This is a genomic window from Orlajensenia leifsoniae (assembly GCF_004570845.1).
Classification (GTDB): Bacteria; Actinomycetota; Actinomycetes; order Actinomycetales; family Microbacteriaceae; genus Orlajensenia; species Orlajensenia leifsoniae.
On the sequence record NZ_SPQZ01000004.1, the window covers coordinates 55,474 to 285,653 of the forward strand.

Consider the following 230,180-nt stretch of genomic DNA (forward strand, 5'->3'; position numbering starts at 1 on the left):
GGCGAGATCACGCGCACGGTGAACCAGCTGCGCTTCTTCGCCGGCGTCGCGATCGAGGGCAGCTATGTCGAGGCGACGATCGACTCGGCCGATGCCACGCTGCTGCCCCCACGTCCGTCGCTGCGGCGGATGCTCCGCCCCCTCGGCGTCGTCGCCGTCTTCGCGGCATCGAACTTCCCGTTCGCCTTCTCGGTGCTCGGAAACGACACGGCCTCGGCGTTCGCCGCGGGCTGCCCCGTGGTGGTCAAGGCTCATCCCGGGCATCCTGAGTTGTCGCGTCGGGTCGCCGCCCTGGCCGAGCGCGTCCTCGCCGACTCCGGTGCGCCGGCCGGATGCTTCGGGCTGGTCGAGGGCATCGATGCCGGCGTGGCTCTGGTGCAGCATCCGCTGGTCTCGGCCGTCGGCTTCACGGGATCGACGCGCGTCGGACGGGCGCTGTTCGACCTGGCGTGTGCCCGGCCCGCCCCGATCCCGTTCTACGGCGAGCTGGGCTCGATCAATCCCGTGGTCGTCACGCCGACGGCCGCGTCGACCCCCGACGGTGTCGCCGCCGTGGCGTCGGGCCTCGCGGCCTCGTTCACGCGCGACGGCGGGCAGTACTGCACCAAGCCCGGGCTGGTGTTCGTGCCCGTCGAGACCGGTTTCGAGTCCGTGCTGGCGGCAGCGCTCTCGGGTGTGCCCGGTCACCGCCTGCTGACGGACGGCATGGAGACGGCGTTCGCGCGCGGCTCGGAGGTGCTGCTCGAGCGCGACGACGTCGAGGTGGTCTTCGACGGTGGTTCGAGCGCGGATGCCGCCTCCCCGCTCGTCGTCGCCGTGAGCCTCGACGCCTTCGTGGCCGAGCCGGAGGCCTTCCTCGAGGAGCACTTCGGCCCGCTGACGGTGCTGGTGCGGTATCCGGATGCGGACCCCGCGGCGCTCGGGGCTGCGCTGCGCGTGCTCGACGGTTCGCTCACGGCCAGCATCCACCACGCTCCCGATGAAGACGTGCCGACTCTCGCCGCTGCGCTCTCGCGGATCGCCGGACGCGTGATCTTCAACGGCTGGCCGACCGGCGTCGCCATCGCGTGGGGGCAGCAGCACGGCGGTCCGTGGCCGGCGACGACGGCCTCGCTGCACTCATCCGTGGGAGCGTCGGCCATCCGGCGGTTCCTGCAGCCGATCGCCTACCAGGATGCTCCGGCATCCGTGCTTCCGGCGGAACTCGCCGACGGCAATCCGCTGGGCATCCCGCGCCGCGAGGACGGCGTGCTTGTCGTGCCTGCAGCAACCGCAGATCGCTGAGGCCCGGACGAAGTCCGCGGTCGAAGCGCACTGAGCGACGCTTCGGGCGGTCGCTGCGCTCGGCCCTCAGCGAGCGTAGGAACCGGGCTAGTTGACGCCCGGGATGACCAGCCAGTTCTGAACCAGCACGATCCAGACGACCAGCAGGATGATGGCGGCGACCGTGAGGCCGATTCCTGCGCGCTTGCGTCCACCGCGCAGCACGAGCTGCACGGTGAGCACGATGAGCGTCACGACGGCGAGCACGAGCGAACCGAACGGGATGCCCGGAAGGAACAGCGAGAGCAGGAACAGCGCTGCCACGACGATCTCGATGATCGCGAGGACGGCGGTGCCGCGTCCCCGAGCGCGCTGCACGCCGTCGATCAAGGCGATGACACCGCCGAGGAGGCCGATGAGCAGCAGGATGGAGAAGGTGACCATGGGTGGGGTGTCCTTGTCGTCAGAAAGCTCGACCCCCGGGTCGGGGGTCGAGCGTCCGTCAGCCTAGCGGTCGCTTCGCGCGGCCGACCTCCCGGGCGGAGACCCCTTGCGCGGCGGGTGAGGATCAGGCTACGTAGCGGTCAGCCACCTCGAGCGCCTCGTCGATGATCGCGAGGCCGCGCACCAGCTCCTCCTCCGTGATGACGAGTGGGGGAGCGACGTGCACGCGGTTGAAGTGCGTGAACGGCCAGAGGCCGGCGGCCTTGCACGCAGCGGCGAGCTCCGCCATCGGAGCGGCATCCGGGCCCGAGGCGTTGAAGGGAACCAGGGGTTCCCGCGTGGACGCATCACGAACGAGCTCGATCGCCCAGAACAGGCCGACCCCGCGTACCTCTCCGACCGACGGATGCCGCTCGGCCATCGCCCGCAGGGCCGGCTCGACGATGCGCGAGCCGAGGTCGCGCACGCGCTCCAGGATGGCGTCGCGCTCGAACACCTCGAAGGTGGCGACTCCGGCGGCGCACGCCAGGGGGTGGCCGGAGTAGGTGAGACCGCCGGCGAAGGCGACGTCGTCGAAGTGCGCGGCGATGCGGTCGGAGATGACGACTCCGCCGAGCGGCACGTAGCCCGAGTTCACGCCCTTGGCGAAGGTGATGAGGTCGGGGGTGACGCCGAAGTGGTTGACGGCGAACCACTCGCCGATGCGGCCGAAGCCCACCATGACCTCGTCGGCGATGTAGACGATGCCGTACTTGTCGCACAGGGCGCGCACGCCGGGCAGGTAGCCGGCGGGCGGCACAAGCACGCCGTTGGTGCCCACGATGGTCTCGATGATGACGGCGGCGACGGTGGCGGCTCCCTCCAGCACGATGAGATTCTCGAGGTGCTCCAGCGCGCGCTGCGCCTCCTCGGCCTCGGTCGTCGCGTGGAAGGGCGAGCGGTAGGCGTACGGGCCGAAGAAGTGCGCGACGGACCCGTCGCTCGGGTCGTTGGCCCAACGGCGCGGATCCCCGGTGAGTGAGATGGCCGCGGCCGTTCCCCCGTGGTAGCTGCGGTACATCGAGAGCACCTTGCGGCGGCCGGTGACGGCGCGCGCCATGCGCACGGCGTACTCGTTGGCGTCGGCACCGCCGTTCGTGAAGAACACCTTGTCGAGGTCGCCGGGAGCGACCTCGGCGATGCGGCGGGCGAGCTCGCCGCGCACATCGTTCGCCATGATCGGCTGGATGGTGGCGAGCCGGCCGGCCTGCTGCTGGATGGCGGCGACGAGGTCGGGGTGCTGGTGTCCGAGGTTCAGGTTCACCAGCTGCGAGGAGAAGTCGAGGTAGGCGTTGCCCTGGTAGTCCCAGAACGTGGAGCCCTCGCCCGCGGCGACGGGCATCGGGTCGATCTTCGCCTGCGCGCTCCAGGAGTGGAACACGTGGCCGCGGTCGTCGGCGCGCACCTGGGCGTCGGCTGCGGCATCCGGGAGCTGGTGGGTGGTGCCGCTGCGGTCGACGTAGGCGGCGGTGGCGCTGGGGGAGAGGGTGTCGGTCATGGCTGGCTCTCTTCTTCGGTCTGCGGTCTCGCGAGTTGCCCACTTCCGCCAGTGCTGGCGCTCGCCCACTAGCGGAAGTGGGCAACTCGGGGAGCGGGTGGGTCAGTGGTTGCTCGGGAAGCCGAGGTCGACCTGCGACTCCGACGGGTCGGGCCAGCGCGTGGTCACGACCTTGGTGCGCGTGTAGAAGTGCACGGACTCGGGGCCGTAGATGTGCGAGTCGCCGAACAGAGAGTCCTTCCAGCCGCCGAACGAATACGCGCCGACGGGCACCGGGATCGGCACGTTGACGCCGACCATGCCGACCTCGACCTCGAACTCGAACTGGCGGGCCGTGCCGCCGTCGCGGGTGAAGATCGCGACGCCGTTGCCGAAGCGGTTGGCGTTGATGAGGGCGACAGCGGCCTCGTAGGAGTCGACGCGCACGACCGAGAGCACCGGGCCGAAGATCTCGTCCTGGTAGGCCTTCATCTCGGTGGTGACGTGGTCGAGCAGGCTCACGCCCACGAAGAAGCCGTCGTTGTCGAATTGCTTCTCGGTGCCGTCGACGATGACGGATGCGCCCTCGGCGGCGGCGCCCGTGACGTAGGAGGCGACCTTGTCGCGGTGCTCACGGGTGATGAGCGGACCCATCTCGCTGGCGCTGTCGGTTCCGTCGCCGATGACGAGCGTTCCCATGCGCGAGCGCACGGCCTCGACGAGGTCGTCAGCGACGTCGCCCACGGCGACCAGCACCGAGACGGCCATGCAGCGCTCGCCTGCCGAACCGTAGGCGGCGGAGACGGCGGCATCGGCCGCGGCGTCGATGTCGGCATCCGGCATCACGACCATGTGGTTCTTGGCGCCGCCGAGGGCCTGCACGCGCTTGCCGTTGTCGCTGGCGCGACGGTAGATCGACTGGGCGATGGGGGTGGACCCGACGAAGGAGACGGCGGCGACGTCGGGGCTGTCGAGGATGGTGTCGACGGCGAGCTTGTCGCCGTTGACGACGTTGAGCACGCCGTCGGGAAGGCCGGCCTCCTGGAACAGCTTCGCCAGGAAGAGCGACGCCGACGGGTCCTTCTCGCTGGGCTTCAGCACGACGGTGTTGCCGCAGGCGATGGCGCTGGCGACCATCCAGAGCGGCACCATGACGGGGAAGTTGAAGGGCGTGATGGCGCCGACGACTCCGACGGGCTGCTTCACGGAGTGCACGTCGACGCCCCGGGAGACCTGTTCGCTGCGCTCGCCCTTCAGCAGGTGCACGAGACCGGAGGCGAACTCCACGTTCTCGAGGCCGCGCGAGATCTCGCCGGCGGCGTCGGAGAGGACCTTGCCGTGCTCGCTTGTGACGATGGCGGCGAGCTCGGGGGTGCGCTCGCGCAGCAGGTGGCGCAGCCGGAAGAACACGTCGGCGCGCTTGATCAGGCTGGTGGCCCGCCAGGCCGGCAGCGCTGCCTTGGCTGCGGCGATGGCCTGCTCGACGTCGGCGACGGATGCGTAGACCACGTCATGCTGTCTCGTGCCCGTGGCCGGGTTGAACACCGGACCCGTGCGCTCGGGCTCGCCGGTCTCGACGCCGTTGATGAAGTGCTGGACGAGTGCCATGGCGGACTCGCTTTCTGGATCCGTCGAACGGTCTGCCCGACACCGGCTTATGCTGGATTTCCCCATGATCACAGAGCACCGAGGATGATATCCATGCCAGAACGTCGCAGTTCGCCGACGGATGCTACAGATCGTCCGGGCGGCTTCGGGGCCTCGCTTCCCACCGTGCTCGACATCGTGCGGCTGCCCGTTCTGCAGGCTGGTGATCCCGAGATCGTCGCGGGAACGGGGGCCCTCGACCGCGCCGTGCGGTGGGTGCACGTGAGCGACAACCTCGACGCGGCCGACCTGCTCGACGGCGGGGAGCTGCTGCTCTCGACGGGGGCGGGCTGGTCCGACGACGCAGCCGAGCTGACCGCCTTCGTCGAGCGGCTCGGACGGGTCGGGGTCGCCGGCCTCGTGCTCGAGCTCGGCGGTCGCCTCGACGCCGTGCCGACGGCTCTCGTCGAGGCCTGCGACGAGGCCGGGCTGCCGCTCATCGTGCTGCGGCGCATCGTGAAGTTCGTCGCGGTGACCGAGGCCGTGCACAGTCGCATCATCCTGGAGCAGGCCGATGCGCTGCGTGAGCGCGACCGTCTGCACGAGCTGTTCATCGGGTTGAGCCTGCGCGGCAGCACGGCCGAGTACATCGTCGAGCAGCTCGCGAGGGTGCTGCGCGCCCCCGTCGTGCTCGAGGACCTCAACCACAGGGTCGTCGCGGCCGAGATGCTCGACGCCGGAGACGAGGCCCTCGCCGACTGGGAGTCGACGTCGCGCACGCTGCACCGCGACGGGAGCAGGCAGCCTGGGGCGACGAATGCCGCCGGCTGGGACACCGTCGCCGTCGAGGCCCGCGGCATCCGATGGGGCTCCCTCATCGCACTGCCGGGCGAGCCGCACACGGCCGGTCGGTCGCAGGTGATGGAGCAGGCAGCCGTCGCCCTGGCCATCGGCCGGCTCGCCGAGGGCGACGCCGACGAGTGGACGAGGCTCGGCAACGAGCAGCTTCTGGCCGACCTGCTGGGCGCGCGCTACAGCTCGGATGCCGGGATCGCGGCTCGCTTCGAGGCCGCAGGGCTGCCCGTGCGGGGCCGTGCCCTGGTCGGAATCGCCGTGCACCCCGGCGAGGGGAACGGCGGCACCCACGGCCCGGTCGACGTGCTCGCCGCCGCCGGTCTGCTCGGCGGACCCGTCATCGCCGCTCCCCGCGCCGAGGGGGGCGGCCAGGTGCTGGCGCTGTCGGTTCCACCCGAGGCCCGACTGACGGATGCCGTCTTCGACGAGTTCGCGCGACGCCTGGCGCGCGGCGGTTCCGGCCTCGTCATCGCGGTCGGTGCCGTGGCGCGGGACCTCAGCGGGCTCATCGCCTCCATCGAGGAGGCCCAGGAGTTGCTGCGCTCGCCCCGGGAGGAGCGAGCACGCGGGGTGACCGTGCTGCGGGCCGAGAACCGTCCGCTGCTGCGGCTGGTCGCGGCCTTCGCCGGCGACCCGCGGTTGCAGGCGCACAGCGAGCAGATGCTGCGGCCGCTCATCGAGTACGACCTCGAGGTGGACGGCGACCTGCTCGCGGTGCTGCTGGCCTACGTGTCGCATCCGGGCAACCGCACGAAGGCCGCTGCCGCCAGCCACCTGTCGCGCTCGGTCTTCTACCAGCGCATCGCCCTCATCGAGGACCTGCTCGACGTCGACCTCGACGACGGCGAGACCGTGAGCGCGTTGCACGCTGCGCTGCTGGCGCGGCGGTGATGGGACTCCGCTGATCGAGTAGTGCCCGACGAAGTCGGACACGTATCGAGATCGCACTTCGGCGCGCAATTCGCAGCACCCGCGGACGAGTGATCTCGATACGGCTGCTCGCTGCGCTCGCGGCCTACTCGATCGACGGTGGGGTGACGTACACCTTCCGGATGCGATCGGCCACACGCCAGATCGTGCGCTGGCCGGCCCGCAGCCGCCCGATGTCGCCGACGGCGTAGACCACCCGGTCGCCCGACTCGAGGAACTCCACCTCGGCCGACCCGGCGATGACCACGAACACCTCGTCGGCCTCGGTGTCGCTCATCGCGCCGGCGGTCATCTCCCACACGCCGATGTCGGCACCGTCACCGTCACCGACCGGCTCCAGCTCGATGTAACCGGTCTGCGGGGTTCCGTCCACGACCTGCTCGGCAGCCACGGGCTCCAGCGGCAGCGAGAGTGCGAGCGCCGCGGTCTTCAGGGTCGAGTCGATCATGGTCTATCCCGCCGCCAACGTCTTCGCGATGTCTTCGGCGCTCTGGTCGCCTCGTCGCAGCACGTAGGCGACGACGCCGAGAGCCAGCAGGGTGAGCAGGAACATCACCGTCGACACCGCCGCGATCTCGGGCCGCAGGCCCACCCGCAGCGACGCGAAGATGTACACCGGCCACGGCGTCGATCCCGGCACCTGCACGAAGCTCGACACGATGGTGTTGTCGAGGCTCAGGGTGAACGACATCAGCGCGCCGGCCCAGATCGCGGGGCTCGCGACGGGCAGCGTGATCTGGGTGAAGCGGCGCCACGGTGTCGCGTAGAGATCGGCCGCCGCCTCCTCGAGGGAGGCGTCGAGTCCGGCCATCCGTGCCCTGATGATGAAGGTCACGACGGCGACGGACAGCACGGCATGGGCGATCACGAGCCGCACGAGGCCGTTGTTGAACAGGCCGATGCCGGCGTCGGTTCCGAGGCTCACGAACCAGGGCAGCATCGAGACGGCGTCGACGATCTCGGGGGTGAACAGCGTGACGCCGAGGATCACCGTGGCCACCAGGACGGAGAGCGAGCTCGCGCGCGACCGGGCCAGCGCGATGCCGCCCAGGGTCCCGAGCAGAGTGGACAGGAGCGCGGCGCCGGCGGCGGCGGAGATCGACGTGATCACCGAGCCGACGATCACGGGGTTCGCCAATGCCGACGTGTAGGCGGTGAAGCCGAAGCCCTGCCACGACGCCAGCAGGCGGCCGGTGTTGAACGAGTAGGCGAACATCACGATGATCGGCAGGAACAGGAACGCGAACACCACGACGCCCCAGATCGCGAGCCCCACGCGCACGGGGTCGACACGACGGCGCCGTCGGGGAACGGATGTGGCACTGCGCACCCGCGCCGGATCCACCGCGGCCACTGCCGCTGTCGCCGTGTTCGCACTCATGAGGCACCTCCCGGAAGTTCGACGTCGAGATCGACGCGACGCGCTCGGCGCACGAACGCTCGCACGATGAGGGCGATTCCGCCGAAGATCGCGACCGCGCCGGCGATGAAGAGCATGAGCAGCACGGCCATGGCCGACCCGAGCGCCCAGTTCTGCGCGGTGTTGAACTGGCTGGCCACGAGCTGGCCGATCATGTTGCCCTGCGCTCCGCCCAGCACCGACGCCGTGATGTAGTCGCCCATCAGAGGGATGAAGACGAGCAGGCATCCGGATGCGATCCCGGGGGCCGCGAGTGGAAGGGTCACGTTCCAGAGCGTCCGCCAGCGGTTCGCCCCGAGGTCGGCGCTGGCCTCGCGGAGCGCGGGGCCGGCGCGGTCGATGGCGACGTAGAGCGGCAGGATCATGAGCGGCAGGTAGTTGTAGACCACGCCGAGCTGCACGGCTCCGGCCGTGTAGAGCACATCGAGCCTGCCGTCGATGATGCCGAGGTTCTGCAGGGCGTCGGAGACGAATCCGCGCGGCGAGAGGATGATCTGCCAGCCGAGGGTGCGCACCAGGAAGTTCGTCCAGAACGGCACCAGCACCAGTGCGAGGGCGAGGGGGCGCCACTTCGGGTTGAGCTTCACGGCCAGCCAGTAGGCGAACGGGACCGAGATGGCGAGGCAGATCAGGGTGCCGACGACCCCGATGCGCAGGGTGTTCCAGAACGTGCCGATGAAGGTGGCGTCGAGGGCCTCGACGTAGCGGTCGAGGCTCAGCACGTCGTTCGCGTGGGCGTTGAACAGGTCGGGCTTGTAGCCGAAGGAGTACCAGAGCACGAGGCCGAGCGGCACCACGAAGAAGAACACCACGTAGGCCCAGGTGGGGAAGCCGAGCGCCTCGTAGCCGGTGATGCCGCGGCGACGCCGGGCGCGGGGCGTGCTGCGGGGGGCTGTCGTGGGAGGAGCGGCATCCGTCGTCATCACGAACCTGCCTTCGCCATCATGCGGTTGAGGGTCTTCACGAGCTGACCGGCAGCGTCGTTGAGTTCGGCCGGGGTGAGTCGTTCGATCACGTCGGCCGCGGGGAAGACCAGCTCGGGGAAGTCGAACTCGTTCTCCTTCGCCAGTTCGTCGATGCCCTTCACTCCCGTGCTGTAGCCGATGTAGTCCACCTCGCGGTAGGAGACCTCGGGCTCGAGCATGTAGTCGATGAACGCGTAGGCGGCGTCCATGTTCTGCGCGCCCTTGGCGATGGCCCAGGTGTCCATCCACAGGTTGGCCGTCGGCGTCGGGTAGACGAATCGCCAGCTGTCGGGATCGTCGCTGGCGAGCAGCCCCTGCCTCGCGTCGCCGTTGAACGCCTGCATGAGGGTGAAGGTCTCCTCGGGGATGCCGCTCGTGACGGCCGTGGAGTTGAAGGCCTTCACGTGCGGGGCGAGGGTGTTCACGAGGTACTCGTCTGCGGCGGCCAGGTCGGCCTTATTCGTGGTGTTCGGGTCGATGCCGTTGGCCGCGAAGTAGATGCTGGCGACCTCCCACGGGTCTTCGAGCAGCGAGACGTCTCCGCTGGCCGTGCCGGTGGCTGCCTCGAGGAAGTCGGCCCACGAGGTGAGCTCACCGGGGATGGCGCGGGTGTCGTAGGCGAAGCCCGTCGTTCCCCAGTCCTTGCAGACGGAGTAGGTGTTCCCCGGGTCCCAGCTCTGGTCGAGGTAGAGCGGATCGACGTTGCCGAGGTTCTTCAACCTGCTGTGGTCGAGCTTCTCGATCAGGCCGTTCTCGGACATGATCGGGATGTAGCTGCCCGTCGGGACGATCACGTCGTAGCCGCTGGTGCCGCGGGTCGCTCCGAGCTTGGCGATGAGCTCCTCGTTCGAGCCGAAGCTGTCGAACTGCACGCTCGTCCCGGTCTTCTGGAAGGCGGCGATGTTCGCCGGGTCGTCGTAGTCGCCCCAGCTGTAGACGTTGAGGTGGTTCTCCATCACGCCGTCCGGCAGCTTCGACGGGGCGAAGCCCGTGCTCTTCGAGCAGGCGGCGAGCACGCTGGTCGCCCCCACCACGATGAAGCCCGAGAGCAGTGCCCTGCGGCTGATCTGGGCGGATGCCGCACGCGGAACGAGCGCGCGGATGTCGGGGCGATCCGCCATCTCAGGCCGCCTCGAACACGCGCAGCTCGCTGGCGTCCCACGAGCACCAGACCGTGTCTCCGGTGCCGAGCGGCTCGGCCCGGTCCGGAGTCGCGCGGGCGATCAGCTCGAGTCCGGAGCTCGTCACGACGACGTACTGGATGGCATCGCCGAGGAAGGAGATACCGGCCAGGGTGCCCTCGAGGCCGCCACCGGCCGGACGCTGCGCCGACACGTGCACGGCCTCGGCGCGGATCGCCGCCCGCACCTCACTGCCCTCGCGGGCGCCGCTCGGAAGGCTCGAGACCGCGAAGGTGCCGTCTGCCGCGACCAGCGCATCCGTTCCCGACACCGACGCGTCGATGAAGTTCTGCTTGCCGATGAAGCCCGCGACGAACTCGTTGGCCGGCTTCAGGTAGACGTCCTCCGTGCTGCCGATCTGCTGCACACTTCCGCTCTGCATGACCACGACGCGGTCGCTCATCGAGAGCGCCTCCTGCTGGTCGTGGGTGACGAAGATGAAGGTGATGCCGAGCTCCTTCTGCAGCAGCTTCAGCTCGATCTGCATCTCCTCGCGGAGCTTGCGGTCGAGGGCGCTCATCGGCTCGTCGAGCAGCAGCACCTTGGGGCGGTTGACGAGGGCGCGGGCGAGGGCGACGCGCTGCTGCTGACCGCCGGAGAGAGTCGAGGGCTTGCGGTCGGCGAAGCTCACCATCTGGGCGAGCCCCAGCGAGTCGTGCACGCGCTGCGCGATCTCGGACTTAGGCACGCGCTTCTGGCGCAGTCCGTAGGCCACGTTCTCGGCCACGGTCATGTGGGGGAACAGGGCGTACGACTGGAACACCGTGTTCACCGGGCGCTTGTGCGGGGGCAGGTCGACGACGGACTGACCGCCCACGACGATGTCTCCGGCATCCGGATGCTCGAAGCCCGCGATCATGCGGAGCAGCGTCGTCTTGCCGCACCCCGACGGGCCGAGGAGCGAGATGAACTCGCCGGATCGCACCTCGAGGTCGATGGAGTCGACGGCCGTGGCCGAGCCGAAGATCTTGGTGATTCCGCGGAGGCTCACCGAACCCGTGGCGTCGGCGGCGTCGGCGATGACGGCGGTGGCAGGGGATGGAGAGCTCACGGCTGGTCCTCTCGTCGGGGTGGGGCTGGGGTGGGGCTGAGGCTGGGCTGCGACGTCAGGAGTCGAACCCGAGGCCGACGGCGTCGAGGGTCTTGAGGATGAGGTTGCGCTCGCCGCGGTTGTGGTCGGCGCGGTCGAGCGACCAGCGGGTGGCCTGGATGCCGATGGAGGCCAGGGGCTCGGGCGGGAACGGCAGCGGACGCGACTTCACCATCTCGAGCTCGGTGATCTCGGTCTTGCGCCCGGCGAGCAGGTCGAGCATGACCTTCGCGCCGAAGTGGGTGGCGGCGACGCCGAGCCCGGTGTAGCCGATGGCGTAGGCGATGCGGCCGCCGCGGGCAGCGCCGAAGAAGGCGCAGAACCGGCTGCAGGTGTCGATGGCGCCGGCCCACTGGTGGCTGAACCTCAACCCCTCGAGCTGCGGGAAGGTGGTGAAGAAGTGCTCACCGAGGGTGCGGAAGGTCTCGGGTCGGTTCTCGTATTCCGCACGGATGCGGCCGCCGTAGTGGTAGACCGCGTCGTAGCCGCCGAACAGGATGCGGTTGTCGCGGCTGAGCCTGTAGTAGTGGAACTGGTTCGACGAGTCGCCGAGGCCCTGCCGGTTCGCCCAGCCGATGGCGTCGAGCTGGTCGCTGCTGAGCGGCTCGGTCATGAGCGCGTAGTCGTAGACGGGAACCGTCTGCAGGGCGTTGCGCTTGAGCAGGCTCGGGAAGACGTTGGTCGCGAGGGCCGTGCGCACAGCGCGCACAGTGCCGGTCGCCGTGCGCACGTCTGTTCCCTGGGCCACGCTGAGGCCGGCGGTGTCGAGGCCGAGCACTCGAGAGTTCTCGAAGATCTCGACTCCGGCGGCTGCGGCGGCCTGGGCCAGGCCGAAGGCGAGCTTCGCCGGGTGCACCAGAGCCGAGGTGCGGGTGTGCCAGACGCCGGCGAGATAGGTGGGGGAGTTGACCTGAGCCCGAACAGCGGTCTCGTCGAGGAACAGGGCGTGCTCGCCAGCGCTCTCGCGCATCCACTCGACCTGGTGCGGCTCCACCGCGAGGTCGATGGCGCCGTTCCGCTCGAACTCGGCGTCGACACCGAGCTCGGCCAGCGTGGCCTCGATCTCGTCGAGGTTCGCCAGTCCGAGTTCCTGCAGCCTGTCGAACTCCTGGGGGAAGCGGCTGAGGCCGTTCTCGTCCCCATGGGTGAGGCTGGCCTCGCAGAAGCCGCCGTTGCGCCCGGACGCCGCCCAGCCGATGGTCTTCGCCTCGAGCAGCACGACACGGGCCTGCGGCTGCTCGCGCTTGGCGAGCAGTGCGGTCCAGAGCCCCGTGTAGCCGCCGCCCACGACCACCAGGTCGGCGCCGAGGTCGCCCGTCAGCCGGGGGTAGGTGGGCGTCGCCTCGGCCAGGTCGTCGAGCCAGAACGACGCCTGCCTGGTTCCGCTCAGGGCATGGCTGACGACGGATGCCGCTGGCCGGGCTCGTTCGAAGACTGTGGTGTGCACTATCGATCACGCTCTCTGCAGGAAGGGGCCGGACGGGACCTGCTGGTCTCCGTCGACCGTTCCTGACATTCTGCCAACCCGAGTCGGGCCGACCCTCTCGAAAACGTTCGGGATCGTGGCGGTTCCGGTCAGATCGTCCGGGGAGCGTGTCGCTCCAGGAACTCGTAGACCTCGGTCTGGTCGACGCCCGGGAAGGTGCCTGTCGGCAGTGCGGCGAGCAGGCTCGTCGGGGTGCGCGCGGCCGGCCACGACTGGTCGGCCCAACGGTCGGCGAGGCCCGTGGGAGCTCGACGACAACACGATTCGTCCGGGCAGTGGCTCACGGCGCGATGGGGAGTCTCGCGGCCGCGGAACCACTTCACGTGGTCGAAGGGCACGCCGACGCTCACCGAGTACTCGCCCTCCTTGGCCTTCTCGATGCGCGAGGTGCACCAGAACGTTCCGGTGCTGGTGTCGGTGTACTGGTACCAGGGGCTGAACCGGTCCTCGACGTCGAACACCGTGCGCGCCGTCCAGTTGCGGCAGACCGTCGTGCCCTCCACGGCACCGAGAGCGTCGCTCGGGAAGCGCACCGAGTCGTTCTCGTAGGCCTTGATGATGGTGCCCGACTCGTGCACCTTCATGAAGTGCACGGGGATGCCGAGTCGCGCCGTCGCGAGATTGGTGAAGCGGTGGGCCGCCGTCTCGTAGGACACCGCGAAGGCGTCGCGCAGGTCCTCCATCGAGATGCGGCGCAGGTTCTTGGCCTCGGTGAGCACTTTCACGGCGTCGCGCTCCGGCAGCAGGATCGCGGCCGTCAGGTAGTTCGTCTCCACGCGCTGCCGCAGAAAATCGGCGTAGTTTCGCGGTTCGTCGTGACCGCACAGGTGGGTGGCGAAGGCCTGCAGGATGGGGGAGCGCGAGTCGCGCGATGCCGACTGCTCGGTGGGGAGGTAGATGCGGCCGTTGCGCTTGTCCGTCACCGAGCGGGTGGAGTGCGGCAGGTCGCCGACGTAGTGCAGCGAGTAGCCCAGGTGACTGGCCATGTCGGCGACGACCTGCTGCGACACGGGTCCGCCGTTGTGCCCGACGGCCGTCAGCAGCTCAGTCGCCAGGGTCTCCAGTTCGGAGAAGTAGTTGTCGCGGGCGCGCATGGTGGCGCGCAGCTCGACGTTGGCGCGGCGGGCCTCCTCGGGCGTGGCGGCGCGCTCCCGGTGGAGGCGCGAGATCTCGTTGTGCAGGGAGAGGATCGCCTGCAGGGTCTCGTCGCTCTGGCCCTTGCTGACGCGGATGCGCGGGATTCCGAGCGCCTCGAACACGGGGCCGCGCTGGGCGCGTTCGACCGCGATCTCGAGGGCGTCGCGCGGGTCTGGGGCGGCATCCGTGCGCAGCAGATCATCGACGGTCGTGCCGAGGGCCAGCGCGATGGAGCGCAGCATCGAGAGGCGGGGCTCGCGCTTGCCGTTCTCGATCATCGACACCTGCGACGGCGCCCTGTCGACGGCCGCGGCCAGTTGCTCCAGCGTCAGCTCGCGAGCCACGCGGCGGGCCCGGATGCGGCGTCCGAGGGTGAGCGCGTCGACGCCCACCTCGTCGTCGAGGGTCTCGGAAGCGAGCTCATCCGCGCTGATCATGGACTGATGGTGTCACGGGCCTGCGGATGCGGCAACCAGAAGAATCGCGCTTCTTCTGTCGATCTCGCCGAAGCCCGGACGACGTCCGCGACTGACGCACGTCCCTCGCGTTCGCGAGAACAGGCCGGATCGCAGCATCCGCCCGAGAGCAGGCCCGTCTGGCCTGCTTAAGACGATCGGGCCTGTTGCGGCGCAGAGCGAAGCGAGCCGGCAGCGGTCAGCGCGCCAGCAGCTCCTCCACCGTCGCCACCGTCGCGTAGCTGCCCGAGAGCGCCGCCATGAACGCGCCGTGCACCTGCGCCGCCGGCACGACGGCGCCGTCGAACTCGAGGTCGGGCGCAGCGCACGCGTCGTGGGCGACGGTCACGGTGAAGTCCAGGTCGCTGGCGGCGCGCACCGTCGCGTCGACGCACATGCTGCTCATCATCCCGACCACGACCAGGTCATCCGGATCGACGGCGCACAGCCGCTCCAGCAGGTCGGTGTCGAGGAACGAGTTCGGCGACGCCTTCTGCACCACGGGCTCGTCGCCGACGGGCGCGACCAGCTGGTGGATCTCGACCCCAGCGGTGCCGGGGCGCATGAAGGTGGCATCCAGTGCATCCCAGACGTGCTGCACGTGGATGACGGGGTCGCCGGCCTCGCGGAACGCCGCCAGCAGCTCGGCCGCACGCGTGGCTGCGGCCTCCGGCTCGACCAGGGGGAACGCCCCTCCCGGGAAGTAGTCGTTCTGGATGTCGATGATGAGCAGCAGACGAGACACGGTGAGCCCTTTCGAAACGGATGCGGCCCCCATCCTGACACTCTGACCGACGGCGGGCCGACAACCCGTCGGTATGCGCTGGCCGCCGACGCCTCGACCTGCCTACGCTCGCTGGGAGCGCCCCGCACCGGGGCCGCACTCGAGGAGGCCCCATGCCGATCGCCGACGTCGTCTTCACGGGCGGGACCGTGTTCAGCGCGGGCGCTGCCGCATCCGTCGCCGCCGATGTCGCCGTGCTCGACGGACGCATCGTCGCCGTCGGCCCCACGGACGACCTGCGCGCCTGGGTCGGGGACGCCACCACCGTCGTCGACACCTCGGGCCGGCTCGTCGTCGCCGGGTTCCAGGACGCCCACGTGCACCCGATCGGGGCCGGGGTCGAGATGCTGCAGTGCGACCTCACGGGGGCGACGGATGCCGCCGACTGCCTGCGGATCATCGCGGAGTACGCGCAGGCGAACCCCGACGAGCCGTGGATCCGCGGGGCCGGCTGGTCGATGGAGTTCTTCCCGGGCGGCACCCCGATGGCGGCCGACCTCGACGCCGTCGTGGCCGACCGCCCCGTGCTGCTCAGCAACCGCGATCACCACGGAGCGTGGGCGAATTCGCTGGCCCTGGCGCTCGCCGGGGTCACGGCCGAGACACCAGACCCTTCCGACGGTCGCATCGAGCGGGATGCCGGTGGAGCGCCCAGCGGAACCCTGCACGAGGGCGCCGTCGCCCTGGTCGAGACCCACGCCCCCGACATCGACCCCGAGCTGGCGTACCGCGGCCTGCTGCGAGCCCAGGAGGAGCTGCTCGCTCAGGGCGTCACCGGCTGGCAGGACGCCATGGTCGGCGAGGTGCTGGGCCTGCCCGACACCCTCGAGGTCTACCTGCGGGCCGTCGCCGACGGCACCCTGACGGCCCGCGTCGTCGCCGCACTCTGGTGGGAACGCGACCGCGACACGTCGCAGCTCGACGAGATGGTCCGCCGCCGCGACGAGGTCGCGGCGCTCGGCGTTCCCGAGCGGTTGCGCGCCGACAGCATCAAGATCATGGTCGACGGGGTGGCCGAGAACTTCACGGCGGCGATGAACACGCCCTACCGTGACGCCCACGGACACCCGACCTCCAACTCCGGGCACACGTTCCTCACCCCGCAGGCCCTCGACGCCGCCGTGGTGGGGGCGGATGCCGCAGGCTTCCAGGTGCACTTCCACGCCCTCGGCAACAGGGCCGTGCGCGAGGCGCTCGACGCGCTGGAGGCGCTGCCCGCCCGCGCGGCCGACGCCCCGCAGCGCCGTCACCACCTCGCCCACCTGCAGATCGTCGACGAGGTGGACGTGGCGCGCTTCGCCGAGCTCGGTGCCGCGGCCAACCTGCAGGCGCTCTGGGCGTGCCACGAGCCGCAGCTCGACGAGTTGGCGCTGCCGTTCCTGGACGCCGAGCTCGAGGCACGGCACTACCCGTTCGGCGAGCTCGATCGCGCCGGGGTGCTGCTGGGTGCAGGCAGCGACTGGCCGGTGTCGACGGCTGATCCGCTCGCCGCCATCCACGTCGCCGTCAACCGCGTCGGTCCGGGGTCGGATGCCGCACCGCTGGGGGCCGCCGGGCAGCGCCTCGATCTCGCGACCGCGCTGACGGCCTACACGGCCGGGAGTGCCTGGCTCAACGGCCGCGACGGCTCCACCGGCCGCATCGAGCCCGGCTGTCTCGCCGACCTCGTGGTGCTCGACCGGGATCCGTTCACCGGACCCGTGACGGCGATCGCCGACACCCGCGTGCTCAGTACCTGGGTGGACGGAGCGCTGGTGTATTCGGCGGAGTAGCCGATCGCTGAGGGCCGAGCGCAGCGACCGCCCGAAGCGCACCGAGTCTGCGCCGAGAGGGCGCTTCGGCCGCGAACGCGCTTCGAACGCGAACTTCGTTCGGTTCTCAGGGACCGGAGTGGTCAGCGACCGTAGGTCAGAGCCGGTGCGCCGACTCCAGCACGAGGTCCTCGAAGCGCTCGAGGCTGCGGTCGAGTGCTCGCCGCAGCGAGGAGCCGATGAGCGGACCGAGCATCCGTTCGATGCGGCTGCCCGGTCGAGATGTCGTCGTCAGGACCACGCGCACGCCGCCCTCCACCGGCTCGATCCGGCGTTCACCGTCGGCGTCGGTGCCCGACGTCGATGCCCAGGAGAAGGCGACTCCGGGCTCGACCCTGCTGATGATCGCCGTGTTCGTCGTGCGCTGGCCGAGCGAGCGGAACTGCTCCACCGTGCGGGTTCCGTTTCGCACGGTTCCCGTGGTGTCCTGGCTCATCTCCTCGACTCCCTCCCGCCAGATGGCGTCGAAGCGGTGGTCGGCGAGCATCGACCACACCGTCGAGGGATCCAGTGCGATGCGGCGTTCTGAGCGCACTGTGATGAGGTGGGGATCTCGGGTCGGCATGGTCTCCTCAGGGTAGGCCGCACGACGAGCGGGGCCCATCGGGGGCAACCCCCTTTCGGGGGTCAGGGCGGTTTCTCCGGGTATCCGTCGCCCGGCACTGGCAGCCGGCTGTCCCCTGACATAAGGTCGGCAGTACAGCAGAACGAAGTTGATCAGGGGGATTCGTGGGCTATCGCAGTGTCATCGCCGTCGTCGTCGTGTCGGGGGCGCTTCTGCTCACCGGATGCTCCGGACCCGCGGGACCATCGTCATCGCCGACCTCGACTCGATCGGCGACGCCGACCCCGTCGGGCACCCCCGGCTCGACCGCGAGCGCCACTCCCGGTGCCACCGACGGGGCGAGCACGCCACCGGCGCCGTCAGCGAGTGCCCCGGCCGCAGCTGCGCAGACGGTCGAGGAGGCCTGCGTCATCATGAACGACGCCATCACCGCCCTCTCCGGCCTCGACACCGACGAGAACATGGACATGCTCGGAACCGATCCGGCAGCAGCCCAGGCCGCCATCGACGCTGCCAGCGCCGACCTGACGGCCGCGGCCGCCCAGGTCACCAACGCCGACGTCAAGCCTGCAGCCGACGCCGTCGTCGCCTCGAGCCAGTCGTACTTCGACTACCTCATCGCCTTCTCGACCGATCCGGAGTCGATCGACGTCGATGCCTTCGGCGACCAGCTCACGGCCTTCTCCGACAGCATCGTGGGCGTGCAGGAGCTCTGCGGCGTCACCGAGTGACGCTCGCTCGAGCGGCCCCGCAGCCGCTCTGACACCCCGTTCTTCTCCCCGGCAGAAGACCGGGTCTATTTCTGCACTCGCTTTCGGATCGACGGATGCCGCGCGGCAGCAGTGTTGGTGCAACACACCAGCGCCGCAGCCTCCAAGCGGCGTCCGATCCGAAAGGCACACCCCATGAGCACCCCGCCCCGCCCCACGCAGAGCCGCCCGGGCGACCAGACGCAGAGCGCCGCCGAACTCGAACTCGAATGGCAGGCCGATTCCCGCTGGGACGGCATCCGTCGCGATTACAGCGCAGCCGACGTCGTCGAGCTCCGCGGTCCGGTGCGGGAGGAGCGCACTCTCGCGCGTCGCGGCTCGGAGAAGCTCTGGGAGCTCATCCAGCGCACCGACGGCACGGCTTTCGCCCCCGAGGAGGACCCCACCTGGGTCGCAGCCCTCGGCGCCCTCACCGGCAACCAGGCCGTGCAGCAGGTGCGCGCGGGCCTCGAGGCCATCTACCTCTCGGGCTGGCAGGTCGCGGCCGACGCCAACCTGGCCGGCCAGACCTACCCCGACCAGTCGCTGTACCCGGCGAACTCGGTGCCCGCCGTCGTGCGTCGCATCAACAACGCCCTGCTGCGCGCCGGCCAGATCGAGCCCGGCCGCGACTGGATGGCCCCGATCGTCGCGGATGCCGAGGCCGGCTTCGGCGGACCGCTCAACGCCTACGAGCTCATGCAGGGCATGATCGAGGCCGGAGCGGCGGGCGTGCACTGGGAAGACCAGCTCGCCAGCGAGAAGAAGTGCGGTCACATGGGCGGCAAGGTGCTGATCCCGACGGGCCAGCACATCCGCACCCTCAATGCCGCTCGACTCGCGGCCGACGTCTCCGACGTGCCGACGATCATCATCGCCCGCACCGACTCCCTCGCCGCCACGCTGCTCACCAGCGACCACGACGAGCGCGACCGTCCGTTCCTCACCGGGGAGCGCACGGCCGAGGGCTTCTACGAGGTGCAGAACGGCATCGAGCCGGTCATCGCCCGCGGGCTCGCCTACGCCGAGTACGCCGACCTGCTCTGGGTCGAGTCGGCCGAGCCCGACCTCGACCTCGCCCGCCGCTTCGCCGAGGCCATCCACGAGAAGTTCCCCGGCAAGCGCCTCAGCTACAACTGCTCGCCGTCGTTCAACTGGAAGCGTCACCTCGACGACAGCCAGATCGCGACCTTCCAGCGCGAGCTGGCCTCGATGGGCTACGCCTTCCAGTTCATCACCCTCGCGGGCTTCCACGCCCTCAACCACTCGATGTTCGAACTCGCCCGCGGCTACAACGAGCGCCACATGAGTGCGTACGTCGAGCTCCAGGAGGCGGAGTTCGCCTCCGAGAAGAACGGCTACACCGCCACCCGCCATCAGCAGGAGGTCGGCACAGGCTACTTCGACCGCATCAGCACGGCGCTCAACCCCTCGAGCGCCACTCTCGCCCTCGTCGGATCGACCGAGGAACACCAGTTCTAGAACCCCGATCGCTGTGATCTCGAGACGCGTCCGACTCCGTCGGGCGCTCCTCGATCAGCGGTATTCGACAGGAGACACGACCATGAACACCACACCCACCAGCACCCTGGAACGCGAGACGACCCGGGCATCCGAGACGACGACGCGCGAGCCGGCCACCACGACCGGCAGCTTCGCGACGTCGCAGCCGTGGATCGAGGTGACGGCGCCGCTCGGCGATCGCTACTCCGAGATCCTCACGCCCGAGGCGCTCGCGTTCCTCGCTGAACTGCACGACAGGTTCGCCGGCATCCGTCATGACCTGCTCGCAGCACGACTGCAGACCCGCGTCGCCTCGGCGAACGGACGCGACCCGCGCTTCCTGCCCGAGACGGCATCGGTGCGAGCGGATGCGTCGTGGCGAGTCGCCGGGGCGGGCCCCGGTCTCGAGGATCGTCGCGTCGAGATCACGGGTCCGACCGACCGCAAGATGGCGATCAATGCGCTGAACTCCGGCGCGAAGGTCTGGCTCGCCGATCAGGAGGACGCGACGAGCCCCACCTGGACGAACGTGATCGAGGGGCAGATCTCGCTCTTCGACGCGTTGCGGGGCCAGCTCTCCTTCACGTCGCCGGAGGGCAGGGAGTACACGGTCGCCGGCCGTGTCGGCCTGACCCACGGTGGTGAGGCCGAGACGCCCACCATCGTGATGCGGCCGCGGGGCTGGCACCTGGTCGAGAAGCACCTGCGCTTCCACGACCGCTCAGGGCGGGCGATGAGCGCCTCAGGGAGCCTGGTCGACTTCGGGCTCTACTTCTTCCATAACGCCCGTCGTCTGATCGAGCTGGGGCTGGGCCCGTACTTCTACCTGCCGAAGCTCGAGAGCCACCGCGAGGCCAGGCTCTGGAACGACGTCTTCTCGTTCTCGCAGGACCACCTCGGCATCCCGCAGGGGACCGTGCGCGCCACGGTCCTCATCGAGACCATCCAGGCGGCGTTCGAGATGGAGGAGATCCTCTACGAGCTGCGCGATCACTGCGCCGGGCTCAACGCCGGGCGCTGGGACTACATCTTCTCGATCATCAAGACGTTCCGGTCGCGGGGGCGCCGATGGGTCTTCCCCGACCGCTCCGAGATCACGATGACCGTGCCGTTCATGAGGGCGTACACCGAGCTGCTCGTGTCGACGTGCCACAGGCGCGGGGCATATGCCATCGGAGGCATGAGCGCGTTCATCCCGAACCGCCGTGACCCGGAGGTCACCGGACGAGCCCTGGAAAAGGTCGCAACGGACAAGCGCCGCGAGGCCGGAGATGGCTTCGACGGAACCTGGGTCGCGCACCCGGATCTCATCCCCACGGCGCGAGCGGAATTCGACGCCGTGTTCGAGGACCGCAGCGACCAGTTGCACCGCCTGCGCGACGACGTTCACGTCACGGCGGCGCAGCTGCTCGACATCCCGTCGATCGGAGGCTCGGTGAGCGAGGAGGGCGTCCGTGACAACGTGCGCATCGCCGTGCGGTACATCGAGTCGTGGTTGCGGGGAATCGGGGCTGCGGCCATCGACAACCTGATGGAGGACGCCGCGACGGCGGAGATCTCGCGGTCGCAGGTCTGGCAGTGGGTGAACGACAACACGATCACCCGCGAGGGTCGGCGCATCGACGCCGCGTGGCTCGAGACCGTCGTGACCGGCGTCTCGGACGAGCTGGAGCGCTTCGACGGCGACCGCTTCGACGACGCCTTCGCGGTGTTCCGGCAGGTCGCGTTGGAGCCGGAGTTCCCGACGTTCCTGACGATCCCGGCGTACACGCGGTTCCTGTAGCAGCACCCGCTGGTCGAGTAGCGAGCGAGCGCAGCGAGCACGCGTATCGAGACCGCTCAGGTGATCTCGATACGCGTCCGACTCCGTCGGGCGCTACTCGATCAGCGGTGTGTGCGCTTCGGCCGCGCGGTGCGCACGGACCTCGGCGATCGGAGCGCAGGAGCACCTCTAGGGTCGGATGGTGACCATCCGCATCCGCACCGCGACCGCAGCCGACGCAGGGAGCCTCGCCGAGCTGGCCGCAGCCACCTTCCCGCTCGCCTGCCCGCCGCACACGACGGCCGAGGCCATCGCCGACTTCATCGCCACCCACCTCTCGCGCGGCACCTTCGACGCCTACCTCGCCGACCGCGCCCGCGTGCTGCTCATCGCGGAGCAGCAGCAGGAGCAGGATCGGGAGCAGCCGGCGACGGATGCGGCATCCGGCTCGCTCGCCGTCGGCTACACGATGCTGGTCTTCGGAGAGCCGACGGATGCCGACGTCGCCGCCGCGATCGGCATCCGTCCGACGGTGGAGCTCAGCAAGTTCTACACCCTCGCCTCGATCCACGGCACCGGGGTCTCCGGACCGCTCATGGCCGCGACTCTCGCCGCCGCAGGGGAGCGCGGTGCCGCAGGGGCCTGGCTCGGCGTGAACGAGGAGAACGCCCGGGCCATCCGCTTCTATGAGAAGAACGGATTCGCCCAGGTCGGGACGAAGCACTTCCTCGTGGGCGATCGCTACGAGGACGACCTCGTTCTGGAGCGCCGGCTGCCGTAGGTCCGCTCAGACGCCGACGGTGTCGGCATGCAGCGTGCCTGCATGCAGCGTTCCCGAGTGGAGAGCGCCCGAGTGCCGCGTTCCGGATCGACCCATGCCTGCGCGCTGCGTCGTCGGATGCGATGACGTCCACCGCGGCAGTGCCGCATGGAGGTCCGGGGGTCGTTGCGTCGGACCGGCGAACGGGGTCGTGACGACATCGCGCCGGTGCGCGCCGCCGTCGCGTCGACCCGACTGAAGCTCGACGCAGGAGCTCGTGCCGGTCCAGAGCTCGGAGTGCACAGCCGCTCGCGGAGCTGCGGCCGCCGTGACCCATCGTCGATCGCCGCGGGTGGACGTGCCGAGTGCGACGGGAAGCGGGGCGTACGACACCGTGGACGTCCAGCGCCACTCGGTGGACAGGGCCGCGAGCTGCGACTGGAGCACGGCGCTCGCGGCCGGAGTGAGGAGCGCGACAGCAGGGCGCCGCGCACCGTGAGCGCTCCCGGGTTCGGCTCGAGGCACGCCGAACACGATGCCGGAGGCGGGGGGACCGGCATCCGGGACCAGGGCGAACAGGTCGTGGGCGCCGATGCGGGTGAGGGCCAGCGATCCGGTGGTCAGCACCAGGATCATCAGGCAGACGATGGTGATGTACAGCCCCATCTCGACCGGCGACTTGGTGCGTGTCGGGTCGATGAAGAAGTACGGGAACCAGCCGACGATGCTGCCGCGCACCATGGTGAACACGAGCCAGATGCCGGGGTAGGGCAGTGCCCAGCCCATGGTGAGCCAGGGCAGCGTGTTGGTGCGCACTGCCAGACGCCTTTCGGCGATGAAGTCGATGGTGAGCAGGACGGGCATGATGAAGTGCAGCACGACATCCGACGGGGTGACCAAGATCGGCTTGACCTCGCCCGCCGAACCGACGGCGAGGATGCCGTAGACGATTCCGGCGAGGATGACGTAGCCCAGGACGATCGATCGGGCCGCGTGGATGCGGCTCGATTCCGGCCTGCCGGTGATGGCGAGCACCCCGCTCGTCACGAGCAGACCGACGGCACCGACCGCCGACTGCACAGTGAAGAAGCAGAAGTAATTGCCCGCGTCGAAGGCCGTGACCCCGATCGCCTGGAAGTTCGCCACGATCGAGACCGTCTCGACCGCGGCCAACACCAGCCGGGCCAAGCCGATCGCCTGATGGATGTTCCCCCGTGAGATGTGAGGGCCTGATGAACGCTCTCGCATACTGAACGGTATCTGGCAGAAGGCCGTGGATGCTGGGCATACGCCCCCAGATTAGTTATCCTCACGTCTTTCCGAGCCGTTCAGTCGGGTGCAGTAGGTTGAAATCGCGTTCGTGTGCTCGGGAGGAGGGCGGCCGGGGTTCCAGCGCAAGCCCGCGACATCCATGAGACGCAGAACCTTCCTCATCGCAGCCGTCGGCGCACTCGGCACATCGGTGCTCGCCGCCTGCACTCCGCAGCCTCGACCGACCCGGTCGCCGTCGCCGACCCCGTCGCCGACCGCGACGACCCAGCCTCCGGCATCCGCCGTTCCGCAGCCGGCGTCGATGCTGCGATCGCGGTGGAGCGTCGATCCGTTCGCCCTCGGTGCTGCGAGCTTCGCCGCCGTCGGAGCCACGAGCGCGAGCCGCGACGACCTCGCCGCAGCCGTGGACGATCGCGTCTTCTTCGCCGGCGAGGCGACGTCGCGCGACGCCCCGGGGACTGTGAGCGGTGCCATCGACTCGGGCTCGCGTGCCGCCGACGAGGTGATCTCGGCCTCCGACGGTTCCGAGCGCATCGGGGTGATCGGTGCCGGAGTCGCCGGCCTCACCGCAGCCAGGGCCCTGCTCGATGCCGGCTACGACGTCGTCGTGGTCGAGGCCCGCGACCGGGTGGGCGGACGCATCGACGCGCGCACCGGCGGCTCCTGGCCTCTCACCGTCGACCTCGGGCCGACGATGATCGCCGACGGCGACGAGGCACTGCACTCCGCCGTCGTGGCCGCGGGCGGAGACGTCGTCTCCTTCGGTCGAGCCGACGAGGTGCGCACGGCGGCCGGAACGGCTGTCGCCGTGTCAGGTGTCGGGGCTGCGGCCGTGGCCGACGCCGTGGAGTGGTCGTCGCAGCAGCCGCACGACGTTCCGCTGTCGTTCGCCATCGGGCAGTCGGAAGCCGGCGCATTGTCGACCACCCCCGATGAGGCCGGGGTGTCGGATGCCGACTGGTTGAGCCACCAGCTGGACTCGGTCGTGCAGCCGAGGACCAGCGCCACGGATGAGCGGCTCTCGGCCTGGAACGGCGGGGCCACCACTCCCGGGGACGGCGTGGGCGGCGCCATTCCGCTGGCCGGGTTCGGCACCCTCGCCGACGAGCTCGCCGACGGCGTCGACGTGCTGCTGCGCAGCGTCGTGACGCGGGTCGTCACCCGCAACGACAAGGTCAGCCTGCGCCTGCGCACGGGCGAGTCGCTCACGGTCGACCGCGTGATCGTGACCCTGCCACTGGGAGTGCTCAAGTCGGGATCCGTCGTGTTCGAGCCGGAACTGCCGCTGCCCAAGGCGCGAGCCGTGTCGATCCTCGGCATGGGCGACTCCGACCGCGTGTGGCTGCGCTTCGACGAGCCGTTCTGGAGCACCGACGCCACGGTCTGGTCGACCATCGCCGCCGGGTCTCCTGTGGGGCTGTGGGTGAATCTTCTGCCGGACACGGGGTACCCGGTGCTCGTCGGCACCGTCGCCGCGGCTGAGGCCGCCCGCCTCGCCGCCATCGACGACGACGCGACGGTGCTCGCCGAGCTGCTGGCGAGCCTCGAGCCGTTCCTCGACGAGGCGAAGCGCGCTGACGCTGAGGGCACCGGCACCGCGACGCCCACCCCCACGCCGAGCGACGCCCAGTCCGGCTGACGACCGCCGTCCCTAACCCGTCTCGACGCGCTCGCTTCGCTCCTGTGCCATCGACGAGCGGGGAGCGCTGAGGACGGTGGAGCTGGGGCCGGACGCGTGCGCGTCGGGCGAATGCAGCATCCGTGCCCGACTCAAGCCGACGAAGGTGGCCACGAACCCCAGGATGACGGCGAGGATGCCGGCGCAGTAGGCGACGATGACCGCCGGCCCGCTCACCTGCGACGGGTCGAGGAAGAAGTACGGGTACCAGCCGACAGCATCGCCGCGGAACAGGGTGAAGATGAGCCAGATCACCGGGAACGGCACGGCCCAGGCGAGGGCGATCCACGGGACGGCCGGCGCGCGCGGGCCGAGGAAGCGGCCGACCAGCCAGTCGACGAGCAGTACCGCCGGAAGGATGAAGTGCAGCAGCTGATCCGACCACGGGATGACGATCTGGTAGGTGCGTGTCGAGGAGAAGGCGGCGAGCAGGCCGAAGACGATGCCGGACAGCACGACGTAGACGAGCACGATCGTGCGCGTCGTGAGCAGCGCGACGGACTCGCTGCGTCCGCTCAGCAGCACGAGGCCGCCGGCGAGGGTGACGACCACGGCGATCATGGCCGACTGGATGGTGAAGTATCCGAAGAAGTTGGCGACACCGAAGGAGCTGAAGCCGAGCACGTAGCGGAAGTTTCCGATGAGGGCGATGATCTCGGCCGCCACCACGGCGATGCGCACCCAGCCCAGCACGACGGCGACTCGAGCCTCGCGGAGCCCCGGCCGCTGGGCCGGGTCATCACGCACGCGCATAGGAGAACGCTACGCCAGGGTGTCTGGGCGAGGGGCGAGCGCGACTCCGGCCGGAGCCCCCGGATCAGACGGCGGCGGCCCGTGATCGCGCTGCCCGGCGGGCGATCGCGTCGGTGCCGAAGGCGGCGAGCAGGAACATGACCGCGAGTCCGGCCCAGCCGGCGAAGCCGTGCGCGAGCGCCGCCGTGACCACGAGAGGCGCCAGCATCGATCCGACCGAGAACGCCATCGAGAACACTCCCTGGTAGGCGCCCGGAACGGCAGGATCGGCCAGTTCGAAGCTCAGCCCCCATCCGCCGGCCTGCGAGAGCACCTCGGCGAAGGCGTGCGCGAGAGCCGCGACGAGCAGCAGCAGGACCGCCGCGATGACGCCCGTTCCGGATGCCGCGAAGTAGAGCAGGCACGCCGCGGCCATGATGACGCCGGCCCACGCCGTGACGACCCCGGCGCGCCGGATGTCGTGGGTGCCTCGCGACAACGGCACCTGGAAGATGATGACGACGATCGTGTTGAGGATGAGCACCGCCGCGACCAGGGCCGTCGGAGCATTCGTGTCGTGGGCGATCCAGAGCGGGACCCCCACCTCGGCGAGACCGAACTGGATGCCGAAGACCGCGCTGAGGGCCGAGAGCGCGAGGTAGCGGGGGTTCCGCCACGGGGAGCGCTTGCGCCGGTCGGCCGTGATCGCGGCCCGAGCACTGGTGTCGACGCCGATCTCGCGCGGCGGGGCGTCGACGCTCGCCGGCAGACGCAGCAGCAGGGAGCAGCCGAGCAGGTAGACCACGCCGGCCCCGACGAGGATTCCGCGGAAGGCATCGGCCGTGCCCACGAGCAGCGCGAGTCCGCCGAGGGCGGAGCCGACCGCGATGGCGATGTTCGTGACCGTGCGCAGCACTGCGCGGGCGTTGACCCGGGCGGCGCCGGTGAAGGCCCGCGCGATGATCGCCATGCGGGTCGCGTTGGCCGCGGAGTCGGCGGCTCCCACGACGCAGGCGATGAGCAGCGCCGAGGCGAATGACGTGGCGTACACGTACCCGATGAGGCCGAGACCGCTGAGTGCCGAGAAGCCGAGCAGCAGCCGCCTCGCGCTGAACCTGTCGGCGAGCTGGCCGCCGAGGAGGGACGCCCCGACGCCGACGGCACTCGAGGCGGCCAGCACCAGCGCGACCTCGGTCGCGGAGAGACCCACGACGAGCGTGAAGTAGAGCACCGTCACGGTCAGGAAGATGCCGCGACCGACCCGGCCGATGAGGGTCGACAGCACGAGCACGCGCAGAACGGGGTCGGAGATCGAGGCGGCGATGCGCTGCGCCGGGCTGGGGCGCGTGGGGGAGGGGGCTGCATCCGTTTCGATCACGAGATCGATCATGGCTGGCGAAAGGGATGCCCCACAGTGATGTAGCGTTCTGCTACATGTTGCGCTACAGGCTGACCGACTCGGACTTCGGTGGCGTGCACTTCGGGTTGTCCCCGCTCTGCGAGCTCGGCCTGTCTCTGCGGGCGATTAAGGACCCCTCGTTGTTCCCGTTGCAGTTGCCGTGGCTGCGCCGCACCGAGGAGGCCCGCAGCCGGGTGGATCTCGAGACCCTGTTCGCGCTCATCGACGACAGGCTCTGGACGCCCGACTTCCTGAACCCTCGACCCGCCTCGCCCCTCACGCGCATCGACGACGAGTTCCAGACGTTGGCGCGTATCCGCACCTCGACCTTCCATCGCGATCTCGAGGCCGTGCACGGGCGCATCCCGGATGCTCTCTCCGGCCCGCCCCGCGAAGCCGTCGCACGGATGATGCGGGCACTCCAGCAGCTCTGGGACGAGTGCTTCGCCCCGTACTGGCCACGGATGCGTGCTGTGCTCGAGGCCGACGTCACCTATCGCGGTCGGCTGATCGCACAGTCGGGGCTGGCGGCGATGCTCAACGGGGTGTCGTCGACGGTGTCGTACGAGAAGGATGTCGTGTCGGTGCAGCTGCGCGATCCGGTCGATCGGGAGGTGGCGACCGGCGGTCTCGGGCTCACGCTGGTTCCGACCATGTTCACGAGGCGGGCATCGGCTCCGGTGGGCAGCGGGCCGCCCATGGTGATGTACCCGGCGCGCGGTCAGGGCGCCCTGTGGGAGACCGAGCGGGTGCCCAACCCGGCAGCGGTCGCCGCGATCGTGGGGCAGGCGCGCGCGAGCCTGCTCACGGCGCTCGCCGAGCCCGCGTCATCGACGGAGCTCGGGGTGCGGTTCGACGTGACGACCTCGGCGGTCAATCAGCATCTCCGGGCGCTGAGGGATGCCGGGCTGGTGACCTCGACGCGCTACGGCCACAGCATGCTGTACTTCCGCAGCGAGCTGGGGACGGCGTTGCTCGCGGCGTCGACCGATGTGTCGTTGGTCAGCGGGGCTGGTTCTTGACCACGTCGTACGCGGCGAGGGCAGCCCGGCGGGTCTCGCCGAGATCGACGATCGGCTCGGGGTAGGCGTCGGTTCCGACCTCGGGAACCCAGTGCTTCACGTACTGGCCGTGACCGTCGAACTTCTTGGCCTGCAGTTCGGGATTGAAGACGCGGAAGTAGGGAGCGGCATCCGCCCCCGATCCGGCGACCCACTGCCAGTTGAACGGGTTGCTCGCCTCGTCGGCGTCGACGAGGGTGTCCCAGAACCACTGCTCGCCGAGCCGCCAGTCGATGAGCAGGTTCTTGGTGAGGAACGAGGCGACGACCATGCGGATGCGGTTGTGCATGGTGCCCGTAGTCCAGAGCTCGCGCATGCCGGCGTCGACGATGGGCAGCCCGGTGCGACCCTTCTGCCAGGCGACCAGAGCGCTCTCGTCGAGCGGCGGCCACGGGAAGGCGTCGAACTCGCGACGCCAGTTGACCGTGGCGAGCTCGGGAGCGTGGAACAGCACGTGGTGGGTGAACTCGCGCCAGCCCAGCTCGGTCAGGAAGCGGGTCGTGCCCTCGGCTCCGGCACCGCCGAGCCCGGCCCGTGCCCGGGTCGCCCGCTCCCACACCGTGTACGGGCTGATCTCGCCGAAGCGCAGGTGCGGCGAGAGCCGCGACGTCGCTTCCTCGGCGGGGAAGTCGCGCTCGCCGGCGTAGGCGGCCAGCTTCGTGGCGAGGAAGTCGTCGAGGGCGGCGCTCGCCGCAGCCTCGCCGGGAGTCCAGGCCTCCCGCAGTCCGCCGGCCCAGTCGGGGTGCGTCGGTTCGAGGGTCCAGTCGTCGACGGCGTCGGATGCCGCAGCCCCGGCATAGCCCTCGATCGCCGTCGGTGCAGGCAGCGGGCCGCGTGGCGGCGGGGCGTCGCGGCAGGCCTTCCAGAACGGCGTGAACACGGAGTACGGATTCCCGGCTCCCGTGGTGATGGTCCACGGCTCGAACAGGAGCGACGCCGCGAAGCTCGCCACGTCGAGCCCGTCGGCTCGCAGCGTCGTCTTGAGCTCGGTGTCGATGGCGCGCGCGGCCCCGCCGTAGCGCCGGTTCCAGAACACGGCACCCGCCCCGGTCTCGGCCACGACGGCCGGTACCACCTCCGCGGCTGCTCCTCGGCGGAGCACGAGCGGCACGCCCAGCTCGGCGAGCGAGGTGCCGAGGGACTCGAGGCTCTGATGCAGCCACCACCGACTGGCCCCACCGAGCCCACGGATGCCGTCGGACACCTCGTCGAGGACGAAGAGCACGAGCACGGCGCCTCCGCGCTCGACGGCGGCGTTCAGCGCCGGGTTGTCCGCGATGCGCAGGTCGTCGCGCAGCCAGACGATGGCCGGAGCCTCGGGGGGATGCTGCACGGGTGACGTCCTCTCCTCGGGTCGACAGCGCCACATTCGCGACTCTCCCATTCTGCGCGTTCGATAGGGTCGAATCGTGTTCGAGTACTCCTCAGTTGGCGGCGACGGCGGATCCGGTCTCGGCATCGTGACCGACCGGTTCATCTGCCTGCTCGGGCCCGAGGCGGATTCCGAACTGGGTGCCGGCGTCTACGCGCTGCTCGACGACGACGAGACCCATCTCGCCGATGCGCTCGACGTGCTGATCGGCGAGCACCCCGATCTCTCCTTCGCGATCGTCGAGGTCATCGATCCGGCCGAGCGCACCTTCCACGTCGCCGTGAGCGGTGACGTGGACGTGACCATGACGGGCACCTCGTCGACGCGGTTCAGCGGCCCTCCGGGTGCGGCGTGGATCATCGGCGAGGCCATCGGCGTCGACAGGCTCCGCCTCGCCCTCGACGCCCGCGACGGCGTCGATTGCCTGCCCGTGCGCGACGGCGTCGTGCGCACCTCGATGATCGGCGTCGCCGAGCGGCCGGTGGCGCTCGCCCGCGCGTCGGCCGCGCACCTGCACACGCGGCCCATCCGTCTGCCGGCGGCTCCCACCCGCATCGACCTGGAGCGTGCGGCGAAGACGGATGCCGCGAAGACGGATGCCGCCAAGACGGATGCCGCCAAGACGGATGCCGCGAGGTCGGCCCCGGAACCGGCCGCGGCGCCAACCCGGGAACCCGAGCCGGCCCCGCCGCTCGAGCCCGGGGCATCCGTCACCCCGGAGCCTCCCGTCGCGTCGGTTCCCGGCCCGGGCTGGACCCTGGTGCTCCCCGACGGGACCCCCGTCGCGCCGCCGGTGATCTTCGGCCGTCGTCCATGGAAGGACGGCCCGTCCGGCGCCATGCACATCGTCGTTCCGTCGCCCGGTCGCGAGATCTCGGGGGTGCACATAGAGGTCGATCTCGATGGGGCAGTGCTCACCGCCCACGACCTCGATTCGACCAATGGAACCGTCGTCTACGCGCGCTCCCGACCGCCCCGTCTGCTCCACGATGGGGGGAGGATGGCGCTGTCCCCCGGAGATATACTCGATTTGGGGGATTCCTACCGTGTTGCCGTCCAGGGGCGTTCGACGTAGAGTCCGCCTCGAGCACGTCGGGACTGTCAGCAGCCCGAGCTGACAGAAAGGCGATCCACACGTGGCCAGACGGGTGTCATCACCGCCGGTCATCGGGGGCTACAGCTATGTGCGCCCGCTCGGATCCGGTGGCTTCGCCGACGTCTTCCTCTACGAGCAGGACATGCCCCGCCGTGTGTCCGCCGTCAAGGTGCTGTTCGCCGACGCCCTGAATCCCGAGGTGCGCCGCGCCTTCAACGTCGAGGCCGACATCATGGCCAAGCTGTCGGCGCATCCGGCCATCGTCACCATCTACCAGGCCTCCATCTCGGCCGACGGGCGCCCCTACTTCGCCATGGAGTACTGCCCCGACACCATGAGCGCCCGCTACAAGAAGGAGCCGCTCGACATCGTCGAGGTGCTCGACACGGGCGTGCGCATCGCCGGGGCCTTGGAGACGGCGCACCGGGCCGGCCTGCTGCACCGCGACATCAAGCCGTCGAACGTGCTCATCAACGCCCTCGGCTCCCCGGTGCTCGCCGACTTCGGCATCGCGGCAGCGGTGTCGGCCGACGACGGGGTTCCCGAGATCTTCGCCATGTCGATCCCGTGGAGCGCACCCGAGGTGCTGCAGGAGCGTGTGTCGGGCTCGGTGCCCAGCGAGATCTGGAGCCTCGGCGCCACCCTCTACACCCTGCTCGCCGGCCGCAGCCCGTTCGAGGCGTCGACACGGGAGAAGAACACGCGAGAGCAGCTGGTGCGACGCATCACGGCGGCGCGGTACACGGCACTGCCGGTCGACGGCCTCCCGCCGCGCATCGACGAGATCCTGTCCAAGGCCATGCACCGCGACCCGGCCAAGCGCTTCGCCACGATGGCCGAGTTCGCCGAACAGCTGCGCTGGGCGCAGTACGAGCTCGGCATCCCGTCGACGTCGTTCGACGTCGCCAGCCCCGAGTGGGCGGCCGCGTCGCCCATCCGCTTCAAGGACACCCGCCAGCGCGGCCCCGTCGTCACCACGGTCGAGAAGTACTCGCGCCGCGCAGCTCGCGCGATGCGCCAGGGCGATGGCGGCGGCGCCGTCGATCGCGATGGCATCCCCGTGGCCGCCACCCAGCCCTCCGCTCTGCGCGCAGGCTTGGTCGGCGCCGGCATCGGTGCCGGCCTCCTCGCCGTCGCCGGCGTGGCAGCCCTCTTTCTCACCGGGGCGCTGTGATGAGTACCCCACGCACGACCCGGCGTCCGGCGCGCTCCGCGATCATCGCGGCGGTGTCGGCGATCGCCGTTCTCGGCGTGGTCGTGACCCTGGCCGTGACGGCGGAGGGCTACGAGGCCACCGAGGTTCCCCGCGTCGAGTCGTCGGTGTGGGTCACCAAGGACTCCGGGCAGTACGCCCGAGTGAACACCGATCTCGCCGAGATCGACACCGTGCGCGCCGTGGACGACCCGAACGACGTCGTGCAGGCCGGCGCCGCGAGCTCGGTCTACAGCCAGGGCCTCCGCCAGCGCTGGCCGATCGATGCCGCGAGCCCGATCGACCTCGTGCAGGCGGACGAGGCTGACGCCGCTGCGGGCACGGATGCCCCGGCCAGCGCGGCCGAGAGCACCCCTGCCGGCACCCGAGAGGTCGTCTCGGCCGGAACCCACGTGCTCTATCGAACCGACACCGGCCAGGTGTACCTCGGCGGGGTCGGCACGGACTCGAGCGTGACGCCCATCGATCCGCTCGCCGAGGAGGCCGCATCCGCCGCCCCCACAGCGCCTGCAGACGGCGGCGACGGTGCAGACGGCGACGACGCCGAGGCCGCGGCCTACGTCGCGGCCGCGGTCTCGGTGTCCCCGGCCGGCCTGGTGGCGTTGTACTCCGCCGACGAGCAGGCCGTGCGCACCTACGACGCGACCACGGGCAGCTTCCTCGGATCGGCTCAGGAGCTGGCCTCGCCACCCGATGCCGACGCCGCCGTGGCGCTCAGCGTGGTCGGGGACGGCTGGGTGCTGCTCTCCGACGGCCGGGCCTGGATCTCCGATCGCGACGAGCCCGTCGACGTCGATGTCGATGACGCCGCCGTGCTGCAGGCGGGCAGCGACGACGGTGGCTCGGCGTTGATCGCCGACGGCGACGGCCTCGTCGAACTCGACCTGCAGCGTGCGACCTCGACGCGCATCGCCCAGGCGACCGGCACCCCGGCTCAGCCGGTCGTCGTCGGCGACGACGCCCACGCTGCCTGGATCGGCAGCTCGTCCGGGGCGATCTGGTCGCGCTCGACCGGGGAGACCGCACTTCTCACGATTCCCGACGGCGAACTCGACAACGCGCAGGCGGTGACCCCGGTCATCCGTTCGAACGGTGATCGCGCCGTGCTCAACGAGACGACCTCCGGCCTGCTCTGGACCCTGCCCGACGGCGCCGCCATCCCGCTCGAGGAGTGGTCTGTCGATGAGGACGACGACGAGCAGGAGGGTGCGATCATCGTCGACGACGTGGCCGAGCCCGAGCCGCCTGTGGCCGTCGACGACGCGTTCGGCGTGCGCAGCGGCCAGCTCGTCCTGCTGCCGGTACTGCTGAACGACCACGACCCGAACAAGAAGGACGTGCTCACGATCGACCCGGCCTCGGTGACCGGGTTGAGCGACCAGGGCTTCGGTGCCGTCTCCGTCGTGGGCTCGGGCCAGTCGATGGCCGTGCGTGTGAAGGCCGGCGAGGGCGAGGCGTCGTTCCAGTACTCCGTGACCGACGGCACCGCGACGTCGAAGCCGGCCACCGTCACGCTGAGCGTCCGGGCGCCGGAGGAGCAGACGGCCCCGGTGTGGTGCGGCGTCGAGGCCTGCCAGCAGGACTGGCCGACCCCGCAGGTGCTGCCGGGCGGAACCGTCATCGTGCCCGTGCTGAACGCCTGGGTCGACCCCGAGGGCGATCCCGTCATCCTGTCGGACGCCCGCACGGTCGACGGCGACGCCCCGGTGACGGTCGTGCCCATGGCCGACGGCCGGGTGGCGGTGCGCCACTCCGACCCGAACGGCGCTGACGGCGTCGTCGACGTGCTGGTGACGGTGACCGACGCAGGCGGAGCCAGCACCGAGAAGACCCTGTCCGTCGTCGTCACCGGCTCTCCGACCCTCGAGGCGGCACCCGTCGCCGTCACGGCCGGGGTCGACGAGACCGTCTCCGTGGCGGTGGCCGACCACGTGACCGGCGGATCGGGATCGTTCCGCCTCGTCGACGCCGTCGCATCCTCGACCTCCGAGCAGGGCCTCGTCGTCTCACCGAACGCCGCCGCCGGCGAGATCGAACTGAGTGCGTCGGCGCCGGGCCAGTACGTCGTCACCTACTCCGTCGTCGACACGCTCTCGCAGTCCGAGCAGTCGGCCATCGTGCGCCTGACCGTGGTCGGCGAAGGCGTCCCCCTGTCGATGGCGCCTCTCACGGCGTTCGTGCGAGCCGGCGAGGACACCTCGGTCGACGTCTTCGGTGCCGTGTCGAACACCACCGGTCGCGTGCTCGTGCTGTCGTCGGCGGAGAGCACGGATGCCGCTCTCAACGTCGGCGTCGTCGACTCGGCCGAACTACGGGTCAGCGGCTCGACCGCCGACGGCCTGCCCGGTCTCATCGGGCGGGCGAACGTGACCGTCGCCGACGGAGCCGGAGCAGCGGTGACGGGCACCGTCGCCGTCTTCCTCGCTCCGAGCGTGTCCACCGTCTCGCCCATCGCACTTCCCGACGCCGTCACGGTCCGTGCCGGCGCGCTCGTGCGCATCCCGGTGACAGCCAACGACGTGAGTCCGCGCGGTGCCAGGCTCGTCGTCAGCCCCGCGGTCGCCGGCTCCGGCACCAGCGGTGAGCTCGCCTTCGCCGCCGGTGACAGCGTGCGCTATCTCGCGCCGTCGGCGGCCGGCACCTACACGATCGGCTACTCCGTCGCGCTCGAGTCCGATCCGTCGCGCACCGACAACACGACCATCACGGTGACGGTGCTGCCGCCGGGAGCCAACCGCGCTCCCAAGCCGCAGGCGCTCAGCGCCCGCGTGCTCACCGGGCAGAGCGTCTCCATCAGGGTTCCGTCCTACGGCGTCGACCCCGACGGCGACGCCGTGATCCTGGTCGGAACCGAGCAGCCCCCGGTGAACTCCGGCACGGCCTCGGTCTCCGCCGAGGGCAACGCCATCGTCTACACCGCTCCGGGCTCGGCCGTCCCGGGCGGGCAGCTGAGCTTCGGCTACACCGTGCGCGACTCCAACGGTGCCGAGGCATCCGGCGTCGTTCGGGTGGGCGTGCTCGACTCCGAGCTGGCCGACACGGCTCCCGTCACGTTCAGCGACTTCGCCCGCGTGCAGAGCGGCGCCGCCACTCCCGTGCGCATCCAGCCCCTCGACAACGACCGCGACCCGGCCCAGGGCGAACTCGAGCTGATCGCACTCGAGCCGAACGCCCCAGCCGGAACAAGCGAGTACGAACGACTCGAGCGACTGATCGACTCGAAGACCTCGATCGCCGACGGGCGCGTGATCCTGAACGCCGGTGACGTGACCGGCACCAACTCCTACGTCTACACGGTGCGCTCCGATGCCTCGTCGAGCACGGCCCAGGGCCTCATCGTGGTCGCGGTGAGCGACGAGGTCGGCGCCGACAATCCGATCGTCAGCGACACCGTGCTGACGGCGCGCACCCGCGGCGACCTGTCGACGTCGGGCGTCGACGTGCTCTCGGGCAAGGTGGCCTGGTCGTCCGGCGATGTCGCCGGGCTCAAGCTGCGACTCTGGGGCGACCGGGCGCAGTCGCGCTACGACGTCGACGGATGGCGCATCACGGGCTCGCTGCCGGCGAAGGGCGATCTCGTTCCGTTCCAGGTGTCGGCGACGGATGCCGCAGGCGAGGACGTCGTGTCCTATGGGTTCCTGCGCATCCCCGCCTTCGACAACATGCGCGTTCAGCTGAAGGCCGCCATCGACCCCGTTCAGGTCGATGAGGAGAAGTCGGCCACGATCGACGTGCGCGACCTCGTCGACCTTCCGGCATCCGATGACGTGCAGTTGCGCGACGGGAAGTTCACCACGCAGCGGGCGGCCGCCACCTGCACGGCGAGCGGCAAGGACGACGCCGTCTACTCCGCCGGACGCGAGGCACCCTGGATCGACTCCTGCCTCGTGCCCCTCCGCATCGACGGCCAGTCGACCTGGTCGTATGTCGTCGTGCCGGTCGCCATCAGGCCGAAGAACCCGCAGGCCATCCTCTCGGCGCTCTCGCGCACGATCGCACCGGCGGCCTCCGAGACCGTCGCGCTCTACGACTCCATGACGACCTGGGAGGGCGACCGCGAGGGCGACAGGTCGAAGCTCGACTACAGCGTCGCCTACGACGGTGCCTCCTTCGTGATGACCCAGAACGGTGCCGAGGTCGCCTTCGAGGCCCGGGCGGACGCGCGTCCCGGAACCCGCGAGACGGCGACGGTGTCGGTGTCGGCCTTCGGTGGCCTGAGCGCGGCCATCACTCTCGTCGTCGGCGTCGCGCCGGCCGACGCCCCGCGCGGTGCGACCTTCACCGAGAAGTGCACCGTCAGCGCCGGCACCTGCTCCATCCCCGTCGTCGGGGTCTCGGGGGAATACGACCCGTTCGCCGGCAAGACCGGCGCCGGACTCAAGCTCGTGAGCATCGGCTCGGGCGGGGGCGTCGCCTGCGATGTCGCCACAGTCGCGGCATCCGGTGACACGGCAGTCAACGCCGTCTTCCCCTCGGGACAGGATGCCTTCGGCGGCGAGTGCATCGTGCCGTTCACCGTCACCGACGCGCAGGGCCGCACCGGAACCGGACGCCTGACGATCGACGTGCAGGGCTATCCCCAGCGGCCGTCGTCGATCTCGACTCGCTCCTACACGGGCTCGAGCGTGACGCTCGACGTCGCCCTCGGCGAGGCCGCCAGGGCGCATCCGGAGCTCACGGGCGTCGCCATCTACAGCGGCGGCCGCCAGCAGTCGGCCGACTGCTCGCCCTCCGTCGCCGGCGTCTACTCCTGCACCGTCTCCGGCCTGGTCAACGGCGAGAAGCACGAGTACACGGCTCGTGCCGTCAACGCTGTCGGCGAATCGGGCGACACCTCGTCCGTCACGACGTGGGCCTATGAGGCCCCGCGCATCGGCGAGGCGTCGGCGGTTCCCGTCTACGTCGACGGTCGCACGGCTCCGAACAACGCCGTCATCGAACTCTCGGTGGCCTCCTCGGACGACACCCAGGCGTTCCGCATCGTCGAGCGCGACCAGACCATCACCCGTTCCGGCAAGACCACGACCGAGCGCCTCGACGTGACGCCCGGCCCCCAGGTGCTGACCATCGTGCCGATCAGCCGGTTCCAGCCGCCGATCTCGGGCTCGACCGACGGGGCCTCCGTCGTCGTCACGGTCGAGGGTGCAGGCAGCCCGGTCATCACGAACGGGGTCACGGCATCCGCCGCCACGAACTCCTCGATCACCGTCGGGGGAGCGGATGCCAACGCCAACGGCAGCGCGAAGCCGGTCGAGCGCCTCTACGTCGCCTGGCGGAACGGCGGCGAGCCCGAGTGCCGCGTGAACGCCAAGGGAGGATCGCTCTCGATCTCGGGCGGCGAGGCGCAGGGTGCCGGGCCGACGCTGTCCGGCCTCGCCGAGTTCGAGGTGTACCAGGTCAAGGCCTGCGTGAGCAACGGCTTCGGTGTCGCATCGTCGAACTCGGTTCAGGTGCTCACCTTCGTGGCCGTCGACGCGCCGTCGGGGGACAACACCTACGCCGTCGCCACCGTGCCGAGCGGCGGCGGGTTGAGCTTCAGCTACGGTCTCGAGCGAGGCCCGTCGATCCAGGCGCGCCGTGGCTTCGAGATGCAGTACTACCTGTACGGCCAGTGGCGCGAGGAGTTCTCCCTCTCCGACGACGGCGCCCCGGGCAATGTGAAGGCGCGCGAGTGCCGCAAGAACTTCGGGTTGTACTGCTCCGGCGAGACCGGCATCACCGGCAACGTGCCGACGACGGTCTCGGTGGAGTTCAACGATCCGGACCGACAGGACGACGGCTGCTGGGTCGACACCACGAACCCGGGCGATCTCGTGTCGGTGTCGGACGCTGCGAGCGGTTCGTACGCGGTGTCGGGATTCACCTTCGCGGCCGACAGGCTCTCGGCCGATTTCACCGTCACCTTCACCGGCTCGTTCGCGCCGCTGCAGGGGATCACCCACACCGTTCCGATCTGCGCTCCGCCGCCACCGCCGGATCCCCCGGAGCCGACGCCGACCGAGACGCCCCCGGCCGAGCCCGTCGCACCGTGACCGTCGCCGCATCCGTTCTTCCCCAGCATCCTTCGAGAGGACCCCACAGCATGACGATCGCCCCCGAGCAGGCCGCCTGGTTCACCGACACGTTCTCGCTGCTCGCCGACAACGTGGAGCAGGCCATCCTCGGCAAGCGCCACGTTGTCGAACTGGTGCTGGCGACGGCCATCAGCGAGGGCCACGTGCTGCTCGAGGACTTCCCGGGCACGGGCAAGACCGCACTGGCCCGGGCCATCGGGCAGACCATCACGGGAACCAACTCGCGCATCCAGTTCACCCCCGACCTGCTGCCCGGCGACATCACGGGCATCACGGTCTACGACCAGAAGAAGGGCGAGTTCGAGTTCCACGCCGGCCCCATCTTCGCCAACATCGTCTTGGCCGACGAGATCAACCGCGCCAGCCCGAAGACGCAGTCGGCCCTGCTCGAGGTCATGGAGGAGGGCAACGTCACCATCGACGGCGTCACCCGGGCCGTCGGCGACCCGTTCCTCGTGCTCGCCACGCAGAACCCGATCGAGCAGGGCGGCACCTACCGCCTGCCCGAGGCGCAGCTCGACCGCTTCATGATCAAGACCAGCATCGGGTACCCGGACGAGGCGGCGACCCTGCGCATCCTGCAGGGCGTCTCGCAGCCGAAGGGCGAGCTCACGGGCATCGTCTCGCCCGACACTCTCGTGACGATGACGGACATGTCGCGCAGCGTCTACGTGAACCCGCTCATCTCCGACTACATCATGCGCATCGTCGACGCCACGCGTCGGGCCACAGAGGTGCGCCTCGGTGTCAGCGTGCGCGGCGCCATCTCGCTGTCGAAGCTCGTGATGACCTGGGCGGCAGCCCACGGACGCACCTTCGTCACCCCCGACGACGTGCGCGACCTGGCCATCCCGGCGTTCAGCCACCGCCTCGTGCTCGAGCCCGAGGCCGAGTTCGACGGCGTCACGGCCGCGGCCGTCATCGGCCAGATCCTGCTCGACGTCACCCCGCCCCGCGAGAACGGGGCTGCGTGAGCTCTCCGACCGAATCCCGTCTCAGCCGCACCTCGGCTGCGACGGGAACCCGCACGCGTGCAGCGACAGTCACGCGCTACGCCGAGACCCGGCGTGGCGCCGTGGCCGGCGCTGTGTTCGGCGTGCGCCGGGCGACGCGGGTCGGAGCGAACGCCCTGCGGCGTGCCGTGGAGTGGACGCGCGACACAGTGTCGCCCGCAGGACTGGTGCTGGCCATCGCCGTGATCGGCGGCGTCATCGCCGGAGTCGGCTTCGGCTGGGTCGAGGCCTGGGTGGTGGCGGCGATCGCGGCACTGCTGCTGCTGGCCTGCATCCCGTTCCTGCTCGGTGCCCATGACTACAGGCTCGAACTCGTGCTCGATCGCGACAGGGTCGTCGCCGGCAGCACCGTCGGAGGCCATCTCGACCTGGTGAACCGCGGCGAACGTGCGTCGCTGCCCGGCGTCGTCGACATCCCCGTCGGCCGGGGCCTCGTCGAGGTGCACGTTCCCCTGCTGCGCGCCGGCGCCCAGCACCGCGAGAACCTCACGATCGGCGCCGAGCGGCGCGGCGTCATCGACGTGGGCCCGATGACGATCTCCCGCGGTGACCCGCTCGGCATCCTGCACCGGGACATGAGCTGGCCCGACGTGCAGCGCGTCTACGTGCACCCCGTCACCGTGGCCATCCCGAGCACCAGCGCCGGCCTCATCCGCGACCTCGAGGGAACCCCGACGAGCGACCTGACCGACTCCGACCTCTCCTTCCACGCCGTGCGCGACTACGTCGCCGGCGACTCGCAGCGCCACGTGCACTGGAAGGCGACGGCCCGCACCGGCAAGCTGATGGTGCGCCAGTTCGAGGAGTCGCGGCACGCCCGCATCGCCATCCTGCTCGACCTCGACATCGCGGAGTTCGAGTCCGACGACGAGTTCGAGATGGCCGTCAGCGCGGCATCATCGCTCGGCCTCAACGGCGTGCGCGAGGGTCGCGACGTGCTCGTCGCCGTGAGCGCCCCCATCCCCGAGTTCTCCCGCGATGCCGTCATGAGCATCAACACCGTTCCGACCCAGACTCCGAAGGCCATGCTCGACGGCATGGCCGCCATCGAGTCCCGCGCGAACGTCATGCGGCTCGAGGCCGTCACTGCCCTCACCGCCCAGAGCTTCCCCGACCTGTCGATCGCCTTCCTCGTCACGGGATCACGGATGCCGCTCACGCGCATGCGCCAGGCCGCCATCACCCTGCCCGCCCGCATCCGGACCGTCGCGGTGCGCTGCGAGCCCGGGGCCGAGCCCAGCATCCGCACGGCCCGCGAGATCACCGTGATCACGATCGGCGCCCTCGACGACCTGACCAAACTCCTCGCCCGAGGAGCCCTCCGATGAGCCGCCGTCTGGCGGCCCGGGAGCGCCGCACCGATCGCGCCATCGAGCTCTGGGGGCTCGGCTACCTGGTGCTCGGAGTGGTGCTCGCCACCGTCGCCGCCTGGCCGGTGTACCAGTCCTGGCGCGTCGTGCTCGTGGCCGTCGTCGGAGCCGTCATCGGCGGCGGGATCGCCCTCCTGGTGCGTCGTCTCGGCTGGCGCGGCATCACCGGCGCCCTGCTGACCGTGCTCGTGGCTGTCGCCGCCTACGCCCTCGTCGTGGTCCCGGTGGCCATACCCTCGGCCGTCACGGGAATCCCGGGCATCGCCCGCGGCATCCGCGACGGCATCGTCGGCGTGGTCGTGGGGTGGAAGCAGCTGCTCACGCTCGACCTTCCGGTCGGGGAGTATCAGGCGGTGCTCGTTCCGTTCCTGGTCGTGACCCTCGTCGGCACCCTCCTCGGCACGACCCTCGTTCTGCGCGACGACCGGTGGACTCCGCTGGCCGCGCTGCCCGTCGTGGCGATGGTGCTGTTCGGGGTGGCCTTCGGCTCCAGCGAGACCAGCGCGGCCGCCGACGTGTTCGGCGTCGAGCTGCCGGCGCCGCGCGAGCTGCTCCTCGCCGTGCTCACGCTGCTCGTCACCGTGGGCTGGCTGCTCGGCCGGTCCAGGCTGGTGCGGGCCCGGGCGCTCGCCCGCGCCCGCGGCGGGACCGTCAGCGGTGGCGGCGGCTCCGTCTGGATCGCCGTGCGCCGCAACGCCCTCGCGGTGGGCCTCATCGTCATCGCGCTGGTCGGCGGACTCGCCGTCGCCCCGGCGGCCGCGCAGCTGGCCGACCGGGAGGCACTGCGCGACGGCATCGATCCGAGCATCGTCGTGCAGAAGCAGCCGAGCCCGCTGAGCGACTACCGCGGCTGGTTCGGCGTCGACTCCTTCGACTCCGAGCTGTTCCGGGTCTCGGGTGACGTCGAGCGCGTCGGCCGCCTTCCGCTGGCCGTGCTCGACGACTACGACGGCGAGACCGTGCACGTCGCAGCCGACACGCGTTTCTCCCGTCTGCCGCGATCGGCCGGAGCCGGCGACGACCGCATCGACCTCGGGGTGAGGATCGGAGAGGGCTACAGCGGAGTCTGGGTGCTCTCACCGTCGGCTCTCGCCGCAGCTCCCGATTTCGCCGGTCCGCGCGCCGAGGCCCTCGACGACGGCTTCGCCATCGCCGCGGACAGCGGGGGCGCCGTCGACGTCGCGCCGGCCGACGACGATTTCGGGCTCATCCCCGGAGACTCGTACACCCTGACGGCGGACGAGCAGAAGGTGCCGGCCGACTTCGGCTCGGCTCAGGGCGCCGCCACGGGGCTCGACCCCGATGAGTACCCGGCCCTGCTGGAGTGGGCATCGCTGCAGGAACTGCCGCGCACCGGAGCCGGCCTGACCGAGCTCATCGATCGGCTGCGCGCACGCGGCTACCTGAGCCACGGGCTGCTCAACGACCCCGACGCCACCAGCTGGGTTCAGGCGCTGAAGGCCGATGGCCGGTACACCTTCATCTCGAGCTACGCCGGGCATTCGCGGGCCCGCATCGAGACCCTGTTCACCTCGCTCGTCGACCAGCAGCGCCGGGCAGGAGCGAAGGCGACGGATGCGACCCTGGTCGCCGCCGTCGGTGACGACGAACAGTTCTCCGTCGCCGCGTCGCTGCTGGCGCGGGAGTGGGGCTTCGAGTCGCGCGTCGTGGTCGGCATCCGCCTGCCCGCAGCCGACGAGGTCCCCGGCATCCCGGCGTGCACCGAGGTGTGCACCGGCTCGCAGATGAGTGCCTGGGTGGAGGTGCGCGACCCGCGCGGGGGCTGGGTGCCGTTCGACGTCACGCCGCAGTTCGCCAAGGCCCCGACAGCCATCACCGAGGGCGAGCAGTTGCCGGAGAACCCGACGGTTCCCGACGACGCGCAGAGCGAGGCCGTCGACCCGCCCCAGGCCCAGAGCGACGCCTCCGACGTCGACGTCGTTCCGACGGGGGAGGACGCCGTCGCCGGGTCGGGCTTCTGGCCCATCGTCCGCGGAGTCGCGATCGGTGCCCTGGCACTGGTGCTCCTGCTGCTGCCCATCGCCGCCATCGTGCTGGCGAAGGTGCTGCGCCGTCGCTTCCGGCGCGGGGCGGCCGACCCCGAGGTGCGCATCGTGGGTGCCTGGGAGGAACTCGTCGACGGCTACGCCGATGCCGACGTGCCGTTCGACAGGCTGCCGAGCCGACTGCTCCTCGCCAGGTCGGCCGGTCGCGCTGCGGCCGAGCAGCTGGCCCGCGAGGTCGACCGCGCCGTCTTCTCGGAGCATCCGCCGACCGCTGCCGACGCCGACTCGGCCTGGAGCATCGTCGACGACGAGCGCCAGACGCTGCGGGCCGGCTCCACGTTCTGGAAGCGCCTCGGAACAGTCCTCACCCTGCGGTCGTTCCTCGCCCGCATCCGCAGCACGAATCGTCCCGTCACCGTGCCCCTCAGCATGCGCAAGGAGATCGCCCCATGAGTACAGCCTCGTCGGATCCCTCGGCCGTCATCGGCGCGCTCGTCGCCATGATCGTGGTCTTCTCCCTCGTCGGCATCGCCGTCTACGTGTGGGACGCCCTCGCGCTGTCGCGGTTGTTCCACCGTCTGGGCGGCGAGTCGTGGAAGGGCTGGGTGCCCGTCCTCAACACCGCCGAGGTCTACGCGCGGGGCGGGGTGCCTGCCTGGTCGGTGGTGTTCCTGTTCATCCCGATCGTGAACCTGTACGGCCTCTACCTGTTCGTCATCGCCACGTACCGCATCAACCTGCTGTTCGGCCGGGGTGCAGGCAGCACCGTGCTCGCCGTGCTGCTGCGGCCGCTCTGGGCGACTCTGCTGGCATGGGGGAGCGCGTCGCCCGACCCCGAGCGCGGGCGGATGCAGTCGGTGCCGACGCTCAGCGAGCGCGTGGGACCCCTCCTGGAGCCCGCTGCTGCTCCGCGCGACGCGTCGGGCTACGCCATTCCGCCGCGGGATCCGGCCCCGGATGCCGCTGCCGCCTCGTCGGCCGCCGTTGCAGCCGCATCCGTGATCCCCGTCGCCGCTCCGGCTCCTGAACAGGCTCCAGACCTGCCACCGGTCGCGCATGTGTCGATCGCCGAGACCATGGGACAGCCCGCCGCTCGAATCGGTGCGACGACTGCGGTGACGGATGCCGCCGCGGATGCCGCCGCCGAGCCCGATGCGACGAATCCGTGGGCGCCGCGCGAGCAGGTCGCCTCGGCGTCGGCTGGTGCGTCGCGCGCCACCCCGCCCGCCGTCCCGCCGGCCGTTGCTCCGGTCGCCCCGGTCGCCCCTCCGGTCGTGCCGCACGCCGAGGTGCCGCCTGCACCGGCGCCGCCGGCGATCGCCTCGCCGCCGGTGTTCTTCGAGCCCGTTCCGGCTTCGGTGACGCCGGCCGTGGTTCCTCCGATCAGCCCGCCGCCGGTCGTCGCGCCCGCCGCCGGGCCGACCGCCTCGGCTGAACCCGTAGCCCCGGCCACCCCGGCCACCCCGCCTCCGCCCGTCGAGGCTCCGTTGTTCACGCCGCCGGCCCCTGAGGACGACGGCTCAGACGAGGATGACGACTTCGGCCACTACGACACCGTCATCACGGCCGGTCGGCCGACGCCGGCCGCCCCGGTCGAGGAGGATGCCGACGACCTCGAGGCGACCGTCGTGGTGGATCGCCGGCCGCGCGTGCGCTGGCGGCTCGCCCTCGATGATGGAACCCAGCTCGACCTGACGGCTCCGCGGGTGGTGCTCGGGCGCAACCCCGTGGCCGCCGACCCCGGGGAACAGGCCCTCGCGGTGCCCGACCAGACGCGTACGCTGTCGAAGACGCATGCTCGGCTCATCCTGGACGACGGCGAGTGGACCGTGACGGACCTCGGATCCACCAATGGAGTGCTCCTCTACGACGAGCACGGCGGCGAGATCCTCGTCGACCCGGGCGTGGCGGTCTCCGTCGCCGACGGGTTCGTGCTCGGCAAGGTGGCGATGCGTGTGACCTTCGTGGAGGAGAACCGGTGACGGCATCCGTTCAGCGTGTGGTGGTGAACGTCGCGGCGGTCACCGACCGCGGCCAGAAGCGCCAGGCGAACGAGGACTCGGTGCTCGCCGAGCAGCCGATCTTCCTCGTGGCCGACGGCATGGGCGGTTATGACGCCGGCGACCTGGCGAGCCAGGCCGTCGTCGCGGCGTTCCGCGAGTTCGTCACCGGCGGTGAGCTGACGACCCTCGACGAGGTGCGCGACGCCCTCGGCGCCGCCGATGACGCGGTCGACACGGTCTCGGCCGGCACGAAGCGCGGCGCCGGCAGCACTGTGGCGGGAATCGCCATCGTCGAGCACGACGGCAGGCCGCACTGGCTGGTGTTCAACGTCGGCGACTCCAGGGTCTACCGTCACGTCGGCAGCGAGCTGGAGCAGATCACCGTCGACCACTCGCTGGGTCAGGAACTGGTCGACCAGGGACGGATGCGCCAGGACGAGCTCGCGACCTTCGAGAAACGCAACGTCATCACCCGTGCCATCGGGGCTCCCGACAGCACGGCCGACAGCTGGCTGATGCCGGTGACCAACGGCGAGCGGCTGCTCGTCTGCTCCGACGGACTCACCTCCGAGGTGAACGACGAGGCGATCCGGGCGACCCTCACCATGAGCGGCGGACCGGATTCCGCCGCCGAGGCCCTCGTGCAGCGTGCCAACCGCGCGGGCGGACGGGACAACATCACCGTCATCGTCCTCGACGTCGTCTCCGGGGGCGCGACGGGTGAGCCCACCGACACGACGGGGGCCCGCCTCACGGGCAGCGGCCTGACCGACTCCATGATCGACGACACGACCATCCCCGTGCGATCGGGCGTGTGATCGTGCCCGAGAGCAACCCGCAGGACGTGCCGAGCCTCCCTGACGAGGATGAGCGCACGGTCATCGTGGATCGCGGCGACGACGAGGACGAGCGCACCGTCATCGTGGACCGCGGCGACGATGACGACGAGCGCACCGTCATGGTGGACCGCGGCGACGATGAGGATGAGCGCACGGTCATGGTGGACCGCGGCGATGAGGACGAGCGCACGGTCATCGTGGATCGCGCCGACGCCGAAGCCGACGCCGACGCCGACGAGGCCGATGACGGCACCGCAGTGGTCGACCGGCAGCACACCTCGGTCGATGACGGCACCTTCGTCGTCGACCGCGCCGCCCACGACCTCGAACAGCCGTTGTTCCGCCCGCCGGCTCCGCCGCGGGACAAGGCGCCGCTCGTGCGCCGCGGTCGCCGCGCGCTGAGGCCGGCTCCGCTGGACCCGTCCCTCGTGCGCACGGCCCTGGACGCGCCGGGCCCCGGCGCCGTCGCTCCATACGGCCCGCGGTCCCTTCCGGAGCCGTCGGCCCCGCCGGCTCAGCTCGCGCCCACGGCATCGGCCACCCGCGTGGTCGACGGCAGCCTGCCGTCGGTCGAGGGCGAGGCCCGCCGCCTGAGCCTCATCTCCGTCGGCGCCGTCGTTGCGGCATCCGTCATCTCGGTGGTCGGACTGGTGCTCCTGGCGGTCCTGCTCTTCGGCTGACCGCGGTTCGCGGCGACGGTCGTCGCCGCGGCCTCAGAACTCCTCGTCGGCCGGCCGGTCGAGGAAGCCGAGTCGTGGAGGGCCGTCGGATGCCACAGCATCGGTCTCGGCATCGGCCCGATGGCGCCGGCGCAGCACGACGGCAGTCGCGATGATGCCCAGCAGCGTCGCTCCGACGATCGTGATGAAGGCCGTGGCGGCGCTCGTGGCTGCGAAGGCGGACGAGCCGTCACTCGGGGTGACGCTGATCGATGGAGGCCTCACGGCGCTGCCCGCGGTGTCGACGAAGGGGCTCGCCGGTCCGCGAGTGGTCGCAGACGGCAGCAGCGTGATCGCGTCAGCCGGCCGGATGAGCCCCCAGCCCGAGACGTCGTCGCGTTGGTCGGGGTCCGTGCGCGCAGCGGTGGCCATCAGGCGGTAGGCCCAGCCGTCGGGTCCATCGGCCGGGTGCGCCGCCGCGACGAGGGCGGCCGCGCCGCTCACGTAGCCCGTGGCGAAGCTCGATGACGGCGCCTCAGTGGCGTACACGCAGTCGCCGGCGCCCGTGGCGGAGGTCGTGACCGACTGCGCCGGGGCCGACACGTCGACCTGCGGCCCGTGGATCGAGTCGTCCGTCACGGTTCCGGATGCATCCGACGCCGTTACCCCGAGGGCACCGGGGTAGGCGGCCGGATACCTGGCGCCGTCACGCGCGTCCTCCGCCGTGGCCCTGTTGCCGCCGCTGGCGACCACGAGGCTCCCGGCATCGTGAGCGGCCGCGACGGCCGCCTCGAGCTCGGCTGAGCCGTCGACCTCGCTGAGGGACACGTTGATGACGTCTGCGTCATTCTCGGCGGCCCACCGGATGCCGGCGGCGAGCCGAGCCGTCGTCGGACCGAAGCCGTCGCGCTTGGACTCGTCATCCGTTCCCCGGAAGACCCGGACCGACAGCAGCTTGGAGTCGGGTGCCAGACCGACGACTCCCGACTTCGGGATCTTGCGGGCCGCGATCTGGCCGGCGATGGCGGTGCCGTGCCCCTGCGGATCGCTCAGACCGTCGGCACGCTCGCCGTCGCCGACCAAGTCGATCCCGCCGACCACGGCGTCCTCGAGGTGCGGGTTGCCGACGTCGATGCCGGAGTCGACGACGGCCACGATCACGCCTTCTCCGGTGCTCCGCTGCCAGGCGGCTTCGGTCTGCAGCAGTGAGAACGCGGCCGGCCTCTCGGAGGAGAACACGACGTTGCCCGGCTTGCACACCTCGTCTGCGGCGACGGCCGGCGCGACATCGACGGCCGTCGACACCAGGATGCCGCCGGCGAGGAGACCCCCGAGCACGACGGCGACGCCGATACGTCGGCGCGTCACTTCGAGCTCGCGGCCTCGACGGCGGGGCTCGCGCCGGCGGCCTCGGGGGAGAGCTCCGGCCCCGTCGGCAGGAAGTCGAGCCATGCGGGCACGATGGCCGCGACGTCCCTGCCCGAGTACCCCAGGCGTTCGAGGGAGTCGGCCGTCGTGACGGCGTAGGCGGTGCCGGATCCGTCGACGAGGAAGGCCGGAGCGCCGGATCCCGCTCGCACGAGCGACCCCGCTCCCACGTCGACGCCGACGGAGCCTGCACCGGTCGCGTCGGACGACGGCGCCGTGGCGAGGGTCGTCGTCGCGGTGGCGTCCGTCACGTCGGACAGGGCGCACGGCACTCTGTCGACGTCGACCGGGGTGAGGATGTCGCTCGGCCAATCGGCTCCGCCGGCCGGGTCCGTCGCCGTGGGCAGGTCGCCGATCTCGGCCGGGCTCACATCGACGACCTCGCCGTCGCTGTTGCCGAGGAGCTGCAACTGGTAGGCGACCGGGGTGAGCCTGGCGAGCTCGCCGGTGGCCAATGCGATGTACCGCTCGTCGTCGGCGCTGCCGTCGGGGTGCACGACGGCACCGACGCGCAACTCGGTGCCGTCGATGGGGTCACCGGCACCCTCGACGGTCAGCGGCGTGAGGTCGGCGCCGGGCGTGAACAGGTTGAGCCACCGGCCGTCGACCTCGATCGGGGCGGAGGTGCCGAGTCCCACGGCCCGGAGCACGGCGTTGGCGTCGTCGCTGTCGACGGCGTAGCGGTACTCGCCGGCGACGACGAAGAGCTCGTCGTCGACGGTGACGACGGTGCCGGTGTCGGGAGCGTTCGTCGCGATCGGGTCGTCGCTGATGCGGACGGCCGTCTGCCCGCGGCCCGTGACGCAGGCGGTCCAGCCGTCGGAGATGAGGGCATCCGGAGCAGGAAGATCGTCTGGGGCGCCGACGATTCCCACGGTGCCGCCGACCGTGATGTCGGCCACGGTGTCCTGATCGGTGCTGATGACGGAGAAGTCGCCGGCCGGAACGAGCAGGCGCGCGCTGGCCGTGTTGATGACCGGGTGCAGCTCGCCGCCGACGGTCAGGTAGCGTGCCCCGGTGTCGGAGACGAGCACGAGCTTGTTGTCCTCCCAGCCCTGCGGGAGCCCGGGGCGCACCAACCCGTAGAACACGCCGCCCAGGATGACCATGGCCGTCAGCGCTACACCGGCGACCACGGCACGCAGCGGCTTGGCCGGGTCGAGCTCTTTGCCGCCGGGGGCGCCGCCGGTGAACGCCGAGAGCAGGCGCCGACGACTGAATCCCTGCGCCTCGATGAGGTCCTTCTTGGTCGCCATCGGGTTACGCGAGCCCGGCCGTGACGACGCCGAGGGGAAGCAGCAGCGCCAGGGCGAGCACCTCGACGGTGTCGGCGAGGCGTCCGAGACGCAGGCGCGCGCGGGGGCTCAACAGGGTGAGGGCGACGAGGAGCGCGGTTCCGACCAGCAGTACGACGAGCATGCCGATGCGCAGGTCGGGCTGGGTGATGATGACGGTGAGCCCCGTGGCGGCGAGGCCGAGAGCGCCGAGGGCCATGAGGGTCAGGACGCCGGCGCGGGCGTAGGTCTGGCGCGACTGGAACATCATCCCGAGGAATGCGAGGGCGCACAGCAGGGCTCCGGTGAGCCCGTTCGCGGCGACCAGCGGGGTGGCGGCGAGGGCCGAGAGGCCGAGGGCCAGGCGCAGCGACACCAGAACCCGGGCGCCCGCTGCAGCGCGACGCTTGACGTCATCGGCGTCGATGGGATCGGGGGCCGTGAAGATGTCGGCGTCGCTCTGGGGGGAGATGACCTGGATGCGGGTGGAGCTGAGCGCGAGCCACGGCAGGCCGTTCGCCAGCATCGCCGTGACGGCGAGCATGATCGAGTACGGCCCGACGGGGTCGAGCGAGAACAGCGCGGTCACGACCGCGGCCAGTCCGATGCTCGCGCCGAAGGCGAGCGGGACGAGGTGGATCTCGGGCTTCTTGGGGGTGAAGGCCAGTTCCACGCCGCCGACGATGAGCAGGCCGAGAGCGCCGGCCGCGACGGGCCAGCCCCACACCGGGTCGCCGGGCACGGCGAGGAAGCCGGCGATGCCCCCGTACCCTGCAGCAGCCAGGCCCAGCGCAGCGCCGGCCTCGGTCTGGCCGAGGCGGGAGAGCACCACGGATGCCGCGATGAGCACGAGCGCCCCGGCGCCGGCGAGCACCACGGCCAACGGGAAGTCGCGTCCGGTGCCGACCAGCAGGAGAGCGCAGAGCGCGAGGAAGGTGACGCTCACGGCGAGTGCGGTGCGTGAACTGTCGCGGGGGGTCCACGAGCCGTGCTGCTCGCTCGTCGCGTCGATGACGGCCTCGACCACGTCGTCGTAGACACGGGCCTCGGCCAGCAGGCCGCCGCGCACCAGGGTGAGCAGCTCGCCGTCGTGCACGCCCTGGCTGCCGATGCCGCGCGAGGGATCGAGGGTGGACCCGTCCGCGCGGTTCAGCACGTAGCCACCGTGCGCCAGGGACGGGTCGAGCATGCCGAGGCGTCTGGCGAAGCCGGGCAGCAGCTCGATCAACGGAATCTGCGCGGGCACGCCGACGTCGAGACGTCGGTCCTCGCTGACGATCGACAACCGCAGCACCGCGCCCGCAGCGATCGCGGTCTGGCTCATGTCTTCCCCATTCGTCTCGTCCGCTCGACCAGCGGATGACACGCGTTTCACTCTAGATGATCGACGCTCAGCTCGCCGCGCGACCCCGTGCGGGGTACGTCCCGCATTAGGGGGGAATTGCTCACTGAGCGGATCTCGCTTAGGTTGGGTCGCGGTGACGCATTTGGGGGACGAAGACGCTGCCGAGTTTTGGCCGCCCCCTCCAGTGATCGTCTACATCGGACGAATGAGAGGAATGGGTGATGGCTGACCAGATTTCAGCAGAAGAGGGTGCCCTCCGCAAGGGTGCCCAGGCAGTGCGCGAGACGAAGACCGGAGTCGACCAGCAGGTCAAGAAGGTCCGCGGCGAGATCGACCAGCTGCGTGGATTCTGGACCGGCGCCGCCGCCGGTTCGTTCACCACGCTGATGACGCGCTGGGACGAGCAGACCCGCAAGCTCAACGAGGTCCTCGTCACTCTCGAGGCCGCACTCGCCGGCACCGAGAAGGACCAGGCAGCCACCGAAGACTCGCACCAGCAGACCATCTCGGGCCTCGGCTCGATGATGGGCGCCTAGGCACCCGGAACACGGATCAAGGAGTAGATGAACATGCAGTCGATGTCAGTCCGTCCCGAGCAGGTCACGGCGCTCGCAGGTCAGATCCGCGGAGGTGCCCAGGGCATCCGCGCCGAGCTCGACCGCCTCGAGGCCGAGGTGGGCAAGTTGCGTTCAGCGTGGGGTGGTGACGCTCAGCAGTCCTACGACCAGGCCCAGGCCAAGTGGAACGCTTCGCTCGGCGAGCTCCAGCAGCTGCTTCAGCAGATCTCCGGCAAGACCGAGGAGATCGCCGCGCAGTACCTGCAGAGCGACAAGTCGTCGGCCGGGCGCTTCTCGCTCTAGGCCGCTGCCGGTGGGCCGGGAGTTCATCCCGGCCCGCCGAACACATCTCACAATCGCTGAAAGGAGCCCCATCATGGTGAGCATCATCCAGGTCATCCCCGACCTCGTGACGAGCGGTCTCAAAGACCTCCTGGAGGGGCTCTCCGCTCTGCCGGAGCCCAGCGAGCTGCAGTCCGAGGGCGTCAGCGTCGGCGTGGCCTCCCCGTTCCGGACCGAGCTGGCGGAGACCGCCGTGGTTCTGAAGGCGGCGACCCGCTCGATCATCGAGGAGCTCCAGGCTGCGGAGGGCGCCATCCGGAAGACCGTCGCCCAGCTCGTGCAGAACGACGAGAGCATCGCCGACGATGCCAAGGCGTTCCTGAACTTCCTCGATGCCGCGGTCGCCACCGAGCTTCCGCCGGTGACTCCCGTCGCGCCCGCTGGCGGCGGAACGCGCAACAAGATCCAATGAGGCGCGGCTCCGTCAGCCTCATCGCCGCGCTGACGGCGACGGCGGCACTCGTCGTCGCTCCGGCCCTTCCGGCGACGGCTGCTGTCGACGGGCCCGGCCTCTGGTACGTGGACGCGTTCCACCTTCCCGACGCCTGGGCTGCGGGCTACACGGGTGAGGGAGTGACCGTTGCCATCATCGACTCCCAGTTCCACCCCGACATCCCGACGCTCGCCCACGCGGATGTCACCGTGCGCGAGCCCTCCTTCTGCGCCGACGATGACGGAGCCGCCTACCCGGCGACGACCGACTCGCTGACCGCCAAGCACGGTACGAACACCGCGTCCCTCATCGTCGGCGACGGCAGCGGCAGTGATGGTGCAGCCGGTGTCTACGGTGCGGCACCGGGAGCGAAGCTGCTCTACTACACCGGGGTGATCACCCCGCCGACGGTCTCAGGACTGCAATTCGACGGCCAGTGCAGACCGGTGGACGATCCGACGAGCATCACGACGATCGAGGCCGTCAACGCCGCCATCGACGATGGTGCCGACATCATCTCCATCTCCCTGGCGCTCGAGGCAGACCAGGACTGGATCCCGACCATCCTGCGCGCTGCCCGGGAGGGTGTCGTGATCGTCGCCGGCCTCCCCGACAAGCCGGGCAGCCAGTCCGATGGGTTCGCGCGGTACAACAGTGTGGTCGCTGTGCAGGCGATCGGAGCCGACGGCGCCGCGCTCGCCACCGATGGTGTGCCGAACTCCTTCGAGAAGGTCACTGTCGCGAATGCCGGACTCGGGATCCTCACCCAGGGATCGGGCTCGGACACTCCCGCCGCCGAGAGGAACTGGACCGATCAGGCGCTGGGAGATGGCACGTCCTACGCCACTCCGCTCACGGCCGGCTTCCTCGCCGTGGTCAAGCAGAAGTATCCGAAGGCAACGGGCAACCAGCTCATCCAGACGCTGATCCACAACACCGGCGCGGGCAATCCCGACCTCATCCATGACAACACCTACGGCTACGGCACAGCGTCGCTGACGACCATGCTCACCGTGGATCCGACGACCTATCCCGACGTGAACCCCTTGATCCTCGACGATCCCGACGCCGTGCCGGCTGCAGCGGAGTTCGCGCAGGCGTCGGCAGCGCCGTCGGCCTCCGAGTCGCCATCGACGGCGCCGGTGGCCTCCGACGACGACACCACGGGGCTGGCCGTGCCGGTCATCATCGGGATCGTCGTCGTCGGTGCGCTCGTCCTCGCCGGACTCGTCGTCCTGATCGTGTTGCTCGTGCGACGTCGCCCGAGCACATCCCCGCCGGCAAACAGCCAGACCCAGACAGGAGCATGACCATGGGCAAGTACGAAGACCAGCTCGCGTCCCTCGGTGCCGGAACCGACTGGAACATCGAGAAGATCCAGACCCTGTCACTCGCACTCTCGACGCTGCAGCGCACCATGTCGAATCTCGCCGCGTCGCCTGGATGGGAGGGGACCTCCGCCGATGACGCCTCCGAGGTCTTCCTTCAGATGAAGAAGAAGTTCACCGTCGTGCAGGATGCCGTCACTCAGATCGAGACGACGGTCTCGCGGGCGAACTCGGCCCGATCGGAGGCGGCATCGTCGTCGTCCGATCTCCCCTCGGCGCGCGTCGACCCGTTCTGGCGCACTGCGGTGACTGCCGGATCCACCGTCGTGCACCCCGTCCTCGGTCCGCTCGCCTCGGATACCGCCCTCGACGTCATCGAGGGATTCCTCGGCAACCAGCGCGAGGATGCGGCCAAGAAGAAGGTGGAGAGCCTCGGAAACACCCTCGAAGAGCATCGCGCCGATCTTCAGAAGAGCCAGGAGACGCTGCGGGATGCGCCCGTGATCGGTCTCCCCGACGTCACCATTCCGAAGGACGACGGACCCACGGGCCCGACCATGCCCGGAGGCGGCTACCCGGGCGGTGGGTACCCCGGTGGCGGCGGCTACCCCGGCGGCGGCTCGACTCCGGGATCGAACCCCGGCGGCCACGTGGGCTCCGTGTTCCACACGCCCGACTTCTCCGGACCCGATTCGACGGGAACGGACCCGAACGGGACCGATCCGATCGGCCCGATCACGGAGGGTCCCGACTGGTCAGACCCGACGCCGGAGGGCCCCGTGTACGAGACGCCGGACTACGGAATCGACCCGTCCACACCCTCGGTCGATGACGGCGGCCCCGGCTACATTCCTGGTGGCGGCAGCGGTGGACCCGGCGTCGGAACCCCCGGTGGTCTGGGCGGATCGGCCGGCAACGGCTCCGGCGGCCCGTCGCCCCTCGGTTCCGCCGCGATCGGCGGTGGCGCCGGTGCGGCGCTGCTGGCGGGTTCGAAGCTCGCGGGTGGCGGTACGGCCGGACTCGGCGGGCTGGGCGGCTTCGGCGGTGCCGGCGGCGTCGGCGGAGCGGGTGTCATGGGCGGCCCCGGCGGTGCCGGCGGTGCCGGTTCGGCCGCGGGTGCCCGATCCAGCGGCGGCCTCCTCGGTCAGGCCGGCGGAGCCGGCGGCGGCGCCAACGGCGCCAACGGTTCCGCTGCAGCGCGCGCCGGTGGAGCATCCGGCGCAGCGGGCGGTCGTCCCGGAATGATGGCGGGCGGCCAGCAGGGCGGCGCCTCCGAGGAGAAGGCCAAGGGCCAGGGCCTCGGCGGCTACATCGCCCCCACCCTCGACGACGACGACGAGAGCGGCCCTCGGTCGAAGGGCGCCGGCGCCGGCGGACGCGGCTGACGCGAGGCGGGTCGTGCGCTCGACGATGCGCACGACCGGCCCGGCGTGCACGTCACCACTCGCGCGCAGGTGGCAGGATCTAGCGTGGGAGCCTCGCCGGGCTCCCATGTGCTGAACGGCGAAGGACCAGGGGGAGACGCATGAGCACTCCCGCCGTCGAACGCCGTCGGCTCGCCCTGCTCAGCGACAGCGGGCGCTTCGACATCGCCATCCCGGTGGATGACAGGCTCGGCGACGCCCTGCGTGCCGGGGGTCTGCCCGTCGGCGACGGCCGTCACATCGTGCTCGACCGCGACGGGACCGAGATCGCCCCCGAGACCCCGGCCATCGATCTCGTCGATGGCGGGCTCTACAGCGTCGTCGATCTGCGGGCGGATGCCGCCGTGTCGGCACGCGCAGCCCGCGAGTCGGGCACGCGGCGGGTCGACCACGGCGCACCGTGGTGGATGCTCGCCGTCGTCGCACCGCTCGCCCTCGCGGCCGTCGTCGCGGTCGCGGTCGACCCCGGCATGCGCCTGCTCACGAGCATCGTGCTGGGACTGGCCGCCGTCACCACGGCCGTGGTGTGGGCAGCGCGTGCCCGTGCCGGCATGGCCGGAGCCGTCGCGCTGCTCGCACCCCTCGCCCTCGCCTTCACCGCCGGCGCCCTCGCGCCGCCCCCGGGGCTCGAGGACGGCGCCCGCCTGGCCGTCGCCGCCGGCTTCGTCGCCGCCGCCGTCCTGAGTGCCGTGCTCACTGCGACGGCCGCATCCGCGGAGCTGCGCGCAGCAGCCGGCACCGTCGCGATCATGCTCGCCGTCCTGGCCGCGGTGTGGGGCCTCGCGCTGCTGCTGCACTGGGAGGAGCCCGCCGCTGCAGCGATCTCGCTCGGCGCCGTGCCGCTCGCGCTGCGTGCCCTGCCCAGCACCCTCGTGAACCTCCCCGAGGGCTACTTCATCGACTACAAGCACTTCATCGGCAACCGCTGGACCGTGCGCGGCGCCATCCCCGAGTCGCCCGGGGCCGTCACAGTGGAGACCGTGCGAGCCGTCGTCGACGGCTCGTCGGCCCGTCTCGTCGCCGGAGCCGCCCTGCTCAGCATCATCGCGGCGGTCTTCGCCCCGATCGCGCTGCTGCGGCCGTGGGGGAGCGACCCCTTCGTCGTGACCGGCGGCATCGTGCTCATCGTGTGCGTCGAGATCTCGCTGCTGCTCACTCCGAGGCACACCACCGGACTGCTGTTGCGCTGGATGCCGCGAGCCGCTGCGGCCGTCGTTCTCGTCGTCGCCGCCCAGTTGGCGCTCACCACCCTCGAGCCGCTCGCGCTCAGCCTCATCGCGGCAGGGCTCTTCCTCGCGGCCGTGATCGCCGCCGCCATCGTCGTGCCCGCGTCGCGCGGTGCCTCATCGCTGGCGTGGTCGCGCACGGGCGACGTGATCGAGTGGATCGCCGTGGCCTTCGCCCTGCCCGCCGCACTGCTCTACGCGGATGTGCTGAGCCTGCTCCGTGGGATGATGGCAGGATGAGCGACCGCGGAGGATTCCCCGGGCGCGCGGGGGTTCCGGCATTGCCTCCCTCCGGCGTGCCCGCACTGCCCCCTGGCCTGCTCGCGCCCCAGCCCGGGCTCGAGGGTTCGTCGCCGGATGCCGCTCCGCAGCCGACTGCAGGCGCCCCGGCCGACGCGCGAACCGACGCCGTCGTTCCGGCATCCGCGGCTCTCGCAGGCACTCCCGCCGTCGCGGCTCCGGCGGTGCCGACAGCGGCCGGTCCGCGCCGCATCGGCGGATCCCTCGGCACGGCCTTCGTCGGGCGCCCGGCGACGGTCGGCCGGCGCATCGCCGCCTTCAGTATCGACGTCGCCATCGTCGCCGGAATCGCGGCCGTGGTCTGGCTGCTCACGGGCACTCTGGTGCTCGGCGCCGTCGTCGCCATCGAGCTCGCCGTCGGCCTGTGGATCGTCGAGTCGCGCACGGGCATCACCCCGGGCAACGCGGCCATGCGGCTGCGCACAGCGCGAGAGGACGGCCCGTTCTCGCCCGGTGTCGGTCGCGGGTTCGTCCGCTGGTTCATCACCGGTGCCGGCTTCCTCGCCGCGGGTGTGGGTGCCTGGGTCGTCGTCGCGTCGAGTGCGTGGGACGCCTCCGGACGAGGCCGGTCCTGGGCCGATCGTGCCGCCCGCACTCTCGTCGTCGCCGTTCCCGTGCGCAACCGTGCCGCGGAGCCGGCCGGCTCGCGCGGCATCGTGCTCGCGGCGCCCCTGCTCGTGACCTCGTCCCGGCGCGCTCCGGCCACGCTGGTGTCGGACGATGAGAACTCGGCCAGCGCGTCCTTCACGGGTGCGTCCTCCTCGGTTCCCATCGCCGTCGAGTCCGCCTCGGTGCGCGGCGCATCCACGGGCGGTGGAACCGCAGACGAGCGGATGCCGCAGCTCGACGCACCGGCACCCGCTGCGGAGCCCCGGAGTGCAGACGGGCGAGCGGCCGCCGCCGTCGGGTCTCCCGCATCCGTCGACCCGGCCGCGGCATCCGTCGCGGAATCCGCATCGGTCGCCCCGCCGACGGGACGACGCGCAGCCGCCGTGCCCGTCGATCAGGCTCCGGGTGCCGACGCCTCGGCAGCGGAGACCGGAGCCCTGCTCCTCATCTTCGACACCGGCCAGCGCGAGCAGCTGCCCATCCCCGTGGCGGTTAACCTCGGACGCAACCCGTCGGCCACGGACCAGGGCGACAGGCTCATCTCGGTGCGCGACCCCGAGTCGACGGTCTCGAAGACGCACCTGCGGCTCGAGCACTCGCGCGGGCGCACCTGGGTCACAGACAACAACTCCACGAACGGAACCGAGATCAGAAGCGACGACGCCGCCTCAGCGCCCCTCCTCCCCGGCAACCGGGTGCTTCTCGACGAGGGGGACCGCGTGCGCATCGGCAACCGCACCTTCACCGTGAGCATCCTCATGGCGCACGAGAGTGCGGACAAGGCCTGATGAGCGGTCCACGTCTGGCACCACCCCGCGTCCCGTCCGGCACCATCACGGTTCAGCCCCCGCCCGAGATCGCCCCGAGCGACGGGGGCGGCGGGCTGCTCAGCTCGATGCTGCCGATGCTCGGCTCGATCGGCGCCATCGTCATGGTGAGCGTCTCCAACACCGGACCGACGGGTTTCATCACCGGCGGCATGTTCCTGCTCTCGTCCCTCGGCTTCGTGGCCGTGAACGGATGGCGACAGCGGTCGCAGCGAACCTCGGCGACGCTGGCGGCCCGCCGCGAGTACCTGGCCTACCTCACCGAGCTGCGACGCACGGTGCGCGTGGCGTCGAAGCAGCAGCGCCGGGCCGGCAACTGGCAGCATCCGGCACCGTCGACCCTGCCGTTCATCGCCGAGGAGCGCACCCGCGTCTGGGAGCGCTCGCCCGGCGACGCCGACTTCCTCGCCGTGCGCGTCGGAACCAGCGACCAGCCGCTGTGCATCACGCTCGAGGCGCCTGAGCTTCCCCCTCTCGCGCAGCTCGACCCCGTGGCCGCATCCGCAGCCCATCGCTTCATGCTCACCCACGAGGTGCAGAAGGACCTGCCGCTCGGCGTGACCTTGCGCGACTTCGCCCGCATCGAGATCACAGGGGATGAGAACGAGTCGCGCGGGCTCGCCCGCGCCATGCTGCTGCACGCCGCGACCATGCACGATCCAGACAACCTGCAGATCGTCATCGCCGCCGAGGATGCAGCTCTCGGCCAGTGGGAGTGGGCCAAGTGGCTGCCGCACACCCACTCGCGTCAGTCGACCGACTCCCTCGGCGCCGCGCGCATGATCGGCTCGAACGTCGCCGACCTCGCGGCCCTGATGCCCGCCGACGTGCGTGAGCGCCCGCGCTTCGCCCGCGACGGCTCGACACCCCTCACTCCGCACGTCGTCATCGTCACCGACGGCGCGCGCATCCCGCTGAGCGACGTGCTGCTCGCGGGCGACGGCACCTCGGGCGTCACCGTCATCGACCTGCCGGCACGCTGGGGCGACCTCGAGAACCAGAACGCCCTGCGCATAGCCTTCGATGCGGAGCGACCTGGTCGGGCCGAGCTGCTCACCCTGCAGATCCCGGCGCGCTCGTTCCATCCCGACACCATCAGCATCGTGGAGGCCGAGGCCACGGCCCGTCGCCTGCTGCCGATGTTCTCCATGACGAGCACGGCCGTCGCCACGCGCTCCACCGCCAAGCAGGCCGATCTCGTCGACCTGCTCGGGTTGCCCGACGTGCGCGACATCGACTTCGACGTCTCGTGGCGACCCCGCCTCGAGCGCGACCGCCTGCGGGTGCCCATCGGCCAGGACACCAACGGTGCCCCGATCGTCCTCGACATCAAGGAATCGGCCCAGCAGGGCATGGGCCCGCACGGTGTGATGATCGGTGCGACGGGATCCGGAAAGTCCGAGGTGCTCCGCACCCTCGTGCTGGCTCTCGCACTCACGCACTCGCCCGAGCAGCTCAACTTCGTGCTCGTCGACTTCAAGGGTGGAGCCACCTTCGCCGGCATGGCGGGCATGCCGCATGTCTCCGCCATCATCACGAACCTCGGTGACGAGATCTCGCTGGTCGACCGCTTCCAGGACGCCCTGCAGGGCGAGATCGTGCGCCGCCAGGAGCTGCTGCGCTCCTCGGGCAACTTCGCCAACGTCTCCGACTACGAGAAGGCCCGTCGGGGCGGACGCAGCGAGCTTCCCCCGCTGCCGTCGCTGCTCATCGTCGCCGACGAGTTCTCCGAGCTGCTGGCCGCCAAGCCCGAGTTCGTCGAGAGCTTCGTCAACATCGGCCGCGTCGGCCGCTCGCTCCAGGTGCACCTGCTGCTCGCCTCGCAGCGCCTCGAGGAGGGCAAGCTCCGCGGCCTCGATACCTACCTCTCGTACCGCATCGGTCTGCGCACCTTCTCGGCGGCCGAGTCGCGCACGATCCTCGGGGTACCCGACGCCTATACCCTGCCCCAGCAGCCCGGCGTCGGCTTCCTCAAGAGCGACACCGAGACGATGACGCAGTTCCGTGCTGCCTACGTGTCTGCGCCGCCGCCCCGTCGTCGTCGTTCGGTCGACACCGGCCGCTCGGACTCCGGGGCGGCATCCGTCGAACTGTTCACGGCGGCGGCCGTGCACACGGAAGCTCCCGTCGAACCCGAACTCGACGCCCCCGTCGCGATCGAACCCGAGGAGTCGCGCAGCACCTTCGAGATCGCCGTGGCACGGATGTCGGGACGCGGCCCCGTCGCCCACCGCGTGTGGCTGCCGCCGCTCGAGGTTCCGGCGACGCTCGACCAGCTCTTCGGCGACCTCGCCGTCGACCCGACGCTCGGCCTCGTGTCGGCCCGCTGGCGCGGGGCCGGATCGCTCACCGTGCCGCTCGGCATCGTCGACGTGCCGCTCGAGCAGCGCCGCGAGAACCTCGTGGTGTCCCTCGGCGGTGCCGCCGGTCACATGGTCGTCGTCGGTGCGCCGCTGAGCGGCAAGAGCACGCTCGCGCGCACCACGATGATCGCGCTCGCCCTCACCAACACCCCGCTCGAGGTGCAGTTCTTCGTGCTCGACTTCGGCGGTGGCGCCTTCTCCGGACTGCAGGGATTCCCGCACCTGAGCGGGCTCGCCACCAGGTCGGAACCCGACGTCGTGCGCCGCACCGTGGCCGAGGTCACCGGCATCCTCAACGCCCGTGAGGTGTTCTTCCGGCAGAACGGCATCGACTCCATCGACACCTACCGGCAGCGTCGTGCCGCCGGTCAGGTCGACGACGGCTACGGCGACGTGTTCCTGGTCATCGACGGCTGGGGGACCCTCCGCTCCGAGTTCGAGTCCCTCGAGGCGAGCATCCAGACCATCGCCGCCCGCGGCCTCACCTACGGCGTGCACATCGTGATCACGGCGGCCCGCTGGCTGGAGCTGCGGGCCAACATCAAGGACCTCATCGGTACCCGCATCGAGCTGCGCCTCGGAGACCCGAGCGACTCCGAGACCGACCGCAAGGCAGCGGCCAACGTCACGGCCATCCCGGGCCGCGGCCTGAGCCCCGCCGCCCTGCAGATGCTCACGGCCCTGCCGCGCATCGACGGGGTCGCGGCATCCGCGAGCCTGGCCGACGGCATCGACCACCTCACCGAGCACGTGCGCGCGGCCTGGACCGGGCCCGCCGGACCGAAGCTGCGCCTGCTGCCCGACAGCATCACGCTCGACGAGCTGCGCACGCTCGTGCCTGCCGCATCGACTGCATCACGCGAGATCGCGCTCGGAATCGACGAGGCCGACCTCGCGCCGTTCCTGATCGATCCCGCGGAGGAGCCGCACCTGTTCCTCTACGGCGATGCAGGCTCGGGCAAGTCGTCGATGCTGCGCAGCTACGCCAACGAGATCATGCGGCACTACGGCCCGAGCGAGGCCAAGATCTTCGTCGTCGACTACCGGCGCGCTCTCCTGGGCGACATCCCCGAGGAGTACCTCGGCGCCTATCTGAGCTCGCACGAGATGGCGTCGGGCGGCCTCGGCGAGCTGGCCGCGTTCTTCCAGAGCCGCATCCCGGGCCCCGACGTCTCACCGGAACAGCTGCGCGCCCGGTCGTGGTGGACCGGCGCCGAGGGCTTCATCCTCGTCGACGACTACGACCTCGTCGCCACCTCGCAGGGCAACCCGCTGGCCGCGCTCGCTCCGCTGCTCGCGCAGGCGGGCGATCTCGGCCTGCACGTGATCCTCACGCGTCGGGCCGGTGGCGCCAGCCGAGCGGCGTACGACCCGATCATCCAGCGTCTCACCGACCTCGGCACCACCGGCATCCTGCTGAGTGGTAATCCCGAGGAGGGTCAGCTCATCGGCAAGGTCAAGGCCGTGCCCGCTGTTCCGGGTCGTGCGCAGATCGTCAGCCGCAGCCGCGGCGTGGTGGCGGCGCAGCTCGCCTGGGTGCCCCCGCGCTACAGCTGAGGCCTCGCGGGTGCCGCAGGCGGCATCCGCGGGTCTCGCGTCAGAACGACCAGACGCGCGCGTGCGCCTCGTCCATGGCGCGGAAGCGCTTCGTGCCGGAGGAGGCGACGGCCGACACGTCGCGGGCGGCCTTCTCCATGATGCGGATCGACCGATCCCAGTCGCGGTGAGCCCGGTCGTAGGCGTCGGAAGCCTCACCCGACCACTCGGTGCGGAGTACGGCCGCCCGGCGCTCGAGGTCGTCGAGCAGGCGCTGCATCTCGTCGATGGCCGCCTCGATGCGGGCGACGGATGCCTCGATGACGGTGTCTTCCACTCGGATCTCGCGGCTCATGATCGTTCCTTCGGTGTCGGTTGCGGGGTCGCGCTGCGTGCTGCGCGCGAACTCTTCGCGCTACTTCTTCTCGGTGCAGTCGAGGTCGCCCGTGAGGGTCGCCGCGCCGTCCAGGGCGACGGTGGGGAGCCCCGAGTCGTCCAGCGGGCCGACGCCTCCCACGACGCCGTCGAAGGAGACCCCGTCCTCGGTGGCGGTGAACGGCTTGCCCGAGGTGAACCAGAGGTCGTCGGTCACCTGCAGCGTCACGATCACGCTCTCGTACGAGCCGCCGTCGGCGTTGGCGACGAAGGGGAGCGGGTCGTCGCCGTTCCGCGCGGCCGTCGTCGAGTAGAAGACGCGCTCACCCAGGGTCTGGCAGGCGAGCCCGGGAATCGCGACGTCGGCGCTCTTCGCGTCGCCGTCGATCGTGTAGTCGACCGTCACCGACTGGGGCTGCGACGCCGCGCCCGAGCATCCGGTGAGTCCGAGGAGGAGGACGCCCGCGGCTCCGGCGGCGAGGATCCGATCAGCGCGCACCGGCCGAGCCTCCCGTCGATCCGTCGGGGCGACCAGTGCCCGGCGGGCGTCCGGCGCGGATGTCGACGCGGAACGCCTCGCGCTCGGCGGGGTCCATCGCGGCGAGGTACTCCTGCAGCGACTGGCCGGCCTTCTCCAGCAGGGGCTGGAACTGCGGCAGGTCCATCATGTCGCGGGCGCTGCGGCGGCCGTCGAGCACGTCCTGGGCGAACCGCTGGATCGCCGGGTCGACGGGTGCGAAGCGCAGGCGCTCCATCGAGTCGCGCAGCATCCGTCCGGTCGGGCTTCCCGGATCGATCGTGGGGAGCATCCGTGGCCCGTCGGAGGGGTCCGAGCCGTTGGGCGCCGTCGTGGGGTCGAGAGGAGGTTCGTTCATCACACCGTGGGGTTGTCGTAGGGAAGGGGCTTGGGGAGCTCGACGCCACCGGCGAGGAACTGGGCGAAGACGGCCACGCCCGCGCCGAGGGCGTCGAAGAACAGCAGGGCGCTCTGCACGACGTCGTAGGCCTCGTGGGCGAGCCACGCCATGTAGGCGAGGGTGCCGGTGCCCGCGAGGTAGCCGATGACGGTGCCGACGACGGTCTCGACCAGCACGGTGCCCGCGATGTAGAAGAAGGCGGCGGCGATGGCGGCGTCGAGGATCTGGGCGAACAGGTCTGCCACGAGGGCCGCGGTGTCGTGCATGCCGCGGGCGACGACCTCGAACTCGGGGGCCAGCGTGCCGATCTCGTCACCGGCCTCGCGCACCAGGCGGGCCATCTCGGTGAAGAAGGCGTTCGCCGCGTCTGCGCCCTGGCCGGTCCACGTGTTCGCTCCCACCGACATGGCGTAGCCGATGTTCTCGGATTGGGAGACGTGGTAGCCCTTCAGGCTCTCCAGGGCGTGGGTGACGCGGAACAGCGAGTTCCAGTCGCCGGAGAACTTCTTCGAGATCTCGTCGAGGTAGTTCCAGTCGAAGATCCAGTCCAGAATCTGCGCGACCACGGTCGACGGACTCAGCCAGTCCGTCGTCAGGATGACGCTCACCAGGTCCGAGGGCGGCTCGCCTGCGGGCGTCACGAGCGCGTCGCCGGGCGGAGACGGCTTCACGTAGACCGCCCTGCTCGTCGGAACCGACATCGGCGTGCCTCGTTCGACGGGCTCGGGGTAGGCGGCGTCGAGGTCGCGTTCGATGGCATCGTCGAGCTCGATCGACCGGGTCGCCGTCGCGTCGAGCTCGTCGGCCGAGAGGTCGAGCGAGTTCGCGAGGTCGGTGAGGTAGGGCCGGATGGCGTCCTTGGTCTGGTTCGCCGCATCGAGGGCCTTCGCGAACAGGAAGGCCGTGTCGACGATCGTGAGGCTGAGGTTCGTCGCGACGTAGCTCGTCGCGGGCGGAACGGCATCGGACAGGGTGCGCAGGGTCTTCGCGTGGGTGTTCAGCGCAGACGGGTCGATCGCGAAGGCCACAGACGTCCTCTCGGTTCCGGTCGGAGGACGCGCGAATGATCGCTTCCCCCGAGAATCAACCTACCTGTCCGATTCGCGTTCCGCGTCGTCCGCCGCCCGCCAGCCCACGATTGCGATGAACACCCCGGTCACCCCGGCGAGCAGGGCGAGCACGGCCGTGAGGCCGATCGCGAACCAGGCCGGTGCGGCCCCACCGGTGCGGTTCGCCCCACCGCTGCCGACGACGGTCGAGAGGTCGCCGCCGGCGCGCGCGGCGATCACGACCGCGGCCACGGCGCACAGCACTCCCACGATCACGAACACGCCGCCGACCACGATCGAGCGCACCTTCGACGGCGCCCTCCGCTCGCCCGTCACAGCGTGGGTTCCTCGGCCACGCGGATGACGACCTTGCCTCGCACATGCCCGCCCTCGACTGCGCGCTGGGCGTCGGCGCCGTCCTCGAGGTCGAACTCGCTGTCGACGTGCACCGTCACGGCGCCCGATTCCAGGAGCGCTGCGATCTCGGCGAGCACGCGCCCGTCAGCTGGCACGTTGTAGCCGGTGGCACGGATGCCGCGAGCTGCGGCATCCGCCTGCATCGTCGGCCAGCTCCCCGTCGGTGCGTTCACCAGCCGCCCGCCTTCGCGCAGGACCTCGAGCGAGCGCGTGCCGGTGTGGTCGTGCACGTTGCCGATGAGGTCGATGACGACGTCGATGTCGCTCACGACATCCTCGAAGCGCTGACTGGCGTAGTCGATGGTCTCCTGGGCGCCGAGCTCTCGCAGGAAGCCCGCGTTGGCGGCTGACGCCGTGGCGACGACGTGGGCTCCAGCGATGGCCGCGAACTGCACGGCGAAGTGGCCGACCCCCCCGGCACCGGCATGCACCAGCACCCTGTCGCCGGCGCCGATCCCGGCCAGCTGCACCATGCCCCACGCGGTCTGCGCGGCGACGGGAACCGCGGCGGCCTCGACGTGGCTGAGGGTCGCGGGCTTGACGGCGAGGGCGGTCGAGGCGACGGTCACGAACTCGGCGAAGCTGCCGCCGACGCGCGGTACGCGTCCCATGCCGAAGACGGGAGTGCCGACCGGGAACGGATGCTGCGCATAGGGCACCGCGGCGACGACGCCCGAGAAGTCCGAGCCGCCGATGAACGGGAACGAGCTGATCGCTGCGGATGAGCCGCGCCCCGAGCGGGTCTTCACGTCGATCGGGTTCACGCTCGCCGCGACGACGCGCACGAGCACTTCGTCGGCGATGCGCAACGGCACGGCGACGTCGGCGAGGCGCAGTTCATCGACGGCGCCGAGGCGGTCGACGACGAGGGCGCGCATGGTCTCGGGAATGGATTCCGGCATGGAATTCATTCTGCCCCCTTCGCCCGCTGAGGCCCCTCCGCCTGCCCCGCTGGCAGAGGCACGGGAGCGAAGCGAGCGCGCCGAAGCCACCACCAGCAGGCGCTGCCGCGAGCACCGCCTACGCCGCCAGCCACGTCCCGAAGGCGGCCCGCAGAGCCGTGAGCTGTGCCGCTTGGCCGTCATCGCGCGCCGGCAGTCGTGTGAGGGGCGAGCCGAGGGCACCGGCCCACTGCTCGGCGACGGGGAACGGATGCACGGGGTCGCGGGGCGCTCCGATGACGGCCGTCGGCATCCGTGCCCCCAGCGATGCCAGCTCCGCCTCGGACTCGAAGGCGCGATTGCGCGGCACCTCGACGAGCCGCACGGCCCGGTCGACGGCCAGGGGATAGCGGAACTGGGCGAGCAGGCCGGCGCCGCCGAGCGGCGACGCGTCGACGGCACTGCGATAGGCCGGCGTCTCGCGGAACAGGACCTGCCCCTCGACCGGTCCCACATCGTGCAGCAGTTGACCGATCACGGGGAAGGCGCGCAGGTTCTCGGGCATCGACCTGTGGGTGAACGACGGACGCACGAACAGCGCCCGGTCGATGCGGATGCGGCCCGCCAGCGCCATCCGCAGCGCGAGAGCGGCCCCCATCGACACCCCGACGACGGTCAGGGGGTCATCGTGGGCGGTGCCGAGTGACGCCTCGAGCTCCCGGGCCATCCCGTCGAGGGTGAAGTCCGACGGGGCGCCGACGAGGGGCGAGGCGCCGTGGGCGCGCGCATCGGGCGCGATCACCCGCTCACCCGGGGCGAGCTTCGCCAGCACAGGCCCGAAGACGTCGAGCATGTACTGCCGGTCGGAGCCCAGCCCGTGCAGGAGCAGGACCGTCATCGCGTGCGTCGGTGCAGCTCGTCGATCAGGGCGTTGGCGAGGTTCACGAGGATGGCGATCTGGTCCTCGTCGCGCTCCACCCAGCGGCAGAGCGGCTCGTTCGAGACGGGGACGAAGTCCTCGTGCTGCTCCCAGACGACGAGGGTGCGGTCGGCGCCGAGCACGTACTGCTGCCACCAGACCTGACGCAGGTACGAACGCGGGATGTTGCGCCACGGCTTCGACGTCGTCTTGATCTCGCAGAGTTCGAGGCTGCCGGATGAGCGCACGACGTAGCCGTCGGGGGTGGCGAGGTGGCGGGACTCGTGCTCGGCGTGGAAGAGCGCACTGCTCGAGAGGATTCCGTGCTGGCCCAGCACCCACTCGGCGATGACGGGCTCGCGCGCTCGGCCGTGATCGGTGAACGGGTTGCCGCCGAAGGTCGTGCCGTGCAGCTTCTCGTCGGCTGCGGCCTGGATGGAGCGCGGCGTGGCGAGCCTGGCCACATCCGTCGCCGTGATTCCGCGGGAACGCGCCCGCAGCCATGCGACGCGGTCGCTCGAATCGGCCACGATGCGACGCATCGCCGGGTGAACGGATGCCGGCGCCGGAGCCGCCGCGACCGTGGGCTGTGCCTCGGCGAAGAGGTCGAGCAGCGTATCGGTCACGGCTCCATTGTCCCTCGCGCCTCGGACGCCGCGCGACACGACGCTCCGCTGGGGCCGTCGTCGGGCCTGGACGGAGTCCGCGGTCGACGTGCCGCAACCCCCGCTGGCAGAGGCACGGGAGCGAAGCGAGCGCGCCGAAGCCGAGGACCGGCACCGTCCCCTCCGCTTCGCCGCAGCCGCTGCGCGTCTGTGGCTCAGCGAGCGGGAGTCGCCAGCGCGTCGATGCCCTCGGGCGAGAGCGCGTGGTGGATGGCCAGCATGCTGGCGCCGAGCACGGCCGCGTTCTCGGCCGCCGACGACTGCACGATCGCGAGGTGCTCGGTGGCCAGGGGCATCGAGCGCGTGTAGACGATCTCGCGCACCCCCGCGATGAGGTGCTCCCCAGCGCGTGCCATCGATCCGCCGATGGCGATGACCGAGGGGTTGATGAGGCTCACGGCGGTGGTCAGCACCTCGCCGATGTCGCGTCCGGCCTGACGCACGGCCTGGATGGCCTCGATGTTGCCGCGCTTGACGAGATCGACCACGTCGCTGCCCGTCGCCACGTCGATGCCGGCCTTGCGCAGGTCACGCGCGATGGCCGGTCCCGAGGCGAGTGCCTCGAGGCAGCCGCGGTTCCCGCAGTGGCAGGGGATGCCCACGCCGCGTGCGACCTGCACGTGGCCGATGTCGCCGGCGATGCCCTGCGCTCCGCGCTGCAGGCGCCCGCTCGAGATGACGCCGGAGCCGATGCCGGTCGCGATCTTCACGAACATGAGGTGCTCGGCGTTGGGCCAGGCGAAGGCGCGCTCGCCGAGGGCCATGATGTTCACGTCGTTGTCGACCAGCACGGGCACCTGCAGGTGCTGCTGCACCCAGCCGGGAACATCGAAGCGGTCCCAGCCGGGCATGATCGGCGGGTTCACGGGGCGTCCGGTGGAGTGCTCGACGGGCCCGGGCACGCCGATGCCGATGGCCACGAGCTCGTCGTGATCGCGGTCGATGCGGGCGAGCAGGGTGGTGGCCGCCTCGACCATCCAGCTCAGCACGGCCTCGGGTCCGCTGGCGATGTCGATGGCCTCGCGCAGCTCGCCGAGCACGGTTCCCGAGAGGTCTGTCACGGCGAGCGTGGCGTGCGAGGCGCCGAGGTCGGCGGCGAGCACGACGCGGGCCGAGGGGTTGAGGGCGAACCGCGACGGCGGGCGTCCGCCCGTCGAGAGGGCGTCACCGACGGGGGAGACGAGGCCGAGCGCCATGAGCGAGTCGACACGGGTGGCGATGGTCGATCTGGCGAGTCCGGTGACGGTCGCGAGCTCGGCTCGAGTGCGGGGCCGGCCGTCGCGCAGCAGCTGGAACAGCTCGCTGGCACCCGATGTTCCGAGCGCCGATCCCCGGCTGATGTCGACCATTCGCATAGTAAAGCACAGGGTCTTCGTCGATTCGTATTGCAACGACTTGATCTCGAACGTGCAACTTCTGTCGATTGACTAGCAAAAGTCGATCGATGTGTGCCACACTCGCCCCATGACAACGGACGTCATCGCACCCGCCACCGCGATCCGCGTCGGCTTCGTCGGTTCCGGGTTCATGGCCTCGGTCCACAGCCGCGCAGCTCGCGCCGCTCGTGCTGAGCTCGGGGGTGCCGCATCCTCGAGTGAGGCATCCGCCGCCGACGCCGCCCTGCGACTCGGACTCGACCGCTCCTACATCTCCGTCGACGAGCTCCTCGCCGACGACGGCATCGACATCGTGCACATCTGCACCCCCAACACGACGCACGCCGCCCTCGCCCTCGCGGCGCTCGACGCGGGCAAGCACGTCATCTGCGAGAAGCCCCTGGCGACCACGGTGACGGATGCCGTCACCCTCACCGAGCGCGCCGCTGAAAGCGGGCTCACGGCGACGGTCCCCTTCGTCTACCGCTACCACCCGATGGTGCGCGAGGCCCGCGCCCGCGTCGCCGCCGGCGAGGTCGGCCGCCTGCTCACCATCCAGGGCGGCTACCTGCAGGACTGGCTCCTCGAGCCGCAGTCCGACGACTGGCGGGTCGGCGTCGGCCTCGGTGGTCCGTCGCGCGCCTTCGCCGACATCGGAAGCCACCTCGTCGACCTGCTCGAGTTCGTGACGGGCGATCGCATCGCCAGGCTCTCGGCCACGACGCGCACCGTGCACGCCCACCGCGGAGCCCACTCCGACGTCGCCACGGAGGACCTCGTGGCGCTGGTCGTCGAACTCCGCGGAGGAGCCGTCGGCACCCTGCTCATCTCCCAGGTCGCCCCAGGACGGAAGAACAGCCTCGTGCTCGAGATCGCTGGAACCACCGAGAGCATCCGCTTCGACCAGGAGCGGCCCGAGGAGCTCTGGCTCGGTCGCCGCACGGGTTCGCAGCGCATCCTGCGCGACACCGACGTGCTCGCCCCATCCGCAGCGCGGCTCTCGCTCGTGCCGGCCGGGCACCCGATGGGCTACCAGGACGCCTTCAACGCCTTCGTCGCCGACAGTTACGCGGCCATCGACGGGGCCGAGCCCGACGGACTGCCCCGGTTCGCCGACGGCCTGCGGGCGGTGCGGGTGACGGATGCCGTTCTCGCGTCGGCGGCATCCGGTCACTGGGTGGAGGTGGCCGAATGAACGCGCAGGAACCGGTTCTGGTCGCAGCCGGCCTCGAGAAGAGCTTCTTCGGGGTCACCGTGCTGCGCGGCGTCGGACTCACTCTCTATCCGGGCCAGGTGCATGGACTCGTCGGCGAGAACGGCGCCGGCAAGTCCACCTTCATGAAGATCCTCGCCGGCGTGTACCAGCGCGACGCGGGCACGGTCACCTTCGGTGGCGAGGCCGTGGAGTTCGGGCATCCCGTGCAGGCCATGAAGGCCGGCCTCGCCACGGTGTTCCAGGAGTTCAACCTGCTGCCTGACCGCAGCGTGGCGCAGAACGTGTTCCTCGGCCGCGAGCCGCGCCGGGCCGGCTTCGTCGACCAGCGCGGCATGGTGGCCGCGACCAGGTCGCTGCTCTCCGAGCTCGGCATCGACTTCATCGACCCGACCTCGCGGGTCGGCACTCTCACCGTGGCCGAGCAGCAGATCGTCGAGATCGCCAAGGCTCTCTCCTACGACGCCCGCGTCATCTCGATGGACGAGCCCACCGCCGCCCTCTCCGACAACGAGGTGGCGCTGCTCTACGCGATCATCCGTCGGCTGCAGGCACGCGGCGTGGCCATCCTCTACGTCTCGCACCGGCTCAAGGAGATCTTCGACCTCTGCGACACCATCACGGTGCTGAAGGACGGCGCCCTCGTCAGCAGCGGGCCGACATCCGAGCTCGACACCAACGAACTGGTGCGGCGCATGGTCGGCCGCTCCATCGAGACCTTCTTCCCTGCTGCGCTCGACGACACCACGGTCGGCGACGTGCGTCTGGCGGTGACGGATGCCGGCAACGGCTTCGTCGACGGCATCGACCTCGAGCTGCGGGCCGGCGAGATCGTGGGGGTCTCCGGTCTGCAGGGGAGCGGGCGCACCGAGCTCGTCGAGGGCATCTTCGGGGTGACGCCGTTCACCCGGGGATCGATGGCCCTCGACGGCGAGACCGTGCGCATCACCCGCGCCCGCACGGCCGTGCGCCGGGGCATCGCGCTGATCACGGAGGACCGCAAGGCGCAGGGTCTGGCCGTGAACCAGTCAGTGCTCGACAACGCCCTGCTCGTCATCCGTGGGGTGTTCGCACGGCGCACCGCCGAGGTGCGGCGGTCGATACCCGGGGTGATGACCTCGCTCGAGGTGAGCTCGCACGGCCTCGACCAGGAGGTGCAGTTCCTGTCGGGAGGCAACCAGCAGAAGGTCGTTCTGGCCAAGTGGCTCGCCACGAAGCCCCGCGTCGTGCTGCTCGACGAGCCCACCCGCGGCATCGACGTCGGCGCCAAGATCGCCGTCTACGCGCTCATGCGCACTCTCGCCCAGGAGGGGGTCGCCATCCTCATGATCTCGTCCGAACTGCCGGAGGTCATCGGCATGTCCGACCGCATCCTCGTCATGCACGACGGCCGCATCGCCGCGGAGCTGCCTTCGGGCTCGACCGAGGAGGCCGTGCTCTCGGCAGCGACGGGCCACGCGCCGACCACCGCCGGCACCGACCTGGGAGGTGTCGCATGAGTGAGGCATCCGTTCGCCCGCTCCGTCGGCGTCGTCGCATCGACTCCACGGCACTCGTCTACCTGGCCCTGCTGGGCGTGATCATCGTGAGCGCCATCCTCGTCGCCACGGTCGGACGCAGCTTCTTCAGTGCGGGCAACATCCGCGACATCCTCACGGGCATGAGCGTGCTCGGCTTCGTGGCCATCGGGCAGACCCTCGTGATCCTCTGCGGATCGCTCGACCTCTCCGTTCCCTACGTCGTCAGCCTGTCGAGCCTCATCGCCGCCGACACGATGAAGGGCAGCGCGGCGAACATCGCCCCGGCCGTTCTGGCGGCGCTCGCCGTGGCGGCCGTGATCGGACTCGTGAACGGCCTGATCGTCACGAAGCTGCACGTGAACGGCTTCATCGCCACCCTCGGTATGGGCCTCATCATCAAGGGCTACCTCGACACGAACTACAAGGGCACCAGCGGCGACGTGCCGTGGGAGTTCCAGCTCATCGGGGCGACAGGCGTCGGGCCCATCCCGGTGTCGACGATCCTCATGATCGTCGTCGCCCTGCTCGCGGCGCTGTTCCTCAGCCGCACCCGCACGGGAAACCACATGTTCGCCGTCGGCGGCAATGAACAGGTGGCCAGGCTCTCCGGCATCCGCACGGCCCAGCCGATCATCGTCGCGCACGTCCTCTGCTCGGTCACGGCGGCCTTCGCCGGTCTCCTGCTCGCCAGCCGACTCGGCGTCGGCAGCCCGACCGTGGGCATCCAGGGCGGCTACGACCTGCTCTCGATCGCGGCGGTCGTGCTCGGCGGCACCATCCTCGCAGGTGGTCGGGGTTCGGTGTGGGGCACCATCGGCGGCGTCGCCATCTTCGCCGTGCTCGACAACGTGATGAGCGTGCTGCAGGTCAACCCGTTCATGAAGGATGTCGTGCGCGGCGTGGTCATCGTGGCCGCCGTCGCCGTCTACACGGCACGTCAGGTTGAGCGTCGTCGGGCCAGGTTCGGAGCGGACGGCGGTGCGGACACCGATCCGGATGTCGATCCGTCGCCGTCCGACAGAGTCTCGGAGTCTGTGAAGGGAGGGTCGGTATGAAGATCGTCAGCGCACTCGTGAGCCCGCGCGGAGCGGTGTTCCTGCTCCTCGCCGTGCTGCTCATCGCCATCACGGTGCTCAACCCGAGCTTCGCCGAGCCCGGCCAGCTGATGCGCTTCATCCAGCGCGTCGCTCCCGTGGCCATCGTGGCGATCGGGCAGTACTTCGTGATCGTCGGCGGGGAGTTCGACCTGTCGATGGGCTCCGTCGTGACAGCGCAGGTGGTCATCGCCGGCAACCTGGTCGGGCAGGACGAGAGCCGCACCATTCCGGTGCTGTTCCTGATGCTGGCCTTCGGCGTGCTGGTGGGACTCGTCAACGGCCTCATCGTGTCGTTCCTGCGCGTGCCGTCGTTCATCGCGACCCTCGGCATGATGCTGGCCCTGCTCGGCGGCGTGCTGTACTGGACCGGCGGAGCTGCCACGGGCAATCCCGACGACAGCTTCCGGCAGATCGGTCGGGGCGGCATCCAGGACGTGCCCGTGCTCGACCTCATCCCGTGGTCGGTCCTCATCCTCATCGTGGTGCTGGCCGCGGCCATCTGGTTCAGCAAGCGTCCGTTCGGCCGCACCATCATCGCCCTCGGTGACAACCCGACCGCCGCAGGCTTCGCCGGTGTGCGCACCTGGTGGGTGAAGACCAGCACGTTCATCCTGTCGTCGCTGTCGGCGACCCTCGCCGGCATCCTGCTGGTCGGGTACGCCGGCGTGCACCCCTCCGTCGGCCGGGGCTACGAGTTCACGGCCATCACGGCCGTGGTCCTCGGAGGCGTCGTCCTCGGCGGTGGTCGCGGCTGGGTCGTCGCTGCAGCGGCCGGGGCATTCGCCCTCGAGGCGCTGTTCACTCTGCTCAACTTCGCCGGGGTGCCGTCGACTCTGCGCGACGCCATCCAGGGCGTCATCATCATCGCCGCCGTGGCCTACTCCGCCGTCTCGTTCCGCGCTCGCCGTCGCGGACGAACCGATGTCGCCGGTCCGCCGGTCGACGCCGATGACGGACCGGTCGACGGCGCCCCTGAGACTTCACCCGCACGGGAGAAGGAGTCGCCCCCACAGTCGGGCGCGACTCGACCTGCAATCCACTCCCTCGAGGCAGAGGGCTGATCCAACACAACCAAGGAGGTTTGTGATGCGACGAATGCATGTGGCATCCGCCATGGTCGGAGCGCTTGCGCTGCTGACACTGGCCGGCTGCACGACCGATCCCAGCGTGACCGCTCCGTCGGACGACGCCGCGGCCACGGAGGAGGCCGAGGTCGAGTGGTTCGACCAGGCGCTGTTCGACAAGCAGGACGAGGAACGGGGGGTCGTTCCCGAGGGGCCGGACGGACAGCCCTACCTGCAGTACATCAACGCCGAGATGGTCGACACCTCGGAGTTCGCGAGCGAGGGGGCGAAGAAGGGGTGCTTCGCGAACGCCTCGATCTCGAACCCGTGGCGCCAGACCGGCTGGATCACCATGAACGAGCAGCTCAAGGTGCTGCAGGAGTCGGGTGCGATCAGCGAGCTGGAGACGCGTGACGCGCAGGACAGCGACGACACGCAGATCGCCGACATCGACTACTTCATCAACGAGGGCAACTGCGACTTCTTCGTCATCTCGCCGAACAGCACGGCGGCCATGACTCCGGCGGTCGAGCGAGCCTGCGACACCGGGAAGCCCGTCATCGTGTTCGACCGCGGTGTTCAGACGGACTGCCCCGTCACGTTCATCCACCCGATCGGCGGCTTCGCCTGGGGCATCGACTCGGCGAACTTCCTGATCGACAACCTCGAAGAGGGTGACAAGGTCGTCGCGCTTCGCATCCTCCCGGGTGTCGACGTGCTCGAGCAGCGCTGGGCCGCGGCCGAGAAGCTGTTCGGCGAGGCCAACATCGACGCCGTCGACTACTTCACCGGAGCCGACCCCGTCGAGATCAAGAAGATCATCTCGGACGAGCTCGCCAAGGGTGACGTCAAGGGCATCTGGATGGACGCCGGTGACGGCGCCGTCGCAGCGATCGAGGCGTTCGAGGACGCCGGAGTCGACTACCCGGTCATGACCGGAGAGGACGAGCTGAGCTTCCTGCGCAAGTGGAAGGACACCGGCCTCACCGGACTCGGGACCGTGTACTCGAACTTCCAGTGGCGCACGCCGCTGCTCGCCGCGCAGAAGATCTTCGCCGGCGAGGAGGTTCCGAAGGAGTGGGTGCTCCCGCAGAGCCCCGTGACGAGTGACGACCTCGACCAGTACCTCGCTGCGAACGAGGGCATGCCCGACGGCCACTACGCCAAGTTCGGCGGAGAGGACCTGCCCGGCTACCCGACGGTCTGGCAGGAGCGCCAGATCCCGTAACCGGTACGCTGCCGACTGGCGGGGCTCACTCGAGCCTCGCCAGTCGCCATGCAGGGCCGCAGTGTGCGAGAGGAGACACGGATGCGCCGCACCATCGGCGTCAACACCTGGGTGTGGACCAGCCCGCTCGACGACGCCTCGCTCGCGACGCTCGCCGCCAAGGCGGCGAGCCTGGGGTTCGGCGCCATCGAGCTCCCGGTCGAGTCCGTGGGGGACTGGTCGCCCGAGCTCGCCGGCGAGGTCCTGGCCGAACATCGGCTACTGCCGATCGTGGTGGGCGCCATGGGTCCGGGTCGCAATCTCGTCGCCGCTCCGGCCTCCGAGGTCGTGGCCACCCAGAACTACCTCGTGCACTGCATCGGGGTCGCCGAGGCGGTCGGCGCCCGCGTCGTCGCCGGACCCTTCTACGCCGCCACCGGACGCACCTGGCGCATGACGGACGCCGACAGGGCCGAGCACTACCGCGAACTGCAGGCCGCGCTCGCGCCGGTCGTGCACCGCGCGGAGCGGGGCGGCATCCGTCTCGCCATCGAACCCCTCAATCGCTACGAGACCAGCCTCGTCAACACCGTCGACCAGGCACTGGAGGCCCTCGGCCCGCTGCTCGGTCGCGGGCTCGGCCTCGCGCTCGACAGCTACCACCTCAACATCGAGGAGAAGCGGATCGGCGACGCCATCCGCACCGCCGGCGCGCACATCGCGCACGTGCAGGTCTGCGGCAACGATCGCGGCGCCGTCGGCGACGACCACATCGACTGGTCGGCCTTCCTCGATGCTCTCGACGATGCCGGATACACCGGGCCGCTCGGGCTCGAGAGCTTCACGGGCGAGAACGCCACCATCGCCGTAGCAGCCTCGGTCTGGCGACCGCTCGCGATCACCCAGGACGCCCTGGCGGCGGATTCGCTGGACTACCTCACGGCACTGCAGGACGACAGGGAGAGATCATGACGGACCCAGCACAGGCTGCGACACCGGCGGCCCATCCGGTGACGTTGTTCACGGGTCAGTGGGCCGACCTGCCGTTCGAGGAGGTGGCGCGGCTGGCGAGCGGATGGGGGTACGACGGTCTCGAGATCGCCTGCTCCGGTGATCACCTCGATCTGAAGCGTGCCGAGGAGGAGCCCGGCTATCTCGATGAGCGCAGAGCGATCCTGGACCGCTACGGCCTGCAGGTGTTCGCCATCTCGAACCACCTCACGGGGCAGGCTGTGTGCGATGCCCCGATCGATTTCCGGCACGAGGCCATCGTGCGCGACTACACCTGGGGCGACGGCGACGCCGAGGGGGTGCGGCAGCGCGCGGCCGACGACATGAAGCGCTCGGCCCGAGTCGCCCGCAAGCTCGGGGTGGACACCGTCGTCGGGTTCACGGGGTCGAGCATCTGGCCGTACGTGGCGATGTTCCCGCCGGTGCCGGCTTCGGTCATCGACGCCGGCTTCGAGGACTTCGCGAACCGGTGGAACCCGATCCTCGACGTGTTCGACGCCGAGGGCGTTCGGTTCGCGCACGAGGTGCACCCGAGCGAGATCGCCTACGACTACTGGAGCTCGGTGCGCACCCTCGAGGCGATCGATCACAGGGCGGCGTTCGGGTTCAACTGGGACCCGTCGCACATGATGTGGCAGAACATCGACCCGGTCGGGTTCATCTGGGACTTCCAGGACCGCATCTACCACGTCGACTGCAAGGACACGCGGATGCGGCCGCACAACGGACGCGCCGGCGTGCTGGGCTCGCACCTGCCGTGGGGCGACCCGCGGCGCGGGTGGGACTTCGTGTCGACGGGGCACGGCGACGTGCCGTGGGAGGACTCGTTCCGGGCCCTGGACGCGATCGGCTACACCGGCCCCATCTCGATCGAGTGGGAGGACGCGGGCATGGACCGCCTCCACGGGGCACCGGAAGCGCTCGCCCATATCCGTTCGCTGCTGTGGAACCGCCCGTCGGCCTCGTTCGACGCCGCCTTCTCGAACCAGTAGGGCCGCACCCGGCGCCCGCACCCCTGCTCGCAGAGGCAGCGACGCAGTCGCCGCCGAAGGGGAGGGGAGACGCAGGGCCCGGTGCGCTTCGGCGCTCCCGTGCCTCTGCGGGCGGAGGCGGCGCGCTCGCTTCGCTCCCGTGCCTCTGCGGGCGGAGAGCGACCGGCGTGGAAGAGTTGTTCCCACCATGGCACCGACCCCTCGCACCCTCGCTCCCCGCATCGACCGCATCCGTCTCCCCCAACTGCTCGACGGCGATGCCGACGCCCTCGAGCCGCACGACAGCCACGATGCCGAGCGCTTCGCCGGCATCGATCTCTCCGGGCGCGACCTGCAGGGTGCGACGTTCAGCGAGTGCGGCTTCCTCGACGTCTCGGCGCACGAGGCCGACCTGCGCACGGCGAGCTTCCTCGACACCACGATCGAGCGCCTCAACGCCCCCATCCTGAGCGCCGCCCGCTCCCGGTTCCGTGACGTGAGCCTCGACTCCTCGCGCATCGGATCGGCCGAGTTCTACGACGCATCGTGGCAGTCCGTGCACATCTCGAACTGCAAGCTCGGCTTCGTGAACCTGCGTGGTGCGCACCTGCAGGACGTGCAGTTCACCGACTGCACGATCGACGAGCTCGACCTCGGGGGAGTGAAGGCCAACAGGGTCTCCTTCGCAGGCACGCGCGTGGGAACGATCGACCTCACCCGTGCCGAGCTGCGCAACGTCGACCTGCGCACAGTCGACCTCCGCCGCATCGTGGGCCTGCCGGGGCTCAAGGGTGCCACGCTCACGCCCGACCAGGTGGCCGAGCTGGCGTCGCTCTTCGCCGACCAGCTCGGCATAACTGTCGAGGACTGACCTACCCGCTCCAACGCCACCGTCGAAGTGACGCGAATCGACCTTCCCGCGGCAGGCAAGGTCTATCTGCGTCACTTCGACGCCTGGGGGCGCGGGAGTCGGCGGGGAGTCAGACCTCGCGCACCGTCCCCTGCTTGATGTGCAGCCGGCGCTCGGCCCTGCGCGCCACGGCCGAGTCGTGAGTCACCACGATGAGCGTGAGCCCACGATCGCGCCACAGACCCTCGAGCAGGTCCATGATCTCGTCGCGGGTCTCCTCGTCGAGGTTGCCCGTCGGTTCATCGGCGAGGAGCACCTCCGGCTCCTTCACGAGCGCCCGCGCGATGGCCACGCGCTGTTGTTGGCCGCCGGACAGTTCATTCGGCAGGTGGGTGCCCCGGTCGGCGAGCCCGACGGACGCGAGAGCCTCCGTCGCGCGCCGAGATCGCTCGGCTCCTGAGACGCCGAGGGGCTCGAGCGCGGTCTCGACGTTCTGCTGCGCCGTGAGCGTCGGGATCAGGTTGAAGCCCTGGAAGACGAACCCGATCTCCTTCGCCCGCACGTCCGCGAGCCTCCCGTCCGACATCGTCGAGATGTCGTGGTCGCTCAGGGTGATGGTGCCGCCGGACGGTCGGTCGAGGCCGCCGAGCATCTGCAGCAGCGTCGACTTGCCGCCGCCCGTCGGTCCCTGGATGGCCACCATCTGGCCGGAGCCGATGCTGAGGTCCACGCCCTTCAGGGCGTGCACGGTGCGCTTGCCCTGCGTGTAGGTCTTGCTGACATTTGTGAGGGTGTACATGGTTCCCTGTCTTTGCTGGTCGAGTCGGTGCGAGACGGATGCGGATCAGCCGACGCTGCGCAGCGCCTCGGCCGGGCGCAGGCGGGCCGCGCGCCAGCCGCCGAACGCTCCGGCGAGGAGGCCGCCGAGCACGGCGAGCCCCACGGCGATGGCGATCACCGAGAGGGTGAGCGGAGCATTGAGCGCGACGTCCGTGGTCGCCTGGGCCGCGGTGGCCATCGGGCCCCCGAAGCCGCGCCCGCCGCCAGTGGCGCCGGCGCCGCCAGCCCCGCCCGGCCCACCGGCGCCGCCGCCGGCCGCCGCGTCGAGGCCACCCGTCGAGGCGCTGCCCGAGAGCGTCGGGGCGATGATGTTGATCACCGTCACGCCGATCACGCCGATCACGACGCCGAGGGCGCCCCCGATGAGGCCCTGCACGAGTGACTCGCCGGTGACCTGGCCGACGATGCGTCGGTTCGACCAGCCGATGGCCTTGAGCGTTCCGAACTCTCGCGTGCGACGCGTCACCCCCGAGATGGTGAACAGGATCGCGATCAGGAACGCCGCGATCAGCACGGCGATCGAGAGCCAGAGGCCGAGGTTGGCCACAAGGTCGGATGCCGTGCCCAGCGAGCCCGAGACGCTCGACGCGAGGTCCTCCTGGGTCGAGACCGTCGCATCCGGAAGCGCGGTCTCGATGTCGGCCTGCACCTGCGCGATGTCGGTCGACGACGCGGCCTGCACGTAGATGGTCGAGATGTTGCCGTCCTCGCCCGACAGGGTCTGGGCGACGTCGAGCGGGATGTAGACGTTCGAGGCGCTGGCGGCATCGGCCGAGTTGGAGGTCACTGTTCCGACGATCTCGAAGTCGGTGCCGCCGATGTCGATCGTGTCGCCGACGGCGAGTTCGGCACTGGTGGCGTAGTCGGCGTCGAGCACCGCCACGTCTGCGCCCGTGTCGTCGGTGTCGAGGGTGCGGCCGTCGGCGAGAGTGACGGCCGAGAGCGGACCGATCGCGTCAGCGGACGGGTCGAGGCCGAGCACGGTGAAGCTGTCGACGTCGAAGGCGCTGCCGCCGGCGCCGTCGGCTCCACCCTGCGGGGGAGCGGCTGCACCCTGATCGGCGGGGGCGCCATCCGTCGTTCCACCGTCTCGGGTGAACTGCGGCATCTCGCCGGTGAAGGTCGTGTTGGTGAGCGAGAGGGTTCCGGATGCCGCCGACACGTTGTCGATGCCGGTCACGGTGTCGAGGGCGCTCGCCGCGAACGTGCTCGAGCCGAACCCGGCGGACAGCCGCGACTGGCTCACGGCCGTGGTGCCGTCGTCGCTGGTCGTGCCGTCGTCCGCCCCGAACTGGAATCGGCCACGATCGCCCTCCTCGCCCTCCTCGGGTGGGGTGGGGGTCTGGCTCACGGTGATGTCGGTTCCGACGCCGTAGACGGACTCGAGCACCGAGGCCTGGGCCGTCTTCACGCCCGCCGCGACGGAGTTGACGATGATGACGAGTGCGATCGCGAGGGCCATGCCGATGGCGATGATGGCCGTCTGGCGGCGCCGCCCGGCGAGCTCACGCCGGAGGTAGGTGAAAAACATGCTGCTCCTTCATGTGGATGACCCGACGGTAGGAGCCGCCGCTTTCGCCGTTCTATGGCGGAACTGTGGAGACGCTATGGACGTTCCGCCCGCAGAGGCCCGGACGGAGTCCGCGGCCGAAGCGCCGTCGGAGGACGTTTTTCGGTTGCGGGCCGTGCCCGGCCTCCGACGACCGGCAGACTCACAGCCGCGACACCGACACCTCATAGACGACTCATAGACTGACCCGGATACTGGGAAGAACCATGACGACTGAATCGACCGACCAGGCCCCCGTCCGCCAGCTCGCCGGCGGCATCCGCCGCGCCGACGGCACCCCCGTGCGCGTGCTCGTCGTCGATGACGAGTCCACCCTCACCGACCTGCTCCAGATGGCCCTGCGCTACGAGGGCTGGGACGTGCGGACCGCCGCCGACGGCCGCAGCGCCGTCGCAGCCGCCCGCGAGTTCCGCCCCGACGCCATCGTGCTCGACATCATGCTCCCCGACATCGACGGCCTGCAGGTGCTCGCCCGCATCCGCGAGGACCGCCCCGAGGCCCCGGTACTGTTCCTCACGGCGAAGGACTCCCTCGACGACCGCCTCAAGGGCCTCACCGCCGGCGGCGACGACTACGTCACCAAGCCGTTCAGCCTCGAGGAGGTCGTGGCGAGGCTGCGCGGGTTGGTGCGCCGCTCGACGCTCACGTCGGCGTCGGCATCCGACCCCGTCATCGAGATCGGCGACCTCATGCTCAACGAGGACAGCCACGAGGTCACCCGCGCCGGCGAGCCCATCGAGCTCACGGCGACGGAGTTCGAACTGCTGCGCTTCCTGATGCGCAACCCGCGTCGCGTGCTCAGCAAGTCGCAGATCCTCGATCGCGTCTGGAGCTACGACTTCGGCGGCCGCTCCAGCGTCGTCGAGATCTACATCTCCTACCTGCGCAAGAAGATCGACGCCGGCCGCGAGCCCATGATCCACACCGTGCGCGGCGCGGGCTATCTCATCAAGCAAGCCGTATGAGCGAGCAGAGGGTCGCCGGCGTCACGGCTTTCACCAAGGACCAGACGTCGACGGATGCCGCTGCAGAGGTGAAGCGCCCGCGTGCGCCGATGACCCTCGTGCGCCGGCTGCTCATCACCGTCGTCGCCGTGCTCGCCGTCGTCAGCACCGTCATCGGCCTCGTGAGCGTGCTCGTGCTGCAGGCCTCCCTCATGAGCCGCGTCGACACCCAACTGGCGAACACCACGAAGCGCGGCTACGTCGCAGCCGACATCCCGCAGGGGCAGAACGGCAACGGCCTGCCCGACTTCATCAGGCTTCCGGATGCCGGCACGATCCTCAGTGCGCCCAGCCAGGCCGAGGGCACCGTCGCCGTCGTCTCCCAGGACGGTGCGGTGCAGACCGCCGGTCTCCTGGACACCGACGGAGACATCACGCGGATCACGGTCGAGCAGGGCACGGCGCTCGCCGCGGTTCCCGCCGACGGGGAGCCGCACACGGTCAGCCTGACCGAGCCGCTCAACGAGTACCGGGCCATCGCCGTGGCCGACCAGGACGGCCGCAAGGTCGTCATCGGCCTGCCGCTGGCGAGCGTGACCGCGACGATCACCCAGCTCTCCATCACCATCGCGATCGTCGCCCTCCTCGGCATCCTCATCGTGGCTCTCCTCGGCGCCCGGATCGTGCGCATCGCCCTGCGTCCGCTCACCCGCGTGACGCAGACCGCCCAGCGGGTCGCCCAGCTGCCGCTCGATCGCGGCGAGGTCGCCCTGGCCGAGCGTGTTCCGGATGCCGATGCCGACGAACGCACCGAGGTCGGGCAGGTGGGGGCAGCGCTCAACACCATGCTCGATCACGTCGGCTCCGCCCTCGAGGCCCGCCAGGAGTCCGAGCAGAAGGTGCGTCGATTCGTCGCGGATGCGAGCCACGAGCTGCGCACGCCGCTCGCCTCCATCCGTGGCTACTCGGAGCTCACCCGCCGTTCCGGTCAGGAGGTGCCGCCGGACACCGCGCACGCGCTCTCCCGCATCGAGAGCGAGTCTGTGCGGATGACCGGTCTGGTCGAGGACCTCCTGCTGCTCGCCAGGCTCGACGAGGGCCGGGAGCTCGCGCACGATCCGGTCGATCTCACCAGCATCATGATCGACGCCATCGGCGATGCGCACGTCTCGGGTCCCGACCACGACTGGGAGGTCGATATCCCCGACGAGCCCGTCGTGGTCGACGGCGATGCTCCCCGCCTGCAGCAGGTCGTGGTGAACCTGCTGGCGAACGCGAGGGTGCACACGCCCGCGGGCACTGCGGTGATCGCGAGGCTGACGACCGACGGCGACTCGGTGTCGATCACCGTGCACGATGACGGTCCGGGCATCGATCCCGCTATCAGCGGAACGCTGTTCGAGCGCTTCGCCCGCGGGGACGTCTCGCGCACCCGGGCGACCGGGAGCACAGGCCTCGGCCTCGCCATCGTGCAGGCCGTCGTGGCGGCCCACGGCGGAACAGTGTCGGTGGCCAGCGAACCCGGCGACACGACCTTCACCGTGACCCTCCCGCGCACGGCCCCCGCACAACTCCGCTGATCGCAGGAGGCGCCCTCCCCGCTGATCGAGTAGCCCGCGAGCGCAGCGAGCAAGCGTATCGAGATCACCGTCCCGCGCGCCGCACCCTCCCCGAACGGACCGCGCTGTGAAAGGATGACGGAGGCTGAGGGGGCGTCAGCTTCGCACGTGAACGCTCCCGCCGGCCGTCCGTAGCCGCTCGACGAGGAGATCATGACCGACGCCGACCACATCCTCGACTTCCGCGATGAGCTCGACCGAGAGGCTCGGGCGTACTCTGCGGCTCCGACCGTGTCCGAGGCATCCGATGCCTCCGGAACCGTGAGCGTCGCGTTCGACTCAGACACCCGCGTGCTCTCGGTGGTGGTCGCTGATCGCTGGAAGGCCGCCCACCGTCCGGGCGAACTCGGCGCTGTCGTCGTCGAGCTCGTCGCGCAGCTCGCGGCCGAACGTGCACGTCAGTGGGGCGAGTCCGTCGCCGAGGAGGACGCCGATCAGGCGACCACTCCGCTGCCCTCCCGGGGCGAGACGCCGGCCGAGCACGTGCAGGCCGCCCTCGCCGACGCCGGCGACTCCCTCGACGCGACCGCCGTGCTCGCCCAGATGATGACGATGCTCGAGGAGGTGAACGCCGGCATGGACGCCGCGATGCAGATCATCTCGGCACGCCTGAGCGCCACCCACTCCGCAGCCAGTGCCCAAGGCCGTGTGCGCGCGACGGTGGACGGATCGGGTGCCGTCACGGCCCTCGTTCTCGACGAGGAATGGCTCGGCACCGAAGCGGCGGCCGACATCACCCGCGCGATCAACCAGGCCATCGCCGCCGCCGCAGCATCCGCGACGGCACCGGTTGATCCGCTGGCCGGAACACCGCTCGAACGGTACACGGGAGTGATCGACGACCCGTCGGCACTCGCCAGGATCCTCATGGGAAAGGACTGACATCGTGGCAGACCACATCACCGTCGCCTACGACGCCCTCACGAGTGACGCGGCGAGGTGGGACGACATCGCCGCCGGCCTCGACGAGGCGAAGGCCAGTGCGGAGGGGCTCGACCTGGGGCGGGGCGAGTTCTCCTTCGCGGCGACGGATGTCGCAGACGAGTACGCGCGCATCCGCACCCTCGTGATCCAGCTTCTCGACACCGGGGCGACCCAGACTCGCGGAGCGGCGACGGCATTGCGCGACATCCGCGAGGACTTCGAGAGTACCGAGGCGGCCATCCAGGCCTCGCTCGCCGAGATGTGGGAGGTCAACTGATGGATCCGGCCCAGGAAGTGCGCGAGATGATCGGCAAGCTTCAGGACAAGGTCGAGGAGCTCACCCGCATCGTGAACTCCACGCTCTCCAAGGTCCCCGGCTTCCTCGACTGGATCGTCGACAAGCTGATCGACGGGTGGAACGCCCTGATGGAGAAGCTCGGCGAGTTCTGGGACTGGTTCACCGACAAGCTGAGCTACGTCGGCAACCCGTTCGGCCTGCACGCTGCATCCGTCTCGTGGACCGAGGACATCGGCGGCAAGGTCGCCAACCTCGTGCGCGACATCGACGACAGCGACCTGCTCGTGGACGACAAGTGGAAGGGCGACGGCGCCGACCAGTACCGGCAGTCCCTCGATCCGCAGCGGGAGGCGCTCAGCTCGATCAACAGCGACTTCGCGAGCAACATCTCCTCGGCGCTCTCGACGCTCATGCTCGCCATCGTGGCGTTCTGGGCATCGGTCGTCGCCGCGATCATCTCCGTGATCGTCGGGTTCGCCACGGCGACCGGAGCCGCGGTGACGGTGTTCGGCCTGCCGCTCGCGCCGCCGGCGGCCCTGGGCGGCCTCGCAATCGGCGTCGGCGCGCTCGCGGCCGGCACGGCGACGTTGTACGCCTCTGCAGCATCCGCCCGCGGCACGATGTCGTCAACGGCGGCCGGCGTGCAGACCTGGCCGCAGTTCGTCACCGGATGAGTGCGCGCGACTGGAGTGGCGATCCGGCGACCCTCGCCAGACGCCGGGGTGTTCTCGGGATGATCGTCGGTGCCGTGCTGCTGCTCGCCTCGCTGGTTCCGCTCGGCGGCGGGCTGTCGCCGACCATCACCGCCTACGCGATCGCCGTGCTGGTGCTCGCGGTCCTCGTCTTCGTCGTGAGCGGGATCGCGCTCAGCATCGGGCGTCGCTACCCGGCCGTGAGGCACCTCGGCGGACCGAACGACCTCGCCACGGTCCTCGCGATCGTCGTCGGAGTTCTCGCCGGCGTGCTCGTGATGGTGTTCTCCCTCGGCCAGGCCGGCACAGCGCTCCTGGGCGCGGCGATGCTCGTGGTGGTCCTGGCCATCATGACGGGAGCCGTGCTCGTGTTGAGCTCGGCGAATCGCACGGCCATCCGCAGTGAGGCGGCGACGGGACCGCGCGCGTAGTCAGATGCTCAGTCGCCCCAGCAGCTCCGCGAACTTGCGGATGTCGTCCTCCGGCCAGGTGCGCAGCAGCTCGTAGAACTTGGCCTGGTTCGTTCGGCGGATCGCCGTGACCTTCTCGACGGCGAGGGGAGTGGCCACCAGCACCCGAGCGCGCCCGTCGCTCGCGTCGGCCGTGCTCTCGACGAGGCCCAACTGCTCCATGAGGCGCACCTGGCGGCTGATCACGCTCTTGTCGGTGTGCAGCTGCTCTGCGAGCACCCCGGCGTGCGCCGGCCCCTGCCGCACGAGGTGCCCGAGGATCTTGTAGCCGGCGGGCTGCAGCTCCGGATGCACGCTCGCGGCGTAGTCGCGCCAGTTCGAGCGCACCCTGTTGAAGAGGGCGCTGAGCTGTCCCTCGACGTCGGCGATGGCCTCATCGGCCGCGGTGTCCGCGGCGGTAGCGGCATCGGGGTCGTCGGTCGGCGGCTCGTGGTCGTCGCTCATGGGCGCAATCCTATTCAGATCGGCATCATCGCCGGTCATGGTGGGGGTGGGGGAGTCGATGATCCCGAGGCCGGTCACGCTCCGAGCCGGCCGATCATCTCGGCGAAGCGGCGGAGATCCTCGCGCGGCCACCGTCGCAGCTGCTCGCGGAACACCTCGGTGTTGCTCGATCGGGCCTGCTCGACGCGGATGCGGGCATCCGTCGTCGCAGCCAGGATCCGCACCCGCCCGTCATCGGGGTCCGCGTGCGACTCGACCAGTCCGTTGTCCTGCAGCCACCGCACCTGCCGGCTCATCACGCTCTTGTCGGTGAAGAGCAGCTCGGCGAGTGCGCCACTGGTGGTCGGCCCGTGGTGCACCAGGGCCGACAGGATCTTGTAGCCGGCCGGCTGCAGTTCGGGGTGCACGCAGGCGGCGAAATCACGCCAGGTCGCACCGGCACGCGTGAACAGCACGGCCATCGCATCCTCGACGTCCACGATGGCGGAGTCGATGGGGGCGATGGCCGTGCTGGTCATGATGCGTGCGTCAGTGCCTTCGTGCGCTGCCGGCTACGGGCGGGTGTCGACGGATGCCGTCGATCCCGTGCGCGTTCCGACGGGGTGGGCCTCCCCGACGGCGGGCAGGCCGGCGGTCGCGGCGGCAGCCTCGATGAGCGAGTCCTCGGCGTTCTCGATCTCGCGCTCGCGCTCGGTCTCGGCGTCGACGGCGGAGCCGCCCTTCTTCGCGAGGTCGATCGCGTTCATGGTGCCGAGCTTGTTGTTCGGCAGGAACGCGACGGCGATCAGGGTGATGATCGCGAGCGGCACAGCGAGAAGGAAGATCGATCCGACGGCGGAACCGTACGACGACTCGACCAGCACGCGGATGGCGTCGGGCAGCTCGTCGACGTGGGGGATGACACCGCTGCCGAGGGTCTTCGCGGCCTCCAGCTGGTTCTCGGGGGAGAGATCCGTGATGCCGTCCTTGATGCTGTCGGCGACCAGGGTGCCCATGATCGACCCGAGGATCGAGACGCCCATGGTGCCGCCGAGGCTGCGGAAGAAGGTCACGGCGCTGGTGGCCACTCCGAGGTTCTTGACCTCGGTGGTGTTCTGCACGACGAGCGTGAGGTTCTGCATGACCATGCCGACGCCCGAGCCCAGGATGAACATCGAGACGCCCACGAACCAGAAGTTCGTGTCGTAGTGGATCGTGCTGAGAAGCGCGAGGCCGACGACGGCGAGGGACGAGCCCGTCACCATGATGGCCTTCCACTTGCCGGTGCGGCTGACGACGTTTCCGAAGAACGCCGAGGCCAGCAGGAGGCCGCCCATCATGGGGATGGTGAGCAGGCCCGACTGGGTCGGGGTCGCGCCGCGAGCCAGCTGCATGTACTGGCTGAGGAACACCGAGGTGCCGAACATGGCCACACCGATCGAGATGCTCGCGATGACGGAGAGCGTGAAGGTGCGGTTCTTGAACAGCTGGAGCGGGATGATCGGCTCCTTCACCTTGAACTCGGTGATGACGGCTGCGATCAGGAGCGCAGCTGCGCCGGCCACCATGGCGAAGGATGTCGCGGATGCCCACTCGAACTGCGAGCCGGCCAGGCTGACCCAGATGAGGAGGAGCGAGACGCCACCGGCGATGAAGATGGCACCGAGGTAGTCGATCCTGACGGCACGCTTGACGATCTTGGGCAGGTGCAGGGTCATCTGCAGCAGGATGATCGCGACGATGGCGATGGGCAGCGCGAGGAAGAAGTTCCAGCGCCATCCGAATGCGTCCGTCACGACACCGCCGAGCAGCGGGCCACCGACCATGCCGACGGCCATGACGCCGCCGAAGAGACCGGCGTACTTGCCGCGCTCACGCGGGCTGATGATGTCGGCCATGATGATCTGGCTGAGCGCTCCGAGGCCACCGGCGCCGAGGCCCTGCATGACACGGAAGACGATGAGCGTCGAGGTGTCCTGCGAGAAGCCGGCGAAGGCCGAGCCGAGCACGAAGATGATCAGAGCGATCTGGATGAGCAGCTTGCGACTGAACAGGTCGGCCAGCTTGCCCCAGATGGGCGTCGAGACCGTGGTCGCGAGCAGGGTGGCGGTGACGACCCAGGTGAACGACGACTGGTCGCCCTTGAGGTCGGAGATGATGAGCGGCAGCGACGAGCTGACGACGGTCGACGCGAGGATCGACACGAACATGCCGAGGATGAGGCCGGAGAGGGCCTCGAGCACCTGGCGGTGCGACATGCCGTTCTCGGCGGTGGGGGACTGCGCGGATGATGCCGGTTCGACGGCGGATTCCGCTGCGCGGGTGCGCGATGAGCGTGACACGAGGACTCCTGAATTTGATTGACTGCGGTCAACTATAACCATCTAGATGACTTTGGTCAACTATTGCTCTCGGTCAACTATTCCCCGCCCGCTCGCTGAGGCCCGGACGAAGTCCGCGGCCGAAGCGCCGCTCGGTGCGCTTCAGGCGGTCGCTTCGCTCGGCCTTCAGCGAGCGGGCGGACCTCGATTTCACTTTGCCCACGGCATCAGTTACTGTGTACGAAGCCAAAGACCGCCGGTTATCGGTGTGCGTAGAGATACGGATGCTGATCGAAGGCTTGCGAAAGCAAGAGCCTGCGCAGGTGTATCGAACTTTTTCGGGTTTCCCGTTCTCAAAGCTCCGTGCGCCAAGCGCCGGAGCTTTTCTTATTTCTAGCCAGGTGGCAGGTCGAGGCGCACACCGCTCCCGTGGTGTGCGACGAAAGACATCAGAGGAGTACGCCATGGCGAACAAGGAAGCCACGGTCGCCGAGCTCACGGAAGCATTCCAGAGCTCGACCGCCGTTCTGCTGACCGAGTACCGCGGCCTCACTGTTGCGAAGCTCAAGGAGCTGCGCACCAACATCCGTGAGGACGCCACGTACGCCGTGGTGAAGAACACGCTCACCAAGATCGCGGCGAACAACGCCGGCATCACGTCGTTCGACGACGAGCTCGCCGGTCCGTCCGCTATCGCATTCGTGCACGGCGACCCCGTCGCTGTCGCGAAGGCGCTGCGTGCCTTCACCAAGGCAAACCCTCTCCTCGTGGTCAAGGGCGGCTATTTCGATGGCAAGCCGCTGACCGCTGAAGAGGTGGGCAAGCTCGCCGACCTCGAGTCCCGTGAGGTGCTGCTTGCGAAGCTCGCAGGCGCCTTCAAGGCCTCGCTGTTCGGTGCCGCATATCTGTTCAACGCCCCGCTGTCGAAGGCCGTTCGCACGGTCGACGCGCTGCGTGAGAAGCAGGAGTCCGCTGCGTAGGTCTTCCTACGACGCGGTGAGTTACTAAGAAACCAAGGAGAAATATCATGGCAAAGCTGTCAACTGAAGAGCTGCTCGAGCAGTTCAAGGGCCTCACCCTCATCGAGCTCTCCGAGTTCGTCAAGGCATTCGAGGAGACCTTCGAGGTCACCGCCGCTGCTCCGGTCGCTGCCGCTGCCGCTGCCGGCCCCGCCGCCGCTGCTGAAGAGGTCGAGGAGAAGGACTCCTTCGACGTCGTCCTCGAGGCTGCTGGTGAGAAGAAGATCCAGGTCATCAAGGTCGTCCGCGAGCTCACCTCGCTCGGCCTCGGCGAGGCCAAGGCTGTCGTCGATGGCGCCCCCAAGGCTGTCATCGAGGGCGCGAACAAGGAGACCGCCGAGAAGGCCAAGGCTGCTCTCGAAGAGGCCGGCGCCACCGTCACCCTCAAGTAATCCGGGCCCCTCGGGGCTTCGCATTGCTGTGACTTCGGTCGTTCGTCCCTGACGGACTCGAATCACCGGATGCCCCTTCACCACCTCTCCGGAGGCGGTGGAGGGGCATTCGTCGTTAACGGATCCGCTCGGACGATCGCAAAAGATAGCCCGGCTATGAATATGCATAGCTGTGCTATATAATTGACTCCATGCCAGAAACCGTCGTTCTCGACGCCACGCGCGCCACCACCATCAGCCAGATCCTCGTCGAGGTCGTCAGCGCCTCGAACCGCCTCACCCGCGTCGCCGCCCGCCGAACGGGCAACACCGAGTCACCCGCCCTGCTCCGCACCCTCAGCACCCTCATCGCATCGGGTCCGATGCGCATCGGCGAGCTCGCCGTCGAGAGCCGGGTCGCCCAGCCCACCATGACCAAGCTCGTGCGCACCCTCGGTGAGCGCGAGTGGGTGCGCCGCATCGCCGACACCGCCGACGCCCGCGCCTGGCAGATCGCGGTCACGAAGAAGGGCGAACGCGCCCTCGAGGAGTGGCGCGAGAGCATGGGGGCGGCACTGCTCCCCGTCTTCGCCGACCTGAGCGACGAGGAGGCCGACGTGCTCGCCCGCGCCGCCGCCATCCTGCACGCCCGCATCGCCGGCGAGATCGGCTCTGCGGCATCCGTCACCGGCCCGGCGTCCAGCGTCGTCGAGGAGGGCGCCGCACGATGAGCCACGGAAGCACGAGCGGCAGTTCCATCCTCAAGCAGCCGAAGGCCGTGTGGGCCGTCGCCTTCGCCTGCGTCGTCGCCTTCATGGGCATCGGCCTGGTCGACCCCATCCTGCCGGCCATCGCGGCCGACCTGCAGGCCACCCCCACCGAGACCGAGTTCCTGTTCACCAGCTACCTGGTGATCACCGGAATCGCGATGTTCTTCACCAGCTGGGTCTCGAGCCGCATCGGCGCCAAGAAGACCCTGCTCATCGGCCTCGCCGTGATCGTGGTCTTCGCCGCCGCCGCCGGCCTCTCGGGCGACGTCGAGTCGATCATCGGCTTCCGCGCCGGCTGGGGACTCGGCAACGCACTGTTCATCTCCACCGCCCTCGCGACCATCGTCGGAGCGGCATCCGGTGGCACGTCGTCGGCCATCATCCTGTACGAGGCAGCCCTCGGACTCGGCCTGGCCATCGGACCCCTCGTCGGTGGAGTCCTCGGCAGCTGGAGTTGGCGCGGCCCGTTCTTCGGCACCGCCGTGCTCATGGCCGTCGGGTTCATCGCCATCTCGACTCTGCTGCGCTCGTCTGCGGGCGACGAGAAGCCCGTGCCCACGGCGTTGTCCGCGCCGTTCCGCGCCCTCGGCAGGCCGGCGCTCGCGATCCTCGCCGCCACGGCCGTGTTCTACAACTTCGGCTTCTTCGTGCTGCTGGCCTACACCCCGTTCGCCCTCGTGCCGCTCGGCGTCTCGAGCGCCATCTCGCTCGGCTTCGTGTTCTTCGGCTGGGGAGTGGCGGTGGCCGTGTCCTCGGTCTGGCTCGCTCCGATGCTGACGGCACGGATGCGGCGCACCCGCGTGATCTGGACGATCCTGCCCCTGCTCGCTCTCGACCTGGTCGCGATCGCCCTGCTCATCCACTCCGTCGTCGGCATCGTCGTGTTCGTCGTCGTCGGCGGCCTGCTGCTCGGCATCATGAACACGGTGCTCACCGAGAGCGTGATGGAGGCCACCGACCTGCCCCGCTCGGTGGCATCGAGCGCCTACTCGGGCGTGCGCTTCCTCGGCGGTGCCGTCGCACCTCCCGTCGCTTCGCTGCTGGCCGCGAACATCTCCGAGCCGGCTCCCTTCATCGCCGGTGCCATCGCCTTCGTCGTGGCGACGCTCATCGTGATCGCCGGACGCAAGGCCCTCGCGACCTCGGACGGCATGGCCGAGCTCGACGAGGCCGAGCAGGCCGAGGCCGTGCTCGTGGGCGACGCGGCGTAGACGCGCGCTCTCAGCGGCCCCCGACGGGCACGGGCACGGGCACGGGCGCCGCGGCCGTCGTCGAGGAGCGCACGACGAGCCGTGACGGCAGGATGGTCTCGCCGCCGCCCTGCTCCGCGGCATCCGTCTCGAGCAGTCTGAGAACGGATGCCACGGCCAGGCGTCCCTGTTCCCGCGGGGCCTGCACCACGGTGGTCAGGCCGAACATCGCGGCGTACTCGTGGTCGTCGATGCCCGTGATCGAGAGGTCGCGCGGCACCTCGACCCCGAGGCGCTGCGCGGCCAGGATTGTACCGAACGCCACCTCGTCGCAGGCGGCGAAGATGGCCGTCGGGCGGTGGCGGGGATCTCCCAGCACCTGCAGCGCCACGGCGTAGCCGCCGGGCATGCTGAGCTCGGTCGGCCAGAACGAGTCCGTGGTCGGCAGCCCGGCCGCCTCCATGGCGAGCTCGAAGCCGCGCAGCCGCTTGCCGTGCACCGAGAAGTCCATCTGCTGGGCCTGGTTTCCACCGATGTGCGCGATGCGGGTGTGCCCGAGGCTGAGCAGGTGCTCGGTCGCCAGCCTCGACGCCGCCACGTCGTCGATGGCGATGGTGTTGGCGTGGGGGATCGGCCCGCCGATGCCGACCACCGGCTTGCCCGTGCGCTGCAGACGCTCGACCTCGTCGACCGACAGCTCGACGCCGACGGCGATGACGGCGTCGACCCGCTTCCTGGCGAGGAAGAACTCGAAGATCTGGCTGCGTTGGGCGACCTCGCTGGTCACGTTGTAGAGCGTGAGGTCGTACCCGGCGGCGAGCAGCTCGCGCTCGATGCCCTCCAGCACCTCGCCGAAGAACCAGCGGTTGACGAAGGGGATGATCACGCCGATGTTCTTCGTGCGCCCCGTCACGAGGCTCGCGGCGTTGGGGGAGGCGATGTAGCCGAGCTCGGATGCAGCCCCCTGCACGCGCAGGCGGGTGTCGTCGGCGACGTACCCCCGGCCGCTGAGGGCGCGCGACGCCGTGGCCTTCGAGACCCCGGCCAGGCGTGCCACATCGGCGATGGCGCTCATATGCCTCACTTCCTCGGTCGGCATGACTGGAGCCGATCATAGCGCCGAGGGCTCTTTTGTGGAACCGATCTCACGTGCTTTTCCCGCGCAGTTCGATGCAAAGGAACAGCGCGTGCAAACGCTCTCTCGCCCATTTCGCGCGCATCGGGCGAAGGTGACCGATTCGTGATGCCACCACCTTGTGTCCCGGGCGGGCGAGGCACTACCGTGGCGTCTGGAACCGGTTCCCCAGTTCTCCCTGCACACATACTCAATGAGGAGATGAGAAATGAGACTCACGCGGCAACGCCGTCTGTTGATTCCCATGGCCGCAGCAGCCGTCGTCGGACTGGCTCTCACCGGATGTACCGGTGACGAAGCCGCCGGCAACAAGGCCGACACCGATTGCGCCCCCTACGAGAGCTACGGAAGTTTCGATTCCGGCACCGAGGTCAGCGTCTACGGCACGATCAGCGACACCGAAGCAGATCTGTTGAACGAGTCGTGGAAGGACTTCGAGACCTGCACCGGCATCGATGTGAAGTACGAGCCGAGCAAGGAATTCGAGACGCAGATCAACGTTCGCGCCCAGGGTGGAAACCCGCCCGACATCGCGATCTTCCCCCAGCCCGGCCTGTTCGCGGCCCAGGTCGATGGCGGGTACATCAAGAAGCCCTCTCAGGCCGTCGTGGACAACGCGACGAAGTTCTGGTCCGAGGACTGGCAGAAGTACGGCACCGTCAACGACGAGATCTGGGGTGCTCCGCTCATGGCGAGCGTCAAGGGCTACGTCTGGTACTCGCCGGCGACCTTCGAGGAGAACGGCTGGGAGGTGCCGACCACGCTCGACGAGCTGGCGACGCTGACCGCCGACATCCAGAAGTCGGGCGCCGTCGACAAGCCCTGGTGCGTCGGCTTCGCATCGGGCGACGCGACCGGATGGCCGGGCACCGACTGGGTGGAGGACTTCGTGCTCCGCGAGCAGGGTCCCGACGTCTACGACCAGTGGGTCACGAACGAAGTGAAGTTCACCGACCCGAAGATCCAGGGCGCATTCGACTCCGTGGGTGACTACATCCGCAACCCCGACTACGTGAACGGCGGTCTCGGTGGAGTCGACTCCATCGCGACGACGGAGTTCGGCGACGCGGGCCTCCCCATCCTCGACGGCACCTGCGCGCTGCACCACCAGGCGACGTTCTACGAGGGCTTCTGGCCCGAGGGCACGACTGTCGCTGAAGACGGCGACGTCTGGGCCTTCCTGCTCCCGGGCACCGAGGCCGGCGCCAGCGCCGTCACCGGTGGTGGCGAGATCGTGGGCAAGTACCGCGACGCCGACGAGGTCGACGCTCTGCAGACGTACCTCTCGACCGACACGTGGGCCAACAACCGCGTGAAGCTCGGCGGCGTCATCAGCGCCAACAACGGCCTCGACCCCGAGAACGCCTCGAGTGAACTGCTCAAGACGGCCGTCGCCACGCTGCAGGACCCGAACACCACGTTCCGCTTCGACGCATCCGACCTCATGCCGGGTGCCGTGGGAGCCGGGTCGTTCTGGAAGGGCATGGTCGACTGGATCGGTGGCAAGTCCACCGCTGACACGACCACGTTCATCCAGGACAGCTGGCCGCAGTAGTCCTCCGGACTCCTGCTGCAATAACATCTGATCCAGTGGGGCCGCGCGGGCAGCCGCGCGGCCCCACTGCAACCTCAACGTGGAGGAGACCCGAATGACGACTGCCGATCTCATCGGAAAGATACTTCAGCTGGTCGGTGGCGTTGCGATCTTCGCGGCCGTCGTCGGGCTGATCCTGTTCTTCATCGACAAAGCACCCAAGCGCGGTCGCGACGTGCTGCAACTCATCGCCTTCCTGGCGCCGGCCGTGATCCTTCTGGGCATCGGCCTCGTCTACCCGGCCATCCGCACGGGCATCGCCGCCTTCGCGAACAAGTCGGGCGAGTTCATCGGGCTCGACAATTTCGTCTGGATGTTCACCCAGCCTGAAGCGCTCATCACTCTGCGCAACACCATCATCTGGGTGATCCTCGTGCCGACGATCTCGACGGTGATCGGTCTGGCCTACGCCAACTTCATCGACCGTTCCCGCGGCGAGAAGATCTACAAGTCACTGATCTTCATGCCGTTCGCCATCTCCTTCGTCGGCGCCGGCATCATCTGGAAGTTCGTCTACGAGTACCGTCCGGAGGGACGGGACCAGATCGGACTCCTCAACCAGATCATGGTCTGGCTCGGTCAGGAGCCGGTGCTCTGGCTGCAGACGGCTCCGATGAACACGATCCTGCTGATCATCGTGATGATCTGGGTGCAGACCGGATTCGCTGTCGTGGTGCTCTCGGCATCCATCAAGGGCATCCCGGCCGAACAGCTCGAAGCGGCTGAACTCGACGGTACGAACGGGTGGCAACGGTTCACGAATGTCGTGCTCCCCGGTATCCGTGGTGCCCTCGTGGTCGTCGTGACCACGATCTCCATCGCCACCCTCAAGGTGTTCGACATCGTGCGCACCATGACCGGCGGAAACTTCGAGACCAGCGTCGTCGCCAACGAGATGTACACGCAGGCGTTCCGCGCCCTCGAACCCGGTCGTGGCTCGGCACTCGCCCTCATCCTGTTCGTGCTCGTGCTGCCCATCGTGGTCTACAACGTTCGCGTCCTCCGCAAGCAGAAGGAGATCCGATGACCTACACACCGGTCGAGATTCCCCTCGACGACGAGACCAAGAAGGAATTCCAGCGCGGCTTCAATGCCGACGGCACCAAGGCGGCGCGCGTCAAGAAGCGGCTCACGTCGCGGACGGCGACGATCGTCTCGCTCATCATCGCCGTCATCTGGATCATCCCCACCTTCGGCCTGTTCATCTCCTCCTTCCGTCCAGAGGAGTTGATCAAGACCACCGGCTGGTGGACGATCTTCCAGAACCCGGGCTTCACGCTCGACAACTACAAGGAGGTGCTGTTCTCCTCGTCGTCCTCGTCGCCTCAGCTCGGCGCCTACTTCGTGAACTCGCTCGCGATCACGATCCCCGTCGTGGTGTTCGCGACGGTGCTGGCGGCCATGGCCGCCTACGCGCTGGCCTGGATCCCGTTCAAGGGCGCCGGCTGGATCTTCATCGTGATCTTCGCGCTGCAGATCGTGCCGCTGCAGATGGCACTCATCCCGTTGCTGCAGATGTTCACGACGTGGATCCTCCCGATCCAGCGCTTCGTGCACGACATCATCCCCATCATCCCCGAGCAGTCGTACGTGCAGGTCTGGATCGCGCACACGATCTTCGGCCTGCCGCTGGCGATCTTCCTGCTGCACAACTTCATCTCGGAGATCCCCGGGGAGCTCATCGAGGCTGCCCGCGTCGACGGGGCGAACCACGGGCAGATCTTCCTGCGCATCATCCTCCCGCTGTCGGTGCCGATCCTCGCGTCGTTCGCCATCTTCCAGTTCCTGTGGGTCTGGAACGACCTGCTGGTGGCGCTCGTGTTCTCCGGAGGAACACCGGATGTCGCTCCACTGACACAACGATTGGCCGAGCTCACGGGTAACCGAGGTCAGGAGTGGCAGCGACTCACGGCTGCCGCGTTCATCTCGCTGATCGTGCCGCTCATCGTGTTCTTCAGCCTGCAGCGCTACTTCGTGCGCGGCCTGCTGGCGGGCTCGACGAAGGGGTAGCCGCAGCGCCTCCTTCCATATGCAGGATGAGAGCCGACTCGTGCCCCTACGGGAGCTGAGTCGGCTCTCATCCTGCATCTGCGCGTCAGCTGCCAGCGGAACAGGGGCACCGGATGCCGCTGCTCACGCGCCTAGGCTGAATCCATGAGCATGGGCAGCGGGATGAGAGGCGGCCCGAAGCGTGCCACTCTCGGTGAGGGCGGCGGAACGGCCAGCAGCGCGCCGCGGCACGGTCCGGTCGACATCCAGGCGCAGAAGGCGGCCAACGCCGATGCGCCCCGCATCCCGCACCTCGGGCGACGGATCATGGACCTGTTCGCCCCGCACCGTGCGGCTCTCACGCTCACGGTCGTGCTGGTCATCGTCACGGCCGGCCTGTCCGTCATCCCGCCGCTGCTCACCCAGCGAGCCTTCGACGACGGCCTGTTCCCGCCGAGTGGCGGGCCGAACCTGCCCGTGCTCGGCACCATCGTCGCCGCGATGATCGCCGTGTTCATCGTCAGTGCTCTGCTCGGCGTCTGGCAGGCGTACCTCACCGCCACGGTCGGCAACAAGGTGATGGGCGCCCTGCGGGTGCGTCTGTTCACTCACCTGCAGGCGATGGAGCTCGGCTTCTTCACGCGTACGAAGACCGGCGTCATCCAGTCGCGCCTGCAGAACGACGTCGGCGGGGTCGCCGGCGTCCTGACCAACACCGTGTCGAGCGTGCTCGGCAACACCGTGACGGTCATCTCGGCATTCATCGCCATGCTCATCCTCGACTGGCGGCTCACGATCGTGGCCGTGGTGCTGATGCCGTTCATGGTCATCGCCCAGCGCCGCGTCGGGCAGGTGCGCGCGCGCATCGCAGGCCAGACCCAGGAGTCGCTCTCCGAGATGACCGCCATCACGCAGGAGACGCTGAGCGTCTCGGGCATCCTGCTGTCCAAGGCCTTCGCCAGGCAGCAGACGGAGATCGGCCGATACTCCGACGAGAACAGGAACCAGATCAGCCTGCAGGTGCGGCAGGCCATGAGCGGACAGTGGTTCTTCGCCCTGGTCACCATCTTCCTCTCCAGCGTTCCGGCCATCGTCTACCTCCTGGCCGGCTACCTCGCCGTCGGCGGGGCCGAGACGATCACCGCCGGAACCATCGTCGCCTTCACCACGGTGCAGTCACGTCTGCTGTTCCCGCTCATCGGCCTCATGCGCGTCGCCCTCGACCTGCAGACCTCCGGCGCGCTCTTCGCCCGCATCTTCGAGTACCTCGACCTGCGGCCGGCGATCACCGACGCTCCCGACGCCCGGTCCGTGCCCGAGGGCGACCTGCTCGGGAAGGTCGAGTTCGACCACGTCTCCTTCTTCTACCCGGATGCCGCAGGCGAGGCGCATCCGACCCTCGACGACGTCTCCTTCACCATCGAGCGGGGCCAGTTCGCCGCCTTCGTCGGGCCGAGCGGCGCCGGCAAGACCACGGTGTCGTACCTGGTGCCCCGGCTCTACGAGGTGAGTGGGGGAGCGGTGCGCTTCTCGGGGGTCGACGTGCGCGAACTCGAGCAGAGCTCCCTCGTCGACCACATCGGCATCGTCAGCCAGGAGACCTATCTCTTCCACGCGACCATCGCCGAGAACCTGCGCTACGCCAAGCCCGAGGCGACGGATGCCGAGCTCGAGGCCGCAGCGCGCGCCGCGAACATCCACGCCACCATCGCGAGCTTCCCCGACGGGTACGAGACGGTCGTCGGCGAGCGCGGGTATCGGCTCTCCGGGGGAGAGAAGCAGCGGGTCGCGATCGCGCGAGTGCTGCTCAAGGACCCCGAGGTCCTCGTGCTCGACGAGGCGACGAGTGCGCTCGACACCATCTCGGAGCGCGTGGTGCAGGCCGCCATCGATGATGCCGCCCGCGGACGCACGACCATCGCGATCGCGCACAGGCTCTCGACGGTCATCGACGCCGACGTCATCTTCGTGGTCGAGGCCGGCCGCATCGTCGAGAGCGGCACCCACCCCGAGCTGCTCGCCGCTCGAGGCACGTACGCCGAGCTCTACTCGCAGCAGGTGACGGCGCCGGTGGAACCGACCGTCGCAGACTGAGGGTCGGCGGCAGCCTCAGGAATTCTCGGCGAGCATCCCCTGCATCAGCTCGATCTCGGCGGTCTGGCTGGCGACGACGCCGTTCGCGAAGGTCGTCACCACGGCGTTCGAGCTGCGGTCGAGCAGGGACTCGGCCATCTCGAGTGCTCCGCGATGGTGGGCGATCATGAGGGTGAGGAACAGGCGTTCGGCCTCGACCCCCTCAAGGCTCTTCAGCTCGGTGAGCTGGGCATCCGTCGCCATGCCCGGCATAAGGCCGCCGGGGGTGTGGGTCGCGTCGGTGCCGGTGCCGGCCGTGTGGCCGTGGTCGGTTCCGGATGCTCCGGGCCGGGTCATCCACGTCATCGACGGCTCGCTCCCGGCCTGGCTGAGCCCCCATTCGTTCAGCCAGCCGTAGAGCTGGCCGGACTGCTGCCCCTGGGTGGTCGCGATGTCGTAGGCGAGCAGGCGCACGTCGGCGTCATCCGTCGCGTCCCGCACGATCATCGCCATCTCGACGCCCTGCACGTGGTGGGCCTGCATGTCGCGGGCGAAGCCGGCCTCGGCGCTGGTGTCCGTCGGTGTCGGATCGCCGAGGGTGGAGATGCGCCCGAACGAGTACGCGAGCAGCGCCGTCACGACGATCGCCACGATGGCGACGGCGATCACGGCCACGCGTCCGCCCCGGCCCACGCGACCGGCGGCGGGGGCCGCGGCGGCCGAACCGTCGACCGAGTCGTCCTCGCCGGCGACGACCCCGCTGGAGGCGGCGTCGATGGCGCTAGACCTTGCCCGGGGCATCGACGGCTCCGGTGCAGAGGGCGCCGGGCTCCGGAACGTTCTGGCTCTTCCAGTACTCCTCGAGGAAGGCGGAGACGCGCTCGTCGTCGACCGAGTCGACGGCCAGCTGCACGTTCCAGCCGCTCAGCACGACCGGGCTGGGCAGCCCGTCGAAGGGCGAGAGCACGATGTAGCTGCTGGGCAGCTCGGCCTTCAGCGCGCTGAGGTCGGCATCCGACAACGACGGGTCGTAGGTGACCCAGATCGCTCCGTGCTCGAGCGAGTGCACAGCATTCTCATTCGGCACGGGCTCGGTGTAGACGCCGCAGTTGAGCCACGCGGGGTTGTGCGATCCGCCGGCCGGTGGTGTCTGCGGGTAGTCCACCACGCCCTCCACATGCTGCGACTCGTTGTCGAAGGTCTCAACGCCCTCGATCTCGGCGCCGGTTCCTCCGGCGGTGTACTCCTTGGGCTGCGGCGTGAGAACGATCGAGACGACGACGACGGCCACGACGGCGACGGCTGCCACGATGGCCGAGGCGATGCCGATGCGGCGGTTGCGCTTGGATCTGGCCTCCTTGCGGCGGAACTCCTCGAGCTTGGCGGCGCGGTCGTCGGCGCGCTTCTGCTTGATGGACCTCTGCTTGGCAGCGGCCTTCGCGGCGGGAGGAACGGGCGGGACGGGCGGGACAGGCGGAGTGCTGGGGGTCACGGAACAATACGAACGCATCAAGCGCACCCGCAGCTTCGATCGGACGCCTCTCACAGCCCATTCCCAGCCGAACCGGGGCGTGCGCCTTCACCGTCCGAGCTGCAGCCCGGACCACCCTGCGCTGCAGGTCCTGCGACGCGCGCCCGTGATTTCGACCGCATCGTGAAGAAACGACCGCGCAGGCGACGGATTCGCCCGTCGCGCGGCATCCGTCACCGGATAGGGTGGAGCCGTGAACATCTCCCGCTCGTGTTGTCGCCGCTGATCACCACCCCAGCGACCATTTCCCTGTGCCTGCGCACTGACGCGCAGCACGACCGTTAGGACAACACGGATGCATTACGCAGAGACCATCGTCGACCTCGTCGGCAACACGCCGCTCGTCAAGCTCAACCGGGTCACCGACGGCACCGCCGCCACGGTGCTCGTGAAGCTCGAGTACCTGAACCCCGGCGGCTCCGCCAAGGACCGCATCGCGACCCGCATCATCGACGCGGCCGAGCGCGAGGGCAAGCTGAAGACGGGCGGCACCATCGTGGAGCCGACTTCCGGCAACACCGGGGTCGGCCTCGCGCTCGTCGCCCAGCAGCGCGGCTACCGCTGCGTCTTCGTTCTGCCGGACAAGGTCGGCGAGGACAAGCGCAACGTGCTCACCGCCTATGGCGCCGAGGTCGTCGTGACGCCGACCTCCGTGCCGCCCGACCACCCCGAGTCGTACTACAGCGTCTCCGACCGGCTGGTCAGCGAGATCCCGGGCGCGTTCAAGCCCGACCAGTACTCCAACCCCAACGGCCCGCTCAGCCACTACGAGACCACGGGTCCCGAGATCTGGCGCGACACCGACGGGCTCGTGACGCACTTCGTCGCCGGCGTCGGCACGGGTGGCACGATCACCGGCACCGGGCGGTTCCTGCGCGAGCAGTCCGACACCGTGCGGATCATCGGCGCCGACCCCGAGGGCTCCGTCTACTCCGGCGGCACCGGGCGCCCGTACCTCGTCGAGGGCGTCGGCGAGGACTTCTGGCCCACCGCCTACGACCCCAGCGTTCCTCACGAGATCATCGCCGTGACGGATGCGGAGGCCTTCGCCATGACGCGTCGGCTCGCGCTCGAAGAGGGCATCCTCGTCGGCGGGTCGAGCGGCATGGCCGTGGTCGCGGCCCTCCAGGTCGCGAAGGACCTCCCGGCGGATGCCGTCGTCGTCGTGCTGCTTCCCGATGGTGGCCGCGGCTACCTGGCCAAGATCTTCAACGACAAGTGGCTGCGCTCCTACGGGTTCAGCAACGCGCCGACAGGTCACACCGTCGCCAACCTGCTGGCCACGAAGGCCGGGCGCACCGAGCCGCTCGTGTTCACGCATCCCGACGACACCATCCGCGACGCCATCGACCGCATGACCGAGACCGGCGTCTCGCAGCTGCTCGTGCTGAACGCTGAGCCGCCCGTCGTGCTCGGCGAGGTCTCGGGTGCCATCCACGACGAGGAGCTCATGGAGCTCGTCTTCGCCGGCAAGGTGAAGCTCACCGACAAGGTCTCCTCGGTGATCGGCGAGCCGCTGCAGCTCATCGGCGTGAACGAGCCCGTCGCCGCGGCTCGCGCAGCCTTCGCCACCCAGCCGGCCCTGCTCGTGACCGACGGCGGCAAGGTGCTCGGAGTCGTCACCCGCTCCGACCTGCTCAGCTACCTCGGCGCCTAGGAGAACACCATGACCACCTCAGACCGCTTCGCCACCCGCGCCATCCACGCCGGCCAGGAGTTCGACCCCACCACGGGCGCCGTCATCCCGCCGATCTACCAGACCTCCACCTTCGTGCAGGAGAGCATCGGCTCGCTGCGCGGCGGCTACGAGTACGCCCGCTCCGGCAACCCGACGCGCACGGCTCTCGAGACCCTGCTCGCCGCTCTCGAGGGGGGAAAGCACGGCCTCTCGTTCGCTTCGGGCCTCGCCGCCGAAGACGCCCTGCTGCGCGCGGTGCTGCAGCCCGGCGACCACGTGGTGCTGGGCAACGACGTCTACGGCGGGACCTACCGGCTGATCAACCGCGTGCACGGAGCCTGGGGCATCCGGAACACCCCGGTCGACCTCGCCGACCTCGATGCCGTCCGGGCGGCGGTGGCCACCGAGGCCACTCGCATCCTCTGGATCGAGACTCCGTCGAACCCGCTGATGAAGATCAGCGACGTGGCCGCCCTCGTCGAGATCGGCCACGTGGCCGGCGTCCTCGTCGTGGTCGACAACACCTTCGCGTCTCCTGCGCTCCAGCAGCCGATGGCCCTCGGCGCCGACGTGATCGTGCACTCCACCACCAAGTACCTCGGCGGCCACTCCGACGTGATCGGCGGAGGCCTCGTCATCAACGACGACGAACTGCACGACAAGGTCAAGTTCCTGCAGTTCGCTGCGGGCGCGGTGTCGGCGCCGATGGATGCGTTCCTCACCATCCGCGGCATCAAGACCCTCGACGTGCGCATGGAGCGCCACTCCGCCAACGCCCAGGCCATCGCCGAGGCGCTCGTCGGTCACCCGGCGCTCGAGGCGGTCTACTACCCGGGCCTGCCGTCGCACCCCGGCCACGAGCTGGCCGCGCGCCAGATGTCGGGCTTCGGCGGCATGCTCTCCATCGCCGTTCGCCCGACATCCGGAAGTGGAGCGGATGCCGCTCGCCGCTTCGCCGAGTCGCTCGAGGTGTTCCAGCTGGCCGAGTCGCTGGGCGGCGTCGAGTCGCTGGTGAACTACCCCTCGGCCATGACGCACGCGTCGGTGAAGGGCACCGAGCTCGAGGTGCCCGAGAACGTCGTGCGCCTCTCGGTCGGCATCGAGGACGTCGACGACCTGGTCGCCGACGTGTTGCAGGCACTCGACGCTCGCTGAGGCCCACCCTTCCCCCGGGATCGCAACCCCATGCGCGATGTCGCCCGCACGGAGTAGAACAGTACGCATGAGCGAACCGATCAACGACTGGATGGACGCCTACCTGCGCGCGTGGGACTCGAACGAGCCCGACGACATCCGTGCCCTCTTCACCGAAGACGCCGAGTACTACACGCTGCCCGGCCGACCGGCGAAGGCCGGCATCGAGGCGATCCTGGCCTGGTGGGACGACGCGCGCGACGAGGCGGGGGACTACACCTTCCGTTGGGAGCCGGTCTCGGTCACCCCGAATCGGGCCGTCATCCAGGGCTACACCGACTACCGCGAACGCGAGGGGTACCACAACCTCTGGATCATCGACTTCGCGCCCGATGGTCGGGCCAGCCGCTTCACCGAGTGGTGGGTCGAGGTTCCGGCTGACGGATCCGGGCCGAAGGGTGCGACCCTGCCGACGTCCGAGGACTGACGCCGGGGCGACGCACGTAATGGCAGGATTTCGACGAACATCGCCGTTCCTGCCAGCGTGACGAGACGGGTCGCTCGGGCATAGTGGACGAGTGACCAGCACCGCGACCAGAACCGTCGAGAACGGGCCGAGCGGCGAGCCGACCGTGCACCAGGGGTCTCTCGGCCTCGCTCGCGGCACGGCGCTCTACATCGCCGCGGTGCTCGGCACGGGCATCCTGGTGCTGCCCGGGCTCGCGGCATCCGTCGCCGGACCGGCCTCGATCATCGCCGTGGCCGCGGTGTTCCTGCTGTCGATACCGCTGGCCGGCACCTTCGCGGCCCTCGCCTCGCGCTACCCCGACCCCGGCGGTGTCGCCAGCTATGCCCGCCGAGCCCTCGGCGACGTCTGGGCCCGCATGGCCGGCTACTGGTTCTACTTCGGCGTCTGCGTCGGCGCCCCGGTTGTCGGTGTGCTCGGTGCCGAGTACGTCGTCGCCGTGCTCGGAGTCGACCACGCCGCCGTCGCCTGGGTGGGCATCGCCATCTTCGTGCCGCCCTTCGTCATCAACTTCTTCGGTGTGCGCGTCTCGGGCGCCCTGCAGCTGGTGCTCACGGCCCTGCTCCTGGTCGTCGTGGTCGGAGTGGTCGCGGTGAGTTCTCCGCAGTCGGATGCCGCGAACTTCCAGCCCTTCCTCCCGCATGGCATCGCCGGCATCGGCACGGCGATCAGCCTGTTCCTCTGGGCCTTCGCCGGCTGGGAGGTCGGAACCCACATCGCCGGCGAATTCCGCAACCCGCGCCGGGTCATCCCGATCGCCACGGCGATCGCCGTCGTCGTGGTGGGAGCCGCCTACCTCGCCCTGCAGGTCGTCACGGTCGCCGTGCTCGGAGATGCGGCGGGCACCAGCGCGACGCCCCTCGTCGACCTCGTCGCCGACGGTGCGCCGGGCTACGGCCCGTTCCTCGTCGCCGTGATCGCGGCCGTCGTCGTGGCCGGGGTCGTGAACGCCTACCTCGGCGCCTTCAGCAAGCTGGGCGCGTCGCTGGGACGCGACGGCGACCTGCCTCGCTGGCTGGCCCGGGGCGTGGAGGACGGCGAAGTCCCGCGCCGGAGCCTCTCCGTCGTCGCACTCCTCATCAGCGTCTACTACGCGCTGATGGCGGCGAGCGGATTCGAGCTCACGCCGTTCATCCTCGTGCACACCAGCAGCATGGCCGCGATCTACGCCATCGGCATGATCGCCGCCATGCGCCTGCTCGCCACCTGGAGCCTCGGCTGGTGGATGGCCGTGGTCTCGACCGTTCTGACGGCCGGCCTGCTCGCGCTCGCGGGGCCCAACCTCATCATCCCGGCGGTGCTTGCCGTCGCGGCCGTGATCGTCGGCCTCATCAAACGCAGAACGAAACGAGAGTGAGAACCTGACATGTCCGAGTACCGTGCCCGCTTCAACGCCGAGGTCGCCTTCATCAACGGAGGCGATCTCCGAGTCAGCGACTTCAGGCTCGACCTGCCGTCGGCCACGGTGACCGAGTCCGAGCTTGCCGAGCTGTTCGTGCGCCACCTCGGGCTCGCCCTCGTCGAGAGCGTCGACATCACCGGGCTCAGCGTGGTGGAGGAACAGCACAAGGGCTCGCGGGGAACGGATGCCCACGCCTCCACCTCAGCTCACGTCGTCGACCTCAGCCACACGGTCTCCGCCGGCCTTGTGACCTACCCGGGCCTGCCGGCACCGGTGATCACGCCGCACCTCACTCGCGAGGACTCCCGCGCCAAGTACGCGCCGGGTACCGAGTTCGCCCTGGACGTCATCACGATGATCGGCAACACCGGCACGTACCTCGACAGCCCGTTCCACCGCTACGAGGGCGGTACCGACCTGTCCGGCCTCGAACTCGAGACGCTCGTGGGGCTCCGCGCCGAGGTCTTCCACCTCGACGACGTCGACTGGGGAACGGATGCCGCCACCCGGGGCATCCCGGCCTCGGTGTTCTTCGACCGCGACCTGGCCGGGTCAGCGGTGCTGCTTCACACGGGCTGGGACGTGCACTTCGGCCAGCCCGCCTACGCGACGGGCTCGCCGTTCCTGACCGAGGCCGGCGTGCGCCACCTCGTCGATGCCGGCGTCACGCTCGTGGGCATCGACTCGCTCAACATCGATGACACCGAGAGCGGGGGAGAGCGCCCGGCCCACAGCCTGCTGCTCGACGCCGGCATCCACGTCGTGGAGCACCTCACCAACCTGGGCGCGGTTCCGGCCCGCGGCGCACGCTTCACGGCTGTGCCGCCGAAGGTCGCCGACTTCGGCACGTTCCCTGTGCGGGCCTTCGCCGAGATCCCCGGTCGCTGACGGCCTCAGCGGGCGGAGGATGTCACGCAACCCCTCGCATCCGTCACTCGCTCAGGCGCAGGATGGAGACATGGCTACTGAGATCCCGACGTACACCCTGAACGACTCGACCTCGATCCCTGTGATCGGGCTGGGCACCTACGGACTCCGCGGCGCAGCGGGCACCGAGGCCGTCGCCGCGGCGATCGGCAGCGGCTATCGCCTGCTCGACACGGCGCTCAATTACGAGAACGAGCGCGAGGTCGGCGACGGCATCCGTGTCTCCGGGATCGATCGCAGCGAGATCATCGTGACCTCGAAGATCCCGGGGCGTCACCATGGCTACGACGAGACGTTCGGCAGCTTCGCCGAGTCGTCGACGAACCTCCGACTCGACGTCATCGACCTCTACCTGATCCACTGGCCGTTGCCCGGAGTCGACAAGTACCTCGACACCTGGAAGGCCATGATCGCGTTGCGTGACGAGGGCAAGGTGCGCTCCATCGGCGTCAGCAACTTCACCGAGGAGCACCTCGATCGCATCATCGGCGAGACCGGCGTGACCCCGGCCGTCAACCAGGTCGAGCTGCACCCGTACTTCCCGCAGGCCTCCCTGCGTGCATTCCACGAGCGGCATGCGATCCGCACGGAGTCGTGGAGCCCCCTCGCGATGCGCAGCGAGCTCACCCGCGAGCCTCTTCTCGTCGCCATCGCCGACAGCCACAGCGTCACTCCGACGCAGGCCGTGCTGCGCTGGCACCTGCAGCTCGGCTCCATTCCCATCCCGAAGTCGGCGGATGCCGCCCGCCAGCGCGAGAACCTCGACGTGTTCGACTTCGAGCTGAGTGACGACGAGGTCGCCGCGATCTCCTCCCTTGAGCGCGGACGCCTCTGGGGAGCCGACCCGACCACCCACGAGGAGTTCTAGCGCACGCTGGCGCTGGCGCCCCGGTCTCTTCTCATGCGTGGCCCGAGAACGTAGTTCGCGCGGGTGCGTGGGGGATGTCACCCGCGCGAACACCGTTCTCGACGACGGGCACCCGCGCGAACTCCGTTCTCGGCGGCGGCGGCGCCGACGGGCGTCCTAGGATCGAACGAGTGAGCAGCGACACCGAATCGAGCGCGGAGGCCGAGGCACTTCGGCCGCGGACTCCGCCCGAGCCTCAGCGACCGGAGGCTGGCACGACGCCGATCGCCGCCGCACCCTCCCCGTGGGTGCTGGTCGGACTCATCTCGCTCATCGTGCTGAGCGCGTTCGAGTCGCTGGCGATCATGACGGCCATGCCGCTGGTCACGGCCGACCTCGACGGCGCCAACGCCTACGCCCTCGCCTTCTCGGCGCCCATCGCCGCCGGGGTGATCGGCATGATCCTCGCCGGCGACTGGGCCGACAGGAGGGGGCCGCGCGCCCCGCTCTACGCGGCCGTCATCGCGCTGACCGTCGGCCTGCTGATCGCCGGGCTGGCCCCGTCGATGCCGGTCTTCATCGGCGGGCGCATCATCCAGGGCATCGGCGGCGGTGCGATCACCGTGCCCATCTACGTGATCGTGGCGCGCGTCTACCCCGAGGAGCGGCATCCGCGCATCTTCGCGTCGTTCGCCGCGGCCTGGGTGCTGCCCTCGCTCATCGGTCCGGTCATCGCCGGTTCCGTGGCGGAATCGGTCGGCTGGCGCTGGGTCTTCCTCGGTGTCGTCGCTCTCGTCGTCGCCGCCCTCGCCATGGTCGGCATCGCCCTCCGCGGCAGGCTGACGGATGCCGCCGGCACGGCGCCGCGCTGGACGCCGGTACGCCTCGGCTGGTCCGTGCTCGCGGCGGCGGCCGTGCTCGCCCTCACCCTCACCGCCGAACTCGACGGAGCGCTGCGCTGGATCGTGGCCGTCGTCGCCGTGGTCGTGGCAGCCGTCGCCCTGATCCCGCTCGTGCCGCCGGGAACCCTGCGCTCGGCGTGGGGGCTGCCCTCGGTCGTGCTCGTGCGGCTTCTCATGGCTGCGGCGTTCTTCGGAGCCGAGGCCTACGTGCCCTATCTGCTCGTGAAGCAGTACGACTACACCGCCGCGTTCGCCGGACTGGCCCTCACCGGTGCCGGCGTGGCGTGGGCGCTCGGCTCGCACCTGCAGGGACGAGCCGGGTACCGCATCGCGAGCGCCGACGTCGTGCGCTGGGGCGCGACCGGACTGTTCGCCGGCATCGTGATCGTCGGGGTGACCAGCGCGCTGCACCTGTCGCCGTTCCTGGCGATCGGCGGCTGGGTCGCCGCGGGTGTCGGCATGGGGTTCGGCTACCCGCGGCTCTCCGTCCTGACCCTCGAGTACTCCGACGTCGGCAACCAGGGCGCCAACAGTTCGGCCCTCGCCATCGCCGACGCCCTCGGTGCGGCAGCGGCTCTCGCGGCCACGGCCCTCGCCGTCGTGACGGCAGCCGGAACGTCGGCAGAGGAGGCGTCGGCCGCCCAGTCGAGCGCCGGATTCACCGCGGCGTTCGCCGTCGCGGCCGCCTGCGGGTTCGCCGCCCTGCTGCTGGGGGCTCGCGTTCGCCGTCGATAGCCCGCGCGGCATATGTGCGTGGTGCAGCCGAAGTTCGGCGTCGATTGTCGTGCTGTCACACGATCCGCGCGATGTGACTGTCACATCGTGAACTTTCGCATCCGCCGCTCGTGTGCATAATTGATCTGAGCTTTTCCATGTGAACGTGAACATCCGAACGGTCCGTCAATGTCGCCAGAGCCGCAGAAGGGGCGAGCGCCCTCGATCCGCGATGTCGCGCGCCTTGCGGACGTCTCGCATCAGACCGTCTCCCGAGTGCTGAACGGGCACCCCAGCATCCGTGACGAGACGCGTCAACGGGTGCTCGATGCCATGGAGGCCCTGAAGTACCGGCCCAACCGCGCCGCCCGAGCCCTGGTCACCAGCCGGTCGCGCACCATCGGCGTGCTGTCGGCGACGACGGGCGAGTACGGCCCGTCGTCGAGCATCGCCGCCATCGAGGATGCCGCTCGCGAGGCGGGGTACTTCGTGAACACCGCGAACCTGGCGGCGTCGACCCCCGCCGCCATCGTCGATGCCCTCAAACACCTGGTGCTGCAGGACGTCGAGGGCCTGATCGTGATGGCGCCGCAGGTGCGGGTCTTCGACGTCCTCGCCGGCATGGCCATGGACATTCCCTATGTGAGCCTGCAGTCGACGGGGCAGAGCGACCATCGGGCCCTCGCCGTCGACCAGATCGCGGGAGCTCGCGCGGCCACCCAGCACCTCATCGATCTCGGTCACCACGAGATCGTGCACCTCGCCGGTCCGCAGGACTGGATCGAGGCCGAGGCGCGCATGCGGGGCTTCCTCGACGCCATCATCGACGCCGACCTGCGCACGCATCCGCCGATCCTCGGCGACTGGACCGCGGACTTCGGGTACTACGCCGGGCGGGAGCTGAGCCGCTACCGCGACTTCAGCGCAGTGTTCGCGGCCAACGACCTCATGGCGATCGGGCTGATGCACGCGTTCCGGGATGCCGGTCTCGATGTTCCGCACGACGTGAGCGTCGTCGGCTTCGACGACATCCCCGTCGCCCAGCACGTGTCTCCGCCGCTCACGACGGTGCACCAGGAGTTCCGCGAGGTGGGTCGTCGGGCGGTGGCGTTGCTGCTCGGCGAGTTGCGCGGCGAACCCGTGTCGCAGAGCGAGGAGATCGTGCCTGCCCTCGTCGTGCGCGGCTCGAGCGGGCCCGTGCACGCCGCCCTCGTTCATTACTGAGCCGTTACGAAAGCGTGACGCGAACTCAACTTGACACCGGTTCGCGGTGGAGGCACTATGAGACGCGATGTGAACGGTCACACGACCGTCACATCGGAAATTCCGACCCATCCCTTTGACATCGGAGTCAGCCCGTGAGCTTCATGCCGCAGACCAGCCGCCCAGCGGTTGCCCTGTCCATGACAGTGACGGACACTCGCGATGCGGGTGCGGCCGATTCCACGTTCAGCCACGGTTCGAAGGGACAGTCAAGCGATGCCGTCTGAGCAGCACCCCATCCTCGAGATGCGCTCGATCACCAAGGAGTTCCCCGGCGTCAAGGCGCTGTCGGAGGTCTCCCTCACGGTGAACGCCGCCGAGGTTCACGCCATCTGCGGCGAGAACGGCGCGGGCAAGTCCACGCTCATGAAGGTCCTCTCGGGCGTCTACCCCGCGGGCACCTACACCGGTGAGATCGTCTTCCGCGGCGAGAAGGTGGAGTTCAAGGACATCCGCTCGAGCGAGAACGCGGGCATCGTCATCATCCACCAGGAGCTGGCGCTCATCCCCGAGCTCTCCATCACCGAGAACATCTTCCTCGGCAACGAGCTGGCCCACCGCGGCGTCATCGACTGGGTCGAGGCGAAGGCGAAGGCCACCGAGCTCCTCGCCCGTGTCGGCCTCGACGAGGACCCCGACCGCCAGATCAAGAACATCGGCGTCGGCAAGCAGCAGCTGGTCGAGATCGCCAAGGCGCTCAACAAGGACGTCAAGCTCCTCATCCTCGACGAGCCGACGGCCGCACTGAACGAGAACGACTCGCAGCACCTGCTCGACCTCATCCGAGGCCTCAAGGGCAAGGGCATCGCGTCGATCATGATCTCCCACAAGCTCAACGAGATCGAGCAGGTCGCCGACTCCATCACGATCATCCGAGACGGCAAGACCATCGAGACCCTCGATATCGCCGCTGGCGAGATCAACGAGGACCGCATCATCCGCGGCATGGTCGGCCGCAGCCTCGAGAGCCGCTTCCCCGACCGCACCCCGAACATCGGCGATGTGTTCTTCGAGGTCAAGGACTGGACCGTTCAGCACCCGCAGGTCGCGGAGCGCCTGGTCGTCAAGGGCTCGAGCCTCTACGTGCGCCGCGGTGAGATCGTCGGACTCGCCGGCCTCATGGGCGCCGGACGCACCGAGCTGGCCATGAGCCTCTTCGGACGCTCCTACGGCAGCTTCGTCTCGGGCACCATCGTCAAGGACGGCGAGGAGATCGAGCTGCGCGACGTGTCGCAGGCCATCGATGCCGGTCTCGCCTACGTGAGCGAGGACCGCAAGGTGCTCGGCCTCAACCTGCTCGACGACATCAAGGCGTCGATCGTCTCGGCCAAGCTGAAGAAGATCTCCCGCGGCCAGGTCGTCGACGACATGCGCGAGTACTCGGTCGCCGAGGAGTACCGCAAGTCGCTGCGCATCAAGGCGCCGAGCGTCGACATGGGGGTGGGCAAGCTCTCCGGTGGAAACCAGCAGAAGGTCGTCCTCGCCAAGTGGATGTTCACCGACCCCGACCTGCTCATCCTCGACGAGCCCACCCGCGGCATCGACGTGGGAGCCAAGTACGAGATCTACACGATCATCCAGGCGCTGGCCGCACAGGGGAAGGGCGTGATCCTCATCTCGAGCGAACTCCCCGAACTCCTCGGCATCGCCGACCGCATCTACACCGTCTTCGAAGGCCAGATCACCGGTGACATCCCCGTGACGGATGCCAACCCCGAAACCCTGATGAAGAGCATGACCTCCGCACGGAAGAGAGTTCAGAACTGATGAGCACCGAAACCAGCTCGACGAAGAAGAGTGGCGGGTTCGCCGACATCAAGAAGATGTTCGGTGGCGGTCAGTCCAACCTGCGCCAGTTCGGCATCCTGGGCAGCCTCATCGTCATCATCCTGTTGTTCCAGGTGTTGACGAACGGCCTGACTCTCTCGCCGACGAACCTCATCAACGTCGTCAACCAGTACTCCTACATCCTGATCCTCGCGATCGGCATGGTCATGGTGATCATCGCCGGCCACATCGACCTCTCGGTCGGTTCGGTCGCGGCGTTCACGGGCATCGTGGTGGCGAAGGCCATGGCCGACTGGAACCTCCCCTGGCCGCTGGCGATCGTGCTCGGCATCGCCGTCGGTGCCGCCATCGGTGCCTGGCAGGGCTTCTGGGTCGCCTACATCGGTGTTCCCGCCTTCATCGTGACCTTGGCCGGCATGCTCATCTTCCGCGGTGGAAACCAGTTCATCGGCCAGTCCACCAGCGTCGCGGTGCCGTCGGAGTTCACCTACATCGGCGCTGGCTACATCCCCGACTTCGGTCCGTTCCCGTTCAGCACGGGCACGATGATCCTCGGCATCCTCGGCGCAGCCTGGATCGTCTACAACGAGTGGCACATCCGCCGCGTGCAGAAGAAGATGGGCTCCACGTCGTCGCCCGTCTGGGTCTCGGTGGTCAAGGTCGTTCTGCTCGCCGGTGTGATCCTCGCCGCCGCCTGGCTGTTCGCCACCGGTCGCGTCGGCACCAGCTTCCCGATCTCGGGCATCATCCTGGTCGCCCTCGTCATCCTCTACTCGTTCATCACCCGCAGCACCATCGGTGGCCGCCACATCTACGCCGTCGGTGGCAACCGCCTCGCCGCGACGCTCTCGGGCGTCAAGGACCGCCGTGTCGACTTCTTCGTCATGATGAACATGTCTGTGCTCGCCTCCCTCGCCGGAATGATCTACGTGGCCCGCGCCACGGCATCCGGCCCGCAGGACGGCAACGGCTGGGAGCTCGACGCGATCGCGTCGGTCTTCATCGGTGGCGCCGCAGTCTCGGGCGGTATCGGTACCGTCATCGGCTCCATCGTCGGTGGTCTGGTCATGGCGTTCCTCAACAACGGTCTCCAGCTCATCGGTGCGGGCGCCGACCTCGTGCAGATCATCAAGGGCCTCGTGCTGCTGATCGCCGTGGGTGTCGACGTCTGGAGCAAGCGCCAGGGTCGCCCGTCGATCTTCGGCATCTGGTCGCAGCGCCGCAAGGCCCGCGCCGCGGCCGATGAGCCCGTGCTCGAGTCGTCAGGCACTGTGCTGCCGACGAACGACAACGCCTCGGCCGAGTCGCTGCGCAGCTGAGCTCGCGGCATCCGTCCCCCGACCTGCACCATCCCTCTCACCACCACCACCAAGAGAAAGTGAAATCAATGAAGAAGATCGCTTTGGCAACAGTCGCGGTTGCAGCCGCGGCTGCCCTCGCGCTGACGGGCTGCTCGTCCGACCGCGGCGCAAGCACCGGCGGGTCCAGTGAGGCCGCAAAGGGCTTCGCTGCAGACTCCACCATCGGTGTCGCACTCCCCGACAAGACCTCCGAGAACTGGGTTCTCGCCGGAAGCCTGTTCGAGGACGGCCTGAAGGACGCCGGCTTCAAGGGCGACGTGCAGTACGCACCCGCCAGCAACACCGTCGCTGAGCAGCAGAACCAGATCTCGGCCATGGTCACCAACGGCGCGAAGGTCATCGTCATCGGTGCGAAGGACGGCAAGCAGCTCGGAACTCAGCTGCAGCAGGCTGCCGACGCCGGCGTCAAGATCATCGCGTACGACCGCCTCATCGAGAACACGCCGAACGTCGACTACTACGTCGCCTTCGACAACTTCAAGGTTGGCCAGCTCCAGGGCCAGGCTCTCCTCGAGGGTCTCGAGAAGCGCTCGGGCCACGCTGCCCCGTGGAACATCGAGCTGTTCTCGGGCTCGCCCGATGACGCCAACGCCGCTGTGTTCTTCAACGGTGCGATGGACGTGCTCCAGCCGAAGATCGACGACGGAACCCTCGTCGTCAAGTCGGGCCAGACCGAGGTCGCCCAGACCGCGACCCAGGGCTGGAAGGCTGAGAACGCCCAGAGCCGCATGGACTCGCTGCTGACCTCGAACTACTCGAGCGACGCCATCGACGGTGTCCTGTCCCCGAACGACACGCTGGCTCGCGCCATCATCACGTCGACCAAGCAGGCCGGCAAGGACATCTCGAAGGTCACCGTCACCGGTCAGGACTCCGAGGTCGAGTCGGTCAAGTCGATCATGGCCGGAGAGCAGTACTCCACCATCAACAAGGACACCACCCTCCTGGTGGAGCAGACGATCAAGATGATCGGCGAGCTCCAGAAGGGCGACGAGGCTGAGGTCAACGACACCGAGCAGTACGACAACGGCGAGAAGGTCGTTCCCGCTTACCTGCTTGCCCCGGTCATCGTGACCAAGGACAACGCAGCCGAGGCGTACAAGAACAACCCGAACCTCCTCGACATCGTGAACGCCGCTTCCTAAGCAGCATTCGCTTCGTCACAGACGGCCCTCGCTCCTTCGGGAGCGGGGGCCGTCTGGCGTCTCGCCGACGGATGCCGCGAGTTCGTCTCGCCGACGGATGCCGCGAATTGCCCACTTCCGCCAGTGCGGGCCCCGCAGCACCGGAGGAAATGGGCACCTCGGCGCATCGCGTACCCCTCTTAATGCGCGCCCAGGTCACAGCTTGGTCACGGCGTATGAATCGAGACCTGATCCGCTTGCATTCCGACCGTTCGTTAGCGCTAACATAGACGAAGGCTGTTAGCGCTAACGACGCGGCAGACTCCGACGCCGCCGTCCCGTGGTGCGTCGGTGTGCATCACGACGAAGGAGTTGCGACGGTGGTATCAGCATCCGGCCAGGAGAGCATCAAGCGCTCCGTCTTCACCGCCGAGATTGAAGCCGCCATCCAGCAGGTGCGTGCCGACGTCGCAGCACTGCACTCCGAGCTCACCCGCTACGGCCTCATCGTCTGGACCGGCGGAAACGTCTCAGGTCGCGTTCCCGGAGCCGACCTCTTCGTCATCAAGCCGTCGGGTGTCTCCTACGACGACCTCGCTCCGGACAACATGATCCTCTGCGACCTCGACGGCACAGTCATCGCCGGTACCGCAGGCTCCGATCGCAGCCCGTCGAGCGACACCGCCGCCCACGCCTACGTCTATCGCCACATGCCCGAGGTCGGTGGCGTCGTGCACACCCACTCCACGTTCGCGGTGGCGTGGGCCGCACGCAACGAGGAGATCCCCTGCGTGATCACGGCGATGGCCGACGAGTTCGGCGGGCCCATCCCCGTCGGCCCGTTCGCGATCATCGGCGACGACTCGATCGGCCGCGGCATCGTCGAGACCCTCTCCGGTCACCGCTCGCGCGCCGTGCTCATGGCCAATCACGGTCCGTTCACGATCGGCAAGGACGCGAAGGACGCCGTCAAGGCCGCGGTCATGGTCGAGGACGTCGCCCGCACGGTGCACTACGCCCGCGAGGCCGGACCGCTCGTCCCGATCCCGCAGCAGGCCATCGACAGCCTCTTCGATCGCTACCAGAACGTGTACGGGCAGTCGGGGGATGCACGCCGATGAGCGATTCCACCAGCACCACGGATGCCGCTCGCACGGCCATCCTCGAGGGACGCACGTCGCTCGGCATCGAGTTCGGCTCGACGCGCATCAAGGCCTGCCTCATCGGCGAGAACCCCGGTGATGTGCTCGCCGTGGGCAGCCACGAGTGGGAGAACCAGTTCGTCGACCGCGTCTGGACGTACTCGCTCGACGCCGTCTGGTCCGGCGTGCAGGCGGCCTACGGCGACCTCGTCGCCCAGGTGAGCCGGGACCACGGCGTGGAGCCCACCACATTCGGCGCCATCGGCGTCTCGGCGATGATGCACGGCTACCTGGCCTTCGACGCCGCCGACGAGCTGCTGGTGCCGTTCCGCACCTGGCGCAACACCTCCACGGGTCCGGCCGCGGCCGAGCTCAGCGAGAGCTTCGGCGTGAACATCCCGCTGCGCTGGTCGATCGCCCACCTGCACCAGGCCGTGCTCGATGACGAGGCCCACGTCTCCGACGTCGCCTTCTTCACGACCCTCGCCGGCTACGTGCACTGGAAGCTCACCGGCCGCAAGGTCATCGGCGTCGGCGACGCGTCGGGCATGTTCCCGATCGACTCGTCCACGCACGACTACGACGCCGGCCTCATCACGATCTACGACGGCCTCGTCGCCGACCGCGCTCCCCAGCTCCGTGTCGCCGAGCTGCTGCCCGAGGTGCTCGTCGCCGGGGAGGCTGCCGGCACCCTGACCGTCGAGGGCGCCACGCTCCTCGACCCAACGGGTGCGCTGCAGCCCGGCGCCCTGCTCTGCCCGCCCGAGGGCGACGCCGGCACCGGCATGGTCGCCACCAACTCGGTCGCACCGCGCACGGGCAACGTCAGCGCCGGAACCAGCATCTTCGCCATGGTCGTGCTCGAGGCCCCGCTCGCACAGGTGCACCACGAGCTCGACCTCGTCACCACGCCGGCCGGCGACCCCGTCGCCATGGTGCACTGCAACAACGGCGCCAGCGAGCTGGCGGCGTGGGTGAGCGTGTTCTCGCGCTTCGCTGCGGCATCCGGTTCCCCGGTCGACACCGATGCCGCGTTCGGCGTCCTGCTGCGGGAAGCCCTCGAGGGGGAGGCGGATGCCGGCGGCATCATCGCCTACAACCACCTCGCCGGAGAGCCGATCGCGGGCCTCACCGAGGGACGCCCGCTCGTCGTGCGCACGCCCGACAGCAGGCTCACCCTCGCGAACTTCATGCGCGCCCAGGTGTACGGCGTCTACGGCACCCTCAGCCTCGGCATGCGCGTGCTTGCCGACGAGGGCGTCTCGCTCGACCGCATGTTCGCCCACGGGGGCATCTTCCGCACCGCGGGCGTCGCCCAGCGCCTGCTCGCCGGTGCGCTCGACGCCCCTGTCGCCGTCGGTGAGACCGCAAGCGAAGGCGGAGCGTGGGGCATCGCGGTGCTCGCGTCGTACCTGCGGGCGACGTCGGATGCGGCATCCGGAGCGGCATCCGGAACCGATTCGGGAACCGACCTCGGGACCTACCTGAACGAGCGCGTCTTCGCCGACGCCGGGTTCGACACCGTTGCGCCCGTCGCAGAAGACGTCGCCGGCTTCGCCACCTTCCTCGACCGCTATCGGGCCGGCCTCGCCGCCGAGGCCGCCGCCGTGCTGGCGCTCTGACCGAGCGACCGACACACAGACAACCGACACCGACCCCAGTACCTGGAGACCAGCACATGACCCGCACCGCCCTCACCACCTCGCTCGAGCACTACGAGGTCTGGTTCCTCACCGGAAGCCAGGGCCTCTACGGCGAGGAGACCCTGCGTCAGGTGGCCGAGCAGTCGCGCGCCATCTCCGACGAGCTCGGTGGCGGCGTTCCGGTCAAGGTCGTCTGGAAGCCCGTGCTCACCGACTCCGACGCCATCCGTCGCACCGCCCTCGAGGTGAACGCCGCCGACAACGTGATCGGCGTCATCGCCTGGATGCACACGTTCAGCCCGGCCAAGATGTGGATCGCCGGCCTCGACGCGCTGCAGAAGCCGCTGCTGCACCTGCACACGCAGGCCAACGTCGAGCTGCCGTGGGGCGAGATCGACTTCGACTTCATGAACCTCAACCAGGCCGCTCACGGCGACCGCGAGTTCGGCTACATCCAGACCCGCCTCGGCATCGCCCGCAAGACCGTTGTCGGCCACGTCTCGAACCCGGCCGTGCAGCAGCAGGTCGAGACCTGGCAGCGCGCGGCGGCCGGCTGGGCGGCATCCCGCACCCTCAAGCTCGCCCGCTTCGGCGACAACATGCGCTACGTCGCGGTGACCGAGGGCGACAAGACCGAGGCCGAGCTTCGCTTCGGCGTTCAGGTCAACACCTGGGGAGTCAACGAGCTGGCGGATGCCGTGGCCGCTGCATCCGAGGCCGACATCGACGCCCTCGTGGCCGAGTACGAGGAGCTGTACGACGTCGTTCCCGAGCTGCGTGCCGACGGCGACCGCCACCAGAGCCTGCGCGACGGTGCCGCGATCGAGATCGGGCTGCGCTCGTTCCTCGAGGAGGGCGGCTTCGGTGCCTTCACGACGAGCTTCGAGGACCTGGGCGCACTCACCCAGCTGCCCGGCCTCGCCGTGCAGCGCCTGATGGCCGAGGGCTACGGCTTCGGTGCCGAGGGTGACTGGAAGACCGCCATCCTGGTGCGCGTCGCCAACGTGATGGGCTCAGGCCTTCCCGGAGGCGCGAGCCTCATGGAGGACTACACCTACGACCTCGTTCCCGGCAACGAGCGCATCCTCGGCGCCCACATGCTCGAGGTGTCGCCGTCGCTCACGACGTCGAAGCCCACGTTGGAGATCCACCCGCTCGGCATCGGCGGCAAGGACGACCCCGTGCGCCTGGTCTTCACGGCCGACCCCGGTCCCGCTGTCGTCGTCGCGCTCTCCGACATGCGCGACCGCTTCCGCCTCACGGCGAACGTGGTCGAGAACGTGTCGGCTCCCGAGCTGCCCAAGCTGCCCGTCGGCCGTGCCGTCTGGAAGCCGGCTCCCGACTTCGCCACGAGCGCCGCCTGCTGGCTCACCGCCGGCGCCGCGCACCATACAGTCATGTCGACCGCCGTGAGCGTCGACGTGTTCCGAGATTTCGCCGAGATCGCTCGCACCGAGCTTCTCGTGATCGATGAGACCACCACCCAGCGCGACTTCGCGCGGGAGGTGCGCTGGAACCAGGCGTACTACCGCCTGGCGCAAGGCCTGTAAACGCAACACCCAGCACCAACAGCACCACACAACTCAACAAACCCGCCGCACGGTCACCCGGCCGAGCGGCTCACGGGATCCGGTGATTCATGGACGACACCGGATCCGCACCTCACCAAGTGAACAACGGTGTCCATCAGTGAAAGGAAACACAGTGAAGACCACCAAGAAGGTTCTTCTCGCCACGCTGGCAGCGGGCTCGATGCTCGCTCTCGCGGCTTGCTCCGGCGGTGGCGCCGGCGGCGGCGCCACCGAGGGTGCCAAGGGAGACGGCGGCCTCATCGGCGTCGCGATGCCCACCAAGAGCTCCGAGCGCTGGATCCAGGACGGCGACGCCGTCAAGGAGCAGCTCGAGGCCGAGGGCTTCAAGGTCGACCTGCAGTACGCAGAGGACGACATCCCCACGCAGGTCTCGCAGATCGAGAACATGATCACCAAGGGTGCAGAGGCCCTGATCATCGCTTCGATCGACGGAACCACGCTGACGCAGGTGCTGCAGGATGCCGCTGACGCGGACATCCCGATCATCGCCTACGACCGCCTCATCCGCGACAGCGAGAACGTGGACTACTACGCCTCGTTCGACAACTACAAGGTCGGCGTGCAGCAGGCCAACTCGATCCTCAGCGGCCTCGGCCTCGTGGACCTCGAGGGCGCTCCCGTCGCTGACGCACCCAAGGGACCGTTCAACATCGAGCTGTTCGCCGGTTCGCCCGACGACAACAACGCCACGTTCTTCTGGAACGGTGCGATCGACACCCTGCAGCCCCTGATCGATGACGGAACCCTCGTCGTCAAGAGCGGCCAGACCGACTTCCAGCAGGCTGCAACGCTGCGCTGGGACGGCGAGGTCGCACAGAGCCGCATGGAGGACATCCTCACCAAGAGCTACTCCGATGGCTCGAAGGTCAACGCCGTGCTCTCGCCCTACGACGGTCTGTCGCGAGGCATCATCTCGGCTCTGACCGACGCCGGCTACACCGTCGGCGCCGAGTGGCCCTTCATCTCCGGCCAGGACGCCGAGCTCGACTCGGTCAAGGCCATCAACTCCGGTGAGCAGTACGCCACCATCTTCAAGGACACCCGCAAGCTCGCGGTCGTGGCCGTGGACATGGCGACCGCCCTGCTGAACGGTGAGGAGCCCGAGGTCAACAACACCGAGGACTACGACAACGGCAAGAAGGTCGTTCCGTCGTACCTGCTCGAGTCGCAGATCGTCGTCAAGGACAACATCAACGAGATCCTGGTCGACAGCGGCTACTGGACCGAAGAGGAGATCAACGGCTAAGTCCGTCGATCACCCGATCGTCCCGATGATCGACTGAAGCGTGTCGGGGCCTGGGTGCGAGTAATCTCGCAGCAGGCCCCGGCACGCCGAAGTCGCATCACCACTCCCGTCCGTCCCGGAGCACCCGGCGAGGAAGCAGGAAAACGAATGACGAACATTCTCGAGATGCGCGGCATCACGAAGACGTTCCCCGGCGTGAAGGCGCTCTCGGAGGTGACCCTCGAGGTCAACCGCGGTGAGGTCCACGCCATCTGCGGCGAGAACGGCGCCGGAAAGTCCACACTCATGAAGGTGCTCTCGGGCGTCTACGGGCACGGAACCTACGAAGGCGACATCGTCTTCGAGGATGAGGTGGTGGAGTTCAAGGACATCACCGACAGCGAGGCCAAGGGCATCGTCATCATCCACCAGGAGCTGGCTCTCAGCCCCTACCTGTCGATCGCCGAGAACATCTTCCTCAACAACGAGGTCAAGGGCCGCGGCGGCCTCATCGACTGGAACAAGACCAACCACGAGGCCCAGACGCTGCTGCACCGCGTCGGCCTCCGTGACAACCCGACGACGAAGATCATGAACATCGGCGTCGGCAAGCAGCAGCTCGTGGAGATCGCCAAGGCGCTCTCCAAGCGAGTGAAGCTGCTCATCCTCGACGAGCCGACAGCGGCCCTGAACGACGAGGACTCCGATCACCTGCTCGACCTGATCCTGCACCTCAAGGAACAGGGCATCACGTCGATCATCATCAGCCACAAGCTCAACGAGATCAAGAAGATCGCCGACACCGTGACGGTCATCCGTGACGGCAAGTCGATCGAGACGATCGCCAAGGCCGATGTCTCCGAAGAGCGCATCATCAAGGACATGGTCGGTCGCGACCTCGAGCACCGCTACCCGGAGCACACGCCGAACATCGGCGAGGAGCTGCTGCGGGTCGAGGACTGGACGGCGCACCACCCGCAGGACACCTCGCGCGTGATGGTCGACAACGTGAACATCACCGTGAGCGCCGGCGAGATCGTCGGCATCGCCGGCCTCATGGGCGCCGGTCGCACGGAGTTCGCGATGAGCCTGTTCGGTCAGACCTACGGATCGCGCATCTCCGGCAAGGTGTTCAAGCGCGGCAAGGAGATCAAGACCCGTACGGTGTCCGAGGCGATCGACAACGGCATCGCGTACGCCACCGAGGACCGCAAGACCTACGGCCTCAACCTCATCGAGGACATCAAGCGCAACATCTCGATGGCCTCGCTCGGCAAGCTCGAGAAGTACGGCCTCGTGCACGACAACGAGGAGTTCAAGGTCGCCAACGAGTACCGCACCTCGATGAACATCAAGGCGCCGAACGTGCTCGTGAAGACCGGCAAGCTCTCGGGCGGCAACCAGCAGAAGGTCGTGCTGTCGAAGTGGATCTACTCCGACCCGGATGTCCTCATCCTCGACGAGCCCACCCGCGGCATCGACGTCGGTGCGAAGTACGAGATCTACACGATCATCAACAGGCTGGCATCCGAGGGCAAGGGCGTCATCGTCATCTCCTCCGAGCTGCCTGAACTTCTCGGCATCTGCGATCGCATCTACGCCCTCTCCGAGGGACGCATCACCGGGGAACTGCCCATCGACGAGGCGACCCCCGAAGCCGTTCTCAAGCTCATGACCATGGAGAAGCCCCGCTAGCGGCGTCGCTGGCCGGCCTTCGCTCCACGCACCTTCCAAGAGGAGACATCACAATGTCAGATCCCAACGCTCCACTTCAGACCGAGACCCGGGTCGAGGGCGGCAACGTCAACCCCATCCAGAACAAGTTCACCGACCGCCTCAGCCACATCCTGAGCGACCTCGGCAAGAACGGCATCTTCATTGCCCTCATCATCGTGGTGGTGCTGTTCTCGTTCCTGACCGACGGCATCCTGCTGCGCCCGCAGAACATCTCCAACCTGATCGTGCAGAACGGCTACATCCTCGTTCTCGCCATCGGCATGGTGATGGTCATCATCGCGGGCCACATCGACCTGTCCGTCGGATCCGTCGCCGCGTTCGTCGGCGCCTGCTCCGGCCTGTTCGCCGTCACCTGGGGCATGCCCTGGTGGCTGGCCGTCATCCTGTCGCTCGCGATCGGTGCCGCGGTCGGTGTCTGGCAGGGCTTCTGGATCGCCTACGTCGGCATTCCAGCGTTCATCGTGACGCTGGCCGGCATGCTCATCTTCCGAGGCCTGGCGCTCGTCGTTCTCGGTAACGCCAACATCGGCTCGTTCCCCACGGAGTACCGCGCCCTCGGCAACGGCTTCGTCAACGGCATCTTCGGCGAATCCGACCCCGACATCTTCACCCTCGGAATCGGTGCGCTGGCCATCGTCGCGCTCATCGTTCAGCAGTTGCGCACCCGCCGCGGACGCCAGAAGTACGGCCAGGAGGTGGAGCCGATCGTCTGGTTCATCACCAAGCTCGTGCTCGTCTCGGTCGCCATCGGCTTCTTCACCTACGCGCTCGCCTCGTACAAGGGCATCCCGGTCACGCTCATCATCCTGGCCGTGCTCGTCATGGTCTACGGCGTGATCATGAACCGCTCGGTGTTCGGCCGTCACATCTACGCGATCGGTGGCAACCGCCACGCGGCCGAGCTTTCGGGCATCAAGACCCGCCGGGTCGACTTCTGGCTGTTCGTGAACATGGGCTTCCTCGCCGCCCTCGCCGGTCTCATCTTCACCGCCCGCCTCAACCTCGCTGGACCGAAGGCGGGTGACGGCTTCGAGCTCGAGGCCATCTCCGCAGCCTTCATCGGTGGAGCAGCAGTGCAGGGTGGTGTCGGCACCATCGGCGGCGCGATCATCGGTGGTCTGATCATCGGTGTGCTGAACAACGGCATGTCGATCATGGGTATCGGCATCGAGTGGCAGCAGGCAGTGAAGGGCCTCGTGCTCCTTCTCGCCGTGGCCTTCGATGTCTACAACAAGCGTCGCTCCGGCGGCCAGTAGGTCCCTCCTCTGTGGTGGTGGTGGGACGGCGGCGGCCGGGCTGAGGAAGTCCGGCCGCCGTTGGCCGCTCCGCTGCCCGCAGTGGGTGCTTGAACTTTTCTGATCTCGAGGGGGAGACGCGTGATGAGCGCAACGGATGCCGCTGAGCCTGCGGGTGCGCCTGCCGGCGGTGCTGGCCCTGCCGATGGTGCAGGCGGTGCCGCTGCCGGTGTTGCGGCATCCGTCACCGGGTCGGTCTCGCCAGCCGGGAGTGTGCGCGCGGCGACCATGTTCGACGTCGCGCGAGTCGCCGGGGTCTCGCACCAGACCGTCTCGAGGGTGCTCAACAACCTGCCGGGTGTGCGCGCGTCGACCCGGGTGCGGGTCGAGCAGGCAATGACCGAGCTCTCGTACGTGCCGTCGCCGGCCGCCCGCACGCTCGCGTCGCGTCGCTCGCAGACCATCGGCCTGATCCAGGCCGGCCGGCCCGACTACGGCCCGTCGAACGCCGCGCTCGCCTTCAACGAGGCCGCGCACGCCGCGAACTACACGGTGACGCAGGCCGGCATGCGTGACTTCGACGCCGCCTCGCTTCGTGCCGCCGTGCAGATGATGGTGCGCCACAACGTCGAGGCCATCGTGCTCATCTCGGGCGAGCGGCAGGCGCTCGACATCATCCGCGGCATCGAGCGCTCGGTGCCGTTGATCGCGGTCTCCTCCGAGGACGTCGGGGGCTTCCACCGCGTGGCCATGAACCAGTACGAGGGCGCCCGGCTCGCGGTGGAGTACCTCATCTCGATCGGCCACACCGACATCGCGCACGTCGCAGGTCCCGCCGACTCCATGGATGCGACCGAGCGAGTGCGCGCCTGGAGCGACACCCTCGCGGCCCATGCCCTGCCGCAGCGCCCCGCGATCATCGGTGACTGGCAGTCGACGAGCGGATATGCGGCCGGGCGGGCGATGATCGGTGCCCGCGACCCAGCCCATCCGCTCCCCACCGCCGTGTTCGTCGGCAACGACCAGATGGCCCTCGGGGTGCTGCACGCCTTCCGGGATGCCGGCGTGCGCGTTCCGGGCGAGGTGAGCGTGATGGGCTTCGACGACATCCCCGAGGCCGCGCACTTCGCACCACCGCTCTCGACGATGCGGCAGGACTTCAGCGGGCTCGGACGCGACATCATGGCCGTCGTGCTCGACGTGCTCGTAGACGAGCAGAAGGCCGGTGATCGTGCCGGCCGGGTCTCGGAGATGGTCGTGCGCGAGAGTACGGCGCCGCCGCGCACCGGGGCGGCGCGCTCCGCCCGCTGACGCGCGACCGGGAGCGTTCAGCCGCGGGCCAGCGTTCAGTCGCGCTTCGGCAGCTCCTGCAGCGTCCACGTGTTGCCGTCGGGGTCGGCGAAGGTGACGAAGTTGCCCCAGGCCTGCGGGTCGACCTCGGAGGCCTCGACGCCGTTCGCGAGGAGGTGCGCGCGAGCCTCTGCGGCATCCGGAACCACGACCTGGATCGTGTTCTGCTGGCCGGGCTCCAACTGCACGCCGAGCCCGGTGCCGAACGCGATCGAGCACGCCGAGCCCGGGGGAGTGAGCTGCACGAAGCGCAGGCCCTCGAACGGCGTCTGGTCGTGGTCGAGCGTGAAGCCGACCTTGTCGACGTAGAACTCCTTGGCCCGATCGACATCGGTCACCGGCACGAAGATGAGCTCGATCTTCCAGTCCATGGCGCTACTCCTTTGTATCTGGGTGGGATACCTTCACGCTAGCCCGCACCACCGACATGCGAAACGCCCGCGCATCCGTTCGAGAGAGACGGATGCGCGGGCGTTCGAGTGGCAGGTCGAGAGGCCGTGTTCCTCAGGCGTCGCCGCCGGCAAGCAGCGCGTCGAGCTTCGCGTAGCCGGCGATCACGCCGTGCTCCATGCCCGACGCGACCATGCCGTCCCGGGTCTCGAGCGAGTCGACCAGCGAGATGTCGGTGACGCGGGTGCGGCCGTCGCCGAGATCCTCGAACAGGATCGTCTCGAGGCAGACGCCGTCGGGGTACTCGTCGAAGGTGACGGTCTGCACGATGCGGTCGTTCAGCCGCACCTCGTGGAACGAGCCCCAGAAGACGGCGAGCTCGCGTCCGTCGCGGGAGTTCGACCAGCGCCAGGCGCCGCCGGTGCGGGCGTCCCACTGGGCGATCTCGGTGGTGATGTCGTCGGGTCCGAGCCAGCGGGCGTAGAGCTCGGGGTCGGTCCATGCGCGGAACACGCGCTCGCGCGGGGCATCGAACTCACGCACGATGCGGATGGTCGGCAGGTTCGGGTCGACCTCGATCGTCGTGTCGGGGGTGGTCGTCGTGGCCATGGTGCTGCTCCTTACTTATCGGTGGTGCGGTTGGTGGTGGTGCTGGTGCTGGTCGTGCGAGTGGTGGGGGAGGTTTCCCTGGAGTCTCGGGTGACGGATGCCGCGGGCGCGCCGCCCGTGCCCGCCGCCTCCTCGGCCTCGCCCATCTCGGCGAGCACGGCGTCGAGGCGGCGGAACCGGCCCTCCGCGGTGCGGCGGTACTTCTCGATCCAGGCGGTCATCATGTCGAACACCTCGGCCTCCAGGTGGCGGCGGGAGCGGAATCCGTCGCCGTCGCGGCTCACCAGGCCGGCGTCCTCGAGCACGCGCAGGTGCTTCGAGACGGCCTGCACCGACACGGCGTACGGCTCGGCGAGCTCGCCCACCGTCGCGTCGGCTACCGAGAGCCGCACCACGATGTCGCGCCGCGTCGGATCGGCGAGCGCGCTGAACACCTGGGTGAGCCGCTGGTCGTCCAGTGCGTGCGCTGCGTTCGTGGTGCTCATGTCTTCTGTGCCGCCTTAATTGTTCGTCAACCGCTTGGTTTACGACACAGTACGCGTATGCGGTGTCATCGTCAACCCATCGGTTGAGAACTGACGGGATGGTGCAATCGGCTACCCCAGGGCGCCACCCCTCGAACACCCCCGCGCGTCGTGCGCGCCCAGTGTCGGTGGGTGGTGGAAGAGTGTGCAGCACAACACAACATGTAGGGGTCGGGCGCCGAAGCAGCACTACGCGGCAACATGGCGCGACACGCCCGGTGCAATTCCACAACACGTGGAATTCCCAAAGTGGGGGCTGTGAATAACTCCCTCGCGAAGGCCGGAAACAAGCCGATCCGCATCCGCGGGCCTGTTGAAAACAGGTGAATTACCTGTGGAGAACTACACGGATGTAACTACTGCATCTTGTGGGCGTTCCTTTCGGGAAGCACTAGATGTAGTATTGAAGTACAGCAAGACAACAACTCAGAACGAGCCAAAAGGGGTCAGAGAAATGACGGTAACGGTCTACACGAAGCCTTCGTGTGTTCAGTGCACGGCCACGTACCGCGCTCTCGACGCCAAGGGCGTTGAGTACGAGGTTCTCGACCTTTCGGTCGATGAGAACGCTCTGGCCGCCGTCAAGGAACTCGGCTACCTGCAGGCCCCGGTCGTCATCACGGATGAGGACCACTGGTCGGGCTTCCGCCCCGACAAGATCAGCGAGCTGGCTTCGCGCCTGGCCTGATCCGCCGCATCCGTTCCTCGGTATCGACGCAGCAATCGAATATCCGCGTCACCGGAGAACAAGGAGGATGCGCGGTGGACACCAAGAACGCGAGCCCTTCTGTGGCCCGCCCCACGAACGCCGCCGGCGCTGACGTCACCGGCAACGGAAACACCGCGACCGACAACCCGGCCGCATCATCCGACCACGTCAACCTGGTCTACTTCTCGAGCGTCTCGGGCAATACGCACCGATTCATCCAGAAGCTCGGCCGACCGGCAGCACGCATCCCGCTGTACCCGCGGGATGCTCCGCTGACCGTGCACGAACCCTACGTGCTCGTCCTCCCCACCTATGGCGGGGGAGACGGGGACGGCGCAGTACCCAAGCAGGTCATCCGTTTTCTCAATGATCCGGGCAACCGGATGCTGATCCGCGGCGTGATCGGCGCAGGCAACACCAACTTCGGCGAGGGCTACTGCCTTGCCGGGGACATCATCGCGGCCAAGTGCCACGTGCCGCACCTCTATCGATTCGAAGTATTCGGAACACCCGACGACGTCACCGCCGTCAACGAAGGATTGGAAGCATTTTGGTCAACGCAACTGACAGCGGCGTAGCCGTGATCGACGCGCCGCGCGTGGGCATGGACTACCACTCGCTCAACGCGATGCTCAACCTCTACGGCGACGACGGACAGATCCAGTTCGACAAGGATCGCGAAGCTGCGCGGGAGTACTTCCTGCAGCACGTGAACCAGAACACGGTGTTCTTCCACTCGCTCAAGGAGCGCCTCGACTACCTCGTCGAGAAGGAGTACTACGAGGCCGCCGTGCTCGACCAGTACTCGTTCGAGTTCATCACGAAGCTCAACGACCTGGCCTACTCGAAGAAGTTCCGCTTCGACACGTTCCTCGGTGCGTTCAAGTACTACACGAGCTACACGCTCAAGACCTTCGACGGCAAGCGCTACCTCGAGCGCTTCGAGGACCGCGTCGTGATGACCGCGCTCGGCCTCGCCCAGGGCGACGAGAAGCTCGCCGTGAACCTCGTCGAGGAGATCATCGGAGGCCGCTTCCAGCCGGCCACCCCCACGTTCCTCAACACGGGCAAGGCGCAGCGCGGTGAGCTCGTCTCCTGCTTCCTGCTGCGCATCGAAGACAACATGGAGTCGATCTCGCGCGGCATCAACTCCGCCCTGCAGCTCTCCAAGCGCGGCGGCGGCGTGGCTCTCTCGCTCTCCAACATCCGCGAGGCCGGCGCCCCGATCAAGCAGATCGAGAACCAGTCCAGCGGCATCATCCCCGTGATGAAGCTCCTCGAAGACAGCTTCAGCTACGCCAACCAGCTCGGTGCCCGCCAGGGTGCAGGAGCCGTGTACCTGAGCGCGCACCACCCCGACATCATGAAGTTCCTCGACACCAAGCGCGAGAACGCCGACGAGAAGATCCGCATCAAGACGCTCTCGCTCGGTGTCGTCGTTCCCGACATCACCTTCGAGCTCGCCAAGAACGGCGAGGACATGTACCTGTTCTCCCCGTACGACGTCGAGAAGGTCTACGGCCTGCCCTTCGGCGACATCTCGATCAGCGAGAAGTACCGCGAGATGGTCGACGACCCGCGCATCAAGAAGACCAAGATCAACGCGCGTGAGTTCTTCCAGACCCTCGCCGAGATCCAGTTCGAGAGCGGCTACCCCTACATCGTGTTCGAAGACACGGTGAACAAGGCGAACCCCATCAAGGGCCGCATCAACATGTCGAACCTCTGCAGCGAGATCCTCCAGGTCAACACCCCCACGACCTACAACGAGGACCTCAGCTACAACGTCATCGGCAAGGACATCAGCTGCAACCTCGGTTCGCTGAATATCGCCCTCACCATGGACTCGCCCGACTTCGGCAGCACCGTCGAGACCGCCATCCGCGGCCTCACCGCCGTCTCGAACATGAGCCACATCGCATCCGTCCGCTCGATCGAAGACGGCAACGACAAGAGCCACGCCATCGGCCTCGGCCAGATGAACCTGCACGGCTACCTCGCTCGTGAGCGCATCTACTACGGCTCCGAAGAGGGCATCGACTTCACGAACATCTACTTCTACACGGTGCTGTTCCACGCCCTGCGTGCCTCGAACAACATCGCCAAGGAGCGCGGTGAGACCTTCGTGGGCTTCGAGGACTCCAAGTACGCGTCGGGAGAGTTCTTCGACAAGTACACGGATGCCGAGTGGCTTCCGTCGACCGCCCGCGGTGCTGAGCTGTTCGAGCAGTCGGGCGTGCACATCCCCACGCAGGACGACTGGCGCGAGCTGAAGGCATCCGTTCAGCAGTACGGCATCTACAACCAGAACCTGCAGGCTGTGCCGCCCACCGGATCGATCTCGTACATCAACAACTCGACCGCGTCGATCCACCCGATCGCCGCGAAGATCGAGATCCGCAAGGAAGGCAAGCTGGGCCGCGTGTACTTCCCGGCGCCGTTCATGACGAACGACAACCTGGACTACTACCAGGACGCCTACGAGATCGGTGCCGAGAAGGTCATCGACACCTACGCCGCGGCAACGCAGCACGTCGACCAGGGCCTCTCGCTCACGCTGTTCTTCAAGGACACCGCGACCACGCGCGACATCAACAAGGCGCAGATCTACGCATGGAAGAAGGGGATCAAGACGATCTACTACATCCGCCTGCGTCAGATGGCCCTCGAGGGCACCGAGCTCGAGATGTGCGTCTCCTGCGCATTGTGATGAGAAGCACGGGTGAGGCGACGTCGGTCGCTTCACCCGTGCTTTTTCGTGGGTTAAACGGAGAAGGGCCGGATGCTGAAACATCCGGCCCTGCGTGAATAACTAAACATTGAACTTAAGTTCTGGTTCGCAGTAGAGAATTCGATTTCGTCATTGATAACTCTACACGCGCTCCAGAGACCTCAGCAACACCACTGAGGGGGCCAGTAGGGTCAGTGCTCGTGCTGCTGACCTGAGTGGGACCGCAAAGGAGGCTTCGCCTTTGAAGACTTCACGTAAGAGCGCGGACAACAGCTGTAAGTGCTGCGGCGGGCCGATGCCCTGCCTCAAGCCCTACCATTACAACTGATTAGCCCAACGTAGGACTGTGGTTCGCTCAGCACGAGTGAGCGGGCCACGGTTCTCGTCGAATCATTCGAGAGAAGATCATGACCCCCGACAAGCTCAAGCTGGTCTCGCACGTCGAAGCGATCAACTGGAACAAGATCCAGGACGACAAAGACGTCGACGTGTGGAACCGCCTCGTGAACAACTTCTGGCTGCCCGAGAAGGTGCCGCTGTCGAACGACATCCAGTCGTGGAACACGCTCACCCAGGAGGAGCAGACCCTCACGATGCGCGTGTTCACGGGTCTCACCCTGCTCGACACGATCCAGGGCACCGTGGGCGCTGTCTCGCTGATTCCGGATGCGATCACCCCGCACGAGGAGGCCGTCTACACGAACATCGCGTTCATGGAGTCGGTGCACGCGAAGAGCTACTCGTCGATCTTCTCGACGCTGTGCTCGACGAAGGAGATCGACGAGGCGTTCCGCTGGAGCGTGGAGAACGAGAACCTTCAGAAGAAGGCCGCGATCGTCATGGAGTACTACCAGGGCGACTCCCCGCTGAAGCGCAAGATCGCCTCGACGCTGCTCGAGTCGTTCCTGTTCTACTCGGGCTTCTACCTGCCCATGTACTGGTCGTCGCGCGCCAAGCTCACCAACACGGCAGACCTCATCCGTCTGATCATCCGTGACGAGGCCGTGCACGGGTACTACATCGGCTACAAGTTCCAGAAGGGCCTCGAGAAGGTCAGCCAGGCGGAGCGTGACGAGCTGAAGGACTACACCTTCAGCCTCATGTACGAGCTCTACGACAACGAGGTGCAGTACACGCAGGACCTCTACGACGGCGTCGGTCTCACCGAAGACGTGAAGAAGTTCCTGCACTACAACGCCAACAAGGCCCTCATGAACCTGGGCTACGAGCCGATGTTCCCGAAGACGGTGACGGATGTGAACCCCGCCATCCTCTCGGCGCTCTCCCCGAACGCCGACGAGAACCACGACTTCTTCTCGGGGTCAGGCTCGTCGTACGTGATCGGCAAGGCCGTGTCCACCGAGGACGAGGACTGGGACTTCTAAGTTCTGGTGGCTCGACGAAGGGCGGATGCAGCAGCATTCGCCCTTCGTTGCGACAGTCAACTTTGGAGATATGCCATGTCTCACGGTCGGTGCAGGCGAACCGGATCTCGGCCGACGCTCTGGTCGTACCCAGTCCGAACTCGGCAGCGACGCCAACCTCTGAGCGACGGTCTATCCCACCCGAGTTTGATCAGCGACATGGGCGGCCCCGCCATCGTCGAAGATCCTGCTACCCGTAAGGTCATGAGATGTTGGAAGTTGAGCGAACCCCTCTCCGGCTCTCGCTGATCGAGAATGCATACGACTCGTTCGCGGAGTCTCTCGCTTACGTGGAACGGGCTAGAGAAGACCCGACACGATGGAAGTTCGCTGTGCTCAACTTGGTCCACGCCGTTGAGCTTGTGCTGAAGCAGCGTCTCGTGCAGGAGCACGATCTACTGATCTGGCAGGATGTCGACCGCCCAGGCAAGCTGACGGTCGGGCTTGAGAAGGCAATCCAACGCCTCAGCACTGCCCGGGTATCGATGGATGACGCAGATGTGCAGGCCATCCAAACCGCCATCAAGTGGCGAAACAACATAACCCACTACGAGGTGGACCTGATCGCCGAGGAGGTCCGGGAAAACTACCTCCTGATCTTCGAGTTTCTCGATAAGTTCCACGACGCTCACTTCTCAGGCTCGTTGTCCGACCACATCCCGGACGAGCACGTTCAGACGGCCATGGATCTTGCGGAGTCATTCAGGCGCGAGTTCATCGAGTTCCGGGGTCGGCAGATGCATCGCAGCTGGCCACGAAAGCTCGTCGCAGCTCAGAACGCCACATTCCTTGAGCTGGATGGCGTTCGCTTTCTGCGGACCAAGTGGGGAAGTGAGGCCTATTGGATTGAAGATCACATGCAGGGCTACGAGCCGCTGCCGTTCTGTCGTGACTGTGGCGCAGCTCTCGGTGAGTATCACGGCCCGGGTTGCTGTGTAGAGGAGTGCCCCAGGGAGAAATCGCAGCTTTTCGGATGTGAGTGCGACTGGGCACCGAGCGAGCTCTGGGCACTCGACGCCGACGAGTGGATGGAGGCCGATGGGGGGTCTAATGAGCTGAGTGAGGGGCCGTCCGGCTCGAATCAGCCGTCTCCGGAACCCGAAGATAGTTAGACGGCGCCATTTGCGCGGATCGTATGCAGCCAGAATCTCCACTTCAATGGAGGCCGTGCGAGTGCAGTGCTTCGATTCCAGGATCCATCTAGCAGTCGACAGACTGAGGCGGAAACCTCCAATTCCATAAGTAGTGTGACTTACGCCTCGCCGTTTCGCGGATCGGCCGGGTTCGTCTGGCATCTGTGCCAGATGCAGTTCGAGAGCATCCCGGCATAGCAGCCACCCTCGAAGGGGCTACCAACCCAAAGAGCTGCGCCTCGACAAACTCACTGAAGGCCATAGGCCGAGCCCCAGCCGCCAGAGTGAACGCATCGCTTAGCATCTGAACTCGCTAGCGACCGACCGATTACTCCGGCGAGAGATCCGCTGGCGGTCGTCACCTTGCCACCCTTCGCCAATGTTGCAACGGCTCAGGCCCTCCACCTCCTTTCGTCCCCGTTCAATGGGCGCACGCGAGCCTCAACGGCATCTCACTCCTTTTGAAGTGCGGTCTGAGACTTCACCACTCTGTCGTAGTGGGCATCGCAGTTCTCGGATCGTGGAGACGGGATGCTCGGCCGCCGCCCGGCCGAGCATCCCGACTCCTAACCTTCATCTTGCGACTTTGCGCCATCTGCGTTCAAATGGGGTGGACCGCAACCACCTCTCAAAGTTTTCGCGGCCCACCCCTGGCTAGTGGGGCTCAAGCGTGATGATGAGTGACCGCGCGGTCCACCGCACGGTCAGTCGAAAGCCACGCGTCATGGCATCAACCTCCCTTCTTTGCCCGGAATGCGCCGAACTTCGCGGGACTTCCTGCCCTCGTGTTCGAGCATCGCCGCTGCGGGCTTGCTTCACAAGCGGCTGTACCCCCACCTCGGCGTTGGGGTGACCGGCCGGTTATCAACGGGTAAACTCTCGTCCTATTGTCAGATTGACCGCCACGTTATCTGCGGGTAGACTCCTACGGGTTGTGCGGGGGCTTTATAGAGAAGCACATAGCAGCACAGAGTATCCCGTTGCACCCCGAGCATTGCTAGTGTCCCCGCCAATCACGTCACCGCTTTTGGAAGGTTCAGACGGGCATGGTAGAGCGTCCCCCGCAGCAGGCCATCGACTTGTTGGAGAAGGCCGTCGAGCGTTCGAAGCGGCGGAGTAGCGTCCGGCTGCCTCTAGCGTTCGCGCGTGACCAGGTGAATGAAGTCGCGAGGCCCCCTCTTGCGCGGTTGCTGCAAGGTGGCGGGGAGGTTCGAATCAAGGTGCTCTTGACCATCCTCATGATGGCGACAAAGCATCCCCATGTGACGCGTGTGCCATCGAGGGACCTAGCCGCGATGTTGAACCTGCCCGATTCTGACGGGGCTGGCGCGCGACGGGTCAACAAGGCTCTCAGCGACCTCGCAGACGTGAACCTGGTCCGGCGAGAGCATCGGCCCGGGCATGTGCCCAGCACCACCATCCTGGATCCCGGGGGTTCTGGCGAGGAATGGAATACGGAACAGTTGTCCGGCACGACGTACATAACCCTGCCGCCGGATCTGTGGCGACGAGGGTGGCTCATCGCATTGTCTGGGCGTGCGCTCGCGCTGCTCATCATCTTGCGAGAGAACACCGGGGGACGGCAGAAAGGCGCATGGGTGCCAGGTATCCGCCACCGTCAGTACGGTCTATCGGAAGACACCTGGACAAAGGCGACTAAGGAGCTTCGTGACGCAGGGCTGCTCGACGTGGATGAGAAGGTTTTCTCCTTTCAGGGGGAGCCTCGCCGGCGCAACATCTATACACTCCACCTGGCGCGGCTGGGCATGTTCGACCCAGGTGATTTGACGCAGTTGAACTAGCCGCCTCTCGAGCGAGGCGAGGCAGGAATGGTTGCCTACCGGTGGAGGGAACTCCTCGATCGGACGCGAAAGGAGCGCACCTTGATGGTTCCGAGGTCAGCCCACAGAGGACGCCTTGAAGTGACGGTCAGCGAGAACCTGAAGCCGTCGCTTGATGTTGGCGACAGCGACGTGCGCTGGGACGTGTGGCCTCAGTGGCTACGCGTCGCCGAACGCGAGGCTGTTGGTGCGAGCGAGAGCGGGCTGACAATCCGGACCTGACGACGGCCGCTCAGGCGGCCCAAATCGGTCTCTATTCGAGGTGGTGGAGTCTGATGGCGCCCGAGCAGGAGAACGCAAACTCCCTCCGGTCGCACCGGAATACCCCATCCCATGCGAGCGGCGAACACCTACGGTTGTCGTGTGCGCGCCTGGGTTTACGAACGATACGGTTCCGTCGATGAACTGCAGCTCCTCGAGGTGCCGACGCCGGTGCCCGGCGAGGGCGAGGTTCTCGTGGAGGTCGTCGCGACCTCGGTGAACCTGTCGGACTGGGAGGCGTTGCAGGGCAGCCCCGGCTACGCCCGCTTCGACGGGCTGCGACGCCCCCGAACCAAGATCCTCGGATCCGACATCGCCGGACGCATCGTCGCGGTCGGCAACGGCGTCGCCGGATTCCGGGTCGGCGATGAGGTGTACGGCGACAACATCCGGAAGCGTGGCGGATTCGCCGAGTACGCGGTGATGCCGGTGACGGCGCTCTCGCCCAAGCCGCCTGCCTTGACATTCGCCGAGGCATCGACCATCCCGCAGGCGGGGGCAATCGCCCAGCAGGCCATCGCGTCCGGGCGGCCGGGGCAGCGGCTGTTGATCAACGGCGCCGGTGGCGGCTCGGGCAGTTTCATGATCCAGCTCGCGGTGGCGAAGGGCATGCACGTCACCGCGGTCGACAACGCGGAGAAGCTCCAATTCATGGAAGGGCTGGGGGCGCACGAGACGATCGACTACCGGCGCACCGACTTCACGCGCACGGGCCCCGTCGACCTCATCATCGACCTCGTTGCGCGGCGATCGGTGTTCGCATACAGGCGGACGCTCGGCACGCGCGGACGGTGTCTGATGGTCGGCGGCGCCCTGCGAACGATGCTCCGGATGCTCACAGTCGGCACGATCCTCGGAGCCCTCACCCGTGCACGTCTCGGAGTGATCTTCGTTCGCGAGGGATCAGGCAACTTCGACCAGCTCGCCGCCCTATGCGCCGCGGGGACGATCGACATCCACATCGACCGCACGTTCCCTCTCGCGGAGGCGCCTGCGGCTCTCGCCTTCCACGGTGAGGGGAGGGCGCTCGGCAAGGTCGTCGTCATCGTGCGCGACAGCTGAGGCGCCGGGCCCCTACGCTACCGCCGAGCAGTGGTGCGTGCCGGCCGGCGGCGCTTCCGGCAGGGAGGTCGCATCCGCTGCGTCGTGCACGATCTCGCCTGCCACGATCGTGAGGTCGGCGCGCTCCGTGAGGAGGCGGGCGGGGTCGGGCTCGAGGTCGTAGAGGTTCGACGACCACGTGACAAGGTCGGCGCGGGCTCCTACACGCACGACGCCGAGCGAGTCCTCGGCGTGCCACGCCCAGGCGCCCTCGGCCGTGTAGCCGCGGAGGGCGGCATCCAGACCGAGGCGCTCAGCATCCGTCCACGAGGAGCGACCGTCGAGTGCGGCCCGGGTCAGGGCTGAGTAGAGGCCGACCAGCGGATCCATCTCCCCGACCTGCCAGTCGCTCGAGAGAGCAACGTGGGCGCCCGAGTCGATGAGGGAGCGGAAGCGCCAGGCTCGGCTCCAGCGCTGCTCGCCGACGTTGTCCATCCAGGTGCCGCCGACGAGGTCGGGGGAGCAGTGCCGGGGCTGCATCGCGGCGGTCACGCCCAGAGAGGCGAAGCGGGGCAGGTCGTCGGGGTGCAGGCACTCGACGTGCACGATGCCGTGGCGGCGGTCGCGGGTGCCGTTGGTGCGGGCGGCGTGCTCGATGGCGTCGAGGGCGATGCGGATGCCGCCGTCACCCGTCGCGTGGGTGTGGGTCTGGAAGCCCAGGCGGTCGAGCTCGGTGACGATGCGAGTGAGCTCGCCGAGGGGCGCGCTCGGGTGGCCGCGGTGGCCCGGGCGGTTGGCGTAGTCGTCGAGCATCCACGCCGTGTGCGGCTCGATCACGTCGTCGGCGTAGAGCTTGACCGGGCCGAAGCGCAGGCGCTCGTCGATGGGGGCCGAGTCGACGGCCTCGCGCAGATCCGCGCGGAAGGAGGCATCCGCATCCATCGGGTGGAAGAGGGCGGCGATGACACGGCTCGAGAGTTCGCCCTCGTCGCGGGCGCGGAACAGCAGGTCCATCTCGGCGAGCGGCACCTGCGGCTCGACGACGGTGGTGATGCCCGTGGCGCGGGCCATGCGCAGGCTGGTGAGCAGCTTGCGATAGCGGCGCTCGGGCGAGTACATGGGGATGTCGCGCTGCAGGGCGGCGAGGCCCGCGGTGGTCATGGCGCTCGTGTAGAAGTCGGTGACCCAGCCGGTGGGCTCGCCCGTGACCGCGTCGATCTCGGGGTTGCCCCACGCGATGCTGTCGGCGCGACGGATGCCGAGGGCCCGCACCGCCACGTCGTTGAGCCACACGGAGTGCTGGTCGTAGGTGGTGACGAGGACGGGGCGGTCGGCGAGGCCGGCGAGGTCGGCGGCGCACGGGCGGCGGCCCGGCACGACGGAGTAGACGGCGTTCTCGGCGCAGATCCAGTCGAGGTCGGGGCGGGCATCAGCGAGGGTGCGGATGCGGCGTCGCACCTCCTCGAGGGTCTCGGCGCCCTCGAGGGAGACCGCGTCGGCATCGAAGCCGAGCAGCAGGTGGTTGTGGCTGTCGATGATGCCGGGGGTGACCAGGCGCCCCTCGAGGTCGATGGTGCGCCGGGCGAATGGCGCGTCTTCGGCGGGGCCGACGTAGGTGATGCGTCCATCGGTGGTGCCGACGGCCTCGGCGGTGGGTTGGGCGTCGTCGAAGGTGCGGACGACGCCGCCGGTGAGGAGCAGGTCGATCATGCGCGGTGTCCCGTCGAGTGGGTGTCGGTGACGGATGCGGCGGCATCCGTCGTCTCCTCATCTTCGGCATCGAGCAGCACGAGGTGCGTGCCCGAGCGCGGCCGGAGGTATGCGTAGTAGTAGAGGAAGCCGGCGGCGACGATGCCGAGCGAGATGGAGAGGCTGAGCCACTGCGCCTGGTCGAGTACGGCGCTCAGGATGATGCCGGCGATGACCACGATCGCGACGATGGGCGGCAGCGGGAAGAGGGGCATGCGGTACGCGCCCTCCGCGGCCTTGCGCCGGTGGTTCATCAGGGCAGCCAGCGCGATGAAGAGGTAGCTGAAGGCGACGGTGGATCCGGTGGCGGTGAGCAGCACGTCGAGCGGGATGAAACAGGCGAGCAGCGCGATGGCGCCCATGGTGGCGGTGGCGACGACCGGCACGCGCGACCCGGAGGTGACCCGGCTGAGCGGACGGGACAGGGCGCGGGGGAGCGCGTTGTCGCGGGCGGCCGTGTAGAGCAGGCGGCCGGCCTGCAGGGCGATGGCGATGATGGCGTTGATGATGGCCAGCGCGATGGCGATGAGCACGATGAGGCTCACGGTGTCGCCGGCGTTCTCGGCGAGGAACGACTCGACCGGGAGGGCGTCGCCGAACAGCGCGGGCAGGCTGGAGGCGCCGAGCAGGATGGCCGAGAGCGGAACGACCTCGGCCACGACGGTGATGACGCAGCTCAGGATGACGGCCTTGGCGATGGAGCGGGTGGCGTTCTTGGTCTCCTCGGAGAAGTAGACGGCTCCGCCGTATCCGTTGTAGGCGAAGATGCCCTGCGTGACGGCCAGCAGCAGGCCGCCGATGGCGAGCGGGGCCATCGCATTCGTCGACGGATCGAGGAACTCGGGGCTGAGCAGGGCTGCGGGCGAGCGCTCGATGTGGATGAAGCCGAGCACCGCCAGCAGGCCGAGGGCGGCGAACTCGATGAACAGGAAGACGCCGGTGAGCCAGGCGTTGGTGCGGATGTTGAAGCACGCCGTGACTGTGGCCAGCGCCACGACCACGAGAGCTGTGCCGAGCGGTGAGAGGCCGGCGATGGCGACGCCGAGGTAGTCGGCGACGCCCAGGCCGAAGACCGCGAGGATGAGCGGCAGCGAGACCAGGCTGACGAAGAAGGTGGCGACGCCGAAGGCCGGGCCGAGCGCGCGGGTGACGAGCGAGTAGTCGCCGCCCGACACCGGGTAGGCGCTGGCGAGTTCGCCGTAGCAGAAGGCGATCAGGATGCTCACGACGCCGGCGATGATGAACGCCCAGAACACTCCGGTGCCGTAACTGGCGAGGGCGGCGCCGCCGAGGATGAAGACGCTCGACGCGGGCGAGATGGACGAGAGCGTGATGAGCACGTTGCCGCCGACGCCCAGTCTGCGGGCGAGGCGGGGCTGCTCGGCGCGCTCGACTTCGGCGGGCGTGGGGAGGGCGCCGTTCGGCGCTCCGTGCTCGGTGGCTGCTGCGGTGGAGTCCATCGGGTCATCCGTTCTCTGCTCGGGCGTGCTTGCTGCGTGGTGCTCGGGGCGTCGAGTTCTTTGACATCAGCGTCAAGGAATCTGAGGATCGTGTCATTCTTTTGCGCTAGTGTCAAGGAATGGCGCGACCGAAGAAGCAAGAGGCCAGGCGGGCGGACCTCGTGGAGGCAGCGCTCGCCGCAGTCTCCGAACACGGTCTGCGATCGCTCTCGCTGGCGGATGTCGCCACTCAGGCCGGGCTCACGCGCGGAGCGATCCTCTACTACTACGACGACCTCGACGAGCTGCTGCGCGAAGCCCATCGCGCCGGCCTCGAGCGGTTCTGCGACGCACGTGACGCTGTCGTCGCCGGCATCGCGACGCCCCAGGAGCAGCTGGCCGCCGCCATCCGTGAGGGTCTGCCCAGTGGTCCGGATGACGCGCTGATGCGACTGCTCTACGAGTTCGACGTGCTCGCGGGCACCTCCGAGTTGCACGACGAGCTGGTGGAACGGATGTACCTCCGCCAGTTGGCCACGTACGCCGGGGTGATCGAGCGGGGCGTCGAGGCGGGCGTCTTCGTGCCGCCGCTGCCGGTGGAGCAGCTGGCGATGAACCTGGTGGCGCTGGAGGATGCGTACGGGCTGCACATCGTCGCGGGGAACTCGCTGGTGACGGTGGCGTCGGCGGAGGCCGCGATGCGCGCGGTGGCGGACAACCTGGGGTGCCCGACGACGGTGTGACCGGGTGGTCTGAATGCGCTTCGGGCGGTCGCTTCGCTCGGCCCTCAGCGAGCGTGGGGTGGGAATTCTCCGCAGGATCTGACCACTGGATTCGCAGGCTGACACCGGTCGGGGACCGGCGTATCGTCGGAGCATGTGTAGGAACATCCGCTGCCTCCACAACTTCGCGCCGGCGACGACTGACGACGAGGTGCGAGAGGCTGCTCTGCAATTCGTCCGGAAGACCAGCGGGTCGACGCATCCGTCGCGCGCCAATGCTGAGGCATTCGATCGCGCGATAGATGAGATCGCTGCCGCCACTCGGAGGATGCTCGACGAGCTCGTCACGAATGCCCCGCCGAAGACTCGTGAGGCGGAAGCGGTCAAGGGGCGGCAGCGTCATGAGAAGCGCATGGAGCGCGAGGTCAGGATTCGCACCGCGTCTGCGTGACGACCGGCTCGCCCGACGCGTCGGAATGATCGACGGTCGATCACCGATGATGGAGTGCATCGAACGCATAGGCTGTCCCCGTCGATCGCACATCGAGCAGCCGGGCTCGGCGGTTCAGCATCGGGGAACCGAGCAACGACGCTTCCGCGAGACAGGAGACCGGTGGTGAGTGACGTCGAGAGCGGGGAACGCCCCGGGAAACTCGGCATCCGTGAGGTTGCCGTGCTCGCCGGCGTCTCGCACATGACCGTCTCCCGCGTGCTCAACGGACACCCGAACATCCGCCCGGCCACGCGCCAACGGGTGCTGGAGATCATCGAGCAGCTCGACTTCAAGCCGAACAGCGCGGCGCGCGCCCTGTCGACCCAGCGCACCCAGCGCATCGGCGTGATCGTCGACAGTTCGGTCGAGTTCGGACCGACGAGCACGCTGCGCGGGCTCGAGTTCGCTGCGCGTGCGAGCGGGTACTCCATCACGTCGGTCGCGATGCAGGATGACGCGAGCCTCACGCCCGAGAGCGCGGTCGGCCATCTCATCGCCGAGGGCGTGGATGCGCTGTGCATCGTTGCCCCCCGATCGTCATCGGTGTCGGCGCTGCGACGCATCTCGATCGACGTGCCAGTGCTCGTGGTCAAGGCAGCGAAGGACCCGAACTTCCTCACCGTCAGCGTGGACCAACAGCTCGGAACCACACTCGCGGTTGATCACCTCGTCTCTCTCGGACACCGCGACATCCTCCATCTCGCCGGCCCGCTCGACTGGCTCGACGCCCGAGGCCGGGAGCGCGCGTTCCACCTGCGCATCGAGCAGTGGGGGTTGAAGGCCCGGCCGATCGTCGTCGGCGATTGGACCGCCGACTTCGGCTACGACTACGCCGCCGGCCTCACCGGCGTGCCCGAGTACACCGCGATGTTCGTCGCGAACGACGCGATGGCCTTCGGCGTCATGCACGGCTTCCACGACCGGGGCATCAGGGTGCCCGAGGACGTGAGCGTCGTGGGCTTCGACGACCTGCCCCTGTCGCGCCACTTCATCCCCCCACTGACCACCGTGACGCAGGACTTCCATGCGCTCGGAGTCAAGGCGATGGAGGTGCTGCACGCTGCGCTCGAAGGTCGTGAGATTCCGCAGCGATCGAAGATCCCCAGTGAGCTCGCCGTGCGTTCCTCGACCGCTCCGCCGAGGGCGATATGACGACTCCGACGCGGAATCCGGCAACGCGGCCGGTCGTCGAGATGACGGGCATCACCGTCGAGATTGGCGGTACCGTCGTGCTGCACCAGGTCGACCTGCGCCTGTTCCCGGGCGAGGTGCACGCGCTCATGGGCGGCAACGGCGCCGGAAAATCCTCCCTGGTGAAGGCGTTGAGCGGTGCCTACCGAATCGCCGACGGCGTGGTGCGCATCGACGGAGAACCCGTGGTTCTCGGGGGGACTGCGGATGCCGAGGCTGCCGGCGTCGCCGCGGCCTTCCAGGACGTCGATCTGTGCGGCAACCTCTCCATCGCCGAGAACGTGATGATCGGTCACGAGGAGCGGCGTTGGTGGGGGATCTCGTGGTCGGCGACCCGTCGCCGAGCCGCAGTGGTGCTCGAGGAACTCGGGCTCGGCGACCTGGACCCGCTACGGGCAGTGGCGACTCTGTCTCCCGCCCTGCAACAACTCGTGGCCATTGCGCGCGCGATGGTGACGCACCCCAAGGTGCTCGTGCTCGATGAGCCGACGTCGAGCCTCGATGCCGACGAGGTGGCGACGCTGTTCCGGGCGCTGAGGCGCCTCCGCGACCACGGTGTCGCGATCCTGTTCGTCTCGCACTACCTCGAGCAGGTGTATGCGCTCAGCGATCGCATCACCGTGCTGCGGGACGGCTACGGTCAGGGCGAGTACGCCACGCGCGAGCTCGATCGCGCCGTGCTCATCTCGAAGATGATCGGCAAGGAGCTCACTGAACTGCGTCGCATCGGTTCCGATCGACGGGCTCACCGCGTCGAGCCGACGGGCACGCCCGTCTTCCGTGCGGTCGGTGTGGGGCGTCGCGGCGAGTTCGGGGCAACGGACTTCGAGCTGCACCGGGGAGAGGTGGTCGGCCTCGGCGGGCTGCGCGGCTCAGGCCGCACGGAGTTCGGCCAGCTCCTGGCGGGGGTCGTGCGGAACGATTCGGGCACCTTCCAGATCGACGGCCGGCCGGTGGGGCTGCCGAATCCGGCGGCGGCGTTGCGGCACCGCATCGCGTTCGCGAGCGAGGACCGTCGTGATGGCGGCATCATCGAGGAGTTGAGCGTGCGCGAGAACATCGTGCTCGCCCTGCAGGCGATCCGCGGGTGGGCGCGGCCGATCTCGCACGCGGAGCGCGACGCGCTCGTCGAGCGGTTCGTGGAGTCGTTCGGCATCGTCGCCCCGAGCCTCGACGGACCGGCTCGTAAGCTCTCGGGTGGCAATCAGCAGAAGGTGCTCCTCGCCCGCTGGCTCGCCACCCGCCCGCATGTGCTCATTCTCGATGAACCCACCCGCGGCATCGATATCGCCTCGAAGGTCGAGATCCAGGCGCGCGTCGCCGAGATGGCCAAGGACGGCATGGCAGTGGTCTTCATCTCCTCGGAGCTCGAGGAGGTGGTGCGCCTCAGCGACCGCATCGCGATCTTCAAGGATCGCGGCAAGATCGGTGAGGTGAGCAACGGCCCCGGGCTCAGTGTCGACACCATCATCGAGATGATCGCGGCCGACGACGAGGACGACGCGTAAGCCTCGATCCGGGGCCCGTGCGGTCGTGTCCAGACCGTTATGTTTCCGGGAACAGGGTTCTTGTGTTCCCGACTTTGTTCCCGGTAACATCACTGGCGTGGGAGCGCGCCAAGCGTTGCCGCAGTCACTCGTAGTCCGCAGGGCGGACACCGGCGCGATCGCGCCGATCTCAAGGAGGAGATCTCATGGCAGTTCAGAGGCGTTTCACGAAGATCCTCGGCCTGGCGGCCGTTGGAGCGATCAGCATCAGCCTGGCGGCGTGCTCGAGCGGCGGCGGCGAGAGCGACTCGGGCGGCGGGTCGGATGAACTCACCACCGTCGGCTTCGTCGCGGTCGGACCCGAGGGTGCGTGGCGTGAGGCCAACGAGACGAACGTGCAGGACACGTTCACCGAAGACGCCGGCTTCGACCTGAAGTACGCCCCGGCGACGAACCTCGACCAGAAGTCGCAGATCGACGCGTTCACGTCGTTCGTCGACGAGGGTGTCGACGTGATCCTGCTCTCCGCCACCGAGGCATCCGGTTGGGAAGACTCTCTCAAGCGTGCTCAGGAGGCTGAGATCCCGGTGATCCTCCTCGACCGCGGCATCGAGCCGGACGACACCAGCCTCTACGTGACCCGCATCGCGCCGGACAACGTCGAGGTCGCCAAGGAGGTCGGAGCCTGGGCTGTCGAGCAGTTCCCCGATGGTGGCAACTACATCACCCTTGAAGGACCGGCCGGCGTCGGAGTCGTGAACGAGCGCAACGAGGGCTGGAACGAGTCCGTCGAGGGTTCGAAGCTCGTGCAGGTGGCCGCGCAGACCGCGAACTGGTCGGCTGAAGAGGGCAAGAGCGTGACCGAGACCCTCCTGAAGGCGAACAACAACGACGTGCAGATGATCTTCGCTCAGAACGACGAGATGGGCCTCGGCGCCGCACAGGCCGTCGAAGAGGCCGGCCTCAAGCCGGGCGTCGACGTCAAGATCGCCACGATCGACGGCACGAAGGCCGCCATGCAGGCACTCGCCGATGGTCAGCTCAGCTACGTGCACGAGTACAACCCGCTCTTCGGAGAGACCGCACTCGACGTCGTGAACAAGGCGCTCGAGGGCGACTCCGTCGAGTCGTACATCATCGTGCCGAGCGAGGCATTCGACTCGGCCGAGGCCGCCCAGGCAGTGCTCGCCGACCGCAAGTACTGATCGGCTGAAGCCGCCACCGCGCGGCAAGCAGCGCAAACGGTGCGGGGTCTGCTCCCAGGGCGACCCCGCACCGCTCAATTCAACGGTCTTCTCGCACGGCCGTGGTACAGGATGCGAATGCCATGACAGACACACTGCCCATCGTGGAGATGCGCGACATATCCATCGAATTCCCCGGCGTCAAAGCGCTCGACGGAGTCGACTTCCGCCTCTTCCCGGGCGAGATCCACGCACTGATGGGTGAGAACGGCGCGGGCAAGTCCACGTTGATCAAGGCCCTCACCGGGGTGTATCGCATCGACGGCGGCTCGATCGTCGTCGCGGGCCAGGAACGCCAGTTCACCGGTACCCGCGATGCGCAGAGCGCCGGTGTCTCCACGGTGTACCAGGAGATCAACCTGGTCACGAACCTCACGATCGGCGAGAACGTCATGCTCGGCCACGAGGTGCGCGGTGCATTCGGCATCAACTGGCGTGCAACGCACGCCGCTGCCACACGGGCGCTCGCCGGCCTCGGCCTCGACTACCTCGACACGCACATGCCGCTCTCGACGCTGTCGATCGCGATGCAGCAACTCGTGGCCATCAGCCGGGCGATGGCGATCAAGGCGAAGGTGCTCATCCTCGACGAGCCGACCTCGAGCCTCGACGCCGCGGAGGTCGACGGTCTGTTCCGCGTGATGCGTTCGCTTCGTGACCAAGGCGTGGCGATCCTGTTCGTCTCGCACTTCCTCGACCAGATCTACGCCATCAGCGACCGCTTGACGATTCTGCGCAACGGCCGTTGGGAGGGCGAGTATCCGACCCGAGAGCTCGACCGGCACTCCCTCATCTCGAAGATGATCGGCAAAGACCTGCGAGCTCTCTCCTCGCTCGGCGGAAGCCGCCGTGTCGATCAGCGGGATTACGAATCCGATGCACCATTGTTCGCGGCGAAGGGGCTGGCCCGTCGGGGCTCGATCGAGCCCACCGACCTCGACATCCACCGTGGAGAGGTGCTCGGCTTCGCCGGCCTCCTCGGATCGGGGCGAACCGAACTGGCACGCCTGCTCTACGGCGCCGATCGTGCGGACGAAGGCGAGACGACGCTGCACGGGAAGCGTGTCGACATCAAGAACCCCGCCGACGGCCTCGAGAAGCGCATCGCCTTCTCGACCGAGAACCGCCGTGACGAGGGCATCATCGCCGACCTGACCGTACGCGAGAACATGATCCTCGCAATGCAGGCCGAGCGCGGCTGGGCGAAGCCCATCCCGCGCAAGGAGCAGGACGAGCTGGTGGCGAAGTACATCACCGCCCTGAACGTGCGGCCGTCCGACCCGAACCGACTGATCAAGAATCTCTCCGGCGGCAATCAGCAGAAGGTGCTCCTCGGCCGCTGGCTCGCGACGAATCCCGAGCTGCTCATCCTCGATGAGCCGACCCGCGGCATCGACGTGGGCGCGAAGGCCGAGATTCAGGAGGCGGTGGTCGAACTGGCGGAGAACGGCGTCTCGGTCGTCTTCATCTCCTCCGAGCTCGAAGAGGTCGTGCGACTGAGCGAACGCATCGTCGTACTGAAGGACCACCAGAAGATCGGCGAGATCGTCAACGGACCCGAGATCACCGCACAGCACGTGGTCGACGTCATCGCCGCGCACGGTGTGGAGGCGGCCGCCGAGAGTGACATCATCGATGCCGAGGACGAGCACGACCCGGACACATCGACCCCGACACGAACCCCGCAGGCGAGCACGCGTGCGTATGCTGCGACGGAGGAGGAATCATGAGCACCGCTGCTCGAACGACCTGGCTGCGCGAGCTCATCCGGAAGCCGTACTTCTGGGGCGTGGTCGCGATCCTCGCGCTCCTCCTCCTCAACGTCCTCAAGGATCCGAACTACCTCGCCCTGACGGTGAACCCGACCAACGGCAATCTCGTGGGCAACGTCGTCGACATCCTCCGAGCATCCGCGCCGATCCTGATGATCGCGGTCGGCATGTCACTCGTGATCGCCACCGGCGGCATCGACCTCTCGGTCGGCTCGGTCATGGCGGTCTCGGGCGCAGTCGCGATGGTGTTCATGAAGGATGCCGGCCAGTCGGGCTCGCTCGGAGTGGCGCTCGGTGCCATCGGGCTCGCCCTGCTCGTGAGTGCGATCCTCGGCGTGGTCAACGGTGTTCTCGTCGCCTACGTCGGCCTGCAGCCGTTCATCAGCACGCTCATCATGATGCTCGCAGGCCGCGGCATCGCGAAGGTCATCACCGAGGGGCAGAACACGTCGGCGTCGAACGAGTCGTTCCGGTGGATAGCGAACGGCTTCATGTTCGGGCTGCCCGTCGTGTTCCTCATCGCGATCGTCATCGTGATCATCGTGGGTCTGGTCGTGCGTCGCAGCGCGCTCGGCCTCATGATCGAAGCGATCGGCATCAACCCGAAGGCGAGCCGCATGGCGGGCATCAAGCCGAGCGGACTGCTGATGACCGTGTACATCCTCAGCGCCGTGCTCGCGGGCGTCGCCGGCATCATGTCGGTGGGCACAGTGATGACGGTCGACGTGTCACGCACGGGCTACCAGATGGAACTCGACGCGATCCTCGCGGTCGTCATCGGCGGCGCCTCGCTCGCCGGCGGTAAGTTCTCGATAGGCGGTGCCGTCGTCGGCGCCCTGCTCATCGCGACGCTCGACAAGACCATCGTGTTCCTCGGCATCTCGTCGTCGGCCACCCCGGCCTTCAAGGCGATCGTGATCGTGGTGCTCTGTCTGCTCCAGTCTGATCGGGTGCGCGGCTGGTTCGTGCAGCGGCGCAGACCTCCGATAGTGCGACCGGAACCCCTCCCCGCCGAGCCCAAGAAGCAGGAGGTCCCGGCATGACCATCGTGCAGAACCCCCACACCCCGCAGGCCGACGCTCCCGCCACCGAGTCCGGAGCCACGAGACTAATCGCCCGCTCGAAGCGGGTCATCGCCTCCAACCCGTCGGTGCTGCCGACCGGTGCCGCGATCGTCATCTTCGTCGGCATGGTCATCTACGGCGAGATCGCCTACGGGCGCATCCTGCAGTACAACACGGTCTCGAACCTGTTCATCAACAACGCGCACCTGATCATCCTCGCGGTGGCGATGACGTTCGTGATCCTCACCGGCGGTATCGACCTCTCGGTCGGCGCGGTCATCGCGCTGTCGAGCGTCGCCGGCGTCATGCTCGCGAACGCCGGCTGGAATCCCTTGGTCGTGATCGTACTGATGATCCTCATCGGTACGACGATGGGGCTGGTCAGCGGCATCCTGATCCAGTTCTTCAATGTGCAGCCGTTCATCGCGACGCTCGCCATGATGTTCCTCGGTCGTGGCCTGGCGGCCCTACTCAGCACGCAGCCCGAGCGGCTCGGCGATGAGTCGCCGATCCTGTGGCTCGGCGAGCAGTTCAAACTGATCGACGGCCCCAAGGTCAACGACGTCGTCATCACGCCGGGTGTGATCATCGCCGTGATCGTCGTTCTGATCGCGTTCTTCGTGCTGCACCGCACCCGCACGGGCCGCACGGTGTACGCGATCGGCGGATCCGAGAGCTCGTCGGCCCTCATGGGTCTCGCCGTGCCGCGCACCAAGGTGCTCGTGTACGTGATCAGCGGCACTCTCGCGGGCGTCGCCGCCGTCGTCTACACCTCACGTCTCGGCATCGCCCAGAACATCACGGGCATCGGCTGGGAGCTCGATGCCATCGCCGCGACAGTGATCGGTGGAACCCTGCTCACCGGTGGATACGGGTTCGTACTCGGATCCGTGGTCGGCGCGCTGGTGCTCGGCCTGATGAACGTGCTGATCACCCGCGATGGCGGCATTCCGCCGGAGATGACGACGATCATCACCGGAGGCATCCTGCTGATCTTCGTCATCCTGCAGCGTGCGGTGACGTCGAAGTGGCGAACCTAGCCCGAGCCGCGGAGCGCGACCCGGAGCTCGCCTCGGCGACTACTGCGGCTCGTAGCGCAGCGCCATCGCACCCGAGCTGAAGTCCTGTCGGTCGACCAGCTCGAGGTCGACGATCTGCGACAGCCCGGCGAAGAGGGTCGGACCGTGGCCCACCAGGCGCGGATGCACCACGAACTCGTACTCGTCGATCAGGCCCAGATTGGCCAGCGCCAGCGGCAGGGTCACGCCGCCGACGTACAGTCCCTTGCCCGGCTCCTGCTTCAGCCGCGTGACGGCCTCGCCCAGATCGCCGCGCACCAGCTCCGAATTCCAGTCGAGGTCGGTGAGGGTGCTCGAGACGACATACTTCTTCGCCGCGTCGATGGTCTCGGCGAACGGATGCGTCCACTCGGGCATCTCGTCTGACAGCGGCAGGCGCCAGGCCGACGCCATCATCTCGTAGGTCACCCGGCCGAAGATGAGCGCATCGGCCCGGGCGAGGATGTCGGCGGAATGTCGATGGAGCTCCTCATCGACGAGTCCCACGCGGTGGTCGACGCATCCGTCGAGAGTGACGTTGATGGAGTAGCGAAGCGGTCGCATGCGGCAAGGGTACCGAACGGGCGGATGCCCGGGCGAGCCCGACGAGACGGGCCGGCTCGCGGCAATTCGGCCGACGACGCCGGACAAAAGCGCCACTGCCACCGCCACCGAAGGCTGGGAGTCTTGGCGATTCCCACCACGGGCGGCACATGTGATGTACGGTCCGGGTGGGACATCTCGATTGGTCTCTGCGGGCCGTGGGTCTGCGAGGGAGGCACCAATGTTCGGTCCGATCCACCGTCTCGTCATGCGCTCGGCCGTTGCCCTGTGGCTCAACTGGTCGCAGAATTCCTGGCGACTGATGGTCGTCGCCCACGATTCCCCACACGTTCATGCCCCCGGAACGGATCCCGACCGCATCCTCGTCACCGGTGACGGTGCATCGGCCGGCGTCGGCGTGCTCACTCACGACCTCGGTCTTCCGGGGTACCTCGCTCGCAGTGTGACGGGCCTGACGGGCCGGGCGACGGATGCCGACATCGTCGTCACCACCACGATGACGACGTCCGGATGCCTCGAGGCCATTTCGGGCCTCCAACTGTCTCGGTTCGACGTCATCCTGCTCTCACTGGGCGGCAACGAAGCGCTCTCGTTCGCGAACCCGCGACAGTGGGCAGCGGACACGACACGCCTCCTCGACTACCTCGACCAGGCGGCGCCGGCAGCCACCAAGAGGATCGTGCTCTCGATCCCGTACTTCGGCTCCATGACCCGTTTTCCCAAGCTCCTCGCCGGACCCACGGATCGGTACGCCTCGAAGCTCAACGCGATCACGGAGCGAATCGTCGCCGGTCGCCCGAACGTGACCTTCCTCGCCTTCACGCCCGGAGAGGGAAATGAGGCTGACGGTGCCCACTCCTATGCTCAGTGGGCGAGGCACCTCGCGCCCGCCGTCAGCAAGCAGCTCCAGCCGCGCGGGAGCTCGAGCTGCCGCAACGCGCCGGTGGAGGAGGCCTCGCGCCAGCGTGCGCTGGACGAGCTCGGCATCCTGAACATGCAGGCTGACGCCGAGATCGACAGGCTCGCAGCCTCGGCCCGCGATCTGTTCGGCGTGCCCTATGCCGCGGTCACCCTCATCGACAACGGCCGCCAGGCGATGGTCGCGGCGATCGGCATGGACGGACGGGACCTCCCGCGTTCGGAGTCGTTCTGCAACGTCACCATCCGTCGCCCGCAGTCCCTGGCCATCGTGGACGCTCAGCGCGATTCGCGGTACTCGGCTTACGACGTCGTCGAGGGCGAGCCGCGCATCCGTTTCTATGCGGGTTATCCGATCGAGAGTCCGTCTGGGCATCGCATCGGCGCGCTCTGCGTGATGGGCGTTCAGCCCCGGGCATTCTCCGATCACGACTCGGCCCTGCTCCGGCAGATCGCACAGCGGGTTCAGGAGCGACTCTGGGCGCTCAGCGAGGAGAACGCAGGTTCCGACGTTCCGCCTCCCACCGCGCCGGCGGTACCGGTTGCCGGCCACGTCCCCGTGCGCGTACCCAGCACCACCGTCGTCGCTCCGATCTGACGCTCGTCAGACCTCGGGGAGCTGCATCTCCGCGAGGAGGTCAGGATCGATCACCGAGACGATCTGTGCGATTCGGCCATCGACCACGGTGCAGGCCATCACAGCCTGCGGCGCCCCCTTCGTACTCCACGCCATGACGCCGGGCCGATCGTTGACCAGCACCCGACGCACCGTGGACTTCGCGCGCCCGGCGTGCTGGATCTTGCCGGCGACCGCGGTCGCACCCAGCTGCACGACGACGCCACGCGCCGTGTGTCCGCGCCACACCACGTCGGGATCGAGGACGCGCAGCAGGGCGTCGAAGTCTCCCTCGCGGGCGGCGGCCATGAACGCGTCGACCACCTTCCGGTCGCTCCGTCTGTCGGCTGCCGGATGCTCCCCGCGAACCTTGCGCCGCGCCCTGCTCGCGAGCATCTTGGCCGCGTCGGGCGACCTGCCCACGATCTCGGCGACCTCGTCGAAGGAGACGGCGAACAGATCGTGCAGCACGAAAGCGAGGCGCTCCGCCGGGCTCAGGGAGTCGAGCACCACCATCAGCGCCGCGCCGACGGAGTCGGCCAGGATCGCCCGGTCCTCCGGGGTGCCGTCGTCGTCTTCCGTCACGACCCACTCGTTCACCCTGTCGTCGTACGCCGCCTCGGGCCTCGCGTTCCGTGCGCGCAGCATGTCGATGCACACCCGCCCCACCACGGTCGTCAACCAGCCGCCGAGATTCTCGATGCGCTCGCCGTCGTAACGCGCGAGTTTCAGCCAGGCCTCCTGCACGGCATCCTCGGCGTCAGCGCCGGTGCCCAGCATCCGATTCGCCATGGCGATGAGTCGCCCCCGGTGCGCCTCGAATTCCGCCGCCCGTTCTTCGAGCTCGGATGCGCCCCGCTTGTTACCTTCCATGGTCACGTTCCGTCATACCTCCATGACGGGCCGGAGCGCCCGAAGGTAACAGAGGTATCGAAGAGGAGAGATCATGAACATCGCACTGTGGGTCGCTGTCGGCCTGTTGGCCGTCGTCTTCCTGGTGGCGAGCTCGACGAAACTGTTCATCCCGTACGAGAAGCTGGCACAGGCGCCCGGCGCCGGATGGGTCAACGACTTCCATCCCCTCTTCGTGAAGAGCCTCGGAGTGCTCGAGCTCCTCGGTGCGATCGGCCTGATCCTACCCGCGGTCCTCGGCGTCGCACCGATGCTCGTCCCCATCGCCGCCGTCGGACTCGGGCTGATCATGGCGGGTGCCGCGGTGGTGGAGTTCCGTCGTCGCGAGCCGCTGCACGCACTGTTGAACCTGTTCTACCTCGCCCTCTGCGTCTTCGTGGCCTGGGGGCGATTCGGCGTGGAGAGCTTCGCGTGAGCGTGGCCGAACGACGTAAGTCTGTCCTCCGACCCCACCGGCGTGGGAATCTGTGTGCATGGGTGATAAGGACGCGACCAGAACGTCGGGTGTGGGGAGTCCGGCACGCCCAGTGCGTCTGACCCGCCTCCTCTTCAACGCCTACAACACCGAGCACGCCGTCTACGGAATCGTTCTCGTCACGACGCTCGTTGCGGTGGGGTGGCATTTCGACACGGATGGCGAGGTGCTGATCTTCATCGTCGGCACCGTCGGCGTGTTCTGGCTCACCCACGTCTATGCCGCCGTCGTCGCGAGCCGCAACAGCGCCGAGGGGCGCGCGGTGCCCATCGGGCGCGCCATCGGTGCTGCCGCCGGGCACTCGATCGGGATGCTGCTGGCCATGCTGCTGCCATCCGTCGCCCTCGCCACGGCCACCTTCGGGTGGGTCGACGAGTACGTCGCCTATTACATCGCCCTGTGGATCGGCGTTCTCACCCTCGCCGTGATCGGCTGGGTCAACTCGGAGCGCAACCACGGCACGTGGGCGATGCGCCTGCTCAGCACCCTCATCACGACGGCCTTCGGCCTCGCGGTCATCTGGCTGAGTTCGCTGGTGCACTGAGGGCGACGCCCAGACGACCGTGTCTCGTGGTTGCCCCATGTGGCACCAATTCGACACATGGGTGATCTGGCTATTGACAATAGCTTTTTGGGTATAACGCTTGACGTCTCCGCAGCATGCGGTCATGCTGGTCGTATGCAGCCACCGAGAGCCGTCGCAATTGCCTAGGGCGGGACTGAACCGTGATCGGGTGGCCGACGAAGCTGCCGCGATGGCGGACGAGGTGGGTCTGAACCGTCTCACACTCGCCGCTCTTGCAGATCGTCTCGGCATCCGGCAGCCCTCTCTCTACAAGCACATCGATTCGATGGCGGGCCTGCACCGTGACATCGCAGTGAACGCGAAGCGCGACCTCGGCGAGGTGCTCGCTCGAGCGTCGGTGGGTCGGGCTGGCGCTGACGCCATCTCGGCGATGTCTCATGCCTACCGCGACTGGGCGCTGAAGCATCCGGCTCGGTATGAGGCGTCCAACCGGATGCCTGCACCCGGTGATGTCGAAGACGAAGCCGTTTCGCTGGCGGCGATCCAGGTCATCGCCGATGTGCTCACCGCCTACAGTCTCGAGGGCGACGACGCGGTCGATGCCATTCGAACCTTTCGCTCCGCCCTGCACGGGTTCGTCTCCTACGAGATTGCCGGCGCATTCCGGTGGAACGCCGACGTCGATCGGAGCTTCGACCGACTCGTTCGCGGAGTCGTCGTCGCCTTGGACCAATGGGTCGGCACGCCGACGCCGGTGCTTCCACCCGTCTAGTCCCCAAGCCTCAATCGTCACCGAGAACGACAACGTCAACTGGAGGAAAATCATGGAGAACATCGATATCACCACAGCAGGCCTGGACCCGGAGTCGGCGAACGAATTGGTCGCGAAGTGGCTCGCCCTGTGGAACGGAGGCGACGCCATCGCTGATGAGATCATCGCCGATGACAACCGAGTGCACGCGGCGATGTTCGATGGAGGCGATGGCAGCGCCGTCGGCGGTGTCGCGGGAATGAAGAGCTTCGTCGGGCAGATGCGGTACCTCTCGAAGGACCTCACCTTCTCCATCGACGTCGGGCCGATCGTCGACGGTGATCACATCGTGGTGCGTTGGGTGGCGAGCGGGCACTACGAAGGCGGGATGCCCGGCGCTGGAGCCCCCGTCGGCACGGTGGTGACCTTCTACGGCACCGACATCCTGCGGATCGCGGACGGCAAGATCGTGGAGTACTGGCTGAATGCAGACACCCTGTCCCTCATGTCGCAGTTGCAGGTGAGCGCCGGCTGAGGGCGGGTGGGGCCGCGAGTGGTCTCGATACGCCTGCTCGCTGGGCTCGCGGGCTACTCGACCAGCGGTGGTTGAGGCGCTCGCAGGCTACTCGACGAGCGGTAGCGGGCGGTGGGCGGCGCTTGCTCCGAGTGCGCTGGGAACCCTATCGTTCGCGGGAGTCGCGATATATCGTTAGGTATCGTTCACGACTCACGGAGGAGAACATCATGGGCAGTTCATTCCCGACCAGTGGCTTTGCAGCCGGCCTCAACCCGGAGAACATCTGGCAGAAGATGGAGGAGTTCCGCTCGGGCTTCGAGAAGCGCACCGGCTTCCGTGCTGGTCGAGGCGACGTGCGCGCTGCAGTGCTCGCGCTGCTCGCCGAACAGCCGATGCACGGCTACCAGATCATCCGTGAGATCGAGGAGCGCAGTGGCGGCAGCTGGAAGCCCAGCGCCGGATCCGTCTACCCGACGCTCCAGCTCCTGGCCGACGAGGCTCTCATCACCTCGGAGGAGTCCAACGGCCGCAAGACCTACGCTCTGACCGAGGCGGGTCGCGTCGAGGCCGAGAGCGCCAGCGGATCCTCGCCGTGGGGCACCAGCGAGTCGAGCGATGACGCCGGCTTCTCGGCCCTCCCGAAGGTGGGCGTCAAGCTCGCCCGTGTGGCCGCGCAGGTGAACACCGAGGGTTCGAAGGAGCAGATCAAGGAAGCCGTCGCGGTGCTCGAAGACGCACGTCGCCGTCTGCACCTGATCCTCGCCCAGGACTGACGGGGTGCCATCGGCTCTCCAGGGCCGGCAAGTATCGGCGCCGGGCGCGGGCAACACCCGCGCCCGCTACCGTCGCATCCTCCGCTTCGCCGGGTGGAACCTGGCCGTCACGTGGTGGTTCGAGTTGTTCCTCCCGCGTATCGGTCTCGCCAAGGTCGCCGAGCGATCGAGATCGCGACGGATGCAGCGGTTCGCGCAGCGTTTCCACGTTCTCGCCGTCGACCTCGGCGGGCTCATGATCAAGGTCGGCCAATTCATGTCGTCGCGCCTCGACGTGCTGCCCCCCGAGATCACGCGGGAGCTCGAGGGACTGCAGGACGAGGTGCCGCCGGTGCCGTTCGCGCAGATTCGCGCGCTCGCCGAGGCCGAGTTGGGCATGCCCCTCGAGCGGGCGTTCGCGTCGATCGATGAGGTGCCCGTGGCTGCGGCATCCCTCGGCCAAGCGCATCGCGCCCGGCTCGCCCCGCTCGACGCTGAGGACACCGGGCTCGACGCCGTCGTGATGAAGGTACAGCGGCCGGGCATCGAGGCGATCGTCGAGACTGACCTCGCGGCGCTCCGCAAAGTGGGCGGCTGGCTCAGCCGCGTGCGGCTCGTTTCGGACCGCGTCGACGCTCGGGCGCTCGTCGAGGAGTTCGCCGAGACGAGCCTGCAGGAGATCGAGTACCTGCACGAGGCCGCGAGCTCCGAGCGCTTCGCCGCGACCTTCGCCGACGACCCGCGGGTGAGCGTGCCCACCGTCGTGTGGGAGCGCACCACTCGCCGCGTGCTCACCCTCGAAGACGTCACTGCGATCAAGATCACGGATGCCGCCGGCCTGCGCGCGGCCGGCATCGATCCGACGCACGTCGCCCCGGTCTTCGCGGCCGTCATGTTCGACCAGTTGTTCGGCAACGGCTTCTTCCACGCGGATCCGCATCCCGGCAACATCTTCGTCACGCCTCTGGCCGGAAGCCGCGAGCCTGGCGAGCTCGGTGAGTCCGGCGAGCCGGGGCAGCCAGGCGAGCCCGCGTGGAAGCTCACGTTCATCGACTTCGGGATGATGGGGGAGGTTCCCGTCGGCACGCGCAGCGGCCTGCGGAAGCTGCTGATCGCTGCGGCCTCCCGTGACGGCAAGGGTCTCGTTGACGCGATCCAGGACCTGGGCGTGCTGTTGCCCTCTGCAGAGACCACGGAACTCGAACGCGCCATGACGCAGCTCTTCGCCCGCTTCGGCGGGATGGGCTTCGCCGAGCTGCGCGAGGTCGACCCGCGGGAGTTCCGCGACTTCGCCGTGCAGTTCGGTGACGTGGTGCGGTCACTGCCGTTCCAGCTACCCGAGAACTTCCTGCTCATCATCCGGGCGATGTCGCTCACCTCGGGCGTCTGCAGTGCTCTCGATCCGGAGTTCAACCTGTGGGACTCCATCGAGCCGTATGCGCAGCAGCTGATTCGCGACGAGCGTGGCAACGTGGTGCAGGATCTCGCGAAGCAGGCGCTCGAGATCGCCGGCGTGGCCGTGCGTCTGCCGAAGCGCCTGGACGCGCTCGTCGGTCGGTTCGACGACGGCACCGTCGCGGTCACGAGCCCCGCACTCGAGAAGCGGGTGGCAAGGCTGGATCGCACGGCCCGTCGAGTGGTGTCGGCCGTGCTGTTCGGCGGCCTGCTGATCGCCGGCGCTGTGGTGCGTGCGGACGACGTCGTGCTCGGAACCGTGTTGATGGTCGCGTCGGTTGTGCCGCTGCTGCATGCGCTGTTCTCGGGGCGGCGAGTGCGCTGACGCTGGGCTAGCGCGGCCGGGGGAGTGGTCTCGATACGCGTCCTCGCTGCGTTCGGGCGCTACTCGAGCAGCGGGTTGGGGTATTGGGTCGCCGTCGCTGTGTAGCGGGTCGCGAGTTCCGTGAATGCGGCGGCCAGTTCGGGTGGTCCCACGACCTCCATCGCAGCCTCGAATCGGCCGAACGACGCGGCGAGGGCTCCCCACGACCATGAGCCGATCTCGAGACTGCAGCGATCGGGGGCCACGACTTCCACCGTGCCGTCGCCCGCGAAGGGCAGCACCTCGGACGCGGGCAGGTCGAGGATCACCGTGCCGCGGCACGGCCACGCGTCGGCGGCATCCGACCCCCGGAAGCGCGCCGACAGGTACGCGCTGGCGGTGCCACCGGGAATGTCACGCGGATTGAACCGAGGGCCGGTCGGGGTGCGCGGCGTGATGCGGTCGGCGCGGAAGATGCGCCAGGCGCCGCGCCCGAGATCCCAGGCGAGCAGGTACCAGCGCCCCTCCGACGTGACGACGCCGTGCGGTTCCACTCTGCGGGGTGCGCGGGGCGAGGCGTCCGCGTCAGGCTCGGTCGGGTCGCGACGCGCGTAGTCGAAGCGCAGCACCTCTCGGGCGCGCACGGCGGTCGACAGCACGATGAGCACGTCTGGCGACACCGTGACGGGGGCCGCGTCGCCCGGCCGTCGTACCGTCGTGAACCTGATGGCGTCCAGCCGATGACGAAGTCGGGAGGGCATCACCTGCCGCACCGTGGTGAGCGCGCGCAGGGCGGCCTCCTCGATTCCGGCACTTGTCTCCGTGGCCGCCTGCAGCGCGACAGTTACGGCGATGGCCTGATCATCGTCGAACAGCAACGGTGGCAGATCGCTTCCCGCATCGAGCCGGTAGCCGCCGTCGGGTCCCATGGTGGCCCGGATGCTGTAGCCGAGGTCACGCAGGCGATCGACGTCGCGGCGCACAGTGCGGTGGCTGATCTGGAGGCGATCGGCGAGGACGGTTCCCGGCCAGTCGCGGCGGGTCTGCAGAAGCGACAGCAGTCGCAGCAGTCTCGCTGTCGTGGAGGCCGGCGTGGTCATGGGTCCACCCTAGGTTCTATGTAGGACCGAGACTGTCCTACATGGCTGGAAGGGTGGAACTCGACCCGGAACGCCCGGGTCGACACTCGCATCCGGGAGCAGACATGACCGTCATCACCACCCCCCACCTCAACTTCCGCGGCAATGCCCGCGCGGCCCTCGAGTTCTACCACTCGGTCTTCGGCGGCCAACTCATCGCGCTGACCAACGAGGACACGTACAGCGTCGAGATCCCGGAGGAGGCACAGCAGATCAAGTTCGGCCAGGTCGTCGGCGAGAACGGCTTCCAGGTCATGGCCTATGACGTGCCGTCGAGCGTGGAGTACGACCAGGGCGAGAAGTCGCTGTTCGTCTCCGTGCGCTCCGACTCGGCCGAGGAGATCACCGAGTTGTGGGGCAAGCTCACCCAAGGTTCGACCATCATCGCGGACCTGGCGCCCTCGCAGTTCTCTCCCGCCTACGGCATGCTCAAGGACGCGTTCGGCGTCGTCTGGGTGCTCGACGTCGCGGTCGCCTACGACCAGTCGTGACGTGGGGGCGTGGCGGCGTGACGTCGATGACGCCGCCACGTCAACCCCATGTCGGGCGCGGCGGTCGCCGCCTACGCTGCTCGGTACGAGTCCTGCATCCGGGGCCGTCAACAGGAGGTCCCCATGGTTGCTGTCGACGATCGCGTGAGCTGGAACACCTCGCAGGGGCGCACGCGCGGCAGGGTCGTCGAGCGTCGCACAGCGGACTTCACCTTCGACGGGCAGCACTTCACCGCGACTGCCGACGAGCCGGCCTTCATCGTCGAGAGCGAGAAGACCGGCGCCCGCGCGGCCCACAAGGGCTCGGCGCTGCGCGTGCTGAAGAAGTAGTGCGGGCACATCCGTGCAGACCTTCCTGCCCTACGCCGACCTCGCGCTCAGTGCCGCCGCTCTCGACCAGAGCCGGCTCGGCAAGCAGCGGGTCGAGACGTTGCAGGTGATGCGCGCGCTCACCCTGCCCGGCTACGGCTGGCAGCACCACCCAGTGGTGCGGATGTGGCGCGGCTTCAGGCCCGCCCTGATGGCGTACCAGGATGCGATCTGCGACGAGTGGGAGGCGCGAGGTCACGCCGACACCTGCCGAGCGAAGACCCTCGCCGACCTCGATCTCGTGCCCGAGGACGGCGAGGCCTATCGCCACGGCGACTTCGCCTGGCCACCGTGGATCGGCGACGAGGAGCTGCACCGCTCGCACCGGTCGAACCTGCTGCGGAAGGACCCGGTGTTCTACGCCGAGCTCGCCGCTGAGGTGCCGGACGACCTGCCGTACGTGTGGCCTGCGGCGTCCGTCTGAGGGATTGTGGCTACTCGACCTTGTCGGAAGAGCCCGAGCCGGCACCCGTCGTCGCCGTGGAGCGAGAGCTCGACACCCGACGGGCGACGAGGAAGACGGCGGCGCCGACGGCGAGCACGATCGCTCCGAACAGCCACACCTGCGGCGACTGCTGGGTGAGCAGCAGCACGCAGGAGGCGATGCCCAGGATCGGCAGGACGGTCCACGCCTGGAAGTGCGGGTGGTCGACCTTGTCGCGGCGCAGCACGAGCACGGCGATGTTCGTGCTGGCGAAGACGAAGAGCAGCAGGAACACGACGGTCTCGGCGAGCACCGAGAGGTCGCCGAGCAGCGTGATGCCCATGGCGATGAGCGTGGTCGAGAGGATCGCGACCCACGGCGTGCGACGCTTCGGGAGCACCCGCCCGAAGACCCGGGGGAGGAGGCCCTGCTCGGCCATGCCGTACGTCATGCGGCTCGCCATGATCATGGTGAGCAGCGCTCCGTTGGCCACGGCTATCAACGCGATCGCGCTGAACAGCCACTCGGGGACTCCGAGACCGGATGCCGAGACGACGGCGAGCAGTGGACCACTCGACTCGCCGAGCTCCGACGGCGAGAGGGTGATCGAGCTGGCGAGGGCGACGAGTACATAGACGGCGCCGGCCACGGCCAGAGCTCCGAACAGTGCGCGCGGGTAGTTGCGCGGAGTGCGCAGCTCCTCGGCGACGTTCGCCGAGGTCTCGAAACCGACGAAGGAGTAGAAGGCGATGATGGTGGCGCCGAGCACGGCGCCCCACGGCGAGACTCCGTCGCGGAACTCGAGCACGCGGGCCGGCTCGCCGTTGCCCGAGCCGAGCACGACCGCTCCGGCGATGATGACGATGAGGAGTCCGGTGAGCTCGATGACCGTCATGACCACATTGCCCGCCATGGACTCGCGGATGCCGCGAGCGTTCAACGCGGCGACGAGCGCGAGGAAGACGATGGCCGCCGGGATGGGCGGCACGTCGATGAAGGTTCCCAGATAGTCGCCCGCGAAGGCGAGAGCCAGGCCCGCGGCGCTGACGACGCCGGCCGAGAGCATGCAGAAGCCGACGAGGAAGGAGATGACCGGCTTCTTGAAGGCGCGCTCGGCGTAGATGGCCGAGCCGCCGGCCCGCGGATACTTCGTGACGAGCTCGGCGTAGGAGCCCGCTGTGAAGAGCGCCATCACGAGAGCGAGAAGCAGGGGGAGCCAGAGTGCTCCGCCGACCTCCTCGGACAGCACGCCCATGAGCGCGTAGATGCCCGCGCCGAGAACGTCGCCGAGCACGAAGAGGAACAGCAGTGGGCCGGTGATGGAGCGGCGCAGGCGGGTGTCGGAGTCTGGTGCGTCCGTCGCATCGGGCGCCGCTGTCGTGGGTGCGTCAGCCACGGGGTGCTCGTGTCTGTCGGGCGGTGTCGTGACGGGTCGGTGCGAAGTAGTGCATTCCGCTCATTGTTGTCGGATGCGGGGGCGGGCGTCGGCCCCTTGACTTCCGGCGTGGGAGTGTGGATTGCGCGGCAGGGGCGTGCGGTGGGGTGGTCTCGATACGCGGCCGACTCCGTCGGGCGCTACTCGACCGGCGGAATGGGCGGGATCGCGGGCTACTCGACCGGCGGGGCGGGCATGAGCGTGAGGGCCTCGCGCACCTCCTCCTCGACGAGGTCGGCGTTGAGGCCGGCACCCACCATGTTGCCCGCGGCCATGGAGATGGGCACCGACGACCGGGCATCCGTCACGTTGCCCGCAGCCCAGAGTCCAGGGATGCTCGTGCGGCCCATCGGGTCGACGTCGAGCCAACTCGAACCCTGCCGATCGACGACGGCTGCGCCGAGCTGACGGGCCAGCTCATCGAGCGGCGCCGGCGCCGGGCCCGCGAAGATCGCGTCGACGGGCACGGATGCGCCGTCGGCGAGGCGCACGGCGGTGGGGGTGTCCCCGGCATCCGTTTCGATCGAAGCCACCAGGCGTTCCTCGACGAGGATGCCGCGGGCGAGCAATGCGCTGCGCAGCTCGTCGGGGAGCTCGGAGCCGTTCACGAGATAGGTGACGTCGGCGGAGAGCTGGCGCATCAGCTGCGCCTGGTGGGTGCTCATGGGGCTGGCCGCGACGATCGCGATGCGGCGGTCGCGCACCTCCCAGCCGTCGCAGTAGGGGCAGACGACCACGCCCCGGCCCCACTGCTCGGCGAGGCCGGGGATGCTCGGCAGCTCGTCGCGCAGGCCGGTGGCGAGCAGCATCCGTCGCGTGATGTGGGTCTCGCCGGAATCGAACACGACCTCGAAGCCCGGCTCGGTGCCGCCCTCGGACTGGCCTTCCTTGCCCTCGTCGGTGCGGGTGGCGGATGCGACGCCTCCTGTGCGCACCTCGACGGTGTCGTAGCGCGCCAGTTCGCGGCGACCGTCGGCGAGCAGGTCGAGCGGCGAGGTGTGATCGCGGCCGAGCACGCCGTGCATGTGCGTGGCGAAGCGGTTGCGGGGGCGCGCCTGGTCGACGACGAGCACGCGTCGGCGCGAGCGGCCGAGCATGAGCGCGGCGCTGAGTCCGGCGCTGCCGCCGCCGATGATGATGACGTCCCAGGAAGTGTTCATGTGTAAATCCTGCGCCGCGGGTTCGTACAATGGCAAACAGGTTTGCCGAAACAGCAATTGCGAGGAGCGACCATGGCACACGTTCACGACTGGAGTGCGGCGACTGGGTCGGACGAGCCGGGTGCTCCGGATGCCGCACCCGACGCTGCGTCGACGAGCTTCGAGGCGATGCTCGACCAGGTCGCCCCGCGCCTGCGCGCGCTCCGCCAGCGCCGGGAACTCACCCTCGCCGAACTCGCCGAGCGCACGGGGATCTCGGTCAGCACGCTGTCACGGCTCGAGTCGGGCGCGCGGAGGCCGGCGCTCGACCTGCTCATGCGCCTCGCCGGGGTGTACCGGGTGAGCCTCGACGACCTCGTCGGAGCGCCGCAGATCGCCGACCCGCGGGTGCGCCCGAAGCCGTTCTACCGCAACGGCAAGGCCATCATTCCGCTCACCCGCGACAACCCCGACGTGCACGCCTTCAAGATGGTGCTGCCCGGCCACGATCCGGCCGCGCCCATCGAGACGAGCACCCACGAGGGCTACGACTGGATCTACGTGCTCAGCGGTCGCGTGCGGCTGGCCCTCGGCACCGAGGAGATCGTGCTCGAGGCCGGAGAGGCAGCCGAATTCGACACCCGGATGCCGCACGGCAACGTGAGCGCATCGATGGAGCCGGCGGAGATCCTCAACCTGCTGAGCACTCAGGGAGAGCGGGTGCACCTGCGGGAGTCGCCCGACAGGTGAGGAAGTTCCGGTTCGCGCCGGAAGAGAGCGCACCGAGAACGGAGTCGCGGCGGGTGGTGGGCGGGGCGCACCCGCGTGTACTTCGTAATCGGCGGAGTGCACCAAGGTGTACTACGTTCTCGGCGAAGGACATCCGCGCGATCTTCGTTTACGCCACGCCCTCGGTGCGAACTGGCCGCGAGTGCCGCCGAGACAGGGGAATCACCATGGTCGCGGGCATCCGCTCACCCCGTTCGACCGACAGAATGGCTGCATGAGCGCCCCCTTCCCCGCCCTGACCGAGATGCCGTCGCCGCAGTACGTGATGTCGGCCGATGGTATGCGCATCGCGACCTACCAGTGGGGCGACGACGATGCGCCGACTGTGCTCTGCGTGCACGGCTTCGCCTCCAGCTGCCGCGACAACTGGGTGAGCACGGGCTGGGTGCGCGACCTCACGCGCGCCGGCTTCCGCGTGCTCGGCGTCGACCAGCGCGGGCACGGAGCGAGCGACAAACCTTACGAGGCATCCGCTTACGGGATGGATGCTCTCGTCGACGACCTGGTGACGGTGCTCGACACCTACCTCCTCGACACCGTGCTCTATGCGGGCTACTCGCTGGGGGCGCGGGTCGGATGGCAGCTGGCCGTGCAGGTTCCGGAACATGTGGGGCGCGCGGTGCTCGGCGGCATCCCCGACGGGCGCCCGCTCGCCCGCCTGCAGATCGAGCAGGCCCGGGCATATGTCGATCACGGCATACCTATCGAAGACAAGGTCACGCAGAACTACGTGACGCTCACAGAGAGAGTTCCTGGGAACGATCTGCGCGCCCTCATCGGGCTGGCCGAGGGCATGCGCCTGGGTGACGCCGACCCCGATCCGACGCATCCGCCGACCCAGGAGATCCTGTTCGCGACGGGCAGTGAAGACGCCATCCTCGAGCGGTCGAGGCTGCTGGCGGATGCCACACCTCACGGCACGTTCGTGGAGTTGCCCGACCGCCACCACTTCAATGCGCCGGGGTCGCGCGTGTTCCGGCACGCAGCGGTGGAGTTCTTCACGCAGGGGGAGTAGCGGTGCAGCTGGTGCGCTTCGACCGCGGACTTCGTCCGGGCCTCAGCGAGCGGCGGATGAGGTCCTTCACGCGGGGCTGACAGCGGACTAACGTGTGGAACGTGTCCGCTCCCGCGACAGACGCTCGGACCGCTCACGCCGACGGCGTGGAGCGCATTCTGGAGAGCTATCGCGCGGTTCCGCCTGCGGCATCCGTTCGGCTGGCCAAACGCACCTCGAATCTGTTCCGCACGCGGACCAAGACGGATGCGCCGGGCCTCGACACCTCCGGCCTGACCGGCGTGATCTCGATCGATCCCGAGGCCCGGACCGCCGACGTCGCCGGCATGTGCACCTACGACGACCTCGTCGCGGCCACATTGCCCTACGGCCTCGCCCCGCTGGTCGTGCCGCAGCTGAAGACCATCACGCTCGGAGGAGCCGTCACGGGTCTCGGCATCGAGTCGACGTCGTTCCGCAGCGGGCTGCCGCACGAGTCCGTGCTCGAGATGGACATCCTCACCGGGGCCGGCGACGTGCTCACGGCCTCGCCGGTCGAGAACCCCGAGCTGTATCGGGCCTTCCCCAACTCCTACGGCACGCTCGGATACGCCGTGCGCCTCCGCATCGAACTGGAGCCGGTCGAGCCGTTTGTGGCACTCAGGCACGTGCGTTTCCACTCCATCGACGACCTCGTCGCGGCCATGGACCGCATCACCGAGACCGGCGTCCACGACGGGGTCGCGGTGGACTACCTCGACGGCGTGGTGTTCAGCGCGGTCGAGAGCTACCTCTGCCTCGGGACGCAGACCGCGGCGCCCGGTCTGGTGAGCGACTACAGCCGGCAGCGCATCTACTACCGCTCGATCCAGCACGACGACGGCGTGACCGACGACCGCCTCACGATCCACGACTACCTCTGGCGGTGGGACACCGACTGGTTCTGGTGCTCGGAGGCGTTCGGCGCGCAGCATCCGTTGATCCGACGGGTCTGGCCACGGCGCTATCGACGCAGCAGCTCGTACTCGAAGCTGATGACGCTGGAACGACGGTTCGACATCGGCGACCGCCTCGAGAAACTCAAGAATCGCCCAGCGCGGGAGCGCGTGATCCAGGACGTCGAGATCCCGATCGACCGCTGCGCCGAGTTCCTCGGCTGGTTCCTGGCGACAGTGCCCATCGAGCCGATCTGGCTGTGCCCGCTGCGGCTCCGCGACGGGAGCGGGCCTGACGGCGGCTGGCCGCTCTACCCGATGCGACCGCAGCAGACCTACGTGAACGTGGGCTTCTGGTCGACGGTTCCCGTGGGTTCGACGGAGGGGGCGACCAACCGACTCATCGAGCGCAGGGTGAGCGAGCTCGACGGCCACAAGTCGCTGTACTCCGAATCGTTCTACTCGCGGGAGGAGTTCGACGATCTCTACGGCGGCCCGAGCTACCGCATCGCCAAGGAGCTCTACGATCCCGATTCCCGACTCCTCGACCTCTACGCGAAGGCGGTGCAACGACGATGACGACGTTCAAGGAACGCCCCACCGGTTCCCCGGATCCCGGTGGATCCCATTCCCCTCATTCCCCTCATTCCCCGAGTGTGACGGATGCCGCGGCCAGAGCCGAGGCGACGGGGAAGTACACCCTCGCCGAGGTCCTGGAGATCCTCGCCGGCGGTCACCTCCCGCTGAGGTTCACCGCCTACGACGGGAGTTCGGCCGGGCCGGCGGATGCGCCGCTCGGGATCGAGCTGAAGAACCCGCGGGGAACGACGTACCTGGCGACGAGTCGGGGCGACCTGGGACTCGGTCGCGCCTACATCGCCGGCGACCTCGAGATCCACGGAGTGCATCCGGGAGACCCGTACGACCTGCTTCGCGCGCTCGCCGACGACCTGGTGTTCAAGCTGCCATCGCCGCGCGTGCTGGCGCAGATCGTGCGGTCCATCGGGGTCGAGCACCTGCGCCCGATCGCTCCTCCTCCCCAGGAGGCTCCGCCGCGCTGGCGTCGGGTCGCGGAGGGCCTCCGCCACAGCAAGAGTCGCGACGCCGAGGCCATCCACCACCACTACGACGTGTCGAACACCTTCTACGAGTGGGTTCTCGGCCCGTCGATGACGTACACCTGCGCCTGCTACCCGACCCTCGACGCCTCGCTCGACGAGGCGCAGGAGAACAAGTACCGACTGGTGTTCGAGAAGCTGCGGCTGAAGTCCGGCGACAGGCTGCTCGACGTCGGATGCGGGTGGGGAGGCATGGTGCGCTACGCCGCCCGCCGTGGGGTGAAGGCCACCGGTGTCACCCTCTCGGAGGAGCAGACGACGTGGGCGCAGCGGGCCATCGCCGACGAGGGCCTGGCCGACCTGGCCGAGGTGCGCTTCGGCGACTACCGCGACATCAGGGAGAGCGGCTTCGACGCCGTGTCGTCTATCGGCCTGCTCGAGCACATCGGAGTGCGCAACTACTCGTCGTACTTCCGCTTCCTGCAGTCGCGGCTCCGCCCCGGAGGCCTGCTGCTCAACCACTGCATCACGCGTCCCGAGAACACGCACACGCCGTCGACGCGGGGGTTCATCGACCGTTACGTCTTCCCCGACGGGGAGCTCACGGGCTCGGGTCGCATCATCACCGAGGCTCAGGATGCCGGACTCGAGGTGCTGCACGAGGAGAACCTGCGGCAGCACTACGCGCTCACGCTGCGCGACTGGTGCGCCAACCTGGTCGAGCACTGGGACGAGGCCGTCGCCGAGGTCGGGCTGCCCACGGCCAAGGTCTGGGGTCTGTACATGGCCGGATCGCGGCTGGCGTTCGAGGTCGGCGGCATCCAGTTGCATCAGGTGCTGGCCACCCGGCCCGACCCCCGAGCGGGCGTCGGTGAGGGGCTGCCGCTGCGACCCTGGTGGACGGCGTAACAGCCGCGGCTGATAGCTTCAGCGACGAGAGTGGTGCTGCTCGGCGCCGGTCCGTCGACGGAAGGACTCCGGCATGAAGGTCGTGGCCGTATACAGCACCAAGGGCGGAGTCGGTAAGACGACGGCCGCGGTCAACCTTGCCGCAGAGGCGTCGGCCGACTTCCGAGTGCTGCTGTGGGACCTCGACCCGCAGGGTGCCGCGACCTTCCTGCTCCAGGTGAAGCCGAAGCTCAAAGGCGGCATCGACGCCCTCGTCGCCGGCGACAGCAAGGTGAAGAACGCGATCCGCTCGACCGGCATCCGCACCCTCGACGTGCTCCCTGCCGATGCCGGCTATCGCGACCTCGACCTCGTGCTGGACCACGCGAAGAAGTCGCAGCAGCGCATCGCGAAGATCCTCGAGCACATCGAGGACGACTACGACGTCGTGGTGCTGGACTGCCCGCCCGGAGCCGCGGTCGTGGCTGAGAACGCCATCTTCTCGGCCGACGTCGTCGTGGTCCCCCTGGTGCCGTCGCCCCTGGCGATGCGCTCCCTCGAGCAGGTCACCGAGTTCGTCGCCGAGTCGGTGTCGAAGGCTCGGATCCTGACGTTCTTCTCGATGGTCGACCGGCGGAAGACCCTGCACCGGGACACCGTGCGCGATCTGCCCGGCACCAGCAAGGCCGTGACCGACATCGTCGTGCCGGCCACCGTGGTCATCGAGCGGATGGGCACGCTGCGGGCCCCGGTGTCGAGCTACGCCCCCAACACCGAGGCCGCCCGCGCGTTCGGCGAACTGTGGGCGCGGGTGGCGACAGTGATCAAGGTGAAGGCGCGCAAGCGCAAGCGCTGAGTCGACGCCGGCAGCGGCGGTAGGCTCCGAATGTGAGTGAGCCCGACGACGAGGTCGACCTGATCATCGATGCGTGGTCTCGTCGACTGCCCGATGTCGACCTGACGCCGCTCGACGTCATGTCGCGGCTGCGGCGCGTGTCGAAGAAGCTCAGCGTGTTGCGGGCCGACGCCTTCAGCAGCGCCGGCCTAGCCGCGTGGGAGTTCGACGTTCTCGCCGCATTGGGGCGAGCGGATGCTCCGCACGAGCTGAGCCCCGCCCAGTTGATCGAGGCGACCATGATCGGCAGCGCCGCGATGACCAACCGGCTCGACAACCTGTCGCGTCGCGGGCTGGTGGATCGGAGGCCGCATCCGCGAGACGGACGCAGCGTGCTGGTGCGGCTGACGGATGAAGGTGCCACACGGGTCGACGACGCCATGCGTACCCTCGCTCAGCGCGAGGCCGAGGAGCTCAGCGGGCTCAGCCAGGAGGAACAGGCGACCCTCGCCGCTCTGCTCCGGAAGATGGCGACGCCGGAGTAGGCGTCGTCGGTCGCTTCGCGCGTCCCCGGGACCGCTCCGTCACCAGGGCGACGGGCGGTCGTTGTCCCTCGTGCTGTCGTCGGGCAGGTGCGGCAGCTCCGTGCCGCCGGCGCGGATGCACAGCCAGCGCAGCTGCTCGGGTGAGTCGGGCAGGCAGCGCCACGTTCGCCAGACGCCCTGACCGACGCGCGCGACGGTGCCCGGGCCGACGTCGATGATCTCGTCGTCGAGGCCCATCTGTCCGCGGCCGGCGAGGAAGACGTACGCCTCCTCGATGCGGGAGTGCGCGTGCCAGTACCCCGCCTCTTCTCCGGGCTCGAAGGCGTTGGCCGTCATGCCGATGAACTGCATCGTGAGCTCGTGGTCGACGACCCGCCGGCCGTCGCGCGAGCTCTCGGGGCGGAAGCCGCCGAAGTGCTGGCGCCAGTCGTCGAGGCCGCCCAGTTCCGCGATGTCGTAGTTGTCGCTCATGGGGTCATCGTATTGCGGGGCCACCTCCGCCCGCAGAGGCACGGGAGCGGAGCGAGCGCGCCGAAGCGCACTAGGGGTGGCGCGGGTTGGGGGCGCTTCGACGGCGACTGCGTCGCTGTCTCTGCGGTCGGAGAGGACGAGGGCGGGGAACTGGGAGCGGGAATCAGGCGGGCGATGAGTCGACTGCCGACCGCCGCCAGCGCAGCGCCAGCAGCGCGCCGACGACCAGGAGCAGGGCCCCGAAGGCTGCGGCGTACCACGGCGTCGATGCCGGGATCTCGAGGTAGACCGTGAGACCGAGGATGCGCGAGAGGCCCCACGGCAGCAACGCCATCTGGTCGTTCCAGACCGTGAGCGCCTGCTCGAGTCCGACCACGCCGAGGAATCCGCCGAGGAGCACGAGCACGAGTCCGCTGGCGCCGAGCACGGCGCCGGTCGCGCGGCGCCCGCCGATCTGGCCCGCCAGCGACCAGCCGACAGCCACCAGCACCCAGGCGAACAGGGCGAACGCGACCGTGATGTAGAGCGTGCGGGCGGTGGGGTCGGTCCAGAAGCCGAACCAGTAGTAGCCGGGCCCGCGCACCGCGAGCACGGCGAGGAGCAGGACCACGCGCAGGGCGATGGCGCCTCCGGCCGCGGCGATGACCGGCCACGGCGACGACTTCCTCATCACCACGGCGATGCCGGCGGCGAAGACGAGCCACGCGGCAAGGGTGAAGAGCAGGTGCGTCGGCGCGATGAACCACGTCAGGATGCCGCGGCTGACCACGAGCAGCGCCGCGGGCACGACCACGAGCAGCACCTTCGAGAGTCTCGACAACCCGGCCACGGCATCCGTGGCCCGCCAGGGTCGGGTTCCGGCGAGCCAGAGGGCGCGTGCCGCGGCGGCGCCGGGCCAGCGGGAGAAGGGGGCGCGCCCCGCGAGGATGCCGAGGGCGAGCCAGAGGGCGAGGAGCACCAGGATCACCCGCGCCAGCCAGGCCATGGGCAGGTCGAGCGTCGCGCGCTCCATTCCGATGCGTGCGGCCGTGAGGTTGTACGCCGGCAGGTCGAGGTCGCCGGCGTAGTTCGCCTCGTGCACCGCCGCGAAGCCCTGGAACGCCGTCTTCGCCTGCGCCCAGTCGCTGTAGGCGGCATCCGACCCCGTGTCGAGCCACTGCGCGTGGCGCAGCACCATCGTGCGGTACGAACCGAGGGTCTGGAACAGGTTCACCTGGTAGTCGAGCGTGTCGACGAAGTGCTCGCGAAGAGTGTCGTCACGCCAGGCGTCGGCATCCGTCGCCGCAATGGCATCGCGCATCGACGTGGCCGTCTCGACCGCGGCTTCGCCCTCGGCGATCGCCTGCTCGAGCTCGGGCTTGCTCACGTGGTAGATCACGTCGAGCACGGCGCTGTCGCCCGTGAGGATGTCCCACTCGAAGATCCACATCATGGGCGGCGGCTCGAGGCCGAGCGCCCGCACGCGCTGGCTGGCGAACGGACCGATGTACAGCCCGCCCGTGACGGCGGCGCGGGAGTCGGCCATCGCGGCACCGATGGCCTGCACCGTCGCCGGATCGTCGGAGAAGTACTGGCGGATCCAGTCGGCGGTGAGCTCGGCCGGGTCGGCATCCGGATTCCGCGCCAGGTCGACCGTGAGACGCGTGTTGAGCTCGTACAACTGCCAGAAGCCCGCCTTCAGCTCGAGGGTCAGGGGGCCGGCGCGCCACGGACCGCCGTCCTGCGTCCACGTCCAGATGCCCTCGACGTTCGGGTTAGCGGCGATGAAGTGCGCCAGCGCCTGCTGGTAGAGCACGCCGAGGTCGTTCGGCAGGGCGCCGTAGTCCTCGAACTCCCGCCGGCTCTGGAACTCCACGATGCGTCGCTGGGACCCGGAGTCGAGCGTGGTGTTCAAGGGCAGGTAGCTGTAGAAGTCGCCGAGGCTGTACTTCGTGGAGACGACGAGGGCCGGGGAGTCGATGCCGTCGAGCACCTCGGCGTTTGACTCCGGATCGGTGTGCATGTCGCCGACGGCGCCGACGCCGACGCTCCACGACCGGAAGATCACCTCGCGACCGGACGCCTCGGCCTGATCGCTGAACGTCGTGAGCATCGCGCGAACCGAAGCCACCGAGGTGACGGCGAGCTCGGAGTAGTAGTCCCAACCCGGGAGGTCGTAGACGCGGCCGGCCTCGCCGATGCGCACGACGACGCCGTCGGCCGAGGGCATCGCGGCGTAGAGCTCGTCGAGACCGGCGCGGTACACGTCCCAGAACGCCGGGTCATCGGTGGCGAGCCCGCCGAAGGTGCGCTCGAAGTACTCCTGCAGCGGCGTCGTGAGCGCCAGCATGTCGGTGCGGAAGTACACCTTCATGCCGAGCTCGTGCGCGTAGTCGAGCATGGGCCCGAAGGCCGCACGCATGGCCTCGGCACGGGCACGGTGCGGATCGTCGGCCGCGTACACCTCGGTGCCGTCGCCGACGCCCTCGAACGTGACGTACTCGATGAAGCCGGGCACCGCGATGGCGTTGTAGCCGAGGGCGAGGGTGTGCCGCACGTACTCCTCGAAGTCGATCGTCGCCCGGGCGAGGGCGGCATCGTCGATGTAAGGGGCATCGGCGAGGATGACGTCCTTGAACGCGTTCGAGTTGTGCGAGTAGTCGGTGCCCGCTGCGTAGGCGTCGGCATCCGGCTCCACCCCGACGGCCCCGAGGTCGACCATGCGGAAGGGGAGCTTCGACTCGACGGTGCGGCCGAGGTTCTCGGTGACGGGGCGCCCGGCGCGCACGGCGGCGGCGAGGTCGTAGACACCCAGGACGGCCCCGCTGCGGGAAGCCGCCGTGATGCGGATGTCGGTGGGCGTGCCCGAGACGGAGTAGCCCTCGCCGGATGCCTCGACGCTGTCGAAGGTCACGGTGAGCGTCGCCGTTCCCGACGTGGTGCCGGCATCGGCGACGGCATCGCGCAGCTCGTCGACAGCCGTCGAGACGCGCAGGTCGTCGGGGGCGTCGATGGCGGTGAACTCGGGCGGCAGCACGACGGCCGAGGCCGGTGCGACCGTGAGGTTCTCGACGGGGATGCCCACCGAGGGTTGGCTCTGCAGGCCGAGCGCATCGGAGACCTGGGAGGCGACGCCGGCGCCGAGAGCGAGGAGGGCGAGGGAGACGCCGATGAGCGTCAAACGTCGCCGCGGTGCGAGTTTCACTGCGTCAGATTAGCCCGGATCGGATCGGGCGATTGACCGTACGGGGGCGTTGTCCCCTGCACTGGGTGCGCTTCGGCCGCGGACCTCGTCCGGCCTCAGCGGGCGGGTGGTGGGTGCGCTTCGGCGGCGACTTCGTCGCTGCCTCTGCGGGCGGAGGGGGGGCAGGGGGCTCAGCAGGACTTGTAGACGTAGCCCGGCTTGCCCTGGGCCACCACATCGCGATCGCGGAGGATCACCGAGATCTTCGTGCCCTGCTTCGTGCAGGCCGTCGTGTAGGCGGAGGTCGGGTTGTCGGTGTACTCGATCTCGATGACGTTCGGGCCGTAGACCTTCGTGTAGGCGGCGCACTCGGTGTACACCTGGCACTCCTCGGCGATGGCGAAGTCGAAGCCGACGGTCTTCTTGCCTGCTGTGCCGAGTTGCGGGGTGTTCTTCTGGGCGATGGCCAGACCCTTGCCGTGTGCGTGGGCGGCGAGCAGCTTCGCGAGGGCCACGTTGTCGGCCTTCGTCAGCAGCTGCTTTCCGGCGCTTGAGGAGCGGGTCCAGGAGTCGAGGTTGTCGGGCTCGATCGCCTGGAAGCCCTTCGCGGCGCATCCGTCGATCCAGGAGTTCATGATGGCGGCGATGCGCGTGCGCTTGACTGCCGTCGAGGTGTCGAGCAGGTACTCGTCCCACTCCGGATCGCCGACCTTCACGCCCGTGCCATTGCGTAGGATCAGGTCGCTGTTCCTGCCCGACCAGGTCTTAACGTCGTCGGGCTGGGTCTGGTACGCGTTGATGTAACAGATGTTGTAGAGGCCGGCCACGGGCTTCGCCGTGCGATCGCGGTCGACGATCTTCACGGAGGCCGCCGGCTTGTAGGCGCCGCCGATCTGGTAGTCGAATCGCCGGTTCACCGGGGGCAGCGTCACCTTCTTCGCGACTGCCGTGGCGGCTGCCGATGCGTTCGTCGCACCCGTCGCCGTCGTGCCGGCGTTGGCCGCCAGGGCGACTCCGGTGACGGATGCCGCAACCACGCCGACGGCGATCGCCGCGGCGAGGATCCTGCGCGTGATGGCGCTCATCGGGGGGTGTGCTGCGCTCAGAGCACCGCGTCGAGGCTGTCGCTGACGATCTGCAGGCCTCGGGCGAGCTCGTCGTCGCTGATGGTGAGCGCCGGGAGGAACTTGAGCACCTCGTCGTGAGCGCCGGAGGTCTCGATGATGAGGCCGCGCGTGAAGGCCTCCTTCGAGATGCGGCCGGCGAGGGTGCGGTCGCTGTCGATGGCGAGGCCGAACATGAGGCCGCGTCCGCGCACGACGGCGCCGAGCTCCGGGTGCGCGGCGGCGAGTCGTGCCAGCGCATCGCTCAATACCGCCGACTTCGCCTTCACGCCGTCGGTGAGGGCGGTATCCGCCCAGTACTCCTCGAGAGCGACCCGAGCCGAGACGAAGGCGAGGTTGTTGCCGCGGAAGGTGCCGGTGTGGGCGCCGGGCTTCCAGACGTCGACCTCGGGGCGCAGCAGCACGAGCGACATCGGCAGGCCCGAGCCCGAGATCGACTTCGACACCGTGACGATGTCGGGGACGATGCCGGACTCCTCGAAGGCGAAGAACGAACCCGTGCGACCGATGCCCGACTGGATCTCGTCGAGGATGAGCAGGATCCCGTTGTCGGCGGTGAGCTGGCGCAGGCGCCGCAGCCAGGCGGAGCTCGCGACGTTGATGCCGCCCTCGCCCTGCACGGCCTCGACGATGACGGCCGCGGGAAGGTCGAGCCCGCTGCCGGGGTCGCCGAGCATCTTCTCGAACAGGTCGAGGGTGTCGACGCCCTCGCCGAGGTAGCCGTCGAACGGCAGCCGCGTGACGTTGTCGAGCGCGATGCCGGCGGCCTCGCGGTAGTGGCTGTTGCCGGTGGCGGCGAGGCCGCCGAGGCTCAGGCCGTGGAAGGCATTCGTGAACGCGACGACGTTCGCGCGTCCCGTCGCCTGACGCGCGACCTTGAGCGCGGCCTCGACGGCGTTGGCGCCGGTCGGGCCCGTGAACTGCAGCTTGTAGTCGAAGCCACGCGGCTCGAGCACGAGCTTCTCGAAGGCCTCGATGAAGCCCTTCTTGGCACTCGTGGCCATGTCGAGGCCGTGGATGATGCCGTCGTGCTCGAGGTACTCGATGAGCGCACGCGTGAAGGCCGGGTTGTTGTGGCCGTAGTTCAGAACGCCGGCTCCGGCGAAGAAGTCGAGGAACTCACGGCCGTCGGCGGCGGTCAGCACGGAGCCGCGGGCACTGTCGAAGACCACGGGGAAGGAGCGGATGTAGCCCCGAACCTCCGACTCCCGTCGGTCGAATGTCTCCAAAGACGAGACGTCGCTCACGTCGCACCACCTCTTGCTCGAATGTATTGCGTGCGCTGCGTCGAAAATGCGCACTCTGAAAGGGTACGTTGCCGCCCGCCGATTCCCGGACGACGACGGATGCCGGTCAGCGCGTCGCGCGCACCGCGGTGATCACGTCGGTGAGCTGGGTGCGCAGGCGTTCGAGCTCCTCGAGCTCGACGCCGAGCCTGGCCACGATCTGCGGAGGAACGCCCAGCGCCTGCTCGCGCAGTCGGGCCCCGGCATCCGTCAGCGTGATGTTCAGGGCCCTCTCGTCGGCGGGATTCCGATCGCGGGCGACGTAGCCCTGCGCTTCGAGGCGCTTCAGCAGCGGCGACAGCGTTGCCGGCTCGAGCTGGAGGGCGTCGCCGAGGTCGCGCACCGTGCGCGGGCTGCGCTCCCAGAGGGCGAGCATGACGAGGTACTGCGGATGCGTCAGCCCGAGCGGCTCGAGCACCGGACGGTAGAGGCCGATGACTCCGCGGGCGGCCACCGCGAGGGCGAAGCAGACCTGGTTCTCCAGGGCGAGGACGTCGAGGACGGCGCCGTCGGCTTCGGAGACGGTGGTCTCTGTGGTGACGATCTGGGCTGAACTGATCATGTGCCCAGACTACCTGCTACCCTAATAATTAGTACACGAACGAAATGGAGCTGGCGAGATGGGCAACAGGTTCTGGCGCTTCTACGAGAAGGCCAACGACGTGGTGCGCACCTTCACCGGCCCCGCCCAGGTTGGCATCGGGCGCCCCGAGGGTCCCGACGTGCGTCCAGCCGATCCGTCGTGTCCGCTGTGCCACCAGCCGATGTCGGAGCACCGCATCGAGCGGTCGAGCGACCAGCGGGTGCCGACGCAGCTGTACTGCCCAGCCGCGGCCTAGGCCTTAGTTCGTGGCCGGGTTCGAGGCCGCTCCGTCGAGCCAGAGCGTGTCACTCGGGTCGCTGTGCGCGGTGCCGGTGTTCACGTGCTTCTGACTGATCTGCGGCCCCTTCGTAATCACGTGCACGAGCGCCATGCCATGGCCCTTGCCCAGCTGGTAGTCCTCGGCGAGCCAGGCCAGGATCGGCGCCGCCTTGGTCGTCTCGTCGAAGCCCTTGTCGTGCGCGATCTCGATGAACTGACGCGGGGTGAGTCCGGTCTTGGCCTCGATGTTGTCGAGGTAGGCCTGGAACGTCATGCGGTGCTCCTTCGGGGTCGGGGCTCAGTCGGCCCAGGTCTGGATGATCGTGTCCGAGGCGTGGATGCAGAGGATGCGCAGGCGCCCGGTTCCGGCGTTCTTGAAACCATGCCATACCCCGGCTGGCACCGTGGCCGTGTCTTCGGCGTTAGCCACGAGAGTCGCTGTTCCGACGGTGATGCGGGCGGTTCCCTCGATCACGAACCAGGTCTCGGTGTACGGATGCCAGTGCAGGTCGGGCCCCTGGCCGGGGTCGGCATCGACGAAGAAGTAGGAGATGCCGGCTCCGTGCTCACGGCCGACGAAGCGGCGGGTTCCCTTGGTGCCGATCAGCAGTGCTGCGGCCGGGATGACCTCGGGGGTGACGGATGCGGCCTCGCTGGGCTCCATCGTGATCTCGGCGGGGCTGGTGGAGACGGGCATGGGCGGCCTCGATTCCAGGTCGTTCGGCGGGGCCGGATGCCGCTCGCACTGGTGCCAGCCTCCCACCCGAGGCGCGGCTGAGGCTAGTGCCCGCCGCGCAGCTGGTGAGTAGCATGCAACGCATGGTCATCAAGCTGGAGAACGTCGGCATCGCCGTTCGCGACATCGAAGCCGCGATCTCCTTCTTCACCGACCTCGGACTCACCCTCGTCGGCAGGGACACCGTGAGCGGCGAGTGGGCCGAGACCGCCGTCGGCCTCGACGGCAACCACGCCAGGATCGCCCTGCTCCAGACGCCGGGCGGCCAGGGCTCCCTCGAGCTCTTCGAGTACATCCACCCCGACGCGATCGAGACGGAACCCACCCTTCCCAACGAGATCGGCATGCACCGCGTCGCCTTCTCCGTCGACGACATCGACGAAGCCCTGGCGATCGCGGCGAAGCACGGCTGCCACCCGTTGCGCGGAGTGGCGACCTACGAGGACGTCTACAAGCTCACCTACGTGCGCGGCCCGAGCGGCATCATCGTGATGCTGGCGCAGGAGCTGAAGAAGAGCTGACGCTCGGGTCTGCTAGCGTGATCGGCGATAGCGCCTAGGGTTCCGGGATCGAGAGGTCCGACTGGTCCGAGCGGCGCCACGGCCGCTGCCAGCAGGGGCCGTCATCTGACAGGACAAAAGCCCGGAGGACCCCGTTCGTCGCGCCCGCGACGCACCGAAGGGTCCCGTGTCGTCGCTCGCTCTCGTCCTCGTTCTCGCTGCAGCCGTCTGCCACGCGGCGTGGAACATCCTCGCCCACGGCGTCAGTCGCATCGGCCTGCCGTTCCTCTGGTGGGGTGCACTCGCCAGCGCGCTGATCTGGCTGCCGGTGGTCCCGTTCACCGGCGGACTCGGCACCGGCGACGTCGGCGGCTTCGTGCTCGGCGTGGTCGTGTCTGCCGTGCTGCACTGCGCCTACATGCTCGTGCTGCAGCGCGGCTACTCCACCGGCATGCTCTCGACGGTCTACGCGACAGCGCGAGGAACCGGCCCCCTCGTCACCGTGGTCGTGGCCGTGCTCGTGCTGGGGGAGCGGCCGTCCGGGTGGGCCCTTCTCGGCATCGCGGCGATCCTGGGCGGGGTCGTGGCGATCGGTCTCCTCGACCGACCGGCGGCTGGTCCGCGAGTCGCCGCGCGAACGCCGGTGCGCCGGCACCGGATCGACCCCGCGATCGCCTGGGGCATCGCGACCGGCGTCGCGATCGCGGCCTACACGCTCTGGGACGCGAACGTGGTGCGGGTGTGGGAGGTCTCTCCTGTCGCGTTCATGGTTGGATGCACGGCCGGAGAAATCGTGCTGTTCTCGGCGCTGCTCGGGCGACGGGCACGCGAGCTCGGCCCGATCTGGCGGGCGCACTGGGTGCGCATCCTGACCTTCGGCCTGCTGTCTCCGCTGTCGTACATCCTCGTGCTGTTCGCCGTGACGCTCGCGCCCGTCGCTCTCGTCGCGCCGATGCGCGAGGTCAGCGTCGTGATCGTCAGCGCCTTCGGTGCGCTCGTGCTGCGGGAGGGTCGGGGAGGGTGGCGGGTCGCGGCATCCGTCATCGTCGTCGCCGGAGTCGTGCTGATCGGGGCCTGAGCGCCTACTCGCCGACGGGACGGATGAAGTGCTCGCCCGAGATGGCGCGACCCGAGGCCGACACCGTGAAGCGCACGATGTCGCTGCGGTACCTGTCGTCCGACGCCTCGAACACGCGGCCGTCGGCCCGTCGGGTCACGCGGCGCAGGCGCAGGATGGGCGAGCCGGGCTCGACCTCGAGGAGCCTGCTGTCGAGCTCATCCGCTGCGACGGCGTCGATCTCGTGATCGACCTCCGTGTACGGGTGGCCGCGCTCCGCGAGGTACTCGGTGATGGAGACGGTGTCGAGGTCGATGTCGAAGAGCACCCGGCCCACCTCCTCGATGAACATCAGCCGCTCCAGCATCGTCGGGCGGCCATCGAGGAGTCGGAGACGGATGACCTCGACGACGATGTCGCCGGGCTCGATGCCGAGCATCTGGGCGTGGTCCTCGTCCGCGCGGCGGAGCGAGACCTGCTGGGTGACGGCGCCCGGCTCCGCACCCATCTCGCGTGCCCACTTCGTGAAGGGGATCGACACGTCGACGGCCTGGTGCGCCTTGCGCTTGACGACCCTGCTCGGGCGACCACGGGTCGTCTCGATCAGTCCCTCGCGGCGGAGTTCGGCCAGCGCATTGCGGATGGGGCCACGCGAGGTGTTCCACTGCTGGGCGAGCTCGCCTTCGGTCGGAACGTCGTCTCCGGGCGCGAGCTGCCCTGTCGAGATGCGTTGGCGAAGGTCGTCCGCGATCTGTTTATATACACCGAAGGTCACATAGGCATATTACATGGGCAGTGTTGGTGGGAGCAGGCGGAACTCACCGTTCACTTATGTCTACTTCTCGTGAACAATCGGTGAATGCAGACCGAGATGGGTATATAACTACGCTGGCCGATGGCAGCATGTTGAGCGTCCACCACACCGGAACTCCTGCCTGAAAGGCCATCATGTCCACGCGATTCTCCCGCTCCATCGTCGCCCTCCTCGGCGTCGGGGCGCTCGCCGCCACCCTCGCCGGATGCTCCGGCACCGCCGCAGCCGGCGACAGTGCGTCCAATGACACCGCAGACACCGTCTCCTACGCCGTCGACGAGAACACCATCGTGTTCGGCGTCGTGCCCGACTCCGTCGACACCGAGACCAACTACCAGCCGCTCATGGACTACATCGCGCAGGAGACCGGCAAGAAGGTCGACTACCACGAGTCGACCGACTACGCAGCGCTCATCGAGGCCGCGGTCGCGGGCAAGATCGACGTCGCCTCCTTCTCCGGCTTCACCTACGTCACCGCCAAGAACAACGGCGCCGCCATCACCCCGATCTCGTCGATCATCACCGCGGAGGGACAGGAGCCCGGGTACTACTCGCAGGCCATCGTCCCCACGGGGAGCGACATCACAGACCTGGCCGGCTTCAAGGGCAAGAAGGTCTGCTTCGTCGACCCGTCGTCGACCTCGGGCTACCTGTTCCCCAGCTACAACCTGCTGAACGAAGGTATCGACCCCGAGACCGACGTCACCCCCGTCTTCGCGGGCAAGCACGATGTCAGTGTCACCAAGGTCGGCGAGGGCGTCGAGTGCGAGGCGGGCTTCGCCGAGGACAGCGAGGTCGCCAAGAGCGACAAGGTGACGGTCGTCGCCGAGACGATGGTTCCCGGTGCGCCGATCGTGGTGTCCGACACCCTGCCCGAGGACCTCAAGACGACGCTGACCGACGTGCTCAGCGAGGTCACCATCGACGACATCATCGCCTCGGGCGTGAAGGGCGCCGACAGCGACGGGTTCCGCAGCGTGTTCTACGCCACGTCGCCTGTCGACGACGCGTACTACGACACGATCCGCGACATCTGCGAGAAGACGAACGCGGACCAGTGCCAGGGCTGACGCCCGATCACTGAGCAGTAGCGCACGAGCACGGAACCGGAGAAGGTCATGAGCAAGGCATCAGTCATCGAGGTCGCGGGACTCACGAAGGAGTTCGGGCGCACAGTCGCTCTGCACGATGTCGCGCTCGGGGTCCAACCCGGCGAGATCGTCGTTCTGCTCGGCCTCTCGGGGTCGGGGAAATCGACGCTGCTTCGGCAACTCGTCGGACTCGAGACCACCACCTCCGGGTCAGTGCGCGTCCTCGGCGAGGAGGTGCCGTCTCTCGGCGGACGGCGCCTCCGCGCTCTGCGCAGCCGCATCGGCTTCGTCTTCCAGCAGTTCGAACTCGTCGGGTCGCTCACCGTGCTGGAGAACGTGCTCACGGGTGCGCTCGCCGGGCTCAGGGGGCCGCGACTCGGGCTCTGGGCCTATCCGCGGCGCCTGAAGCTCGTGGCGCTCGGACACCTCGACAGGGTGGGGCTGCTCGATCGTGCCTACCAGCGCGCAGACACCCTGTCGGGAGGTCAGCAGCAGCGCGTGGCCATCGCCCGTGCGCTGATGCAGAACCCCGAGATCCTGCTCGCCGACGAGCCCGTCGCCTCTCTCGACCCCGAGTCGAGCGACCAGGTCATGAACCTCATCCGCGAGATCGCGATGGAAGCCGGACTCACCGTGGTGTGCAGCCTGCACCAGGTCGACCTCGCCCTCTCCTGGGCCGATCGCATCGTCGGGCTCCGTCACGGAGAGGTCGTGCTCGACACGTCCGTCGAGGGCCTCTCGAAGGCGCAGGTGATGGAGGTCTACGGCCGTGTCGCCACGTCGACCAGCGAGCTCGAGGCGATCACCGTGGAACTCGCGGAATCCACCCAGCATCGAACGGTCGTCGGCTGATGTCGACCATCACGGCTCCGGCCCCGCCGCCGCTCGCGCCGAGCCCCGGCCCATCGATCGCCGAGCGGGCGCCCAAGCGCGTCATCTCGCCCGAGCGTGTCGCTGCCGCATCCACTCTCCTGGTGATCGTCGGTCTCGCCGTCGTCGCCGTCGCCGAATCGGGCATCTCCCTTCCGGGGATGATCGAGAGTTGGAGCCACGCCGAGCGCTTCTTCGCCCGCGTCGGGAGCATCACCTTCCCCGAACCGGCTGAACTCCTCTACCTCACCGCGCTCACCGTCGGCCTCGTGCTCTGCGGCACCCTGCTCGCCGCCGTGATCTCCGTGCCCGTCGCGTACATCGCCGCCTCGAACACCACGCCCGGGCCGGCCTGGCGCGCCGCCGGCCGGTTCATCACCGTGATCACGCGGGCGGTGCCCGACGTCGTTCTCGCCATGGTCTTCGTGCTCATGTTCTCGATCGGTTCGCTGCCCGGCATCCTCGCCATCGGCATCCACTCCATCGGAATGATCTCGAAGCTGTTCGCCGACGCCATCGAACAGATCGACGAGGGCCCGCGGATGGCGATCCGGGCGGCCGGCGGATCGAAGTTCCAGCAGTTCACGAGCGGCATCCTTCCGCAGGTTCTTCCGTCCTGGGTCGCGACGGTGCTGCATCGCAACGACATCAACCTGCGCGGCTCCGTCGTGCTCGGCTACGTCGGCGTCGCAGGCCTCGGCCTGGAGATGTCGTACGCCTTCAAGTCGCTGAACTACTCGCTCGGACTCGGGATCGCCCTCGTCATCTTCGCTCTCTGCGTCGCGATGGAGATCGTCTCCAGCGTGGTGCGCCGCGCGATGCTCGGCATCCAGCCGAGCGGTCGTGGTCTCGGCGACAGGGTCGTGCGCGGAGTGACGGATGCGCGGGCAGCACGCTCGTCTCGGCGAACGGATGCGGCTCGCTCAGGCGCTCCAACGTCCGGTCCGGGGCTCGCCTCGACGGCGGCATCCGGAGACCTCGAGGCGGCCCTCCGCCGCCCCTGGACCGGGTCGCGCGTTCGCAACACCGTCTGGGGCTGGACGGCGGTCGCCGTTGTGGTCGGCAGTGTACTGATCTGCGACATCCACTGGGGAGACCTCGTGACGTTCTGGGCGAAGGTCCCGGCCATCGCCGCCCAGTTCTGGCCGCCGAGCTTCGGGAACTACGAGGCCTCGACCCTCGTCGCCGCAATGGGGGCGACCATCGGCATCGCGCTGGCCGCCACCCTGCTCTCGTTCGCGTTCTCAGTTCTCATCGGCTCCCTGGCCGCGCGGAACGTGGCGCCCAACGGCGCCGTGCGCTCATCGATGCGGCTGGTGCTCGTGATCATCCGCGGCGTGCCCGAGATCATCCTGGCGATCGTCCTGATCGTCATCACCGGACTCGGCAGTCAGGCCGGAACCATCGCGCTGGCGTTCGGCGGCATCGGGCTGCTCGGCAAGCTGATCGCCGACTCCTTCGAGGAGGTCGCGTCCGGCCCCGAGCGGGCGCTCCGGGCCGCCGGGGCGACGCGTGGCCAGGTGTACGCATCCGCGACCCTGCCACAGGGCAGACGGGCCCTTCTCGGCCACAGCTTCTACCTGCTCGACTCGAACATCCGCTGCGCGACGATTCTCGGGATCGTCGGCGGCGGCGGGGTCGGCTACTACCTGCTGAACGCCGGCCAGGGCTCGAACTACGCCGTGGTCACGACGATCGTGCTGATGATCCTCGCCACCGTGCTCATCGTCGAAGGCCTGGCCGTGTGGATGCGGCGGGTGTTCCGATGAGCGCCACGGCGGAGCGCGGCTACGACGTCGCCGTGGTCGGCTCGGGCATCATCGGGCTGGGAATCGCCCTCGCCGCGCGCGCCCGCGGGCAGCGCGTGATCGTCTTCGACCGGGGGAGCGAGCCGACCGGCGCGTCGGTGCGCAACTTCGGCCACCTCTGCTTCACGCCCCAGCACGGCATCGCTCGGGACTTCGCCTTCGCCTCGCGTGCGCTGTGGTTGACCCTCGCGGCCGAAGCCGGCGTCTGGCTGCGGCAGTCGGGAACCCTCGTCGCCGCTCGCCATGACGATGAACTCGCCGTGCTCGCTGAGTTCGCTGCAATGCGCGACGACGAGGTGGAGTTGTTGACCGCTGCGCAGGCCGCCGAACGGATGCCGCTCGCCCCGGGCACGGCCGTGGGCGGAGCGTTCCTGCCGCTCGACCTGCAGGTGAACCCACGACAGGCCGTCGCAGCGATCGCCGCGCATCTGGCCCGCCAGGGCGTCGAGTTCCGCTACCGCACCTCCGTCGGCTCCGTGCGAGACGGACGGGTCGAGACGAGTCGCGGAGCCGTCGAGGCACGCGAGATCATCGTCGCTGCGAACCACGACCTCGACCTGCTCTTCCCCGACCTCGCCGAGCAGCAGGGCATCCAGAGGTGCGGCCTCGACATGCTGCGCGTCTCGACGAACCTGCGCGCGCCCCTGACGGCGCCCCTTCTCACCGGCTGGTCTCTCGTTCGTTACGGCGGGTTCACGGCGACCGCGGCGGCGACGGCTCTGCGCGACCGCCTGCACTCAGAGGATCCGACGCTGGCGGCACTCGACCTCAACCAGATGTACACGCAACTGCCCGATGGCTCGCTCATCGTCGGAGACACGCACTACCGCGGCACCGCGATCGCTCCGTTCCAGAGTGAGGCCTCCTTCGACGCATTGCTCGCCATCACGCGCGAGCTCTTCGGCGTCACCGACCTCCGCGTGCTGGAGCGTTGGCAGGGCGTGTACGCGAGCGGGCCGAACGACTTCCTGATCGACCAGCCCGAACCCGGAGTGAGCGTGCTCGCGGCGACGACGGGCATCGGCATGACCACCGGACTCGGACTCGCCGAACACCTGGTCGCCGGCCTCCTCGGCGGGGGCGCCATCTCATCCACCCTGAAAGGAACAGCATGACAACCGCAACCACCACCCCCGAGACCCGGGCAGTGACGCCGCTGCGATCCTGGGCAGACGTCGAGCTCATCGTGCTCGACATGGCCGGAACCACCGTCAGCGACGACGGCGCCGTCGAGCAGGCCTTCGCCCTCGCGGCCGAGCGCAGCGGCATCGGTGCCGGTTCCGACTTCGAGGCCTCGCTGCAATACGTGCGCGACACCATGGGACAGTCGAAGATCGACGTCTTCCGGGTGCTCGCCGACGGCGATGAGGCCGCTGCGGAACGCGGGAACGCCGCCTTCGAGGGGGCCTACGCCGAGATCGTCGCCCGCGACGGCGTGGCCGGGGTGGACGGAGCCGCTGACGTCATCCGTGAGCTGAGCGCCGCCGGAGCATCCGTCGTCTTCACCACGGGCTTCGCACCCGCGACGCGCGACGCCGTGCTCGACGCCCTCGGCTGGCAGGATCTCGCCGAATTCGCCCTCTCGCCCGTCGACGCCGGCCGCGGTCGCCCGCACCCCGACCTCCCGTTGACCGCCCTGCTCCGCACTGGCGCGCCGAGTGTGGCCTCGATGGTCGTCGTCGGCGACACGCGGAGCGACGTCGAAGCGGGCACCCGCGCCGGCGCGGGTCTCGTCGTGGGTGTGCTCACCGGCGCGCACGACCGGGCCGCGCTGACTGAAGCCGGTGCCGACGCCGTGATCTCCAGCATCCGGGAGCTGCCCGCCCTTCTCGGCCTGCGGGGCGAGTAGTCCTCGATGACCACCGTGCTGCCCGATGCCGGGCTGGACCTGACGATGTCGCCGTCTCCTCTCGCGATGGTGTGGAGCGAGCCCGGGCGACCGCACCAGATGATCGCGTCGCCGGGGGTGCACCTCGCCCCGGGCGACGCCCTTGTGCAGATCGAGTTCGCGACGATCTGCGGATCGGACGTTCACACTGTGCGGGGCGATCGCTCGGCTCCCACTCCGCTCGTACTCGGCCATGAGCAGGTCGGTCGAGTCGTGGCCCTCGGCGACGGCGCCGTGCGCTCAGACGGCTCCCCGCTCGAGCTGGGAGATCGGGTGGTGTGGTCGTTGGCCGTGAGCTGCGGTGCATGCGACCGCTGTGTGCGCGGCCTCCCGCAGAAGTGCCGCAGCCTGGCGAAGTACGGACACGAGCGCATCACCCGGGGGTGGGAGCTCACCGGCGGCTTCGCCACCCACGTCCATGTGCGTGCCGGTACGGCGATCGTCACCATCAGTGACGCCGTGCCCGCTCCGGTCGCCGCAGCGGCCTCCTGCGCCACGGCGACTGCGGTCGCCGCCCTCGATGCCGCATCCGCGTCGATCGATCTCGACGGTGCCCTGGTCCTGATCACGGGTGGGGGAATGGTGGGCCTCTCCGCTGCAGCCCTGGCGGTGGAGGCCGGTGCCGAGGTGATCGTGTCGGATCCGGATGCCGCCCGCCGATCGTTCGCACGCGGCATCGGCGCGATCCCCGCGGACCCTCGGACGGAGATGGGAAATCCGGAGCACCTCGACACCGTCCTGGCCGCTCGTGCCCGGCGCGGCCTGCTCGAGGTGACCGTGGCCATCGAGGCGTCCGGTGCGACGGCCGCCGTCGACACCGTCATCTCCCGGATCGGGGTCGGCGGTGCCGTCGTTCTCGTCGGCAGCGTCTCACCAGGCCCGGCCGTGGCTCTCGACGCCGAGTCGGTCGTGCGCCGCCTCGTCACGCTGAAGGGCGTGCACAACTACACGCCCGCCCAGTTGGCGCGGGCAGTCGCCTTCCTCGAGCGCTCGTGGCGCACGGTTCCCCTCGGGGACCTCGTCGGAACGAGCTACCCACTCGACCAGCTGGACCGCGCGATCGACGATGCGGCGACGGGTGGGCACGTGCGCGTCGGAGTGGTTCCCTCTCTCGGTGTTGCGTCAGCCCTGGGGCATCAGCCGTACTGACCTGCCTAGGCTGGACCCATGACCCCAGCCGACGACGGCCCGCGCTCCCAACTCGAGGCGCTGTGCGGGCGTCCACTCGACTGGCACGCCGACATGCAACGGGCGATGCTCGGATCGGCGACCTTGCGTCCGGCGGCGGTGCTCGTGCTGTTCGGCGTGCTCGACGACCAGCCGGCGCGGGCGGATGGACCGGTGCGAGGCGACCTCGACGTTCTGCTGCTGCGTCGCGCGTCGACGCTGCGCACGCATGCCGGGCAGATCGCGTTTCCGGGCGGACGACTCGAGGCATCCGATGACGGACCCATCGCCGGAGCGCTTCGCGAGGCGGTCGAGGAGACCGGGCTCGACCCCGACGGCATCGAGCCCCTCGGCACGCTGCCGCCGTTCCCCGTGCCGGTGAGCCGACACCTCGTCACCCCGGTGCCGGCGTGGTGGACGCATCCGTCGGAGGTCGCAGCGGTCGACCACGACGAGTCCGTCGACGTGTTCCGGGTGCCTGTCGCCGACCTGCTGCTGCCCGCGAACCGCGCCATCACGTCGCACACGCTGGGAGGGCGCACCTATCGATCGCCGGCGTTCACGGTGGATGGGCGGCTCATCTGGGGCTTCACGGCCATGGTGCTGTCGCGCATGTTCGACGAGCTCGGCTGGGCCGAGCCCTGGGACGAGGAGCGCGTGGTCGTGCCCGACGATCTACTGCCCTGAATGCGGCGCACGGAACGCCGGGCCGACTCACGGCATCCGGATCTACCATGGCAGTCACGGCCGATGCGATCAGGCCGCAGGCTCTGACGGGAGGCGTCATGGTTCAGGTGCGCATCCTCGGGGTGGCGCTCGATTCGGCGTTGCAGCACATCATCCTGCTGAAGCCTGTGCTCGATGAGCCCGGCGAAGGCCGGGTCGTGCCAATCTGGGTGGGCGAGCTGGAGGCGACCTCGATCCTCATCGCCACGCAGGGTGAGGAGGCGCCGCGGCCGCTCACGCACGACCTCATGAAGACGGTACTCCAGACCCTCGGCGCCGAGGTCGAGCGGGTGGATGTGACCCGCATCGAGGACGGCACGTTCTACGCCGAGATCACCCTGATGACGCCATCCGGTCGCCGCGTGATCGATGCGCGGCCATCCGACTCGCTCGGGCTCGCCGCCCGGTTCCATGCGCCGATCTGGGTCGCGGATGCCGTCGTCGAGGAGGCGGGGATCCCCGCCGAACTGGTCGACGTCGCCGAGGACGAGGAGAAGCTCGAGGAGTTCAAGGAGTTCCTCGAGCACGTCGACCCCGAGGACTTCCAAGGCTGAGGTCGTGCTCCGAATGCATTAATCGATTGACAAACAATAGAAATCGCGTGTTAATCAATGCATGACACGCATCGAACGAGTTGTCGTCCCGCTCAGAGTGCTCCTGGTACTCGGCTTCGCGGGACTGGTCGTCGCCCAGACGTTCAGCCTGCCGGGCCAGTTCCGGTACATGGCCGAGCAGAACCCGGATCTCGGGCCGGTTCCGTGGTTGCTCCTCGCGTTCGCCGTGCTCGAGGTGCTCTGCATCCAGGTCGTGATCGTGTGCACCTGGAGGCTGCTCACCCTCGTTCGGGCCGATCGCATCTTCAGCGACGAGTCGTTCGGCTGGGTCGATGGGATCGTGTGGGCCCTCGTCGTCGGCTGGGTCCTGCTCGCCGGTGTCTCGGCCTTCATCGTGGGCGTCATCTACTTCACGCCGGAGCTTCGTGATCCGGGCACACCGATGCTGCTGTTCGGGCTGGTGCTGATCGGCGGTGTCGTGGTGCTCACCGTGGTCGTGCTGCGGGCATTGCTGAGGCAGGCCGCTGTGTTGCGGGCCGACATGGAGGACGTCATCTGATGATCGTCGTTCGCATCGACGTCGAACTCGCCCGGCGCAAGATGAGCGTCGGCGAGTTCGCCGAGAAGGTCGGACTCACGCCGGCGAATGTCGCCGTGCTGAAGAACGGTCGCGCGAAGGCCGTGCGGTTCAGCACCCTCGACGCCATGTGCCGCGTGCTGGAGTGTCAGCCCGGAGACCTGCTCGAGTACGTGGACTCGGAGGAGGAGCCCGATCCGATCATCTGAACGGACGGTCAGCGGCATCCGCTCTCCAGTGCGCATCGGGCGGTCGCTCCGCTCGGCCCTCGGCGAGCGGCGGGGGACGTTTCTCAGCGCCCGTGTCGATTTCCCATCGCGCCGTTCGACCTTGGGGTGAGAAGGTCGAACAGCGACCTTTCGAACAGGGAGAAATCACAATGGCCAAGTACATGCTGATCATGCGCTCGAGCGACGAGGTGGCGTCGAAGTTCGCCGAAGCCGACTTCGCCGACCTCTTGGATGCGATGGGCAAGTTCAACGACGAACTCATCCGCGCGGGAGTGCTGCTCGCTGCCGAGGGCCTCGACGACCCGAGCACCGGCGTCGTCGTCGACTTCACCGGCGAGAGCCCCGTGGTGAGCGACGGCCCCTACGGCGAGACGAAGGAGCTGTTCAACGGCTTCTACATCCTCGACGTCGCCTCGCAGCAGGAGGCCGTGGAGTGGGCCAAGCGCGCGCCGTACACCGAGGGCACCAAGACCGAGATCCGTCGGGTTCCCTCGATCGACGAGTTCCCGCAGGACAACGTGTGGATCCAGAAGGAGCGCGCCTGGCGCGACCAGACCGGGCAGCTCTGAGCGCCTGGTGCTGATCGCGTGGTGAGTGCGACCGAGGCGCGGAGCGCCGTCGAAGCCGTGTGGCGCATCGAGTCCGCACGCATCGTCGGCGCCCTCGCCCGGTACACCGGCGACTTCTCCCTCGCGGAGGACCTCGCGCAGGAGGCGCTCGCCGAGGCGCTGGTGTCGTGGTCCGTCGACGGCGTGCCGAATCAGCCGACGAGCTGGCTGCTCACCGTCGGTCGCCGGCGGGCCATCGATGCGTTCCGTCGGCGCTCGGGTCGCGACGAGCGCTACGCCGTGCTCGCCCGCGACCTCGACGAGTCGACGCCGGGTGCCGACGCCCTCTTCGACCCCGACGTGATCGACGACGACGTGCTCGCGCTCATGTTCATCGCCTGTCACCCCGTGCTCTCGAAGGAGTCGCGGCTCGCCCTCACCCTGCGCGTCGTCGGCGGTCTCACCGCCGACGAGATCGCTCAGGCGCTTCTCGTGCCGGTGCCCACGGTGCAGGCGCGCATCACTCGCGCCAAGAAGACCCTGGCCGCAGGGCAGATCCCCTTCGGTGTTCCGGATGCCGCCGAGATTCCCGAGCGCCTGAGCTCCGTGCTGCAGGTCATCTACCTGACCTTCACCGAGGGCTCCTACGCGTCGGCCGGCGATGCCTGGATGCGCTCCGAACTCGCGAGCGAGGCCCTTCGACTCGCTCGCGTCCTGGTGCAGCTGCGATCCGATCCCGAGGTCTTCGGCCTGCTCGCGCTGATGGAGCTCACCGCCGCACGCTTCCCGGCCAGGCTCGATGCATCCGGCAGCCCGGTGCTGCTCGAGGATCAGGATCGCGCCCTCTGGGACCAGGCCGCGATCAGGCGGGGGCGCGCAGCGCTGACCCGTGCGGTGAGCCCGGCCGGCGGGCTGCGCGCCTACGGGCTGCAGGCGTCGATCGCGGAATGCCATGCCGTGGCGGCATCCGTCGGCGAGACGGACTGGTCGCGCATCGTCATCCTCTACGAGGCGCTCGGACGTCTCGCACCGTCGCCGATCATCGAGCTGAACCGTGCCGTCGCCGTCGCGATGGACTCCGGACCCGCGGATGGCCTGGCCGTCGTCGCCTCCATCGCCGAGCGCGGCGAGCTGGCCGGGTCGTACCTGCTACCGGCGGTGCGGGGCGAACTGTTGCTGCGCCTGGGGCGCCGCGAGGAGGCGAACGCCGCGCTGCGCGAGGCGCTCGGGCTGTGCAGGAACGCGGCGGAGCGGGCGGCGCTGGAGCGGAAGCTGGTAAACTGAACGTTCGACCGACATTCTTCGTCGGTGTGGTCGCGTCACCGATTCAGGGGCGTGATCCGGGCTGGAAACCCCGTGATCACACATTCTCGATCGGAAAGCGGGCCACGCCCCATGTCTTCGTCAACCTCTCGTCGCTGGTGGGTGCTCGTCACCCTCGCGCTCACCCAACTCATCGTCGTCCTCGACGGCACCATCGTGAACATGGCGCTGCCGCAGGCGCAGCAGGAGCTCGGGCTGACCGACTCCGAACGCCAGTGGGTCGTCACCGGCTACGCCCTGGCCTTCGGCGCTCTGCTGCTGCTCGGCGGCCGCATCGCCGACTACTGGGGCCGCAAGCGCACCTACCTCGTGGGCATGGTCGGCTTCGGCATCGCCTCGGTCATCGGCGGCATCGCCCAGAACGGCACGGAGCTCATCCTGGCTCGCGGTCTGCAGGGCGTGTTCGCCGCACTCATGGCCCCGGCCGCGCTCGCGCTGCTCACCGTGACCTTCCCGAGCGGACGTGACCGCAACAAGGCCTTCGCCGTCTTCGGTGCCGTCGCCGGTGCCGGTGCGGGCGTCGGCATGCTGCTCGGCGGACTGCTGACGGAGGCGGCCGACTGGCGCTGGTGCCTGCTCGTGAACGTGCCCGTCGTCATCATCGCCTTCATCGCCGGCGCCATCCTCGTGACCGAGAGTCGTGCCGAGGGCGAGAACCGCTACGACATCCCCGGCGTGGTCACGGTGACGCTCGGCCTGGGCTCGCTCGTCTACGGCTTCACCCTCGCCGAGGAGAGCTGGACGTCGGTCGGCACGATCGGCTTCATCGCGGCCGGAGTCGTGCTGCTCGTCGCCTTCGTCTGGATCGAGTCGCGCGTCGGCCAGCCCCTGCTGCCGCTCCGCATCGTGCTCGACAAGGTGCGCGGCGGTGCCTTCCTGCTGCAGGCCATCGCGGGCAGCGTGATGATCGGTGCGATGGTGTTCCTCACCTTCCACCTGCAGATCGTGCTCGGCCTCTCGCCCCTCGTCGCCGGGTTCGCCACCCTGCCGCTGCCCGCGGTCATCTCGCTCTGCGCGCCGCTCGCGACCAAGGTGCTCTCGACCTGGGGTCCGCGTCCGCTGATGATCGGCGGCACCCTGATCGCCGCCGCCGGGCTCGGCTACCTCAGCCTCATCACGGTCGACGGCAGCTACGTCGTGCAGGTGCTGCCCGCTCTCGTGCTGCTCGGGATCGGCATGGCGATGCTGTTCATCCCGATGCAGAACCTGGCTCTCGCCGGCGTCGCCCCACACGATGCCGGAGCCGCGAGTGCCACCGCGAACGCCGCGATGCAGATCGGCGGATCGATCGGCCTCTCGATCTTCGCGACGGCCTACGCCTCGGCGATGCGCGACGCGTCGGTGCCCGACTCGATGGGCGCTCTGGTCGACGGATATTCGGCCGCGTTCCTGAGCTCGGCGATCGCGATGCTCGTGGGCACGGTGATCGCGATCGCGTTCATCCGTCGGCCGAAGGGGCAGGTGGAGACGGATGCTGTCGAGCCTGCTGCGGGCGCTGCTGGCGCCTCGGCGGCCTCTCCCGTCGACGACGAGGCCCCGACGGGCTCGGTGTCGGTCACGTCCGGTCGCTGAGGCCCGGACGAAGCCTGCGGTCGAAGCGCGCCGCAATTGGCCGCTGCTGAGGGCGCTTCGGGCGGTCGCTTCGCTCGGCCCTCAGCGAGCGGGGATTCAGCGAGCGGGGATTCAGCGAGCGGGGATCGAACGGATGCGGTCCGTACTGGCCGGGATCGCATCCGTCACCCGCTTCCACGCTCCGTCGCGCTCCACCTCGTAGGCGCTGAAGGCGCAGGCGATGCCGTGCGCCTGCAGCAGGTCGGCCGAGTCCATCACCTGGAAGTGCAGGTGCGGCGAGGTGGAGTTCCCGGTGTGACCGACCCGGCCGAGCAGCTCGCCCGCGCGAACGCGCTGGCCTGCAGCGACGCTCACGCTGCCCGGTTGCAGGTGGGCGAACCCGGCGAAGACGTCGCGGGCGGCATCCGTCGCGCCCGCCGTGAACGCACCGGGATCGAGCTTCAGCAGCACGTGGTTGCCCATGATGGCGCCGAGTTTCGCCGGGGTGAAGGTGAGTCCGTTCCAGGTCATACGGGTGACCTCGCGCACGGGGTGGATCCACTCGCGCTCGGTCATGCCATCGCTCGCTCGCACGACGACGCCGTCGCAGGGGGCGTGAATCGACGCTCCCCATGCGTAGCAGTCGCGTGCCCGCACACCGACGAGATTGCCGCGCAGCCCACTCGCCGGGCTGACGTGGCCGCCGGGACGCTCGTCGACCTTGACGAAGTCGTAGGCGTAGGTCTGCCCCAGCACGTCGACGCCGTGGCTCGGCACGCGGGTGGCAGGCGTCGTCACGGCGAGCCACCCCTCGCCGCGGAGCGGGAATTCCACGACGACGGGGTGCTCGAGGGAGTAGCTCACGGGCGGTTCTGGCACGGGCGGTTCAGGCTCCGGCGGCTCGGGCTCGCGGCATCCGTCAGCCCAGAAGGCCCACGAGGCGCGGAACCCGCAGGTCGACCCAGACGAGGCGGTGATCGCTGCTCGGGAAGGGGAATACCCCGGTGAGCGCCGACAGTGGATCGGACTGCGTCGGCCAGAAGACGCCAGCATCACGGACCTGCAGCAGGCCGCGCGACGGCAGCACGTAGTCGGCACGCAGGTTGCCCGGGGCCGTGTCGGCGAAGTCGGCGGTGTCGTACTTCGGGTCGCCCTGGTGGGTGGCGTTCGCGCCGCCCTGCAGCGCTGCAGCCTCAGGAGCGCCGGCCGATGTGGCCTGCGGGTCGGTGATGCGCCAGTTGTCGAGCAGCTGCTGGATCGCACTGTCGACCGAGTCGCCGTCGAGCGGGTCGGCGTTCTGGTCGCCGAGGATGACGAAGGGCGAGAGCGGCCTGAGTCCGCCGCGCTTGCCGGCGTCATCGGTGATGTAGCGGCTCTTGAGCGGCGAGATGTAGTCGGCCCAGAACCTGATCTCGTCGTGGTTGCGACGGCCGTTGCGGTCTTCGGGTCCGTCGAAGGTGGGCGGGGTCGGGTGGGCGGCGAGCACGTGCACCGTCGACTTGCCGACCTTCACAGGCACGTCCCAGTGCGACTTGCTCGAGAGGCGCACCACCTTCAGCTCGTCGGGGGAGTACCAGTCGTTCGCCGCCGGGGTGGCCGGGTCGTCGGGGAGGAGGGCGCCGGGCATGTCCTTCCAGAGGAACTTCTGGAAGGTGCGCACCTTGTCGGTGACGATCGGGAACTTCGACAGGATGGCCATGCCGTACTGCCCCTCGAAGACGCCGAAGCCGAAAGCGTCGTCTCCGCCGCCGACGGTGCCGTCGTTGTTGAGGTCGAAGCCGCTCGGGATGCCGGTGTTCGACGGAGCCGTGTAGGCGTAGGGGTAGTCGACGGGGTTCGCCCCGCCCTGCCCGACGGCCAGGTAGTTGCTGCGGAAGGCGTCGGTGGCCCGGCCATCCGGAACGTAGTCGAACTCGTTCAGCAGCACGATGTCGGGGTTCGCGCGCTGGATGATCTCGGCGACCGTTCGTGCCTGCGCGTTGGTTCCCGTGGCGAGGTCGGCCTCGAGCTGGCCCGGGGCACCACGGTTGAGCGAGAGGTTGAAGGTGGCGATGCGCAGCTTCGTGGCTGCGGGGAGACCGGATGCGGCTGCCGATGCTGCGCTCTGGTTCGCGGTCGACGGCACGGCCGCGGTCGCCGCGCCGATGCCGACGGTGGCGGTGAGCAGGCCTCCGATCACGGTGGCGGTGAGGGCGATCGGGATCGAACGTCTGGCGGGCATGCTGACTCCTTCGTGGGCGATGCGGACGGAGCGACGCGTGCGAATCACCCCTGTCCCCCAAACTAGGGGTCTCAGGTGACGAGGGGAAGAACCCGAGGTGACCGGAGTCAGGCCGGTTCGGCTGTTCCCGCCGCCTTCGCCAGGATCTTCTCGAAGCGTGAGCGCCAGGCTCAGCCGCGCCCCGCCCACGGGTCGTAGTCGACCTCGAGCGGCGCCTGCTCGGGGCGCATCGCCTCGGGCACGTGCTGGAGGTTCACGCGGATGCGGTACCAGAGCGAGCTCGATCCGCGCATGCCGTCGACGAGTTCGTCCGCCGGCTCGAGATGGGAGACGACCTCGGGATGCCGCGCCTTCCAGGCCTCGAGACCGGCGATGGCCTCCTCCTTGGTCTTCGCCCGGGCGATCTCGATGAGCGGCATCGACGACTGTCGGCGGCCCGAGGAGTCGGAGCTGCCGGGGCCGCCGGCGCCACCGGGGCCTGCCTTCGCGGCGGCAGGAGCCTTCTCGGCCGGGCCGAGCTTCTCGGCCAGTGCGAGCAGGCCGTCGAGACTGCCGACGGCATCGTCGATGCCGGCCGCGACGTCGCCGCGTTCGGCGAACCGGGTGAGCATCGTGGCGACGGTGAACTCCTCGGGCCGTCGATCGCGCACCTCGTCCCAGGTGAGCGGTGTCGAGACGCGAGCGTCGGGCAGGGCGCGGATCGAGTACGCGGACGCGACCGTGCGGTCCTTCGCGTTCTGGTTGAAGTCGACGAAGACGCTCGCTCCCCGCTCCTCCTTCCACCAGTGCGCCGACGCCAGCCCGGGGGCGCGGTTCTCCACCTCACGGGCCAGGGTCTCGGCCGCGAGGCGCACCTCGCGGTAGCTCCAGTTCGGCTCGATCCGCACATTGATGTGCAGGCCGCGCGACCCGCTGGTCTTCGGCCAGCCGACGAGTCCGCAGTCCTCCAGCACGTCGCGGGCGACGAAGGCGACGTCGACGATCTGCGCCCAGTCGACTCCGGGCATCGGGTCGAGGTCGACGCGCAGCTCGTCGGGGTGGTCGAGATCCCACGCGCGCACCGGATGCGGGTTGAGATCGATGCAGCCCAGGTTGATCACCCACGCCAGGGAGGCGGCATCCGTCACCACGACCTCCTCGGCCGACGTTCCGGAGGCGTAGTGCAGGGTGGTGGTCTCGATCCACGGTGGTCTTGACTCGGGGGCGCGCTTCTGGAAGAACGCCTCCTTGTCGATGCCCTTCACGAAGCGTTTCAGCACCATGGGGCGGTCGGCTGCACCCCGGAGGGCGCCGTCGGCGACAGCGAGGTAGTACTCCACGAGGTCGAGCTTGGTGAGGCCGGGCTCGGGGAAGACGACCTTGTCGGGGTGGCTGATGCGCACCTCGCGGCCATCGATCTCGAGGGTTGTCGCGTCGTCCTTGGCCGCGTTCATGCTGGTGATGCTACGCGCGGGTGGATCGTCGTGCGAGGAATCCTCGGCGTGGCCGGCTGGTTGCATCCGTCATGAGAGCAATCGTGTACACCCAGACCGGCGACTCGTCGGTGCTCGAATCGTCCGAGCGCGAGATCGCGGAACCGGGGTCGGGAGAGATCCGGGTGCGGGTGATCGTCTCGGGCGTGAACCCCACCGATTGGAAGACGCGGCGCGGGTCGAACGCGGCGCCGACAGGGGTCGAGAGCGTTCCGAACCAGGACGGCGCGGGCATCGTCGATGCGGTCGGGCCCGGCGTCTCGCAGTTCGCGGTCGGGGATCGCGTCTGGCTCGGGATCTCCGCGTGGCAGCGACCGGCATCCGGAACCGCGCAGGAGTACACGATCACACTGGCTTCGCGGGCATTCCCGCTGCCGGATGCCGTGAGCTTCGAGGAGGGCGCCGCGTTCGGCGTGCCCGCGGTGACGGCCCACCGCGCCCTGACCGTGGCCGAGGATGGCCCGGCGCAGCTTGCGCCGGGTGCCCTCGACGGACGCGTCGTGCTCGTCGCCGGGGGCGCAGGCGCCGTCGGCCACGCTGCGATCCAGCTTGCGCGCTGGGCCGGTGCCACGGTGATCACCACGGTGAGCGGGTCCGACAAGGCGGCGCTCGCCGAAGCCGCCGGTGCGCACCACGTCGTCAGTTATCGGGACCCCGATGCCGAGCAGCAGATCCGTGGTCTCGCTCCCGACGGCGTCGACATCGTGGTGGAGGTGGCGGCCGGTGCCAATGCCGCGCTCGACCAGGCGGTGACGCATCCGCGCTCCACCATCGCGAGCTACGGCAACGACGGCGGTGTGCCCCTCACGATCGAGTTCGGGCGGGCGATCTCGCTCAACCTGCGCTACCAGTTCGTGCTGATCTACACGATGGGCCCGGAGGCGTGGGTCGCGGCAGGTGCGGCCGTCACAGCGGCGGCCGCCGATGGAGCGCTGGGTATCGGCGACGAGACGGGACTTCCCGTGCACCGCTACCCGCTGGAGCGCACGGCGGAGGCGCACGACGCCGTCGAGGGCGGTGTGGTCGGCAAGGTGCTGATCGAGGTGGCGGAGGCCGGTCGCTGAGCGAGTAGCGATCGGGCCGTGCCATTGATCGAGTAGTGACCGAACCTCTTCCGTTGATCGAGTAGCGACCGAGCGCAGCGAGGACGCGTATCGAGATCACAGCGGCCGGAACGTGGCCTCGATACGGCTGCTCGCTGCGCTCGCGGCCTACTCGACCAGAGGGCGTGCTCGAAGCCCGGTGCAGAACTCGCGGGTAGCGTGGGGGCGTGCCCGCGACCCAGCCTGAGCAGTCTGGTCGACCCGCGCTGCCCGCGCCTCCCGCGCTGGCCGCGTTGCCCGCCCTGGTCGAGGTGCCTGCCAGCGTGATCGAGCTGCGCGATGCGCGCTCGGAGTCGATGCGAACCGTCGAGCTGCAGGCGTTCGAGATCGGACGCACGGCGGTGACCGCGGCGGAGTGGGCGGCGGTGGTGGGGTCGCCCGATGGCAGCGGCGACTCGGCTCCGCGGCATCCGGTCACCTGGTTCGACGCCGTGACCTGGTGCAATGCGGCGACGGATGCCGCCGGCCTGCGTCGTGCCTATGTCATCGATGGGCGCTCGGTGAGCTGGGAGGTGAGCGCCGACGGCTACCGCCTGCCGGCCGAGGCCGAGTGGGAGTTCGCTGCCCGTGCCGGCTCCACCCAGCCGAGGTACGGCGCGCTCGACCAGATCGCGTGGTCGGCGGCCGACGACATCGTCGGCCCGCAGCCCGTGGCCGGCAAGGCTCCGAATGCGTTCGGACTGTTCGACACCCTCGGCAACGTCTGGGAGTGGTGCTGGGACTACGCCGACACCGCACGCTATGGCGACTATCGCAGTCTGCGCGGCGGCGGGTGGGCTGATCGGGAGTGGAGTCTGCGGGCATCCGTGCGCCGGGGGAGCGCTCCGGACGCGGTGCTCGAGGATGTGGGGTTCCGAGTGGCGCGCGGGGTCGTCGGAGCGCCCGGCGCGGCTGAGGCGCAGGGGTGGTCGGCCCGCGCCGATCGAGAGCGCTCCGATGTGCGCGGGCCCCGCCCTGTGGGGTGGACGCCGCTGCGATTCGAGGGCTGAGAGCGGGTGCGTTTCAGCCGCGGGCTTCGCCCGGGCCTCAACGAGCGGCTGCCCGTCCCTACGGCTCGATCCAGTTGAGGTCGCCGCCTGTTCCGGCCCGCGGGCCCGGCTCCGGCGTCAACTCGGGAACCGGCACGATGTCGCCCGAGTCGCCGTCGACGCCATCCTCCGGCGCTACACGCCTGGTGGAGGCATCCGGTGCCTGCCAGTCAGCACGCAGGCGATCGGCCCACACGGTGAAGTCGGCGTCGCCGGTGAGCCTGGCGAGGGTGTCGAGCTGCCAGGAGTGGATCACGTGATAGGTCTGGTTCTGCCAGAGGGGGCTGTGACAGTACGTGGCCTGTACGCAGTAGTACGAGACCCCGCCCTTCACCCGCACGAGCGGCATCATGCGCTCGAGCACCGTGGTCGCGCCACCGGTGAAGTAGCGCGCCGCCTCGGGGTTGCCGGTGTGGCGCCAGTAGTCGTACAGCCCGAACATCGCGAAGATCTGGCCGTTCAGCACGAGCAGGGGCGGCTGGTCGCCCGCGTACTCCTCGAAGTAGAGGTGGTTGTCGATGACGAGGGTCGATGACGGGGCCTTGCCGGCCTTCGCCTGCGAGAAGCTCGTCCAGGTGCGATCGGCCGCGGTGTTCCAGCGCTTCTCGCCGGTCTCCTCGGCGAGCCGCACGAACAGCGACAGGGCCTGACCCTGCGCCATACCCGAGTACCAGGGTGCTGAGATGGTGCGCTCGTAGTAGGTCCACGGGAACGAGTACGGGTACCACCAGGCCCCGTTGCGCTCGGTGTGCAGGTCGATGAGTCGCTTTCCCTGGCGCACGGCGCGATCGAGCCAGACCTTCTTGCCCGTGCGCTCGTACTCCATGAGCGCCGAGATGCCGTACTGGGCATAGGCGACCGGGTGATCGGCCCGTGCCCCGGTGTCGCGGCGCAGATAGATGCGCAGTCCGGTGGAGTCGAGCTTGATCGACGGGTCGGCCACGTTCACCGGCGGGCGGTCCGAGTAGGGAGCCGCGGCCTGGGCGTTCAGCGTCCAGGGGGTGAGCGCCCAGCTCGTGAGGGGCTGGTCGGTGACGGGGTAGACGCAGCGCGTGTTGGCTGCGGCCGTGTTCGACACGACGGCGGTCCCGCCCAGCACCACGGCGCTCTGGGCGCCGACGGCGTCGATGGCATCGCCGACGGCCGGGTGCACGCAATCGCGGGGAGTCACATTGAGGGGCGCCGCGAGACGGCCGGCCAGAGCGGCCGCCGCGAGGGCATCGGGGAAGTCGAGCCCCGTGGCGAGGAACGTCGTCGACGACGAGCCGGCCGGGAAGTACGCCCGGTTGATCAGCGCGGCGGTGTCGTAGCGGGTGGCGCCGCCGTAGCGCTTCACCGTGTAGCCCGTGTTCTGCAGTTGCCGACGGATGCCGTCGTTCACAGCACCGGTTCCGCCGGCGATGGCGACCGAGGTGATGCCGAGCTTCGCCAGTGCGGCCATCGTGGCGGGGGGAACAGAGGACACGGCGCCGTCCACGAGGACGACGGGCGAGCGCCGAGCACCAGCGGCACCCGAGGCGGCGAGGGCGTCGGGGAAGGTGCGGCCCGTCGCGATGATCGCGTGGTCGGAGCTCGTGAACGCCGCCTTCAGGATCGCGAGGCCGGTCGCGTAGCGGTCGCGGCCGGCGAGCCGCTTCGTGGGTGCGATGCGGGCCAGCGCCGTGGCCACGCTCTGCGAGACCGCGCCGCTGCCGCCGACGACACGGATGGCGGCGGGCCGCAGCCGCTTCAGCTCGGCGCCCACGGCACTCGGCAGGCCGCCGGGCGCCGTCAGGAGGAGCGGGCCACCGGCGAGTGCCGCCGCGGATGCCGCAGACAACGCATCGGGGAAGTCGGCTCCGGATGCCACATAGACGACGGGCACCCGCGGCGCGTACCGCTTCGACACCGCCACGGCGGTTTCGTAGCGCGACGCACCGCTGAGTCGGGTGATGCCTGCGGGGAACGGTGCCGGTGCGGCGGATGCAGCGGATGCCGCCGACGTCACTGACGCACCCGGCGATGCCTGCGCGGGGCCACTCCCGACGACGGCGACCTGCGCCACCAGTGCCAGGGCGAACGCGATGACGATGGTGCTGGCAGCGCGTGAACGCATGTGGAAGTTCCCCCGGGCGGTACTGGACGATGTCCGAGGGCGCTGGCGACCTCGCGCTGCGACCCTAACATCCCGAAACGTCGCCCGCTGCGCGGGCAGGCGCGAACCGGCGTCGGAGGGCCCCAGACGCTATCGCCCCGGGGCAGGCGCGACTACCGTGAGGCCCAAGCCCGCAACCATGCGTGCCGCGAGGGAAAGGACGGACCATGGATGCCACCCCCGAGGAGATCGCTCGAGCCTTCTCCAGTCACCGCTTCGAGGACGCGCTGCCGCATCTCGCTGATGATGTCGTCTGGAGCCTCGTCGGCGCAGACCCCGTGCTCGGGCGCGACGCCGTCGAGAAGCTCTGCCGCGGCACCGCGGCCGACCTCGCCGACGTCACCACCGAGTTCCAGCGCTTCCGCACCGTGGTGGGTGACGACGGCGTGGTGGTCGACAGCCTGGCCCGCTACACCGAGGCCGGTGGAGAGGTCTCCGTCGTGGCGTCGTGCGACATCTACGACTTCGTCGACGGCACGGTGACCGAGATCATCTCGTACACCGTCGACGTGAGCTAACCGGAACGAGCCGCGGTCCGCTCGGCGGACTGGATGACCGCCTCGACTCCGAGCGTGAACAGGGCGACGTCCTCGAGGTCGGTGAGTTGCGTGCTGTACGCCGTGATGAGCGGATACTTGCGCGGATCCGCCAGGATCGGCCCTTCGAACCAGGGCCCTGCGCCGCTCACGGGATCGCGCTCGCCGCGGCCGCGCGCGATACCGGCGGCGCTCGAGAGCACGTGAGTGGCCATCAGGGCGTAGTGGCGCACGAGGTCCTCGCCTGACAGCCCGGCCTCGGCGAACGCCTGGAGCATGAACTCGATGGCGTCGAGTTCTGCGGGCCCGTGGGTCGTCAGGATGATGGCCTCGGCGCCGACCGCCGGGTAGGCGACGTACTGGGCCAGCGTCGACGCGGCGAGTTGACGGAGCCGCTCCCGCCACTCGGAGGGAGCTGCTGTCACCTCGGCCAGGCTGCGGGCGGTGAGCTCGTCGAGCAGGGCCTGCATGAGGTGATCCTTGCTGCGGAAGTGCCGGTAGATGGCGGTCGGATCCGCGCCGAGATGGGCGCCGAGTTCGCGCACCGAGATGGATGCCGTGCCCGAACCGGCAGCGAGTTCCAGACCGGCGGCGATGATCGAGTCCCGGTCGAGCCGCGCTCGAGCACTGGTCGAACCGTCTTCGCGCCGGCGGGCAGCTCCTGTCGCAGTCGCCATCGCTCCTCTTCCTCGATCGTTGCGTCCATCGTGCCACGGCGCCACGGCGCGATGCCGTTCCCACGGCGCAGCCGCGTCTGGGGCCGGATGGCCAGTGTAACGCTTGTGTAAACACCGCTGTCAACGCTGTTGACATCGGTGAACCGCCGTGGTTGTCTCGCCTGACCGACCCGATCACGAGGAAGCGAGGGGTGCTGTGCCAGCTGTCGACCTGTTGTTCACCGGAGGAGCCATCTTCACGGGCGTCGGTGCGCCGTTGTCCGGCCACGCCGTCGGCGTGACCGGCGATCGGATCACCGCGATCGTCCCCGATTCCGAGTCCGAGTCCATCACCGACGAGCGCACCCGCATCGTGCGCCTCGACGGCGCGCTGCTGAGTCCGGGCTTCCAGGATGCGCACGTGCATCCGGTCGGGGCCGGGGTCGAGATGCTCCTCTGCGACCTCACGGCAGCGGGCGACGCCGGGCAGGCCATCGAGATCGTGCGGGCCTACGCCGACGCGAACCCGGATGAGTCGTGGATCCTCGGCGGCGGCTGGTCGATGGACCACTTCCCGGGCGGAGCGCCGACGCGTGCCCTGCTGGATGCCGTGGTGCCCGACCGCCCGGTGCTCGTGTCGAGCCGGGATCACCACAGCGCCTGGGCCAACACGGCCGCGATCGAGGCGGCGGGCCTCGACGCCTCGACGCCCGACCCCGTCGACGGGCGCATCGAGCGTGACGGCGACGGATTCCCGGCCGGAACGTTCCACGAGGGCGCCGAGCGCCTCTTCGACGCCGTGCGGCCCGCGATCGGTGCCGAGCTGGCCTACGCCGGCCTGCTGCGGGCCCAGGACGAGCTCGTCGCGCTCGGCATCACAGGCTGGCAGGACGCGATGATCGGCAGCCTCTCCGGAGTCGAGGACATCGACGCCGTCTACAGGCGAGCGGTCGCCGAGGGCACCCTGCGCGTGCACGTGGTGGGTGCGCAGTGGTGGGAACGAGACCGCGGCATCGAGCAGGTCGAGGAGATGATCGAGCGGCGGGACGAACTTGCCGCCCACGGCGCACCCGAGCAGTACGCGCTCGGCACGACGAAGATCATGGTCGACGGCGTCGCCGAGAACCAGACGGCTGCGATGCTCGCGCCCTACCGCGACGGCCACGGGCACGACACCGGGAACAGCGGACTCTCCTTCATCGACCCCGGATTCCTGAAGCAGGTCGTCACGCGGCTGGATGCCGCAGGCATGCAGGTGCACTTCCACGCCCTCGGCGACAGGGCGGTGCGCGAAGCCCTCGACGCGCTCGAGGCGGCGCGCGACCAGCACGGTGCAACCGACGGCCGGCACCACCTCGCTCACCTGCAGATCGTCGAAGAGGTCGAGACCGCCCGTTTCGCGGAGCTCGGCGCCGTGGCCAACATCCAGGCGTTGTGGGCGACCCACGAGGACCAGATCGACGAGCTCACGCTGCCGTTCCTGCAGGACGGTGCCGAGGCCAGGCAGTACCCGTTCGGCGACCTCGTGCGCCACGGGGTCAGGCTCGCGGCGGGAAGCGACTGGCCGGTCTCGAGTGCCGACCCCATGGACGCCATCCACATCGCCGTCAACCGGATCGCACCCGGCGAGGACTACGAGCCCCTCGGCGGTGACCATCAGCGCCTCGACCTCGTCACGGCGATGGCCGCATACACATCGGGCACCGCCTACGTGAACCATCGAGACCACGACACCGGCTACATCCGCCCCGGATATCTCGCGAATCTCGTCGTGCTCGACCCCGATCCGTTCGGCCTTCCCCGGGAGGAGATCCACCGCTCGACCGTGGCCTCCACCTGGATCGAGGGCGCGCCAGCCTACTCCCGCACCGCCTGAACCGAGGAGCATGTCCATGTCACGATCGACCACCCCTGCCGTGCGACGACGCAGTCGCGCGTCCGCGACCGTCGCAGTAGCCGTCGGCCTGAGCGCCGCCGTCGCCCTCAGTGGGTGCACGCCCCCGTCGCCCCAGAGCACCGACCCCGCCGAGTGGGAACTCACGGCGCAGACGGATGCACCATCGGGCGACATCGACTCGTTCACCTGGGCGAGCTACGCCGAGCCGTACTCCCTCGACTACGCCTACGCCTTCGACTACGCCGACAACCAGGTGCTGGCCAATGTGTGCGAATCGCTTCTCCGATTGAACCCGGATTACACGTTGTCGCCCGGGCTCGCGGAATCGTTCTCGCATCCGACGCCGACGACGTGGGTCTACGAGATCCGCGACGGCGTGACGTTCCACGATGGAACGACCATGACCGCTGCCGACGTCGTGGCGTCGATGAGTCGTCACCTCGACCCGGCCGTCGGCTCGTCGTGGTTCTCGGTCTACCAGAACGTCACGTCGATCGAGCAGACCGGCGACAGCGAGGTCACCGTGACGGAGGCGACTCCCGACTCCCAGTTCAACCTCGCGATGGGCGGTTCGGCGGGTGTCGTCGAGTCGGCCGCCACCCTGGCCGAGAAGGGGGCCGACTACGGCAACTCGACGGGCGGCGTGAACTGCACGGGCCCGTTCAGCTTCGGTGGCTGGAAGTCGGGTGAGAGCATCACGCTGGAGCGCTACGACGGATACTGGGACGCCGAGAATGCGGCCAGATCAGGCGAGGTCACGTTCCTCTTCATGGCCGACCCGAATGCGCGCAGCAATGCGCTGAAGTCGGGTGAGGTCGACGGCGGCTGGATGATCCCCGCTGATGCCGTGCCGCAGCTCCGGTCCTCCGACCAGGGCGACATGCTGTTCGGCCTCAACACCGCGGTCTCGAGCCTGATCGTGTCGAACCTCGACGGGCCGCTCGGCGACCTGCGGGTGCGGCAGGCGCTGCTGATGGCGCTCGACCGACAGGGCATCGTGGACGCCGCCCTGAAGGGCTACGGCACGCCGACGAACGCGTTGACGACGTCTTCGGTCTGGGTGGGTGCCAGCGATCAGAGCGTCGCTGCGGCGTTCGACGGCCTCGAGGAGTATCCGTACGACCTCGACGCGGCCAGGAAACTGGTCGAGGAGGCCGGGGCCACGGGTGAGGAGATCACCTATGTGACCGCCCCCATCAGCAGCGATTTCGCCGTCTACGCCCAGGCGACTGCAGCCGCGGCGAAGTCGATCGGGCTGAAGGCGACGATCGAGACCGTCACCCCCAGTGCCTACACGGCCCTCTTCTCGGACCCGAGCGCTCGAGAGGGAGTCGATCTCTTCTATACGTCGTGGTACCTGTCGAGCCCCGATCCACTCGAGATGTTCTCCGTGCTGCGCACCGGTGAGTTCAGCAACTACGGCGAGTGGAGCGACGCCGCCTTCGATGCCGTGGTCACCGAGGCCATCGCGATCGACGATCCGGCTGCTCGCTCCGAGAAGACCGCGGAGGCGCAGAGGATCGCGAACGAGCAACTGCCGTGGCTCCCGCTCTACGAGGCGCCGACGACCCTCTTCCTCGGCAAGCGCATCACCGGCGTCGCGCCCTCGGTCGCGTTCCTCTACGCTCCCTGGGCGGCCTCCATTGGCGCACGCTAGCGGCCGGCGCCGCTGCCTCCCCTTCGGCGGAGGGGCGGTCACCGGATGACCGCCGCTCGTCGGGTCGCGGGGAAACTCGGTGCACTGCTGCTCACCCTTCTGCTCGCCTCCATGCTGGTGTTCTTCTCGCGGTTCCTGGTACCCGGCGATCCCGTCAGCTTCCTGTTGCGAGGGCGCAAGCCGAGTGCCGAGGCCGTCGCCCAGGTCTCGGCCCAGTACGGGCTCGATCTCCCGCCGTGGCAGCAGTACCTGAACTGGCTCGTCGGCGTGCTCCACGGTGACTTCGGGCGCTCGCTGCAGTATCGACAGGACGTCTCGGTCGTCATCGGCGAGCGTCTGCCGATCACGCTCGGCCTGGTGGTGATGGCGGGCACGATGATCGCCGTGATCGGCCTGGCCGCCGGTATCGTCGCCGCCGTCAATCGCGGGCGGCTGATGGACAGAGCCGTGCTGATCGGTCTCACGGTGCTCGGGGCGATTCCGTCGTTCGTCGGCTCCATCGTGCTCATCGCCGTCTTCGCCGTGCAGCTCGGGTGGTTCCCGTCCTTCGGATCCGGCGACGGCGGGTTCGTCGACACGCTGTACCACCTCGTGCTGCCCTCGATCGCCCTCGCGATCGTGTTCGTCGTGCTCGTCAGCAAGGTGACCCGATCGTCGATGGTCGACCAACTCGGCCGGGAGCACGTCGAGGTGGCGACGAGTCGTGGCCTGACGCGCAGCGCCGTGATCCGGCGTCACGTCCTCCGCAACTCCATCGGCCCGATCCTGACCGTGAGCGGCGTCCTCGTCGCGGGGCTGCTCGTGGCGAGCGCCATCGTGGAGGCGGCCTTCGGGTTGTCCGGCATCGGCTCCCTGCTCGTGCAGTCGGTGGACCGCCTCGACTTCCCCGTGGTGCAGGCGATCGTGTTGCTCGTCGTGACGGCCTTCGTCGTGGTGAACGCCGTCATCGACGTCCTCGAACCCTGGGTCGACCCTCGATCCGCAGCAGGAGCTGGTGCCCGATGACCCCCACCGTCGCCATCCGCGTCCTCCGTGCGCCGCGGGTGCCACGCTCGAGCACCTGGTTCCTGGCGAGCGCCGTCGTGCTCGCGGTCTTCACCGTCGGGGCGGTGTTCGCCCCCTTCCTCGCCCCCTACGACCCCGATCAGGTCGACCTGCTCAACATCCAGGCCGGCCCGAGCACGCTGCACTGGCTCGGCACCGACTCCGTCGGCCGCGACACGCTGAGCAGGATGCTGTACGGGGCGCGCACCGCACTCCTGGCCCCGCTGCTCGTCGTCGTGTCCTCGACGATCCTCGGCGTGCTCCTCGGACTCGTCGCCGGATGGCGTGGCGGGTGGCTGGACGCCGTGCTGGGACGCATCTTCGACGTCGTATTCGCCTTCCCATCGCTCCTCATCGCGATCATGGCCGTGGCCCTGTTCGGAAAGGGGCTGGTCGCCCCTGTCATCGCGATGAGCATCGCCTATGCGCCCTTCGTCGCCCGGCTCACCCGGTCGCTCGTCACGGCTGAGCGCACCCGTCCGTATGTCGCCGCGTACAGGGTGCAGGGTTTCAGCGGCGCGTGGATCGCGTCGCGTCGCGTGCTGCCGAACGTGACCCCGATCATCGGGGCGCAGTCCACCCTCAACTTCGGCTACGTGCTCGCCGAGCTCGCAGCCCTGTCCTTCCTCGGACTGGGAGTGCAGGCCCCCACGGCCGACTGGGGCGCAATGATCAACGAGGCGCAGGCAGGACTCATCGGCGGCTACGTGCTGCCGGCGATCGTGCCCGCCGTCGCCGTCGTGCTCGTCGTGGTCGCGGTCAACGTGATCGGTGAAGAGCTCTCGGACCGCATCGGAGGCGGGATCAGCGCATGACACTCCTCGACATCTCCCAGCTCACTCTCGATCTCCCCGACGGCACCCGCCTGCTCGACGGCGTGAGCCTCACCGTCGCGGCGGGTGAGACCGTCGGCCTCGTCGGCGAATCGGGCTCCGGCAAGTCGCTGACGGCTCGATCGGTTCTCGGGCTCCTTCCGTCCGGCGCCGTCACCACAGGGTCGCTGCGACTCGACGGCCTCTCGGTGCTCGACGCGACTGCCGGCCAGGTCCTCGAGCTGCGGCGCTCGAGGGCATCGATGATCTTCCAGGACCCGCGAGCGGGCATCAACCCGATGCGGACCATCGGCGATCACCTCACCGAGGGGCTGCGCTTGTGCCAGCGGATGCCGAACGGCGAGGCACAGGCCGCCGCGCTCTCCCTTCTCGAGTCCGTCGGGCTGCCGCGCCCCGCCGAGCACCTGCGGCAGTACCCGCACGAGCTCTCGGGCGGAATGCTGCAGCGCGTCATGATCGCCGGCGCGCTGACCAGCTCGCCGCACCTGCTCATCTGCGACGAACCGACGACGGCGCTCGACGTGACCACCCAGGCCGGGATCATCGCTGTGCTGGCCGAGCAGCGCGCCGCCCGCGGCATGGGCATGCTGTTCATCACCCACGACCTCAACCTGGCCGCGTCGATCTGCGATCGGGTCGTCGTGCTCAGCGCCGGCAGGGTCGTCGAGCAGGGTGACGCGCGCGAGGTGTTCCTGCATCCGCACGCCGAATACACCCAGCGCCTGCTGGCGGCGACCCCCACACTGTCGCGCCCGCGCGAGCGGGTCGTCGCCGCTCCCAGCGATGCACCCGCCACGCTCGCCCCACCCGCCGTGCTCGCCCCACCTGCCGCCGACGCCATGCTCTCGGTGCGCTCGCTCTCGAAGGAGTACCACCGTCGTGGCAAGGAGCCGGTCGCGGCCGTGGTCGAGGCGTCGTTCGAGATCCCGCGCGGCGGGGCGCTCGGCGTCGTCGGAGAGTCCGGATCGGGCAAGTCGACGCTCGCACGCATGATCGTGGGCCTCGAGCGAGCGGATGCCGGCGACATCCGGATCGCCGATCGAGAGCGCACGGCCGCCCGAACTCGAGCTGAGCGGCTCGCCCATGCTCGGTCCGTCCAGATGGTCTTCCAGGATCCCTACCTGTCGCTCGACCCACGGATCACAGCCGGCCACGCGATCGAGGACGCCCTCCGTCTGCACGACTCGCGAGGAACGGCGGATGCCCGCGCCCGGGTGCTCGCCCTCCTCGACCAGGTGGGGCTGGGGGAGAGGCATGCGCAGGCGCAGCCGCGCACCCTGTCGGGAGGACAGCGCCAGCGGGTGGCCATAGCGCGGGCGCTGGCGATCGAACCCGACGTGCTCGTGATGGACGAGGCGACGAGCGCCCTCGATGTGTCGGTGCAGGCGCAGGTGCTCGCGGTCGTCGAACGCATCCGCCGCGAGCGCGGCCTCACCGTCCTCTTCATCAGTCACGACCTCGCCGTTGTGCGCCGGGTGTGCGAGCAGACCGTCGTCATGAAGACGGGTGCGATCGTCGAGCGCGGTCGCACCGAGGAGATCCTCGACGCTCCGCAGCATCCGTACACGCGCCTGCTCATCGACTCGGTGCCGCGACCCGAGTGGGAAGGCGAGAGGAGCGCGACGCCGTGATCGGTGCTCAGCCCGCCGAGGACGCCGCCGAGCCGGCGATCGCCCGCAGATAGCGCTGGGCCGTGCGCTCCAGGTACGGCAGGAGCTCCGTCGGCGACTCCACGGTGAAGTCCATCCCGAGCATCCCGATGTATGCGGCGATGGTGTCGAGGCTGTCGGCGCCGGTGACCAGCACGGAGTGGGTCTCATCGATCGCTTCGACCACCCCGACCGCCGCGTTGATGCGGGCGAGCACGGTCTCTGCCGACGCCTCGATGCGCAGGCGTGCGTGCACCTTCCAGCCGCTCGCCGCGATCGAGCGCATGGCGAATCGCGTGTGGTCGCCCCCGGGAACGCCGACGGGAACGAACCGTCTGCGGGTCGGCATCCGCGGGGCGATCCAGTCGGCTCGGTACGTTCCCCACTCACCGGAGTCGGGGTCGCGCCCGACGAGATACCAGCGACGCTCCCACGACAGCAGGCGGTAGGGCTCGACCAGCGCCGGGTCTCCCCGATAGTCGAACCGGAACCACTCGACGGCGCGCACGGAGGCGGCGATGGCCGCGATGACGGTCGGCTCCACCTCGGGGTCGGGGGCGTCGGTCCCGTTGTTCTCCGGCGCCCGATCGATGACCGTGGTGAGAGCTGTGACCGTGGCGCGCAGCCGCGACGGCAGCACCTGCTCGAGCTTCGCGAGCGCGCGTCCCCCCGATTCCTCGACGCCGGCGAGCCCTACAGCCGCGCGGAGCCCGACGGCCACGGCGATGGCCTCCTGGTCGTCGAGGAGCAGGGGCGGAAGCTTGCCTCCCGCGCCCAGGCGGTAGCCGCCGGCAGCACCGCGCGTGGCGTCGACCGGGTAGTCGAGTGCTCGCAGTCGCTCGATGTCGTTGCGGATGGTGCGGGTCGAGACGCCGAGGCGAGCGGCCAGTTCGGTGCCGCTCCAGTCGGGGCGCGACTGGAGCAGGGAGAGCAGGGCCAGCAGGCGGGCTGAGGTGTCGAGCATGAGGTGATTCTCTCGATCCATTGGGAATCAAACGTTCCTATATGGAATCTACCGTGAGGTCATGAACAGCGAAACCGCCACCGACATCCGTCCCTTCCGAGTCGAGATCTCCCAGGAGCAGCTCGACGACCTGCAGGAACGCCTCGCGCGCACCCGCCTTCCCGAGCCCGTACCCGGCGACGACTGGGACTACGGCACGCCGAACTCATACCTGCGCGACGCCATCGAGCGGTGGCGCACCGGCTTCGACTGGCGCGCCGTCGAGGACCGCATGAACGCGTTCCCGCACTTCCTGACCGACATCGACGGGCAGACGATCCACTTCCTCCACGTCACGTCGCCGCATCCGGGAGCCACGCCGCTCATCCTCGCCCACAGCTACCCGGGCTCATTCGTCGACTTCCTCGACATGATCGAACCGCTCGTCGACCCCGTGGCCTTCGGAGGTGACGCCGCGGATGCCTTCGACATCGTCGTGCCGTCGATGCCGGGCTTCGGATTCAGCATGCCGGTGGTCGACCGGGGCTGGACCATGGCCCGCGTGGCGCGCACCTGGGACACCCTCATGCGGCGTCTCGGCTACGACTCCTACGGCATCCACGGCAGCGACGGCGGTGCCCTCGTCGGGCGTGAACTCGGACTGCTCGACCCTGACGGCTTCCTGGGGCTGCACGTGCTGCAGCTGTTCTCCTTCCCCTCGGGCGACCCGACCGAGTTCGAGCGCCTGGAGCCGCGCGACTACGCGGGCCTCGAGCACATGAAGTGGTTCCAGTCCGTCGGCGGCTACAACGCCATCAACGCCTCGCGACCGCAGACCGTCGCCGTCGGGCTCTCGGACTCACCCGCGGGTCAGCTCGCCTGGAGCGAATTGTTCAACTCCTTCGGCAACGGCACCTCGCTGGTTCCGCTCGATGCGATCCTCACCGAGGTGTCGCTGGAGTGGTTCACGAACACGTCGGCGACGCAGGGGCGCTATCACCTCGAGGAGGCCCGGGCGGCGGGGGAGACCGTGATCAACACAGCCCGCACCGGAGTCGCCGTCTTCGCCGACGACTTCCAGACCATCCGGGTGTTCGCCGAGCGCGACAACGCGAACATCGTGCACTGGAGCCGCTTCGAGAAGGGCGGTCACTACGCCGCACTCGAGGTGCCCGCCGAGCTCGTGGGAGACATCCGGGCGTTCTTCGGCTCCAGCGACACGGCGGACTGACACGGAAGACGGACGCCGAGGGACGGATGCGCACTGTCACGCCGCCCGGCGGTGTGCGCATCCGTCGCCTCAGGCGTTCTCGAGCTCGGCGATCACGATCTTCTTCTGGCCCATCATCACCTGGATCTGCGCCGGCGTTCGGGTGAGTTCGTCCATGTTCGCCGGGAGGATCTGCCAGCTGAGGCCGAACTGGTCCTTGCACCAGCCGCACTGCTCCGACTCCGGCACGTGGGAGAGCTTCGCCCAGAAGCGATCGATCTCGGCCTGATCGGCACAGCGCACCACCAGGGAGATCGACTCGGTGAAGGAGAAGACCGGGCCGCCGTCGAGGCAGACGAAGTCCATGCCGTTCAGGGTGAACTGGCCGTTCAGCACCTTGCCCTTCATGCCGGCGAAGTGCTCGTCGAGCGACTCGTCGGGATACTCCTCGATCGAACGGATGCGCGAGTCGGGGAACACGTCGACGTAGTATTCCATCGCCTCCCGTGCCCTGTCGTCGAACCACAGGCACGGCGTGATGGGTGAAAGCTCGGCCATGGTGAACCTCCTCGTTCGGCCCTGATGCCGGTGTCAACGGTACGCGGATGCCGCGCCGATGACGAGGGGGCGCCTGCTGCTGCAACCACGCTGTAGCGTCGATGGAGACGCCGCGCTCCCGTCGCCCGGCGCGCGCCAAGGGGAGGTACGGAACGTGGGGCGGATCGCATGATCGAAGTCGAGGGACTCACCCAGGTGTTCGGCGACAAGACCGTCGTCGACGATTTCAGCTTCACGGTCCAACCCGGCGGAGTCACCGGAATGCTCGGTCCGAACGGCGCCGGAAAGTCCACCACGATGCGGATGATCGTCGGACTCGACCGACCGGTTCGGGGATCCGTGCGGGTGAACGGCCGCGACTTCAGGCTGTCGACCACGCCCCTTCGGGACCTCGGCGCCCTGCTCGACCCGACTGCGCTTCATCCCGGGCGTGCGGGACGCGTGCACCTGCAGGCGCTCGCTGCCACGAACGGAATCAGTCGTTCCCGCGTCGACGAAGTGCTGGATCTGACCGGAATGGCGGAGGCCGCGAGCCGACGGGTGGGGACGTACTCGCTCGGCATGCGCCAGCGCCTCGGGATCGCCGCGGCCCTCCTCGGCGACCCGCAGACGCTGGTGCTCGATGAGCCCGTCAACGGCCTCGACCCCGACGGCGTGCACTGGGTGCGCGAACTGATGAAGCACCTCGCGGCCGAGGGTCGAACGGTGCTCGTCTCGAGTCACCTCATGAGCGAGATGGCGCTCACCGCAGACCATCTCGTGGTGATGGGCCGGGGCCGGCTCATCACGCAGGGGCCGGTGGCCGAGGTCATCGCCCAGGCGACCCAGTCCGACGTGCTCGTGCACTCGCCGGAGTCCGACCGACTCGCCGCAGCGCTCTCCGGCATCGGGGCGACATCGCGGACAGCACCGGACGGCGCGCTGCTCGTCACGAACGTCACGGCAGCGCAGGTCGGCGAGCTCGCGGCATCCCTCTCGATCCCACTGCACGAGTTGACGCCGCAGCAGGGCTCGCTCGAGGACGCGTTCCTCGCCCTCACGAAGGACGATCAGGAGTACGTGGCGGGCGGCATGCCCTCCGATGCCACCCGGAACGGAGCCCAGCGATGACCACGACCACCCTTCCCGCATCCGGCACCCGAGTGAGCTTCGGCGGCGTCTTCACCTCGGAGTGGCTCAAGTTCCGCTCCCTGCGATCGAGCTGGTGGCTGGCGGGCTCCGCCGTCGTCGGCACCCTGCTCCTCGTGGCGTTCTGGAGCACGGCCGTCCCCGGCGCATCCCTGGCCAACGTGCTGGCTGCCATGGCGAACGGCTACGTCGTCTGCGGTCTGCTGCTCATCGTCATCGGAGCGATGATCTCGACCGCGGACTACGAGAACCACGCGATCACGGTCTTCCTCGCCGCCGTGCCGAGCCGCACTCCTCTCGTGCTGGCCAAGGTGCTCCTGGCCGCGATCGTCGGTGTCGTCGTCGGAGGGGTGGCGGGTGCCCTGGCGCTCGCTGTGTCGATCGCTCTGCACGGAGGCGGTGCGTCGTTCGGTGATCCCGGAGTGCTCCGTGTCCTCGGCGACGTCGCCTTCTACGGCGCCGTGCTCTGCGTGACCGGCGCGACGGTGGGCCTCGTCTTCCGATCGACCATCGCGAGCGTCGGTGCGGCCATCGGCTACCTGTTCATCGTGCCGATCATCATCGGCCTCGTACCCCTCGATGCGTTCGGCTTGTTCAGTCAGACCTTCCCGGGCAACGCATCCACCAACTTCTTCGGCGTCACCGTGGATCCGGGCCACCTCGATCCGGTCTCCGGCGTGATCGCGGCCGTCATCTGGACGGCGGCCTGGGTGGTCTTCGCGGTGTTCTGGGTGAAGCGCCGCAACGCCTGAGAGGCGCCGGACCGTCCTGACGCCTTCTTCTTCGAGTCCCGTGCGCGTGATCGCGCACGGGACTCGTCTGTTTCCGACCTCTCGAGCGCCGTCGAACGCGGAGGAGACTTCCTCTTGCACTCGGCGGTATTCGGTGTCACTATGTACTGGTAGTCAACATCACTGAGTACTAGTACTCATCACCGCAGAGTAGTTGGAAGGAGGGTCCCATGGGCAAGCAACAGATGACCGAGATGCTCAAGGGCACGCTCGAGGGCATCGTGCTCGCGATCGTCGCCTCCGAGCCCGCATACGGCTACGAGATCACGGCGAAGCTGCGGGACGAGGGCTTCTCCGACATCGTCGAGGGCACCGTCTACGCGCTGCTGGTCAGGATCGAGCAGCGAGGACTCGTCGACGTGACGAAGGTCCCGTCGGAGAAGGGTCCACCACGCAAGGTGTACTCGCTGAACGCACAGGGCGGCGAGTACCTCGAGGAGTTCTGGAAGAGCTGGAGCTTCCTTGCAGAACGGATCGAACAGCTCCACCACCACCACCACACAGACAACCCGCAGCACGAAGGAGAATGACCATGGCCGCGAAGTGGATCGAGACCCTCACGGGTTCGCTCGAGCAGAAGAAGCAGTACAAGCAGGACAAGGCCCGCATCGACGGCCTCCCCGAGCCGTACGGAACCGCCGCCAAGGCGATGCATCGCTACCTCATGTACGCAGGCGGCGTCGTCGACGGCGACACCCTCATCACGATGTTCACCGACCTGGCCGACCTCTGGGAGCGCGCTGCGGTCGACGGAACCCCCGTTCGCGACATCGTGGGCGATGACCCGGCCGAGTTCGCCGAGACCTTCGCCCAGGCGTACAGCGGCAAGCAGTGGATCGACAAGGAGCGTGCTCGCTTCAACAAGGCGGTCGAGGACGCAGAAGGAGGCCGGAAGTGAGTACACCAACAGCCACTGCACCCGCCATCAGGGTGCAGGGCATCGAGAAGTCCTTCAAGGACCTGCAGGTGCTGCGCGGCGTCGACTTCGACGTGGCCGCCGGCAGCATCTTCGCCCTGCTCGGCTCGAACGGTGCCGGCAAGACAACGCTGGTGCGCATCCTGTCGACGCTGCTGAAGGCCGACGCCGGTGCGGCATCCGTTCACGGATTCGATGTCGTCGCCTCTGCCGGTGACGTGCGCGAGTCGATCAGCCTGACCGGCCAGTTCGCCGCCGTCGACGAGGTGCTCACCGGGCGTGAGAACCTCGTGCTGGTCGCGAGGCTCCGCCACCTGAAGAATCCGGGAGGCATCGCCGACGAGCTGCTCACGCGTTTCGCGCTGACGGATGCCGGCAGCCGACGCGCCGGCACCTACTCGGGCGGCATGCGGCGCAGGCTCGACATCGCGATGAGCCTGATCGGCAACCCGCCGATCATCTTCCTCGACGAGCCGACCACGGGGCTCGACCCCCAGGCGCGCAAGGAGGTGTGGCAGACCGTCAAGACCCTCGCGGGTCAGGGCACCACGGTGCTGCTGACCACGCAGTACCTCGACGAGGCCGAACACCTCGCCGACCGCATCGCGATCCTGCACGAGGGCACCATCATCCAGAACGGCACCCTCGCCGAGCTCAAGCGCCTCCTCCCGGCAGCGACGGTCGAATACGTCGAGAAGCAGCCCTCCCTCGAGGACGTCTTCCTCGCCCTGACCGGCGTGACCGGCCCCACGGATGCCGCTGCGGCGGCACAGACAGAAGGAGAGAAGCGATGACCACCCACGTTCTCGGCGACACCGGTGTGCTCACCGGGCGCTCGCTGCGGCACATCCTCCGCAGCCCCGACACGATCATCACCACCGCGGTCACCCCGATCGCGCTGATGCTGCTGTTCGTGTACGTGCTCGGCGGTGCCATCGACACGGGGTCCGACGAGTCGTACATCGACTACATGCTCCCCGGCATCCTGCTCATCACCATCGCATCGGGAATCGCGTACACCTCGTACAGACTCTTCCTCGACCTGCAGGGCGGGATCTTCGAGCGCTTCCAGTCCATGCCGATCGCCCGGTCGAGCGTGCTCTGGGCGCACGTGCTCACCTCGGTGGTCGCGAACCTCGTGTCGATCGCGATCGTGATCGGCGTCGGGTTGATCCTCGGATTCCGCACCGGAGCCGATCTCGGCGCCTGGCTCGCCGTCGCCGGCATCATGGTGTTGTTCACCCTCGCCCTGACCTGGCTGGCCGTGGTCGCCGGGCTCTCGGCGAAGACCGTCGACGGCGCGAGCGCGTTCAGCTATCCGCTGATCTTCCTGCCGTTCATCAGTTCGGCGTTCGTGCCGACGGAGTCGATGCCCGGCCCCGTCGCCTGGTTCGCCGAGAACCAGCCCGTGACCAGCATCGTCGACACCACGCGCGCCCTGTTCGCCGGGCAGCCCGTCGGCAGCGACATCTGGATCGCCCTCGCCTGGCTCGTCGGCATCCTCATCGTCGCCTACGTGTGGGCCAACTCGATCTACAAGCGCAAGTTCAGCTGACCGGGTGCCCGCGTCTGCGGCATCCGTCATCTAGACGCCCGTCTCCCCTCGCGGAAGGCGGGCGTCGTGGTGTCAGCCCAGGGCGACGAGAAGGCTGAGCACGGCGAGCACGACCACCACCGGCGTCATCGTGAAGCGCTCGGGCCTGCTGCGCGAGATCGCGTTGAGCGGGATGCCGAGCACGAAGTACCCGAACGCCACCCACATGCCGACGGTCGACACGACGTCGGGAACGACGTCGATGACGGATGCGCGATCGAGGGCGAGCGCCCCGATCAGCGCGTAGATCACGATGGCCACGGCGCTGCCGATGCGCAGCTTCGCGGGGAGCACCCGGTGTTGCCCGCCCCAGGCGAAGCGCCCGAGAGGGGCGCCGAGGATCAGGGCGAGCTGGAAGATCGCGAGAGCCGCGAGGATCACGCAGAGGGCGATGGCGGCGGCGGGCATGGGGTGAGCCTAGGGGTGGAGGTGGCGGCGCGGCGTCCGCGACGCGAGTTCGGGGTGTTGCGATGGAATCGAGCACACCGGGAATACCCGCGCCCCCTCCGCGTTGAAGTTGAGTGCAAGGCACTCAAGTTTCATCCAGGAGGTCCCGTGCCCGACGATTTCACACCCCAGAACGGCGATGCCGGCAACTCGTTCGACGAGTTCCTGGCCCGCTATCTCGATGGCGAGCGCGCCCGCGCGAACACGCCCCGGTCGATCGACCTGAGCCGGTTCCTGACCGCGCGTACCCAGGAGATCCTGCAGCAGGCCGGCCGGTTCGCGCTCGAGCGCGGCCAGAACGAGCTCGATGCGCTGCACATCCTGCGCATCATCATCGCGGAGGACGCGGCGAAGGACGCCGTGAGGCGCCTCGGCGTCGACCCCGCCGCCATCGCCACGGCCGCTGAGAAGCGGCTGCCGGGTGCATCGGGAGAGGCATCCGTCAACGCTGCGACCATCACCAACTCGGCCCAGCGCGCGCTGTTCCACGCCTACCAGGTGGCCCGTGCCTCCGGGTCGACGTACATCGAGCCCGAGCACCTCTTCTTCGCGCTCGTGCTCAACCAGGACACCCCGGCCGGTCAGGTGCTGGCTAACGCCGGCGTCACGGCCGAAGCCCTCACCCAGGGCATGCGCGAGACCGTCGGCGACGACACCGGGTTCGAGGGCACGGATGCCGCAGACGATGAGTCACCGGCATCCGACACCCCGATGCTCGACAGGTTCGGCACCGACCTCACGGCGCTCGCCGAGGGTGGCGAGCTCGACCCCGTGATCGGCCGCGCCGACGAGATCGAGCAGGCCATCGAGATCCTCAGCCGCCGCACCAAGAACAACCCGGTGCTGGTGGGCGAGGCCGGCGTCGGCAAGACCGCCATCGTCGAGGGTCTCGCCAGCGCGATCGTCGACGGCAGCGTGCCCGAGCAGCTGCGCGACAAGCGCGTCATCTCGCTCGACCTGCCCGCGATGCTCGCAGGCACCCGCTACCGCGGCGACTTCGAGGAGCGCCTCACCAAGACGATGGACGAGATCGCGGCCCACAAGACCGAGATCATCGTGTTCATCGACGAGGTGCACAGCGTGGTCGGAGCCGGGGGAGCCGGCGAGGGCATGGACGCGGGCAACATCCTGAAGCCCCGCCTCGCCCGCGGCGAGCTGCACCTCATCGGTGCGACCACGCTCAAGGAGTACCGCACCATCGAGAAGGACCCGGCCCTCGAGCGCCGCTTCCAGCCCGTGCGGGTGGGCGAGCCCTCCATCGAGGACGCCGTGCTGATCCTGCACGGACTCAAGCCCGCCTACGAGGAGCACCACGCTGTGAGCTACACGGATGCCGCCCTGCGCGCGTCCGTCGAGCTCTCGGCGCGCTACCTCACCGACCGGGTTCTGCCCGACAAGGCGATCGACCTCATCGACCAGGCCGGAGCGCGCCTGCGCCTGCGCCTCGGCGTGAAGGTCGACGTGTCGGCCCTCCAGGCTCGGCTCGCCGAGCTCGAGGCGTCGAAGAACGCCGCCGTGAGTGCCGAGCACTACGAGGAGGCGTCGCGGATCCGCGACGAGATCTCAGGCGTGCAGGGCAAGCTGGACGAGGTCACCGCCGGTGCCCGCGCGTCGGCGACCGCCGCTGACACCGTCATCGACGAGGCCGAGATCGCCGCCGTCATCTCGCGGGCCACCGGCATCCCGGTGAACCGCCTCACCGAGGGGGAGCGCGACCGCCTGGCCGTGCTCGAGACCGAGCTGCACTCGCGTGTCATCGGCCAGGACGACGCCGTGACCGCCGTCGCCAAGGCCGTGCGTCGCAACCGCACGGGCATGGGCGACGCCAACCGTCCTGTGGGCAGCTTCCTGTTCCTCGGCCCGACCGGTGTCGGCAAGACCGAGCTGGCCAAGACGCTGGCGACCTCGTTGTTCGCCGACGAGAGTGCCGTCATCCGTTTCGACATGAGCGAGTTCGGCGAGCGCCACACGGTGTCGCGTCTCGTCGGTGCCCCTCCCGGATACGTCGGCTACGACGAGGCCGGACAGCTCACCGAGCGCGTGCGGCGCAACCCGTACTCGATCGTGCTGTTCGACGAGATCGAGAAGGCGCACCCCGACGTGTTCAACCTGCTGCTGCAGGTGCTCGACGACGGTCACCTCACCGACGGGCAGGGCAGGCGCATCGACTTCCGCAACACCGTGGTCATCATGACCTCGAACATCGGAAGCGAGTTCCTCGCCTCGCGCTCCGGCGCCCTCGGCTTCGTCGGGGGAACGGATGCGTCGGGCTTCAGCTCCGAGCAGGACCTGAAGAACCGCGTCATGGGCAAGCTGCGCGAGGCCATGCGGCCCGAGTTCCTCAACCGCATCGACGAGATCGTGCTGTTCCGCAAGCTCGACCAGCCGCAGCTGCGCGAGATCGTCTCGCTTCTGCTGGGTGCGACATCAGCTCGACTGGCCGCCCGTGAGGTGACCATCGAGGTGACGGATGCCGCCATCGACTGGCTCGCGGAGCACGGCTACGAGCCCGAGTACGGAGCGCGCCCGCTCCGCCGCCTCATCCAGCGGGAGGTCGACGACCGCATCGCCGACCTGTTCGTGGAGGGGTCGGTGGGCGACGGCGGCGCCGTGCAGGTGGACGCCCACGACGGCGCGATCGTCGTGACGGCATCCGCTCGCCTGACGCAGGCGGCCTAGCCGCTCCAGCCGGCCCGGCCGGATCGAGTTGCCACGAAGCGGGGGTGTTCCAGTCGGAGCACCCCCGCTTCGTGGCAACTGGACGCGCTCACACTCCCGAACCCACCTCGCCGTCGAGGTAACCCGATCCGTCGGGGCCGACCGACGTCACCTGGAACGAGAGAGTTCCGAGGCCCGGATCCGAGCCGTCCGCGAGGGCGGGGAGGCTGAGTCGAGCCTGGATCGCTGCGGCATCCTCACCGGGAACATGGGCGATGTAGAGCTTGGGCCATTCGGGACCCTCGAGAAGGATCTCCGAGCCCGGATACTCGAGAGCGAGCGCGATGAGCTCGTGCACGAGGAGCGTAGATGTGAGGCCCGGAACCTCCGTGACCCGCAGCGACGGCTGCTCGCTGAGCACCCTGTACGACCCACCGTCCTCGAAGAGGGGGAGCTGGCGCAGGGCGTCGTAGCCCGGGCCGATGTCGTCGAGGCTCGCGAACGATGCCGACGGCCATCCGTCGACCACGGTGAGCCCGGTCACGCCTTCGATGACGGATGCCGCGAGGAGACCGTCGACTGCGGTGCGTGCCGGCGGTGCTTCGGCATCCATGGGGGAGAGGACGAGCGACCAGAGCCGCGTCGGACTGTAGTCGTCGACGACGCTGGAGACCGACGCCGAGACGAGGGTGATGCGATCTCCCCATCCGACTTCCATCGCGATCTCGGGGATGCGCTCTGCGGCATCCAGCACGTCATCGCGGTCGGCGTCTGAGGCGACGATGACTGTTGTCGACCGTGGCTCATCGTCGGTCGTCGCATCATCGCCTGCGCCGCCGTCGAGGCCGCCCTCGACCTCAACGCCGGAGACCCCGGGCAGGGTGCGGATCTCGTCGACCAGACGGGCTTGGGCATCACCCTCGAGAGCAGATGCTCCAGCGCCTGCTGATGCTGCGCAGCTCGTCAGTGCGATGGGGGCGAGCACTCCGAAGAGGACAGCGACGACCACTGAAGCGATCCGTCCGAGGGGGCCTGGGCCAGAGGAGCGATGCACCACGCCAGCTTGGCACGAGAGACCGCTCAGGACGCCAACCACCATCGACTGGCCTATTCCGGGTGGATTCAGGAAGCCAGCGACGGTGGAAGCACCGCCTGCGCGGGCTGAGGGGCCGGCGCACCGTCGAGCGCCGCGCGCGCCAGCATCGTCGACCCCGCCACTGCCGCCGGCATGGTGAACACGGCCCCGAGCGGGATGAGGAACAGCAGCTGGGTCGCGACGCCGAAGCCGAGCATCCGGGCGCGGTGCGGGCGGAGCACGGCGCGGCGCTCGGCTGGAGTGAGACCGCGGGCCTCGAAGGCGCGCGAGGTGAGCTCGCGGGCGAGCAGGCGACCCGAGAGCACGACGCCGAGCACGGGCGCTGCCACGGCGCCGACGACGGGGATGAACCCGACGGCGAGGACGACGAGCGAGGAGACGACGCCGAGCGCGATGAGGGCGCTCGAGTCGCGTACGGCCTGCCAGACTCCGGCGCCGCGGTCGGGGATCTCGCCGCCGAGGTCGAGCTCGACCGCACGCCAGATGCGCTCGTAGAACGGGTCGCCGATCGCGAGTGTGAGGGCGGTGAAGGTGACGGCGGCCAGCAGCCCGGCGGCGCCGAGGGTGATCGCGCCGAGCGTGAGGCGCAGCGCCGCCGCCCACGACTCCGTCCACGAGTCGGCGAACGGGGTCGCCCACTCGATGAACGGCGCCAGGCTGAATCCGAGCGCCACGAGGGCGCCCACGATGAGCACGAAGACGATGAACGCCGGCACGAGGCCGAGCAGCATCACGCCCGGGTTGCGGCGCCAGACACCGAAACCGCGCAGCAACAGGGCAACGCCCGACAGGAATCCGCTCAGCACGCCGATCAGCCTAGGTGCAGCAGGCCGGGCGGGCCGTGGGCTTGACGCGGCCGCGATTCACGGGTCAGCGCCGACGGCGCTCGTGCTCCCAGATCGCGAGTTCGACGCGATTGCGCACGCCGAGCTTCAGCATGAGGCTCGCGATGTGCGTCTTGACCGTGCTGAGCGAGATGTGGAGCTCGCTGCCGATCTCCGTGTTGCCGAGTCCGCGAGCGACTGCCGCGAGCACGTCCTGTTCGCGGTCGGTGAGAGGGCTCGCCGGCTGAGCCGCCGCAGCCCGTGCCGCCGGGGCGAAGGCCTCGATGAGGCGCACCGTGACGTTCGGGTCGATGAGGGCGTCTCCGCGGGCGGCGGCATGCACGGCCTCGGCGAGGAGCGCGGCCCCGGCGTTCTTGAGGAGGAACCCGCGCGCGCCGGCCCGGAGCGCGGCGTAGACGTACTCGTCGAGATCGAAGGTCGTGATCACGACGACCGGGATCGGGTCGGGCACCCCCGGTCCGGCGAGCAGGGTGGTCGCTGCGATTCCGTCGAGAACCGGCATCCGGATGTCCATCAGACACACGTCGGGTCCGAGTTCGTGAGTAAGTGCCACGGCCTCTGCTCCGTCGGATGCCTCGGCGATCACCTCGATGCCGGGCTGCGCATCGAGGATCATGCGCAGCCCCGTGCGCACCAGCTCCTGGTCGTCGGCGATGAGAACGCGCACGCTCATGCCGACCAGCCTGACCGCGGGAGCACGGCGCTCACGGTCCAGCCGCCGCCCGCGACTGCGCCGGCCTGGCAGGATCCGCCGACCAGGGCTGCGCGCTCGGCCATCCCGGCCATCCCGTATCCCGGCACGGGCGAGCCGGTTGATTCGCCGTCGTCGTGGACGTCGAGTCGAACGCCGGCGGCATCGACCAGCACGCTCACCTCGACGCGCGTGGCTCCGACGGCGTGCCGCCGCGCGTTCGTCACCGCCTCCTGGGCGATGCGGAAGCCGGCGGCGCTGATCGCCGGCGGTACGGCGTCGACGGAGCCGGTGAGGGTCACGACGACATCCGGACCCTCGCCACCGAGCTGCGCCAGGCGTGGCAGGTCGCCCAACCCGGCGACGGGTGCGAGCTCGACCGCGTCGTCTCGGCGGAGGATGCGCACCATCGAGCGCATCTCGTCGAGGGTGCGGGATGCCTCGCTCTCGATCACCCGCAGAACCGCTGTCGCAGCCTCCGGATCACTCGCGGCGACGGCCATGCCGGCCTGCGCCTGGATCGCGATCGCCGACACGTGGTGCGCCACGGTGTCGTGCAGGTCGCGTGCGAGCTGCTCGCGCTCGAACGATCGCATCCGTTCCAGATCTCGGTCGCGTGCCGACGCGCGCAGGCGGAAGGCCACCCCGAGCGTGCTCGTCGTGACCACCACCGCGAGGGAACCGATGACGTCGGCGACCGTCGGAGGGCCGAACAGCAGGGGCGACAGGATGCCGATCGCGAGGATCACCGAGGCTGCGAGCGCAGCACGGCCGGTGCCCCAGCGCATCACGGCGTAGACGAGGATGAGGAAGTAGGCGGTCGTGAAGAGCTCGGGCTCGCCTCCCATCACCAGGCTCATCGCCGTTCCGGCCGCGAAGGCCGTCACCAGTATCCCGAGCGGATGGGTGCGACGCCACAGCAGCGTCGGAACGAGGACGACGAGCAGCGCAGCCCAGAGCCAGCGCCCCGGCACCTCGGGACGGAGGGCGGCCTCGACGAACGCGAGAGGCGGAAGCACTGCGACGAGAACCCAGTCGCGCCAGACGCGCCGCGGTGGGGCCGGGGACGCCGCCGGCGCCTCCCAGAGCGCGCGGATGGGGCTCGTCATGCCCTCAGGATAGAGGGGCCGCGGCGGCAGCGGATCGGCCGAAGGTACGGGTTCGCGGGAGGGACGTCCTCGCGCGGCGACGGATGACGATCTCGGCCACGATGAGATTGACGGCCCAGCCGGCGCCCATCAGCAGCGAGTACGTCAGCTGGTCCGGAGCGCCGAGCAGCAGGGTCCACGGCAGGAAGACGAACACCTGGGTGCCGGCTCCGAGGCCGATGGCATAGGCGCGGGTCATCCAGGCGCTGTGCGTGCGCACATCCCCGCGGCGGATGGCGAGGAACGCGGCGACGATCGCCGCGGCCATCGCGACGGCGAGCACCACGCGCATCACGAACAGGATCGGACCGTACGTGGCCGGCATCGAGTAGAAGAGCGTCATCCAGAGTGCGGACAGCGCCGAGAGCACTCCGGCTGGTGCGACGATGCGACCCGCTCGGCGATGCCAAGGGCGTCGTCGCAGCGAGGGTGCGAACTGCAGTGCTCCGAGCACGAGGAACACGCTCGAGCTCACGATGTGCACGATCACCGGAACCGGCGAGTCGAAGAAACGGGCGTTCTCGGCTGTCACGGCGGCCCCGGTGGCGAGTTGCGTGAGCCTCATCGAACCGGCCAGCATCGGGACGAGGCTGACGGCGATGAGACCGGCAGGGACGAGCCACTCCGGGCGTCGGCGCAGTCGTCGGCGGGTGGCCAGGGGGTCGATGGTGTCGGTCATGGCTCGATGCTCCCGCCGGGCGGTCGCCGTGCGCATCGGCCGGCTGGCCCGATCACCTCGTCCGATCGGCCGATGCCGCCGCGTTGGACGGTGCGGTTACGACCGCGTGAAATCCCCGACAGGGAGCGCCGTCGGCGTTCCCCGCACCACCGGAACCTGCTTGGATGAGCATGATGGTCGCGAGGGCGGCATCCGGCCGCGCGCAGACCCCTGGATGAAAGGCGACGCGATGGACGACTTGAGCGGATCGGCGACCGAACGGCTGCAGCAGTTGGCCCTGATCGACGCGAGCGACCTCGATGCCGCCTGGCTCGGCACCCAGCTCACGGCTGCGCTCTACGCCTGGCAGGGCACCGAGGACGAACTCCGCCTGCTCAGGGAAGGACGAGAAGACTACTGAGCCGAGCGACATGACCGACGCATCCGGCGACCGCGTTCCGATCGAGGCGCAGAGCGTGCTGGCTCCGCTCACCCGGTCGGCGATCTTCCTCGTCGTCACCATCCGAGAGGGGACTGCAGCGGCCGACATCGCGCGGGACGCGGTCACCGGCGTCTCGGACCTCGTGAAGAGCGTGGGCTTCCGCGACCTCGACGCCCGCCTCAGCTGCGTCGTCGGCATCGGCGCAGCGGCCTGGCCCCTGCTGACCTCGCAGCCGATGCCGGCCCAGCTGCGTCCGTTCACCCCGATCGGCGGCCCGGTGCACACCGCGGTCTCCACCCCCGGCGACCTGTTCTTCCACATCCGTGCCGATCGCTTCGATCTCTGCTTCGAGTTCGAGCGGCTGCTGCTGAGTGCCCTAGACGGAGCCGTCGACGTCGCCGACGAGGTGACGGGCTTCCGCTACTTCGACGCGCGCGACCTGCTCGGTTTCGTCGACGGCACGGCGAACCCGGTCGGCTCCGAGCTGGTCGGCGACGTGATCGTCGGGGATGAGGACGCGCCCTACCGCGGCGGCAGCTACGTCACCGTGCAGCGGTACGTGCACGACATGGCCGCCTGGCGAGCTCTCTCGTCCGAGCAGCAGGAGGCCATCATGGGCCGCACCAAGGCCGACAACGTCGAGCTCGACGACGCTCCGGCTGGCACCCAGTCCGCCCACAAGACCCTCGCGACCATCACCGATCCCGACGGCACCGAGCACGGCATCCTCCGCGACAACATGCCGTTCGGCCAGCCCGGAGCGGGCGAGTTCGGCACCTACTTCACGGGCTATGCCCGATCTCCGCAGACGATCGACCGGATGCTGCTGCGCATGTTCGTCGGCTTCCCGGCCGGCGCCTACGACCGCCTGCTCGACTTCTCGACTCCTCTCACCGGGTCGACGTACTTCGTGCCGAGCCTGCCGGTGCTCGAGGGCCTGGCCGTCGAGGCACCCGACCTCACCTGAGGTCGAGGCGCATGAGGATGCGCGGGAAGCCGTTCAACACGCTCGTGGTGTCTGCGGCCTTACGGAAGCCGGCCTTCAGGAAGAGGGCCCGGGTGCCGACGTACGCCATCGTGAGGTCGACCTTCTCGCCCTTGTTGTCGACGGGGTAGCCCTCGATGGCCGGGGCGCCGTTCTCACGCGCGAACGCGACGGCGCCCTCGAGCAGCGTGTGCGAGATGCCCTGCCCCCGGTGCCCTGGGCGTACCCGGATGCACCACACCGACCAGACGTCGAGGTCGTCGACATGCGGGATCCTGCGGTTGGTGGCGAAGCCCGTGTCCGCGCGGGGGTGCACGCCGGCCCACCCGACGACCTCGTCGCCGTCGTAGGCGATGACACCGGGCGGCGGGTCCTCACGGCAGAGCTCCTTCACGCGCTCACCGCGGGCCGTGCCCGAGAGCGCGAGATTCTCCTTCGAGGGGATGCGGTAGCTCAGGCACCAGCACACGTTCGCGTCGGGCCGCTTGGGGCCGACCATGGTCTGCACATCGGCGAACCGCGTGGCGGGTCGCACCTCGATCGCCACCGGACCGGCCTACATGTCCTCGAGTTCGACCTCGCCCGCGCGTTCGTAGACGAGGGAGACGCCGCCCTTCGGGAACGTGCGCGCCGGCTCGGCCAGACGGAAGGTCGTCGGGATGGTCCCGTCATCGAAGAGGCGCTTGCCCTGCCCGAGGGTGAGCGGATACAGGTAGAGGTGCAGGCGATCGAGCACGTCCTCGGCGAGCAGCGACCGGATGAGGGCGCCACTTCCGAACATGTGCACCTCGTCGTACTCGTCTCGAAGTCGACCGGCGGCTGCGGCATCCGGCAGCACGGTCGTGCCCTCCCAGGTGGGATCGGTCAGGGTGCTCGAGACCACGTACTTGGGGACGCGGTTCAGGACGCCGCCGATGTCGTCGCTCTGGTGCGGCCAGTACGCGGCGAAGATGTCGTACGTCTTCCGGCCGAGCAGCAGGGCATCGATGCGCTCGATCTCGGCGCCGATGGCTGCGCCGGCCTCGTCGTCGGAGACCGGAGCCTGCCAGCCGCCGAACGCGAAGCCGTCCGAGGTGTCCTCGTCGCGGCCGCCCGGACCCTGGTAGACCCCGTCGAGCGTGATGAACATGTTCGAGATGATTCTGCCCACGGATGCGTCCTTCCGTCGTCGCCGGAACCTCGTGCGCCGGCGCACCGTTCCATCCTCGAACAGGAGCGCCGCGGCTGTCCAGCCTCGGCCGTTGACGCCGGCGTCTCATCGGCGTACATTCAACCAAAAGGGTGAATGAGTGAAGGAGTCGAGCATGCTGCTGCAGGACAAGGTCGCTGTGATCCACGGCGGTGGGGGATCGGTCGGTGCCGCTGCGGCGCGGGTGTTCGCGCGGGAGGGTGCGCGGCTGTTCCTCGCGGGGCGCAGCCTGCGGCGTCTCGAGGCTGCGGCATCCTCGATCCGAGCCGACGGGGGTACGATCCAGATCGCCGTGGTGGACGCCATGGACCAGGATGCCGTCGACGGTCATGTCGATGCGGTCGCACGGGCGCACGGCGGCATCGACGTGGCGTTCAACGCCGTCGGCTTCGACCACGTGCAGGGTCTCGCCATCGGCGACACGTCCCTCGCCGACTACCTGCATCCGGTCACGGGCTACCTGCGGACCAACTTCATCACGGCGAAGGCGGCCGCGAGGCACATGACGCAGCAGGGGAGCGGCGTGATCCTCACGATCTCGACCCCCGGAGCGCGCCTGACCGGCCGCGGGCTGATCGGGAACGCCGCCCAGAGCGCCGGACTCGAGGGGTTCTCGAGGGCGCTGGCCGGAGAGCTCGGGCCGGCGGGAGTGCGCGTGGTGTGCGTGCGTCCGAATGCTCTGCAGGATGCCGTCGACACATCGTACACGGGGGAGATGTTCGGCCGCATCGCCGCGCTCACCGGCACGCCCCGCGCGGACTGGCTGGCCGGATTGGCGGGGAACACCCTGCTCGACAGGCTGCCGCTGCTGGACGAGGTCGCCGAGTACCTGGCGTTCGCCGCCTCGGATCGCGCCCGGTCCATGACCGGCGTCGTGGCCAACCTGACGGCCGGGATGATCGTCGACTGACGGGTGCCTCGGCTCCATCGACCGGATGCCGCCTGCCGTGACCTTTTCTCGATCCGTCCTTGTCTCGGTCGACACGGCTTGCCTATACTCGGCCACAACGCGCAAATGTTTACGTCAACATAGACATGGCTACGTCAACACGTGCGCATCGAGTACGACACCGGACCTCAGAGCAGAGATCAAGGACACGATGACAATGAAGTCGATACGCACCGGCTGGGCCGTAGCACTGACCACTGCGGCCGTGCTGGCCACGAGCGTCACCGCCGCAGCGGTGGGAGGGACACCATCGGTGGCGGCGAGCATCCCCGTCACCATCACTCCGAATCCGGCGTCGCCGAGTGCGGCGTTCGAGGGATGGGGCACGAGCCTCGTCTGGTTCGCGAACGCCACCGGCGGGTACCCCGACTCGGTGCGCCAGGAGCTGTTCGACAAGGTGTTCGGCGAGGACGGACTCAACCTCAACATCGCCCGCTACAACATCGGCGGCGGCAACGCGACAGACGTTCCCTCGTACCTCCGTCCGGGCGGCGCCGTCGATGGCTGGTGGAACCCCGACCTCGATGCGTCCGACGCGCAGGGCCCGATCACGTCGACGTACGCCGATCGGGCGCGGTATGCCGCGGCGTGGGACGGCGAGGACGCATCCGACTACGACTTCACAGCAGATGCCACCCAGCTGTGGTGGGTGAACGCCCTGAAGGACAAGGTCACCAAGTGGGAGGCGTTCAGCAACTCGCCGCCCTACTTCCTCACCCAGAGCGGCTTCGCCTCCGGCGGTATCGGCAACGGCAACACGGAACAGCTGGCCCCCGCGAACATGGACAAGTTCGCCACCTACCTCACGACGGTCGTCGAGCACATCGAGAGCACCTACGGCATCGACTTCGACACCCTCGACCCGTTCAACGAGCCGAACACCAACTACTGGTCGACGACCCTCGGATCGAACGGCTGGCCGACGTCGGCCAGCCGCCAGGAGGGTGCGCACATCGGCCCGGCAGCCCAGGACCAGATGATCAAGGCGCTCGCCGCGAAGCTCGCAGCGGCAGGCACCTCGACCGACGTGAAGATCTCGGCCATGGACGAGACCAACCCGTCCATCTTCGCGACCAACTGGAACGCCTGGAGCCAGCAGTCGAAGGACCTCGTGTCGCAGCTCAACGTGCACACCTACGGCACCTCCGACCGCCTCGTCGCGCGTGACATCGCCAAGGCCTCCGACAAGCCGCTCTGGATGAGCGAGGTCGAGGGCGACTGGGACGGCACCGGCTTCAACCAGACCAACATCGAGAACGGCATCGGCGTCGCCACCCGCATGATCGACGACATGCGCGAGCTCGAGCCGAGCGCCTGGGTGTTCTGGCAGCCGGTCGAGGACCTCTACAACATGCAGAAGGTCGAGAAGCTGAACTGGGGAAGCGTCTTCGTCGACTTCGACTGCAACGCCCAGGGTCAGTCGCTGCGCCGCATCGCCGACGGCAGCGCGGACACGTCGTGCAAGGTGCTCACCAACTCCAAGTACAACACCGTGCGCAACTTCACCCACTACATCCGTCCCGGTGACAGCTTCATCCCCACGAACAGCACGCAGACGACGGCGGCGCTGACCGCCGACGGCGCGGGCCTGAACCTCGTGCACGTCAACTCCGACGCCAGCGCCCGCGACATCACGCTCGACCTGTCGGGATTCGAGACGATCGCAGCCGGCGCCACGGTGACGCCCGTCGTCACCACGGCCTCGCCCGCGAACGACGTGGAGAAGAACGCCTTGGTCACCGGAACGCCGGTGGCCATCGATGCGGCGAGCAAGACGGCGCACATCACGGTTCCGGCCAAGTCCGTCACCACACTCGTCGTGACCGGAGCGTCGGGCGTCGCCGAGACGGCGAACCGCGTCGAAGACGGTCACGGCTACCAGCTCATCGGAACGCAGAGCGGCAAGGCCCTCACCGCCCCGGCGCAGACCGGTGCCGGTGGCGCGACGATCACGACGACGGCGACCACGGCGCAGCAGGCGGCCACGCAGCTCTGGACGGCGAAGGTCGTCTCGGGCGCCGGCACCAATCGCGAACACGTCGTGCTGAGCAACGGGGCCGGGCGGGTGCTCGGGTCCACCGCATCCGGAACCGTGCTCGTCACCGCAACGCCGGAACAGGCGGCAGCGGACAAGGCGCTGCAATGGATCCCGAGCACGACGAACGGCACCACCTTCGGGCTGGTCAGCGCGGCGTACGCGCGCGCCCTCGACGTGAACGGGCAGGCGACAGCGGATGGAACCGTCGTCGGCACCTGGCCGTCGAACAACGGGTCCAACCAGCTGTGGTCGCTCAAGGACACGCAGATCGTGTCGGTGAACCCGACGACGGCGAGCACGATCGCCGGTGTCGCGCCAACCCTGCCGTCGACCGTCACCGTCACCTACCGCGGCGGCGTGCAGCGCAGCGCGGCCGTGACCTGGGACGTCGGCGACGCCGACTGGTCGAAGCCGGGCTCGGTGACCCTGAGCGGAAGCGGAACCGACCTGTTCGGTGCCGCATTCGATTCGGCCGAGGTCGTCGTCGACATCGGCGGGTTCGCATCGACCGACCCCGTGTCGGTAACCACCTACGCCGGGGCATCCGCTGCCTCCGTCCGCGCTGCCGCGCCGACCTCCGTGCCGGCGCAGATCGGCGCCAGCGACAACCGCTACGCCGCGGCAGTCACCTGGGACTGGTCGGGACTGACGGATGCCGCCCTGGCGGCACCCGGGATGCTGACGGTTCCCGGATCCGCGGCGTCGAACGACGCGTCGGCCCCGGCCCTGCCCGCGACGCTGTCCGTCATCGTCACGGCACCCGGGGAGAAGAACATCGCTCCAGCCAGCGCGGCCACCGCCACCTTCACCGAGAGCGCCTCCTACAGCGTCGATCGCACCAAGAACGGCGTGACCAACGACAAGGGCTGGTCGAACTGGAGGAGCGCGAACAAGAACGCCCAGGACACCCTGACGTACAACCTCGCCGGGGCCTCGACCGTCAACCACGTGACCGTGCGGTTCTACAAGGACGGCACGACGAGCTGGGCGAAGACCATGCGGGTGGAGTACCAGGCGCCCGGATCGAGCGCTTGGATTTCGGCCGGAACCGTCGATGTGCCGATCCCGGCGGATGGCACCGCGCCCGTCGTCGACGTGTCCCTCGGGGGCGTGCAGGCGAAGCAGGTGAGGGTGGTCATGGATGCCTACGCCAACACGCACATGATCGTGTCGGAGGTGGAGATCTACGCCCGCACCGCCTCGGCGGCCGGGGTCACCGACCTGGCGCGTCTCAGCGTCGACGGTGCGGCGCTGCCGGGGTTCAGTGGCAGCACGACCGAGTACTCCCTCGGGGTCGAGGGTGACCGCTGGCCGCGCGTGAGTGGAGTGGCCGTCGACTCCAACGCCACGATCGCCATCACCCAGGCCGATCAGAACGCCGGGACCGCGACTCTCGTGGTGACGGCTCCCGACGGACAGAGTCGCACGTACTCCGTCGTGGTGACGCGGTCGGTGGCGGTGACGGCTCCGCACATCGAGGGCGACGCGCTGCTCGGCGAGACCCTGACCGCCGTCGGTGCGACGGCGGATCCGGCCGGTGCGACGCTGGCCTACAGCTGGAACCGCAACGGAAGCGCGATCGGCGGTGCGACCGGCGCCGACTACCGGGTCGGCGAGGCGGACATCGACGCGGCGATCACCGTCACCGTGACGGCATCCGCCCCCGGATTCGAGGACGGCGTCGCCGTCTCGGAACCTGTCGTGCCTGCCGAGGTGCCCGCGGGCGACGGATCGACGGCCAAGCCGGCCGTGGGCGTGCTCGCGTCCGACAACGGCTGGGACACGGGACTCCTCGATGGCAGTTACCGCATCACCATGAACCTGTGGTGGGGCACCAACGCCACGCTGTTCAAGCTCTACGAGAACGGCTCGCTGATCAAGACCGTGCGCCTGAGCTCGGCCACGCCGGCCGCTCAGCAGGCTGTCGTCGATGTGGCGGATCGGAAGAACGGCACCTACGTCTACACGGGAGCCCTCGTGAACGGTTCCGGTACGACGAAGACCCAGTCGGTCGCGGTCGTGGTGAAGGACGCCAACCCGAGCACCCCGGTGCTCAGCCACGACAATCACGACAGGGATGGGACGTACACGCTGACCGCCAACCTGTGGTGGGGCACGAATGCGACGTCGTACACGTTCTACGAGAACGGCACGGCGATCGGATCGGGTGACCTGAAGGCCGGGACACCGGCCGCACAGAAGGCGACCCTGGCGGTCACGGGCAAGGCGAAGGGGACGTACAGCTACACGGTGGCCTTCACGAACGCGGCGGGCACGACCACGAGCCTGCCGGTCTCGGTGACCGTCAGCAAGTAGCTCGGGCTGGTGGGAGGGACGGCGACCGATCGGGTCGTCGTCCCTCCTTCTCGGTCCTCAGCGGCGCGTCGTGCGCGGGGCGCCGACCGGGCCGGTGCTGGCGCGCACGACGAGCTCCGTCGGCACCCGCACGGTGAGCTCCTCGGGGAGGTCGCCGTCGATCTCGTCGAGGAGCTGGCTCACGCTCAACCGGCCGACCTCGTCGAAGTGCTGGTGCACCGTGGTGAGTGGCGGCCAGAAGCTTCCGGCCTCCTCCATGTCGTCGAAGCCCACGACGCTCACGTCCTCCGGCACCGCGACCCCGCGCTCGTGCAGGGCGCGGATCACGCCGAGGGCCATCTGGTCGTTGGCGGCGAAGATGGCGGTCACATCCGGATCGTCGGCGAGCTCGAGGCCGGCCCTGTAGCCGGCATCCGTCGACCAGTCGCCGACGATCACCTCGGGAACGGATGCTCCCCGCGAGCGCAGGGTCTCGGCCCACGAGTCCCGACGCCGACCGGCGGAGAAGGAGCCCAGCGGTCCGGAGATGTGCTGGACGGTGCGGTGCCCCAGGTCGAGCAGGTGCTCCGTGGCGATGCGGGCGCCCTGCGCCTGATCGGTGTCGACCACCGGATACGGATAGCGGGCGCTGGAGTCGACCACGACGACGGGCAGGCCGGGTGGCAGGGTGATGTCGGCGTCGTCGAGCAGATGCGCCTCGATGATGATGATGATCCCGTCGACGGCCTGCTCGCTCAGGCGGCCGAACGCCACGGAGACCTCGCCCTGGGTCAGGTGCTGCACGGGGAGGAGGGTGATCGAGTAGCCGGCGGATGCCGCGGTGACGGCGATCGCGTCGAGGGTGCGCATGTTGCCGTACGACGACAGGGTGAACATGATGACGCCGATGGTGCGGAAGCGCCCCGAGCGCAGGGCGCGGGCGGCGCTGTTGGGCCTGTAGCCGAGCTTCCGCATGGCCTCGAGCACGCGGCGCCTGGTCTCCTCGTCGACGTTCGGGCGTCCGGTGGACACCCGCGAGACGGTCTGGCCGGACACCCCGGCCTCGCGTGCGACATCCGCCATCGACGGACCGCGGCGGCGGGACGCGTCGACCGCGCCGGTTTCATCGGTGGCCGTCATCGGTCTCCTTTGTCATGGTTACGTCAACATGCTACTGTTCCAACACCACATGTTGACGTAAACATAGGTTCTCCACGAAAGAGTGAAATGACGACGTTGTCACGACAGCAGGGACTGCCGATCCCCAAGCCGAGCCGGAAGGCGCGGCGCGATTGGCGCGGTTGGGCCTTCGTGGGTCCGTTCATGGCCGTGTTCCTTCTCGTGTTCATCGCCCCGGTGATCTACGCGGTCTACCTCAGCCTGTTCCGCGAGCAGCTCGTGGGCGGTAATGCCTTCGTGGGCTTCGAGAACTACCTCCTCGTGCTCTCGGACGGCAAGTTCTGGGAGGCGTTCCTCCGGGTGCTGCTCTTCCTCGTCATCCAGGTGCCGATCATGCTGGTGCTCGCGCTGGCCGCCGCGATGGCCATCGACAGCGCGCGCCTGCACGCCACCGGGTTCTTCCGCATCGTGATCTTCCTGCCCTACGCCGTTCCGGCCGTGGTGGCGGTGCTGATGTGGGGCTTCATCTACGGCGGCAACTTCGGCCTCGCCGCCAACATCAACGACTTCCTCGGCTCCGAGGTCATCACCCCGTTCACCCGGGAATGGATCCTGCCGGCCATCGGCAACATCGTGACGTGGGAGTTCGTGGGCTACAACATGCTCATCTTCTACGCCGCCCTCCGCACCATCCCCACCGAGCTCTACGAGGCGGCCGAACTCGACGGTGCCGGACCGTTCCGCGTGATCACCGGCATCAAGATCCCCGCCCTCCGCGGCGCGATCGTGATCGCCGCCATCTTCTCCATCATCGGAAGCTTCCAGCTCTTCAACGAGCCGAACATCCTCAAGCCATTGGCGCCGAACATCATCACGAGCTACTTCACCCCGAACATGTACGCGTACAACCTCTCCTTCGCCGGTCAGCAGTTCAACTACTCGGCCACGGTGGCGATCGTCATGGGCGTGATCACCGCGGTGATCGCCTACGTCGTGCAACTCCGCGGCTCGCGGAAGGAAGACCGATGAGCGCCCCCGCCTACGTGCGCAGTCGCGACAACTCGCGTCCGCGGTCGCGCAAGTCCATCGCGCTCACCCTCCTGATGCTCCTGTTCGTGGTCTACACGCTCGTTCCCCTGCTGTGGCTCGTGATCAACGCGACCAAGACCCAGCCCGAGCTGTTCTCCAGTTTCGGACTCTGGTTCGGCAGCGACTTCGCCCTCTTCGACAACATCGCCCAGACCCTGACGTACAACAACGGCATCTTCGTGCGCTGGTTCGGGAACACCCTGCTCTACGTCGTCGTCGGCGCCGGCGGAGCGACGCTCCTCGCCACCGTCGCCGGCTACGGCCTCGCGAAGTTCCGCTTCCCGGGTCGGCGTGCCGTGTTCGCCGTGGTGCTCGGTGCCATCGCGATCCCCGGAACCGCACTCGCAGTGCCGACGTTCCTCATGTTCAGCCAGCTGGGCCTCACCAACACCCCGTGGGCGATCATCATCCCGTCGCTCATCAGCCCCTTCGGCCTGTACCTGATCTGGGTCTACGCGGCGGAGTCGATTCCGACGGAACTGCTCGAGGCTGCTCGCATCGACGGCGCCGGAGAGTTCCGCACCTTCTTCACCATCTCCATCCGGCTGCTCGCGCCGGGAATCGTCACCGTGCTGCTGTTCGCCGTGGTAGCGACCTGGAACAACTACTTCCTCCCGCTGATCATGCTGAGCGACCCGGCCTGGTTCCCCCTCACGGTCGGCCTGAACCAGTGGAACGCGCAGGCGACCGGAGTCGCGGCGCAGCCGATCTACAACCTGGTGATCACGGGCTCGCTGCTCACGATCCTCCCCATCGTCGCCGCCTTCCTCGTCCTGCAGCGTTTCTGGCAGTCGGGGTTGAGCGCCGGAAGCGTCAAGTGAGTGTTCGAGAGGCACGCGCTTGCGAGAAACAGCACCACTCTCACCCGGGGCGTCCTGCGCCGGAACCGTTTACAAGGAAGTGAAAGGAACATCATGACCATCAAGCGCAGCAGCTCCGGCATCCGTCGGAGCGCAGCAGCGATCGTCGCCGTCGCCGCCATCAGTGCCGCCCTCGTCGGCTGCTCGGCCGACGCCGGTTCGTCCGGAGGCTCCGGCTCGGCATCCGACCTCGACGCAGCCCTCGAGAAGGGCGGCACCATCACGTACTGGAGCTGGACCCCCTCGGCCGAGGCCCAGGTCGCGGCGTTCGAGAAGGCCTACCCCAAGGTCGACGTGAAGCTCGTCAACGCCGGAACCAACACCGACGAGTACACGAAGCTCCAGAACGCGATCAAGGCCGGCTCCGGTGCCCCCGACGTCGCACAGATCGAGTACTACGCCATCCCGCAGTTCTCGCTGTCCGAGTCGCTCGTCGACCTCTCGCAGTACGGGTTCGGCGACCTGAAGGACGACTACTCGGCGTCCACCTGGGGATCCGTGACCTCGGGCGACAAGGTCTTCGGCCTGCCGCAGGACTCCGGCCCCATGTCGATGTTCTACAACAAGACCGTCTTCGACCAGTACGGCATCGAGGTGCCGACCACGTGGGACGAGTACGTCGCTGCCGCTGAGAAGCTGCACGCGGCCGACCCGACGAAGTACATCACCTCCGACACCGGTGACTCCGGCTTCGCCACGAGCATGATCTGGCAGGCCGGCGGCCAGCCGTTCCAGGCCGACGGCACGAACGTGACCATCGACCTCGCCGACGCGGGCAGCAAGAAGTGGGCCGACAACTGGAACCGTCTCATCGACGGCGGACTGCTCTCCGACATCCCCGGCTGGAGCGACGAGTGGTACAAGGGCCTCGGCGACGGCACCATCGCCACGCTCATCACCGGCGCGTGGATGCCCGGCGTTCTCGAGGGCAGTGTTCCCGACGCCTCGGGTGACTGGCGAGTCGCTCCGATCCCGACCTACGACGGCACCCCCGTCTCGGCCGAGAACGGCGGCGGTGGACAGGCCGTGATCAAGCAGTCGAAGAACCCGGCCCTCGCCGCAGCGTTCCTCAAGTGGCTGAACAACGACCCGGAGTCGATCAAGGTCTTCCTCGAGAAGGGCGGCTTCCCGGCCACCACGGCCGACCTCGAGTCGGACGAGTTCCTCGCCCAGGCCCCCGAGTACTTCGGCGGCCAGAAGATCAACGAGGTGCTCACCGCAGCAGCCAAGGACGTCCCGAGCGGCTGGCAGTACCTGCCGTTCCAGGTGTACGCGAACAGCATCTTCGGTGACACCGTCGGGCAGTCCTACGCCAACAAGGGCAACCTGAACGACGGCCTCGCCGAGTGGCAGAAGCAGCTCGTCGACTACGGCAACGGCCAGGGCTTCACCGTCAACAAGTAGTTCCTGGAGAACGGATGCGGGTCCGGCGGACGACCGCCGGATCCGCATCCGTTCCCCATCTCCACCCCCACCGACTGAGGGCCTTCCATGTCTGAATTCACCATCGGCGAGACCGACTTCCTCCTCGACGGGCGCGCGCACCAGGTCATCTCCGGTGCCATGCACTACTTCCGCGTCCACCCCGAGCAGTGGGCCGACCGCATCCGCAAGGCGCGCCTCATGGGTCTCAACACCATCGAGACCTACGTCGCCTGGAACGCGCACTCGCCTCGACGCGGGGAGTTCTCGACTGAGGGCGGGCTCGACCTGGCGCGGTTCCTCGAACTCGTGGCAGCAGAGGGGATGCACGCGATCGTGCGCCCCGGGCCCTACATCTGCGCCGAGTGGGACAACGGCGGGCTGCCGGCGTGGCTGCTGCGCGACCCCGAGGTGCGCCCGCGCAGTTCGGAGCCGCGCTACCTCGAGGCCGTGACCGAGTACCTGCAGCAGGTCTACGCGATCGTCGCGCCTCTGCAGATCGACCGCGGCGGACCCGTCGTACTCGTGCAGATCGAGAACGAGTACGGCGCTTACGGCTCCGACAAGGACTACCTGGCTCACCTCGTGCAGGTCACGCGCGACGCCGGAATCACCGTGCCGCTCACCACCATCGACCAGCCGACCCCCGAGATGCTCTCCGACGGGAGCCTGCCGGGCCTGCACCTCACGGCCTCGTTCGGGTCGCGCACTGCGGAACGCTTCGCGACCCTGCGCGAGCACCAGCCGACGGGGCCCCTCATGTGCGCCGAGTTCTGGAACGGCTGGTTCGACAGCTGGGGCACGCACCACCACACCAACACGGTGGAGCAGACCGCAGCCGATCTCGACGCGATCCTCTCGGTCGGCGGATCGGTCAACTTCT

At 68.9% G+C, this 230,180-nt stretch carries 207 protein-coding genes and 1 pseudogene (2 of these 208 only partly in view); 138 read left to right on the top strand and 70 right to left on the bottom strand.

The genetic code is table 11. The annotated features are described in order from the left end of the window. Nucleotides 1-1,284, top strand: partial view of an aldehyde dehydrogenase (NADP(+)) gene (locus E4M00_RS11265; protein ID WP_135120632.1) — the 3' portion only. The gene continues 204 nt to the left of window position 1, outside the view; the window shows 1,284 of its 1,488 coding nt (coding positions 205-1,488); its start codon lies beyond the left edge, outside the window; the stop codon is at nt 1,282-1,284. An 87-nt stretch (nt 1,285-1,371) separates the two neighbouring features. On the opposite strand, the gene E4M00_RS11270 is transcribed toward E4M00_RS11265, so the two are convergent. The 3 genes from E4M00_RS11270 to E4M00_RS11280 all read right to left on the bottom strand — a co-directional run bounded on the left by E4M00_RS11270 (nt 1,372) and on the right by E4M00_RS11280 (nt 4,831). Continuing rightward, nucleotides 1,372-1,707, bottom strand: a complete 336-nt coding sequence (locus E4M00_RS11270) for a hypothetical protein (protein ID WP_135120633.1) — start codon at nt 1,705-1,707, stop codon at nt 1,372-1,374. Nucleotides 1,708-1,831: 124 nt separating this feature from the next. Then, on the bottom strand, nt 1,832-3,244 hold the full coding sequence (locus E4M00_RS11275; RefSeq protein WP_135120634.1) for an aspartate aminotransferase family protein: 1,413 nt from the start codon (nt 3,242-3,244) through the stop codon (nt 1,832-1,834). Between the two features lie 102 nt (nt 3,245-3,346). Further along, nucleotides 3,347-4,831 (bottom strand): CoA-acylating methylmalonate-semialdehyde dehydrogenase, encoded by a 1,485-nt coding sequence (locus E4M00_RS11280; RefSeq protein WP_135120635.1) that lies wholly within the window; start codon nt 4,829-4,831, stop codon nt 3,347-3,349. Between the two features lie 93 nt (nt 4,832-4,924). Here E4M00_RS11280 and E4M00_RS11285 point away from each other — a divergent pair, with 93 nt between their 5' ends. Continuing rightward, a complete protein-coding gene (locus tag E4M00_RS11285) occupies nt 4,925-6,556 on the top strand; it encodes a PucR family transcriptional regulator (RefSeq protein ID WP_135120636.1) in 1,632 nt (543 codons plus the stop codon). A 124-nt stretch (nt 6,557-6,680) separates the two neighbouring features. On the opposite strand, the gene E4M00_RS11290 is transcribed toward E4M00_RS11285, so the two are convergent. From E4M00_RS11290 to E4M00_RS11325, 8 genes are all read right to left on the bottom strand, one after another. Beyond that, nucleotides 6,681-7,043, bottom strand: coding sequence for a cupin domain-containing protein (locus tag E4M00_RS11290; RefSeq protein ID WP_135120637.1), 363 nt, complete (start codon nt 7,041-7,043; stop codon nt 6,681-6,683). A 3-nt stretch (nt 7,044-7,046) separates the two neighbouring features. Next, nucleotides 7,047-7,976: an ABC transporter permease gene (locus E4M00_RS11295; RefSeq protein WP_135120638.1), complete on the bottom strand. Its 930-nt coding sequence runs from the start codon at nt 7,974-7,976 to the stop codon at nt 7,047-7,049. After that, the gene (locus tag E4M00_RS11300; RefSeq protein ID WP_135120639.1) at nt 7,973-8,938 is read right to left on the bottom strand and encodes an ABC transporter permease; all 966 of its coding nucleotides are present in this window, start codon (nt 8,936-8,938) and stop codon (nt 7,973-7,975) included. Before E4M00_RS11300 ends, E4M00_RS11295 begins: the two co-directional genes overlap by 4 nt. Beyond that, nucleotides 8,938-10,101, bottom strand: coding sequence for a polyamine ABC transporter substrate-binding protein (locus E4M00_RS11305; protein WP_135120640.1), 1,164 nt, complete (start codon nt 10,099-10,101; stop codon nt 8,938-8,940). The genes E4M00_RS11300 and E4M00_RS11305 overlap by 1 nt, the downstream gene beginning before the upstream one ends. A 1-nt stretch (nt 10,102) precedes the next feature. Further along, a complete protein-coding gene (locus tag E4M00_RS11310; protein ID WP_135120641.1) occupies nt 10,103-11,212 on the bottom strand; it encodes an ABC transporter ATP-binding protein in 1,110 nt (369 codons plus the stop codon). 55 nt (nt 11,213-11,267) lie between these two features. Beyond that, nucleotides 11,268-12,698: an NAD(P)/FAD-dependent oxidoreductase gene (locus tag E4M00_RS11315; RefSeq protein ID WP_135120642.1), complete on the bottom strand. Its 1,431-nt coding sequence runs from the start codon at nt 12,696-12,698 to the stop codon at nt 11,268-11,270. A gap of 128 nt (nt 12,699-12,826) precedes the next feature. Further along, entirely contained in the window at nt 12,827-14,311 is a 1,485-nt protein-coding gene (locus E4M00_RS11320) for a helix-turn-helix transcriptional regulator (protein ID WP_135120643.1), read from the bottom strand. Nucleotides 14,312-14,528: 217 nt separating this feature from the next. Next, nucleotides 14,529-15,074, bottom strand: a complete 546-nt coding sequence (locus E4M00_RS11325) for a cysteine hydrolase family protein (RefSeq protein ID WP_204772999.1) — start codon at nt 15,072-15,074, stop codon at nt 14,529-14,531. Nucleotides 15,075-15,226: 152 nt separating this feature from the next. On the opposite strand from E4M00_RS11325, the gene E4M00_RS11330 reads away from it, so the two are divergent. Further along, entirely contained in the window at nt 15,227-16,885 is a 1,659-nt protein-coding gene (locus tag E4M00_RS11330; protein WP_135120645.1) for an amidohydrolase, read from the top strand. A gap of 136 nt (nt 16,886-17,021) precedes the next feature. Here the strand turns inward: E4M00_RS11330 and E4M00_RS11335 are convergent, their stop codons facing one another. Beyond that, nucleotides 17,022-17,489, bottom strand: coding sequence for an SRPBCC family protein (locus E4M00_RS11335; protein ID WP_167756877.1), 468 nt, complete (start codon nt 17,487-17,489; stop codon nt 17,022-17,024). Between the two features lie 164 nt (nt 17,490-17,653). Here E4M00_RS11335 and E4M00_RS11340 point away from each other — a divergent pair, with 164 nt between their 5' ends. The 4 genes from E4M00_RS11340 (at nt 17,654) to E4M00_RS11355 (ending at nt 22,284) form a co-directional block, all read left to right on the top strand. Beyond that, complete coding sequence (locus E4M00_RS11340) at nt 17,654-18,220, top strand: hypothetical protein (protein WP_135120647.1); 567 nt, start codon at nt 17,654-17,656, stop codon at nt 18,218-18,220. 174 nt (nt 18,221-18,394) lie between these two features. Continuing rightward, entirely contained in the window at nt 18,395-19,720 is a 1,326-nt protein-coding gene (gene aceA / locus E4M00_RS11345; RefSeq protein WP_135120648.1) for an isocitrate lyase, read from the top strand. Nucleotides 19,721-19,802: 82 nt separating this feature from the next. Next, a complete protein-coding gene (aceB, locus tag E4M00_RS11350) occupies nt 19,803-21,524 on the top strand; it encodes a malate synthase A (protein ID WP_135120649.1) in 1,722 nt (573 codons plus the stop codon). Between the two features lie 178 nt (nt 21,525-21,702). Then, entirely contained in the window at nt 21,703-22,284 is a 582-nt protein-coding gene (locus E4M00_RS11355) for a GNAT family N-acetyltransferase (protein WP_338033193.1), read from the top strand. A gap of 6 nt (nt 22,285-22,290) precedes the next feature. Here the strand turns inward: E4M00_RS11355 and E4M00_RS11360 are convergent, their stop codons facing one another. Continuing rightward, the gene (locus E4M00_RS11360) at nt 22,291-23,451 is read right to left on the bottom strand and encodes a Pr6Pr family membrane protein (protein WP_135120651.1); all 1,161 of its coding nucleotides are present in this window, start codon (nt 23,449-23,451) and stop codon (nt 22,291-22,293) included. A gap of 223 nt (nt 23,452-23,674) precedes the next feature. On the opposite strand from E4M00_RS11360, the gene E4M00_RS11365 reads away from it, so the two are divergent. Then, nucleotides 23,675-25,174 carry an NAD(P)/FAD-dependent oxidoreductase gene (locus E4M00_RS11365; protein ID WP_135120652.1) on the top strand — a complete coding sequence of 500 codons (1,500 nt, stop codon included), beginning with the start codon at nt 23,675-23,677 and terminating at the stop codon, nt 25,172-25,174. Nucleotides 25,175-25,186: 12 nt separating this feature from the next. On the opposite strand, the gene E4M00_RS11370 is transcribed toward E4M00_RS11365, so the two are convergent. Together E4M00_RS11370 and E4M00_RS11375 are read right to left on the bottom strand one after the other, a co-directional pair. Further along, the gene (locus E4M00_RS11370; RefSeq protein WP_135120653.1) at nt 25,187-25,966 is read right to left on the bottom strand and encodes a Pr6Pr family membrane protein; all 780 of its coding nucleotides are present in this window, start codon (nt 25,964-25,966) and stop codon (nt 25,187-25,189) included. 64 nt (nt 25,967-26,030) lie between these two features. Continuing rightward, entirely contained in the window at nt 26,031-27,323 is a 1,293-nt protein-coding gene (locus E4M00_RS11375; RefSeq protein WP_240037053.1) for an MFS transporter, read from the bottom strand. Nucleotides 27,324-27,379: 56 nt separating this feature from the next. Between E4M00_RS11375 and E4M00_RS11380 the strand changes: the two genes are divergently transcribed. Continuing rightward, entirely contained in the window at nt 27,380-28,366 is a 987-nt protein-coding gene (locus E4M00_RS11380; RefSeq protein ID WP_135120655.1) for an ArsR/SmtB family transcription factor, read from the top strand. Here E4M00_RS11380 and E4M00_RS11385 read toward each other — a convergent pair. Then, nucleotides 28,347-29,738, bottom strand: coding sequence for a cryptochrome/photolyase family protein (locus E4M00_RS11385; RefSeq protein ID WP_240037055.1), 1,392 nt, complete (start codon nt 29,736-29,738; stop codon nt 28,347-28,349). The genes E4M00_RS11380 and E4M00_RS11385 overlap by 20 nt on opposite strands. A 76-nt stretch (nt 29,739-29,814) precedes the next feature. Here E4M00_RS11385 and E4M00_RS11390 point away from each other — a divergent pair, with 76 nt between their 5' ends. The 9 genes from E4M00_RS11390 (at nt 29,815) to E4M00_RS11430 (ending at nt 46,071) form a co-directional block, all read left to right on the top strand. Then, nucleotides 29,815-30,852, top strand: coding sequence for an FHA domain-containing protein (locus tag E4M00_RS11390; RefSeq protein ID WP_135120657.1), 1,038 nt, complete (start codon nt 29,815-29,817; stop codon nt 30,850-30,852). A gap of 61 nt (nt 30,853-30,913) precedes the next feature. Next, entirely contained in the window at nt 30,914-32,047 is a 1,134-nt protein-coding gene (locus E4M00_RS11395; RefSeq protein ID WP_135120658.1) for a serine/threonine-protein kinase, read from the top strand. Next, nucleotides 32,047-38,118: an Ig-like domain-containing protein gene (locus E4M00_RS11400; protein ID WP_135120659.1), complete on the top strand. Its 6,072-nt coding sequence runs from the start codon at nt 32,047-32,049 to the stop codon at nt 38,116-38,118. The genes E4M00_RS11395 and E4M00_RS11400 overlap by 1 nt, the downstream gene beginning before the upstream one ends. Before the next feature lie 50 nt (nt 38,119-38,168). Continuing rightward, complete coding sequence (locus E4M00_RS11405; RefSeq protein WP_055824636.1) at nt 38,169-39,134, top strand: AAA family ATPase; 966 nt, start codon at nt 38,169-38,171, stop codon at nt 39,132-39,134. Continuing rightward, the gene (locus tag E4M00_RS11410) at nt 39,131-40,501 is read left to right on the top strand and encodes a DUF58 domain-containing protein (RefSeq protein ID WP_135120660.1); all 1,371 of its coding nucleotides are present in this window, start codon (nt 39,131-39,133) and stop codon (nt 40,499-40,501) included. The genes E4M00_RS11405 and E4M00_RS11410 overlap by 4 nt, the downstream gene beginning before the upstream one ends. Beyond that, a complete protein-coding gene (locus tag E4M00_RS11415) occupies nt 40,498-43,002 on the top strand; it encodes a transglutaminase domain-containing protein (RefSeq protein WP_135120661.1) in 2,505 nt (834 codons plus the stop codon). The genes E4M00_RS11410 and E4M00_RS11415 overlap by 4 nt, the downstream gene beginning before the upstream one ends. Then, nucleotides 42,999-44,531: a DUF5684 domain-containing protein gene (locus tag E4M00_RS11420; RefSeq protein ID WP_135120662.1), complete on the top strand. Its 1,533-nt coding sequence runs from the start codon at nt 42,999-43,001 to the stop codon at nt 44,529-44,531. Before E4M00_RS11415 ends, E4M00_RS11420 begins: the two co-directional genes overlap by 4 nt. Beyond that, on the top strand, nt 44,528-45,370 hold the full coding sequence (locus tag E4M00_RS11425; RefSeq protein ID WP_135120663.1) for a PP2C family protein-serine/threonine phosphatase: 843 nt from the start codon (nt 44,528-44,530) through the stop codon (nt 45,368-45,370). Before E4M00_RS11420 ends, E4M00_RS11425 begins: the two co-directional genes overlap by 4 nt. A 2-nt stretch (nt 45,371-45,372) precedes the next feature. Further along, the gene (locus tag E4M00_RS11430) at nt 45,373-46,071 is read left to right on the top strand and encodes a hypothetical protein (protein WP_135120664.1); all 699 of its coding nucleotides are present in this window, start codon (nt 45,373-45,375) and stop codon (nt 46,069-46,071) included. Nucleotides 46,072-46,104: 33 nt separating this feature from the next. On the opposite strand, the gene E4M00_RS11435 is transcribed toward E4M00_RS11430, so the two are convergent. From E4M00_RS11435 to eccD, 3 genes are read right to left on the bottom strand one after another with little or no spacing between them, the layout of a single operon-like run. Then, nucleotides 46,105-47,418, bottom strand: coding sequence for a S8 family serine peptidase (locus E4M00_RS11435; RefSeq protein WP_167756878.1), 1,314 nt, complete (start codon nt 47,416-47,418; stop codon nt 46,105-46,107). Continuing rightward, nucleotides 47,415-48,734, bottom strand: coding sequence for a type VII secretion protein EccB (gene eccB / locus E4M00_RS11440; protein WP_135120666.1), 1,320 nt, complete (start codon nt 48,732-48,734; stop codon nt 47,415-47,417). The genes E4M00_RS11435 and eccB overlap by 4 nt, the downstream gene beginning before the upstream one ends. A gap of 4 nt (nt 48,735-48,738) precedes the next feature. Beyond that, nucleotides 48,739-50,076 (bottom strand): type VII secretion integral membrane protein EccD, encoded by a 1,338-nt coding sequence (gene eccD, locus E4M00_RS11445; RefSeq protein WP_135120667.1) that lies wholly within the window; start codon nt 50,074-50,076, stop codon nt 48,739-48,741. Between the two features lie 242 nt (nt 50,077-50,318). Between eccD and E4M00_RS11450 the strand changes: the two genes are divergently transcribed. The 8 genes from E4M00_RS11450 (at nt 50,319) to eccCa (ending at nt 61,063) form a co-directional block, all read left to right on the top strand. After that, complete coding sequence (locus E4M00_RS11450; RefSeq protein WP_056169003.1) at nt 50,319-50,633, top strand: WXG100 family type VII secretion target; 315 nt, start codon at nt 50,319-50,321, stop codon at nt 50,631-50,633. A gap of 42 nt (nt 50,634-50,675) precedes the next feature. Continuing rightward, on the top strand, nt 50,676-50,957 hold the full coding sequence (locus E4M00_RS11455) for a WXG100 family type VII secretion target (protein ID WP_082510665.1): 282 nt from the start codon (nt 50,676-50,678) through the stop codon (nt 50,955-50,957). A 73-nt stretch (nt 50,958-51,030) separates the two neighbouring features. After that, nucleotides 51,031-51,408, top strand: a complete 378-nt coding sequence (locus E4M00_RS11460) for a hypothetical protein (RefSeq protein ID WP_135120668.1) — start codon at nt 51,031-51,033, stop codon at nt 51,406-51,408. Next, nucleotides 51,405-52,739 carry a S8 family serine peptidase gene (locus E4M00_RS11465; RefSeq protein ID WP_135120669.1) on the top strand — a complete coding sequence of 445 codons (1,335 nt, stop codon included), beginning with the start codon at nt 51,405-51,407 and terminating at the stop codon, nt 52,737-52,739. The genes E4M00_RS11460 and E4M00_RS11465 overlap by 4 nt, the downstream gene beginning before the upstream one ends. A gap of 2 nt (nt 52,740-52,741) precedes the next feature. After that, nucleotides 52,742-54,142 carry a WXG100 family type VII secretion target gene (locus E4M00_RS17980; RefSeq protein ID WP_204773000.1) on the top strand — a complete coding sequence of 467 codons (1,401 nt, stop codon included), beginning with the start codon at nt 52,742-52,744 and terminating at the stop codon, nt 54,140-54,142. A 140-nt stretch (nt 54,143-54,282) separates the two neighbouring features. Further along, a complete protein-coding gene (locus tag E4M00_RS11475) occupies nt 54,283-55,647 on the top strand; it encodes a hypothetical protein (RefSeq protein ID WP_135120670.1) in 1,365 nt (454 codons plus the stop codon). Further along, nucleotides 55,644-57,104 (top strand): RDD family protein, encoded by a 1,461-nt coding sequence (locus E4M00_RS11480; protein WP_135120671.1) that lies wholly within the window; start codon nt 55,644-55,646, stop codon nt 57,102-57,104. Before E4M00_RS11475 ends, E4M00_RS11480 begins: the two co-directional genes overlap by 4 nt. Further along, nucleotides 57,104-61,063, top strand: a complete 3,960-nt coding sequence (gene eccCa / locus E4M00_RS11485) for a type VII secretion protein EccCa (RefSeq protein ID WP_135120672.1) — start codon at nt 57,104-57,106, stop codon at nt 61,061-61,063. Before E4M00_RS11480 ends, eccCa begins: the two co-directional genes overlap by 1 nt. A 40-nt stretch (nt 61,064-61,103) precedes the next feature. Here the strand turns inward: eccCa and E4M00_RS11490 are convergent, their stop codons facing one another. From E4M00_RS11490 to E4M00_RS11530, 9 genes are all read right to left on the bottom strand, one after another. Beyond that, a complete protein-coding gene (locus tag E4M00_RS11490; RefSeq protein ID WP_135120673.1) occupies nt 61,104-61,397 on the bottom strand; it encodes a WXG100 family type VII secretion target in 294 nt (97 codons plus the stop codon). A 60-nt stretch (nt 61,398-61,457) separates the two neighbouring features. Continuing rightward, nucleotides 61,458-61,916 (bottom strand): hypothetical protein, encoded by a 459-nt coding sequence (locus tag E4M00_RS11495; RefSeq protein WP_135120674.1) that lies wholly within the window; start codon nt 61,914-61,916, stop codon nt 61,458-61,460. Next, the gene (locus E4M00_RS11500) at nt 61,906-62,292 is read right to left on the bottom strand and encodes a hypothetical protein (protein WP_135120675.1); all 387 of its coding nucleotides are present in this window, start codon (nt 62,290-62,292) and stop codon (nt 61,906-61,908) included. Before E4M00_RS11500 ends, E4M00_RS11495 begins: the two co-directional genes overlap by 11 nt. Further along, nucleotides 62,292-63,362, bottom strand: a complete 1,071-nt coding sequence (locus E4M00_RS11505; protein WP_056168974.1) for a hypothetical protein — start codon at nt 63,360-63,362, stop codon at nt 62,292-62,294. Before E4M00_RS11505 ends, E4M00_RS11500 begins: the two co-directional genes overlap by 1 nt. 60 nt (nt 63,363-63,422) lie before the next feature. Then, a complete protein-coding gene (locus E4M00_RS11510) occupies nt 63,423-63,719 on the bottom strand; it encodes a hypothetical protein (RefSeq protein WP_135120676.1) in 297 nt (98 codons plus the stop codon). Continuing rightward, entirely contained in the window at nt 63,716-64,702 is a 987-nt protein-coding gene (locus tag E4M00_RS11515) for an NADP-dependent oxidoreductase (RefSeq protein WP_240037058.1), read from the bottom strand. Before E4M00_RS11515 ends, E4M00_RS11510 begins: the two co-directional genes overlap by 4 nt. Nucleotides 64,703-64,820: 118 nt before the next feature. Beyond that, complete coding sequence (locus tag E4M00_RS11520) at nt 64,821-65,579, bottom strand: alpha/beta fold hydrolase (RefSeq protein ID WP_135120677.1); 759 nt, start codon at nt 65,577-65,579, stop codon at nt 64,821-64,823. Then, a complete protein-coding gene (locus tag E4M00_RS11525) occupies nt 65,576-66,226 on the bottom strand; it encodes a YqaJ viral recombinase family protein (RefSeq protein ID WP_420813446.1) in 651 nt (216 codons plus the stop codon). The genes E4M00_RS11520 and E4M00_RS11525 overlap by 4 nt, the downstream gene beginning before the upstream one ends. A gap of 194 nt (nt 66,227-66,420) precedes the next feature. Continuing rightward, entirely contained in the window at nt 66,421-67,614 is a 1,194-nt protein-coding gene (locus E4M00_RS11530) for an ROK family transcriptional regulator (RefSeq protein ID WP_135120678.1), read from the bottom strand. A gap of 115 nt (nt 67,615-67,729) precedes the next feature. On the opposite strand from E4M00_RS11530, the gene E4M00_RS11535 reads away from it, so the two are divergent. From E4M00_RS11535 to E4M00_RS11570, 8 genes are all read left to right on the top strand, one after another. Beyond that, on the top strand, nt 67,730-68,836 hold the full coding sequence (locus E4M00_RS11535) for a Gfo/Idh/MocA family protein (RefSeq protein ID WP_135120679.1): 1,107 nt from the start codon (nt 67,730-67,732) through the stop codon (nt 68,834-68,836). Then, nucleotides 68,833-70,353: a sugar ABC transporter ATP-binding protein gene (locus tag E4M00_RS11540; RefSeq protein ID WP_135120680.1), complete on the top strand. Its 1,521-nt coding sequence runs from the start codon at nt 68,833-68,835 to the stop codon at nt 70,351-70,353. The genes E4M00_RS11535 and E4M00_RS11540 overlap by 4 nt, the downstream gene beginning before the upstream one ends. Further along, nucleotides 70,350-71,429, top strand: coding sequence for an ABC transporter permease (locus tag E4M00_RS11545; RefSeq protein ID WP_135120681.1), 1,080 nt, complete (start codon nt 70,350-70,352; stop codon nt 71,427-71,429). Before E4M00_RS11540 ends, E4M00_RS11545 begins: the two co-directional genes overlap by 4 nt. Then, entirely contained in the window at nt 71,426-72,532 is a 1,107-nt protein-coding gene (locus E4M00_RS11550) for an ABC transporter permease (RefSeq protein WP_082510564.1), read from the top strand. The genes E4M00_RS11545 and E4M00_RS11550 overlap by 4 nt, the downstream gene beginning before the upstream one ends. Before the next feature lie 25 nt (nt 72,533-72,557). Beyond that, the gene (locus E4M00_RS11555) at nt 72,558-73,763 is read left to right on the top strand and encodes a substrate-binding domain-containing protein (protein WP_056168953.1); all 1,206 of its coding nucleotides are present in this window, start codon (nt 72,558-72,560) and stop codon (nt 73,761-73,763) included. An 81-nt stretch (nt 73,764-73,844) separates the two neighbouring features. Further along, complete coding sequence (locus tag E4M00_RS11560; protein WP_135120682.1) at nt 73,845-74,714, top strand: sugar phosphate isomerase/epimerase family protein; 870 nt, start codon at nt 73,845-73,847, stop codon at nt 74,712-74,714. Further along, a complete protein-coding gene (locus E4M00_RS11565) occupies nt 74,711-75,745 on the top strand; it encodes a sugar phosphate isomerase/epimerase family protein (protein WP_167756879.1) in 1,035 nt (344 codons plus the stop codon). The genes E4M00_RS11560 and E4M00_RS11565 overlap by 4 nt, the downstream gene beginning before the upstream one ends. A gap of 187 nt (nt 75,746-75,932) precedes the next feature. Further along, on the top strand, nt 75,933-76,595 hold the full coding sequence (locus E4M00_RS11570; RefSeq protein ID WP_135120683.1) for a pentapeptide repeat-containing protein: 663 nt from the start codon (nt 75,933-75,935) through the stop codon (nt 76,593-76,595). A 109-nt stretch (nt 76,596-76,704) separates the two neighbouring features. Here the strand turns inward: E4M00_RS11570 and E4M00_RS11575 are convergent, their stop codons facing one another. Then, a complete protein-coding gene (locus E4M00_RS11575; protein ID WP_135120684.1) occupies nt 76,705-77,373 on the bottom strand; it encodes an ABC transporter ATP-binding protein in 669 nt (222 codons plus the stop codon). A gap of 45 nt (nt 77,374-77,418) precedes the next feature. Further along, nucleotides 77,419-78,945: an ABC transporter permease gene (locus E4M00_RS11580; protein WP_135120685.1), complete on the bottom strand. Its 1,527-nt coding sequence runs from the start codon at nt 78,943-78,945 to the stop codon at nt 77,419-77,421. 245 nt (nt 78,946-79,190) lie between these two features. Here E4M00_RS11580 and E4M00_RS11585 point away from each other — a divergent pair, with 245 nt between their 5' ends. From E4M00_RS11585 to E4M00_RS11610, 6 genes are all read left to right on the top strand, one after another. Beyond that, nucleotides 79,191-79,949 carry a response regulator transcription factor gene (locus E4M00_RS11585; protein WP_135120686.1) on the top strand — a complete coding sequence of 253 codons (759 nt, stop codon included), beginning with the start codon at nt 79,191-79,193 and terminating at the stop codon, nt 79,947-79,949. After that, nucleotides 79,946-81,508, top strand: coding sequence for a sensor histidine kinase (locus tag E4M00_RS11590; protein WP_135120687.1), 1,563 nt, complete (start codon nt 79,946-79,948; stop codon nt 81,506-81,508). The genes E4M00_RS11585 and E4M00_RS11590 overlap by 4 nt, the downstream gene beginning before the upstream one ends. 192 nt (nt 81,509-81,700) lie before the next feature. Next, entirely contained in the window at nt 81,701-82,429 is a 729-nt protein-coding gene (locus E4M00_RS11595; protein ID WP_135120688.1) for a YbaB/EbfC family nucleoid-associated protein, read from the top strand. A gap of 4 nt (nt 82,430-82,433) precedes the next feature. Then, entirely contained in the window at nt 82,434-82,748 is a 315-nt protein-coding gene (locus E4M00_RS11600; RefSeq protein ID WP_056168928.1) for a hypothetical protein, read from the top strand. Continuing rightward, a complete protein-coding gene (locus E4M00_RS11605; RefSeq protein WP_135120689.1) occupies nt 82,748-83,443 on the top strand; it encodes a hypothetical protein in 696 nt (231 codons plus the stop codon). The genes E4M00_RS11600 and E4M00_RS11605 overlap by 1 nt, the downstream gene beginning before the upstream one ends. Next, nucleotides 83,440-83,892 (top strand): hypothetical protein, encoded by a 453-nt coding sequence (locus E4M00_RS11610; RefSeq protein ID WP_135120690.1) that lies wholly within the window; start codon nt 83,440-83,442, stop codon nt 83,890-83,892. The genes E4M00_RS11605 and E4M00_RS11610 overlap by 4 nt, the downstream gene beginning before the upstream one ends. On the opposite strand, the gene E4M00_RS11615 is transcribed toward E4M00_RS11610, so the two are convergent. The 3 genes from E4M00_RS11615 to E4M00_RS11625 all read right to left on the bottom strand — a co-directional run bounded on the left by E4M00_RS11615 (nt 83,893) and on the right by E4M00_RS11625 (nt 86,738). Further along, a complete protein-coding gene (locus E4M00_RS11615; protein WP_135120691.1) occupies nt 83,893-84,375 on the bottom strand; it encodes a MarR family winged helix-turn-helix transcriptional regulator in 483 nt (160 codons plus the stop codon). It abuts the gene before it with no gap. A 74-nt stretch (nt 84,376-84,449) separates the two neighbouring features. Next, a complete protein-coding gene (locus tag E4M00_RS11620) occupies nt 84,450-84,893 on the bottom strand; it encodes a MarR family winged helix-turn-helix transcriptional regulator (protein ID WP_135120692.1) in 444 nt (147 codons plus the stop codon). Nucleotides 84,894-84,926: 33 nt separating this feature from the next. After that, nucleotides 84,927-86,738: an MDR family MFS transporter gene (locus E4M00_RS11625; protein WP_167756880.1), complete on the bottom strand. Its 1,812-nt coding sequence runs from the start codon at nt 86,736-86,738 to the stop codon at nt 84,927-84,929. A 401-nt stretch (nt 86,739-87,139) separates the two neighbouring features. On the opposite strand from E4M00_RS11625, the gene rplJ reads away from it, so the two are divergent. From rplJ to E4M00_RS11645, 4 genes are all read left to right on the top strand, one after another. Further along, the gene (gene rplJ, locus E4M00_RS11630; RefSeq protein ID WP_055824710.1) at nt 87,140-87,655 is read left to right on the top strand and encodes a 50S ribosomal protein L10; all 516 of its coding nucleotides are present in this window, start codon (nt 87,140-87,142) and stop codon (nt 87,653-87,655) included. A 47-nt stretch (nt 87,656-87,702) separates the two neighbouring features. Further along, nucleotides 87,703-88,086 carry a 50S ribosomal protein L7/L12 gene (gene rplL / locus E4M00_RS11635; protein WP_056168915.1) on the top strand — a complete coding sequence of 128 codons (384 nt, stop codon included), beginning with the start codon at nt 87,703-87,705 and terminating at the stop codon, nt 88,084-88,086. A gap of 191 nt (nt 88,087-88,277) precedes the next feature. Next, nucleotides 88,278-88,796 carry a MarR family winged helix-turn-helix transcriptional regulator gene (locus E4M00_RS11640; protein ID WP_135120693.1) on the top strand — a complete coding sequence of 173 codons (519 nt, stop codon included), beginning with the start codon at nt 88,278-88,280 and terminating at the stop codon, nt 88,794-88,796. After that, nucleotides 88,793-90,046: an MFS transporter gene (locus E4M00_RS11645; RefSeq protein WP_135120694.1), complete on the top strand. Its 1,254-nt coding sequence runs from the start codon at nt 88,793-88,795 to the stop codon at nt 90,044-90,046. The genes E4M00_RS11640 and E4M00_RS11645 overlap by 4 nt, the downstream gene beginning before the upstream one ends. 10 nt (nt 90,047-90,056) lie before the next feature. On the opposite strand, the gene E4M00_RS11650 is transcribed toward E4M00_RS11645, so the two are convergent. After that, nucleotides 90,057-91,100, bottom strand: a complete 1,044-nt coding sequence (locus E4M00_RS11650; RefSeq protein ID WP_135120695.1) for a LacI family DNA-binding transcriptional regulator — start codon at nt 91,098-91,100, stop codon at nt 90,057-90,059. A 268-nt stretch (nt 91,101-91,368) separates the two neighbouring features. On the opposite strand from E4M00_RS11650, the gene E4M00_RS11655 reads away from it, so the two are divergent. The 4 genes from E4M00_RS11655 to E4M00_RS11670 all read left to right on the top strand — a co-directional run bounded on the left by E4M00_RS11655 (nt 91,369) and on the right by E4M00_RS11670 (nt 96,837). Continuing rightward, a complete protein-coding gene (locus E4M00_RS11655; RefSeq protein WP_135120696.1) occupies nt 91,369-92,715 on the top strand; it encodes an ABC transporter substrate-binding protein in 1,347 nt (448 codons plus the stop codon). Between the two features lie 94 nt (nt 92,716-92,809). Then, the gene (locus E4M00_RS11660; protein ID WP_135120697.1) at nt 92,810-93,781 is read left to right on the top strand and encodes a carbohydrate ABC transporter permease; all 972 of its coding nucleotides are present in this window, start codon (nt 92,810-92,812) and stop codon (nt 93,779-93,781) included. Further along, a complete protein-coding gene (locus E4M00_RS11665) occupies nt 93,778-94,764 on the top strand; it encodes a carbohydrate ABC transporter permease (RefSeq protein ID WP_135120698.1) in 987 nt (328 codons plus the stop codon). The genes E4M00_RS11660 and E4M00_RS11665 overlap by 4 nt, the downstream gene beginning before the upstream one ends. A gap of 150 nt (nt 94,765-94,914) precedes the next feature. Next, a complete protein-coding gene (locus E4M00_RS11670; protein WP_135120987.1) occupies nt 94,915-96,837 on the top strand; it encodes an ABC transporter ATP-binding protein in 1,923 nt (640 codons plus the stop codon). 15 nt (nt 96,838-96,852) lie between these two features. Here the strand turns inward: E4M00_RS11670 and E4M00_RS11675 are convergent, their stop codons facing one another. Then, nucleotides 96,853-97,617 carry a DUF305 domain-containing protein gene (locus tag E4M00_RS11675; RefSeq protein ID WP_135120699.1) on the bottom strand — a complete coding sequence of 255 codons (765 nt, stop codon included), beginning with the start codon at nt 97,615-97,617 and terminating at the stop codon, nt 96,853-96,855. Beyond that, complete coding sequence (locus E4M00_RS11680) at nt 97,598-98,308, bottom strand: thioredoxin-like domain-containing protein (protein WP_240037060.1); 711 nt, start codon at nt 98,306-98,308, stop codon at nt 97,598-97,600. The genes E4M00_RS11675 and E4M00_RS11680 overlap by 20 nt, the downstream gene beginning before the upstream one ends. Before the next feature lie 334 nt (nt 98,309-98,642). On the opposite strand from E4M00_RS11680, the gene E4M00_RS11685 reads away from it, so the two are divergent. The 18 genes from E4M00_RS11685 (at nt 98,643) to E4M00_RS11770 (ending at nt 121,898) form a co-directional block, all read left to right on the top strand. Then, entirely contained in the window at nt 98,643-100,004 is a 1,362-nt protein-coding gene (locus E4M00_RS11685) for a cystathionine beta-synthase (protein ID WP_135120701.1), read from the top strand. 9 nt (nt 100,005-100,013) lie between these two features. Continuing rightward, nucleotides 100,014-101,180, top strand: coding sequence for a cystathionine gamma-synthase (locus E4M00_RS11690; protein WP_135120702.1), 1,167 nt, complete (start codon nt 100,014-100,016; stop codon nt 101,178-101,180). Between the two features lie 67 nt (nt 101,181-101,247). Further along, nucleotides 101,248-101,646: a nuclear transport factor 2 family protein gene (locus E4M00_RS11695; RefSeq protein WP_135120703.1), complete on the top strand. Its 399-nt coding sequence runs from the start codon at nt 101,248-101,250 to the stop codon at nt 101,644-101,646. Nucleotides 101,647-101,737: 91 nt separating this feature from the next. Next, nucleotides 101,738-103,042: an APC family permease gene (locus E4M00_RS11700; RefSeq protein ID WP_240037062.1), complete on the top strand. Its 1,305-nt coding sequence runs from the start codon at nt 101,738-101,740 to the stop codon at nt 103,040-103,042. Nucleotides 103,043-103,051: 9 nt separating this feature from the next. Continuing rightward, the gene (locus tag E4M00_RS11705; protein ID WP_135120704.1) at nt 103,052-103,975 is read left to right on the top strand and encodes a cyclase family protein; all 924 of its coding nucleotides are present in this window, start codon (nt 103,052-103,054) and stop codon (nt 103,973-103,975) included. 70 nt (nt 103,976-104,045) lie between these two features. Beyond that, nucleotides 104,046-104,882, top strand: coding sequence for an aldo/keto reductase (locus tag E4M00_RS11710; RefSeq protein ID WP_135120705.1), 837 nt, complete (start codon nt 104,046-104,048; stop codon nt 104,880-104,882). 170 nt (nt 104,883-105,052) lie between these two features. Continuing rightward, nucleotides 105,053-106,498 (top strand): MFS transporter, encoded by a 1,446-nt coding sequence (locus E4M00_RS11715; RefSeq protein ID WP_167756881.1) that lies wholly within the window; start codon nt 105,053-105,055, stop codon nt 106,496-106,498. Between the two features lie 168 nt (nt 106,499-106,666). Then, nucleotides 106,667-107,701 carry a LacI family DNA-binding transcriptional regulator gene (locus E4M00_RS11720; RefSeq protein ID WP_056168869.1) on the top strand — a complete coding sequence of 345 codons (1,035 nt, stop codon included), beginning with the start codon at nt 106,667-106,669 and terminating at the stop codon, nt 107,699-107,701. 255 nt (nt 107,702-107,956) lie between these two features. Continuing rightward, nucleotides 107,957-109,507: a multiple monosaccharide ABC transporter ATP-binding protein gene (gene mmsA, locus E4M00_RS11725; RefSeq protein ID WP_135120707.1), complete on the top strand. Its 1,551-nt coding sequence runs from the start codon at nt 107,957-107,959 to the stop codon at nt 109,505-109,507. Then, nucleotides 109,507-110,847, top strand: coding sequence for a multiple monosaccharide ABC transporter permease (gene mmsB, locus E4M00_RS11730; RefSeq protein WP_055824750.1), 1,341 nt, complete (start codon nt 109,507-109,509; stop codon nt 110,845-110,847). The genes mmsA (E4M00_RS11725) and mmsB (E4M00_RS11730) overlap by 1 nt, the downstream gene beginning before the upstream one ends. Nucleotides 110,848-110,915: 68 nt before the next feature. Further along, complete coding sequence (locus E4M00_RS11735) at nt 110,916-112,034, top strand: substrate-binding domain-containing protein (RefSeq protein WP_135120708.1); 1,119 nt, start codon at nt 110,916-110,918, stop codon at nt 112,032-112,034. 386 nt (nt 112,035-112,420) lie between these two features. Next, on the top strand, nt 112,421-113,134 hold the full coding sequence (locus E4M00_RS11740; protein ID WP_135120989.1) for an L-ribulose-5-phosphate 4-epimerase: 714 nt from the start codon (nt 112,421-112,423) through the stop codon (nt 113,132-113,134). Continuing rightward, nucleotides 113,131-114,777 (top strand): xylulokinase, encoded by a 1,647-nt coding sequence (locus E4M00_RS11745; protein ID WP_135120709.1) that lies wholly within the window; start codon nt 113,131-113,133, stop codon nt 114,775-114,777. Before E4M00_RS11740 ends, E4M00_RS11745 begins: the two co-directional genes overlap by 4 nt. A 56-nt stretch (nt 114,778-114,833) precedes the next feature. Beyond that, on the top strand, nt 114,834-116,348 hold the full coding sequence (araA, locus tag E4M00_RS11750) for an L-arabinose isomerase (protein ID WP_135120710.1): 1,515 nt from the start codon (nt 114,834-114,836) through the stop codon (nt 116,346-116,348). A 202-nt stretch (nt 116,349-116,550) separates the two neighbouring features. Continuing rightward, nucleotides 116,551-117,636 carry a multiple monosaccharide ABC transporter substrate-binding protein gene (gene chvE / locus E4M00_RS11755; protein ID WP_135120990.1) on the top strand — a complete coding sequence of 362 codons (1,086 nt, stop codon included), beginning with the start codon at nt 116,551-116,553 and terminating at the stop codon, nt 117,634-117,636. A 147-nt stretch (nt 117,637-117,783) separates the two neighbouring features. Then, a complete protein-coding gene (mmsA, locus tag E4M00_RS11760) occupies nt 117,784-119,310 on the top strand; it encodes a multiple monosaccharide ABC transporter ATP-binding protein (protein WP_135120711.1) in 1,527 nt (508 codons plus the stop codon). A 53-nt stretch (nt 119,311-119,363) separates the two neighbouring features. Continuing rightward, nucleotides 119,364-120,608 carry a multiple monosaccharide ABC transporter permease gene (mmsB, locus tag E4M00_RS11765; protein ID WP_135120712.1) on the top strand — a complete coding sequence of 415 codons (1,245 nt, stop codon included), beginning with the start codon at nt 119,364-119,366 and terminating at the stop codon, nt 120,606-120,608. Between the two features lie 123 nt (nt 120,609-120,731). Further along, nucleotides 120,732-121,898, top strand: a complete 1,167-nt coding sequence (locus E4M00_RS11770) for a LacI family DNA-binding transcriptional regulator (RefSeq protein WP_204773001.1) — start codon at nt 120,732-120,734, stop codon at nt 121,896-121,898. A gap of 35 nt (nt 121,899-121,933) precedes the next feature. Here E4M00_RS11770 and E4M00_RS11775 read toward each other — a convergent pair whose 3' ends face one another. The 3 genes from E4M00_RS11775 to E4M00_RS11785 form a co-directional block, all read right to left on the bottom strand. After that, nucleotides 121,934-122,308, bottom strand: a complete 375-nt coding sequence (locus E4M00_RS11775; RefSeq protein ID WP_055824760.1) for a VOC family protein — start codon at nt 122,306-122,308, stop codon at nt 121,934-121,936. A 133-nt stretch (nt 122,309-122,441) separates the two neighbouring features. Continuing rightward, the gene (locus E4M00_RS11780; protein ID WP_135120713.1) at nt 122,442-122,936 is read right to left on the bottom strand and encodes an SRPBCC family protein; all 495 of its coding nucleotides are present in this window, start codon (nt 122,934-122,936) and stop codon (nt 122,442-122,444) included. A gap of 11 nt (nt 122,937-122,947) precedes the next feature. Further along, nucleotides 122,948-123,421, bottom strand: a complete 474-nt coding sequence (locus tag E4M00_RS11785; protein WP_135120714.1) for an ArsR/SmtB family transcription factor — start codon at nt 123,419-123,421, stop codon at nt 122,948-122,950. A 493-nt stretch (nt 123,422-123,914) separates the two neighbouring features. Here E4M00_RS11785 and nrdH point away from each other — a divergent pair, with 493 nt between their 5' ends. The 7 genes from nrdH to E4M00_RS11820 all read left to right on the top strand — a co-directional run bounded on the left by nrdH (nt 123,915) and on the right by E4M00_RS11820 (nt 132,621). Then, nucleotides 123,915-124,148, top strand: a complete 234-nt coding sequence (nrdH, locus tag E4M00_RS11790) for a glutaredoxin-like protein NrdH (protein ID WP_055824762.1) — start codon at nt 123,915-123,917, stop codon at nt 124,146-124,148. Between the two features lie 194 nt (nt 124,149-124,342). Further along, on the top strand, nt 124,343-124,747 hold the full coding sequence (gene nrdI / locus E4M00_RS11795; protein ID WP_055825747.1) for a class Ib ribonucleoside-diphosphate reductase assembly flavoprotein NrdI: 405 nt from the start codon (nt 124,343-124,345) through the stop codon (nt 124,745-124,747). A 26-nt stretch (nt 124,748-124,773) separates the two neighbouring features. After that, complete coding sequence (gene nrdE, locus E4M00_RS11800) at nt 124,774-126,879, top strand: class 1b ribonucleoside-diphosphate reductase subunit alpha (protein WP_056170773.1); 2,106 nt, start codon at nt 124,774-124,776, stop codon at nt 126,877-126,879. A gap of 428 nt (nt 126,880-127,307) precedes the next feature. Then, on the top strand, nt 127,308-128,285 hold the full coding sequence (gene nrdF, locus E4M00_RS11805) for a class 1b ribonucleoside-diphosphate reductase subunit beta (protein WP_055824765.1): 978 nt from the start codon (nt 127,308-127,310) through the stop codon (nt 128,283-128,285). Nucleotides 128,286-128,533: 248 nt separating this feature from the next. Continuing rightward, a complete protein-coding gene (locus E4M00_RS11810; RefSeq protein WP_135120715.1) occupies nt 128,534-129,436 on the top strand; it encodes a PX domain-containing protein in 903 nt (300 codons plus the stop codon). Between the two features lie 1,067 nt (nt 129,437-130,503). Further along, on the top strand, nt 130,504-131,259 hold the full coding sequence (locus tag E4M00_RS11815; RefSeq protein ID WP_135120716.1) for a hypothetical protein: 756 nt from the start codon (nt 130,504-130,506) through the stop codon (nt 131,257-131,259). A gap of 402 nt (nt 131,260-131,661) precedes the next feature. After that, nucleotides 131,662-132,621 carry an NAD(P)-dependent alcohol dehydrogenase gene (locus tag E4M00_RS11820; RefSeq protein ID WP_135120717.1) on the top strand — a complete coding sequence of 320 codons (960 nt, stop codon included), beginning with the start codon at nt 131,662-131,664 and terminating at the stop codon, nt 132,619-132,621. Between the two features lie 12 nt (nt 132,622-132,633). Here E4M00_RS11820 and E4M00_RS11825 read toward each other — a convergent pair whose 3' ends face one another. Both E4M00_RS11825 and E4M00_RS11830 read right to left on the bottom strand, forming a co-directional pair. Beyond that, entirely contained in the window at nt 132,634-134,310 is a 1,677-nt protein-coding gene (locus tag E4M00_RS11825) for an amidohydrolase (protein ID WP_135120718.1), read from the bottom strand. Next, entirely contained in the window at nt 134,307-135,809 is a 1,503-nt protein-coding gene (locus tag E4M00_RS11830) for an APC family permease (RefSeq protein WP_135120719.1), read from the bottom strand. Before E4M00_RS11830 ends, E4M00_RS11825 begins: the two co-directional genes overlap by 4 nt. A 119-nt stretch (nt 135,810-135,928) precedes the next feature. Between E4M00_RS11830 and E4M00_RS11835 the strand changes: the two genes are divergently transcribed. The 8 genes from E4M00_RS11835 (at nt 135,929) to E4M00_RS11870 (ending at nt 144,801) form a co-directional block, all read left to right on the top strand. Next, on the top strand, nt 135,929-136,531 hold the full coding sequence (locus E4M00_RS11835) for a TetR/AcrR family transcriptional regulator (RefSeq protein WP_135120720.1): 603 nt from the start codon (nt 135,929-135,931) through the stop codon (nt 136,529-136,531). 133 nt (nt 136,532-136,664) lie between these two features. Beyond that, nucleotides 136,665-136,961, top strand: a complete 297-nt coding sequence (locus E4M00_RS11840; protein WP_135120721.1) for a DUF2277 domain-containing protein — start codon at nt 136,665-136,667, stop codon at nt 136,959-136,961. A gap of 165 nt (nt 136,962-137,126) precedes the next feature. Continuing rightward, complete coding sequence (locus E4M00_RS11845; protein WP_135120722.1) at nt 137,127-138,155, top strand: LacI family DNA-binding transcriptional regulator; 1,029 nt, start codon at nt 137,127-137,129, stop codon at nt 138,153-138,155. Then, on the top strand, nt 138,152-139,702 hold the full coding sequence (locus E4M00_RS11850) for a sugar ABC transporter ATP-binding protein (protein ID WP_135120723.1): 1,551 nt from the start codon (nt 138,152-138,154) through the stop codon (nt 139,700-139,702). The genes E4M00_RS11845 and E4M00_RS11850 overlap by 4 nt, the downstream gene beginning before the upstream one ends. Nucleotides 139,703-139,887: 185 nt before the next feature. Then, nucleotides 139,888-140,886, top strand: a complete 999-nt coding sequence (locus E4M00_RS11855; RefSeq protein ID WP_135120724.1) for an ABC transporter substrate-binding protein — start codon at nt 139,888-139,890, stop codon at nt 140,884-140,886. A 122-nt stretch (nt 140,887-141,008) separates the two neighbouring features. Beyond that, nucleotides 141,009-142,655, top strand: coding sequence for a sugar ABC transporter ATP-binding protein (locus E4M00_RS11860; protein WP_135120725.1), 1,647 nt, complete (start codon nt 141,009-141,011; stop codon nt 142,653-142,655). After that, nucleotides 142,652-143,740: an ABC transporter permease gene (locus E4M00_RS11865; protein WP_135120726.1), complete on the top strand. Its 1,089-nt coding sequence runs from the start codon at nt 142,652-142,654 to the stop codon at nt 143,738-143,740. Before E4M00_RS11860 ends, E4M00_RS11865 begins: the two co-directional genes overlap by 4 nt. Beyond that, complete coding sequence (locus E4M00_RS11870) at nt 143,737-144,801, top strand: ABC transporter permease (protein ID WP_135120727.1); 1,065 nt, start codon at nt 143,737-143,739, stop codon at nt 144,799-144,801. Before E4M00_RS11865 ends, E4M00_RS11870 begins: the two co-directional genes overlap by 4 nt. A gap of 39 nt (nt 144,802-144,840) precedes the next feature. Here the strand turns inward: E4M00_RS11870 and E4M00_RS11875 are convergent, their stop codons facing one another. Continuing rightward, nucleotides 144,841-145,383, bottom strand: coding sequence for a dihydrofolate reductase family protein (locus E4M00_RS11875; protein ID WP_135120728.1), 543 nt, complete (start codon nt 145,381-145,383; stop codon nt 144,841-144,843). Between the two features lie 220 nt (nt 145,384-145,603). Here E4M00_RS11875 and E4M00_RS11880 point away from each other — a divergent pair, with 220 nt between their 5' ends. Further along, a complete protein-coding gene (locus E4M00_RS11880; protein ID WP_167756882.1) occupies nt 145,604-146,899 on the top strand; it encodes a GAF domain-containing protein in 1,296 nt (431 codons plus the stop codon). Between the two features lie 6 nt (nt 146,900-146,905). Here the strand turns inward: E4M00_RS11880 and E4M00_RS11885 are convergent, their stop codons facing one another. Continuing rightward, nucleotides 146,906-147,790: a sigma-70 family RNA polymerase sigma factor gene (locus E4M00_RS11885; protein WP_135120730.1), complete on the bottom strand. Its 885-nt coding sequence runs from the start codon at nt 147,788-147,790 to the stop codon at nt 146,906-146,908. Between the two features lie 73 nt (nt 147,791-147,863). On the opposite strand from E4M00_RS11885, the gene E4M00_RS11890 reads away from it, so the two are divergent. From E4M00_RS11890 to E4M00_RS11915, 6 genes are all read left to right on the top strand, one after another. Beyond that, nucleotides 147,864-148,244: a DoxX family protein gene (locus E4M00_RS11890; protein WP_135120731.1), complete on the top strand. Its 381-nt coding sequence runs from the start codon at nt 147,864-147,866 to the stop codon at nt 148,242-148,244. Between the two features lie 58 nt (nt 148,245-148,302). Beyond that, a complete protein-coding gene (locus E4M00_RS11895; RefSeq protein WP_135120732.1) occupies nt 148,303-148,848 on the top strand; it encodes a hypothetical protein in 546 nt (181 codons plus the stop codon). Nucleotides 148,849-148,948: 100 nt separating this feature from the next. Further along, entirely contained in the window at nt 148,949-149,602 is a 654-nt protein-coding gene (locus E4M00_RS11900) for a TetR/AcrR family transcriptional regulator (protein WP_204773002.1), read from the top strand. 52 nt (nt 149,603-149,654) lie between these two features. Then, the gene (locus E4M00_RS11905) at nt 149,655-150,116 is read left to right on the top strand and encodes an ester cyclase (protein WP_135120733.1); all 462 of its coding nucleotides are present in this window, start codon (nt 149,655-149,657) and stop codon (nt 150,114-150,116) included. A gap of 209 nt (nt 150,117-150,325) precedes the next feature. Beyond that, entirely contained in the window at nt 150,326-150,871 is a 546-nt protein-coding gene (locus tag E4M00_RS11910; protein ID WP_135120734.1) for a PadR family transcriptional regulator, read from the top strand. Between the two features lie 4 nt (nt 150,872-150,875). Then, a complete protein-coding gene (locus tag E4M00_RS11915) occupies nt 150,876-152,630 on the top strand; it encodes an ABC1 kinase family protein (RefSeq protein WP_135120735.1) in 1,755 nt (584 codons plus the stop codon). 59 nt (nt 152,631-152,689) lie between these two features. Here E4M00_RS11915 and E4M00_RS11920 read toward each other — a convergent pair whose 3' ends face one another. After that, entirely contained in the window at nt 152,690-153,709 is a 1,020-nt protein-coding gene (locus E4M00_RS11920; protein ID WP_135120736.1) for a helix-turn-helix transcriptional regulator, read from the bottom strand. 104 nt (nt 153,710-153,813) lie between these two features. Here E4M00_RS11920 and E4M00_RS11925 point away from each other — a divergent pair, with 104 nt between their 5' ends. From E4M00_RS11925 to E4M00_RS11935, 3 genes are all read left to right on the top strand, one after another. Next, nucleotides 153,814-154,239 carry a VOC family protein gene (locus E4M00_RS11925; protein ID WP_135120737.1) on the top strand — a complete coding sequence of 142 codons (426 nt, stop codon included), beginning with the start codon at nt 153,814-153,816 and terminating at the stop codon, nt 154,237-154,239. A gap of 123 nt (nt 154,240-154,362) precedes the next feature. Further along, nucleotides 154,363-154,569: a hypervirulence associated TUDOR domain-containing protein gene (locus E4M00_RS11930; RefSeq protein WP_135120738.1), complete on the top strand. Its 207-nt coding sequence runs from the start codon at nt 154,363-154,365 to the stop codon at nt 154,567-154,569. A gap of 13 nt (nt 154,570-154,582) precedes the next feature. Then, the gene (locus E4M00_RS11935; protein WP_135120739.1) at nt 154,583-155,032 is read left to right on the top strand and encodes an MSMEG_6728 family protein; all 450 of its coding nucleotides are present in this window, start codon (nt 154,583-154,585) and stop codon (nt 155,030-155,032) included. A gap of 10 nt (nt 155,033-155,042) precedes the next feature. Here E4M00_RS11935 and E4M00_RS11940 read toward each other — a convergent pair whose 3' ends face one another. After that, entirely contained in the window at nt 155,043-156,428 is a 1,386-nt protein-coding gene (locus E4M00_RS11940) for an APC family permease (protein ID WP_135120740.1), read from the bottom strand. A gap of 212 nt (nt 156,429-156,640) precedes the next feature. Beyond that, complete coding sequence (locus E4M00_RS11945; RefSeq protein WP_135120741.1) at nt 156,641-157,627, bottom strand: NAD(P)/FAD-dependent oxidoreductase; 987 nt, start codon at nt 157,625-157,627, stop codon at nt 156,641-156,643. 72 nt (nt 157,628-157,699) lie between these two features. On the opposite strand from E4M00_RS11945, the gene E4M00_RS11950 reads away from it, so the two are divergent. The 6 genes from E4M00_RS11950 (at nt 157,700) to E4M00_RS11975 (ending at nt 163,650) form a co-directional block, all read left to right on the top strand. Beyond that, a complete protein-coding gene (locus E4M00_RS11950; RefSeq protein ID WP_240037064.1) occupies nt 157,700-158,356 on the top strand; it encodes a helix-turn-helix domain-containing protein in 657 nt (218 codons plus the stop codon). Between the two features lie 253 nt (nt 158,357-158,609). Beyond that, on the top strand, nt 158,610-159,410 hold the full coding sequence (locus E4M00_RS11955; RefSeq protein WP_135120742.1) for an alpha/beta fold hydrolase: 801 nt from the start codon (nt 158,610-158,612) through the stop codon (nt 159,408-159,410). A gap of 101 nt (nt 159,411-159,511) precedes the next feature. Beyond that, on the top strand, nt 159,512-160,903 hold the full coding sequence (locus E4M00_RS11960) for an FAD-binding oxidoreductase (protein ID WP_135120743.1): 1,392 nt from the start codon (nt 159,512-159,514) through the stop codon (nt 160,901-160,903). Continuing rightward, the gene (locus E4M00_RS11965; protein WP_135120744.1) at nt 160,900-162,291 is read left to right on the top strand and encodes a class I SAM-dependent methyltransferase; all 1,392 of its coding nucleotides are present in this window, start codon (nt 160,900-160,902) and stop codon (nt 162,289-162,291) included. The genes E4M00_RS11960 and E4M00_RS11965 overlap by 4 nt, the downstream gene beginning before the upstream one ends. Nucleotides 162,292-162,364: 73 nt before the next feature. Further along, nucleotides 162,365-163,126, top strand: coding sequence for a ParA family protein (locus tag E4M00_RS11970; protein WP_135120745.1), 762 nt, complete (start codon nt 162,365-162,367; stop codon nt 163,124-163,126). A 32-nt stretch (nt 163,127-163,158) separates the two neighbouring features. Next, the gene (locus E4M00_RS11975; protein ID WP_240037065.1) at nt 163,159-163,650 is read left to right on the top strand and encodes a MarR family winged helix-turn-helix transcriptional regulator; all 492 of its coding nucleotides are present in this window, start codon (nt 163,159-163,161) and stop codon (nt 163,648-163,650) included. A 39-nt stretch (nt 163,651-163,689) separates the two neighbouring features. Here E4M00_RS11975 and E4M00_RS11980 read toward each other — a convergent pair whose 3' ends face one another. The 5 genes from E4M00_RS11980 to E4M00_RS12000 form a co-directional block, all read right to left on the bottom strand. Continuing rightward, nucleotides 163,690-164,121: a cupin domain-containing protein gene (locus E4M00_RS11980; protein ID WP_135120746.1), complete on the bottom strand. Its 432-nt coding sequence runs from the start codon at nt 164,119-164,121 to the stop codon at nt 163,690-163,692. Between the two features lie 163 nt (nt 164,122-164,284). After that, entirely contained in the window at nt 164,285-167,305 is a 3,021-nt protein-coding gene (locus E4M00_RS11985; RefSeq protein ID WP_135120747.1) for a hypothetical protein, read from the bottom strand. A 170-nt stretch (nt 167,306-167,475) separates the two neighbouring features. Beyond that, a complete protein-coding gene (locus tag E4M00_RS11990) occupies nt 167,476-168,369 on the bottom strand; it encodes an endo alpha-1,4 polygalactosaminidase (RefSeq protein WP_135120748.1) in 894 nt (297 codons plus the stop codon). A gap of 17 nt (nt 168,370-168,386) precedes the next feature. Then, nucleotides 168,387-169,655 carry a diaminobutyrate--2-oxoglutarate transaminase gene (gene ectB / locus E4M00_RS11995; RefSeq protein WP_135120749.1) on the bottom strand — a complete coding sequence of 423 codons (1,269 nt, stop codon included), beginning with the start codon at nt 169,653-169,655 and terminating at the stop codon, nt 168,387-168,389. A 106-nt stretch (nt 169,656-169,761) separates the two neighbouring features. Beyond that, entirely contained in the window at nt 169,762-170,256 is a 495-nt protein-coding gene (locus E4M00_RS12000; RefSeq protein ID WP_135120750.1) for a MarR family winged helix-turn-helix transcriptional regulator, read from the bottom strand. Between the two features lie 58 nt (nt 170,257-170,314). On the opposite strand from E4M00_RS12000, the gene E4M00_RS12005 reads away from it, so the two are divergent. Further along, nucleotides 170,315-170,533, top strand: coding sequence for a hypothetical protein (locus E4M00_RS12005; protein ID WP_135120751.1), 219 nt, complete (start codon nt 170,315-170,317; stop codon nt 170,531-170,533). Nucleotides 170,534-170,536: 3 nt separating this feature from the next. Here E4M00_RS12005 and E4M00_RS12010 read toward each other — a convergent pair whose 3' ends face one another. Together E4M00_RS12010 and E4M00_RS12015 are read right to left on the bottom strand one after the other, a co-directional pair. Continuing rightward, nucleotides 170,537-170,830 carry a DUF4287 domain-containing protein gene (locus E4M00_RS12010; protein ID WP_135120752.1) on the bottom strand — a complete coding sequence of 98 codons (294 nt, stop codon included), beginning with the start codon at nt 170,828-170,830 and terminating at the stop codon, nt 170,537-170,539. 24 nt (nt 170,831-170,854) lie between these two features. After that, nucleotides 170,855-171,253: a cupin domain-containing protein gene (locus E4M00_RS12015; protein ID WP_240037066.1), complete on the bottom strand. Its 399-nt coding sequence runs from the start codon at nt 171,251-171,253 to the stop codon at nt 170,855-170,857. Between the two features lie 122 nt (nt 171,254-171,375). Here E4M00_RS12015 and E4M00_RS12020 point away from each other — a divergent pair, with 122 nt between their 5' ends. Together E4M00_RS12020 and E4M00_RS12025 are read left to right on the top strand one after the other, a co-directional pair. Then, entirely contained in the window at nt 171,376-171,813 is a 438-nt protein-coding gene (locus E4M00_RS12020; RefSeq protein WP_135120753.1) for a VOC family protein, read from the top strand. A 166-nt stretch (nt 171,814-171,979) separates the two neighbouring features. Next, on the top strand, nt 171,980-172,870 hold the full coding sequence (locus tag E4M00_RS12025; RefSeq protein ID WP_135120754.1) for an EamA family transporter: 891 nt from the start codon (nt 171,980-171,982) through the stop codon (nt 172,868-172,870). 4 nt (nt 172,871-172,874) lie between these two features. On the opposite strand, the gene E4M00_RS12030 is transcribed toward E4M00_RS12025, so the two are convergent. After that, complete coding sequence (locus tag E4M00_RS12030) at nt 172,875-173,624, bottom strand: GntR family transcriptional regulator (protein ID WP_056168748.1); 750 nt, start codon at nt 173,622-173,624, stop codon at nt 172,875-172,877. A gap of 173 nt (nt 173,625-173,797) precedes the next feature. Between E4M00_RS12030 and E4M00_RS12035 the strand changes: the two genes are divergently transcribed. The 14 genes and pseudogenes from E4M00_RS12035 to E4M00_RS12095 all read left to right on the top strand — a co-directional run bounded on the left by E4M00_RS12035 (nt 173,798) and on the right by E4M00_RS12095 (nt 186,017). Beyond that, a complete protein-coding gene (locus tag E4M00_RS12035) occupies nt 173,798-174,733 on the top strand; it encodes a phosphate/phosphite/phosphonate ABC transporter substrate-binding protein (protein WP_135120755.1) in 936 nt (311 codons plus the stop codon). 48 nt (nt 174,734-174,781) lie between these two features. Beyond that, nucleotides 174,782-175,606, top strand: coding sequence for a phosphonate ABC transporter ATP-binding protein (phnC, locus tag E4M00_RS12040; RefSeq protein WP_135120756.1), 825 nt, complete (start codon nt 174,782-174,784; stop codon nt 175,604-175,606). 179 nt (nt 175,607-175,785) lie between these two features. Then, a pseudogene (locus E4M00_RS18255) lies at nt 175,786-176,382 on the top strand (PhnE/PtxC family ABC transporter permease); the annotation flags it as partial. 549 nt (nt 176,383-176,931) lie between these two features. Beyond that, nucleotides 176,932-177,393 (top strand): PhnE/PtxC family ABC transporter permease, encoded by a 462-nt coding sequence (locus E4M00_RS18260; protein WP_420813450.1) that lies wholly within the window; start codon nt 176,932-176,934, stop codon nt 177,391-177,393. Further along, nucleotides 177,390-178,547 carry a TIGR03364 family FAD-dependent oxidoreductase gene (locus tag E4M00_RS12050; protein WP_135120758.1) on the top strand — a complete coding sequence of 386 codons (1,158 nt, stop codon included), beginning with the start codon at nt 177,390-177,392 and terminating at the stop codon, nt 178,545-178,547. Before E4M00_RS18260 ends, E4M00_RS12050 begins: the two co-directional genes overlap by 4 nt. Next, nucleotides 178,544-179,281, top strand: a complete 738-nt coding sequence (locus tag E4M00_RS12055) for an HAD family hydrolase (RefSeq protein WP_135120759.1) — start codon at nt 178,544-178,546, stop codon at nt 179,279-179,281. Before E4M00_RS12050 ends, E4M00_RS12055 begins: the two co-directional genes overlap by 4 nt. Nucleotides 179,282-179,287: 6 nt before the next feature. Continuing rightward, nucleotides 179,288-180,469, top strand: coding sequence for an alcohol dehydrogenase catalytic domain-containing protein (locus E4M00_RS12060; protein ID WP_240037068.1), 1,182 nt, complete (start codon nt 179,288-179,290; stop codon nt 180,467-180,469). A gap of 18 nt (nt 180,470-180,487) precedes the next feature. After that, the gene (locus tag E4M00_RS12065) at nt 180,488-181,174 is read left to right on the top strand and encodes an NUDIX hydrolase (protein ID WP_135120760.1); all 687 of its coding nucleotides are present in this window, start codon (nt 180,488-180,490) and stop codon (nt 181,172-181,174) included. Nucleotides 181,175-181,221: 47 nt separating this feature from the next. Beyond that, the gene (locus E4M00_RS12070; protein ID WP_240037070.1) at nt 181,222-181,767 is read left to right on the top strand and encodes a bifunctional nuclease family protein; all 546 of its coding nucleotides are present in this window, start codon (nt 181,222-181,224) and stop codon (nt 181,765-181,767) included. A 61-nt stretch (nt 181,768-181,828) separates the two neighbouring features. Continuing rightward, complete coding sequence (locus E4M00_RS12075) at nt 181,829-182,326, top strand: DUF2975 domain-containing protein (RefSeq protein ID WP_135120761.1); 498 nt, start codon at nt 181,829-181,831, stop codon at nt 182,324-182,326. Continuing rightward, a complete protein-coding gene (locus E4M00_RS12080) occupies nt 182,323-182,553 on the top strand; it encodes a helix-turn-helix domain-containing protein (protein ID WP_135120762.1) in 231 nt (76 codons plus the stop codon). Before E4M00_RS12075 ends, E4M00_RS12080 begins: the two co-directional genes overlap by 4 nt. A 170-nt stretch (nt 182,554-182,723) precedes the next feature. Continuing rightward, the gene (locus E4M00_RS12085; RefSeq protein WP_135120763.1) at nt 182,724-183,143 is read left to right on the top strand and encodes a YciI family protein; all 420 of its coding nucleotides are present in this window, start codon (nt 182,724-182,726) and stop codon (nt 183,141-183,143) included. Between the two features lie 21 nt (nt 183,144-183,164). Next, nucleotides 183,165-184,406: an RNA polymerase sigma factor gene (locus E4M00_RS12090; protein ID WP_135120764.1), complete on the top strand. Its 1,242-nt coding sequence runs from the start codon at nt 183,165-183,167 to the stop codon at nt 184,404-184,406. A 111-nt stretch (nt 184,407-184,517) separates the two neighbouring features. After that, nucleotides 184,518-186,017 (top strand): MFS transporter, encoded by a 1,500-nt coding sequence (locus E4M00_RS12095; RefSeq protein ID WP_135120765.1) that lies wholly within the window; start codon nt 184,518-184,520, stop codon nt 186,015-186,017. A gap of 111 nt (nt 186,018-186,128) precedes the next feature. Here the strand turns inward: E4M00_RS12095 and E4M00_RS12100 are convergent, their stop codons facing one another. The 3 genes from E4M00_RS12100 to ligD form a co-directional block, all read right to left on the bottom strand. Next, a complete protein-coding gene (locus E4M00_RS12100; RefSeq protein ID WP_204773003.1) occupies nt 186,129-186,875 on the bottom strand; it encodes a M23 family metallopeptidase in 747 nt (248 codons plus the stop codon). 40 nt (nt 186,876-186,915) lie between these two features. After that, the gene (locus E4M00_RS12105; protein ID WP_135120766.1) at nt 186,916-188,217 is read right to left on the bottom strand and encodes an endonuclease/exonuclease/phosphatase family protein; all 1,302 of its coding nucleotides are present in this window, start codon (nt 188,215-188,217) and stop codon (nt 186,916-186,918) included. 170 nt (nt 188,218-188,387) lie between these two features. Beyond that, nucleotides 188,388-189,650, bottom strand: a complete 1,263-nt coding sequence (ligD, locus tag E4M00_RS12110) for a non-homologous end-joining DNA ligase (protein WP_135120767.1) — start codon at nt 189,648-189,650, stop codon at nt 188,388-188,390. A gap of 71 nt (nt 189,651-189,721) precedes the next feature. Between ligD and E4M00_RS12115 the strand changes: the two genes are divergently transcribed. Both E4M00_RS12115 and E4M00_RS12120 read left to right on the top strand, forming a co-directional pair. Next, on the top strand, nt 189,722-190,753 hold the full coding sequence (locus tag E4M00_RS12115) for an NADPH:quinone reductase (protein ID WP_135120768.1): 1,032 nt from the start codon (nt 189,722-189,724) through the stop codon (nt 190,751-190,753). A gap of 281 nt (nt 190,754-191,034) precedes the next feature. Beyond that, the gene (locus E4M00_RS12120) at nt 191,035-191,781 is read left to right on the top strand and encodes a formylglycine-generating enzyme family protein (RefSeq protein WP_491044411.1); all 747 of its coding nucleotides are present in this window, start codon (nt 191,035-191,037) and stop codon (nt 191,779-191,781) included. 58 nt (nt 191,782-191,839) lie between these two features. Here E4M00_RS12120 and E4M00_RS12125 read toward each other — a convergent pair whose 3' ends face one another. Next, nucleotides 191,840-193,915: a cell wall-binding repeat-containing protein gene (locus E4M00_RS12125; protein ID WP_135120769.1), complete on the bottom strand. Its 2,076-nt coding sequence runs from the start codon at nt 193,913-193,915 to the stop codon at nt 191,840-191,842. Nucleotides 193,916-194,121: 206 nt separating this feature from the next. Here E4M00_RS12125 and E4M00_RS12130 point away from each other — a divergent pair, with 206 nt between their 5' ends. Next, a complete protein-coding gene (locus E4M00_RS12130) occupies nt 194,122-194,472 on the top strand; it encodes a nuclear transport factor 2 family protein (protein WP_135120770.1) in 351 nt (116 codons plus the stop codon). Here E4M00_RS12130 and E4M00_RS12135 read toward each other — a convergent pair. Then, nucleotides 194,469-195,167 (bottom strand): TetR/AcrR family transcriptional regulator, encoded by a 699-nt coding sequence (locus E4M00_RS12135; RefSeq protein ID WP_135120771.1) that lies wholly within the window; start codon nt 195,165-195,167, stop codon nt 194,469-194,471. The genes E4M00_RS12130 and E4M00_RS12135 overlap by 4 nt on opposite strands. A 196-nt stretch (nt 195,168-195,363) precedes the next feature. Here E4M00_RS12135 and E4M00_RS12140 point away from each other — a divergent pair, with 196 nt between their 5' ends. From E4M00_RS12140 to E4M00_RS12160, 5 genes are read left to right on the top strand one after another with little or no spacing between them, the layout of a single operon-like run. Then, nucleotides 195,364-197,022, top strand: a complete 1,659-nt coding sequence (locus E4M00_RS12140; protein WP_135120772.1) for an amidohydrolase — start codon at nt 195,364-195,366, stop codon at nt 197,020-197,022. Nucleotides 197,023-197,038: 16 nt separating this feature from the next. Next, a complete protein-coding gene (locus E4M00_RS12145; protein ID WP_135120773.1) occupies nt 197,039-198,700 on the top strand; it encodes an ABC transporter substrate-binding protein in 1,662 nt (553 codons plus the stop codon). Nucleotides 198,701-198,745: 45 nt separating this feature from the next. Next, a complete protein-coding gene (locus E4M00_RS12150) occupies nt 198,746-199,705 on the top strand; it encodes an ABC transporter permease (protein ID WP_135120774.1) in 960 nt (319 codons plus the stop codon). Next, nucleotides 199,702-200,559 carry an ABC transporter permease gene (locus E4M00_RS12155; RefSeq protein WP_135120775.1) on the top strand — a complete coding sequence of 286 codons (858 nt, stop codon included), beginning with the start codon at nt 199,702-199,704 and terminating at the stop codon, nt 200,557-200,559. Before E4M00_RS12150 ends, E4M00_RS12155 begins: the two co-directional genes overlap by 4 nt. Further along, a complete protein-coding gene (locus E4M00_RS12160) occupies nt 200,556-202,208 on the top strand; it encodes a dipeptide ABC transporter ATP-binding protein (protein WP_135120776.1) in 1,653 nt (550 codons plus the stop codon). The genes E4M00_RS12155 and E4M00_RS12160 overlap by 4 nt, the downstream gene beginning before the upstream one ends. A gap of 7 nt (nt 202,209-202,215) precedes the next feature. On the opposite strand, the gene E4M00_RS12165 is transcribed toward E4M00_RS12160, so the two are convergent. After that, nucleotides 202,216-203,190 carry a helix-turn-helix transcriptional regulator gene (locus tag E4M00_RS12165; protein ID WP_135120777.1) on the bottom strand — a complete coding sequence of 325 codons (975 nt, stop codon included), beginning with the start codon at nt 203,188-203,190 and terminating at the stop codon, nt 202,216-202,218. 61 nt (nt 203,191-203,251) lie between these two features. Between E4M00_RS12165 and E4M00_RS12170 the strand changes: the two genes are divergently transcribed. Further along, entirely contained in the window at nt 203,252-204,400 is a 1,149-nt protein-coding gene (locus E4M00_RS12170; protein WP_135120778.1) for an epoxide hydrolase family protein, read from the top strand. Nucleotides 204,401-204,469: 69 nt separating this feature from the next. Here E4M00_RS12170 and E4M00_RS12175 read toward each other — a convergent pair whose 3' ends face one another. Further along, a complete protein-coding gene (locus tag E4M00_RS12175) occupies nt 204,470-204,937 on the bottom strand; it encodes a VOC family protein (protein ID WP_135120779.1) in 468 nt (155 codons plus the stop codon). 168 nt (nt 204,938-205,105) lie between these two features. Here E4M00_RS12175 and E4M00_RS12180 point away from each other — a divergent pair, with 168 nt between their 5' ends. The 6 genes from E4M00_RS12180 (at nt 205,106) to E4M00_RS12205 (ending at nt 209,327) form a co-directional block, all read left to right on the top strand. Next, the gene (locus E4M00_RS12180) at nt 205,106-206,047 is read left to right on the top strand and encodes an ABC transporter ATP-binding protein (protein WP_135120780.1); all 942 of its coding nucleotides are present in this window, start codon (nt 205,106-205,108) and stop codon (nt 206,045-206,047) included. Continuing rightward, nucleotides 206,044-206,817 carry an ABC transporter permease gene (locus E4M00_RS12185; protein WP_135120781.1) on the top strand — a complete coding sequence of 258 codons (774 nt, stop codon included), beginning with the start codon at nt 206,044-206,046 and terminating at the stop codon, nt 206,815-206,817. Before E4M00_RS12180 ends, E4M00_RS12185 begins: the two co-directional genes overlap by 4 nt. A gap of 209 nt (nt 206,818-207,026) precedes the next feature. Then, a complete protein-coding gene (locus tag E4M00_RS12190; protein ID WP_135120782.1) occupies nt 207,027-207,386 on the top strand; it encodes a PadR family transcriptional regulator in 360 nt (119 codons plus the stop codon). A gap of 2 nt (nt 207,387-207,388) precedes the next feature. After that, nucleotides 207,389-207,754: a DUF1048 domain-containing protein gene (locus E4M00_RS12195; protein WP_135120783.1), complete on the top strand. Its 366-nt coding sequence runs from the start codon at nt 207,389-207,391 to the stop codon at nt 207,752-207,754. Continuing rightward, entirely contained in the window at nt 207,751-208,566 is an 816-nt protein-coding gene (locus E4M00_RS12200) for an ABC transporter ATP-binding protein (RefSeq protein ID WP_135120784.1), read from the top strand. The genes E4M00_RS12195 and E4M00_RS12200 overlap by 4 nt, the downstream gene beginning before the upstream one ends. Continuing rightward, nucleotides 208,563-209,327, top strand: coding sequence for an ABC transporter permease (locus E4M00_RS12205; protein ID WP_135120785.1), 765 nt, complete (start codon nt 208,563-208,565; stop codon nt 209,325-209,327). The genes E4M00_RS12200 and E4M00_RS12205 overlap by 4 nt, the downstream gene beginning before the upstream one ends. A gap of 72 nt (nt 209,328-209,399) precedes the next feature. On the opposite strand, the gene E4M00_RS12210 is transcribed toward E4M00_RS12205, so the two are convergent. Next, complete coding sequence (locus tag E4M00_RS12210; protein WP_135120786.1) at nt 209,400-209,774, bottom strand: hypothetical protein; 375 nt, start codon at nt 209,772-209,774, stop codon at nt 209,400-209,402. 147 nt (nt 209,775-209,921) lie between these two features. On the opposite strand from E4M00_RS12210, the gene E4M00_RS12215 reads away from it, so the two are divergent. Next, the gene (locus E4M00_RS12215; RefSeq protein WP_135120787.1) at nt 209,922-212,492 is read left to right on the top strand and encodes an ATP-dependent Clp protease ATP-binding subunit; all 2,571 of its coding nucleotides are present in this window, start codon (nt 209,922-209,924) and stop codon (nt 212,490-212,492) included. Between the two features lie 88 nt (nt 212,493-212,580). Here E4M00_RS12215 and E4M00_RS12220 read toward each other — a convergent pair whose 3' ends face one another. From E4M00_RS12220 to E4M00_RS12240, 5 genes are all read right to left on the bottom strand, one after another. Beyond that, nucleotides 212,581-213,480, bottom strand: coding sequence for a hypothetical protein (locus E4M00_RS12220; RefSeq protein ID WP_135120788.1), 900 nt, complete (start codon nt 213,478-213,480; stop codon nt 212,581-212,583). 113 nt (nt 213,481-213,593) lie between these two features. After that, entirely contained in the window at nt 213,594-214,373 is a 780-nt protein-coding gene (locus tag E4M00_RS12225; protein WP_240037072.1) for an EI24 domain-containing protein, read from the bottom strand. A 64-nt stretch (nt 214,374-214,437) separates the two neighbouring features. After that, nucleotides 214,438-215,085, bottom strand: coding sequence for a response regulator transcription factor (locus tag E4M00_RS12230; protein ID WP_135120789.1), 648 nt, complete (start codon nt 215,083-215,085; stop codon nt 214,438-214,440). Further along, complete coding sequence (locus E4M00_RS12235) at nt 215,082-216,212, bottom strand: sensor histidine kinase (protein WP_135120790.1); 1,131 nt, start codon at nt 216,210-216,212, stop codon at nt 215,082-215,084. The genes E4M00_RS12230 and E4M00_RS12235 overlap by 4 nt, the downstream gene beginning before the upstream one ends. A gap of 4 nt (nt 216,213-216,216) precedes the next feature. Continuing rightward, the gene (locus E4M00_RS12240) at nt 216,217-216,930 is read right to left on the bottom strand and encodes a DUF2306 domain-containing protein (protein ID WP_135120791.1); all 714 of its coding nucleotides are present in this window, start codon (nt 216,928-216,930) and stop codon (nt 216,217-216,219) included. Between the two features lie 229 nt (nt 216,931-217,159). Between E4M00_RS12240 and E4M00_RS17855 the strand changes: the two genes are divergently transcribed. Further along, the gene (locus E4M00_RS17855; protein WP_167756883.1) at nt 217,160-217,330 is read left to right on the top strand and encodes a hypothetical protein; all 171 of its coding nucleotides are present in this window, start codon (nt 217,160-217,162) and stop codon (nt 217,328-217,330) included. Between the two features lie 10 nt (nt 217,331-217,340). Next, nucleotides 217,341-218,318, top strand: a complete 978-nt coding sequence (locus tag E4M00_RS12245) for a Dyp-type peroxidase (RefSeq protein WP_135120792.1) — start codon at nt 217,341-217,343, stop codon at nt 218,316-218,318. Here E4M00_RS12245 and E4M00_RS12250 read toward each other — a convergent pair. Beyond that, a complete protein-coding gene (locus E4M00_RS12250) occupies nt 218,311-218,883 on the bottom strand; it encodes a GNAT family N-acetyltransferase (RefSeq protein ID WP_135120793.1) in 573 nt (190 codons plus the stop codon). The two genes, E4M00_RS12245 and E4M00_RS12250, sit on opposite strands and share 8 nt — an antisense overlap. Before the next feature lie 9 nt (nt 218,884-218,892). Next, nucleotides 218,893-219,486, bottom strand: a complete 594-nt coding sequence (locus E4M00_RS12255) for a dihydrofolate reductase family protein (RefSeq protein ID WP_135120794.1) — start codon at nt 219,484-219,486, stop codon at nt 218,893-218,895. Nucleotides 219,487-219,640: 154 nt separating this feature from the next. Here E4M00_RS12255 and E4M00_RS12260 point away from each other — a divergent pair, with 154 nt between their 5' ends. Both E4M00_RS12260 and E4M00_RS12265 read left to right on the top strand, forming a co-directional pair. Beyond that, nucleotides 219,641-220,435 carry an SDR family NAD(P)-dependent oxidoreductase gene (locus tag E4M00_RS12260; RefSeq protein ID WP_135120795.1) on the top strand — a complete coding sequence of 265 codons (795 nt, stop codon included), beginning with the start codon at nt 219,641-219,643 and terminating at the stop codon, nt 220,433-220,435. A gap of 196 nt (nt 220,436-220,631) precedes the next feature. Continuing rightward, nucleotides 220,632-224,828 (top strand): Ig-like domain-containing protein, encoded by a 4,197-nt coding sequence (locus tag E4M00_RS12265; RefSeq protein WP_135120796.1) that lies wholly within the window; start codon nt 220,632-220,634, stop codon nt 224,826-224,828. Nucleotides 224,829-224,885: 57 nt separating this feature from the next. Here E4M00_RS12265 and E4M00_RS12270 read toward each other — a convergent pair whose 3' ends face one another. Next, nucleotides 224,886-225,947 (bottom strand): LacI family DNA-binding transcriptional regulator, encoded by a 1,062-nt coding sequence (locus E4M00_RS12270; protein WP_240037075.1) that lies wholly within the window; start codon nt 225,945-225,947, stop codon nt 224,886-224,888. Between the two features lie 87 nt (nt 225,948-226,034). Between E4M00_RS12270 and E4M00_RS12275 the strand changes: the two genes are divergently transcribed. From E4M00_RS12275 to E4M00_RS12290, 4 genes are all read left to right on the top strand, one after another. Continuing rightward, nucleotides 226,035-226,955 carry a carbohydrate ABC transporter permease gene (locus E4M00_RS12275; protein WP_135120797.1) on the top strand — a complete coding sequence of 307 codons (921 nt, stop codon included), beginning with the start codon at nt 226,035-226,037 and terminating at the stop codon, nt 226,953-226,955. Then, the gene (locus tag E4M00_RS12280) at nt 226,952-227,836 is read left to right on the top strand and encodes a carbohydrate ABC transporter permease (RefSeq protein WP_135120798.1); all 885 of its coding nucleotides are present in this window, start codon (nt 226,952-226,954) and stop codon (nt 227,834-227,836) included. Before E4M00_RS12275 ends, E4M00_RS12280 begins: the two co-directional genes overlap by 4 nt. Nucleotides 227,837-227,929: 93 nt before the next feature. Then, complete coding sequence (locus E4M00_RS12285; RefSeq protein WP_056168630.1) at nt 227,930-229,279, top strand: ABC transporter substrate-binding protein; 1,350 nt, start codon at nt 227,930-227,932, stop codon at nt 229,277-229,279. A gap of 87 nt (nt 229,280-229,366) precedes the next feature. Further along, nucleotides 229,367-230,180 carry the start of a glycoside hydrolase family 35 protein gene (locus E4M00_RS12290; RefSeq protein ID WP_135120799.1) on the top strand. The gene runs 965 nt beyond the window's last position, so the window shows 814 of its 1,779 coding nt (coding positions 1-814); it begins with the start codon at nt 229,367-229,369; its stop codon lies beyond the right edge, outside the window.

Excerpts from the sequence above, each read along its gene's own strand:
- E4M00_RS11670 (WP_135120987.1), top strand. The coding sequence starts at position 94,915 with ATGGGCAGCGGGATGAGAGGCGGCCCGAAGCGTGCCACTCTCGGTGAG.
- E4M00_RS12285 (WP_056168630.1), top strand. The coding sequence starts at position 227,930 with ATGACCATCAAGCGCAGCAGCTCCGGCATCCGTCGGAGCGCAGCAGCG.
- E4M00_RS12260 (WP_135120795.1), top strand. The coding sequence starts at position 219,641 with ATGCTGCTGCAGGACAAGGTCGCTGTGATCCACGGCGGTGGGGGATCG.
- eccB (WP_135120666.1), bottom strand. The coding sequence starts at position 48,734 with ATGGCGACCAAGAAGGACCTCATCGAGGCGCAGGGATTCAGTCGTCGG.
- E4M00_RS11300 (WP_135120639.1), bottom strand. The coding sequence starts at position 8,938 with ATGACGACGGATGCCGCTCCTCCCACGACAGCCCCCCGCAGCACGCCC.
- E4M00_RS11335 (WP_167756877.1), bottom strand. The coding sequence starts at position 17,489 with ATGCCGACCCGAGATCCCCACCTCATCACAGTGCGCTCAGAACGCCGC.
- E4M00_RS11415 (WP_135120661.1), top strand. The coding sequence starts at position 40,498 with ATGAGCCGCCGTCTGGCGGCCCGGGAGCGCCGCACCGATCGCGCCATC.
- E4M00_RS12085 (WP_135120763.1), top strand. The coding sequence starts at position 182,724 with ATGGCCAAGTACATGCTGATCATGCGCTCGAGCGACGAGGTGGCGTCG.
- E4M00_RS11945 (WP_135120741.1), bottom strand. The coding sequence starts at position 157,627 with ATGAACACTTCCTGGGACGTCATCATCATCGGCGGCGGCAGCGCCGGA.
- eccD (WP_135120667.1), bottom strand. The coding sequence starts at position 50,076 with ATGAGCCAGACCGCGATCGCTGCGGGCGCGGTGCTGCGGTTGTCGATC.
- E4M00_RS11810 (WP_135120715.1), top strand. The coding sequence starts at position 128,534 with ATGTTGGAAGTTGAGCGAACCCCTCTCCGGCTCTCGCTGATCGAGAAT.
- E4M00_RS11400 (WP_135120659.1), top strand. The coding sequence starts at position 32,047 with ATGAGTACCCCACGCACGACCCGGCGTCCGGCGCGCTCCGCGATCATC.
- aceB (WP_135120649.1), top strand. The coding sequence starts at position 19,803 with ATGAACACCACACCCACCAGCACCCTGGAACGCGAGACGACCCGGGCA.
- E4M00_RS11895 (WP_135120732.1), top strand. The coding sequence starts at position 148,303 with ATGGGTGATAAGGACGCGACCAGAACGTCGGGTGTGGGGAGTCCGGCA.
- E4M00_RS11520 (WP_135120677.1), bottom strand. The coding sequence starts at position 65,579 with ATGACGGTCCTGCTCCTGCACGGGCTGGGCTCCGACCGGCAGTACATG.
- E4M00_RS11285 (WP_135120636.1), top strand. The coding sequence starts at position 4,925 with ATGCCAGAACGTCGCAGTTCGCCGACGGATGCTACAGATCGTCCGGGC.
- E4M00_RS11590 (WP_135120687.1), top strand. The coding sequence starts at position 79,946 with ATGAGCGAGCAGAGGGTCGCCGGCGTCACGGCTTTCACCAAGGACCAG.
- E4M00_RS12210 (WP_135120786.1), bottom strand. The coding sequence starts at position 209,774 with ATGCCCGCCGCCGCCATCGCCCTCTGCGTGATCCTCGCGGCTCTCGCG.
- E4M00_RS11655 (WP_135120696.1), top strand. The coding sequence starts at position 91,369 with ATGAGACTCACGCGGCAACGCCGTCTGTTGATTCCCATGGCCGCAGCA.
- E4M00_RS11570 (WP_135120683.1), top strand. The coding sequence starts at position 75,933 with ATGGCACCGACCCCTCGCACCCTCGCTCCCCGCATCGACCGCATCCGT.
- E4M00_RS11870 (WP_135120727.1), top strand. The coding sequence starts at position 143,737 with ATGACCATCGTGCAGAACCCCCACACCCCGCAGGCCGACGCTCCCGCC.
- E4M00_RS11365 (WP_135120652.1), top strand. The coding sequence starts at position 23,675 with ATGAGACGCAGAACCTTCCTCATCGCAGCCGTCGGCGCACTCGGCACA.
- E4M00_RS12055 (WP_135120759.1), top strand. The coding sequence starts at position 178,544 with ATGACAACCGCAACCACCACCCCCGAGACCCGGGCAGTGACGCCGCTG.
- E4M00_RS12185 (WP_135120781.1), top strand. The coding sequence starts at position 206,044 with ATGACCACGACCACCCTTCCCGCATCCGGCACCCGAGTGAGCTTCGGC.
- E4M00_RS11705 (WP_135120704.1), top strand. The coding sequence starts at position 103,052 with ATGTCCGAGTACCGTGCCCGCTTCAACGCCGAGGTCGCCTTCATCAAC.
- mmsB (WP_055824750.1), top strand. The coding sequence starts at position 109,507 with ATGAGCACCGAAACCAGCTCGACGAAGAAGAGTGGCGGGTTCGCCGAC.
- eccCa (WP_135120672.1), top strand. The coding sequence starts at position 57,104 with ATGAGCGGTCCACGTCTGGCACCACCCCGCGTCCCGTCCGGCACCATC.
- E4M00_RS11815 (WP_135120716.1), top strand. The coding sequence starts at position 130,504 with ATGGTAGAGCGTCCCCCGCAGCAGGCCATCGACTTGTTGGAGAAGGCC.
- E4M00_RS11930 (WP_135120738.1), top strand. The coding sequence starts at position 154,363 with ATGGTTGCTGTCGACGATCGCGTGAGCTGGAACACCTCGCAGGGGCGC.
- E4M00_RS11955 (WP_135120742.1), top strand. The coding sequence starts at position 158,610 with ATGAGCGCCCCCTTCCCCGCCCTGACCGAGATGCCGTCGCCGCAGTAC.
- E4M00_RS11405 (WP_055824636.1), top strand. The coding sequence starts at position 38,169 with ATGACGATCGCCCCCGAGCAGGCCGCCTGGTTCACCGACACGTTCTCG.
- E4M00_RS12160 (WP_135120776.1), top strand. The coding sequence starts at position 200,556 with ATGACACTCCTCGACATCTCCCAGCTCACTCTCGATCTCCCCGACGGC.
- E4M00_RS17855 (WP_167756883.1), top strand. The coding sequence starts at position 217,160 with ATGGACGACTTGAGCGGATCGGCGACCGAACGGCTGCAGCAGTTGGCC.
- E4M00_RS11615 (WP_135120691.1), bottom strand. The coding sequence starts at position 84,375 with ATGAGCGACGACCACGAGCCGCCGACCGACGACCCCGATGCCGCTACC.
- E4M00_RS11865 (WP_135120726.1), top strand. The coding sequence starts at position 142,652 with ATGAGCACCGCTGCTCGAACGACCTGGCTGCGCGAGCTCATCCGGAAG.
- E4M00_RS11290 (WP_135120637.1), bottom strand. The coding sequence starts at position 7,043 with ATGATCGACTCGACCCTGAAGACCGCGGCGCTCGCACTCTCGCTGCCG.
- nrdH (WP_055824762.1), top strand. The coding sequence starts at position 123,915 with ATGACGGTAACGGTCTACACGAAGCCTTCGTGTGTTCAGTGCACGGCC.
- E4M00_RS11830 (WP_135120719.1), bottom strand. The coding sequence starts at position 135,809 with ATGGACTCCACCGCAGCAGCCACCGAGCACGGAGCGCCGAACGGCGCC.
- E4M00_RS11825 (WP_135120718.1), bottom strand. The coding sequence starts at position 134,310 with ATGATCGACCTGCTCCTCACCGGCGGCGTCGTCCGCACCTTCGACGAC.
- rplJ (WP_055824710.1), top strand. The coding sequence starts at position 87,140 with ATGGCGAACAAGGAAGCCACGGTCGCCGAGCTCACGGAAGCATTCCAG.
- E4M00_RS11785 (WP_135120714.1), bottom strand. The coding sequence starts at position 123,421 with ATGAGCACCACGAACGCAGCGCACGCACTGGACGACCAGCGGCTCACC.
- E4M00_RS11515 (WP_240037058.1), bottom strand. The coding sequence starts at position 64,702 with ATGCCGGAATCCATTCCCGAGACCATGCGCGCCCTCGTCGTCGACCGC.
- E4M00_RS11685 (WP_135120701.1), top strand. The coding sequence starts at position 98,643 with ATGCATTACGCAGAGACCATCGTCGACCTCGTCGGCAACACGCCGCTC.
- E4M00_RS11720 (WP_056168869.1), top strand. The coding sequence starts at position 106,667 with ATGTCGCCAGAGCCGCAGAAGGGGCGAGCGCCCTCGATCCGCGATGTC.
- E4M00_RS12050 (WP_135120758.1), top strand. The coding sequence starts at position 177,390 with ATGAGCGCCACGGCGGAGCGCGGCTACGACGTCGCCGTGGTCGGCTCG.
- E4M00_RS11450 (WP_056169003.1), top strand. The coding sequence starts at position 50,319 with ATGGCTGACCAGATTTCAGCAGAAGAGGGTGCCCTCCGCAAGGGTGCC.
- E4M00_RS12155 (WP_135120775.1), top strand. The coding sequence starts at position 199,702 with ATGACCCCCACCGTCGCCATCCGCGTCCTCCGTGCGCCGCGGGTGCCA.
- E4M00_RS11650 (WP_135120695.1), bottom strand. The coding sequence starts at position 91,100 with ATGAGCGCCATCGCCGATGTGGCACGCCTGGCCGGGGTCTCGAAGGCC.
- E4M00_RS12015 (WP_240037066.1), bottom strand. The coding sequence starts at position 171,253 with ATGCCCGTCTCCACCAGCCCCGCCGAGATCACGATGGAGCCCAGCGAG.
- E4M00_RS12240 (WP_135120791.1), bottom strand. The coding sequence starts at position 216,930 with ATGACCGACACCATCGACCCCCTGGCCACCCGCCGACGACTGCGCCGA.
- E4M00_RS12205 (WP_135120785.1), top strand. The coding sequence starts at position 208,563 with ATGACCACCCACGTTCTCGGCGACACCGGTGTGCTCACCGGGCGCTCG.
- E4M00_RS11540 (WP_135120680.1), top strand. The coding sequence starts at position 68,833 with ATGAACGCGCAGGAACCGGTTCTGGTCGCAGCCGGCCTCGAGAAGAGC.
- E4M00_RS11595 (WP_135120688.1), top strand. The coding sequence starts at position 81,701 with ATGACCGACGCCGACCACATCCTCGACTTCCGCGATGAGCTCGACCGA.
- E4M00_RS11675 (WP_135120699.1), bottom strand. The coding sequence starts at position 97,617 with ATGCCCCGGGCAAGGTCTAGCGCCATCGACGCCGCCTCCAGCGGGGTC.
- E4M00_RS12145 (WP_135120773.1), top strand. The coding sequence starts at position 197,039 with ATGTCACGATCGACCACCCCTGCCGTGCGACGACGCAGTCGCGCGTCC.
- E4M00_RS11890 (WP_135120731.1), top strand. The coding sequence starts at position 147,864 with ATGAACATCGCACTGTGGGTCGCTGTCGGCCTGTTGGCCGTCGTCTTC.
- E4M00_RS11270 (WP_135120633.1), bottom strand. The coding sequence starts at position 1,707 with ATGGTCACCTTCTCCATCCTGCTGCTCATCGGCCTCCTCGGCGGTGTC.
- E4M00_RS12105 (WP_135120766.1), bottom strand. The coding sequence starts at position 188,217 with ATGCCCGCCAGACGTTCGATCCCGATCGCCCTCACCGCCACCGTGATC.
- E4M00_RS11545 (WP_135120681.1), top strand. The coding sequence starts at position 70,350 with ATGAGTGAGGCATCCGTTCGCCCGCTCCGTCGGCGTCGTCGCATCGAC.
- E4M00_RS12190 (WP_135120782.1), top strand. The coding sequence starts at position 207,027 with ATGGGCAAGCAACAGATGACCGAGATGCTCAAGGGCACGCTCGAGGGC.
- E4M00_RS12235 (WP_135120790.1), bottom strand. The coding sequence starts at position 216,212 with ATGACGAGCCCCATCCGCGCGCTCTGGGAGGCGCCGGCGGCGTCCCCG.
- E4M00_RS12150 (WP_135120774.1), top strand. The coding sequence starts at position 198,746 with ATGACCGCCGCTCGTCGGGTCGCGGGGAAACTCGGTGCACTGCTGCTC.
- E4M00_RS11980 (WP_135120746.1), bottom strand. The coding sequence starts at position 164,121 with ATGAGCGACAACTACGACATCGCGGAACTGGGCGGCCTCGACGACTGG.
- E4M00_RS12065 (WP_135120760.1), top strand. The coding sequence starts at position 180,488 with ATGACCCCAGCCGACGACGGCCCGCGCTCCCAACTCGAGGCGCTGTGC.
- E4M00_RS11355 (WP_338033193.1), top strand. The coding sequence starts at position 21,703 with ATGGTGACCATCCGCATCCGCACCGCGACCGCAGCCGACGCAGGGAGC.
- E4M00_RS12175 (WP_135120779.1), bottom strand. The coding sequence starts at position 204,937 with ATGGCCGAGCTTTCACCCATCACGCCGTGCCTGTGGTTCGACGACAGG.
- nrdE (WP_056170773.1), top strand. The coding sequence starts at position 124,774 with ATGGACTACCACTCGCTCAACGCGATGCTCAACCTCTACGGCGACGAC.
- E4M00_RS11695 (WP_135120703.1), top strand. The coding sequence starts at position 101,248 with ATGAGCGAACCGATCAACGACTGGATGGACGCCTACCTGCGCGCGTGG.
- E4M00_RS12195 (WP_135120783.1), top strand. The coding sequence starts at position 207,389 with ATGGCCGCGAAGTGGATCGAGACCCTCACGGGTTCGCTCGAGCAGAAG.
- E4M00_RS11950 (WP_240037064.1), top strand. The coding sequence starts at position 157,700 with ATGGCACACGTTCACGACTGGAGTGCGGCGACTGGGTCGGACGAGCCG.
- E4M00_RS12010 (WP_135120752.1), bottom strand. The coding sequence starts at position 170,830 with ATGACGTTCCAGGCCTACCTCGACAACATCGAGGCCAAGACCGGACTC.
- E4M00_RS12135 (WP_135120771.1), bottom strand. The coding sequence starts at position 195,167 with ATGGCGACTGCGACAGGAGCTGCCCGCCGGCGCGAAGACGGTTCGACC.
- ligD (WP_135120767.1), bottom strand. The coding sequence starts at position 189,650 with ATGAACGCGGCCAAGGACGACGCGACAACCCTCGAGATCGATGGCCGC.
- E4M00_RS11580 (WP_135120685.1), bottom strand. The coding sequence starts at position 78,945 with ATGTTTTTCACCTACCTCCGGCGTGAGCTCGCCGGGCGGCGCCGCCAG.
- E4M00_RS17980 (WP_204773000.1), top strand. The coding sequence starts at position 52,742 with ATGGGCAAGTACGAAGACCAGCTCGCGTCCCTCGGTGCCGGAACCGAC.
- E4M00_RS11555 (WP_056168953.1), top strand. The coding sequence starts at position 72,558 with ATGCGACGAATGCATGTGGCATCCGCCATGGTCGGAGCGCTTGCGCTG.
- E4M00_RS11460 (WP_135120668.1), top strand. The coding sequence starts at position 51,031 with ATGGTGAGCATCATCCAGGTCATCCCCGACCTCGTGACGAGCGGTCTC.
- E4M00_RS11455 (WP_082510665.1), top strand. The coding sequence starts at position 50,676 with ATGTCAGTCCGTCCCGAGCAGGTCACGGCGCTCGCAGGTCAGATCCGC.
- E4M00_RS11575 (WP_135120684.1), bottom strand. The coding sequence starts at position 77,373 with ATGTACACCCTCACAAATGTCAGCAAGACCTACACGCAGGGCAAGCGC.
- E4M00_RS11920 (WP_135120736.1), bottom strand. The coding sequence starts at position 153,709 with ATGACCACGCCGGCCTCCACGACAGCGAGACTGCTGCGACTGCTGTCG.
- E4M00_RS11530 (WP_135120678.1), bottom strand. The coding sequence starts at position 67,614 with ATGGTCGACATCAGCCGGGGATCGGCGCTCGGAACATCGGGTGCCAGC.
- E4M00_RS11500 (WP_135120675.1), bottom strand. The coding sequence starts at position 62,292 with ATGAACGAACCTCCTCTCGACCCCACGACGGCGCCCAACGGCTCGGAC.
- E4M00_RS12165 (WP_135120777.1), bottom strand. The coding sequence starts at position 203,190 with ATGCTCGACACCTCAGCCCGCCTGCTGGCCCTGCTCTCCCTGCTCCAG.
- E4M00_RS11480 (WP_135120671.1), top strand. The coding sequence starts at position 55,644 with ATGAGCGACCGCGGAGGATTCCCCGGGCGCGCGGGGGTTCCGGCATTG.
- E4M00_RS11925 (WP_135120737.1), top strand. The coding sequence starts at position 153,814 with ATGACCGTCATCACCACCCCCCACCTCAACTTCCGCGGCAATGCCCGC.
- E4M00_RS11320 (WP_135120643.1), bottom strand. The coding sequence starts at position 14,311 with ATGATCAGCGCGGATGAGCTCGCTTCCGAGACCCTCGACGACGAGGTG.
- E4M00_RS12270 (WP_240037075.1), bottom strand. The coding sequence starts at position 225,947 with ATGACGGCCACCGATGAAACCGGCGCGGTCGACGCGTCCCGCCGCCGC.
- E4M00_RS11275 (WP_135120634.1), bottom strand. The coding sequence starts at position 3,244 with ATGACCGACACCCTCTCCCCCAGCGCCACCGCCGCCTACGTCGACCGC.
- E4M00_RS11660 (WP_135120697.1), top strand. The coding sequence starts at position 92,810 with ATGACGACTGCCGATCTCATCGGAAAGATACTTCAGCTGGTCGGTGGC.
- E4M00_RS11550 (WP_082510564.1), top strand. The coding sequence starts at position 71,426 with ATGAAGATCGTCAGCGCACTCGTGAGCCCGCGCGGAGCGGTGTTCCTG.
- E4M00_RS11295 (WP_135120638.1), bottom strand. The coding sequence starts at position 7,976 with ATGAGTGCGAACACGGCGACAGCGGCAGTGGCCGCGGTGGATCCGGCG.
- E4M00_RS11610 (WP_135120690.1), top strand. The coding sequence starts at position 83,440 with ATGAGTGCGCGCGACTGGAGTGGCGATCCGGCGACCCTCGCCAGACGC.
- E4M00_RS12180 (WP_135120780.1), top strand. The coding sequence starts at position 205,106 with ATGATCGAAGTCGAGGGACTCACCCAGGTGTTCGGCGACAAGACCGTC.
- E4M00_RS11905 (WP_135120733.1), top strand. The coding sequence starts at position 149,655 with ATGGAGAACATCGATATCACCACAGCAGGCCTGGACCCGGAGTCGGCG.
- E4M00_RS12020 (WP_135120753.1), top strand. The coding sequence starts at position 171,376 with ATGGTCATCAAGCTGGAGAACGTCGGCATCGCCGTTCGCGACATCGAA.
- E4M00_RS12245 (WP_135120792.1), top strand. The coding sequence starts at position 217,341 with ATGACCGACGCATCCGGCGACCGCGTTCCGATCGAGGCGCAGAGCGTG.
- E4M00_RS11690 (WP_135120702.1), top strand. The coding sequence starts at position 100,014 with ATGACCACCTCAGACCGCTTCGCCACCCGCGCCATCCACGCCGGCCAG.
- E4M00_RS18260 (WP_420813450.1), top strand. The coding sequence starts at position 176,932 with ATGCGGCTGGTGCTCGTGATCATCCGCGGCGTGCCCGAGATCATCCTG.
- E4M00_RS11970 (WP_135120745.1), top strand. The coding sequence starts at position 162,365 with ATGAAGGTCGTGGCCGTATACAGCACCAAGGGCGGAGTCGGTAAGACG.
- E4M00_RS12275 (WP_135120797.1), top strand. The coding sequence starts at position 226,035 with ATGACGACGTTGTCACGACAGCAGGGACTGCCGATCCCCAAGCCGAGC.
- E4M00_RS12170 (WP_135120778.1), top strand. The coding sequence starts at position 203,252 with ATGAACAGCGAAACCGCCACCGACATCCGTCCCTTCCGAGTCGAGATC.
- aceA (WP_135120648.1), top strand. The coding sequence starts at position 18,395 with ATGAGCACCCCGCCCCGCCCCACGCAGAGCCGCCCGGGCGACCAGACG.
- E4M00_RS11860 (WP_135120725.1), top strand. The coding sequence starts at position 141,009 with ATGACAGACACACTGCCCATCGTGGAGATGCGCGACATATCCATCGAA.
- E4M00_RS11420 (WP_135120662.1), top strand. The coding sequence starts at position 42,999 with ATGAGTACAGCCTCGTCGGATCCCTCGGCCGTCATCGGCGCGCTCGTC.
- E4M00_RS11735 (WP_135120708.1), top strand. The coding sequence starts at position 110,916 with ATGAAGAAGATCGCTTTGGCAACAGTCGCGGTTGCAGCCGCGGCTGCC.
- E4M00_RS12095 (WP_135120765.1), top strand. The coding sequence starts at position 184,518 with ATGTCTTCGTCAACCTCTCGTCGCTGGTGGGTGCTCGTCACCCTCGCG.
- E4M00_RS11585 (WP_135120686.1), top strand. The coding sequence starts at position 79,191 with ATGACGACTGAATCGACCGACCAGGCCCCCGTCCGCCAGCTCGCCGGC.
- E4M00_RS11535 (WP_135120679.1), top strand. The coding sequence starts at position 67,730 with ATGACAACGGACGTCATCGCACCCGCCACCGCGATCCGCGTCGGCTTC.
- E4M00_RS11465 (WP_135120669.1), top strand. The coding sequence starts at position 51,405 with ATGAGGCGCGGCTCCGTCAGCCTCATCGCCGCGCTGACGGCGACGGCG.
- E4M00_RS11475 (WP_135120670.1), top strand. The coding sequence starts at position 54,283 with ATGAGCACTCCCGCCGTCGAACGCCGTCGGCTCGCCCTGCTCAGCGAC.
- E4M00_RS12035 (WP_135120755.1), top strand. The coding sequence starts at position 173,798 with ATGTCCACGCGATTCTCCCGCTCCATCGTCGCCCTCCTCGGCGTCGGG.
- E4M00_RS11565 (WP_167756879.1), top strand. The coding sequence starts at position 74,711 with ATGACGGACCCAGCACAGGCTGCGACACCGGCGGCCCATCCGGTGACG.
- E4M00_RS11780 (WP_135120713.1), bottom strand. The coding sequence starts at position 122,936 with ATGGCCACGACGACCACCCCCGACACGACGATCGAGGTCGACCCGAAC.
- E4M00_RS11370 (WP_135120653.1), bottom strand. The coding sequence starts at position 25,966 with ATGCGCGTGCGTGATGACCCGGCCCAGCGGCCGGGGCTCCGCGAGGCT.
- E4M00_RS11965 (WP_135120744.1), top strand. The coding sequence starts at position 160,900 with ATGACGACGTTCAAGGAACGCCCCACCGGTTCCCCGGATCCCGGTGGA.
- E4M00_RS12115 (WP_135120768.1), top strand. The coding sequence starts at position 189,722 with ATGAGAGCAATCGTGTACACCCAGACCGGCGACTCGTCGGTGCTCGAA.
- E4M00_RS11330 (WP_135120645.1), top strand. The coding sequence starts at position 15,227 with ATGCCGATCGCCGACGTCGTCTTCACGGGCGGGACCGTGTTCAGCGCG.
- E4M00_RS11605 (WP_135120689.1), top strand. The coding sequence starts at position 82,748 with ATGGATCCGGCCCAGGAAGTGCGCGAGATGATCGGCAAGCTTCAGGAC.
- E4M00_RS12130 (WP_135120770.1), top strand. The coding sequence starts at position 194,122 with ATGGATGCCACCCCCGAGGAGATCGCTCGAGCCTTCTCCAGTCACCGC.
- E4M00_RS11855 (WP_135120724.1), top strand. The coding sequence starts at position 139,888 with ATGGCAGTTCAGAGGCGTTTCACGAAGATCCTCGGCCTGGCGGCCGTT.
- E4M00_RS12230 (WP_135120789.1), bottom strand. The coding sequence starts at position 215,085 with ATGAGCGTGCGCGTTCTCATCGCCGACGACCAGGAGCTGGTGCGCACG.
- E4M00_RS12075 (WP_135120761.1), top strand. The coding sequence starts at position 181,829 with ATGACACGCATCGAACGAGTTGTCGTCCCGCTCAGAGTGCTCCTGGTA.
- mmsB (WP_135120712.1), top strand. The coding sequence starts at position 119,364 with ATGTCAGATCCCAACGCTCCACTTCAGACCGAGACCCGGGTCGAGGGC.
- mmsA (WP_135120707.1), top strand. The coding sequence starts at position 107,957 with ATGCCGTCTGAGCAGCACCCCATCCTCGAGATGCGCTCGATCACCAAG.
- E4M00_RS11640 (WP_135120693.1), top strand. The coding sequence starts at position 88,278 with ATGCCAGAAACCGTCGTTCTCGACGCCACGCGCGCCACCACCATCAGC.
- chvE (WP_135120990.1), top strand. The coding sequence starts at position 116,551 with ATGCTCGCTCTCGCGGCTTGCTCCGGCGGTGGCGCCGGCGGCGGCGCC.
- rplL (WP_056168915.1), top strand. The coding sequence starts at position 87,703 with ATGGCAAAGCTGTCAACTGAAGAGCTGCTCGAGCAGTTCAAGGGCCTC.
- E4M00_RS11850 (WP_135120723.1), top strand. The coding sequence starts at position 138,152 with ATGACGACTCCGACGCGGAATCCGGCAACGCGGCCGGTCGTCGAGATG.
- E4M00_RS11775 (WP_055824760.1), bottom strand. The coding sequence starts at position 122,308 with ATGGACTGGAAGATCGAGCTCATCTTCGTGCCGGTGACCGATGTCGAT.
- E4M00_RS11665 (WP_135120698.1), top strand. The coding sequence starts at position 93,778 with ATGACCTACACACCGGTCGAGATTCCCCTCGACGACGAGACCAAGAAG.
- E4M00_RS11745 (WP_135120709.1), top strand. The coding sequence starts at position 113,131 with ATGAGCGATTCCACCAGCACCACGGATGCCGCTCGCACGGCCATCCTC.
- E4M00_RS11770 (WP_204773001.1), top strand. The coding sequence starts at position 120,732 with ATGAGCGCAACGGATGCCGCTGAGCCTGCGGGTGCGCCTGCCGGCGGT.
- mmsA (WP_135120711.1), top strand. The coding sequence starts at position 117,784 with ATGACGAACATTCTCGAGATGCGCGGCATCACGAAGACGTTCCCCGGC.
- E4M00_RS11885 (WP_135120730.1), bottom strand. The coding sequence starts at position 147,790 with ATGGAAGGTAACAAGCGGGGCGCATCCGAGCTCGAAGAACGGGCGGCG.
- E4M00_RS12125 (WP_135120769.1), bottom strand. The coding sequence starts at position 193,915 with ATGCGTTCACGCGCTGCCAGCACCATCGTCATCGCGTTCGCCCTGGCA.
- E4M00_RS11840 (WP_135120721.1), top strand. The coding sequence starts at position 136,665 with ATGTGTAGGAACATCCGCTGCCTCCACAACTTCGCGCCGGCGACGACT.
- E4M00_RS11645 (WP_135120694.1), top strand. The coding sequence starts at position 88,793 with ATGAGCCACGGAAGCACGAGCGGCAGTTCCATCCTCAAGCAGCCGAAG.
- nrdF (WP_055824765.1), top strand. The coding sequence starts at position 127,308 with ATGACCCCCGACAAGCTCAAGCTGGTCTCGCACGTCGAAGCGATCAAC.
- phnC (WP_135120756.1), top strand. The coding sequence starts at position 174,782 with ATGAGCAAGGCATCAGTCATCGAGGTCGCGGGACTCACGAAGGAGTTC.
- E4M00_RS12005 (WP_135120751.1), top strand. The coding sequence starts at position 170,315 with ATGGGCAACAGGTTCTGGCGCTTCTACGAGAAGGCCAACGACGTGGTG.
- E4M00_RS11910 (WP_135120734.1), top strand. The coding sequence starts at position 150,326 with ATGGGCAGTTCATTCCCGACCAGTGGCTTTGCAGCCGGCCTCAACCCG.
- E4M00_RS12060 (WP_240037068.1), top strand. The coding sequence starts at position 179,288 with ATGACCACCGTGCTGCCCGATGCCGGGCTGGACCTGACGATGTCGCCG.
- E4M00_RS12265 (WP_135120796.1), top strand. The coding sequence starts at position 220,632 with ATGAAGTCGATACGCACCGGCTGGGCCGTAGCACTGACCACTGCGGCC.
- E4M00_RS11835 (WP_135120720.1), top strand. The coding sequence starts at position 135,929 with ATGGCGCGACCGAAGAAGCAAGAGGCCAGGCGGGCGGACCTCGTGGAG.
- E4M00_RS11305 (WP_135120640.1), bottom strand. The coding sequence starts at position 10,101 with ATGGCGGATCGCCCCGACATCCGCGCGCTCGTTCCGCGTGCGGCATCC.
- araA (WP_135120710.1), top strand. The coding sequence starts at position 114,834 with ATGACCCGCACCGCCCTCACCACCTCGCTCGAGCACTACGAGGTCTGG.
- E4M00_RS11620 (WP_135120692.1), bottom strand. The coding sequence starts at position 84,893 with ATGACCAGCACGGCCATCGCCCCCATCGACTCCGCCATCGTGGACGTC.
- E4M00_RS11280 (WP_135120635.1), bottom strand. The coding sequence starts at position 4,831 with ATGGCACTCGTCCAGCACTTCATCAACGGCGTCGAGACCGGCGAGCCC.
- E4M00_RS11880 (WP_167756882.1), top strand. The coding sequence starts at position 145,604 with ATGTTCGGTCCGATCCACCGTCTCGTCATGCGCTCGGCCGTTGCCCTG.
- E4M00_RS12000 (WP_135120750.1), bottom strand. The coding sequence starts at position 170,256 with ATGATCAGTTCAGCCCAGATCGTCACCACAGAGACCACCGTCTCCGAA.
- E4M00_RS11560 (WP_135120682.1), top strand. The coding sequence starts at position 73,845 with ATGCGCCGCACCATCGGCGTCAACACCTGGGTGTGGACCAGCCCGCTC.
- E4M00_RS12280 (WP_135120798.1), top strand. The coding sequence starts at position 226,952 with ATGAGCGCCCCCGCCTACGTGCGCAGTCGCGACAACTCGCGTCCGCGG.
- E4M00_RS12070 (WP_240037070.1), top strand. The coding sequence starts at position 181,222 with ATGGCAGTCACGGCCGATGCGATCAGGCCGCAGGCTCTGACGGGAGGC.
- E4M00_RS11625 (WP_167756880.1), bottom strand. The coding sequence starts at position 86,738 with ATGGTTATAGTTGACCGCAGTCAATCAAATTCAGGAGTCCTCGTGTCA.
- E4M00_RS11380 (WP_135120655.1), top strand. The coding sequence starts at position 27,380 with ATGTTGCGCTACAGGCTGACCGACTCGGACTTCGGTGGCGTGCACTTC.
- E4M00_RS11710 (WP_135120705.1), top strand. The coding sequence starts at position 104,046 with ATGGCTACTGAGATCCCGACGTACACCCTGAACGACTCGACCTCGATC.
- E4M00_RS11875 (WP_135120728.1), bottom strand. The coding sequence starts at position 145,383 with ATGCGACCGCTTCGCTACTCCATCAACGTCACTCTCGACGGATGCGTC.
- E4M00_RS11490 (WP_135120673.1), bottom strand. The coding sequence starts at position 61,397 with ATGAGCCGCGAGATCCGAGTGGAAGACACCGTCATCGAGGCATCCGTC.
- E4M00_RS11990 (WP_135120748.1), bottom strand. The coding sequence starts at position 168,369 with ATGAGCGCCATCACGCGCAGGATCCTCGCCGCGGCGATCGCCGTCGGC.